The 199,444-nt window shown below is 43.6% G+C and carries 192 protein-coding genes, 7 tRNA genes, 7 pseudogenes, 2 CRISPR repeat arrays and 1 riboswitch (1 of these 209 running past the window's edge); of the genes and pseudogenes, 40 read left to right on the plus strand and 166 right to left on the minus strand.

Annotated elements, in window-relative coordinates; translation table 11 throughout:
- From QGT46_RS00585 to QGT46_RS00615, 7 genes are all read right to left on the minus strand, one after another.
- Nucleotides 1–302, minus strand: the beginning of a protein-coding gene (locus QGT46_RS00585) for an ATP-binding protein (protein WP_148458913.1). Its footprint begins 3,082 nt before the window's first position; the window shows 302 of its 3,384 coding nt (coding positions 1–302); the start codon lies at nucleotides 300–302; its stop codon lies off the left edge, out of view.
- Nucleotides 241–897: a DUF4194 domain-containing protein gene (locus QGT46_RS00590; protein ID WP_148458914.1), complete on the minus strand. Its 657-nt coding sequence runs from the start codon at nucleotides 895–897 to the stop codon at nucleotides 241–243. Before QGT46_RS00590 ends, QGT46_RS00585 begins: the two co-directional genes overlap by 62 nt.
- Nucleotides 894–2,255: a Wadjet anti-phage system protein JetA family protein gene (locus QGT46_RS00595; protein WP_148458915.1), complete on the minus strand. Its 1,362-nt coding sequence runs from the start codon at nucleotides 2,253–2,255 to the stop codon at nucleotides 894–896. Before QGT46_RS00595 ends, QGT46_RS00590 begins: the two co-directional genes overlap by 4 nt.
- A gap of 541 nt (nucleotides 2,256–2,796) precedes the next feature.
- The gene (locus QGT46_RS00600) at nucleotides 2,797–2,937 is read right to left on the minus strand and encodes a FeoB-associated Cys-rich membrane protein (protein ID WP_034549895.1); all 141 of its coding nucleotides are present in this window, start codon (nucleotides 2,935–2,937) and stop codon (nucleotides 2,797–2,799) included.
- Between the two features lie 59 nt (nucleotides 2,938–2,996).
- Nucleotides 2,997–5,180, minus strand: a complete 2,184-nt coding sequence (gene feoB / locus QGT46_RS00605) for a ferrous iron transport protein B (RefSeq protein WP_148458916.1) — start codon at nucleotides 5,178–5,180, stop codon at nucleotides 2,997–2,999.
- Between the two features lie 92 nt (nucleotides 5,181–5,272).
- The gene (locus tag QGT46_RS00610; protein ID WP_024728273.1) at nucleotides 5,273–5,494 is read right to left on the minus strand and encodes a FeoA family protein; all 222 of its coding nucleotides are present in this window, start codon (nucleotides 5,492–5,494) and stop codon (nucleotides 5,273–5,275) included.
- A 12-nt stretch (nucleotides 5,495–5,506) separates the two neighbouring features.
- Nucleotides 5,507–5,722 (minus strand): FeoA family protein, encoded by a 216-nt coding sequence (locus QGT46_RS00615; RefSeq protein WP_024728274.1) that lies wholly within the window; start codon nucleotides 5,720–5,722, stop codon nucleotides 5,507–5,509.
- 195 nt (nucleotides 5,723–5,917) lie between these two features.
- Here QGT46_RS00615 and QGT46_RS00620 point away from each other — a divergent pair, with 195 nt between their 5' ends.
- Nucleotides 5,918–6,277 (plus strand): metal-dependent transcriptional regulator, encoded by a 360-nt coding sequence (locus QGT46_RS00620; protein ID WP_024728275.1) that lies wholly within the window; start codon nucleotides 5,918–5,920, stop codon nucleotides 6,275–6,277.
- A 66-nt stretch (nucleotides 6,278–6,343) separates the two neighbouring features.
- Here QGT46_RS00620 and QGT46_RS00625 read toward each other — a convergent pair whose 3' ends face one another.
- The 21 genes and pseudogenes from QGT46_RS00625 to QGT46_RS00725 form a co-directional block, all read right to left on the minus strand.
- Nucleotides 6,344–8,002: an FAD-dependent oxidoreductase gene (locus QGT46_RS00625; RefSeq protein ID WP_301589084.1), complete on the minus strand. Its 1,659-nt coding sequence runs from the start codon at nucleotides 8,000–8,002 to the stop codon at nucleotides 6,344–6,346.
- Between the two features lie 12 nt (nucleotides 8,003–8,014).
- Complete coding sequence (gene ahpC, locus QGT46_RS00630) at nucleotides 8,015–8,578, minus strand: alkyl hydroperoxide reductase subunit C (RefSeq protein WP_024728277.1); 564 nt, start codon at nucleotides 8,576–8,578, stop codon at nucleotides 8,015–8,017.
- Nucleotides 8,579–8,727: 149 nt separating this feature from the next.
- Nucleotides 8,728–9,153, minus strand: a pseudogene (eno, locus tag QGT46_RS00635) (phosphopyruvate hydratase); the annotation flags it as partial.
- 62 nt (nucleotides 9,154–9,215) lie between these two features.
- A complete protein-coding gene (ppdK, locus tag QGT46_RS00640; RefSeq protein ID WP_024728279.1) occupies nucleotides 9,216–11,840 on the minus strand; it encodes a pyruvate, phosphate dikinase in 2,625 nt (874 codons plus the stop codon).
- A 190-nt stretch (nucleotides 11,841–12,030) separates the two neighbouring features.
- Nucleotides 12,031–12,792, minus strand: coding sequence for a DUF975 family protein (locus QGT46_RS00645; RefSeq protein WP_148458917.1), 762 nt, complete (start codon nucleotides 12,790–12,792; stop codon nucleotides 12,031–12,033).
- Between the two features lie 104 nt (nucleotides 12,793–12,896).
- Nucleotides 12,897–13,604, minus strand: coding sequence for a C39 family peptidase (locus tag QGT46_RS00650; protein WP_301589088.1), 708 nt, complete (start codon nucleotides 13,602–13,604; stop codon nucleotides 12,897–12,899).
- A gap of 181 nt (nucleotides 13,605–13,785) precedes the next feature.
- The gene (locus tag QGT46_RS00655; protein ID WP_148458919.1) at nucleotides 13,786–14,988 is read right to left on the minus strand and encodes a DNA polymerase Y family protein; all 1,203 of its coding nucleotides are present in this window, start codon (nucleotides 14,986–14,988) and stop codon (nucleotides 13,786–13,788) included.
- A 133-nt stretch (nucleotides 14,989–15,121) separates the two neighbouring features.
- On the minus strand, nucleotides 15,122–15,427 hold the full coding sequence (locus tag QGT46_RS00660) for a serine aminopeptidase domain-containing protein (RefSeq protein WP_301589090.1): 306 nt from the start codon (nucleotides 15,425–15,427) through the stop codon (nucleotides 15,122–15,124).
- 126 nt (nucleotides 15,428–15,553) lie between these two features.
- On the minus strand, nucleotides 15,554–17,533 hold the full coding sequence (feoB, locus tag QGT46_RS00665) for a ferrous iron transport protein B (RefSeq protein WP_148458920.1): 1,980 nt from the start codon (nucleotides 17,531–17,533) through the stop codon (nucleotides 15,554–15,556).
- A complete protein-coding gene (locus tag QGT46_RS00670; protein WP_148458921.1) occupies nucleotides 17,530–17,772 on the minus strand; it encodes a FeoA family protein in 243 nt (80 codons plus the stop codon). The genes feoB (QGT46_RS00665) and QGT46_RS00670 overlap by 4 nt, the downstream gene beginning before the upstream one ends.
- A 59-nt stretch (nucleotides 17,773–17,831) precedes the next feature.
- Nucleotides 17,832–18,632: an ABC transporter permease gene (locus QGT46_RS00675; protein ID WP_148458922.1), complete on the minus strand. Its 801-nt coding sequence runs from the start codon at nucleotides 18,630–18,632 to the stop codon at nucleotides 17,832–17,834.
- 12 nt (nucleotides 18,633–18,644) lie between these two features.
- Nucleotides 18,645–19,496, minus strand: coding sequence for an ABC transporter permease (locus QGT46_RS00680; RefSeq protein WP_024728285.1), 852 nt, complete (start codon nucleotides 19,494–19,496; stop codon nucleotides 18,645–18,647).
- Nucleotides 19,477–20,598 carry an ABC transporter ATP-binding protein gene (locus QGT46_RS00685; RefSeq protein WP_148458923.1) on the minus strand — a complete coding sequence of 374 codons (1,122 nt, stop codon included), beginning with the start codon at nucleotides 20,596–20,598 and terminating at the stop codon, nucleotides 19,477–19,479. Before QGT46_RS00685 ends, QGT46_RS00680 begins: the two co-directional genes overlap by 20 nt.
- A gap of 19 nt (nucleotides 20,599–20,617) precedes the next feature.
- Nucleotides 20,618–20,965, minus strand: a complete 348-nt coding sequence (locus tag QGT46_RS00690; protein ID WP_009288959.1) for a P-II family nitrogen regulator — start codon at nucleotides 20,963–20,965, stop codon at nucleotides 20,618–20,620.
- Between the two features lie 18 nt (nucleotides 20,966–20,983).
- Nucleotides 20,984–22,063 (minus strand): polyamine ABC transporter substrate-binding protein, encoded by a 1,080-nt coding sequence (locus QGT46_RS00695; protein ID WP_148458924.1) that lies wholly within the window; start codon nucleotides 22,061–22,063, stop codon nucleotides 20,984–20,986.
- A gap of 104 nt (nucleotides 22,064–22,167) precedes the next feature.
- Entirely contained in the window at nucleotides 22,168–23,889 is a 1,722-nt protein-coding gene (locus tag QGT46_RS00700; RefSeq protein WP_148458925.1) for a ComEC/Rec2 family competence protein, read from the minus strand.
- Nucleotides 23,890–24,082: 193 nt separating this feature from the next.
- Nucleotides 24,083–24,481: an HAD family hydrolase gene (locus tag QGT46_RS00705; RefSeq protein ID WP_148458926.1), complete on the minus strand. Its 399-nt coding sequence runs from the start codon at nucleotides 24,479–24,481 to the stop codon at nucleotides 24,083–24,085.
- A 25-nt stretch (nucleotides 24,482–24,506) separates the two neighbouring features.
- Nucleotides 24,507–25,163, minus strand: coding sequence for an HAD family hydrolase (locus tag QGT46_RS00710; protein WP_024728291.1), 657 nt, complete (start codon nucleotides 25,161–25,163; stop codon nucleotides 24,507–24,509).
- Nucleotides 25,157–25,951 (minus strand): Cof-type HAD-IIB family hydrolase, encoded by a 795-nt coding sequence (locus tag QGT46_RS00715; RefSeq protein WP_024728292.1) that lies wholly within the window; start codon nucleotides 25,949–25,951, stop codon nucleotides 25,157–25,159. The genes QGT46_RS00710 and QGT46_RS00715 overlap by 7 nt, the downstream gene beginning before the upstream one ends.
- A gap of 304 nt (nucleotides 25,952–26,255) precedes the next feature.
- Nucleotides 26,256–26,432: a hypothetical protein gene (locus QGT46_RS00720; RefSeq protein WP_301589106.1), complete on the minus strand. Its 177-nt coding sequence runs from the start codon at nucleotides 26,430–26,432 to the stop codon at nucleotides 26,256–26,258.
- A gap of 29 nt (nucleotides 26,433–26,461) precedes the next feature.
- A complete protein-coding gene (locus QGT46_RS00725; RefSeq protein ID WP_301589108.1) occupies nucleotides 26,462–26,659 on the minus strand; it encodes a hypothetical protein in 198 nt (65 codons plus the stop codon).
- A gap of 126 nt (nucleotides 26,660–26,785) precedes the next feature.
- Here QGT46_RS00725 and QGT46_RS00730 point away from each other — a divergent pair, with 126 nt between their 5' ends.
- Complete coding sequence (locus tag QGT46_RS00730) at nucleotides 26,786–28,513, plus strand: FUSC family protein (protein WP_148458927.1); 1,728 nt, start codon at nucleotides 26,786–26,788, stop codon at nucleotides 28,511–28,513.
- A 145-nt stretch (nucleotides 28,514–28,658) separates the two neighbouring features.
- Nucleotides 28,659–28,970: a prepilin-type N-terminal cleavage/methylation domain-containing protein gene (locus tag QGT46_RS00735; RefSeq protein ID WP_270431114.1), complete on the plus strand. Its 312-nt coding sequence runs from the start codon at nucleotides 28,659–28,661 to the stop codon at nucleotides 28,968–28,970.
- Nucleotides 28,971–29,633: 663 nt separating this feature from the next.
- On the opposite strand, the gene QGT46_RS00740 is transcribed toward QGT46_RS00735, so the two are convergent.
- From QGT46_RS00740 to QGT46_RS00830, 19 genes are all read right to left on the minus strand, one after another.
- Complete coding sequence (locus QGT46_RS00740; RefSeq protein WP_024728298.1) at nucleotides 29,634–30,539, minus strand: homoserine O-succinyltransferase; 906 nt, start codon at nucleotides 30,537–30,539, stop codon at nucleotides 29,634–29,636.
- A 21-nt stretch (nucleotides 30,540–30,560) separates the two neighbouring features.
- Complete coding sequence (locus QGT46_RS00745) at nucleotides 30,561–31,931, minus strand: ComEC/Rec2 family competence protein (protein WP_301589111.1); 1,371 nt, start codon at nucleotides 31,929–31,931, stop codon at nucleotides 30,561–30,563.
- A 12-nt stretch (nucleotides 31,932–31,943) separates the two neighbouring features.
- Nucleotides 31,944–33,899 (minus strand): NAD-dependent DNA ligase LigA, encoded by a 1,956-nt coding sequence (gene ligA / locus QGT46_RS00750; RefSeq protein WP_330655686.1) that lies wholly within the window; start codon nucleotides 33,897–33,899, stop codon nucleotides 31,944–31,946.
- Nucleotides 33,889–34,638 carry a pseudouridine synthase gene (locus QGT46_RS00755; protein WP_148458929.1) on the minus strand — a complete coding sequence of 250 codons (750 nt, stop codon included), beginning with the start codon at nucleotides 34,636–34,638 and terminating at the stop codon, nucleotides 33,889–33,891. Before QGT46_RS00755 ends, ligA begins: the two co-directional genes overlap by 11 nt.
- A gap of 89 nt (nucleotides 34,639–34,727) precedes the next feature.
- Entirely contained in the window at nucleotides 34,728–34,925 is a 198-nt protein-coding gene (locus tag QGT46_RS00760) for a heavy-metal-associated domain-containing protein (protein WP_148458930.1), read from the minus strand.
- Nucleotides 34,926–34,969: 44 nt separating this feature from the next.
- The gene (locus QGT46_RS00765) at nucleotides 34,970–36,571 is read right to left on the minus strand and encodes an MBL fold metallo-hydrolase RNA specificity domain-containing protein (RefSeq protein WP_301589113.1); all 1,602 of its coding nucleotides are present in this window, start codon (nucleotides 36,569–36,571) and stop codon (nucleotides 34,970–34,972) included.
- A 2-nt stretch (nucleotides 36,572–36,573) separates the two neighbouring features.
- Nucleotides 36,574–37,641 carry a GNAT family N-acetyltransferase gene (locus tag QGT46_RS00770; protein ID WP_024728303.1) on the minus strand — a complete coding sequence of 356 codons (1,068 nt, stop codon included), beginning with the start codon at nucleotides 37,639–37,641 and terminating at the stop codon, nucleotides 36,574–36,576.
- The gene (ispF, locus tag QGT46_RS00775; protein WP_024728304.1) at nucleotides 37,642–38,196 is read right to left on the minus strand and encodes a 2-C-methyl-D-erythritol 2,4-cyclodiphosphate synthase; all 555 of its coding nucleotides are present in this window, start codon (nucleotides 38,194–38,196) and stop codon (nucleotides 37,642–37,644) included. It abuts the gene before it with no gap.
- Nucleotides 38,197–38,318: 122 nt separating this feature from the next.
- A tRNA-Met gene (locus QGT46_RS00780) sits at nucleotides 38,319–38,392 on the minus strand.
- Nucleotides 38,393–38,419: 27 nt separating this feature from the next.
- Nucleotides 38,420–38,492: transfer RNA gene (locus QGT46_RS00785), tRNA-Val, on the minus strand.
- 216 nt (nucleotides 38,493–38,708) lie between these two features.
- On the minus strand, nucleotides 38,709–40,001 hold the full coding sequence (locus QGT46_RS00790) for a C39 family peptidase (protein WP_287517575.1): 1,293 nt from the start codon (nucleotides 39,999–40,001) through the stop codon (nucleotides 38,709–38,711).
- A gap of 65 nt (nucleotides 40,002–40,066) precedes the next feature.
- Complete coding sequence (locus QGT46_RS00795) at nucleotides 40,067–42,598, minus strand: AAA family ATPase (RefSeq protein ID WP_148458932.1); 2,532 nt, start codon at nucleotides 42,596–42,598, stop codon at nucleotides 40,067–40,069.
- Entirely contained in the window at nucleotides 42,595–43,731 is a 1,137-nt protein-coding gene (locus tag QGT46_RS00800; protein WP_148458933.1) for an exonuclease SbcCD subunit D, read from the minus strand. Before QGT46_RS00800 ends, QGT46_RS00795 begins: the two co-directional genes overlap by 4 nt.
- 16 nt (nucleotides 43,732–43,747) lie before the next feature.
- Nucleotides 43,748–44,575: a Cof-type HAD-IIB family hydrolase gene (locus QGT46_RS00805; protein WP_024728308.1), complete on the minus strand. Its 828-nt coding sequence runs from the start codon at nucleotides 44,573–44,575 to the stop codon at nucleotides 43,748–43,750.
- Between the two features lie 11 nt (nucleotides 44,576–44,586).
- The gene (gene recJ / locus QGT46_RS00810) at nucleotides 44,587–46,311 is read right to left on the minus strand and encodes a single-stranded-DNA-specific exonuclease RecJ (RefSeq protein ID WP_148458934.1); all 1,725 of its coding nucleotides are present in this window, start codon (nucleotides 46,309–46,311) and stop codon (nucleotides 44,587–44,589) included.
- 78 nt (nucleotides 46,312–46,389) lie between these two features.
- Complete coding sequence (gene secD, locus QGT46_RS00815; RefSeq protein ID WP_148458935.1) at nucleotides 46,390–48,654, minus strand: protein translocase subunit SecD; 2,265 nt, start codon at nucleotides 48,652–48,654, stop codon at nucleotides 46,390–46,392.
- Between the two features lie 15 nt (nucleotides 48,655–48,669).
- Nucleotides 48,670–50,031 (minus strand): thioether cross-link-forming SCIFF peptide maturase, encoded by a 1,362-nt coding sequence (gene scfB / locus QGT46_RS00820; protein WP_148458936.1) that lies wholly within the window; start codon nucleotides 50,029–50,031, stop codon nucleotides 48,670–48,672.
- 89 nt (nucleotides 50,032–50,120) lie between these two features.
- Nucleotides 50,121–50,264 carry a six-cysteine ranthipeptide SCIFF gene (gene scfA, locus QGT46_RS00825; RefSeq protein ID WP_006566408.1) on the minus strand — a complete coding sequence of 48 codons (144 nt, stop codon included), beginning with the start codon at nucleotides 50,262–50,264 and terminating at the stop codon, nucleotides 50,121–50,123.
- A gap of 75 nt (nucleotides 50,265–50,339) precedes the next feature.
- Nucleotides 50,340–51,200, minus strand: a complete 861-nt coding sequence (locus QGT46_RS00830; RefSeq protein WP_301589126.1) for a PHP domain-containing protein — start codon at nucleotides 51,198–51,200, stop codon at nucleotides 50,340–50,342.
- A 46-nt stretch (nucleotides 51,201–51,246) separates the two neighbouring features.
- Between QGT46_RS00830 and QGT46_RS00835 the strand changes: the two genes are divergently transcribed.
- Nucleotides 51,247–51,609: a TIGR04086 family membrane protein gene (locus QGT46_RS00835; protein ID WP_006566410.1), complete on the plus strand. Its 363-nt coding sequence runs from the start codon at nucleotides 51,247–51,249 to the stop codon at nucleotides 51,607–51,609.
- A gap of 23 nt (nucleotides 51,610–51,632) precedes the next feature.
- Here the strand turns inward: QGT46_RS00835 and QGT46_RS00840 are convergent, their stop codons facing one another.
- The 8 genes from QGT46_RS00840 to QGT46_RS00875 all read right to left on the minus strand — a co-directional run bounded on the left by QGT46_RS00840 (nucleotide 51,633) and on the right by QGT46_RS00875 (nucleotide 61,108).
- Complete coding sequence (locus QGT46_RS00840) at nucleotides 51,633–52,763, minus strand: 5-methyltetrahydropteroyltriglutamate--homocysteine S-methyltransferase (protein WP_148458937.1); 1,131 nt, start codon at nucleotides 52,761–52,763, stop codon at nucleotides 51,633–51,635.
- A 110-nt stretch (nucleotides 52,764–52,873) separates the two neighbouring features.
- A complete protein-coding gene (gene yajC / locus QGT46_RS00845) occupies nucleotides 52,874–53,167 on the minus strand; it encodes a preprotein translocase subunit YajC (RefSeq protein WP_024728314.1) in 294 nt (97 codons plus the stop codon).
- Between the two features lie 59 nt (nucleotides 53,168–53,226).
- Nucleotides 53,227–54,354 (minus strand): tRNA guanosine(34) transglycosylase Tgt, encoded by a 1,128-nt coding sequence (gene tgt / locus QGT46_RS00850; RefSeq protein WP_024728315.1) that lies wholly within the window; start codon nucleotides 54,352–54,354, stop codon nucleotides 53,227–53,229.
- A 4-nt stretch (nucleotides 54,355–54,358) separates the two neighbouring features.
- Nucleotides 54,359–55,462, minus strand: coding sequence for a chorismate synthase (gene aroC, locus QGT46_RS00855; RefSeq protein ID WP_148458938.1), 1,104 nt, complete (start codon nucleotides 55,460–55,462; stop codon nucleotides 54,359–54,361).
- A gap of 19 nt (nucleotides 55,463–55,481) precedes the next feature.
- Nucleotides 55,482–56,393 carry a S1 RNA-binding domain-containing protein gene (locus tag QGT46_RS00860; RefSeq protein WP_243167368.1) on the minus strand — a complete coding sequence of 304 codons (912 nt, stop codon included), beginning with the start codon at nucleotides 56,391–56,393 and terminating at the stop codon, nucleotides 55,482–55,484.
- 76 nt (nucleotides 56,394–56,469) lie between these two features.
- Complete coding sequence (locus QGT46_RS00865; RefSeq protein ID WP_148458939.1) at nucleotides 56,470–58,566, minus strand: hypothetical protein; 2,097 nt, start codon at nucleotides 58,564–58,566, stop codon at nucleotides 56,470–56,472.
- Nucleotides 58,567–60,357 carry a protein kinase domain-containing protein gene (locus tag QGT46_RS00870; protein WP_148458940.1) on the minus strand — a complete coding sequence of 597 codons (1,791 nt, stop codon included), beginning with the start codon at nucleotides 60,355–60,357 and terminating at the stop codon, nucleotides 58,567–58,569.
- Between the two features lies 1 nt (nucleotide 60,358).
- Nucleotides 60,359–61,108 carry a PP2C family protein-serine/threonine phosphatase gene (locus tag QGT46_RS00875; RefSeq protein WP_024728320.1) on the minus strand — a complete coding sequence of 250 codons (750 nt, stop codon included), beginning with the start codon at nucleotides 61,106–61,108 and terminating at the stop codon, nucleotides 60,359–60,361.
- A 150-nt stretch (nucleotides 61,109–61,258) separates the two neighbouring features.
- Here QGT46_RS00875 and QGT46_RS00880 point away from each other — a divergent pair, with 150 nt between their 5' ends.
- Genes QGT46_RS00880 through QGT46_RS00890 form a run of 3 tightly spaced genes read left to right on the plus strand, consistent with a single transcriptional unit; the run spans nucleotide 61,259 to nucleotide 63,098 of the window.
- Nucleotides 61,259–61,606 carry a GntR family transcriptional regulator gene (locus QGT46_RS00880; RefSeq protein ID WP_024728321.1) on the plus strand — a complete coding sequence of 116 codons (348 nt, stop codon included), beginning with the start codon at nucleotides 61,259–61,261 and terminating at the stop codon, nucleotides 61,604–61,606.
- Nucleotides 61,607–61,623: 17 nt separating this feature from the next.
- Nucleotides 61,624–62,322, plus strand: a complete 699-nt coding sequence (locus QGT46_RS00885; RefSeq protein WP_024728322.1) for an ABC transporter ATP-binding protein — start codon at nucleotides 61,624–61,626, stop codon at nucleotides 62,320–62,322.
- Entirely contained in the window at nucleotides 62,316–63,098 is a 783-nt protein-coding gene (locus tag QGT46_RS00890; RefSeq protein WP_024728323.1) for a hypothetical protein, read from the plus strand. The genes QGT46_RS00885 and QGT46_RS00890 overlap by 7 nt, the downstream gene beginning before the upstream one ends.
- Nucleotides 63,099–63,166: 68 nt before the next feature.
- Here the strand turns inward: QGT46_RS00890 and QGT46_RS00895 are convergent, their stop codons facing one another.
- The 7 genes and pseudogenes from QGT46_RS00895 to QGT46_RS00925 all read right to left on the minus strand — a co-directional run bounded on the left by QGT46_RS00895 (nucleotide 63,167) and on the right by QGT46_RS00925 (nucleotide 69,015).
- Complete coding sequence (locus QGT46_RS00895; RefSeq protein WP_006566422.1) at nucleotides 63,167–63,457, minus strand: hypothetical protein; 291 nt, start codon at nucleotides 63,455–63,457, stop codon at nucleotides 63,167–63,169.
- A 140-nt stretch (nucleotides 63,458–63,597) separates the two neighbouring features.
- Nucleotides 63,598–64,189: pseudogene (locus QGT46_RS00900) on the minus strand (DUF2461 domain-containing protein).
- Nucleotides 64,190–64,202: 13 nt separating this feature from the next.
- Nucleotides 64,203–65,054, minus strand: coding sequence for an RNA polymerase sigma factor (locus QGT46_RS00905; RefSeq protein WP_148458941.1), 852 nt, complete (start codon nucleotides 65,052–65,054; stop codon nucleotides 64,203–64,205).
- Nucleotides 65,055–65,150: 96 nt separating this feature from the next.
- Complete coding sequence (thrC, locus tag QGT46_RS00910) at nucleotides 65,151–66,638, minus strand: threonine synthase (protein WP_148458942.1); 1,488 nt, start codon at nucleotides 66,636–66,638, stop codon at nucleotides 65,151–65,153.
- Between the two features lie 154 nt (nucleotides 66,639–66,792).
- Entirely contained in the window at nucleotides 66,793–67,932 is a 1,140-nt protein-coding gene (locus QGT46_RS00915) for a M20 metallopeptidase family protein (RefSeq protein ID WP_148458943.1), read from the minus strand.
- Nucleotides 67,933–67,941: 9 nt separating this feature from the next.
- Nucleotides 67,942–68,373, minus strand: coding sequence for a DUF1700 domain-containing protein (locus tag QGT46_RS00920; protein WP_129700491.1), 432 nt, complete (start codon nucleotides 68,371–68,373; stop codon nucleotides 67,942–67,944).
- A 36-nt stretch (nucleotides 68,374–68,409) separates the two neighbouring features.
- Nucleotides 68,410–69,015: a histidine phosphatase family protein gene (locus QGT46_RS00925; protein ID WP_270432830.1), complete on the minus strand. Its 606-nt coding sequence runs from the start codon at nucleotides 69,013–69,015 to the stop codon at nucleotides 68,410–68,412.
- 248 nt (nucleotides 69,016–69,263) lie between these two features.
- Between QGT46_RS00925 and QGT46_RS00930 the strand changes: the two genes are divergently transcribed.
- The gene (locus QGT46_RS00930; RefSeq protein ID WP_024728329.1) at nucleotides 69,264–69,653 is read left to right on the plus strand and encodes a thioesterase family protein; all 390 of its coding nucleotides are present in this window, start codon (nucleotides 69,264–69,266) and stop codon (nucleotides 69,651–69,653) included.
- Nucleotides 69,654–69,898: 245 nt separating this feature from the next.
- Here QGT46_RS00930 and ltrA read toward each other — a convergent pair whose 3' ends face one another.
- Nucleotides 69,899–71,182 carry a group II intron reverse transcriptase/maturase gene (gene ltrA / locus QGT46_RS00935; protein ID WP_148458873.1) on the minus strand — a complete coding sequence of 428 codons (1,284 nt, stop codon included), beginning with the start codon at nucleotides 71,180–71,182 and terminating at the stop codon, nucleotides 69,899–69,901.
- 554 nt (nucleotides 71,183–71,736) lie between these two features.
- A complete protein-coding gene (locus tag QGT46_RS00940) occupies nucleotides 71,737–72,345 on the minus strand; it encodes an ECF transporter S component (protein ID WP_024728330.1) in 609 nt (202 codons plus the stop codon).
- 125 nt (nucleotides 72,346–72,470) lie between these two features.
- A riboswitch (FMN riboswitch) is annotated at nucleotides 72,471–72,621 on the minus strand.
- Between the two features lie 210 nt (nucleotides 72,622–72,831).
- On the opposite strand from QGT46_RS00940, the gene QGT46_RS00945 reads away from it, so the two are divergent.
- Nucleotides 72,832–73,860, plus strand: a complete 1,029-nt coding sequence (locus QGT46_RS00945; protein WP_024728331.1) for a 3-deoxy-7-phosphoheptulonate synthase — start codon at nucleotides 72,832–72,834, stop codon at nucleotides 73,858–73,860.
- Here the strand turns inward: QGT46_RS00945 and QGT46_RS00950 are convergent.
- The 10 genes from QGT46_RS00950 to QGT46_RS00995 form a co-directional block, all read right to left on the minus strand.
- A complete protein-coding gene (locus tag QGT46_RS00950; protein WP_024728332.1) occupies nucleotides 73,831–74,394 on the minus strand; it encodes a hypothetical protein in 564 nt (187 codons plus the stop codon). The genes QGT46_RS00945 and QGT46_RS00950 overlap by 30 nt on opposite strands.
- A 103-nt stretch (nucleotides 74,395–74,497) precedes the next feature.
- The gene (locus QGT46_RS00955) at nucleotides 74,498–75,025 is read right to left on the minus strand and encodes an NUDIX hydrolase (protein ID WP_024728333.1); all 528 of its coding nucleotides are present in this window, start codon (nucleotides 75,023–75,025) and stop codon (nucleotides 74,498–74,500) included.
- A gap of 15 nt (nucleotides 75,026–75,040) precedes the next feature.
- Nucleotides 75,041–76,180 carry a mannitol dehydrogenase gene (locus QGT46_RS00960; RefSeq protein WP_148460258.1) on the minus strand — a complete coding sequence of 380 codons (1,140 nt, stop codon included), beginning with the start codon at nucleotides 76,178–76,180 and terminating at the stop codon, nucleotides 75,041–75,043.
- A 46-nt stretch (nucleotides 76,181–76,226) separates the two neighbouring features.
- Complete coding sequence (locus tag QGT46_RS00965) at nucleotides 76,227–76,934, minus strand: DeoR/GlpR family DNA-binding transcription regulator (protein ID WP_034549974.1); 708 nt, start codon at nucleotides 76,932–76,934, stop codon at nucleotides 76,227–76,229.
- A gap of 89 nt (nucleotides 76,935–77,023) precedes the next feature.
- Nucleotides 77,024–78,880: a PTS mannitol transporter subunit IICBA gene (locus QGT46_RS00970; RefSeq protein ID WP_148460259.1), complete on the minus strand. Its 1,857-nt coding sequence runs from the start codon at nucleotides 78,878–78,880 to the stop codon at nucleotides 77,024–77,026.
- A gap of 51 nt (nucleotides 78,881–78,931) precedes the next feature.
- Nucleotides 78,932–79,732, minus strand: a complete 801-nt coding sequence (locus QGT46_RS00975; RefSeq protein ID WP_024728337.1) for an SDR family oxidoreductase — start codon at nucleotides 79,730–79,732, stop codon at nucleotides 78,932–78,934.
- A 282-nt stretch (nucleotides 79,733–80,014) separates the two neighbouring features.
- Nucleotides 80,015–81,562: a ribonuclease Y gene (gene rny / locus QGT46_RS00980; protein WP_024728338.1), complete on the minus strand. Its 1,548-nt coding sequence runs from the start codon at nucleotides 81,560–81,562 to the stop codon at nucleotides 80,015–80,017.
- Nucleotides 81,563–81,642: 80 nt separating this feature from the next.
- Entirely contained in the window at nucleotides 81,643–82,956 is a 1,314-nt protein-coding gene (locus QGT46_RS00985; protein WP_148460260.1) for an alpha-amylase family glycosyl hydrolase, read from the minus strand.
- A 29-nt stretch (nucleotides 82,957–82,985) separates the two neighbouring features.
- Nucleotides 82,986–86,123 carry an FtsX-like permease family protein gene (locus QGT46_RS00990; RefSeq protein WP_301589153.1) on the minus strand — a complete coding sequence of 1,046 codons (3,138 nt, stop codon included), beginning with the start codon at nucleotides 86,121–86,123 and terminating at the stop codon, nucleotides 82,986–82,988.
- Between the two features lie 9 nt (nucleotides 86,124–86,132).
- Complete coding sequence (locus tag QGT46_RS00995) at nucleotides 86,133–86,837, minus strand: ABC transporter ATP-binding protein (protein ID WP_024728341.1); 705 nt, start codon at nucleotides 86,835–86,837, stop codon at nucleotides 86,133–86,135.
- Nucleotides 86,838–87,090: 253 nt separating this feature from the next.
- Here QGT46_RS00995 and QGT46_RS01000 point away from each other — a divergent pair, with 253 nt between their 5' ends.
- Nucleotides 87,091–87,306: a hypothetical protein gene (locus QGT46_RS01000; protein ID WP_301589155.1), complete on the plus strand. Its 216-nt coding sequence runs from the start codon at nucleotides 87,091–87,093 to the stop codon at nucleotides 87,304–87,306.
- Between the two features lie 308 nt (nucleotides 87,307–87,614).
- Nucleotides 87,615–87,794 carry a hypothetical protein gene (locus tag QGT46_RS01005; protein WP_270431975.1) on the plus strand — a complete coding sequence of 60 codons (180 nt, stop codon included), beginning with the start codon at nucleotides 87,615–87,617 and terminating at the stop codon, nucleotides 87,792–87,794.
- Between the two features lie 511 nt (nucleotides 87,795–88,305).
- On the opposite strand, the gene QGT46_RS01010 is transcribed toward QGT46_RS01005, so the two are convergent.
- The 6 genes from QGT46_RS01010 to QGT46_RS01040 form a co-directional block, all read right to left on the minus strand.
- Nucleotides 88,306–89,133 (minus strand): PRD domain-containing protein, encoded by an 828-nt coding sequence (locus tag QGT46_RS01010; protein ID WP_148460262.1) that lies wholly within the window; start codon nucleotides 89,131–89,133, stop codon nucleotides 88,306–88,308.
- 35 nt (nucleotides 89,134–89,168) lie between these two features.
- Nucleotides 89,169–90,578, minus strand: coding sequence for a glycoside hydrolase family 1 protein (locus tag QGT46_RS01015; protein ID WP_148460263.1), 1,410 nt, complete (start codon nucleotides 90,576–90,578; stop codon nucleotides 89,169–89,171).
- Nucleotides 90,579–90,592: 14 nt separating this feature from the next.
- Entirely contained in the window at nucleotides 90,593–92,479 is a 1,887-nt protein-coding gene (locus tag QGT46_RS01020; RefSeq protein ID WP_148460264.1) for a beta-glucoside-specific PTS transporter subunit IIABC, read from the minus strand.
- Between the two features lie 503 nt (nucleotides 92,480–92,982).
- Entirely contained in the window at nucleotides 92,983–93,099 is a 117-nt protein-coding gene (locus QGT46_RS01030; RefSeq protein ID WP_095142954.1) for an integrase DNA-binding domain-containing protein, read from the minus strand.
- A gap of 423 nt (nucleotides 93,100–93,522) precedes the next feature.
- On the minus strand, nucleotides 93,523–93,765 hold the full coding sequence (locus tag QGT46_RS01035; protein ID WP_148460267.1) for a helix-turn-helix domain-containing protein: 243 nt from the start codon (nucleotides 93,763–93,765) through the stop codon (nucleotides 93,523–93,525).
- Nucleotides 93,762–94,112: a sigma-70 family RNA polymerase sigma factor gene (locus tag QGT46_RS01040; protein ID WP_148460265.1), complete on the minus strand. Its 351-nt coding sequence runs from the start codon at nucleotides 94,110–94,112 to the stop codon at nucleotides 93,762–93,764. The genes QGT46_RS01035 and QGT46_RS01040 overlap by 4 nt, the downstream gene beginning before the upstream one ends.
- Before the next feature lie 165 nt (nucleotides 94,113–94,277).
- Here QGT46_RS01040 and QGT46_RS01045 point away from each other — a divergent pair.
- A pseudogene (locus QGT46_RS01045) lies at nucleotides 94,278–95,385 on the plus strand (IS256 family transposase).
- A 244-nt stretch (nucleotides 95,386–95,629) separates the two neighbouring features.
- Nucleotides 95,630–96,765: direct repeats of the CRISPR family, unit length 30 nt; unit sequence ATTTCAATACAACACTTGTTTTTATTTATC.
- A 213-nt stretch (nucleotides 96,766–96,978) separates the two neighbouring features.
- On the opposite strand, the gene QGT46_RS01050 reads toward QGT46_RS01045, so the two are convergent.
- From QGT46_RS01050 to rd, 7 genes are all read right to left on the minus strand, one after another.
- Nucleotides 96,979–97,152, minus strand: coding sequence for a DUF4250 domain-containing protein (locus QGT46_RS01050; RefSeq protein ID WP_081723878.1), 174 nt, complete (start codon nucleotides 97,150–97,152; stop codon nucleotides 96,979–96,981).
- 16 nt (nucleotides 97,153–97,168) lie between these two features.
- On the minus strand, nucleotides 97,169–97,372 hold the full coding sequence (locus QGT46_RS01055) for a hypothetical protein (protein WP_024728347.1): 204 nt from the start codon (nucleotides 97,370–97,372) through the stop codon (nucleotides 97,169–97,171).
- 15 nt (nucleotides 97,373–97,387) lie between these two features.
- A complete protein-coding gene (locus QGT46_RS01060; protein ID WP_301589166.1) occupies nucleotides 97,388–97,771 on the minus strand; it encodes a DUF6512 family protein in 384 nt (127 codons plus the stop codon).
- Nucleotides 97,772–97,813: 42 nt separating this feature from the next.
- Complete coding sequence (gene crcB / locus QGT46_RS01065) at nucleotides 97,814–98,179, minus strand: fluoride efflux transporter CrcB (protein ID WP_024728349.1); 366 nt, start codon at nucleotides 98,177–98,179, stop codon at nucleotides 97,814–97,816.
- A gap of 3 nt (nucleotides 98,180–98,182) precedes the next feature.
- Nucleotides 98,183–98,740, minus strand: a complete 558-nt coding sequence (locus QGT46_RS01070) for a beta-class carbonic anhydrase (protein WP_024728350.1) — start codon at nucleotides 98,738–98,740, stop codon at nucleotides 98,183–98,185.
- Nucleotides 98,733–99,236, minus strand: a complete 504-nt coding sequence (gene ybaK / locus QGT46_RS01075) for a Cys-tRNA(Pro) deacylase (RefSeq protein ID WP_024728351.1) — start codon at nucleotides 99,234–99,236, stop codon at nucleotides 98,733–98,735. The genes QGT46_RS01070 and ybaK overlap by 8 nt, the downstream gene beginning before the upstream one ends.
- Before the next feature lie 175 nt (nucleotides 99,237–99,411).
- On the minus strand, nucleotides 99,412–99,570 hold the full coding sequence (rd, locus tag QGT46_RS01080; protein ID WP_009289014.1) for a rubredoxin: 159 nt from the start codon (nucleotides 99,568–99,570) through the stop codon (nucleotides 99,412–99,414).
- Nucleotides 99,571–99,894: 324 nt separating this feature from the next.
- On the opposite strand from rd, the gene QGT46_RS01085 reads away from it, so the two are divergent.
- Nucleotides 99,895–100,560, plus strand: coding sequence for a Crp/Fnr family transcriptional regulator (locus QGT46_RS01085; RefSeq protein WP_148460126.1), 666 nt, complete (start codon nucleotides 99,895–99,897; stop codon nucleotides 100,558–100,560).
- On the opposite strand, the gene QGT46_RS01090 is transcribed toward QGT46_RS01085, so the two are convergent.
- From QGT46_RS01090 to dpsA, 27 genes and pseudogenes are all read right to left on the minus strand, one after another.
- Nucleotides 100,557–101,060 (minus strand): O-acetyl-ADP-ribose deacetylase, encoded by a 504-nt coding sequence (locus QGT46_RS01090; RefSeq protein WP_148460125.1) that lies wholly within the window; start codon nucleotides 101,058–101,060, stop codon nucleotides 100,557–100,559. The two genes, QGT46_RS01085 and QGT46_RS01090, sit on opposite strands and share 4 nt — an antisense overlap.
- A 14-nt stretch (nucleotides 101,061–101,074) precedes the next feature.
- Nucleotides 101,075–101,461 (minus strand): hypothetical protein, encoded by a 387-nt coding sequence (locus QGT46_RS01095; RefSeq protein ID WP_024728354.1) that lies wholly within the window; start codon nucleotides 101,459–101,461, stop codon nucleotides 101,075–101,077.
- A gap of 116 nt (nucleotides 101,462–101,577) precedes the next feature.
- The gene (locus QGT46_RS01100; RefSeq protein WP_024728355.1) at nucleotides 101,578–103,053 is read right to left on the minus strand and encodes an ATP-binding protein; all 1,476 of its coding nucleotides are present in this window, start codon (nucleotides 103,051–103,053) and stop codon (nucleotides 101,578–101,580) included.
- Nucleotides 103,043–104,362: a VWA-like domain-containing protein gene (locus QGT46_RS01105; RefSeq protein ID WP_148460124.1), complete on the minus strand. Its 1,320-nt coding sequence runs from the start codon at nucleotides 104,360–104,362 to the stop codon at nucleotides 103,043–103,045. The genes QGT46_RS01100 and QGT46_RS01105 overlap by 11 nt, the downstream gene beginning before the upstream one ends.
- Nucleotides 104,363–104,373: 11 nt before the next feature.
- Nucleotides 104,374–105,345, minus strand: coding sequence for a leucine-rich repeat domain-containing protein (locus QGT46_RS01110; RefSeq protein WP_024728357.1), 972 nt, complete (start codon nucleotides 105,343–105,345; stop codon nucleotides 104,374–104,376).
- Between the two features lie 227 nt (nucleotides 105,346–105,572).
- Entirely contained in the window at nucleotides 105,573–105,896 is a 324-nt protein-coding gene (locus QGT46_RS01115) for a hypothetical protein (RefSeq protein WP_148460123.1), read from the minus strand.
- A gap of 110 nt (nucleotides 105,897–106,006) precedes the next feature.
- Nucleotides 106,007–107,017: a CRISPR direct-repeat array (repeat unit 30 nt; unit sequence ATTTCAATACAACTCTTGTTATTGTTTATC).
- 209 nt (nucleotides 107,018–107,226) lie between these two features.
- On the minus strand, nucleotides 107,227–107,802 hold the full coding sequence (locus QGT46_RS01120) for a helix-turn-helix domain-containing protein (protein WP_024728359.1): 576 nt from the start codon (nucleotides 107,800–107,802) through the stop codon (nucleotides 107,227–107,229).
- 215 nt (nucleotides 107,803–108,017) lie between these two features.
- On the minus strand, nucleotides 108,018–108,764 hold the full coding sequence (locus tag QGT46_RS01125; protein ID WP_235824622.1) for a Nif3-like dinuclear metal center hexameric protein: 747 nt from the start codon (nucleotides 108,762–108,764) through the stop codon (nucleotides 108,018–108,020).
- Nucleotides 108,765–108,909: 145 nt separating this feature from the next.
- A complete protein-coding gene (locus QGT46_RS01130) occupies nucleotides 108,910–109,398 on the minus strand; it encodes a hypothetical protein (RefSeq protein WP_024728361.1) in 489 nt (162 codons plus the stop codon).
- A 152-nt stretch (nucleotides 109,399–109,550) separates the two neighbouring features.
- Nucleotides 109,551–110,924, minus strand: a complete 1,374-nt coding sequence (locus QGT46_RS01135) for an FAD-binding oxidoreductase (RefSeq protein WP_148460128.1) — start codon at nucleotides 110,922–110,924, stop codon at nucleotides 109,551–109,553.
- Between the two features lie 3 nt (nucleotides 110,925–110,927).
- Complete coding sequence (locus QGT46_RS01140; protein WP_024728363.1) at nucleotides 110,928–111,590, minus strand: methionine ABC transporter permease; 663 nt, start codon at nucleotides 111,588–111,590, stop codon at nucleotides 110,928–110,930.
- A 1-nt stretch (nucleotide 111,591) separates the two neighbouring features.
- The gene (locus tag QGT46_RS01145) at nucleotides 111,592–112,605 is read right to left on the minus strand and encodes a methionine ABC transporter ATP-binding protein (RefSeq protein WP_148460122.1); all 1,014 of its coding nucleotides are present in this window, start codon (nucleotides 112,603–112,605) and stop codon (nucleotides 111,592–111,594) included.
- Between the two features lie 25 nt (nucleotides 112,606–112,630).
- Nucleotides 112,631–113,482 carry a MetQ/NlpA family ABC transporter substrate-binding protein gene (locus QGT46_RS01150; protein ID WP_301589176.1) on the minus strand — a complete coding sequence of 284 codons (852 nt, stop codon included), beginning with the start codon at nucleotides 113,480–113,482 and terminating at the stop codon, nucleotides 112,631–112,633.
- A 201-nt stretch (nucleotides 113,483–113,683) separates the two neighbouring features.
- Complete coding sequence (locus tag QGT46_RS01155) at nucleotides 113,684–113,815, minus strand: hypothetical protein (RefSeq protein WP_301589178.1); 132 nt, start codon at nucleotides 113,813–113,815, stop codon at nucleotides 113,684–113,686.
- A 99-nt stretch (nucleotides 113,816–113,914) separates the two neighbouring features.
- A complete protein-coding gene (locus QGT46_RS01160; protein ID WP_301589180.1) occupies nucleotides 113,915–114,094 on the minus strand; it encodes a VOC family protein in 180 nt (59 codons plus the stop codon).
- A gap of 32 nt (nucleotides 114,095–114,126) precedes the next feature.
- A complete protein-coding gene (locus QGT46_RS01165) occupies nucleotides 114,127–114,429 on the minus strand; it encodes a WYL domain-containing protein (protein ID WP_301589181.1) in 303 nt (100 codons plus the stop codon).
- Nucleotides 114,413–114,883 (minus strand): hypothetical protein, encoded by a 471-nt coding sequence (locus tag QGT46_RS01170; RefSeq protein WP_301589182.1) that lies wholly within the window; start codon nucleotides 114,881–114,883, stop codon nucleotides 114,413–114,415. Before QGT46_RS01170 ends, QGT46_RS01165 begins: the two co-directional genes overlap by 17 nt.
- 202 nt (nucleotides 114,884–115,085) lie before the next feature.
- Nucleotides 115,086–115,158 (minus strand) — tRNA-Lys (locus tag QGT46_RS01175).
- A 27-nt stretch (nucleotides 115,159–115,185) separates the two neighbouring features.
- Nucleotides 115,186–115,257: transfer RNA gene (locus tag QGT46_RS01180), tRNA-Gln, on the minus strand.
- A gap of 107 nt (nucleotides 115,258–115,364) precedes the next feature.
- Nucleotides 115,365–115,437: transfer RNA gene (locus QGT46_RS01185), tRNA-Lys, on the minus strand.
- Between the two features lie 29 nt (nucleotides 115,438–115,466).
- Nucleotides 115,467–115,538 (minus strand) — tRNA-Gln (locus tag QGT46_RS01190).
- A gap of 144 nt (nucleotides 115,539–115,682) precedes the next feature.
- Nucleotides 115,683–115,835 (minus strand): annotated as a pseudogene (locus QGT46_RS01195) (Ig-like domain-containing protein); the annotation flags it as partial.
- Between the two features lie 258 nt (nucleotides 115,836–116,093).
- Complete coding sequence (locus tag QGT46_RS01200; protein ID WP_024728370.1) at nucleotides 116,094–116,960, minus strand: nitroreductase family protein; 867 nt, start codon at nucleotides 116,958–116,960, stop codon at nucleotides 116,094–116,096.
- 243 nt (nucleotides 116,961–117,203) lie between these two features.
- Nucleotides 117,204–117,758, minus strand: a complete 555-nt coding sequence (locus QGT46_RS01205; RefSeq protein WP_301589183.1) for an AAA family ATPase — start codon at nucleotides 117,756–117,758, stop codon at nucleotides 117,204–117,206.
- Between the two features lie 101 nt (nucleotides 117,759–117,859).
- Entirely contained in the window at nucleotides 117,860–119,710 is a 1,851-nt protein-coding gene (gene asnB / locus QGT46_RS01210; RefSeq protein ID WP_148460119.1) for an asparagine synthase (glutamine-hydrolyzing), read from the minus strand.
- 67 nt (nucleotides 119,711–119,777) lie between these two features.
- Nucleotides 119,778–120,359, minus strand: a complete 582-nt coding sequence (locus QGT46_RS01215; protein WP_024728374.1) for a dipicolinate synthase subunit B — start codon at nucleotides 120,357–120,359, stop codon at nucleotides 119,778–119,780.
- Entirely contained in the window at nucleotides 120,359–121,201 is an 843-nt protein-coding gene (gene dpsA, locus QGT46_RS01220) for a dipicolinate synthase subunit DpsA (RefSeq protein WP_024728375.1), read from the minus strand. Before dpsA ends, QGT46_RS01215 begins: the two co-directional genes overlap by 1 nt.
- Before the next feature lie 153 nt (nucleotides 121,202–121,354).
- Between dpsA and QGT46_RS01225 the strand changes: the two genes are divergently transcribed.
- A complete protein-coding gene (locus QGT46_RS01225; protein ID WP_148460118.1) occupies nucleotides 121,355–121,723 on the plus strand; it encodes a desulfoferrodoxin family protein in 369 nt (122 codons plus the stop codon).
- A 289-nt stretch (nucleotides 121,724–122,012) separates the two neighbouring features.
- Here the strand turns inward: QGT46_RS01225 and QGT46_RS01230 are convergent, their stop codons facing one another.
- From QGT46_RS01230 to QGT46_RS01255, 6 genes are all read right to left on the minus strand, one after another.
- Nucleotides 122,013–123,290, minus strand: a complete 1,278-nt coding sequence (locus QGT46_RS01230; protein WP_301589184.1) for a sensor histidine kinase — start codon at nucleotides 123,288–123,290, stop codon at nucleotides 122,013–122,015.
- Between the two features lie 36 nt (nucleotides 123,291–123,326).
- Complete coding sequence (locus QGT46_RS01235; RefSeq protein ID WP_024728378.1) at nucleotides 123,327–124,043, minus strand: LytR/AlgR family response regulator transcription factor; 717 nt, start codon at nucleotides 124,041–124,043, stop codon at nucleotides 123,327–123,329.
- A 325-nt stretch (nucleotides 124,044–124,368) separates the two neighbouring features.
- Nucleotides 124,369–125,364, minus strand: coding sequence for a UDP-glucose 4-epimerase GalE (gene galE / locus QGT46_RS01240; protein WP_024728379.1), 996 nt, complete (start codon nucleotides 125,362–125,364; stop codon nucleotides 124,369–124,371).
- 17 nt (nucleotides 125,365–125,381) lie between these two features.
- Nucleotides 125,382–126,884, minus strand: coding sequence for a UDP-glucose--hexose-1-phosphate uridylyltransferase (gene galT / locus QGT46_RS01245; protein ID WP_301589186.1), 1,503 nt, complete (start codon nucleotides 126,882–126,884; stop codon nucleotides 125,382–125,384).
- Nucleotides 126,877–127,902 carry an aldose epimerase family protein gene (locus QGT46_RS01250; protein WP_148460115.1) on the minus strand — a complete coding sequence of 342 codons (1,026 nt, stop codon included), beginning with the start codon at nucleotides 127,900–127,902 and terminating at the stop codon, nucleotides 126,877–126,879. Before QGT46_RS01250 ends, galT begins: the two co-directional genes overlap by 8 nt.
- A gap of 12 nt (nucleotides 127,903–127,914) precedes the next feature.
- Nucleotides 127,915–129,195: a galactokinase gene (locus QGT46_RS01255; protein WP_024728382.1), complete on the minus strand. Its 1,281-nt coding sequence runs from the start codon at nucleotides 129,193–129,195 to the stop codon at nucleotides 127,915–127,917.
- Between the two features lie 165 nt (nucleotides 129,196–129,360).
- On the opposite strand from QGT46_RS01255, the gene QGT46_RS01260 reads away from it, so the two are divergent.
- Nucleotides 129,361–130,818: a DDE-type integrase/transposase/recombinase gene (locus QGT46_RS01260; protein WP_148459887.1), complete on the plus strand. Its 1,458-nt coding sequence runs from the start codon at nucleotides 129,361–129,363 to the stop codon at nucleotides 130,816–130,818.
- 559 nt (nucleotides 130,819–131,377) lie between these two features.
- Here the strand turns inward: QGT46_RS01260 and rlmD are convergent.
- Both rlmD and QGT46_RS01270 read right to left on the minus strand, forming a co-directional pair.
- Nucleotides 131,378–132,757: a 23S rRNA (uracil(1939)-C(5))-methyltransferase RlmD gene (gene rlmD, locus QGT46_RS01265; protein WP_148460304.1), complete on the minus strand. Its 1,380-nt coding sequence runs from the start codon at nucleotides 132,755–132,757 to the stop codon at nucleotides 131,378–131,380.
- A 34-nt stretch (nucleotides 132,758–132,791) separates the two neighbouring features.
- Nucleotides 132,792–133,733 (minus strand): 3'-5' exoribonuclease YhaM family protein, encoded by a 942-nt coding sequence (locus tag QGT46_RS01270; RefSeq protein WP_006567930.1) that lies wholly within the window; start codon nucleotides 133,731–133,733, stop codon nucleotides 132,792–132,794.
- Nucleotides 133,734–133,932: 199 nt separating this feature from the next.
- Here QGT46_RS01270 and QGT46_RS01275 point away from each other — a divergent pair, with 199 nt between their 5' ends.
- From QGT46_RS01275 to QGT46_RS01290, 4 genes are all read left to right on the plus strand, one after another.
- Nucleotides 133,933–136,332: an endonuclease MutS2 gene (locus QGT46_RS01275; protein WP_006567931.1), complete on the plus strand. Its 2,400-nt coding sequence runs from the start codon at nucleotides 133,933–133,935 to the stop codon at nucleotides 136,330–136,332.
- A gap of 210 nt (nucleotides 136,333–136,542) precedes the next feature.
- Entirely contained in the window at nucleotides 136,543–137,403 is an 861-nt protein-coding gene (gene licT, locus QGT46_RS01280; protein WP_006567932.1) for a BglG family transcription antiterminator LicT, read from the plus strand.
- Nucleotides 137,404–137,483: 80 nt separating this feature from the next.
- Nucleotides 137,484–139,358 (plus strand): beta-glucoside-specific PTS transporter subunit IIABC, encoded by a 1,875-nt coding sequence (locus tag QGT46_RS01285; protein ID WP_148460303.1) that lies wholly within the window; start codon nucleotides 137,484–137,486, stop codon nucleotides 139,356–139,358.
- Between the two features lie 10 nt (nucleotides 139,359–139,368).
- Nucleotides 139,369–140,418 (plus strand): alpha/beta hydrolase, encoded by a 1,050-nt coding sequence (locus QGT46_RS01290; protein ID WP_301589198.1) that lies wholly within the window; start codon nucleotides 139,369–139,371, stop codon nucleotides 140,416–140,418.
- Between the two features lie 34 nt (nucleotides 140,419–140,452).
- Here the strand turns inward: QGT46_RS01290 and QGT46_RS01295 are convergent, their stop codons facing one another.
- Nucleotides 140,453–140,878, minus strand: a complete 426-nt coding sequence (locus QGT46_RS01295) for a hypothetical protein (RefSeq protein ID WP_301589278.1) — start codon at nucleotides 140,876–140,878, stop codon at nucleotides 140,453–140,455.
- Between QGT46_RS01295 and QGT46_RS01300 the strand changes: the two are divergent.
- From QGT46_RS01300 to QGT46_RS01325, 6 genes and pseudogenes are all read left to right on the plus strand, one after another.
- Nucleotides 140,787–141,398: pseudogene (locus tag QGT46_RS01300) on the plus strand (UbiD family decarboxylase); the annotation flags it as partial. The gene QGT46_RS01295 and the pseudogene QGT46_RS01300 overlap by 92 nt on opposite strands.
- Nucleotides 141,344–141,811 carry a UbiX family flavin prenyltransferase gene (locus QGT46_RS01305; protein ID WP_330655697.1) on the plus strand — a complete coding sequence of 156 codons (468 nt, stop codon included), beginning with the start codon at nucleotides 141,344–141,346 and terminating at the stop codon, nucleotides 141,809–141,811. The pseudogene QGT46_RS01300 and the gene QGT46_RS01305, both read left to right, overlap by 55 nt.
- A gap of 1 nt (nucleotide 141,812) precedes the next feature.
- The gene (locus tag QGT46_RS01310; RefSeq protein ID WP_148460300.1) at nucleotides 141,813–142,136 is read left to right on the plus strand and encodes a hypothetical protein; all 324 of its coding nucleotides are present in this window, start codon (nucleotides 141,813–141,815) and stop codon (nucleotides 142,134–142,136) included.
- Between the two features lie 114 nt (nucleotides 142,137–142,250).
- On the plus strand, nucleotides 142,251–142,562 hold the full coding sequence (locus tag QGT46_RS01315) for a hypothetical protein (RefSeq protein WP_148460299.1): 312 nt from the start codon (nucleotides 142,251–142,253) through the stop codon (nucleotides 142,560–142,562).
- The gene (locus QGT46_RS01320; protein ID WP_006567941.1) at nucleotides 142,552–143,721 is read left to right on the plus strand and encodes a hypothetical protein; all 1,170 of its coding nucleotides are present in this window, start codon (nucleotides 142,552–142,554) and stop codon (nucleotides 143,719–143,721) included. Before QGT46_RS01315 ends, QGT46_RS01320 begins: the two co-directional genes overlap by 11 nt.
- A 2-nt stretch (nucleotides 143,722–143,723) precedes the next feature.
- On the plus strand, nucleotides 143,724–144,572 hold the full coding sequence (locus tag QGT46_RS01325) for a VanZ family protein (protein WP_301589204.1): 849 nt from the start codon (nucleotides 143,724–143,726) through the stop codon (nucleotides 144,570–144,572).
- Between the two features lie 68 nt (nucleotides 144,573–144,640).
- Here QGT46_RS01325 and QGT46_RS01330 read toward each other — a convergent pair whose 3' ends face one another.
- The 3 genes from QGT46_RS01330 to QGT46_RS01340 are packed head-to-tail and all read right to left on the minus strand — an operon-like array spanning nucleotide 144,641 to nucleotide 147,790.
- A complete protein-coding gene (locus tag QGT46_RS01330; protein ID WP_301589275.1) occupies nucleotides 144,641–145,684 on the minus strand; it encodes a sugar-binding transcriptional regulator in 1,044 nt (347 codons plus the stop codon).
- Nucleotides 145,677–146,513, minus strand: a complete 837-nt coding sequence (locus tag QGT46_RS01335) for a class II fructose-bisphosphate aldolase (protein ID WP_148460296.1) — start codon at nucleotides 146,511–146,513, stop codon at nucleotides 145,677–145,679. Before QGT46_RS01335 ends, QGT46_RS01330 begins: the two co-directional genes overlap by 8 nt.
- Before the next feature lie 11 nt (nucleotides 146,514–146,524).
- A complete protein-coding gene (locus QGT46_RS01340) occupies nucleotides 146,525–147,790 on the minus strand; it encodes a zinc-binding dehydrogenase (protein WP_024728918.1) in 1,266 nt (421 codons plus the stop codon).
- A gap of 276 nt (nucleotides 147,791–148,066) precedes the next feature.
- Between QGT46_RS01340 and QGT46_RS01345 the strand changes: the two genes are divergently transcribed.
- The 4 genes and pseudogenes from QGT46_RS01345 to QGT46_RS01360 form a co-directional block, all read left to right on the plus strand.
- Nucleotides 148,067–148,465 (plus strand): transcriptional regulator GutM, encoded by a 399-nt coding sequence (locus QGT46_RS01345; RefSeq protein WP_024728919.1) that lies wholly within the window; start codon nucleotides 148,067–148,069, stop codon nucleotides 148,463–148,465.
- Nucleotides 148,466–148,478: 13 nt separating this feature from the next.
- Nucleotides 148,479–149,012 carry a PTS glucitol/sorbitol transporter subunit IIC gene (gene srlA / locus QGT46_RS01350; protein WP_024728920.1) on the plus strand — a complete coding sequence of 178 codons (534 nt, stop codon included), beginning with the start codon at nucleotides 148,479–148,481 and terminating at the stop codon, nucleotides 149,010–149,012.
- Entirely contained in the window at nucleotides 149,009–150,004 is a 996-nt protein-coding gene (gene srlE / locus QGT46_RS01355; protein ID WP_301589211.1) for a PTS glucitol/sorbitol transporter subunit IIB, read from the plus strand. Before srlA ends, srlE begins: the two co-directional genes overlap by 4 nt.
- A 129-nt stretch (nucleotides 150,005–150,133) precedes the next feature.
- Nucleotides 150,134–150,805: pseudogene (locus tag QGT46_RS01360) on the plus strand (IS6 family transposase); the annotation flags it as partial.
- A gap of 294 nt (nucleotides 150,806–151,099) precedes the next feature.
- On the opposite strand, the gene QGT46_RS01365 reads toward QGT46_RS01360, so the two are convergent.
- From QGT46_RS01365 to QGT46_RS01415, 11 genes are all read right to left on the minus strand, one after another.
- Nucleotides 151,100–151,987: an ROK family protein gene (locus tag QGT46_RS01365; RefSeq protein WP_148460386.1), complete on the minus strand. Its 888-nt coding sequence runs from the start codon at nucleotides 151,985–151,987 to the stop codon at nucleotides 151,100–151,102.
- Nucleotides 151,988–152,098: 111 nt separating this feature from the next.
- Nucleotides 152,099–153,136 carry an aldose epimerase family protein gene (locus QGT46_RS01370; RefSeq protein WP_301589213.1) on the minus strand — a complete coding sequence of 346 codons (1,038 nt, stop codon included), beginning with the start codon at nucleotides 153,134–153,136 and terminating at the stop codon, nucleotides 152,099–152,101.
- 31 nt (nucleotides 153,137–153,167) lie between these two features.
- Nucleotides 153,168–153,833 (minus strand): HAD family hydrolase, encoded by a 666-nt coding sequence (locus tag QGT46_RS01375; protein ID WP_024728925.1) that lies wholly within the window; start codon nucleotides 153,831–153,833, stop codon nucleotides 153,168–153,170.
- 4 nt (nucleotides 153,834–153,837) lie between these two features.
- Nucleotides 153,838–155,244 carry a 6-phospho-beta-galactosidase gene (gene lacG, locus QGT46_RS01380; protein ID WP_330655701.1) on the minus strand — a complete coding sequence of 469 codons (1,407 nt, stop codon included), beginning with the start codon at nucleotides 155,242–155,244 and terminating at the stop codon, nucleotides 153,838–153,840.
- Entirely contained in the window at nucleotides 155,240–156,889 is a 1,650-nt protein-coding gene (locus QGT46_RS01385) for a PTS lactose transporter subunit IIBC (RefSeq protein ID WP_129702241.1), read from the minus strand. Before QGT46_RS01385 ends, lacG begins: the two co-directional genes overlap by 5 nt.
- Nucleotides 156,890–156,909: 20 nt before the next feature.
- Complete coding sequence (locus tag QGT46_RS01390) at nucleotides 156,910–157,218, minus strand: PTS lactose/cellobiose transporter subunit IIA (protein WP_129702243.1); 309 nt, start codon at nucleotides 157,216–157,218, stop codon at nucleotides 156,910–156,912.
- Between the two features lie 9 nt (nucleotides 157,219–157,227).
- A complete protein-coding gene (locus QGT46_RS01395; protein ID WP_148460384.1) occupies nucleotides 157,228–159,828 on the minus strand; it encodes a PRD domain-containing protein in 2,601 nt (866 codons plus the stop codon).
- 508 nt (nucleotides 159,829–160,336) lie between these two features.
- A complete protein-coding gene (locus QGT46_RS01400) occupies nucleotides 160,337–160,789 on the minus strand; it encodes a hypothetical protein (RefSeq protein ID WP_301589222.1) in 453 nt (150 codons plus the stop codon).
- A gap of 118 nt (nucleotides 160,790–160,907) precedes the next feature.
- Nucleotides 160,908–161,666, minus strand: coding sequence for a hypothetical protein (locus QGT46_RS01405; RefSeq protein WP_301589224.1), 759 nt, complete (start codon nucleotides 161,664–161,666; stop codon nucleotides 160,908–160,910).
- A gap of 258 nt (nucleotides 161,667–161,924) precedes the next feature.
- Complete coding sequence (locus QGT46_RS01410; protein WP_301589226.1) at nucleotides 161,925–162,668, minus strand: transposase; 744 nt, start codon at nucleotides 162,666–162,668, stop codon at nucleotides 161,925–161,927.
- Nucleotides 162,605–163,039 carry an IS110 family transposase gene (locus QGT46_RS01415; protein WP_301589228.1) on the minus strand — a complete coding sequence of 145 codons (435 nt, stop codon included), beginning with the start codon at nucleotides 163,037–163,039 and terminating at the stop codon, nucleotides 162,605–162,607. Before QGT46_RS01415 ends, QGT46_RS01410 begins: the two co-directional genes overlap by 64 nt.
- Nucleotides 163,040–163,186: 147 nt before the next feature.
- On the opposite strand from QGT46_RS01415, the gene QGT46_RS01420 reads away from it, so the two are divergent.
- Nucleotides 163,187–163,597: a PTS glucitol/sorbitol transporter subunit IIC gene (locus QGT46_RS01420; RefSeq protein WP_148460082.1), complete on the plus strand. Its 411-nt coding sequence runs from the start codon at nucleotides 163,187–163,189 to the stop codon at nucleotides 163,595–163,597.
- 34 nt (nucleotides 163,598–163,631) lie between these two features.
- The gene (locus QGT46_RS01425; protein WP_301589231.1) at nucleotides 163,632–164,249 is read left to right on the plus strand and encodes a hypothetical protein; all 618 of its coding nucleotides are present in this window, start codon (nucleotides 163,632–163,634) and stop codon (nucleotides 164,247–164,249) included.
- 20 nt (nucleotides 164,250–164,269) lie between these two features.
- On the opposite strand, the gene QGT46_RS01430 is transcribed toward QGT46_RS01425, so the two are convergent.
- The 6 genes from QGT46_RS01430 to QGT46_RS01455 form a co-directional block, all read right to left on the minus strand.
- Nucleotides 164,270–166,192 (minus strand): DUF3732 domain-containing protein, encoded by a 1,923-nt coding sequence (locus QGT46_RS01430; RefSeq protein ID WP_148460081.1) that lies wholly within the window; start codon nucleotides 166,190–166,192, stop codon nucleotides 164,270–164,272.
- Entirely contained in the window at nucleotides 166,189–166,677 is a 489-nt protein-coding gene (locus tag QGT46_RS01435) for a three component ABC system middle component (protein WP_148460080.1), read from the minus strand. Before QGT46_RS01435 ends, QGT46_RS01430 begins: the two co-directional genes overlap by 4 nt.
- 16 nt (nucleotides 166,678–166,693) lie before the next feature.
- Nucleotides 166,694–167,875: an ABC-three component system protein gene (locus QGT46_RS01440; RefSeq protein ID WP_148460079.1), complete on the minus strand. Its 1,182-nt coding sequence runs from the start codon at nucleotides 167,873–167,875 to the stop codon at nucleotides 166,694–166,696.
- Between the two features lie 73 nt (nucleotides 167,876–167,948).
- Nucleotides 167,949–169,073 (minus strand): Fic family protein, encoded by a 1,125-nt coding sequence (locus tag QGT46_RS01445; protein WP_301589235.1) that lies wholly within the window; start codon nucleotides 169,071–169,073, stop codon nucleotides 167,949–167,951.
- Between the two features lie 403 nt (nucleotides 169,074–169,476).
- A complete protein-coding gene (locus tag QGT46_RS01450) occupies nucleotides 169,477–170,475 on the minus strand; it encodes a nucleotidyl transferase AbiEii/AbiGii toxin family protein (protein WP_148460077.1) in 999 nt (332 codons plus the stop codon).
- Entirely contained in the window at nucleotides 170,472–171,089 is a 618-nt protein-coding gene (locus QGT46_RS01455) for a DUF6088 family protein (protein WP_024728932.1), read from the minus strand. Before QGT46_RS01455 ends, QGT46_RS01450 begins: the two co-directional genes overlap by 4 nt.
- A gap of 388 nt (nucleotides 171,090–171,477) precedes the next feature.
- Between QGT46_RS01455 and QGT46_RS01460 the strand changes: the two genes are divergently transcribed.
- A complete protein-coding gene (locus tag QGT46_RS01460) occupies nucleotides 171,478–171,909 on the plus strand; it encodes a hypothetical protein (RefSeq protein WP_330607142.1) in 432 nt (143 codons plus the stop codon).
- Nucleotides 171,910–171,981: 72 nt separating this feature from the next.
- On the opposite strand, the gene QGT46_RS01465 is transcribed toward QGT46_RS01460, so the two are convergent.
- The 7 genes from QGT46_RS01465 to QGT46_RS01495 all read right to left on the minus strand — a co-directional run bounded on the left by QGT46_RS01465 (nucleotide 171,982) and on the right by QGT46_RS01495 (nucleotide 178,479).
- Nucleotides 171,982–173,040, minus strand: coding sequence for a helix-turn-helix domain-containing protein (locus tag QGT46_RS01465; RefSeq protein WP_148460076.1), 1,059 nt, complete (start codon nucleotides 173,038–173,040; stop codon nucleotides 171,982–171,984).
- 336 nt (nucleotides 173,041–173,376) lie between these two features.
- Nucleotides 173,377–173,447, minus strand: a tRNA-Gly gene (locus QGT46_RS01470).
- Between the two features lie 65 nt (nucleotides 173,448–173,512).
- Entirely contained in the window at nucleotides 173,513–174,742 is a 1,230-nt protein-coding gene (locus tag QGT46_RS01475; RefSeq protein ID WP_148460075.1) for an MFS transporter, read from the minus strand.
- A complete protein-coding gene (locus QGT46_RS01480) occupies nucleotides 174,739–175,527 on the minus strand; it encodes an ABC transporter ATP-binding protein (protein WP_148460074.1) in 789 nt (262 codons plus the stop codon). Before QGT46_RS01480 ends, QGT46_RS01475 begins: the two co-directional genes overlap by 4 nt.
- A gap of 9 nt (nucleotides 175,528–175,536) precedes the next feature.
- Nucleotides 175,537–176,544: a FecCD family ABC transporter permease gene (locus QGT46_RS01485; protein ID WP_148460073.1), complete on the minus strand. Its 1,008-nt coding sequence runs from the start codon at nucleotides 176,542–176,544 to the stop codon at nucleotides 175,537–175,539.
- The gene (locus tag QGT46_RS01490; protein WP_148460072.1) at nucleotides 176,541–177,524 is read right to left on the minus strand and encodes a FecCD family ABC transporter permease; all 984 of its coding nucleotides are present in this window, start codon (nucleotides 177,522–177,524) and stop codon (nucleotides 176,541–176,543) included. The genes QGT46_RS01485 and QGT46_RS01490 overlap by 4 nt, the downstream gene beginning before the upstream one ends.
- On the minus strand, nucleotides 177,517–178,479 hold the full coding sequence (locus tag QGT46_RS01495; protein ID WP_301589242.1) for an ABC transporter substrate-binding protein: 963 nt from the start codon (nucleotides 178,477–178,479) through the stop codon (nucleotides 177,517–177,519). Before QGT46_RS01495 ends, QGT46_RS01490 begins: the two co-directional genes overlap by 8 nt.
- Before the next feature lie 167 nt (nucleotides 178,480–178,646).
- Between QGT46_RS01495 and QGT46_RS01500 the strand changes: the two genes are divergently transcribed.
- Both QGT46_RS01500 and QGT46_RS01505 read left to right on the plus strand, forming a co-directional pair.
- On the plus strand, nucleotides 178,647–179,648 hold the full coding sequence (locus QGT46_RS01500; protein ID WP_148460071.1) for a helix-turn-helix transcriptional regulator: 1,002 nt from the start codon (nucleotides 178,647–178,649) through the stop codon (nucleotides 179,646–179,648).
- A 93-nt stretch (nucleotides 179,649–179,741) separates the two neighbouring features.
- Entirely contained in the window at nucleotides 179,742–180,197 is a 456-nt protein-coding gene (locus QGT46_RS01505; RefSeq protein WP_301589244.1) for a DUF805 domain-containing protein, read from the plus strand.
- Between the two features lie 222 nt (nucleotides 180,198–180,419).
- On the opposite strand, the gene QGT46_RS01510 is transcribed toward QGT46_RS01505, so the two are convergent.
- Both QGT46_RS01510 and QGT46_RS01515 read right to left on the minus strand, forming a co-directional pair.
- Nucleotides 180,420–180,974, minus strand: a complete 555-nt coding sequence (locus tag QGT46_RS01510) for a hypothetical protein (protein WP_148460069.1) — start codon at nucleotides 180,972–180,974, stop codon at nucleotides 180,420–180,422.
- 380 nt (nucleotides 180,975–181,354) lie between these two features.
- On the minus strand, nucleotides 181,355–181,981 hold the full coding sequence (locus QGT46_RS01515) for a hypothetical protein (protein ID WP_148460068.1): 627 nt from the start codon (nucleotides 181,979–181,981) through the stop codon (nucleotides 181,355–181,357).
- A 220-nt stretch (nucleotides 181,982–182,201) separates the two neighbouring features.
- On the opposite strand from QGT46_RS01515, the gene QGT46_RS01520 reads away from it, so the two are divergent.
- From QGT46_RS01520 to QGT46_RS01530, 3 genes are read left to right on the plus strand one after another with little or no spacing between them, the layout of a single operon-like run.
- Nucleotides 182,202–182,531: a PadR family transcriptional regulator gene (locus QGT46_RS01520; protein WP_148460067.1), complete on the plus strand. Its 330-nt coding sequence runs from the start codon at nucleotides 182,202–182,204 to the stop codon at nucleotides 182,529–182,531.
- 22 nt (nucleotides 182,532–182,553) lie between these two features.
- On the plus strand, nucleotides 182,554–182,931 hold the full coding sequence (locus QGT46_RS01525; RefSeq protein WP_301589248.1) for a DUF6120 family protein: 378 nt from the start codon (nucleotides 182,554–182,556) through the stop codon (nucleotides 182,929–182,931).
- Nucleotides 182,932–182,947: 16 nt separating this feature from the next.
- Nucleotides 182,948–183,418, plus strand: coding sequence for a hypothetical protein (locus QGT46_RS01530; RefSeq protein WP_148460066.1), 471 nt, complete (start codon nucleotides 182,948–182,950; stop codon nucleotides 183,416–183,418).
- A 105-nt stretch (nucleotides 183,419–183,523) separates the two neighbouring features.
- On the opposite strand, the gene QGT46_RS01535 is transcribed toward QGT46_RS01530, so the two are convergent.
- The 7 genes from QGT46_RS01535 to metG form a co-directional block, all read right to left on the minus strand.
- Entirely contained in the window at nucleotides 183,524–184,570 is a 1,047-nt protein-coding gene (locus QGT46_RS01535; RefSeq protein WP_301589250.1) for a zinc-dependent alcohol dehydrogenase, read from the minus strand.
- 16 nt (nucleotides 184,571–184,586) lie between these two features.
- Entirely contained in the window at nucleotides 184,587–185,417 is an 831-nt protein-coding gene (locus QGT46_RS01540) for a PTS system mannose/fructose/sorbose family transporter subunit IID (protein WP_148460065.1), read from the minus strand.
- Between the two features lie 14 nt (nucleotides 185,418–185,431).
- Complete coding sequence (locus QGT46_RS01545; RefSeq protein WP_148460064.1) at nucleotides 185,432–186,250, minus strand: PTS mannose/fructose/sorbose/N-acetylgalactosamine transporter subunit IIC; 819 nt, start codon at nucleotides 186,248–186,250, stop codon at nucleotides 185,432–185,434.
- Nucleotides 186,251–186,477: 227 nt separating this feature from the next.
- On the minus strand, nucleotides 186,478–186,954 hold the full coding sequence (locus tag QGT46_RS01550; RefSeq protein WP_148460063.1) for a PTS sugar transporter subunit IIB: 477 nt from the start codon (nucleotides 186,952–186,954) through the stop codon (nucleotides 186,478–186,480).
- A gap of 11 nt (nucleotides 186,955–186,965) precedes the next feature.
- Nucleotides 186,966–187,397 carry a PTS sugar transporter subunit IIA gene (locus QGT46_RS01555; protein ID WP_148460062.1) on the minus strand — a complete coding sequence of 144 codons (432 nt, stop codon included), beginning with the start codon at nucleotides 187,395–187,397 and terminating at the stop codon, nucleotides 186,966–186,968.
- 498 nt (nucleotides 187,398–187,895) lie between these two features.
- The gene (locus tag QGT46_RS01560; RefSeq protein WP_006567967.1) at nucleotides 187,896–188,633 is read right to left on the minus strand and encodes a MurR/RpiR family transcriptional regulator; all 738 of its coding nucleotides are present in this window, start codon (nucleotides 188,631–188,633) and stop codon (nucleotides 187,896–187,898) included.
- A gap of 399 nt (nucleotides 188,634–189,032) precedes the next feature.
- On the minus strand, nucleotides 189,033–190,979 hold the full coding sequence (gene metG, locus QGT46_RS01565; protein ID WP_148460061.1) for a methionine--tRNA ligase: 1,947 nt from the start codon (nucleotides 190,977–190,979) through the stop codon (nucleotides 189,033–189,035).
- A 124-nt stretch (nucleotides 190,980–191,103) separates the two neighbouring features.
- Here metG and QGT46_RS01570 point away from each other — a divergent pair, with 124 nt between their 5' ends.
- Genes QGT46_RS01570 through QGT46_RS01580 form a run of 3 tightly spaced genes read left to right on the plus strand, consistent with a single transcriptional unit; the run spans nucleotide 191,104 to nucleotide 195,079 of the window.
- Entirely contained in the window at nucleotides 191,104–192,900 is a 1,797-nt protein-coding gene (locus QGT46_RS01570; RefSeq protein ID WP_233441604.1) for a DUF885 domain-containing protein, read from the plus strand.
- Between the two features lie 53 nt (nucleotides 192,901–192,953).
- Nucleotides 192,954–194,621, plus strand: a complete 1,668-nt coding sequence (locus tag QGT46_RS01575) for a phosphoenolpyruvate carboxykinase (ATP) (protein ID WP_024728951.1) — start codon at nucleotides 192,954–192,956, stop codon at nucleotides 194,619–194,621.
- Between the two features lie 20 nt (nucleotides 194,622–194,641).
- Nucleotides 194,642–195,079, plus strand: a complete 438-nt coding sequence (locus QGT46_RS01580; RefSeq protein ID WP_024728952.1) for a MarR family winged helix-turn-helix transcriptional regulator — start codon at nucleotides 194,642–194,644, stop codon at nucleotides 195,077–195,079.
- A 36-nt stretch (nucleotides 195,080–195,115) separates the two neighbouring features.
- Here QGT46_RS01580 and QGT46_RS01585 read toward each other — a convergent pair whose 3' ends face one another.
- The 7 genes and pseudogenes from QGT46_RS01585 to QGT46_RS01610 all read right to left on the minus strand — a co-directional run bounded on the left by QGT46_RS01585 (nucleotide 195,116) and on the right by QGT46_RS01610 (nucleotide 199,110).
- A complete protein-coding gene (locus tag QGT46_RS01585; RefSeq protein ID WP_412216375.1) occupies nucleotides 195,116–195,640 on the minus strand; it encodes a nucleoside recognition domain-containing protein in 525 nt (174 codons plus the stop codon).
- A gap of 147 nt (nucleotides 195,641–195,787) precedes the next feature.
- Entirely contained in the window at nucleotides 195,788–195,907 is a 120-nt protein-coding gene (locus tag QGT46_RS17465) for an LPXTG cell wall anchor domain-containing protein (RefSeq protein ID WP_148460059.1), read from the minus strand.
- On the minus strand, nucleotides 195,904–196,143 hold the full coding sequence (locus QGT46_RS01590) for a prealbumin-like fold domain-containing protein (RefSeq protein ID WP_267898142.1): 240 nt from the start codon (nucleotides 196,141–196,143) through the stop codon (nucleotides 195,904–195,906). The genes QGT46_RS17465 and QGT46_RS01590 overlap by 4 nt, the downstream gene beginning before the upstream one ends.
- Nucleotides 196,129–196,308, minus strand: a pseudogene (locus QGT46_RS01595) (prealbumin-like fold domain-containing protein); the annotation flags it as partial. The gene QGT46_RS01590 and the pseudogene QGT46_RS01595, both read right to left, overlap by 15 nt.
- Nucleotides 196,309–196,383: 75 nt before the next feature.
- Nucleotides 196,384–198,102: an isopeptide-forming domain-containing fimbrial protein gene (locus QGT46_RS01600; protein WP_148460057.1), complete on the minus strand. Its 1,719-nt coding sequence runs from the start codon at nucleotides 198,100–198,102 to the stop codon at nucleotides 196,384–196,386.
- A gap of 29 nt (nucleotides 198,103–198,131) precedes the next feature.
- Nucleotides 198,132–198,689: a hypothetical protein gene (locus QGT46_RS01605; protein ID WP_024728956.1), complete on the minus strand. Its 558-nt coding sequence runs from the start codon at nucleotides 198,687–198,689 to the stop codon at nucleotides 198,132–198,134.
- Nucleotides 198,690–198,873: 184 nt separating this feature from the next.
- On the minus strand, nucleotides 198,874–199,110 hold the full coding sequence (locus tag QGT46_RS01610) for a hypothetical protein (protein WP_148460056.1): 237 nt from the start codon (nucleotides 199,108–199,110) through the stop codon (nucleotides 198,874–198,876).
- Between the last annotated feature and the right edge of the window lie 334 nt (nucleotides 199,111–199,444).

The raw sequence follows: 199,444 nt of genomic DNA on the forward strand, positions 1-199,444 counted from the left end.
TTTCTAATATATTTGCCCTCATTATTGTCTCCCACTGAGATCATGCCTCTCAAATATTCGATCAGGCTCCGGTCCGAGTCATCAGCCGCCGCCTTGTTGAAAAATCCCCTTCCGTCCGTGTTGGCGTACAGAACGATCTGAAGGGCGTCGATGACCGTAGATTTTCCGCTGCCGGAATGTCCGGTAAAGAAATTGATCCCCTCACTGAAAGAAAGCACTTTCCGCTCAATATAATGCCAGTTATTCAGACAGATCTTCGATAGTGCTTTGAATGCCTGTTTGTTCTCCGTCTTCTTCTCCACGTTCGTCCTCCTCCGTAAATGTTTCAATCAATTTCTGTACATCCGCTCCGAGAAGAACAGCATTGATGCACGGATACACCACCATACGACTCTCCTCGTTAAGATCTTGGAGCACATCCATCGGCTCAATAATCTGGTATTTTTTTAATAGAGAAATGGTCTTCCTCATCTCTGTCGCGGAGGACAGATTTTTAAGCAAGCCAAAATCCCCGATTTTTTCATTGATTTCTCCCAGGGACGTATACACATAGCTGCTTGCAGACGCAGTTTCCATCTGCTCATCGTAGATCAGCTTTAAAATCAAAAGGTAAATGGTAGCCAGTCTGGGCAGCTTTTTTCCAAGTACAGTCTCTCCCTGGATATAAAATACTCCCATATGACTGTTATCCCGAAGTTCCAGTCCGGCAATCGAAAAATACTCCCTTAAAAATTCCAGGTGCTGGTTTAAGATCCTGTAATCCTTCTGGAAAGCAAATCTTCCGGTCCTTTTTTCGTATTTCCGTTCCAGCACAAAGGTCTGCCGGAACAAAAGCTGAATGACACGCTTTACATCATCCCTCTCCTCATCACTTAGCTGTTCATAGTATTCAATCATAACTTTCTCCTCACAAACAACAGATCCGGATAACGGTATTTTCCATTTTCCAGCATCTTATTTTCCCGCTCGATCACCTGATACCGGCTGTTCTTCCTGGTACAGTAGTCATAGGCCAGGATCAGCTTTTCAAAAGCCTCATCGTCGCCGATGTCGACGTCTCTCATTTCCATGGAGCCGTCTTTCATATGGCTTTCCAGAAACTCCTCGATCTCTTTTTTACTGTAACGTGTATGAATCTTATTGAGTCTCAATACTTCTTCTCTGGTAAGCTCCTGCACATCTTCGTCAGGTTCTAACCGGCTGATGAAATCTCTCCTTTTCTTTCTTCTGAAAAGAGATTTTTCCGACAGGACTTCCAGACGTAACAGATTCATTTTTTCCGCCACCTGAGAAAGCCGTTCTTCCCTCTTTTCATCGATTTCCAGGTGCTTTAAAAGACTGACCACCATTCCCTTCATATCTGCCTCGCCGCTGAGCATATAATTAAGTCTTGTGACTGTGGCACGCACATATTTGGAATGTTCTTTGTCCATGTTGGCGATTCGGTGCTCGATGTCGTCAAAACCTCTCTCGATGGCGTCCAGAATATCAAGCACATCTTCCTTTTCATCCCTGCCCTCTGCTCTTGCCTTTGCCCGGACTTTCTCGATCCACTCTGCGTCTTCCCGCATTTCCTGAAGACATTTTTTAATATCCATTTTGTAGAGATAAAAGTTATCGTTGGTCTTTAGCATATGGTACTTTTTCTTGACGATTTCTTCCACATATCCCTCCAAATGCTCCGCCAGGACATCGCCGTAAGACTGCTGTTTCAACAGGCGGCCGAAAAACTTGTCCATGTTGTGGAGCAGATCCTGAAGCGCCTTGTTCAATTTCTTCGTATTGATCAGGGCTGTTTTCAGCATCCCAAGATTGATCCGTTTATCATTTTGAAATGAGAACAATGTTGCATAGACATTTTGGATATAAATCTCCGTATCTTTCATCTGCGGATTCACGAGCTGTTCAAAAGCCTCGAGAAAAATTGCAGCGTAATCGGGGATCACAATATTGGACGTAAGTGTTGAAAAGTCATCCAGTTTTTTCAGCCATCCGGTCCTGATCAGCCAGTTTAGTATCCGGTTTGGGGGAGTCTCCAGTACATCCAGTTCAGATTCAAACTCTTCCCTCTGAAGCCAGATGCGCTTGTCCGCATTCCAGTCGCTTAAGACCTGAATGCAGACCTCCCGGCTTAGAAAGTAGTTGTTATATTCATATTCTTCGCTGATTTTCAACAGCGCTTCTATGTAAAGCTCCCGGTTTACAGAACGGAACAGGCTCCAAAAAGAATCCGGGATGTCGTAACCAAATCTCATAGTTCCTCCTTTGTGTTTTGCTCTCTTATCATAACATAAAAAAGGCAGCTTGTGGACTGGTGCAGCTGAACAGACAAAAGGTAAAAAAATAGAAGATAGGAAATTACTCCTGTCTTCTGAGCATATGTTTACTGGCTAAAATGAATGTGTTACAACGATACAACGTTTGTTTTTATTTATCTCGGTACAGTACCTGAAGAAATCAAAGAACACACCTACTTCCAATATAACCCTTGTTGATGTTTATCCAGATGGAAGCGCAATAGATGTTTTTGTAAAATAATATTTCAATACAACTCTTGTTGATGTTTATCTCCCGCTTTTAATCCATTCCTATTTTTCATTATAGCCAATTTTCTGATAAAATCAACGTTCCCTTTGTTTTTTCCCAACCAACTTCATATTTCCTGTTTTTTCTTTCAAATCGCCTGCAAACCACCAATTTCTGAGGTTCTGCGATACTGTTTAAATATTTGTGATTGGGAAACTTAATATTTATCAACCAGCCTCAATGTAGTCAGCTGAAACAACTCTCCATTTCTCAACGACTGCAGTGCCCACCGCAATGTTTGCAGTCATTCCCGCACTGGATCGACTTCCCCTGTTTCTTATCCTTTACCATGCTTCTGACTATCAAACTGACAATGCCAAGGACGGCCAAACCTACTGCTATTGTTCCCATATAAACCTCCTTCATAATGCAGGTCTGCACATTGAGTGCAGACCCGTATGTTTCCGGCATTATCTCACACCGGTTACTCCTTTTATATCAACATTTAACGTCTTGCCTTCCCTGTATGGCCTCACCAGCAGATAGATAAATCCAATAACCAGCAGGAAAGCAACGGCTGTACCGATCCCAAAGGTTCCTATGGTGATCAATGTTCCAATCTGGTAAACACAAAGGGAGACCACATATGCAAGCGCTGTCTGGTATCCAACGGCGAACCAGAACCATTTCTTGTTATTCATCTCTCTTTTAATTGCTCCCATTGCTGCAAAGCATGGTGCACACAGCAGGTTAAATACGAGGAAGGAATATGCTGCCGCCGCAGTCATGCTTCCGGCAAGAGTTCCCCAGATCTCAGCTCCGTCTTCTGCCACTTCTGCAAAACCAAACAGAATCCCAAAGGTACCTACAACATTTTCTTTTGCTACCAATCCGGTGATAGCAGCTACAGCTGATTTCCAGTTGCCCCAGCCAAGCGGAGCAAAGATCCATGCAACGCCGTTTCCGATCGCGGCAAGAATACTGTGATCAAGTTCCATTTTAGTGAGCATTCTGAACTGTCCGTCAACCCATCCAAAGTAAGTAGTAAACCATACGAAAATGGTGGAGAGCAGGATAATGGTTCCGGCTTTCTTAATAAAGGACCATCCGCGCTCCCACATGCTTCTCAGCACATTGGACACTGTCGGCATATGATATGCAGGAAGTTCCATGACAAACGGCGCCGGATCTCCTGCGAACATGTTTGTTTTCTTTAAAATAATTCCAGAGCAGATAATGGCTGCGATACCCACAAAATAAGCACTCGGGGCCACCCACCATGCACCGTGGAACAGTGCCCCGGCGATCAGTGCGATAATCGGCAGCTTTGCGCCGCACGGAATGAATGTGGTTGTCATGATCGTCATTTTACGGTCCCGGTCATTTTCAATAGTACGGGATGCCATGATACCCGGCACTCCGCATCCGCTTCCGATCAGCATCGGTATGAAGGATTTTCCGGAAAGTCCAAACTTGCGGAAAATACGGTCCATGATAAACGCTACTCTTGCCATATATCCACAGGACTCCAGAAACGCAAGGAAAATAAACAGCACCAGCATCTGCGGCACGAACCCTAATACCGCACCTACACCGGCAACCATACCGTCAAGGATCAGTCCCTGCAGCCATCCGGCACATCGGGCTGCGTTCAGTCCGGCTTCGATCACGGAAGGAATACCCGGCACACTGAGTCCAAAAAGGCTCCATCCGTCGCCGAACACTCCGTCGTTTACCCAATTTGTCGCCCATGTTCCTATGGTGCTGACGGAAACATAATAGACAACAAACATAACCGCTGCAAAGATCGGAAGTGCAAGAAATCTGTTTGTGACAATACGGTCGATCTTGTCAGACGTCGTCATCGTTTCTTTTCGGTTTCTCGTAAAACACTGTTCAATGATGGAAGAAATATAAGTATAACGTTCATTGGTGATAATGCTTTCTGTATCATCATCCATTACCTCTTCAATCTTCTTGATGTCATCAGAAACATCCGGAACCAGTTTCATCTGTTCCTGAATCTTATCATCTTTCTCCAGCATCTTGATGGCAAAGAAGCGCTTCTGTTCTGCCGGGATCTCACTGCCCAGCTTTGATTCTACGGAATTCAGAACTTCTTCTACCTGAGGATCAAACGTATGTATCGGAGGAGCTGCTTTTCTGTTATTTGCAAGTGCTGCTGCTTTCTCAGCCGCTTTTTTGATTCCTGTCCCTTTCAGTGCAGAAATCTCTACTACTTCACATCCCAGCTTCTCACCCAGCTGCTTGATATGTATCTGGTCTCCGCTCTTCTCCAGGACGTCCATCATGTTGACTGCCATAATGACCGGAATACCAAGCTCCATCAGCTGTGTGGACAAATAAAGGTTCCTCTCGATATTGGTACCGTCTACGATATTCAAGATAGCATCCGGCCGTTCCCCGATCAGATAGTTTCTGGCAACAACCTCTTCCAATGTATACGGGGAAAGGGAATAGATACCCGGAAGGTCCATAATCGTTACATCTTTGTAGCCTTTTAGCTTCCCTTCCTTCTTTTCCACCGTAACACCGGGCCAGTTGCCCACAAATTGATTGGAACCCGTCAAAGCGTTAAACAGCGTCGTTTTACCACTGTTAGGGTTTCCAGCTAACGCAATTTTAATTGACATTCTGCATTTACCTCTTTTCTTTCCATACACTCTTGTTTGTTCATGCTTATTTATATTAGTTTCAACTAACTCCTATACAAAAAAAGAAAAAGCTATTCCACCAAAATCATTTCCGAATCCGCTTTTCTCACAGACAGTTCATATCCCCGCACCGTGATTTCCACCGGATCGCCCAAAGGGGCTACCTTTCTTACAAAAACATCCACTCCTTTTGTGATTCCCATATCCATAATACGGCGTTTTACAGGGCCTTCTCCATTCAATTTCTTAACTTTTACAGTCTCGCCGCAGGCAACTTCTTTTAATGTCTTCATTTTCTCTCCTTTTTAGTTCACCATAATCTTATTTGCCATATCTTTGCCAATCGCCACTCTGGAATCTTTGACATTCACAATGACATTTCCACCGATGACAGATACGACAGTAACCATCCCGCCAACAGTAAATCCAAGGTTTTCAAGAAATCTTTTCGTTTCTCCCCTGCCGCCGACTTTACAGATGATATTTTCTTTCCCTTCTCTTACCATTGTTAAAGGCATCATGACTCCTTCTTTCTTAATTGGTTTTGATTATCATTTTCTTTCAGTAATTAGTATATTCTAACATATGTTATCAGTCAATATCTCTTGTTGATTCTTTTTATCAATAAGCCAAATATTTGAAGTATATTATGAGATATGATATACTTTGTAATGCTTTACATAAAAATTATATATCATTAGAAATGAGGTAAATTCATGAGTTTAAATGAATCTGCTGAAAATTATTTAGAAACAATCTTAGTCTTGAGCGAGTCCCGCCCTGTTGTCCGGTCTGTGGATGTAGCAACAGAGTTAGGGTTTAAAAAATCCAGTGTCAGCGTAGCCATGAAAAAGCTCCGCCTGAACGGACATATTACCGTTTCGCCGGAAGGATACATTTATCTCACAGACTCCGGAAAGGAGATTGCGGAGATGATTTATGAGCGGCACAAGCTTCTCTCATCCTGGCTTACCGCGCTGGGAGTTAACAAAGATACCGCGGCAGAAGATGCATGCCGGATCGAGCATGTCATCAGCAAAGAGAGCTTTGAAGCCATAAAAAAACACGTAAAATAACAGAGATGCCAATACAACTTGGCATCTCTATTTTTTTGTACATTTTGCCTTCTCTTTGTATTTTCCTTAATTCTCCAGGAGTCCAAGTATCTCTTCCACACTTTTCTTTCCGAAATACACATCTTTTTCATTCACGATCATGCACGGCACGCTCATGATCTGATACTTGTCTTTCAAATAAGGGAAATATGCCATGTCATAAATATCTGCCTCGACATTAGGATTTTCCAGTGCAATCCTCTGTACGGCCATGACCAGTTCCGGGCACATCGTACAGGAGAGAGATATGACAGTCTGAATCCTGATCTCTCTGCGGATGTTCCGAATACGGTCCAGCAGTCCCTCATCGATGGCCTGTCCGGGACCGGCGGCATTATAAATCGCTATAATGAAAGAATTGAATTCATGTCCTCCGGGAACTCCGTGGAATGCAGTGCCCAGATACGTTCCGTCGCCACTGCAGATACAGATTGCAGGAAGTTCGATCTTCTCTGCTCCTTCCGGATTCACTTCACATCGGATATGAGGCGACAGGTCTTTCATCTCTCCGGCAAACTCTTCCACTTCCCGTGAAATTGGACTGTCATCCGTGTAAAATTTCAGCACTACGTCTTTCTCAAGCCTCTCAAATACCGGCACCAGCTGCTGTTTCATTTCTTCTGTCAGAAATCCGCCGGTTTCCGCAGATTCCTGCTTCGGCACATCCGTCGGCTTCCTTCTTTCCGGTGTGGATATCTCACGCTCGGGAAGCTGCAGTTTTTCGTACATTCCGGATAAATATTTTTCCAGTGAGGTGGCGGCCACTGCCCCGTCAGAGACGGCAGTCACTACCTGCCTCAAGTTTTTCACACAGATATCCCCGGCGCCATAAATACCGTCTTTGCTTGTTTTCTGGTTCATATCCGTCACCAGATAACCGTCCGCATTCAGTTCCAGAAATTCTTTAAAAAGCCCCGTAGCCGGTGCATATCCGGCAAAGACAAAAATACCGAAACTTTTTCCTGCCGGCGGCTCGTATCTCCATGTTTCCCCGGTCTCATTGTTTCGGAACATGGCATACTGAAGGGTGCTTTCGCCTCCTGCCTCTACGATCTCGGTCTGATAGTGTACTTCGATCCCAGGATGGTTTTTGACCTGTTCTGCTACGGCTGCCGCACAGGTAAAGTCCTCTTCCCTGACGATGACCGTGACTTTTTTTGCGTACTTTGTAAGGAATACAGACTCTTCCGCCGCGGCAAAGCCTCCGCCTAAGACAAACACATCCAGCCCCGTAAAAAATTCTCCGTCGCATGTGGCGCAGTAAGCAACACCCCGTCCCTGGTATTTGATTTCTCCCTCAAACCCGATCTTTCTGGGACTGGCACCGGTGGCCAGCACAATCCCCAGGGTCTCAAAGATCCCCTTGTCTGTGACAACCTTTTTGACGTCTCCATCCGGATTCAGCTCCTTTACATCTGCCATCATAAATTCCGCACCAAAAAACTCGGCCTGCTGTCTCATATTTTCTGTGAGCCTTCTACCGTCAGTTTCAGGAACCCCCGGATAATTGACGACCTCCGACGTGATTGTGATCTGACCGCCCATCTTTTCTTTTTCTATGACCAGCACACGATATTTTGCCCTTGCGAGATAAATGGCGGCGGAAAGCCCTGCCGGGCCTCCGCCTATAATGATGCCGTCATAGAGTTTACTCATATCAATTCCGTTCAAGGTATCACCTTCCATTTACATCTGTGCTTAGATCAAACCTACCAGATCAAGACTTGGTTTTAAAGTTTCTGCTCCCGGCTGCCATTTTGCAGGACAAACCTCATCTCCGTGTTCAGCTACGAACTGGGATGCCTGTACTCTTCTAAAAAGCTCTTCCGCATTCCTTCCGACATTTCCGGCAATGACTTCATAAGCCACGATCTTGCCTTCCGGATTCACAATGAAGCTTCCCCTCTCTGCCAGTCCGCTTTCTTCGATCATCACATCAAAATCTCTTGCGAGCACTCCGGTCGGGTCTGCCAGCATCGGATACTGGATCTTCTGAATTGTCTTAGACACATCATGCCATGCCTTGTGCACAAAATGTGTATCACATGACACAGAATAGATCTCACATCCCGCTTTTTTAAAGTCTTCATATTTATTCGCCAAGTCTTCCAATTCAGTTGGGCATACAAATGTAAAATCTGCCGGATAGAAAAAGAACACGGACCATTTTCCAAGGATATCTTCCTTTGATACCTCTTTAAATTCGTTTCCCTGATAAGACTGTACTTTAAAATCTGTTACTTCCTGACCTATTAATGACATTTTATTGTCCTCCTTAATTTTGTTTGCTTTATTCCAGGTTCTGTTCTTACTGCTTAAACTTTCCGAAAAAACAAGGTTTTATGCACAAAAAAGCAGAAAGAAATCACCTTAAAAGACATGTTCTTTCTGCTTTCCATGATACTCTTCATTTAAAATGTATTGAAACCGGGATAGACTGCGCTGTCTCCCAGCTCTTCTTCAATCCTCAGCAGCTGGTTATATTTTGCCACCCTTTCACTTCTGCTCGGCGCACCGGTTTTAATCTGTCCGGTATTTAATGCTACGGCAAGGTCAGCTATGGTCGTGTCTTCCGTCTCACCCGAGCGGTGGGATACTACAGCGGTATATCCTGCCTTGTGTGCCATTTTAACAGCCTCGAGCGTCTCGGATATTGTCCCGATCTGGTTTAGCTTAATCAGGATAGAATTTCCGCATTTTTCTTTCGTACCTTTTTTATGACGCTCCGTATTTGTTACAAACAGATCGTCTCCTGCCAGCTGAATCTTGTCTCCAAGCTCTCTGGTCATATGTTTCCAGCCTTCCCAGTCCTCTTCATCCAGACCGTCCTCAATGGACACGAAAAAAATTCCTTGAGCGTTTGCTCAAGGAATTTTTATTTTTATCTGATGATTCAGTTCTATTTATCGTTCAGCGCCGCCTGTGCTGCTGCAAGTCTTGCGATCGGCACACGGTATGGGCTGCATGATACATAGTTTAATCCAACTTTATGACAGAACTCAACGGATGCAGGATCTCCTCCGTGCTCTCCGCAGATACCAAGTTTGATATCCGGACGGGTTGATCTGCCCTTTTCAGCTGCCATGGCGATCAGCTGTCCGACTCCGTCCTGATCCAGTTTCGCAAACGGATCTGACTCATAGATCTTGTTGTCGTAGTAAGCTTCCAGGAACTTACCTGCGTCATCACGTGAGAATCCGAAGGTCATCTGTGTCAGGTCATTGGTACCGAAAGAGAAGAACTCTGCTTCTTCTGCGATTTCATTGGCCAGAAGAGCAGCACGAGGTATTTCAATCATTGTACCAATGTGATAATTGATATCTGACTCATAATAAGCTTTTACCTTCTCTGCTGTTTCTACAACAACATTCTTGACAAACTGGAGCTCTTTCTTCTCTCCTACCAGAGGAATCATGATCTCAGGAACAATGTCGAATCCTTTTTCCTGTTTTACTTCGATAGCAGCTTCCATAACGGCTCTTGTCTGCATCTTGGCGATTTCCGGATAGGTGACAGCCAGACGGCATCCGCGGTGTCCCATCATAGGATTAAACTCATGCAAAGATGCACGTGTCATATTGATCTCTTCTACTGTCACATTCATGTCTTTAGCCAGTGCTGAAATCTCTTCCAGTGTGGTTGGCAGGAACTCATGCAGAGGCGGATCTAAGAAACGGATAGTAACCGGTTTTCCTTCCATAACCTCGTACAGTTCTTTGAAGTCTTTCTTCTGATATGGAATCAGCTGATTCAGAGCGATCTCTCTCGCCTCTTTGGTCCTTGATAAGATCATACGGCGGATCTTCGGAATTCTCTCTGCGTCAAAGAACATATGCTCTGTACGACAAAGTCCGATTCCCTCTGCCCCGAACTTAACTGCGTTCAGTGCATCTGCCGGTGTGTCGGCGTTGGTGCGTACCTTTAATGTACGGATCTCATCTGCCCATGTCATAATGCGGTCAAAGTTTCCGCTGATGGTTGCAGGTATCGTGCGGATCTCTCCATAGTAAACTTTACCGGTAGATCCGTCGATGGAAATATAATCTCCCTCACGGACAGTCTTTCCGCCCAGGGTGAACAGTCCTTTTTCTTCGTCTAACTGAATATCACCGCATCCTGCTACACAGGCTGTACCCATACCGCGGGCAACAACGGCCGCATGGGATGTCATGCCTCCGCGGGCTGTCAGGATGCCTTCAGCCGCATGCATACCTTCGATATCTTCCGGTGATGTCTCTAAGCGGACAAGGATAACTTTCTCTCCCGCTTCATGATGAAGTTTTGCAGTCTCAGCAGTAAAGTAAACCTTACCGGTTGCAGCTCCTGGTGATGCCGGGAGTGCTTCCCCGATTGGGACAGCAGCTTTGATGGCTTCCGGGTCAAAGCGCGGATGTAAGAGCTGATCCAATGCTTTTGCCTCAATCCTTGAAACGGCTTCCTCTTTTGTGATCATGCCTTCATCTACGAGCTCACAGGCAATACGGAGTGCTGCCGGTGCAGTTCTCTTTCCATTTCTGGTCTGTAAGAAGTAAAGTTTGCCTTCCTGAATGGTAAACTCCATATCCTGCATATCGCGGTAATGGTCTTCCAGAGTTTTGGCAATCTGCATGAATTGTTCATAGCAGTCCGGAAGGTCTTCTTTCAGTCTGGTGATCGGCTGCGGAGTACGCACACCTGCTACCACGTCCTCTCCCTGTGCATTGATGAGGTATTCTCCATAAATCTGTTTTTCACCGGTGGATGGATTTCTTGTAAATGCTACACCGGTTCCTGATGTATCTCCCATATTTCCGAATACCATGGTCTGCACGTTTACTGCAGTACCCCAGTCTCCAGGGATGTCGTTCATTCTTCTGTAATAGATAGCACGAGGATTATCCCACGAACGGAACACAGCCTTGATCGCTTCCAACAACTGTTCTTTCGGCTCCTGCGGGAAATCTTCCCCTAACTCGCTCTTATAAATCTCTTTGTATCGCACGATGACTTCTTTCAGGTCATCTGCGGTTAAATCTGTATCAAACTTCGCTCCCTTAGCTTCCTTCATCTCGTCAAGGACCGCTTCAAATTTAGCTTTGTCCACTTCTTTTACAACATCTGCGAACATCTGGATAAATCTGCGGTAAGAATCATAAGCAAACCGTGGGTTGCCGGTCTTCTTTGCAAATCCTTCCACAGCTACGTCATTCAGACCTAGGTTCAAAATCGTGTCCATCATACCAGGCATAGATACTCTGGCCCCGGAACGTACAGAAACCAACAGCGGGTCTTCTAAATCTCCGAACTCCTTCCCCTGAATATTTTCTAATGCTTTCATCGCATCGAAAATCTGTCCCTGTACCTCATCACTGATGTTCTCGCCGCAGTCATAGTAATTGGTACATGCTTCTGTCGTTACCGTGAACCCCTGAGGAATTGGAAGACCAAGTCCTGTCATCTCTGCCAGGTTGGCTCCTTTGCCGCCCAAGAGGTTTCTCATTTCTGCATTGCCCTCGTTAAATTGATAAACCCATTTTGTTGACATGTCTATACCTCCTAAAATAGTATGTTGTAACAGTGTATGTCGTTGGATTAATTGTACCACAAAACAAATTATTTGTTAATTATTTTTATACGTTTTTAACAATAAATTTTCTATTCCATCATAAAAACTATTTATAATCTCTAAATCGACATGTTTCTCTTATAGCTTTATCTAAATCTTTCGTATATTTTTAATAAAAAGGGAATCCCTGCAGCTCTTCCGGTGCCGCAATGCCGTTCTGAAGCGCCATCTGACGATTAACTTTATAAAACTCTGCCCATGTTGTCTTCCGATAAGGCATAACATAAAAAACGTCCAAAATTCCACAGGTGAAAGCAGAAAGAATCATCCATCCAAAGAAGGACAGGTCCAGCACAAATGCATCAAACTTTTGCCCCTGCATCATCTGCTTGCTGATCTGAAAAGCCCGTTCCCTCGAAATGTAAGAATTCTCTGCCAATATGTATGGAATCATGGAATATTCATATGATTTTACAATCCCCGGGATGATCAGCAAAAGTGTCCACAGCCTTGTAAACAGCCCTCTCAAAAACATTGTCAGCACAATATTTGTGTAACTTCCTCCCTGAAATGCCGCGCCTACCAATCCAAACCTTGCTTTTCTGTCACTGTTCTCTACAAAGAAGCGGCTGCATCCAACCATAAGCGGATTTCCCACAAATATTTGGATCAGTGTAAACCCTATAAAGAAAACCACTGCGATGCCCAACAATGCTGTCAGGACCACGAGAAACTCCGGACTTCTCAAAAATTCAAGAGCATTTCCGCTATATGCTGCATCCCTTATTTCGTCCTTAATACCGTTGTAAGAAACGTTTCCCGTAAACTCCCCGCTTAAAATACCTGCGATCAAAGCCACCAGCACAACCAGCCAGTAGTTTCTTCTGATCGACTCTTTACCTCTGCTTTTTAATTCTGCTCTCGTCCACATATTTTGTCCTCCTTTTCTTGTCATCCTGTGTAAGAATGTTAGATATTATTATAACATAAAAAAAAGCAGCTGCCACTTTATCCGACATCTGCTTTCTCTCAATCTTATCTATTCTCTATTTGCTTTTCCAGATCTACTTTATGATATATCTTTAGAAGGCCATGGTCAATTCCCTTTTCCTGCCTTTTCGGCTGAGGTTTCGTATAGCTGATCTCCCAGAAAGGGCCTCCGGCATCCGCGCCTTCTTTCCCCTGGCTTACGACCTTCTTTAACGACCATGTCTCGGCTGTATTGGCACGGCTGCCCACATCGGCAACCCTCACCTTATCTTTTCCGACCATCCTGGTCAAAACGATAAAATGTCCGTTTTTTGTGAAATCTCCGGGGCCTACCAGAGCAACCACCGGATGTCCGTTTTTCAAAGCCCTTTTTATAGCATGATAGTCGGTACCCAGACCTTTGCAGTCCAGTCCGTATTCTTGCGCCAGCCCTGGAATCACCTGATGGACACATCCCTGTCCGTTGATATACCAGCCCTTTTTATAGGCAATTTTGCACATCTTCGGCACACTCACTTTCTTCCCCGTCAGTGAACTGTAACAGACTGCAATGCAGGTCGGCCCGCAGCCTGCAGCCTTGATCGTGCTCTTCCCGATTTTTTCTCCGGGATAATCTGCCTGATTATAATAAACTACATTAAGTTCTTTTTTGTCTCCCTCTGCTGCCGGTACATTTGTCACCTGAAATAGCATGCCTAACATAACACAGCACATCAGTGTGCATACGATGCGTTTCAATTTCAGAATCTTCATTCCCTGTTTCCCTCCGATTCTTTGCGCATTTTTCTCCACAATTCGAAGTATAACAAGGTTTATTCCAAGAAGCAAGTATTATTTTTAATAATTTTGTAATAATTTCGTGAAATTTCTTCGAAATCCTTTGTCTTTTATTGTCAGACAGCTGTCTTTCTCCGAAAAACCATCCTAATGTAAATCAATCTGTTTTTGCGCCCAGAAACGTGGCCCGCTGCACCGCGTCTCTTCCATACTTACTCCTGATGGCATCAATGGACTGATCCAGTTTGCGGAGTTTCTCTTTTTTCTGATCACCGAAGAGATCCATCTGTGAGAATTCTTCACTTGATATGTCTGAAGCCCGGAGCCCGATCAGACGGACAGAAACACCCCGGAAACATTCTCTGTACAGTTTCTTTGCCGTCTGGACAATCTCATCGGTGATATCCGTGGGCACAGAAAGTTTTCTCTGATGGGAACTCCGTCGGAAATGACAGTCTTTGATCTCCACCGTGATGCATGAAGTCTTAACGCGGTCCGCCCTGAGCCTGGAGGCAACAGACTCTGCCAAAGATAATAAAACCACATCCGACTCCTCTAAAGAATCAACATCTGAGGGTAAAGTAACACTGTTGCCGTACCCCTTGCTGTCCGCCTGTCCGGCTTCAACGGGAGCCCTGTCAATGCCGTTGGCATATTCATAGATCAACATGCCGTGCTTATTTCCTATATGGGACTTCAACAGTTCCGGATTCATATGTGCCAGTTCACCAATGGTCCGAATGCCCAGGTTGTGAAGCTTCTTTTTTGTGGCAGGACCGACAGAAAACAAATTCTCCACAGGCAGGGGCCACATTTTTGCCGATATTTCTTCCTGAAACAAGGTATGCACTTTATTTGGCTTCTCAAAATCGGATGCCATCTTGGCCAGCAGTTTATTCGGCGCCACGCCGATATTGACCGTAAAACCAAGCTTTTCATAAATACGGTCTTTCAGCAGACAGGCCGCCTCATAAGGACTCTCGTACTGCCCCGCCGTCTCGGTCATATCCAAAAACACCTCATCAATACTGAATTTCTCAAGAACCGGTGAAAACTCCAGCGCCTCTTTTAAAAAAGCTTCGGAGAACTTTTCATATAGCCCGTGACAGGGAGGACGAATAATAAGATCCGGACATTTGCTCAATGCTTCTCTGACGGTCTCTGCCGTCTGAATACCCTTTTTCCTGGCCGGTATGGAAGCCGCCAGCACGATCCCGCGGCGCCTGGATTCGTCCCCGCCAATGATCGAAGGTACTTCCCTCAGGTCCACCTCATCTTTTCTTACGGAAATCCCATAGACCGCTTCCCAGCTCAGATAAGCAGAATTGACATCAATATGAAAAATCACCCTGGAATTCATTCTCATCTCTCCTTTTACTCACTGTTGAGATTATAGCACATCCAAACATATGTTTTCAACGAAAAAAACTGCTCAGATCATTAATAAAAAAAGACCCTTTGCATTAAACAAAAGATCTTTTTCATCTTATTAATTATAAATGTTTTTCAATCCACAGCAGCGTGTCGTCGATGACTTCTTCTTTCTCCACTTCATTGTAGATTTCATGAAAAAGTTTTGCATATATCTTTAATGTCTTGTCCTCAGAAGCGATATCTCCAAAAAACTCTCTGGAGTCTTTTTCGCTGACCAGTCCGTCGTTGGCCCCGTGAAGGATCAGTACAGGATCGGTGAACTCCCTGCTGTTTTCTTTCAGCCATTCCACTCCCCCGTAAATGCATTTTAAAAGTGCCGCGGAGATCTCCTTCTCCACCAGGGGATCATTGTTGTATGCCTCCAATCATAGCTGGCTTCCTTGTTTGTATTTATTTTAATACAATTCCAAGCCATTGGAAAGGATATTCTTACGCATCTGTGCACAACCCGCGAAGCGTTTTTATTTCACAGGGAAGGTCTCAGAACTTTCCTATGGAATAAGAAAACTTCCCACCTGATAGATAATTACAGCCACGGCCCACGCAAAGACCATCTGGAAAGCGACCAGCCCCAGCGTCCACCGGGTGGACCCTGTCTCTTTTCTAATGGTCATGACGGTTGCAAGACAAGGCGTATACAAAAGACAGAACACCAGCAGACAGTAAGCATTAAGCGAGGTGAATCCCATTCCGGACAGCATCTGAAGAATATTTGCGTCTGAAGAAGAGGATACCTGAAACAGGACCATAAAGCTTGAGGCCACCACTTCCTTGGCGGCCAGCCCTGAAATCAGCATGACTGCGATCTGCCAGAGACCAAGACCTGCGGGGGCCAGCAGCGGAACTAAAAATTTTCCGAAAGAAGCGCCAAAGCTCTGACTCATATCGCCGACAAGTCCGGTCTGATTCATGTTGAGCAGCACCCACATGACAATGGATGCGGCACAGATTGTCGTTCCCGCCTTTGAGAGGAAATCTTTCAGCTTGCTCCATACATAGATGGCAATGGTCCGCTTATTTGGTGTCTTATATTCCGGCAGTTCAATCAGGAGCGGCTGTTTTACACTGCCCTTCAGCATCCTGCTGTGGACAAACGCCACAAAAATCCCCAGAACCAGTCCCAAAATATACATGGAATAAGCCACTAACATGGCTGCTTTTCCAAAAAACAGCTGGGAAAACACGAGATAAATAGGAAGCTTTGCGCTGCATGACATAAACGGGATCAGCATAATCGTCCTCTTCCGGTCCCTTTCATCTTCCAGAGCCCTTGATGCCATAACTGCCGGCACACTGCAGCCAAATCCCAGAAGCATCGGGATAAACGCTCTTCCGGAGAGTCCAAGCCTGTCCATGACACTGTCCATGACAAATGCGACTCTGGACATATATCCGCTGTCTTCCAGTAATCCCAGGCTCAAAAACAGAATAAAGATATTCGGTACAAAAGACAGTACGCCTCCCACTCCGGCAAATACTCCGTCCTTCATGAGGGAGATCACCCACGGTCCCGCTCCCAGACTTTCAAGTCCGCCTATTATGTACCCGCTGACATAGTCGATCATCATCTCGACATATCCTTTTAAGAAATCTCCCACGGTAAATGTCAGGAAAAACACCACGGCCATAATGCCAAGAAATATAGGAATTCCCAGGACCGGATGTGTCAGGACATTGTCGATCTTATCGGTAAACGCTTCCTTCTTTTCTTTGTTGACCAGAACTTCAGCCATAACCCGTTCGATAAAGTGATATTTTTCATTGATAATATCATTCTCGTAGGACCTGTCCACGATCCCTTTCACGAGAGTTCCGTACTTTTGTGTAACTTCCTCGTCCTGTTCGAGAAGTTTTATGGCATACCACCGGCTGTTCTGCATATCCGGATATTTCTCCTTCAGCCGCAGCCTGATCTGTGTAATCTTTTCCTCGATCCTGTCCGGATAGTCAAAGACCTGGCGGTCATTTCCCTCCACCTTGTGATGAGCTACCGCATGCATGAGCACTTCCAGTCCGGTCTTTTTCCGGGCTGAAACCGGCACCACCGGAATCCCCAGCACCTCAGGAAGACGGTGAAGGTCCAGCTCCATTCCCCGCTCCTTGACAATATCCATCATATTTAAAGCCAGAATCACAGGCTTTCCAAGCTCGATCAGGCATAAAGTCAAATAAAGATTGCGTTCCAGCGCAGATGCATCTGCCACATCAACGATGACATCCACATCATCCTGAAGAATATATTCCCTGGACAGCTTTTCTTCCATCGTATAGGATGTCAGGCTGTAAATGCCGGGGAGATCCACCAGCCTGTACATGTGATTGTGGTATTTTAAAGCCCCTTCTTTCTTTTCCACCGTGACACCCGGCCAGTTTGCCACTTTGAGCTTGGCCCCGGTGTAGGCATTAAATAACGTAGTCTTTCCGCAGTTCGGATTCCCCACAAATCCGACCTGCAATTCCTCTGCACTCATGATAAATCCCTCTTTCCTGCACGGTCCCCGACCTTGATCCCCATAACAATCTCTCTTCCGAGAGCAAAACGGGTCCCTCTGATCTTAATAATCACAGCCCCGTTGCGCTTTTTCCGCATCACATTGATTTTAGAACCTTCTGTCATGCCGAGAGATTCCAGACGGCGTTTCGTTGCAAGTTCCAGCTGGATTTCTTCTACCAGATACTGTGTACCTGGATTTGTCTCTGTTAATCTCATCTTTCGCTCCATTTTGATAATTGTTCTCAACAAAATAGTACGTCATATAAAGCTCCGTGTCAAGCTTCTTCTTTCTTTTCCATTCTCATCTCAAAAAATGTTGCGGCCACCATAATGAGGACCGTTCCAAGGATCATCAGCGTCGAGAGTGCATTTACGTCCGGCGACACTCCTTTTCTCACCATTCCGAGGATCTTGATCGGAAGTGTCATGCTGTCCGGTCCGGTTGTGAAAAAGCTGACTACTACGTCATCCAGGGACATCGTAAGCGCCAGCATGGCTCCGGATAAAACCCCCGGCAGGATCATCGGCAGCGTAACCCTGCGAAAGATTCTCCAGTCATTTGCCCCGAGGTCTCTTGCCGCCTCCTCCACGGAAGGGTCGAAGCCCGCAAGCCTCGACCGCACTGTGATGACTACAAAAGGCATGGAAAATGTCACATGAGAAATGATCAGGGTAGCCATACTCATCTGTATTTTCACCATCGTAAAAAATGCCAGCACCGCAATACCGAGCACGATCTCCGGGATCACAATAGGAATATACAGCAGATTGCTGACAGTTTCCCGTCCTCTGAATTTAAACCGGTACATGCCTACGGCACACAGTGTCCCAAGAATCACGGAGAGCAGGGTGCTGACGGCCGCTACGATCAGAGTGTTGAAAAACGACTGCATCAGCTGGACATTTTCAAACATCCTTCCATACCACTCAAATGTAAAGCCCTGAAAGGTCACATTGAGCTGGGATGTGTTAAAGGAAAATGCAACGACCACCGCGATCGGCAAATATAAAAACAGATAGAAAAGACATGCATAGCACAGTGCCAAAGGACGGAATCCTATCTTTTTCTTTTTCATTGTTCATTCCTCCTATACCATATCTTCTATACTTCCGACCCGTGTATACAGCTTCATGATAACGATCGTCACTGCGATGAGTGCAATCGCAAGCGCCGCTCCGAGAGGCCAGTTTCTCGCAGTCAGGAATTGGTTCTTGATCACATTTCCAATGTTCATCGTGGTGGCCCCTCCCATCATATCCGTGATAAAGAAGTATCCCAGAGACGGAATGAAGGTCTGAACCGATGCCGCAAAAATCCCGGGCATCGTGAGAGGAAGTATGACTTTTCGGAACACATGTACCTTGGATGCCCCCAGATCGCTGGCCGCCTCCAAAAGGGAATGGTCCAGCTTTTCAATGGAAGAATACAGCGGCAGCACCGTAAACGGGATCAGCGCATACACCATTCCCAGCAGGACTGCCCCGTCTGTGTAGAGCATCTGAAGCGGCTGGTTTATGATCCCCAGCTGCATCAGGAGTGTATTTAATATCCCCTGCTCGCGCAGGATACTGTTCCATCCGTAAGTACGGATCAGAGAATTGATCCAGAAGGGCAGCATGATCAGCAGGACACAAAACGGTTTCCATTTTTTCTTTGTATTTGAAATAATATAGGCAAACGGATAGCCGAACAGCAGGCAGAGCCCGGTAGTCTTCAGTGACAGCCACAGAGAATCTAAAAGAATCTTCATATACTTCGACTGGAACATCGTCTTATAGGCTGTCAGATCAAAGGTCTGGATCACGCCCCCATAAAGCCCTTTTTTCATGAAACTGATACCAACGATATACAGAAGAGGCAGCACCAGGAACAAAATAAGCCAGATGATGGCCGGCGATACAGTTGACAGAAACGGAATTTTATTGCTCTTCTTTTTCATTTCCGGCCCCCTCTATAATCTCATAGACCCGGTCTTCCCGCGTGTGCATGACCACAGTTTTTTGGGGAAGCCAGTGAAGGTATACGTTGGTACCCACCGGGATCACTTCATTTTCCGGAGGATTTGTCATCTTGACCAGCTGGCTGCTGGGCAGTTCTATGATGGTCTTTATGGTAGAACCTACAAAAATGTGTTCCATCACAGTCCCTCTCAGAGTAAATCCCTCACGGGGTTCCATGGACGCTTTCATATTTTCCGGCCGTACACACACATAGACCATCTCATCGTATTCAAAATCCGGGGCGTTAAGTTCCACTTTTCCGGATTCCATTACAAGGGAAATCCTGCTTCCCTTCTTTTCCTCAATGTAGGCTTCAAAAATATTGGACTCCCCGATAAAATCAGCTACAAATTTTGTCTTAGGGTGATTGTAGATCTCGACCGGAGTCCCCAGCTGTTCGATCCTTCCCTCATTCATAACCGCGATCCGGTCGCTCATGGTCAGTGCTTCTTCCTGATCGTGGGTCACGTAAATGAACGTAATCTTCAGCTTTTTCTGCAGTTCTTTCAGTTCAAACTGCATCTGCTTTCTCAATTTTAAATCCAGAGCTCCCAGCGGCTCATCCAGAAGAAGCACCTTTGGCCGGTTCACCAGCGCTCTGGCGATGGCGACTCTCTGTTTCTGTCCCCCTGACATCTGAGATGGCATTCTTTTTTCCATACCCTGAAGCTGCACCAATTCAATCATCTCATCAACCCGTTTTTTGATCTCCGCTTTCGGCACCTTTTTTTCCACAAGGCCAAAAGCCACATTGTCAAAAACGTTCATGTGAGGAAACAGCGCATAGCTCTGAAACACCGTGTTCACATCCCGGTGATTTGGCGCTTTGCCCGCCACATCTTTATCTTCCAGAAAAATTTGTCCGCCGTCCGTATCTTCAAAACCTCCGATCATTCGAAGCGTAGTCGTTTTTCCGCAGCCTGACGGACCGAGGAGCGTCAAAAATTCACCCCGGGCCACATTAAGATTCAGATGATCAATGACAGATTTTCCTCCGTAAATTTTTTCTATGTTTCTTAAGCGTACGATGATATTTTTCAACGAAGTTTCCACCACCCTTCTACAAAGTTTCAGCGCCCCGTTCTCCGGTGCGGATGCGCATCACATCGTCCACCGGGGATATAAAGACCCTTCCGTCTCCCACCTGTCCGGTGGCCAGTTCCTCATGGATCGCCCCCAGCAGATCCTCCACGTCTTCTTCCCACACGACAACCATCACGACAACCTTCGGCAGCAGATTGATCTCAAAATTCATTTCCTCAAATTCAGGGATGAAGCCTTCCTGGTATCCGCATCCCATTGCCGTAAATACAGTCATGCCCGAATAGTCTTTCTTTTCCAGTATCTCTTTTAACTTCTCCAGTTTTTCCGGACGGATGATAATATCCAGACGTTTCATCGCTTTCATACTCATTCCTCCCATATATTACTCTGTCTTTAATTTCGTATACAGATCGTCATAGATGCTCGCCGAATCCTTTACATCATCAATATATTCTGCCCTTTTTAACTCTTTCTGATCGACATTTGCACCGGGATTTTTCAGATAGTGGTCATCCAGCAGCTTCTTTGTGCCGTTATTGATACATACACCATAGTACTCATCCAGAACTTTTTTGTAGTTTTCAGGCCGTAAAACATAATCGATAAACAGCCTTGCCTCTTTGGCATGCTTTGCCCCCTTGATGATCACAAAATTGTCCAGACATTTCTGCGCGGGTTCTTTTGTATAGATCACGTCCAGGTCTTTATTCTCCTCAATGGCCATAGCCGCATCCATACTGTACATGAGGCCGACTGCCACGTCATTGGAGATCATTACGCTTTTCGGTGCATCAGCATCATAGACCTTCACATTTTTCGCCAGCTTCTTAAGCCACGGCAGTATGCTCATAATCTCATCTTCCTTTGTGGTACTGGAGCTGTATCCTTTAACTTTCAGCGCCATAGCGGCAATTTCCCTTATATCATCTACAAGCACAATATTATTCTTTAGTTTCGGGTTGGTAAGATCATTAAAACTTTTGATATCCACACCCAGCTCTTTTAATTTTTTTTTGTTTCCACACAGTACTGTAAATGAAGTCATATATGGAATCGTGTATTCATTGTTCTTATCAAATGGCTGGTTCAGCGTGCTTTTGTCCAGATACTTCACATTTTTTATCTGATCCATCTGGATCGGCTCGATCAGGTCCTGTTCTTTCATGGCATCGATCACATAATTGCTGGCGATGGTCATGTCATACTGTCCGGTCCCTCCGGCCGTCAGCTTGGCAAGCATCTCTTCGTTGGACGTAAATGTGGATTCCACAACTTTGATGCCATATTCCTTCTCAAATCCATCCATCACACTCTGCGGGATATATTCTGTCCAATTATACAGGTACAATTTCTTTGCATATCCGTCTTTTGTTTTTTCTTCTTCCTTCCCGCCGCATCCGGCCAGCAAAGATACGGTAAGTGCCATCAGAAGCAGCAGAACTGTTACTTTTGTTTTTCTCATATCACTTCTCCTTTATAATCTTCCATATTTAAAATGCCGTCAGCTTACACTGACGACATTCATTCTTTCTATCCTATTATCTACCATCTTTTTTCATTTGTCTATTATTTTTTAATATAAAATCCGTTTGTTTTTCTCGTAGTCGTATTTCCTGATTTGTCGGTAAACTTCACATAAACGCGGACCCATTTCTTTTTTTTCTTATACGTCACACTGTTTCCTGTTTTCCATTTATACTTTGTATTTTTCTTGCCCTTGGGGACGATCTTATACTGGACTTTGGATTTCCCGCTTGTCCCGTAGGAGGCAGAAAATGTCAGTTTAATGGACTTCTTATACTTCTTGTTATAGCGGTTTTTCGCAGATGTCTTATAAGTCTTGATGCCTGACTTGCTGCCCTTGATCTTTGCACTGGACGGCGCAGAAGTATCGACCGTAAATCCCGGAAGCTTGATGACAGTGGAGCCGAGCCATGTATTGTATTTTACATAAATTCTTCCCACCGATCCGTTCTTTACTGCCACAGAACTTCCGCTGCGGTAAGGAACTGTCCGGTTGTCCACGCCTTTTTTCACAAACTTATACTGGACGCTCTTTACTTTCGTAAACGGCTGAGGCGTCCCTGAAAATTTGACCGTCACATTTTTCTTTTCGTAAAGCTTATAGCTGTTGGCCGCACTGTAAGTCGTCGGCACCAGCTTGTTTTTTCCGTTGGTAGATACGATGACGCTCTTCATCGTCGGTGACGATTTCTTTTTCGGGTTATAATCGCCTGCGTAACTCGGTGCATTTTTCCCTTTTTCTGTCTGGACAGACAGGTTTGTTCCGTCAGAGGATACAATGACCGTACCTCGGTTGCTGGTCAGATAGACATCTGAACCCGCCAATTCATTTAACACCCTTGGAAGAGGTGATTCATTGTCATTGTCATAGCCATTGCTGACTACGGAAATTGATGCATTTGCTTTGTCAAATAAATATTTGTGGTCAGACGGATAATCTTTTCCAATTTTATTGTCTTCTGTCACATCCTGCATGCCGTGATGAGGAACTTTCAGCACCTGAGCCGACAGATTGTACCCTTTTCTCACAATTCCATCTATCGTCTGTCTCTGTGCATCTCCTGTCATAAGAAACGTATTGCTGCCATTGGTAATCTTGCATACAATAGATCTCTTATTAATCTCACGGACATCCAGATTCACTTTTCTTCCATACTGAAATGAAGTTTCATCCACCGGGCCATAGAACTGAAGCCGTACTGTTCCGATATTCGCCACACTTCCCATCTGGGGAACTTCATAAAAATCATCGCCCTTTCCGTTTCTCTCTGCATAGGAATCAATGGCTTCCAATGTTTCTGTATAAAATTCTTTATTGAACTCTTTATTGCTGCCGTCTGCTCCTGAATAAGTAAGATTCCGGTTATTTCCGTATATTTTTTCGACCTCAATATCATCATCCCGAAGGATTCTTCCGAGACCTCCGATGTGATCCCTGTGCGGGTGGGTCAGAAGGATAAATTTAAGCTTTTTGACGCCTTTTTTCCTGAGATAATTATATGCCCAGTCTTCTGTGGTAATCTGCTCGCCTTTTGTTGTTGTATAATAGTCAGCCCCGGTGTCTATCATGGCATACTCCGCACTGCTTCCTTCCCCATATTGAAGCAGCGCTCCATCCCCTGCGCCCACATCTATAAAATGGATCTGAAATTTTTCCGCTGCCCGGACCTGCTTTTTCTGCAGTCCTCCCGCTGTCACTGCAGCCGAGATAACAAATACTGCTGTCAGCAAGTAACTGATACATTTTTTCATGCCCGCTTTCATAATAAACCTCATTTCTTCTTGTCTTCTCTGGTAAACTCCCCCAGAACCTTGAAGCATATCTTGTAAGTAATTTACTCTATTTCAATTTTAACATAACATATTTTTAATATATAATCAATATATCGTCACAATTTCGTAACAAATAAATCTCCCCAAACATCTTCGGAGAGATTTATTTCGTCTATATAAATTCTTAAAAACTTCTGCACAATTCCAGAGTGATATCTTTCATAGAAGTCACCACATGGTCGGCCGATTTGGGAGAAGATGACGCCACCGCCAGGGGAATTCCCTGACCGTGGATTTCCCGGATCAAGTCCAGTGTGCCTTCGACAGGCTCATAGCCTTCTTCCTGGATCCGCTGTTCCCGGATTTCGTGCATGCCCTTCAGACATTCCTCTACAGGAACATCCAGTCCCAGCATTTCTGTTGTTGTCTTCCACATGTGCTCCGATGCGCCGCCGAAAAATTGTTCAAAATATTCTTTGGTAATACTCTTTCCATAGCGCTCCAGAAACTTATTAGCCACAATAAAAAAGCCGGGTTCTGTATCTACGATGACTCCGTCCATGTCGAAAATAACTGCTTCCACTCTATTTCCTCTCCATTTATGTATTTTAATTAAATAATCCTTTCAAAGTAGTTACATTCACGTCTTCCAGGGAATGAACAACTTTGTGTGCCTTTTCATGAGCCGGACTTCCATATTCAGGATTGCTGAAACCGAGAACCTTCATACCTGCCCTGCTGCCTGCCAGAACACCATTGACAGAATCCTCCACCACAGCACAATGTTCCGGATTGATTCCAAGCTGTCCAGCGGCCTTTAAAAAGACTTCAGGATCAGGTTTGGAATGTTCGCAGTCTTCTCCTGTCACTAGCGCACGAAAACAGTCAATGACTCCTAAATTCTCTGTGATCCTTACGATGTGATCCATCGGTGAAGAAGATGCAACCGCTGTCGGAATTCCTTCTTTATGGAGAGAATGGATCAGCTCCAATGCTCCTTTGATCGGGGTAAATCCTTCCTCCTCAACCACTTCTTCATAGATCTCGAAAAAACGCCGAACACAATAATCAACGGTCGTATCCAGGTTTAAATATTCAATGGTATCCGTAAATAACTTTTCCATCGTAGTGCCGAAATACCGGGCATTGTATTCTTCATCCACATATGCATCGAATTCATCCAACAGTCTGAGCAAAGCTTTATAATATCCCGGCTCAGAATCTACAATAACTCCGTCCATATCAAAAATAACTGCTTCTAACATAATTCCCCCCTAAGTACTGCCTTTAACACTTTTAATACACCGTCTTCTTTGTTGGAATCTGTCACAAAATTTGCGGCTTCTTTCACCTCTTCCCTGGCATTGGCTACGGCAAAACTGTGGGCAGCCCGTTTCAGCATCTCAATATCGTTGATATTATCGCCGAAAGCCAGTGTCTCATCCGCAGAAATATTATAATGCTCCTGAAAACGTTTCAAAGAGTTCCCTTTATTTACTCCAAGGTTCATACAGTCTACCCATTTCTCTCCTGCACTCGCAACGTAGATCCTGCCTCCCCATTTATCATAAAAATCTTTTCCTACCGCATCTTCCGCATTCCGGTTGTGGAACACAGACACTTTGCAGACCCCTGCTTCCACTTTGAATAAATCGTCCACCATCACTGCATTGTATCCATAGTCGTCCTTCATATGGCGGTAAAGCATTTCGGAGTCAAAATAGCTGGTCTCCCCATCGTTCAGAGCGCAGGTACATCCGGGAATCTCCTTTGCATCCTCCATTATGCTTTTGACGATGAATGGGTCCATCACATCTACATGTTTATATTCTCTGGATGTGATACAGGCACCATTTTCGGACAGGAAAATAATATCATCTTTGATCGGTTCAAAAAAACGCTCAATGCTTTTTCTCTGACGTCCGCTGGCTGCTACGAACAAAACTCCCCGTTTTCTGAACTCCCGGATCACATCGAAATATTCAGGATTCAGATTCATAGCTGCTTCTTCTACCAGAGTTCCGTCAATATCTGTTGCAATTAGTCTAATCATGGGCATCCTTTCTATGAACAATAGTTGTCGCTGTAAGATGGTATCTGCCATAAACTCCGCAAAACAAAGTGGGCAATCCCACTTCAATGCCCCAGCCCCTCAAGCTTTGAAGGGCTTGACAACTTTGAGCGCCAAATGCGATTTGACGTAGTCAAATAGGTTCCTTTCGCATTTGTGCGCATCATGCCCGGAGGGCTATATTATTCCATAGGAAGGTTCTTAGGACTTTCCTATGGAATAATATAAAAGCCTTGATACCATAGCTAATGCTATCATATCAAGACTCTAAATTCAACGCCGCCGATTATAAATCGTGGGTTATTTTTCTATATCCCTCCAAACATCCGATAAACCCTTTCTCTGTCCCAGGGATCTGGTCTCTGACCGCTTTCTCTCCATGGGCAATGGCAAGCATATTTTCAAGATAGACGGAAAAATTCTCATCCCGTAAAAGCATTTCGTTGATGAATCCGCTTCTCAACAAAAGTTCTCCGGCATGGATGATGGCTTCTAGCCTCCCGGAATGATCGTGTAGGCTGCATTCCCTGTACTTCCCTTTCTATTTCTCTCCCACTTTTTCGATGATACCGGGGTCTCGTACACGTTTTCGGGGTCTCTTAAATGCTCTTCTCCTTTTCCAAAAAACCAGCATGCAATGAGTACTCCGAGTCCCGGTCCCAAGTTGCCTAAGCAATTTAACCTTGGCAAGAATGAATCCTGTCAAAATTTATAGGGACATATTGTTCGTGTACGAAAAAAAAGCCAAAAGTGACGTTCTTGAACAAGGTCCTTTGGCATGATACCATTATGAATTGCTGAAAGGAGGCATTCTAATTGAACAATAAGACTAAAAAGATACTGGCTTCCTGCCAGGAAAGTCTGAAGAAGAATTTCAGATTTGCCACTCTGGATTTTATTTTTATTATTACTTTTGTTACAGTATTCCAGAAAGTATTTGGCATGGAGAATTCCATCGTCGGTGTTATTTTTACCATTATGATGGCATCTTCCATGTTAAAGGATATGACCGCTTCACCGGTAAAACATCTGGCAGGCCAGGCTGCTGTCCTTGCAGCCATGGCTGTCTCTGCCTGTGTTGTAAACACACTGCCCCCTGTGTTTTCATTTCCGCTGAACTTCGGAATGATCTTTCTGATCCTTTATGTTTTTACTTATGAGCATTCCAGCCACCTTTACTTCCCGTACATACTGTCCTATTTGTTCCTGATCTTTATATCACCGATTACACCGGATCTGCTGCCAAAGCGTCTGGCCGCCATGATCACAGGTGCTGTCTGCATCATTCTGTATCAGTTCATTATGGGCCGTAAACGGGTTGTTGAGACCACAAGAGATGCGCTGTCTGATATGATTGATGAGACGTGCAATCTGATCGATTATATGATCACCGGAAAAGGCTCCCCTGACACACCGGAAGACGTGAGAAAAAATCTGTTCCGCTTAAGCCGTATGGTTTATGACCGCCGGAAAAGGATTTTGTGCATTTCAGATGCTGATTTTGCAGTAATTGATTCCGGCCGGGGTATGGAACATCTGTTTCTGATCCTTTCCGGTATGGAACAGCCGCTCTCTGTCTTCCAGACTAAAATGCTTTGCTCCGTCTCCGAAAAGCTCTCTGTCTTCCGGCAGTTTGTCCAGGGACAGATCAAAGAGCTCCCTCCGCTCCTTTGGTCTGAATTTCTGTCTCAGAAAGAGGATTCCAAGGCAAATGAACTATTTGACGGGCTTACCTATCTGCGGGAACATCTCCTCCATATGACGGATCCGGAAAAAAAGACCCGGTACCGGAAGACGATGCTCTCTCTTTCCATCCGCCTTAAGGCCGCCCTGGATATCAGTCCCGTCAGAATCGTATATGCCCTGCGCGTCGGTCTGCTCCTGGCATGTTCATGCTTGTTTGTCCAGTCCATGCATCTTGTTCACGGGAAATGGCTGCTGTTTACCATCGCTTCTGTTTCTCTGCCGTATGCCGACGACATCGGACAGAAGGCAAAGAAAAGGTTTGCCGCCACAGCAGCCGGCGGTCTCCTCAGCCTGCTTTTGTATGCGGCTGTCCCGTCTATGACAGGCCGCACTGCGATTATGATGTTATCCGGGTACCTTTCCTTTTACTTTACAGACTATACCGGTACTTTCGCCTGTTCCACCATTGGTGCTCTGGGCGCCGCCGTCTTTACCGATGTCTTTGGGTGGAGCAGTGTGGGAGAAATGCTGGCAATCCGTCTGGCGTATATAATAGCCGGAATCCTGGTCTCCCTGATCTTCAACCTCGTAATCTTTCCATTCAGCCGGAGACTTGCAACAGAACAGCTTTGGAATAAATATGCCGCAGCTACAAAACTGCTGACACAAATATGCAGGCAGGAGGATACGGATACACAGCTCTATTACAGCCTGATCATCCAGTCCCATCTGCTGGAAGAAAAGCTGGCAAAAAATGCGGATGATGAAGAATGGGAGAAACTGAAGAATATGCTTCCAAAATGCCGTCAAAGAGTGAGAAATGCCCACAGAAAGAAAACCCGCATTCAGACAGTGTAGGCATCAGAAAAGGGACAGCTGCAGATCCGAAGGCGAAGCCTCTGTTTCACAGTGATTTAGCATAGATTTCTCTTTTCCTGTACCTGATCCCAGGCAGATATACTATACCAAAAGAAAAATGTGGGAAGGAGCTGACCATACTGTGATGTCATACAGATACAAGAACAAAAAGGGATTTACCTTAGTGGAACTCATTGTAGTTCTCTTGCTCCTGGCAATACTTCTGGCTCTTTTGATTCCTTCCCTGATCGGCTATATTACAAATGCTCAGAAGAAAGCATGCCTGGTCAACAAAGCAGGGCTTCTGAGGGCTCTCACTGCCAATGAGATCTATGAGCTGGAAGGATCAGGCAAGTACGACACCGCATACCTGAAATCTCTTGCCGAGAAATCCGAATACAAATGCCGGATATGTGGCTGTACGGCGAGAGACATTGTCGGCTTCCGATTCTTTTGACGGAAAACCCCCGTACTTATAACGTGCCCGGAAGAAGCGACAGTGATTGGACGGAGTACACTGGAGTGAAGCAGAGTGAGGATGACAAAAAGAATTATTCAAAGATATATCAGATATTTAAGAACATGTAAAATTAATGCTCCATTACCGCAGGGACGACTCTGAAAAGTCCTCCCTGCGGTAATGGAGCAAAATTATGAAATAACCACAATCTTTTTTCAACAAGCATTATGCCTCTTATTTTTCTTCCGGCTGTTCGTTTTCATCTTTTTTATTATTTTTACTCATAAACTTATGTTTCTCCCTAAAAAATTTTCTGCAGCTGGGAAAATGCTTTTGTTTAGCATCATATGGAATACTGCTTTATTATGTTCTTTTTGTCCCGCTGCTATAATCTGCATATCTTGAAAGTTCTCAGGGATCCCGTCTATAATCTTTTCAACTGATTTTACATCCAAATGCTTTACAAATCTCAACAGTGCAGCTGTACAGTCTGGATTTTCAGCGTTTTCAATGAACCGAAACGGATGAATATTTTTATCGTTTTTTAAGATAAAAAAAGAACCATTGATTTTTTCAATGATTCTTTAAATATCCATTATATTAAAGCCTTTTCATAACAGCATGTTACTTTTTTGTTGACACCAATTCTACACAATTTTCCTACAGATCGTAAGGGGTTGCCTGATAAACGTAATAATTCAGCCAATTATAATACATGGCATTGGCATGGCATCTCCACGACTTTACAGGCCCCTTTTTCGGGTCGTCATCCAGGTAATAGTTTTTCGGTATCTCAGGGTTTAATCCGCGGTTTATATCCCTTATATATTCCTGATGCAGAGACATGACATCGTACTCCGGATGCCCTGTGACGAAGATCTGGCTCCCGGTCTCGTTTAAAATCAGATATGGCCCCGTCTCCTCGGATTCCGCCACAACCGTCAGCTCCCTGCACTGTTTGATAGCCTCGCCGTCCACACCGGTATTTCTGGAATGAGGGACAAAAAAGTAGTCGTCAAACCCTCTTACCAGCAGAGTCTTTTTGTGAAGCGGATAGTGCCGGTACACACCGGAAATCTTTTGGTCCAGAACGTTTTTCTTAACCCCATAGTGATAGTAAAGCCCTGCCTGGGCAGCCCAGCAGATATGTAAGGTGGAAGTGACATTCTCTTTCGTCCATTCCATGATCTCCTCCACTTCCTTCCAGTAATCCACTTCTTCAAATTCTTTCAGCTCCACGGGAGCACCGGTTATGATCATTCCGTCAAATTTTTTGTCCCGTACCTCATCAAAGTACACATAAAATTTCTCCATGTGGGATTCCGGCACATGAGTGGGCTCATAAGAGGCTGTCTTTAAAAATGTAATATCGATCTGCAGCGGAGTGTTGGAGAGACTCCGGAGCAAATGCAGCTCTGTATCCAGCTTATTCGGCATCAGATTCAGGATCGCAATCCTAAGCGGCCGGATATCCTGCGTCACCGCCCGGTCTATATCCATCACAAAGACATTTTCCTCCTCCAGGATGGCCCTGGCCGGCAGGTCTGTATCAATTCTAATCGGCATATTTACACGCTCCTTTGTTCTCTACTTTTTCTTCTTTTTAATTACGAAACCTTTTGTCTTTACAATCGTGCTTCCGGAAGTAGTATTGTATTTTATGTAAAGACATCCTTTAAATCCTTTTTTTACCCTGACCTTCTTTCCGGTCTTCCATCGGTATTTGGCACTGCTTTTCCCCTTTTTGACCAGCTTGTACTGGACATTCTTAGTCCTTGTAAATGACTGGGGTGTGGCCTTAATTGAGATTTTCAAAGGTTTCTTTTCTTTGACCTTATACTTGTTTTTCGCATTGACTGACACGATAGACAGTTTTTTCTTCCCGCTGGACTTCACCGACATCTTTTTCAGGAGCAGTGATGACTTCTTGGAAGAAACATAAGTGCTGGCCCTGGCCGGCTCATTTTTATTTCTGGATGTGCTGACGCTCAGCCTGCTTCCATTGGAAGTAACGATAATATTGCCATTGTCGCCCGTAGTATAAATATTAGACTTGGCAAGTTCCCTCGTGATCAGACCGGACGGCACTCTGTCCTTATTTCGGTATCCATTGCTGATAATCGATATGGCCGGCTGTACTTTGTCAAAAAATTTCTTGTGATTCGATGAAAACTTCCCTTTCGCATCTTTATTGCGCACATCCTCATATCCGTGGTGCGGCACCTTCAGAACCTGGGATTTGAGTTTAAGTCTCTGGTTTATCATATCGTACTCGGACTCCTGCTGAGTATCCCCGGTCATCAGAAATGAATTTTTTCCATAAGTAATTCTGCATACAAGGGAAAATTTATTGACCTGCCTGGAATTAAAATCAACTTCCCGCCCATATTTAAAATTGGTCCGTCCCGGTGAATAAAATGTAAGCTTTGCGTTTCCAAGATATATGGATAATTTCATCCGCGGTACAACAACCGGTATTCCCCGCTTCTCTATCAGTTTATTGACGGCGCGGTAGATTTTTGAGCTGTAAATATCATCCTCGCCCGAATAATGATAATAAACCGGCTGCCGGGTCGCATAGACCCTTCCCACAGAGATCGATCTGTCCTCCAGTATGGAAATAAATCCTCCGATGTGGTCCTTGTGCGGATGAGTCATGATGACAAATTCCAGCCTGCGGATTTTATATTTCTTTAAGTAATTATGTACTCTACGGCTGACATCTATGGTTTTTCCTCCCAGAAGCTGTGTCGTCTGAGGACCTGCATCGATCAGTGCATACTTTGCGTTCTTTCCTGATCCATACTGAAGCAGGGCACCGTCTCCGGTGCCTACCTCGATAAAATGCACTTTAAATGCAGCTGCCGCTTCTGCCTGTTTCTCATTTCCCATCCATACGGCCGCAGATGTCATGACCATCACCGCCGCCAGCATCCATGAAATTAACCTTCGTTTCATTTTCATCATTCCTTACTTTATCATGTCCATAAATTCCTCTTCTGTTATGATCGGTATGGAAAGCTCCATGGCCTTTTTGTTTTTGGATGAAGTGGAATTTTTATTGTTGTTGATTAAATAGTCTGTTTTTTTCGTCACGGAGCCGGTCGCTTTTCCTCCCAGCAGTTCGATCTGCTCCTGGAGCTGCTTTCGGTTTTCGTAGTGCTCTAAAGAACCGGTGATGACAAAAGTCTTGCCGTCCAATATTTTCTCTATCTTTTCGGGCTGCTTCTTCTCAATCTCCACGTACTGAAGCAGTCCATCCACAGTCTGCCTGTTGTTTTCCAGACGGAAGTATCCGCTGACAGCATCACCGATGACCGGTCCGATACCGTCAATGACTGTGAAATCATCGGCATCCGCATTTCTGATGGCATCCAGGTCATCCTCAAAGTACCGGCAGATCAGCTTTGCATTGGACAGACCTACATTGGCGATGCCAAGGCTGTACAAGAACTTAGGAAGTGTCACTTTTCTGGCTCTTTCAACGGCATCCACCAGGTTATGAAAGGACTTCTCCCCAAAGCCTTCCATCTCTATAATCTCTTCCATGTGATCTTTCAGGGTAAATAAATCGTACAGTTCGTTTAAAAGACCCTTGTTCATCATCTTATGCAGAGATGCCTCTGAAAGTCCGTCCACGTTCATTGCATCCCTGGATACAAAGTGCGAAAACAGCTTAATCTTTTTAGCACTGCAGAATTGATTCGGACAGACCAGGGTGCGGATCCCGTTTTCTTCCTCGATTTCCGTCTTTCCTCCGCAGGCCGGACAGGTATCCGGGATCGGTGCATCGCCGCTTCTGGTCTGATTTTCTGCCAGCTGTGGAATGATCATATTGGCCTTATATACGGAAATCTGATCTCCTACGCCAAGTTCCAGTTCTTCCATCACGCTGATATTATGGAGACTTGCCCTGCTGACCGTAGACCCCTCTAATTCCACAGGATCAAAGATCGCTACAGGATTGATCAGTCCTGTCCTGGACGGGCTCCATTCGATCTCTTTCAGTGTAGTCTCCGCAATCTCATCCGCCCATTTAAAAGCGATGGAATCCCTCGGAAATTTGGCTGTCGTCCCAAGGCTCCTGCCGTATGCAATATCATCATAGATCAGCACCAGTCCGTCGGAAGGCTGATCATTGGTCTCAATGGCCTGCGAGAAGCGTTCCACTTCCTCTGCCACCGTATCTTTCGTCACTGCCACATAATCCACGATATCAAAGCCAAGAGATCTTGCCCAGATGAATTTCTCTTCTACAGAATTATGAAAATCCACATCCGGAACATCCCCCACGGAAAAACCATAAAAGCGGACATTCCGTTTGGCTGTCACTTCATTGTTCAGCTGCCTGACAGAACCGCTGCAAAGATTCCTCGGATTTTTATATCTGCTGTCCAGGTCTTCCATCTCTTCGTTCATCCGCTCAAAATCAGAATAATGGATCACGGCTTCTCCCCGGATTACAAGGGTTCCTTTGTATGCGAGCTTTTTGGGCAGATTTACAAATACCTTTGCATTATTTGTGACGACCTCTCCCACTTCCCCGTTTCCCCGGGTCACGGCTTTTAAAAGTACGCCGTCCTGGTACGTAAGGACAATGGTAAGCCCGTCCAATTTCCATGACAAAAGGCCCTTTTGGTCTCCCAGCCATTCTTCCAGCTGTCCCACCTCTTTTGTCTTGTCCAGGGAAAGCATCGGGGAGGAATGGGGTTCTTTTTCCAGTGAAGTTAAAAGCTCATATCCCACATGGACAGACGGGCTGTTGGCCAGCACCGTATCTGTCTCTTTCTCCAGCTCCAAAAGTTCATCATAAAGCTTGTCATATTCAAAATTACTCATGAGCTCTCTGTTTTCCTGATAATAGGCTTTGGATGCCTCACTCAGGATATGGATCAGCTCTTTCATTCGGTCAAACTTATCTTTCACGGATCAGTTCCTCTTTTAACTTTTTTATTTCCTCCGGCGTAAGCTTCCGGTAGGATCCTTCTTTCAAATTGCCGAGCCTGATATTCATGACCCGGACTCTTCTTAGTTTGGTAACCCTGTATCCAAAATATTCACACATTCTGCGGATCTGCCGGTTTAAGCCCTGGGTCAGGATGATCCTGAAGTTCTCGGGACCTTCTTTTTTGACCGCACATTTCCTTGTGACTGTGTCAAGCTCTGAAAGGGGCACACCGTTTCTCATTCCCTGGATAAAGTCATTGGTGATCCTTTTGCTGACTTTCACTTCATATTCCTTTTCGTGATAATTCCTGGCCTTCATAATCTCATTGGCGGCTTCCCCGTCATTGGTCAGCAGTATCAGCCCCTGGGAATCCTTGTCCAGCCGTCCCACCGGATAGATCCTGGAGGGATATCCGATGGCATCGATGATGTTATCCGGTTCCTCTTTGCTGGATGTACATACGATCCCTTTCGGTTTATTGTAGGCCAGATATACGGTCTGACTGCTGATCCGAACCGGTTTCCCCTCAAAACAGACCTCCTGGTCTTCAAAAACCTTCGTCCCCGGCAAAGCCGTCTTACCGTCCACCGTCACCTTGCCCTGCTCTACATAAAAATCAGCCTGCCTTCTGGAACACAGGCCTGCCTGACTTAAAAACTTATTAATCCTCACGGCGGAGTTTTCATTCCGTCTCTCTTCCTTCATCGTTTCTCCCATATCCTTAAAAATGTCATACTTAATAATTGTATCACGATTGCCTGAAAATTGCACGTCTCTATAGACAGTTCCCGGAGCATCCGGGTATTTTACATTTCCTGTGCAAAATACCCCAGCTCCCCCAAAACTTCTTTTGCTCTTTCGATCAGTGTATCATCATCTTCCGGAAGGATGATACTTTTGTCACTCAGTTCAACTTCCGCTTCAATGCCCGCGTCCATAAGACCTATCTTGATCCGGTCCACACAGTGGTCGCACAGCATCTCATCGGACTTTAAAACCTTCATCTGTTTCCTCCTTCATGATCACATCCTATAATGCTCTTATGCTGTCATCGCTCCCATTTGTCACAGAGAGCATTGATCTGATCCGCAAATCTGGCCAGATCCTTGTTGGCCCCGCCTTCACTTTTCCGTATGACAGACATCATGCGCTCACCTGCAGCCAGCAGCCTTGCAAATACAGCATTGGCTCTTCTCGTGCTCTTCCTGCTTTCCGGCACTTTTTTCGGCGCAACTCTGAGCTCCCACTCTCCTGCGGCCAAATCAAAAATATCTCCGCTGTACGGTGCTTCCGCCTTCCTGCCGCATTCACTTTCCAGGTATTGGGCAAAGCTGTCGCAGGTTTCATCCTCTCCGTGAACGATAAAAAATTTTTCAGGCTGGTCTTTAAAAGCCTCCGCCCAAACAGAGAGTCCTTTTTTGTCCGCATGGCCGCTCATTCCTTCCAGGCGCACCACATCGGCTTCTACTTTGATAGTCTCACCGAACAGCCGGACTTCTTTCGCACCTTCCACAAGAGCACGGCCCAATGTGCCGTAAGCCTGGTATCCGACAAACACAATGGTATTTTCAGGCTTCCACAGATTATGCTTTAAATGATGCCGTATCCTTCCCGCCTCACACATACCGGAAGCGGAGATGATCACCTTCCGGTCTTCATCAAAATTGATCGCCTTGGAATCATTGCTTGTGATGGATAATTTCAGATTGGAGAAAGTGATCGGATTGATGCCCTGATTGATCAGTGCCATGGCATCCTCATCAAATGTATCATGTATGTTTTCCTGAAAAACGTTGGTGGCCTCCACTGCAAGAGGACTGTCTACATACACGGCAAAATCTCCGTGGTCCTTCACCCTGCGCTCCTCTTTGATCTGGCGGATATAGTACAGAAGCTCCTGGGTCCTTCCAACCGCAAATGACGGGATAACTACATTTCCGCCCCTGTCAAACGTCTTCTGAATCAAACCTGCAAGTTCACCGACGTAATCGGGATGACTTTCATGAAAACGGTCTCCGTATGTGGATTCCATTACCACATAATCTGCACTCTCCGTATAATGGGGGTCTTTGATCAGAGGCTGGTTGTTATTCCCGATATCACCGGAGAAGACAAGCTTTTTCTGCGTGTCCGCCTCGGTGAGCCATACCTCAATGCTGGCGGAGCCGAGCAGATGTCCTATATCTGTAAAACGGACGCTGATGCCCCGGCTCAGTTCTAATTTCTCGTTATACTGACAGCCTATGAACTGCTCCATAACACTTACCGCGTCATCCATCGTATACAGAGGAGGCTCTTCCGCCTTCCCCGACCGTCTGGCCTTCCGGTTTTTCCACTCCGCCTCAAACTCCTGAATATGGGCGCTGTCACGGAGCATGATGTCACAGAGTTCTTTGGTAGCCTTTGTGGTAATGATACTGCCCCTGAAGCCATTGGCATATAAAAGCGGAAGCAGTCCCGAATGATCAATATGGGCGTGGGTCAGCAGCACAAAGTCAATTTCTGACGGATTCACCGGAAGTTCTGCATTCTCATAAACATTCTTTCCCTGCTCCATTCCATAGTCAACCAAAAAACGCTTCCCACACGCCTCCACGTAATAGCAGCTGCCCGTTACTTCATGGTCTGCTCCGATAAACATTAATTTCATAGTTATACCTCCTCGGTAATATATACGGCGTCCAATGGTATCAGTTCTCTCAGACACGGATGCCTCTCCAATACTTCCTCCCCGCCGTATCCAAATACTGCTTTTGAGAAATCACCGATCGACAGCTCTCCCACAGCTTTTTTGGATGAAGGGCGGATTTCTGTCCCGTCTTTTGAGGCGGAAAACAGGAAAGTTCCGTTATTCTTCCCGATCACAGGGTCCGTTACAGTAAGAATAAATTCTGTTTTTTTTCTGCTCTTCAGGCAGCGGCACAGCGCCTCAAGGGATGTAATTCTGAACATGATCTTCGGGACCTTTTTCCCCTGTTTCAGACAGCCCGCGGATATCTCGATTTTATTGTCCGGAAATGTTCTGCTGATCATCTCTAAAAATCTTTTCTCATCTGTACCGAATCCCAACCGTATATATACTGTATCTTTTTCTTTTCCGTATGCAAAAACTCCGGTTATCTCACCGTGCTCTCTGAACACCATCAAGTCTCCGTCCTGGCTTTTTGCTTCCCTTGCCGCCTGCTGTATATAATCCTGATCTATCACCGTATAAATATCATATGACCGGATCTGCCGGTTTAAGAACCGAAGTACTTCCTGCATATCATCTCCCCGGAACTGTTCCGGAGAACCTGTAACTGCGCCCGCTTCCCCTGTGATCTCTGTCTCTGCCCAGTCCATCACAAACACAAAGTCGAAAGGTTCATAGTAAGCCTTGTCGGCAGGTATCAGATATGTGAACGGCTCACCTCGCTCTGCCATATCATTGAGGACCCTGCAAAGCATTTTTCGCATGACGCCTTTTCTCCTCATTTCTTTCCTTGTGGCCACAGCCACGATATAATGTGCATCAAATTCTTTGTCTGAGATCTTCATGCGGTACGGATTCAGGTGGATCATTCCCTGCAGCCAGACGCCGTCCCATGCCATGAGCACCTGATTTTTAGGATAGATCACATCAAAATAATACTCCGCAAACTTTTCAGGGTCCTTAAAAATATCCTGATACATCTGAAAAATCAGATCCCTGTGGCTTTTGTCGTCATAAACAAGTTCCATCTATTCCCCTTTCCGGCATCCCTGGCATCCCTGACATCCGGTCTGTGCGCCCGGCCTCAATACGTCTTCATAGATATAATTATCTACTGCAGTCAGCATGCAGACCGCCTGGGCGCTGATCCCAAGTCCTTCACCGGTAAATCCCAGATGTTCTTCCGTGGTCGCCTTTACGTTGACCTGTTTTCTTCCGACTCCGAGTGTCTCTGCGATCTTCTCTGTCATATCTTCAATATAGGGCGCCAGCCTGGGTCTCTGTGCGATCACAGTGGCATCTACATTTTCAATCAGATAACACTCTTTCTCCACCAGTTCCCTGACCTTCTTTAACAGTTTCATGCTGTCCACACCTTTATATTTGGGGTCTGTATCCGGAAAATGCCGGCCGATGTCCCCCAGAGCCGCGGCTCCGAGCAATGCGTCACAGATGGCATGCAGAAGCACATCTGCATCTGAATGTCCTAACAGTCCTTTTTCGTATGGAACATGCACGCCTCCTAAAATCAAAGGACGGCCCTCTACTAACTTATGCACATCATATCCCATTCCAACTCTCATATCCCATACCTCGCTTTCATATTTTTCTGTCATCTATATAGAATATCTCATTTTCTTTATTATAATATAATTCCATGCAAGATACAAAAAAAAGACATGTTCTAAAAAAACATGCCTTTTCATAGCGATGAGCAGATTCGAACTGCTGACACTACGGGTATGAACCGTATGCTCTAGCCAACTGAGCTACATCGCCATATCCTTATGCGTTCCGCATAAAGAATGGGACCAATAGGGCTCGAACCTATGACCCTCTGCTTGTAAGGCAGATGCTCTCCCAGCTGAGCTATGATCCCTTGTCTCGCGACAAAAATTAGTATATAAAATAATGCGAAAAATGTCAACAATTTTTTAAATTTTTTTTAAAAAAGTTTCCAGATTCACGATTTCCTTGAAAAACAAAGCAGACAAATCCACCTCATCGCCTGAACCCTTTCACTCTTATTATTAAAGAAAAAATACAGCCTGACCGCGTCTGTCCGCGGTTCAGACCGTATTGCTTATTGCTCAGTTTAATCTTTTAAGAAATCAGACAGGGTAGGTCCCTGGCTCTTTTCCATCGGATGGGTCATCTCCCAGAAGGTCTGGCTGATCGCCTTCGTCTGCAGTTCATCCACAACCGTCTTCAAAGAATAATCTTTGATCACCTGTTCTTTTAATTCTACGGATACATGATCCCTGGAATCAATATCCAACAGAGTCACAAAGCTTTCTTCCGTCACAATGGTTCCCCTTTTTAATGGAACAACAACACTCTGGTGCTGCACCAGGACTGCTTTTAAGTCATTATAGCGGTGCTGTTTCTGCCGCTGTTCCTTTGTCTTTTCCGCATCTTCTCTTGACTTCTTGGCCTTCAGTGCAGCTTTCTCTTTCTTTCCGGGATTATAGATCTCCCAGAATGGCCCTCCTGCGGATGCAGATTTAGACTGCTCGATCACATCTTTTAAACGGTACTTGTATGTACTGCGCTGTCTGCTTCCCACGTCTGCAACCGTGACCTGGTCTTTGTCATCGATCGCCACCAGAGCTATAAAATGTCCTCCTTTGGTAAAATAGCCGGGTCCCATGAGACCGACTACCGGATGCTTCTTTTTAAGCGCATCCCTGATCTTCTTATAGTCCGTTCCGAGTCCATTGCAGCCCAGCTGATAATTTTTAGCCAGGGCCGGCACAACTTCATGAGCAGAACCTGCATTACTGTAATAACCATGCTCATATGCCCAGACAGTCGTGTCAAGCGGGGTTACCCACTTGCCGGTCAGCGAGGTAATACACACTGCCATGGCAGTAGGTCCGCAGCCGCTGCTCTTAATGCAGTAGCCATTCTGGTTCCAGGCGGAATCTCCCTGATTAAAATAGGTAAAACCTGCGATGGTTTCCTTCTTATCCTTCATGCTGAGACGCGTGTCATTGTAGATCTTGGGGATAATATTGGAAACTGTCTTTTCTTCCTTCAGATTCTTGTTCTTTTTCAGCTTTTTGACTTTGTTTTTCTGTTTGATCTTTTTTGTCTTTTTGTTAGAAGCCTTAGATGTCTGTTTCTTCTTTTTTGTCGTTTTCTGGTCCTTATGCGCCGTTGTCGTCTGCTGTTCCGTCGTCTCCTGCGGCTGTGCCGTGGTTGTGGCTTCTGTCTGTGCAGCCGTTGTCGATGTGCTTTCGGACGCTGTTGTCTGATCTGTTGCCGAGCTCTGTTCTGTTGTCTTTGCCGTTGCTGCCGCTTCCTGACCATATGCAAACGTGTTGCTGCCCACTACAAGGCAGCCGCATAGTACAGCAGAGCAGATGGATTTCATGTGCTTGTTCATTCTGTATTCACTCCTTAGCTCACTCATTTATTCTCCATCCCCCAAAATTTATTATAATCCTTCTCTCACAATTTCTCAATGATACTCCCCATATTTTTCTTACGGACCGTAATTTTTTCTTCAATCCGCTCAGACAGCTCCGGAACATGGGAAATAATGCCGATCATCCTGTTTTTTCCGGAGAGCTCCTGGAGACAGGAAACTGCCTGTTCTAAGGATTCACTGTCCAGGGAACCGAACCCCTCGTCTACAAACAAAACTTCGATCTCAATGCCTCCGGCGCTGTTCCTGACAATATCCGATAGTCCCAATGCCAGGCACAGTGCCGCCTTAAAGGACTCACCGCCCGAGAGGGTTTTTACAGACCTGCGCTTTCCGGTATAATAATCCATTACTTCTATTTCTAAATTATCTTTTTTTCTGGCATCTGTGACTGTCTCACTCCGAAACATCTCATACCGCCCTCCGGTCATTTTCAGAAACCTGATATTTGCGGCCTTTAAAATATCCCGGAAATAAGTAATGAGAATAAACTGTTCAAAGGTCAGACGAAGTGCATTATTTCCGCTCAAAAGCCGGTCCACATCTCCCACAATGCCGTAATTCTCTTCAAGCTTTTCTCTCTTTTTCTGCTTCTCTTTTAAAGAACAAAGTGCCCTCTGTCTCTGATGCACAAGCACAGCAAGCTGTTCTCTTTCCTCCTCTGTTTTTTTGATCTCTTCTTCCAGTTTCTCCAGATCACCTCTTGAAACCTTCCCGCGTTCAAGCTCAGCCTGCTGTTTCTGCTTTTCCTCAAAATCCGCACGGCGTTCCTCCAGGAGAGTCCGCGTCTTGGAAAGCGCCGTTTCCGACTCGATGCTCTCTGCCGTCAGCCGGTCTTTCCCGGATTCATATTCTTCCAGCTCTTTTGAAAGCATGAGATGCTCCTCCTGGAGTTCCTCCGCTTTGCCCCACGATTTCAGCTGTTCTCTGAACGCCCTCATCTGGCCTTCTGCCTTCATCAGCTGTTCTCTGATGTCCGCCAGACATTTTTCTTCCTCCTGTCTGGAAAGCTTTTCCGCTGAACAGGCTTCTTCTCGCGTGATCTCCTCATATTCAGGTTCTTCTCCGAGCTCTTCCTGTTTTCTTTTCCATTGTGTCTCTGCCGTATTCTTCTGTTCTTTCAATTCCAGCATTTTTTCATACCATTTACGGAAAAGTTCTTCTGCCTTTTCTGCCCGGTCTTTTTGTGCCTCCATCTGCTCCCTGTCCGGAGCTTTTGAAGGAACCCTGGCCGGCTTTGGATGCTCCATGGAACCGCAGACAGGACATGGTTTGCCTGCCCTTAAATCTTTTGCCAAAATGCCAATGCTGCCCGCATAAAAAGCGGACTGCATCTCCATATAGGTGCCCTGTTCTTCTTTCCTTAATGTATCTGCCCTCCGGTACTCGCATTCAGCCTGATCAAATTCATCTGAGAGACGCTTAAAAATCTCAGAAGAAGCCTTTGCCTCTCCCTCTGCTTCAAGCCATTCCTGGTAAACTGCCATCCTGGTCCTCTTGATCTGCCCGAACTCTTTCTGACTGGCTTTTTCATATTCTGTTTCCAGCTGTCCCAATCGTTCCAGCTGGTCTTTGATCTCCTTTAATGCGCCGAGACGCTCCTTTTTAAGATCCATCACATCCCTGAGGCTGTAAAGTTCTTGCTTCTTTTTCCGGATATTTTCACGCTTTTCTTTAAGCTTTACTAATTCCTCTTCCAGACTGCGGATCTGGGAAGCCAGAATTTCTGCCTCCTCAGATATTGTCTTCGACTGCTCAAAAATCTGTTTCTTTGAGTCAAACTCTTCTCTCTTATGCCTGCTGTTTATTAAAGCCTCGGCTGCCTGCTGTTTCTTTTCCTTGTAATCGGCCTTAAGATAAGCGATCACAGACGGGAAATCTTTGTTTTCCCTCATTTCTTCGTATGCCGGATCTTCTCCTGACAGTTTGGCCGCCTCTTCCATCTGATTTGTGATCTCACGTATTTCACCAAGCAGAGCTCTGGCTTTTTCACCTGCCAAAGCCTGGATTCTTTTATAGATCTGCGTATGAAAAATAGAGCGGAACACTTCTGCCCGGTCACTGGATTTTGCTATGAGCAGCCTTTGGAATTCCCCCTGTGCCAGCATGGAAATCTGGCGGAACTGGTCATAATCAATAGAGAGGAGGCGGGCTAACTCCTCGTTAACTTTGGACGTTCCCGCTTTTACAGTTCCATCAGGCAAAGTCAGCACAGCATCCTCTTTTTTTACCGTCATTCCCGAACCTTTTCTTTTGGCTCTCCTATATTTCGGATGGCGCTCTACCCGGTACTTCTCATTCCTGTGTGTAAATTCGAGGATCACATAGGTATCTTCCTTTTGTGAAGCGAAATCGCTCCTAAGATTTTCCTTCGTGCGGATGCTTCCGCTGACTTCTCCGTAGAGAGCATAGGTCAGCCCGTCAAATATTGTAGTTTTCCCGGAGCCGGTAGGCCCGGTGATCAAAAACAGTCCTCCCTGAAATTTTGAAAAATCAATCTGGTTTTTGCCCGCATATGGGCCCCATCCGCTGATCTCGAGAAATAATGGCTTCATGAGTCCAATCCTCCTTCTTCCAGAAGTTTTTTAAGAAATTCCATCCTCTTTTCTTCTGCCTCACCGCAGGTCAGCTTAAGAAACGATTCCCCGAGTTCCAGCGGTGTCTTTTCACGGACATCGGCATAAACCTCACCGCCACCGGATCTCTGTCTTTTTTCCAGGTTCAGTTCCATAATATTCGGATAAGAGGCACGGAGCTTTTCCATAGGATCTGCAAGTTCCTCATCATCTGTCAGCACAGCGCTGATATAGTCTTCACAGTCGGCGGCCTCAACCACCTGCGGATCGAGTAGGTCTCCAAGTTTTCCTTTGATCCGGCGCATATCATGTCTGGGCCTGAGCGGGTAGACTGTGAGTGTTATATTGCCTTTTTCTTTCAATTCAACCAGCGTCACAGATTTCTTGTGAAATTCTTCAGAAAAAGAGTATTTAAGTAGGGAACCGCTGTATCTCACGGTCTCCCTTCCCGCTTTTTGAGGGCCGTGGATATGCCCAAGTGCAGCATAGTCATAGTCTTCAAAAATGGTGTAAGAAATCTGTTCTGTCCCTCCCACACTCAGCAACAGTTCTGAATCAGACTGCCTGACAGGTTCCGTCCCTGTGACAAACTGATGGGTGACCAGCACATTCCGCTCTGTCCTGTCCACCGGATGACGGGCGAGGACGGAGCGCATGGCATCTTCATGTGTGCGGATCTCATCCTCAGGAAACAATGCTCTTGCCTCAGCCGGCTTAAAATACGGAAGCAGGTGCAGGCAGACCGGCCCGTATTCATCTTCCAGCCTGACAGCGGGGAATTCTTCTCTAAGCGTCCCTTCCATATAAATGTTCTGCTGTCCGAAAAGCTTCTGCCCAAACTCCAGCCTCTCGCCCGAATCGTGGTTTCCCGCCACTAAAAAAACAGGCACCATAAGCTTTGCCGTACCTGTCAGAAACCAGTCAAACAAGGTCACAGCCTCAGCCGGAGGAATACTCCGGTCATAAATATCTCCTGCCAAAAGGAGCCCGTCAACGGGCTCCTTCTCCATCAGTTCCAGTACCTGTGTAAGCACATGTCTCTGATCTTCTATGAAATTCATTCCATTTACTGTCTTGCCCAAATGCAGGTCAGCCATATGCAAAAGCTTCATGATCTTTCGTTCCCCTTTAGTTCAGCGCGAATCGCTCGATGGCATAGGCGACTCCGTCTTCCTCATTGGATTTTGTAACAAAGTCTGCTATATTTTTCAGTTCATCCATTCCATTCTCCATCACTACACCGAAGCCCGCTGCCTGAATCATAAATGTATCATTGGCTGCATCCCCGCACGCCATCGTTTCCTCGATCGGTATGGAAAGATGTTTTGCAAGCTGTGTGATCCCGTCTCCTTTGTCACATCCCATCTGAGTAATCTCTATATTATTAAACAGTGCGCTGGAAACGCTGGCAATCCCCAGATCACTCAGTTCCTTCATGACACGTTTTCTCTCTTCCAGATCACCAAAGAAGGCACTGATCTTTTCAATGCCGTCACTGTTTTCTTCCACATAGGCTTCCAGATCATTGATCTCCTGTCTGGTTCTTAAAATAAGGTCTTTCTGCTGGCTCTTAATATCAAAATCTTCTAAATGATGATAGAATTTCCCTTCCATATAGCCCTGGCCGTTCCTGTAAATATCTCTGGTACAATTATATTCAGTAAGTTTCCTGAGCAGAGTCAGAGCTGTCTCTTTCGGAATGTGGTTCTTGTATATAATTTTATCTTCCAAAGCGTCATAGATCGTCGCCCCATTGCAGCAGACGGCATATCGGACTCCCTCTAAATTCCTGATAAAATCTGGGATTGCTTTGTAAATCCGCCCTGTGGCCGGCACAATATGTACGCCTCTCCTCGCTGCTTCCTCAAGTACTTCCCTCGTATGTTCCGAAATCTGCTTCTGGTCATTCAGCAAAGTTCCGTCTAAATCCATGGTTACCAATTTAATCTGGCTCATAACTGTCCTCCCTAGGTAAAAAAGTAATGCTGTATCCGTATCTGCAGGCTCTCATTTCCCCTGTATACGTTAATATCCGGATAGTAGGTGCAAGTGATGTACTGCTTTCCCTCTCCCATCTTTTCACGGAATATATCTTCCTCTTCAAAGATCATGCCCGTCATTCTTGTTCCCCTGTTACTTAAAAGCGACAGCCGGATTACATTTCTATTATCGCCGAATACCTGGATTCTTTCAATGAAAAGTTTTCTGTGGGCAAACAAAGGCCTCTTATTTTCCTTTCCAAACGGCTCCAGCACCGCCATCTGGCGCACCAGTTCTGCAGAAATATAGTCAATCGGCATATCCACATCGATCGAAACCTTTTTTATGAAATCATCCTCTTTAAGATCACAGCAGCCATTGATCCGTCTGCGGAATTCCTCCACTTTCGACTCATCTGACAGAGAACACCCTGCAGCCATGGCGTGTCCCCCGAATCTGGTAAAGACATCCTTCACTTCATTCATGGCTTCAAACATGTGATAGTTCTCGATGGAACGCCCGGAACCTTTGATCCCCTCTCTTCCTTTGGTCAGTACAAAAACCGGCCTGTGCACCTTGTCTTTGACCCGCCCGGCAATGATTCCCGCGATGCTCTCATGGCAGTCCGGAAGATAGATCACGAGGACCTTGTCTTCCCCGTATCCATTTTGTTCTATCTGATCCAGCGCTTTTTTGACTCCCTCGTTGGTCATTCCCTTTCTCTGGTCATTGAGCTCTTTCAATTCCTGAGCTGTCTCTTCTGCGGCGGCCATATCCTTTTCCATGAACAGTCTTAAAACCTTTTCCGCCGATTCCAGTCTTCCGCTGGCGTTGATGCACGGGCCGATGACAAACCCTAAATGATAAGAATTGACAGATGCCTCTTCAAGATTGTGTACCCTTAAAAGCGCCCTCAGACCAGTATTTTCAGTAATACCGATTCGGTTCAGCCCTTCTCTCACAAAAATGCGGTTTTCCTCCGTGAGATCCACCACATCACATACTGTGGCGATGGCCAAAAAACAGAGCAGCGGTTCCAGGTTCTTATCCTCCCTGCCCTCCATTCGGTAAAGTGCTCTCATGAGCTGAAACGCCACCCCGGCCCCGCAGAGCTGTTTATAGGGGTATACGCACGATTCCTGTTTTGGATTCACGACCGCATCCGCCGGCGGCAGGATCTCCCTCTTTCTGCCTTCTTCCATTTGATACGGAACCTCATGATGGTCTGTGACAATGACTTCTATGCCCAGATCTTTTGCTTTTTTTACCGGATCAAAAGCGGCGATCCCATTGTCACAGGTAATGATCAGTCCGACACCGTCTTCTTTGGCATTCACAGCCATCTCCGAATTCATTCCGTAACCGTCCTGGATGCGGTCGGGAATGGTAAAGTCCACACTCCCTCCGAGATCACTGAGACTTTTCCACAATATATAATTAGATATCACCCCGTCCACATCATAGTCAGAGATGATCCTGATTTTTGTGCCCCCACGGATCGCATGATGGATCAGTCTGCATGCTTCCGTTGCATCCTTCATCATGAACGGATCTGAAATATCCGAAAGAGTCCCGGATAAGTACCTGCGTATCTCCTCCTCTCCCGTGATATCCCGGTTCCGGATCAGCCTGGCTATGACCGGATCGATGCCGAATTTCTCTCCGATCCGGATAAAATCTGCTTTCTTCTTGCTGATAAACCATTTTTCCATAAGTAACTTTTTGTCCCCTTCTCGTGATGTAAGAAAACTGCAATCAAACTTCTTGTCTGATCACAGCTTTCAAATGTTCTATCGGATTCCTTTTTTCTTTTTCTTCTTCTTTTTCTTAGGCTTTGGCGCAGCAATGGTCTCCTGCCCGTTTTCGGTCTCTGTTTTATGGTCAGTGACAGCAGCCTTCTGCTCTTTCTTAAACCCTGTCTTCATAAAGTACCAGAGCGGTCCCGTGATGCACACAGAGGAGAATGCCCCGCACACAACGCCGACCATCAGGGTCAAAGCGAACTGGCGGATGGATGACACTCCCATCAGGAACAGTACAAACACCATGATAAACGTAGTGAGCGACGTATTGATGGATCTGGTGAGTGTCTGGATGATACTCCTGTTTACAATGCCTTTCAGCTGTGTATTGTCCGCCTCCTGTATATTCTCCCGGATACGGTCAAATATGACGATGGTAGAGTTGATAGAGTATCCGATGATCGTAAGCATACATGCGATAAAGGTTCCCCCGACGGAGAGCCTTCCGATAGAGTATGCCGCAAAGACGATGAGCACGTCATTCAGCAGTGCGATGATGGCACTGGCTCCGAATTTCACATCTTTAAACCGGATGGCGATATAGATCAGCATACAGATACTTGCGATCACCACGGAAACGATTGCATCCCTCTGCATCTCATTGCTGATAGTAGAGCTTATATTTTCAGTGGCAACGGATTTTGCCTTAAAATCTTTCTTCATGGTATTCTCGATCTGCTTCCTCTGACTAAGGTTCAATTCCACAGACTTGATTACCATCTGATTATTTGCTTTTACTTTCTGTCCCTGGACCGAAGTGGATTTGCTGACTTTTTCGTAGGCAGATACTACCTTCTTCTCAAGGCTGTCGTCTACTTTTACACTCTTATCAAATGTAATCGTAGAAGATGTCCCTCCGGAAAATTCCAAATCAAAATTAAGCGGCGTCCCAATCTTTGATTTATTGACCGGCAGGAATGCCAGACCTACAACGATCACAAGCAGCGCTGCCGCCATGCACCGTCTGCTGACTCCGATGAAATCCCGTTCTTTTAAAGCTCTCGCTTTTCCATAGAGTTTAGGGCTCCTCAGACCGAATTTGTATGCGGCGGTAACCAAAAACCTGCTGATGACCAGGGCTGTAAACATGGAAATCAGGACACTCATACCGAGTGTCTGCGCAAATCCCTTGACCGTTCCGGTCCCCTTAAACCAGAGGACTGCCACGGCGATCAGCGTGGTCACATTTCCGTCGATAATGGCTGAGGCAGCCTTGTGAAATCCCGACTTAATGGCAGTTCCCACATTTTTGCCAAGCGACACTTCTTCCTTGATTCTGGAATAAATGATGACATTGGCATCCACCGCCATACCGATACCGAGTATGATACCGGCCAGACCCGGAAGGGTCAGCGTCACATTGAATCCATTCAGCGCCAGCAGCGTCATGAGCACATAGATGGCCAGCGCAAAACATGCGATCACTCCCGGAAGGTAATACAGGGCGATCATCAGTATACAGACTAATGCAAATCCAATGGCACCGGCTTTGACACTTGTCTGGACGGCATCCACTCCTAATTTGGCGGAAACCACATTGGAGCGCAGTTCCTTTAATTTTACAGGGAGCGATCCGATCCGGATGGAAGATGCCAGATTCTCGGCGGCTTCAAAGCTTTCCATTCCTGTTATGCTGCATTCTCCCTTAGTTATGACAGTCTGCACGTTCGGCGCACTGATGATCTGATTGTCATATATGATATAGATCGGTTTTCCGACATTCTTCTTTGTGGCATCTGCAAATGCCTTGGTTCCTTTCTTGTCGAACTCCAGGGCTACGACATAGTCTTTTGCCCCATTGTCTCCCTCGGTTGTCTGTGCTTTTGCGGATTTGACGTTATTTCCGGTCAGAACTGTCTTCATGGACTTGCCGTCCTGGACCATAAATGCCAGAGTTCCCGGCTGTCCCAGTTCATCAAGGATCTTATTGGCATCTGTCACACCCGGGATCTCGATGTTGATCCTGTTTTTACCCTGACGGTAGACTTCGGATTCTGTACTGTATCCTTCCACACGCTTCTGCAGCTTATATACCGTATCGTCAATGTTTTTATCAGATACATTTTTGCCGTCCACTTCATAGGTAATGCTGACTCCTCCGGCCAGATCCAGACCCAGTTCGATGTTTTTTGCACGGCCTATCTTGTTTTTCCCAAGCCCCTTTGCGGTGATAAAAACTCCAAACACACACAACGCGGCCAGCAGGATAATCCCGACAGCGTATCTTCCCTTCTTATTTTTGTTTGTCTTCATAAGTTTTCTGCTCCTTTATTCTTCACTCTGATCAGCCAATGCAGCCTTTATCATCAGTGCACACTCCACTCGCTTTCTCTCCAGCTTACAGCCCACTTCATAGGTACCGTTGATCGTACCGTTCAGTTTATGAGAGTTAGCACTGCATCCCCCGCTGCAGTAAAATCTGGCGAAACACTCCCTGCAGTCTTCTTTCGAGTAAACACTGGTCTTCTTAAACTCAGAGACAATATCACGGCGTGTGACTCCGTCAAACACATTTCCCACACAGAACTCATCTTCCCCCACAAACTGATGACACGGATACAGATCTCCCCACGGTGTCACCGCGAGATATTCGGTTCCCGATCCGCATCCTGAAAGGCGTTTTGCCACACAGGGTCCTCCGGTAAGGTCGATCATGAAGTGGAAGAATGTAAAGCCCTTTCCCTCTTTTTCCCGCCGGATGATTTCTTTTGCCAGAAGGTCATATTCTTCCATGATTTTTGGAAGATCGGCTTCTTTAATCGTGTACCGCTCCTCTTCGGGTCCTACCACAGGTTCCACGGAAATCTGGTCAAAACCTTCGTCTGCAAGGTGCAGCACGTCTTTTGAAAAGTCCAGGTTGTCATGGGTGAAAGTACCTCTCACATAATAACTTTTTCCGTTTCGCATCTCTGCAAACTTTTTAAATTTATCAATGATCAGATCGTAGCTGCCTTTACCGTTTCTGGTAGGCCTCATCTTGTCATGAACCTCTTTCCGCCCGTCAATGCTCAGGACCACGTTGGCCATCTCACGGTTTGCAAACTCCATCACATCGTCATCCAGAAGGACGCCGTTGGTCGTCAGAGTAAAACGGAACTTTTTATTGTGTTTCTCCTCCAGAGACCTGCCGTAAGCCACCAGCTGTTTTACAACTTCAAAGTTCATCAGCGGCTCCCCGCCGAAGAAATCCACTTCCAGGTTTCTCCTGCTGCCTGAGTTTTCAACGAGGAAATTCAACGCCTGTTTTCCTACCTCCAAACTCATCATCGAACGGTCCCCGTGATATTCCCCTTCTTCAGCAAAACAGTATCTGCACGCCAAGTTACAGTCATGGGCAATGTGCAGGCAGAGTGCTTTGACCACGGTGGGGCGCCTTTTGAACTCCGTTATGTAATCCTCATACTCGTCCCTTGTAAAGAGTACCCCTTCGCTCTCCAGACGCCTGATTTCCTCATAGACTTCCTCGATCTCCCCGGCATCGTATCCGGAAAGTTCTTTTTGTATTTCTTTCAAAGTGTGGGTGCCGTAAAGCCCAACAACGTCATAGCTCAGATCATCCACGACGTGGACTGATCCGCTCTCCACATCCAGCACCATATTATATCCGTTATTTTTGTATTGATAAACCACGCTGCTTCTTCTCCTTTATCTGTCCTTAACGAAAAGAGACGGTTCAAAAAGGAACCGCCTCTCATTCTTCTGCTCTTTCCCACCGTAGGTTATTTGCTGTGTTCGCAGCTCTGGTTTCCTACGGTGCAGGATGTCTTGCATGCTGACTGACAGGATGTCTGGCACTCACCGCATCCGCCTTTCTTTACTGTGTTCTGCAATGTTTTATTCGTTAGAGTCTTAATGTGCTTCATGCCAAGTTCCTCCTTCAATATGAATCTCTCTTATTCCCTTTTTAACTTGCCCATTATATCATATTCATTTCGGAATTACAATAAGTTCTTCAGTTCATCGTAGAGGTGATCCGGGACCTTTAAATTGCCCCGTCCCGTCCCGATCTCAATGTCCGGTTTATTGCTCCCATGAAAGTCCGAGCCTCCTGTGGCCAGCATCCCATATTTCCTGCACCATTGCCTGAGCTTCACGATCTGTCCGTGATGATGGGAAGAATGGTAGACCTCTATTCCCCCCAGGCCGTAAGAGATCAGCTCCCTGATCAGTTCCTCAAGATCCGCGTTGGAAAGATGATACTGAAACGGATGCGCCAGGACCGCAGTGCCTCCTGCATCTTTGATCAGCCTGACCGCATCCCCGGGCGCAAAATAAGGCTTTGGAATATAGTATTTGCATCCATCACCCACATATTTCTTAAATGCCTGATCTTTACTGGCACAATATCCTTCCTCGATCAGCACTCTTGCAAAATGTGCCCTGGTGATCACCGTCTCTTCGTTGCCGTGCAGAAGTTTTTCGAGCGTCATCGGTATCCCGTCCTCACGGAACTTTTCAATCATGGAGAGATTTCTCTGCCTTCTACCTCTCCGCAGCCCCTCCAGTGTTTCGAGGAGTTTCTGATCACAGATATCAATATTATAACCCAGTATGTGGATCTCGTGTTTTTCCGCCTCACATGAAAGCTCGATCCCCGGTATAAAATGAATATCTGTAAGTTCTCCCGAATAAAGGATTGGCGGAATTCCTCCGACTGTATCGTGATCGGTGAGTGCGAACGCATAAAGTCCCTTTTGTTTGGCTGCACGCAGCACCTCTGTCGGCTTCAGTGTTCCGTCCGAAGCATCCGAATGCAAATGTAAGTCAATCATCGTCTGTCCTTTCTCTCTATGTGTCATAGAATGACCCCCTCCTGCATAAAATCTTACTAAAAGGAGGCATCCCATGGAAAATAAAAATATCGGTATTTCAATCTTAAAAAGCTTAATCTTTTCCTACATATTGACAGGAATTATTCTATGTATTCTGGCTTTTATTATGTATCAGACCGAAGTCAGCACAAAAGTGGCAAACCTTGGTGTAACCTTTACCTATGTGGCTGCGTCTGTATTTGCAGGGTTTATCATCGGCAAAAGAATGGGAAAGAGAAAATTCCTCTGGGGCCTGGCCGTAGGCCTTCTGTACTTTGCCGTACTCTTTCTGATCTCCCTTCTCCTGGATCAGAACCAGGCACTGATGAGCGGAGAGCGCATCACCGCAATGCTTCTGTGCGCAGCCGGAGGAACCCTGGGCGGGGCCCTGGCATAATCTTTTGCCGCCGGCAGCGGGCTCTAAGCCCCTGCCGGTATCTTCCATACTTCCTCCGCAATTCTCTTCATATTCCTGATCTTCTCCCACTGCTGTTCCTCTGTCAAAAATCTCTGTTGTTTTTCTGAGGCAAATCCGCACTGCGGGCTTAAGCAAAGCTGTGTCAGCGGAACATAGGACGATGCTTCCATAATTTTCTTTTGAATTACTTCATCCTTTTCCATCACAGGAGACCTGGTAGAAATCAATCCAAGCGCAACTTTCTGATTCTTTATGTATCTGAGCGACCTGAAATCTCCGGCCTGCGCACTGTCATTATATTCCAGAAAAAAGCCGTCCACAAGACAATTACCGAATAACTGCTCTGCCACTGCCTCATAGCTTCCTGATATCATACAGGCAGAATGGAACTTTCCCCGGCAGATATGAAGGGTCACCGCCATATCCTCCGGTTTCACTTTCAGCACCTGGTTGATCAGCCAGACATAATGCTCTGACAGGTTCTCTGTGTCAATCCCCCTGTTCCGATAAACCTCCCTCCGTTCCCCGGAACAAAATTCTCCCCAGGAGACATCATCAAACTGAAGGTATCTGCATCCTGCATTGTAAAAAGCCCTCAGCGCTATTTGATAACTCTTGACGATATCTTCAAACAAAACTTTTTCATTCCTGTAAAGCGGAATCGACTGGTATGACTCAGAGTGTACACAGCAGATTAAATGGAACATAGCCGGTGACGGAATCGTCATCTTAGTCGCCGTATTCCCGGCAATCGACTTTAGAAACCGAAAATGGTTTAAAAACGGATGATTGCCGAAGCTGATCCTGCTGCAGACTGCAAGCGTCTCCGGCTCTGTCTCTTCTTCCCTGAAAATGTCCGGTCTCCGTTTATATTTCTTTCTCTCGATTCCGTTCAAATACCAAAGAAAATCCAGATGCCACCATCTTCTGTGCAGTTCTCCGTCGGTAACTGCCTTAAGTCCTGCTTCTTTCTGCTTCCTGACCAGTTCCCTGACCGCCTGATTTTCAACTCTCTTTAATTTTACTGCACTCATATCACCCTGTTTATACTGTCTTTTGGCAACTTTCAATGTCTCTGTTCGCAAAAAACTGCCAACGATATCATAATAGTAGGGAAACGATGTCCTGTCCATGATCACTCCTCCTGGATGCTTCTGATAACCAACTTCTTTTGACTCACTCCTTCTTAAAGCGCCCTCTTGGGTACAGAAAAGACGGCGCAAAAAAGCGCCGTCCCTGCATATTAATCTTCTTTTGTTCCCTGATTCGGTTTCTCAACCTGAGAAATGGCAGCACGTTCCATAGGAATACGGCAATGTTTGTCATTTCCGAATTCTACAACGATCGTTTTGTCATCTACGACATCCACGATCACACCATAGAAACCGCTGATGGTAAGTACACTGTCCCCAACTTCCAGAGAAGCCGCTAATTCCTTCATCTGCTGGTCTTTTTTCTTCTGCGGACGGATCAGTAAGAAATACATACCTCCGAACACAATAATAAGCCACAGAATCATACTAAATTGTGATTGCATTTGTTCTTTTTCCTCCATTTAAAATAATAATATATCAAATTCAATTTCTTGAATCCTGATCACTTATTTTCCATACCAGAAAGCTTTCTCTCCTTGTACTCTCTGTATCGCCCCTGTTCAATGGCCTCCCGAATCTCTTCCATCATTGTATTATAAAAATATAAGTTATGCAAGACACACAGTCTCATACCCAGCATTTCTTTTGCCTTGAGCAGATGTCTGATATAAGCCCTGCTGAAGCTTCTGCACGCCGGACACTGGCATCCTTCTTCTATAGGCCTGTGATCCAGCTCATATTTTTTATTGAACAGGTTCATCTTGCCGTGGTTGGTATAGACATGTCCATGCCTGCCGTTTCTTGTCGGGTAAACGCAGTCAAAAAAGTCTACTCCCCGGTCTACCGCTTCCAAAATATTGGCGGGAGTGCCCACTCCCATCAGATAAGTAGGTTTTGCTTCTGGAAGATACGGGACGGTTTCATCCAGAATACGGTACATCTCCGCGTGGGATTCCCCTACCGCCAGGCCTCCCAGGGCATAGCCGTCAAGGTCAAGCCTGGAAATCTCTTTTGCATGAGAGATACGGATGTCTTCATAGGTTCCGCCCTGATTGATTCCAAACAGCATCTGATGCGGATTCACCGTATCCGGCAGACGGTTCAGACGATCCAGCTCTTTTTTACAGCGGTGCAGCCATCTGGTCGTGCGGTCCACAGAATCCTGCATGTATTTTCTCTCCGCTGGATGGGGCGGACACTCGTCGAAGGCCATAGCGATAGTAGATCCCAGATTAGACTGGATCTGCATACTCTCCTCGGGTCCCATAAAAATCTTCCGTCCATCGATATGGGAAGAAAAAGAAACACCTTCCTCCTTTATCTTACGCAGCTTGGCCAGGGAAAAGACCTGAAATCCCCCTGAATCTGTAAGGATCGGGCGGTCCCAGTTCATAAACTTATGAAGGCCCCCGAATTCCTTGATCAGCCGATCCCCCGGTCTTACATGGAGATGATAGGTATTGGAAAGTTCCACCTGTGTTCTGATCTCTTTTAAATCATCTGTGCTCACTGCCCCCTTGATCGCAGCCACTGTCCCCACATTCATAAAAACCGGGGTCTCTATCGTCCCATGAACGGTCGTAAACCGTCCTCTTTTTGCTCTTCCGTCTTTTTTTATTAACTGATACATATATTCACCATTGTCCGTATATTTTTTTTACAGAGTCCATGCTGGCACTCAGATTCATAAGCAGCCCGTCTGCAATCGTGACCGCTGCCATGGATTCGACCACTACCACAGCTCTTGGAACAATCATCGGATCATGTCTTCCCCCGATGGAAAGGTCGATATCTGCTCCGTTTTTTCCTGCCGTAGGCTGGACCTTTGCGATAGACGGAGTCGGCTTGACTGCCGCCCGGAACACGACCGGGCTGCCGTCACTGATTCCTCCCAGCACTCCTCCTGAGTGATTTGACTTTTTTACAATTCTGCCTTCCCGATACTCATAAGCGTCATTATTCTGGGATCCGCTGGATGAGGCCGCCGCAAAGCCGTCACCGATCTCAAATCCCTTTACGGCACCGATCGAAAGCACTGCTTTGGCCAGATTGGCATCCAGCTTTTCAAACACCGGATCACCGATCCCGGGCTTTAACCCTTGAACGGTACACTCGATAATACCGCCCATAGAATCCTGTTCTCTCATCATGTGGTCCGCATATTCCTGCACTTTCAATGCTGCTTCTCTGTCGGGCATATAAAACGGGTTCCGGAAGATCTCTTCTATATCAAATCGTTTCTCGTCTGCCGTGATGCCGCCGATCTCTTTTGCGTATGCCGTTACCGTAATGCCAAGTTCCTTTAAAAGCTTGACAGCCACTGCCCCGGCAGCCACACGCCCGATGGTCTCTCTTCCGGAAGACCTTCCTCCGCCTCTGTAATCCCTGATTCCATATTTGGCATCATAAGTATAATCCGCATGCCCGGGCCGGTAAACATCTTTGATCTGACTGTAGTCTCTGGATTTCTGGTTCTTGTTATAGACAGCCATGGAAATGGGAGTTCCGGTAGTTTTTCCTTCGAAAACTCCGGACAGGATCTCTGCCTGATCGTCCTCTTTCCGGGGCGTCGTATATTTTGACTGTCCCGGTTTTCTGCGGTTTAAGTACTGCTGAATATCTTCCTTTGAAATAGAAAGTCCGGCCGGGCATCCATCTACGACGACTCCAAGCCCCTCTCCATGGGTCTCTCCCCACGTTGTAATTTTGAATAATGTGCCAATGCTTGAACCTGCCATCTTTTGATTCCTCTCTGAATTATAACTTAAGATTTGCCAGTAAGTCTCCGAGGCTGGTCTGTGCCTTTTCCTCTTCCTTATATTCAATTCCGGTCTCAACTTTTTCCGCCTCTCTGGATTCCTCCAGTACCTTCATGCTGAGACTGATCTTGTTGTCGGCGATTTTTAAAACCTTTACTTTGACCTTTTGTCCTTCTTCTACCATTTCTTTCGGGCTTTTAATTCTTTTTTCGCTGAACTGTGATATATGGATCAAGCCGCTAAGTCCATCGCCAAGATCCACAAACGCTCCGTACGGCATGATATTTTCTACAGTACCTTCCAGCACCATGCCCGGACGCATCATGGCCATCTTGTGGTTAAGCTCCTCCTGAGCCTTTGCCTTTTCCACTTCTTTGGCTGAGAGTACAAGTTTATTCCTGCTCTCATCTACGTTAATGATCTTGGCTTCCACTTCTTTTTTGAGCCATGTGTTCAGGTCTTCCACATAATTTAAGGAAAGCTGGGAAGCCGGGATAAACCCGCGGATTCCTTCTACGTAAACGATCACACCTCCGTTGACGACTCCGCCCACAGTGAGACTGAGAACTGCTTCTTCATCCATCAGTTTCTGAAGGCGGTCCCAGGCGAGAACCTGATTGGCCTCTCTCTTGGACAACAGGATATTTCCCTCTCCGTCATCCACGGAAATTACTTTTGCTTTTAGCCTGTCGCCTTCACGGAGTGCTTCTGTCAATGTGATATTCGGATCATCGCTGTATTCAGAAGCTTTCAGAATACCCTGAGCATAATATTTTAAATCGATAACTGCCTCTTCGTCGCTGACGCTCAATACATCCCCCTCAACTATATCTCCCTCATCCATCTTACGGAAGGATGCTTCCAATTCATTCTCATACTGTTCCATTGTTTCTTTCATTTCTTCTGCCATTTTTAAATCTCCTTTCACGAAACCTCTGCATTAAGCCTCATTATAACACAGAATAAAGAAGATTTTAACTTGTTTCTTATGATTTTCGGCTTCGGAAAAAGAAAAACATGAGATAAAGTGCCGTAAGGAAATAGATCCCGGAAATCAGAAACCCGAATGGACGTTTTGAATGTTTTCTCTGTTTCGTACTGATTTTAAACTCCACCGTTCTGCCGGACTTAAGCCCCGACCTTCCCACGGCCTCAGCCTTTAGCCTGTGATTTCCGTCTGTGCCGCACCGGATCACCGTCTGTCCGTCTGAAAACTTTATCTTCCTGCCGTCCATCCATAAACCCGTTATCCGGTCCTGATCATCCTGAACTTTTACCTGGATTTGCTTTTTCTCCCGATAAGTGATTCCGTGTCTGACCCCGGATATGAGGATCACAGGAGGTTCCGCATCATAGTGAAGATTCAATGGCTTTTTCAGTGTACTGACATGGCCGGTTATATCTTTCATCTTCACTTTTATCTGGTTTGACCCATTCTTTAAATACTTATTGCTTATATAGACATAATCTCCCTTTCTCTCATAGGGTACGGTCCGGCCATTCACAACAAATTCTGTCACATAAGAAGGCACTACATTTTTCATCCGAAATCCGAATGATCCCTGATCCTTCATTGAACTGCTTTGGTGTACGGTATTCCCGTCCGGTATGATCTGTGTTCCCTTACAGCTGACAGTAAAAAAAACTTTTTCTGATGCCGTATTTCCGGCACTGTCTCTGGCCCGGGCTTCGGCACAATAGTATCCGTCTTCTGACAGCATCGGGTACGCCGCTTTCCTGTTTTCTCCTGGCTTTACGTTCTCTCTCTTTAACAATTTACCGTTTAAGTATAAAGAAACCTCCGTAGGAGTATCGTCCATACAGCTCACCTTGGCCTCTGGCGCAAAATTATAGATTCCAAGAGAACTGATCCCCGTGATTTTAAGCTGTGGTTTTGTTTTATCTATGAAAAAATGCCCGGCAGAAGCTTCGACAAAGTTTCCGGCCTGATCTTGACACGACACTGAAAGCTTCTGCTCCCCTTCCTTTAAAAAATATACATCCGCTTTCAGTACTCCTCCTTTAGCTGTCTGATTCTTAACTTTCCCCGTAGTCTGCCACCGTATGCTCTCTGCATCCAGATAGGAATCTTTTATGGTCACTTTGAGTTTGCAGCCGTCCTTCTCATATTGATTCACTGATTTCCCTTCCATGCTGATCCGGGGCTTGCTGCCGTCTATATAAATGTTCTTTTTCCATGCTTTCTTTGAGATATTTCCTGCCTCATCCTTCTGAACCACTCGGATCTGGTATTTCCCTTCTCCAGAAAGTAAAAAGCTGTTCTCTTCAAAAGTTTTTTCCCTCGCCGTATCCAGATTCTTTGCTGTGATAAAGGTTCTCAGTTTGGGACCTTTGTTCTTCTTTTCCTCTGCACAGATCCTCACTTCTTTTTTGTGCCACTCTCCGTCTGCGGAGCCGGCGCAGTTTACTTTTGGTTTTCCGGGCTGTTTATTCCAGAACTTCACAAAGATATCGGCAGTCGCACTCCGGTTCCCTGCTTTGGAAACCGCGCGCACTTTGTATCTGTGTATCCCGTTTGTCTTAACTGTAATACTGTCTCCCTCAGCTTCTTTCCACTCTCCCTGTTCTGATTCCAGGTATTCAAAGCCGGATCGTCCTGAAAAAGAGCTTCCCTGAGACAAATTTATATGCACAGGGCGGTTTGTCCATGTGCCCTGCATATAGGAACCCGTATCCGCCTCCGGCTCCTCCGGTTTTGTTGTTTCCAGACAAAATTCCTGAAGCATACTGGATTCACCATCATATTCCACACTGACTCTGTACCAGCCCTCCCTCCGAAAGATAACCCTGCCTTCTTTGTCTGACAGCCAAGTTATATTTCCTGCATCCCACTTTTCTTTTCCATCGCTCCCTTCTGCGCGGCAGATTACTTTATTCCTGTCTGCTCCTTCCTTCAGCAGAGTAATTTTAAGTTCCCGCTCCTTTGCTGCATAAGTTTCCTGCTCTCCATCCGCATACTCCGCCCTCAAAGAAGGCTCCTCTTTCTCACCGCCAAAAACCGTGCATCCCGCCGCAGCAAACACGATCATAAAAACTCCTGCTATCTTTTTTCGATTCAGCATCTAATTATTTTCCTCCCCCAAAACAGCTCCGAGTTTATGAAGTTCCGTATCCCCTCCTGCACCGAGGCCCTTTGCCCTGCGGTACATATTCTGTGCCATATCCCTCTTTCCTGCTTCCGCCAAATAAAAACCATATGCTATATATCCCTCAGGCCATCCCGAATACTGTCTGATGACTGCCCGGTACACTTCCTCTGCACTCTTTTTTCTCCCATACCCGGCGAACAGTCTGGCCTTTTTCAGCTGCATCTCTGCCTTTTCCTTTTCCTGCTCCAGCATCTCTGTGTACCGGTCTGCGGCCTCTATCCATGCCTCAAGGCCGCAGCTGTCTATCATGCGCTCATAATATGCCGCTTTTTCGCGCAGTGCAGTCCTCCTTTCATCACTGTTCTCAGACAATTTTTCCATGAGATCTGCCAGTTCCTCCTGCTTTTTTTCAACATCCCCGAACTTCTTCAGCTCCTGCTCTTTTTGTCGGCAGATCTGAAATAAAAGATATGTCTGCCGGAAATCTTCTGTCTTTTTCCCGCACCGGTCCAGAATTTCCCACAGCCTGTCTCCCTGATAGCTCTTTCCTGATAAAATCCCCGCAAGTTCTGTATAATCTTTTTTGGTGTCTGAGGGATGCTCCTGCATCGCCAGATACCGGTATGCCAAAACCGGGTCCGGCGGGAATCCTCCCTTTCCCTCTTTTCCCTGGAGATATAAAAGACCCATTCTGAATAAAAGTTTGTCCTTCCCCACAGCGTCAAAATCTTTAGACTCCACATACTCTGCCAGAACTGTAAGGCCTTCTCTTTCTCTCCCGGCAGACTGATAATATCTCAGCAGTCGCTCATATGCCGCTGCCTGACCCGGACCCCGATCGATCGCCAGCTCATAATACCGAACTGCTTTCATCGAAAATCTGCTCCCCGCCTTTGACCGTTCTTCCTCGGCTTTAGCTAACAGCACAGCATATGCAGACTGCTCTTTTTTGTATGCAGACTTCCAGCAAACGCCTGCCGCAAAAATCAAAGAAACTGCTGCCCCAGCCCGGACAGCGGCGCGCTTTCTTAAAGCTCTCTTAAGCCCGCGTCTCACTTCTGATACTGTCAGATAACGGTCTTCCTTATCCGTTTGTATACACTTTTTCAATACTCTCGCAAATCCCCTGGAAAACCCATAGTTTTTATTATCTTCCCATGGTTTTTTACCAGGGTGATGCCCTGTGGCCATGTGATATAAGGTCATGCCAAAACTGTAAATATCACTCTGTTCATCTGCACATCCGAGTCCGTCCATCTGCTCCGGTGCAGCATATCCGCAGGTCCCCAGCTTTTGATTCCCATCCTTCCCCAGAATTGCCGTGCCATAGTCGATCAGAAAGAGCCTTCCTCTCTTCGTGATTATCAGATTGGACGGTTTAATATCGCAGTGGATCACCGGCGGAGATCTCCTATGAAGATAGTCTAAAATATCCAGCAGCTGTATGCCCCATACAGCTGTCCGGCGTTCGGGGATCTTCTCATGAATCCTGATATACTCTTTCACTGAGATGCCCGGAATATATTCCATAAAAAGATCTAAGTGTCCGTCTTCCGATCTCCGTCCAAGATACTCCGGTATCCCCGGATGACATAATGACTCCAGTATCCGTGCCTCCCTGATACCTTCCAAGAGCTGCCTTTCAAACCTTTTGACCGCTGTATGCCTTGATTTTTCTTCGTCCCAGGCTAAATAGATCTCTCCCTGTCCTCCCCTGCCTAACCGCTTTAAAAGTATACAGTTTCCTGTACAGTCTCTGTCCATGTCAGGAAACTTTTACGACAATGCATGATAAGTTGTCCAATTCCCCTCTTTCTTTTACTTTATCAAAACATTTTCTCACCCATCGTCTCATCTCGTCTTTGGAAGCTTCCACTTCGTAAATCTCCTCCTCCCTGAGCATACCGTAGAACCCGTCTGTGCAGAGCAGAAATTCCATCCCCGGTTTTAGTTTCCCATTGTAACAGTCAATGGTGATCTCCTTTGTAACACCAATGCACTGCATCAGAATATGTTTTCTGGCATCGGTCTTCGCTTCCTCTATGGTCAGCAGTCCGCGGCTGACTTCTTCCTGGACCAGGGTATGATCCCTGGTGACATACTTCTGGTCCCGGTCAAACCAATAGGCTCTGGAGTCACCGATGTTCAGTACAAAAAACCGGCGGTCTGCCGCAAAAAGAAGCGTCAGGGTGCTCCCCATCGTGTCCCCGTATTCTTGGCTCAAAAGGATCAGCCGGTGGTTGATCTTCTTGATGGCAGCCACCAGTTCCTTTTGAATCCTCATGATCTTCATCTTTTGTTTGAGGAGGACCGGGAGTGTGTGGGCAAACCACCGGTCCAGCGAACCTACAATGTATCCGCTTGCGATCTCTCCCCTGCTGAGTCCTCCCATGCCGTCGCACATAACCGCCATCAATATCTGCTGTCCGCAGATCTCTTCTTCTTTCAGGAGATAAGAGTCCTGATTGGAATCCCGGCCATTGCCCATATCTGTCATATCTACAATTTGAAACATAATGTAAATCCTCCTTTTATTTCCATTTATTGATCTCATTATACAATTATTTCCAGTCACAGTCAATTTATTTTTAAAAATTAATTGACTTTTTTTCCAGTCTATTATACCATTGTACTAGATACTTAATACAAGAAAGTGAGGTTTATTATGGCATGGGAATTATCCGATGACCGGCCGATTTATCTTCAACTGATGGAACATATTCAAGGCGATATCCTTTCCGGTGTCTATCCTCTCGGAGGAAAGCTGCCTTCCGTCCGGGATCTGGCCGCCTGTGCTTCTGTGAATCCGAATACAATGCAGAAAGCACTGTCCGAACTGGAGCGCAGCGGCCTGCTCTATTCCCAAAGGACCAGCGGACGCTTTGTCACCGAAGATGAGCAGTTGATTCAGTCACTGCAGGCTTCAATTGCCGAAAAGGAAATTGCAGAGTTCCTGAAGAAGATGGAACGATTTGGTCTGAAAAAAGAAGACATTATCAAACTAATAAGATAGCAATGAGAGGTATCTATATGAACTATATTCTTGAATGTAATAATCTTTCTAAGGTTTACTCAGGTTTTTTAGCCTTAGACAGACTAAACTTAAAAATTCCCTCCGGACGTATCATCGGTCTTTTAGGCCCTAACGGAAGCGGCAAGAGCACACTGATCAAACTGATCAACGGCCTGCTGACGGCAACAGAGGGAGATATCCTGTTTGACAGCCAGCCCCTCGGCATCCATTCCCGGGAGCACATTTCCTATCTTCCGGACCGGATGTATCTGCCGGAGTGGATGAAAATCCATGAAGTATTTACTTACTTTGATGATTTTTATAAAGACTTTAACAAAGAAAAGGCGCTCTATATGCTGAAGGATCTTGGAATTGACGAGAATAAGCGCCTGAAAACACTGTCTAAGGGAACAAAAGAAAAAGTACAGCTCATCTTAGTCATGAGCCGGAATGCAAAATTATATCTTCTGGATGAGCCGATCGCCGGTGTAGATCCCGCTGCCCGTGATTATATTTTAAAAACGATTATTTCGAACTACAATCCGGATGCCAGCCTGATCATTTCCACCCATCTGATCAGTGACATCGAAACCGTCCTGGACGACGTCCTGTTTTTACAGAACGGAAAGATCACTCTGTCTGCAACCGTCGACCAGATCCGGGAGGAGAAACAAAAATCTGTGGACCAGTTATTCAGGGAGGTATTCAAATGCTAGGAAAACTACTGAAATATGAATTGAAAGCCACCGCCCGGTATTTTGTGCCTCTGCTCGCAACATTCGGCGGGATCACACTGTTATTCAAACTGTTTATGATGATGATCGGATTCGGCAATGATCCGCTGCGCATGACTCTCAGCATTTTTATTGTGACCATCTATGTAGTGGCCGTGATTGCTCTGTACCTCATGTGCTTTATTATCTCTTTTTACCGGTTTTATAAGAACTTTTATACCGATGAAGGATACTTAAGCTTTACGCTTCCTGTTTCCATCAACCTTCAGATCCTGAACAAACTTCTGATCAGTATCTTCTGGTTTGTTATCTCCTCCGTCGCATTCATGTTCTCTATTTTTATTTTCCTGGCAGGTACGCCATACTGGACCGATTTCTGTCATGTGCTGTCCCTTTCATTCCAGGAATTTAACAAGATTGACCCAGGAATCAGATTTTTATTTATCACTGAGACTTTGTCTTCATTGATATTGAGTGCCATATCATCACCGCTGTTCGTATACCTCTGTATTACCATCGGAGGTCTTTTACCGAACCACCGCCTGGCGGCATCCATAGGAACTTATTTCCTTGCAACTGCGGCACTTTCACTTGTGACCAACATCTTCTCGTCCATCTTCCCGAACTTTATGAATTTTACCGGACTTGAGAAATTCTGCTACTATCTGCTGCCTATGATGATCATCGGCAGCATCATAGAGATTATCGTCTCCTTCTTCCTGACAAGATATCTCATGGAAAGAAAAACAAATCTCTGATCACACAACACTAAAAAGCCGGCAGGATAAAATTTCCTGCCGGCTTTTATATTTTACTAATCTCAATCTTACGATTCTTCTTCTCTGACCATCTCAAGATCCGCTTCCATGACTTTGATATCTCCCCGGATCTTTTCGATCAGATTAAACAGATCAATATATTCCGCTTCCGGATAATCCATATGAGACTCAAAATACTGCCGTCCAACCTGCTCATACAAATCATTTAATTCACGCTTCGCAACGCGGATATCATTTTTAATCTTTGCCGTATCTGCTACTTCCCTTGCCTTTTTCGCCGCTGCCTTCCCAGTAGTCGTTATAGTCTGCTCGATCTTATCAAATAAATCCTTTGGCATAATCACCGTCTCCTCACATACTTTTTCTTAAATTATACCTTAACACGCGAAGCGTGTCCACCCGTAGGGTATAAAATACGGGATGCCCTGTGGGTATACCTTAACACGCGATGCGTGTCCACCCGCAGGGTATGGCATTTTTATCTCTGAGGCATCTTAAAGCCTTCCAATGCTCTGTTCAGATAATCATTAAACGGTTTCATTTTATGAAAAATGTCTGCAGCTCTGTCCAGAAATTGTTCCCCATCCAGGAGTTCCTCGTCTTTTATGAAATATTCCAGATACCAGCTTTTATTCTTCAGATATTTAGCCTGTAGATGATCCTCATCGTAGCCTGCAGGCACATTTTTCAGTGCCGTGCCCTTTACAGCAAAATAGCTCTTAAACTCTTCAGACCCGATGATTTGTTCCCACTCCGCAGGATGTTTTGAAAGATAGTCCCGCACCATCCTTGTAGCGTCTTTAAACATATCCGCAAATAAACCTCCGCCTAAAAAAGACTGATCACCCGGCCGGATCATGATATAATATCCAACGGGAACCGGCAGTTTGCCTTTTGATGAAATGTGAGCGCGGAAACAGGGATTATACGGAGACTTATCACGGCTGAACCTGGTGTCCCTCACCAGTTGCATTGGCCTGCTGATACTCTTCCTTGTGCGCATGATACCACTCCCGGTTATTATTTCGACTGAGTTCCGATAAATAATTTAAAATCAGTTCCATATTCATGTATAATCCCTCCTCACGATTCTTTCACGACAGAAAACGGAGCAGAATCCAGAAACTCCCTGATAAACTGTTTCATTTTCTCCGGTGACCCATAGGATTTACAAAAAGAAAATTTCATTGATAAATCATCAATATCTTCCATTGCATCCTTCACATGAAACAATGTCTGTTCTGAAATTTTATCTGCCGCCGTATAATCCAGCTTGCCCGGGTCCAGGCGGTGATTCTTGATGGCATAGTTGAGCCTGTCTCTGCATCTGCATGTCCCCCGGCCAAATTCACCGCAGTAGCGGTCAAGGAAATCTGCAACTTTGCTGCGTATTCTGGAAAGCCTCTTTCGGTATGCCTCCGGTGTCATTCCCAGGATATCACCTGCGATACGGCTGTCCAGTTTAAACATTGTTCCCAGAATAAAAATACATCTGCTCTCGCTGTCCAGACACTGCAGCAGCACATTGGTACATGACATTTTCAGTTCTTCTTCTAAAATAGAAACCTCTACATTCTGTGTAAGATCAGGGATGTCCCGGATTTGGGCATTCTCAATATCATCCCTGTAAAAATCCAGACTCAGAGGACTATTGGCAAACATGTGCTTTTTATAATCCTTCAAATGGTTTACCGCAATCCTGTAGACCCACGTAGAAAAAGCACTCTCTTTTCTAAACGATGACAAGTGGGTGATGACTTTCACTATGATGTCCTGTGACGCATCCTCTGCATCCGCAAAAGTCCCGAGCATCCTGAGGGAAAGATTGAAGATCAGGTCCTGTACGCTCATGATCACTGTTTCCAGGGATTTTTGGTCTCCGTCTACGGCTCTGCCGATGAGCAGTTCAAGTTGTTGGTTTGTTATCTTATCCATAAATTTTACCTCCTGCAGTATTAGACATCAAAAATACTTTTTTGTGACAAAAAAACGGCAGAGAATTCAACTCTGCCGTTTTTAATAATTGCTATCTTAAATATTCAAGATTTTTTTCATTTCTTCTTCCATAGCTGCCGTCTCACAGACTGTATCGTGGAGGATCGGAGCCGTCCTGATCTCTTCGATGGCGCCGGGGACAGTCACGCCGGAAATTCTATGTAACTCATCCACTAATTCAAAATCAGACTTTTCATCATATTTTGGATCGATGGCATTCATTACGCTTCTGGTAAACTTATACGGGCTGGCGGTGGACGCTATGACTGTCGGTGTCTTGTCACCACTGTCTTTGATATATTTGTCATATGCCACGGATGCTACTGCCGTATGGGTATCCAGTACATAATGTTCTGCCTCATAGATCTGTCTGATCTTCTCCATAGTCTCTTCTTCTGTGGCATAAGCCCCGAAGAACTCTGAGAGCTGGTCTCTCATCTCCTGTGTGATCTCATATGCGCCGTCTTCTGTCAGAGCATTCATAAATTTCGCACACTGTTCGGCATCATTTCCAGCAATTCTGTAAATCAAACGCTCCAGATTGCTGGAAATCAAAATGTCCATGGAAGGAGATGATGTCACAACAAACTCACGCTTTCTGTCATATTCTCCAGTCCGGAAGAAATCAAACAAAACTTTATTTTCATTGGACGCACAGACAAACTTTCCGACCGGAATTCCCATCTGTTTTGCATAAAACGCTGCCAGGATATTTCCAAAGTTACCCGTAGGGACTACGACGTTCATCGGATCTCCTGCTTTTACTGCACCTTTTTTCACCAGATCCGCATAGGCTTTTACGTAATATACGATCTGAGGAACCAGACGTCCGATGTTAATTGAGTTTGCAGATGAAAACTGATACCCGTTCCCGTCCATCACTGCTGCCAGTTCCCTGTTGGAGAACATCTTTTTCACGCCGGTCTGGGCATCGTCAAAGTTACCTTTGATGCCGATAACGTAAGTATTTTCACCCTTCTGGGTCAGCATCTGCTTTTCCTGGATCGGGCTGACCCCGGATTTCGGATAAAAGACAATGATCTTCGTTCCCGGCACGTCTGCAAAACCGGCCAGAGCAGCTTTGCCGGTGTCTCCGGAAGTGGCTGTCAGGATCACGATCTCATTTTTCACATGATTCTTTTTTGCGGAAGTAACTAAAAGATGAGGGAGGATGGAGAGAGCCATATCCTTGAATGCGATGGTGGAGCCGTGGAACAGCTCAAGATAATATACATCCCCTGCTTTCACTATCGGAGCGATCTCCTCTGTGTCAAACTTGTCATCATAAGCATTGGCAATACAGGTCTTTAACTCTTCCTCTGTAAAATCTGTGAGAAACTCCTTCATAACCGCATACGCAATTTCCTGATAGGTCATCTCTGTCAGGTCTTCTACGGAAACCTGGAGCTTCGGAATAGAATCCGGCACAAAAAGTCCTCCGTCATCCGTCAGTCCTTTCAGGATCGCTTCAGAAGCAGATGCCGTCTCTTCCCTGTTTCTTGTACTACGATAAACTAAATTCATAATTACCCGCCTTTTCCCTGGTTTATAATCTGTAAGGCCATAAATGAGGCCTATTTTTTCTTTGGCTATGATTATAGCATACTTGTGAATTGCGGTCTAGCACGAAATACTGTACATTCTGCCGTTTTTTGTACTGCTCATCCCTGCGAACTGCCTACTCTTCCATGACATAAGCAAGCATCAGTTTCACTCCGCTTACCAGTGCCTTTTCATCCATGTCAAATCTGCCGTGGTGATTGGGAAACTGATCTTTACCTCCTCCCACAAATGCAAAGGCTCCCAGAATCGTCTTTAAATAGTTGGAATAATCTTCTCCTAGCATCATCGGAGGCACATGCACAAAGTCCTTCTCGGAAAAAATCTTTCCTGCTCCCCGCATGGCTCTCTCCACCGTCGATTCCCCGTTGATCAGAGGCGGATGACTGGACGGCGGATAATCTACGGCCGCTTCTCCTCCCAGCTGACCGGCTGTTCCCACGGCGATTTCGATGACCCGTTCCTTCACCATTTTTTCAGTCTCCTCCGAAAATGTCCGGACCGTTCCCTCGATTCCGGCAGAGCCGGATATGACATTTCTGGCTGTACCTGAGGTCATCTTTCCCACAGTAACTACAGCTGAGTCCAGAGGATCGGTATTTCTGCTCACGATCGTCTGAAGGTTCATGACCGTGGCGGCAGCGATCACCGATGCGTCCGTACAAAGATGAGGTTTTCCGGCATGACCGGATTTCCCTCTGATGTCTATAGAAAACCAGTCCGTAGCAGCCATTCTCGGCCCTGCCTCCAGAGAAATCTTCCCGGCTTCGATCCCGGAAAAAATATGGAGGCCGAAAATTTCTTTTACACCTTCTAATAGCCCTGACTCCAGGACCAGTTTTGCCCCCTGGGCAGTCTCCTCCGCCGGCTGAAAAACAAGAAATACTTTTTTTGATAATTCCTTTTCATGCTTTTTCAGAATACCGGCTGCGCCCAAAAGAATGGCTGCATGCCCGTCATGTCCGCAGGCATGCATATATCCCTGATGTTCTGACGCAAAAGAACACCCTGTCTCCTCTTTTACTTTTAATGCATCAATATCGGCCCTTAGGGCAGCCGCCCCCCTGCCCTTCCCGATCTCCGCCACAATACCTGTGGGATACAACGGTGTATAGGATATCCCCATGGCATCCAGCTGCCGCTTGATATAGGCTGTAGTCTTATATTCTTCAAAGGCCGTCTCCGGACATCGGTGAAGATCCTGCCTGTACTTTACGATCCTCTCCCTGGCCTGGTTTACTTCCTGAATGATATCCATTTTCTGCCCTTACCTCTTTCCAAAAACATTTTTGATCAGGTAGATAAGAAGAAGGATCATAATGATCGGTCCGATAAAGCGGAGCGCTACGGCGAACACGCTTCCAATCAGTATAATGACAATGATCACCGCTGCCAGACACCCAATCTTCGTCAGAAAAGAATCAAACACAAAAACTTTCGGAGAACCTTCCTCTTCATTCACCTGTTCTTCATAGGTATCTTCATAATAGATCTGCTCCCCGCCCTTTGTCTCGATGATGGATTTTGCGATAAGTCTTGGGCTGCCTAGTTCTTCCAAGATCTCCTGCTCACTCCTTCCATCTGCCTCCTGGCGGCTGAAATAATCTCTGTAATAGGAAATGGAATCCTCAATTTCACTCATCGGCACCTGTCCCTCCAGCGCTTCCCGGAGTTCCTTTAAAAACTCATATTTCGTCATCGTATGTCTCCTTTAGCTTCTTTCTCTTTCTGAATTTCAATAAAGGACCTCTGCCTCACTGAGAACACAGAAACGGCCGTCTTTTACTTCTGCCGTACTTATGGAACAATTCTTCAGCTTCGGCCCCTTCCAAAAGTCTCTCACATCTCTTTTATACATGTTTGTCAGCATTCCGTGAATAAACGCTCCGTGCGTAAATAAGATCACACTTTCTGCTTCCTTTTCCATCGGAAGAATAAATTCCTCCAGAAATATTTTCGACCGCTCTACGACCTGAGCCGGGGTTTCCGCGCCCTCGATCAGTGTCATCTTGTGCGGACGGTCAAAAAAGTCCAGAATAGGTTCTTTTTTTTCGTATAATTCATTCAGGTCAGCCCCTTCATACGGTCCGAAATTGGCCTCTTTCAGGCGTTCGTCTTCGATCAGCGGAATATCTCTTCCTGCAAGTACGATCTCCCCCGTTTCCCTGGCCCTGCTGAGCGGACTCGTATAGGCTGCGTCGAATCTGAAATCTTTCAGAGCCTTACTCGTGAGCCTGGCCGCCTCTCTGCCGGCCTCATTCAGATCAATGTCCGACTGTCCCTGAATCCTGCGTATTTTATTCCATGAAGTTTCTCCATGCCTCATCATGTATAATTTCAATAAGATTCCTCCTCACCTTAATTTTAATATTATATCCGTCAAAAACTATTTTAACGTATTTACCGGCTTTGCACCATAGCCTTTTCAGGACTTTTACAGCCTTACGCTGTGAGAATCATCTTCAGACATATATAGATTACAATAAATTCTTAAAAAACTATGGCATTTTTATCTTATTTTGCTATACTAAGTGTATGAAATGTTACCTATCCTAAAATGATATGGAATAAATCAAGAGAGGACAACTTATGAAGATTGAAATTGGAGACAAGATCACCCTGTCAGAAGAAGTTACTGACGAACTGACTGCCGCCCGCTGGGGGAGCGGAAGCCTTCCTGTGTATGCCACACCTGCCATGACACTCCTGGTAGAAAGGGCTGCCGTAAAATTATTAGAGGGAAAGCTGGATGAGGGCATGACCACAGTCGGCACCAATTTAAACATTTCCCATGTATCTGCCACTCCCGTAGGCTGCAAAGTGACCTGCCAGTGTCATCTGACAGAGATCAACCGCAAGAAATTAGAGTTTCAGGTGGAAATTATGGACAATAAAGGCCGAATCGGTATCGGCACACACGAGCGCTATATCGTAGCCGCCGATTCATTTTTAGATAATGCAAAACAAAAATTAAATTAAACATTCAGAACAAAGTGGGCAAGCCCACTTCAACGCCCCAACCCCTCACTCTTTGAGGGGCTTGACAACTTTGCGTGCCTGATGCAATTTGCCGCAGGCAAATAATTTCCTTACGCATCTGTGCACAACCCGCGGAGCGTTTTTATTTCATAGGGAAGGTCGTAGAACTTTCCTATGAAAATCGAGTAGGGGAGATTAAATCTCCCCTCTCACACCACCGTACATGCCGTTCGGCATACGGCGGTTCAACATAACTTCAAAGCATGACGTTCCATGTAATAATCGTAGCAACTCACAAGCCCTGCCTGTTTCAGCTTTTCTTTTGAGATTGCCCTGACTACACAGGTTTTCGTTACTATCCATTGATAGTGGTCTCCCATGTATGATGTCTGTCTTGCAAGGTCTTTTCCTATACCCAGCTTCTGCAATCCCCACTGCCGTTTCTTCGGTACTTTCCATTGTTTCCAGATTATTACTCGCAGTCTTGTNCGCAAATGTGCGTCTATGTCGGTCATTGCTGTTTTCATCCTACCTATTGCAAAGTAATTTATCCAACCTCGGATTACCCTGTTGAGCTGTTTTACCCTTTCCGCAAACGCCATTGATTTTCTTCTTTCTGTCAGCTTCTTTAACGTCCTCTTAAATTTCTGCACAGAATCCTTGTGTGGTCTGCACTTCCATTCTTTCGTCTTGGAATCTTTCCAGAATCCAAAGCCGAGATATTTGAGGTTCATTGGTCTTGTTATGTGTGTTTTATCTGCATTTACTTTCAGACCAAGCTTCCTCTCTATCCAGTCCGTTATCGAATACATAACACGTTTGGCACTTGCTTCGCTTCTGACTGCTATTACACAGTCGTCAGCGTACCTCACGAAGCGCAATCCACGTCTTTCCAACTCTTTATCCAGTTCATTCAGCATGATATTAGACAATAGCGGCGACAGATTGCCACCCTGCGGCGTTCCCTGTTCTGTTTTCTCATACCTGCCCTGCACCATGACTCCTGCTTTCAGATATTTCCGTATCAGCGATTCCGTATCTCCGTCATTTATGATGTTGTGGACAAGGCTCATCAACTTATCCTGCGGTACGTTATCGAAGAATTTCTCTAGGTCTATGTCCACTATCCACTCATATCCCTCATTGAGGAACATGAGCATATCTTTGATAGCCATTTCACAGCTCCTGTTTGGACGGAATCCGTAACTGTGGTCTGAAAACAGCGGCTCGCACATAGGGCTGATTATCTGTGCTATACCCTGCTGGATTACCCTGTCCATGACTGTCGGTATTCCAAGTTTTCTTTTGCTTCCGTTAGGCTTCGGGATTTCTACACGCCTCACGGGTTGAGGTTTGTAACTCCTTCCTCTGATTTGCTCCCTGATACTGTTCCAGTTCTTACGGATAAATCCATCAAGTTCTTCCAGTTCCATGCCGTCAACGCCGCCTGCACCCTTATTGGCACAGACTTTCTTATATGCTTCGTTCATGTTCTTTTTCTCCAGTATCTTTTCCAACAATTCCGACATACTTTGTGTGCTTCGCTCCTTTCCGCTCCCTGTGATTTGTCCTATGTTTATGCGTTTACAGCTCATATACGTTTCGCCTACATCCGCTTGTCGAATACTCACAGGTACATACATTCGTCTGCACGGTTACATTGTTCAGCCCTTCAGATTTCTCCTACTATGGCTTCTGCTGACTTCTCACAGTTCGTTGTTACTACGGCTAATGAAACCGCCTGTGAGACCTCACGGGATAAGTCCGTGTTCTTTCCTCGTCTACCCTCCCGATTTACGCACATGGGTTACGGCTACCTTTAGGACTTCGTTGCTTTAAGTCAACTTACCCACCATGTACGCCTTAATATCGGGTTTCTGTCCGTAGGGCTACGATTTCGCTATCCCTTCTTCTCGCCCACACCTCACGATGCAAACCTTGGGAGTCGCTTACAAGTTCGTCGGTAGCTACGCCTATGTGGACTTGCACCACAGAACACGGACATGCCCGTCATACTTAAAAAACGTCAATCCTTAATTTCGGATTGACGTTTTATTATATTCTGTGATAGTTGTCTTAAATCTTAATGTTTTCCTTTCAAGATCGGGGATATCCTCTTATATACCAAAAATGTGATTACAACGCTGAACATTCCTTTTACGAAGGTAAATGGCATGTTAAACCAAATTAATGCATCCCATAAGTTCCTGACATTGTGGTTGATCGCCTGGTAAGCTCCGATGATCGCTTCCATCGGCATGAAGTTTTCATAGACCGGATAGACGATAAAGTAGTTGGAAAACACACTCACGACTGCCATTATAACGGCTCCTGTCAGGGCACCGATCAATGCTCCCTTCTGTGATTTATTTCTCTTATAGATCAAACCTGCCGGAAGTACAAAGCAGACTCCCAGGATGAAGTTGGAAATCTCGCCTACTCCGCCGGACGTGGTGTGCAGAAGATTTACGATATTTTTAATAAAGCACACTGCGATGCCGGATACCGGCCCCATGGAAAACGCGGCGATCAGAGCGGGAAGTTCGGAAAAGTCCATCTTAATGAATCCCGGCATGATAAACGGCACGCTGAATTCAAAAAACATCAGGATTGTGGCCAGCGCTCCAAGCATGGCGGTCACTGTGATCTTTCTTACATTTACTTTACTCACTGCTGCTGTTTCATTCATCATTTTCTTTCTCCTCCATTTAACAATTCTTTTATTCTGAGGGGGCTGTCTGATCCAATCCCGCAAAATAAAAAATGCCCATGTCACCAAAGACAGGGCTGTGCTGAACGATACAAAAATACCGTCCATGGTTACTTCTTTCATCCAGACTATACTGTTGGTTTGAGATTCACACTCAATCGGCCTTTCGGTTCGCGGACTTGCCTTCTAAATAAAGAAGAATCACCGCCAGTCGAGAATTGACGCTTTTAAACGCCTCACTCTGCCCTGAAGTTGGAGAATTATTATTCTCTACTTCGATATGCAATTTTATACTACGTTTATTATAGACAAATTTTTCCCGTTTGTAAAGTCATCTTCAGAATTTTTTCGGGTACACATCGTTTTGTCTTTCCTTCTTTACAGCACTGTGGACATTTGGTAAACTTATAACAATCGGCTTTATGGGCCGTCTACATACAGATTGAGATATAAAGGAGAGGTAAGATTATGGGTATGCATAGAATCAATAAAATGCCGTCTTCTGAGGAACTTCAGCAGGAATTTCCTTTGAGCGAAGAGGCAAAACAGATAAAAATGGCGAGAGATGAAGAGATCAAAAAGGTCTTTACAGGGGAGTCCGAAAAGTTTATCGTGATCATCGGTCCCTGCTCTGCCGACAATGAGACAGCGGTGATGGACTATCTGGGACGACTGGCCGGCGTTCAGAAAAAAGTTTCCGACAAACTTCTGATGATCCCCAGGATCTATACAAATAAACCGAGAACAAACGGCGCCGGATACAAGGGAATGGTTCACCAGCCGGATCCAGAGAAAGCTCCGGATATGGCAGCAGGTCTCCGTTCCGTGAGAAAACTCCACATCGACGCTCTGGAAGCATTCCACATGCCTGCGGCTGATGAGATGCTTTATCCCGGAAACTGGCCTTATATGGAAGATATTTTATCCTACGTAGCCGTAGGTGCCCGTTCTGTAGAAAATCAGCAGCATCGTCTAACTGTCAGCGGATTCGACATTCCCGCAGGGATGAAAAACCCAACCGGAGGCGATCTCACCGTAATGATGAATTCTATCGTGGCCGGACAGAGTTCCCACAATTTCATTGCCAACGGCTATGAAGTAAATACAGACGGAAATCCTCTGACCCATGCGATCCTCCGCGGCTCTGTCAACAAGCACGGCAACAATGTGCCGAATTACCACTATGAAGATCTGGCAAGAGTTGCTTATATGTATGAAAAATTCGGCCTTGCGAACCCGGCTGTCATCGTGGATGCCAACCACTCTAACTCCGGAAAGCAGTGGGATCAGCAGCCAAGGATTGTCCAGGAAGTTCTCCACAGCCGAAGCTTCCTCCCCGAGATCAATTCTCTCGTTAAAGGCATCATGATCGAAAGCTACATTGAAGACGGCAGCCAGCCGATCGGAAACGGCGTGTACGGCCAATCCATCACAGACCCCTGCCTTGGATGGGAAAAGACCGAGGAATTACTTTATAAGATGGCTGAACATGTTTAAAATTCCCGGATTAACATAGCTCTCTAAAAAGCAGCCCAGCACCAGCAGTATCAGTTCCAGATGAATGGAAAACTTTTTTAAGAAGGAATGACCTGTATCAAAGGTTATTTCTTCTTTTTTTTCATCTCTTACATTCCGCTGGTACAGAAGATACATAGACCCGCCGTAACAGATATAGTGCGGAAACAGGCTCAGTATCACAATCAGCAGGCCTGCAATTCCTAAATTCATCACCTGGAGAGACAGGATAGAGCCCAGAAAAAAAGAAAGGCTGAAAAGTCCGCCGTATAAAAGCACAACCGGCTTCAAAATAAAACCGATCAGAAATAGAATTCCGTACTGCTTTCCCCTCTTAAATAAAATATAGGGCAGAAGGCTGCTGCCTGATATGTATAATCCTTTCCCGCTGAGCACAAGGGAATCCATCTGTCCCCCATACTCCAGATAATCTTTATACACTGCATTTGTAAAAAGGCTTCCCAGCACAAGACCGGTCAGCACGAACACGCCGATGAAAAATTTCTTCCGCTCCATCTAAATTCCCTCCCAGATATCATTTGCTCCGCAGATATAAAAAAAGAGCCACATAAAATTATATGTGCTCTCTTTTTTCTTTATGACACCGGGTATCTCATCCTTACAGCGTATTTAAATATGTCATGATTCCAGAAATCGTCTTGGCATCCACGATCTCTCCTTTTAGGATCATATCCTTCACTTTCTCCGGCGTAAATTCATATACATCGATAAACTCGTCTTCGTCCAGATTCTGCTCTGTCTTATGAAGTCCGGTCCCGACAAAGATCGGGATTTTTTCGTCGCAGAAGCCAATGGCAGTTACAATCGTGATCAGAGGTTCAATCTTTTCTGCCCTGCATCCTGTTTCTTCCTCGATCTCCCTTTTTACACAGTCGTACCCGCTCTCCCCCTGTTCAATTCCTCCGGCCGGTATCTCATAAGTCATTGCATCCAGAGCATTTCTATATTGACGGACCAGCAGGATATTTCCTTCCTCTGTGACCGGAATAATTGCTGCTGCTCCCGGATGCTTTACCAGGTCCCAGGTGACAGTATTGCCATTGGGCAGTGTAATGATATCTTCATAAAAGCCCACTACTTTTCCCTGGTGTACAAGATTCTGTCTGATTTTTTTATATCCATCCATATGATTCCCCGCCTTTTAGCTTACAGACTGATGATAATATTCGATTACACGTTTTGCAATCGGGCTGTCTGCGTCCAGACCAGTATATTCAGATACCGCCTGTTCAATTCCGTTATTTTTAATTCCCTGCTGAAGTTTCTGTGCGTTTGCGTCCCTGGGCTCCGCATATTGGAATCCGGCCGCCATAGCTTTGGCGATCGAATCGAAACTGACGCCGTGTTTCAGACACAGCTCGGCGGCTCCTGTCAGACGGTCTCCTTTTGACAATTTACGAATCGGATCGTATCCTACCCTGTAGATAGAATCCGGAAGCACACCCTTGGCCGGTGCAAAATAAACGAGATTGTGCAGCTCTTCCGGTGTAATCGGATATTCCTTCATAACGGCTGCCGTGATCTCCTCTACCACTCCTTCCACAACTTCCGCGATCTCAGGATCAGCCTCAGATTCCGGAATCGTACTGTACCCCTTTAAATATCCCATATAGGCCAGCGTTGCATGGGGACCGTTGACTGCGGTGACTTTAATGTCTTTGAGCATCTCAATCTTGTCCGTAAGTTCCATCCATTCGACATCACTGAAATCGTTATTGACCGGCTGCTGGATCAAAAGCGAATTAACTGCAACGGTATCAATGTGAACATCGTAATTGCTCTTCGCATCTGTACTTCTGCGGATAATAGAGTCGCGGATCACTACATTCTGATCGAACCACTCCTTTGCTTCTTCGGACAAGTCTTTTCTGAATGCCTCCGTAATTCCCGGGATCAGATAGTTTTTATTTGTAATACAGATCATAGTCAGTCTGCGGTCCGGATGAACCCTGTAAAATTCTTCAAAGCACTTCGCCAGATAACCTGCCGCCTCTTCAAAATCTTCCGGGTAAAGGGGAAGTACGATCACATCCGTCTCCAAGAAAGCTTCCATGCATGAGTATTCTTCATCACAGGTATATGCTTTAAAATTTTTGACAGTACGGTTTTGTATTTCATCCACCCGGTGTACCTTCACATAATAGCATCCGTGTTTTTGTAATTCTTCTGAAACTCTCGGGTCCTTATCCAGGAATGTAATATTCCATCCCGCATTGTCAAAAGTTTCGCCTACAAACCCTTTTCCTAACCGTCCTGCTCCTACAATCAATACATTCTTCATTATTTTTCCTCCTAATCAGTGTTATGTCTGAAAGACAGCTCTATATTTACTGATCAGAATCTGTAATCAAATATGTAATGTCACCTGTCTTGCATATGACATAATTTGACACAGATCCGATCTTTTCCTTCGTCACAAGCGCTGCAGTCTGATAAGAGACAGAAAGCATCTTCTGTTTCAGCTGGCATTCTTCTATGGATGAATGGCTGATGCCCACTTCACTGCTCATACAGTAAATTCCCATAAAATACAAATCCGGATGAAGCAGTTCCAGCTGTTTGATGACTTCATATCCATAAGTGGCCATGGAAGACTTATACAGATTCCCGCCCAGTGTGATCACATCGATGTTTGGATAATCCCTTAAAAGAAGGATGATCGGGATACTGTTTGTAATAACCGTACAGCGCATGTGTTTATCCAGGTGCCTGATCACCTGATAATTGGTTGTTCCGTCATCGATCAAAATCACTGATCCGGGTTTAATCAATTCTGCGCCCTTTTTGGCCAGACGAATCTTTTCTTCCAGATTCAGATCAATCCTTGCATCAAAATCTTCCTTCAAAGGTCCGTTTTTTACCGCTCCGCTGTGCACCTTCTTCAGAAGGCCTCTCTGGTCTAATTCTTTAATATCTCTGCGGATCGTATCCTCAGAAACTTCAAGCCTCACACTTAATTCACTGGCAATAATTTTATTTTCGAGGGACAGTATCTCCAGGATCTTATCCTGCCTCTCTGCTTTTAACATCTTCATCGCTTTACCTTCTCCTACACATACATTCTGTTGATTAAATTAATATTATTATAACGAATCCGCCGAAAAAGGGAAAGCAAAAGCGGCCATTAAATATTCTTCAATATTTCCATTATCTCTTGTTTGTTTTCAGCGCGCTTCATCTTTTCAATATTTTCTTCCTCAGCACAGATCAATGCTATGTTGCTGAGCATATTCAGATGAGTGCCGTCTTTTCCGGCGATGCCTATGACTACATATGCAATATTTCCATCACCAAAATCAACGCCTTCCGGAACCTGTACTACAGACAGGCCCGATGTATATATTTCCGAATCTGACGATTCTATCCCATGAGGGATCGCCAAATGGTTTCCGATATAGACAGAGAATCTCCTCTGCCTCTCCAGCATATGTTCAATATACTTCGGAGTCGTATACGCGTTTTCCATTAAAATTTTTCCGGCATACCGGATTGCCTCTTCTTTATCTTTTACCTTTACATTTAACGCAATATTTTCTTCTGATAAAATAGGTTTTACTTTTTCTTTGCCGTTTCTGTCTTCGATCACTTCCAGAGCCCGGTCGTAATCAGCTTCTTTCAGGAAGTTGTTGATCGCCAGAAATTCCTTGCCTGTATTATCTACACTGAGTTTGGCCCTCTCAATCAGCCCTTCCAGCGTGATAATCATGTCTGCATCAGGATCGATCCGGCTGGCTGATGAATTCTTTACTTTAATATCTTTGTATCCTTCTTTCTGGAGACGGTTCTTTAAAACCGATGCTCCCATGGCACTGGACCCCATTCCCGAATCACAGGCCACAATGATGTAACGAATGGCGCCTCCTAAAGAAGGCTTATGTTTCTTAAAGGCCGCTTCCGGCTTTTCTGCCTTTGTTCCCATATCGACACCGGCCACGGCAAGATCTGCCTCTTCCTCCGGAGAGCCTATGGTCTTCAGAATAAATGAACCGATCAGCAGCGCCACCGCGAATCCCGCTCCGATTGCCAGAACATTTGCCACCGCAGCATCCTTTGGTGTCATAAGGGCTATATTTATCAAACTGCCCGGAGACGGCATGCCGACCAGACCGCCGCCCAACACGACCAGGAGCAGAAGAGAGGTTGCAAGCCCTCCCATCGTGGCAAAAATCATGATCGGATTTGCCAGGACAAAAGGAAAATACACTTCCCCGATACCGGCGATTCCCGCAATAAACATCGCCATGGGAGCTGTCTCTTTTGCTTTTCCCTTTCCAAAAACAGCAATGGAGCATAAGGTGCCCAGCAGCGGACCACAGTTAGAATCGAGCAGGAACATCAGGGATTTACCGGCCTCCTGAGCCTGAGCGAATGCAATCGGTGAGATGATTCCATGATTTACTGCATTGTTCAAAAACAACACCTGGGCAGGACACATGAATACAGCCAAAAGCGGAATCAGTTTCTTCGCGATCAGGAAGTTTATTCCTGCCGTCAAAAATGCGATAATCGCATTTACCACCGGCCCGATGATCAAATAACCGAGGATAGCCAAAGCAAATCCAAGGATTCCAAGGCTGAAATTATTGATGAGCATTTCAAATCCGGGCTTGATTTTTCCCTCCACTGCACGGTCAAACTTCTTTAGAATCCATGAGGAAAACGGACCCATGATCATGGCTCCGCTGAACATAGTGATATCAGAACCCACAATCACTCCCATGGTAGTAAATGCACCGATAACACCTCCCCGCTGTCCATGGATATTATAGCCTGCCGTATAGCCGATCAGAAGCGGCAGCAGATAATTTAATATCGGACCTACCATCTCATTTAATTTTTCGTTGGGAATCCACCCTGTTGGTATGAACAATGCTGCCAGCAGTCCCCAGCCCACAAATGCACCCAGATTCGGCATGACCATCCCGCTCATATGCCCGCCAAATTTACGAATTCTGTCCAGTGCCCCTGCTTTTGTTTCCATATCTTACACCTCCGGTTCTCATTCTTATACTTTTTACTATTTAAATGCTTTTTAACGTGTAGACTTAGCTCCGCTGATATTTACAGTAGTTCCTGATATGTAACTTGCGCGGTCGGACATCAGGTAGCAGATCAAATCGGCAACTTCATCTAATTTCCCCGGCCTTCCCATAGGAATAACTTTTTCATAATCAGATGAAATATTGTTCTTATCCTGTCCTCTTGTATAAGCAAGTGCTTCAAATGCCGCGTCGTTATTCATAGGAGTTCTCTCGTTGATCGACGGCGCCACACCGACAACACGGATATTATAAGGACCCAGTTCCTTCGCCCATGACATTGTGTAAGAAAGGACTGCTCCTTTGGTGCCTGAATAGCAGCTCTGGCCTTTAGATCCCTGCATCCCTGCCTCAGATGACATATTTACGATCACTCCGGATTTCTGTTTTATCATGTAACGTGCAACAGCCTGTGAGCACAGGAACACTCCTTTTTGATTTACATTGACCATAAAATCGAAGTCTTCTTCTGAAAGTTCATATTCCGGCCGTTTTCCGTAAAAATCAACCAGCAGTCTCGGACGACTGACTCCTGCATTGTTAAGAAGGCCATCAATTTTTCCATATTTTTTTATAACCTGCTCAACCATCGCATCCACACTTTTCTTGTCGGCAACGTTGCACTCAACAAAGAAGATATTCTCATCCTTTTCAAATCTCTCATTGTTTCTCAAATCCGCTACTACTACTGCCGCACCGTTTTGTCTCAATGTCTCAACTACATGTTCACCGATCCCCTGGCTTCCGCCTGTTACGATCATAACTTTCCCGCTTAAATCCATCCATTTTTCCATATTTGCTTTCCTTTCTTTCTGCATTTTTTTGCGTCTTCATTTGCATTTTATGCATCTATTTGCTTGTTTTATTTGCTATATCTTTATAATACCAGCATATTTTTGCATTGTCAATGCTATTTCTTGCAGTTATATGCGTTTTTATATAAAATAAACCGCATTTTTCGTACAAAAATGCGGTTATCTGCATGTTTTTTGCGGTTCAAATATGTGTAAAAGATTTCTCACAGCAGAAAAAGACAGCAGATGAATAAATTCATCTGCTGTCTCACTTTACATTGATTATTTCGCATAGTCCACAACCCGTGACTCACGGATAATATTGACCTTGATCTGTCCCGGGTAATCCAGGTTATCTTCCACCTGTTTTGAAATATCCCTGGCCAGTAAAATCATGTCGTCGTCACTGATCTGTTCCGGAACTACCATTACCCGAATCTCCCGACCTGCCTGAATCGCAAAAGTTTTATCAACACCCTGGAAGGAATCTGCGATCTCTTCCAGCTGTTTCAGCCTTGTCGTATAGCTTTCCAGTGTCTCGCTTCTCGCTCCCGGTCTCGCTGCAGAAATTGCATCTGCAGCCTGAACAAGACAAGCGATTAATGTATCTGGCTCTGCATCCCCATGATGGGACTCCACTGCATTGATTACAATTGGATGTTCCTTGTACTTCTTGCACAAGTTCACTCCAAGTTCTACGTGGGAACCTTCCACTTCGTGGTCGATAGCTTTTCCAATATCATGGAGCAGCCCAGCGCGCTTTGCCATCCTGACATCGACTCCGATCTCAGATGCCAGAAGCCCTGAAAGCTGTGCCACCTCCATAGAGTGCTTCAGTGCGTTCTGTCCATAGCTGGTACGGTATTTCATCTTGCCCAGCAGGCGGACCAGTTCAGGATGGATGCCGTGAACTCCAAGTTCCAGAGTTGCAGCCTCCCCGTCTTCCCGCATCTTCGTCTCCACTTCTTTTGTGGCTTTTTCGACCATCTCTTCGATCCTGGCCGGATGAATCCTTCCGTCCACGATCAGCTTTTCAAGAGCAATCCTTGCAATCTCTCTCCTGACCGGATTAAAACTTGACAATACGACTGCTTCCGGTGTATCGTCGATGATCAATTCTACTCCTGTCATATTCTCAAGGGCACGGATATTTCTGCCCTCCCGGCCGATGATGCGTCCTTTCATCTCGTCGTTTGGAAGCTGTACAAGAGAGATCGTCGTCTCAGCCACATGGTCTACCGCGCACTTCTGAATGGCTGTGACCACATATTCCTTAGCTCTCTTTCTCGCATCTTCCTTTGCTCTGGATTCCATCTCTTTTACGAGCATCGCTGTCTCGTGCTTTACGTCTTCCTTAACTGCTGATAATAGTTGTTCTTTTGCCTGATCAGAGGTCAGCCCAGAAATTCTTTCTAATTCCTGTAAGTGTTTGGACTTGAGCTCCTGCACTTTTGCCTTGTCTGCCTCAAAATTCTTTTCTTTGGCAGTCAGAGACTGTTCTCTGCGCTCCAGCATCTCAGCCTTTTTGTCAACAGTTTCTTCCTTGTTGAGAACGCGCTTTTCGTACTTCTGCAGTTCGCCCCTGCGTTCCTTTGTTTCCTTTTCAAAGTCATGTCTCGCTTTTATAGTTTCTTCCTTGATCTCAAGTGAAGCTTCGCGTTTCTTCGCATCCGCTGCTTTTATGGCTTCATCTATAATATCTCTGGCTTTGCTCTCTGCATTTCCAATGGTTACTTCCATGGCCTTCCTGCTTCTTTGATTGGCAACAAGGACGGAAATTGGCGCTACAATGACCAGAGTTGCGATAATGGCAATAATTATACTTACCACAGGCCTCCTCCTTATTCAATTTTTTGTGCATAAAACACTCTTCTAATTTTAAATGTTTTTGCACAAAAAGTCAAGAAAGCCTAATGCTCAGGTTGAATAATTACAGCCTGGTACGGAGGAATCAAAAGCCCTCCCCCAAAATCCTTCTCTTCTCCAGTCAAGAGATCCGTACCTTTTCCCGCTCTGGCGTCAAAATGCAGCGTGTATTCCTCCGGTCCTGCATTCAGGGCAAAGATAATTCTCTCTTCTCCGGCTTCCCTCTCAAAAGCGATGATATCCTGTTCCGTGCGTATTTCTCTGTAACCGCCGTCTTTCAGTGCCTGACTGTCTTTCCTCACCTCTGAAAGCTTTGCGATGTATTTATAGAGTTCTCCCTGCTTAAGATCATCAGGTCTTACTCTTGGACGAAGTGAATCGTCACTGCCAGGTTCCTTAAATCCTTCGATTCCCCACTCACTTCCGTAGTAGACGGACGGTACCCCCGGCATGGCAAACATGAGTGCATAGATCAGAGGCAGATGCTTTTCATCCGTAAGCTGGGTGGCAATCCGCATCACATCGTGGTTATCCACAAAACTGTACAGAGGGAGCCCCTGGTAAAGCGTCCATGGTTCCGGCCCAAACTGCCGGTTCAGAGAATAACCGATCTCATGCATGTTGTGGGTATTAAAACTGGAGTACAGTCCCTTATAACATTCATAATTCGTGACAGAATCAAGCATATGGTGATTGACCAGCGTGCTGTAATCCCCGTGCAGCATTTCTCCTATAAAGACCATCTCGGGATTTCTGTCTCTGGCAAAATCCACCAGAGTCTTCATAAACGTCCGGTTCAGCATATAGGCTACATCCAGGCGGATACCATCGATCTCGAATTCATCCATCCACATACCCACTGCATCCAGAAGGTGGTCTCTGACTGCCGGATTATCCAGATTTAATTTTACCAGTTCAAAATGGCCTTCCCAGCCCTCGTACCAGAATCCGTCGCCGTAGTTGCTGTTCCCGTCAAAATTGATATAGAACCAGTCCCTGTATTCAGAATCCTGTCTCTTTTCCAAAACGTCCTGAAATGCCCAGAACTCTCTGCCCACATGGTTGAATACACCGTCTAAAACAACTTTTATCCCTTCCTCATGCAGGGTGCCGCATACTTCCTTAAAATCCTCGTTGGTTCCAAGCCTTTGATCGATCACTTTATAATCTTTCGTATCGTATCCATGGCTGCTGGACTCAAAAACCGGTGAAAAATAAATGGCATTGGCTCCGAGTCCTTTGATATGGGGTATCCATTTCTTCACTTCCAGTATTCCATGTTCTGCCTCATCATCCACAAAAGCTCCCAGTGGAAAAATGTGATAAAATATCAGGTCCTTCATTGTTAATTCTTTCATAGTCAATCTCCCTTCCTACCTTTGGGGTGTCACTCTGTGCTCTTTAAAGATTCTACCATGTTGATCTTCCGAAGCTGGAAAAACATCATGAAATTGATCAGCGCCGCAAACCCTATGGTGAGCAGAACACTGTATAGATAACTGGCCGGCAGGATCTGTCTTCCAAACATGATCAGATCTACCTCCGCAGTCAAAATCACATATCGGTGGAGGAGGATGCCCAAGCCCGCTCCCACAGCTGTGCCTATGATGGTGAGCAGGATATTTTCCCTGTAGACATAGGCCGCGGTCTCCATGTCAAAAAAGCCCAGGACTTTAAGGGTTGCAAGTTCCGCCTTCCTCTCCGCGATATTAATGTTGTTCAGATTATATAATACTACAAAAGCCAGTAGTCCGGCAGATACAATTAAAACAAACACAACAATATTCAGATTGTTCAGCATGTCGTTCATCTCTTTCTCAAAATCCGAAGTGAAGGAAACAGATGCAGCTCCGTCCTGTTTCAGCAGGCCTTTTCCGAGATTAGTTTCTGTTTTATCAGATCTGTCCTTGTTTTTTAAAAGAATCTGATTGTACTCTGGCTTTTCTCCATATAGCTTCTGGTATAACTTTTTGGACATATAAACATTGTGGCGCATATAATTCTCTGTGATATGCTCTACTTTTGCTCCAACCGACTTTGTTTCTCCTTCCTTGATCGTGACGGTATCTCCTTCTTTTATGCCCAGGAGGGTGCATACTTTTTCCGTAAGGATCACACCGCTGTCAGAAAGCCGATATTTCTCCCCGGACGTCCGGTCCTTAAACCGGATATAAGCCGAAAGTTCTTTCGCATCTTCCGGAACAAACAGAGAAGCCGACTTGCGGTCCCCGTCAAACTCCACATCCACAGAGACATTGTGGATTTTGGTGCTGTTCCGTATTGTATGCTGTTTTTGTATCCAAGATGCAATTTCCTGCTCCTTTTTTACAGACAGATTATCTTCCAGGGTAACCGATGCATCATAGGTCATAATATTTTGATACTGATTTTTTGATATGGCAAAAATAGAATCTTTCAATCCAAAACCGACGAGCAGCAGCGCCATACATCCGCCGATCCCGAATATGGTCATAAAAAACCGCTTTTTATACCGGAACAGGTTTCTTAACGTGGATTTCCACGTAAAGTTTAAATGCCTCCACAGAATTCCGATCTGCTCCAGCAAGATCCGTTTGCCCTCCTTCGGCGCCTCCGGGCGCATCAGCTGCGCCGGTTTTTCCCTCAGCTCCTTATAGCAGGCAAATATGGTGGCTCCAAGCGTGATGCACACAGAAGCCGTGGATGCCGTCAGTGCAAACCTGGTCTCAAACGGATGTTGTACCGGACCGATCCCCGTATACATCATAGAATATGCCTCTATAATGATCTTGGGGAGAATTGTCTCTCCCACAAGCACACCCGCGATGCTTCCGCCTGCCGTGGCAAGCAGGGCATACAATCCATACTTCTTTGCCACATCGAAACCTGTGTATCCCAGAGCCTTTAAAATGCCGATCTGGGTCCTCTGTTCCTCCACCATCCTGGTCATAGTCGTCAGACTCACCAGTGCGGCTACCAGGAAGAAAATCACCGGAAATACTTCTCCGATCGCCCCGATTCTTTCGGTATCCCCTCCGTATTCCACGTAAGACTGAATCCTGTTCCGGTCCAGCACATACCATTTGGGCATCTTTATATCATTAATCTCTTTCCGGGCATCGCCGATCTTTTTCTTTGCCTTGGCAAACTTGCGGTCCGCCTTCTTTTTGGAAGATTTATATTCTTTCTCTCCCTTTTCAAGTTTTTTTCTGGCGTTTGAGAGCTCTTCCCTGGCATCCCGAATTTTCTGTTCACCGCTTCTCAGCTCTTTTTCGTTCTGTCTCAGCAGAGCGGCAGAACGATTCAGCTTTTGTTTATTCGCCTTCAGTTCTTTTTTCCCTTTAGCCAGTTCTTTTTTGGAAGCCTTTAGGACAGCCTCCTCTCTGGACAGTTCTTTCTTTGCCTGCTCAAATTTCATCTGCATTTCCGGAGGAATCTGCCCCATGGCACCTGCCTGCTGCATCTGTTCTCTCAGCTGTTCTTTCGCTTCAAAGAACTGTTTTTCTGCCCTGGCAAGCTTTTTTTCATTGGCCTTGATCTCTTTCCCGGCCTTTGCAAGCTGCTTCTTCCCGCTGTTATAGCTCTGCCATCCTTTTTTTATTTCTTTTTTACCCCGCGAAATCTCAGTCTCCTGGGTTGTGATCTCCCTCTCCCCGGTGTTTATATCATTTTTGGCGTCTACCAGTTTCTTTTTCGCTTTGACAAGCTCTTTATCCGCCTTTTTCTTTTCTTTTATATATATGTCTTCTGCTTTCTTTACTTCCTTTTTGGCCTCATCCTTTATTTCTTTTTGTCTGGCCTCACAGCGGCTGTCGGAAATACCCCTGATCTTTTTTTCTGTTTTCTCTACGATATTGTCGTAATCGTCCGTATATGCGGTCTTCTCTGCCGCTCCTTTCACAGTGATATACAAATCCGTGTAGACATCCAATTTGAAATTTTCTTTCGGCACCACGGCAAAACCGCTGATCTGCCCATTTCCTATGGTTGCCGTTCCCCTGTCCCTGGAAAGGTAATATGAGGAACTTCCCACTCCGACTACTCTGAGTTCTGATTTTTTTAATGTCTCCCCGATATCATCATCAGTTCCCGAAGACACTGTGATCGTATCGCCGACTTTAATATCCGAATGTTCCATCAGATAAGAATCGATCAGGCACTCGCCATTCGTTTCGGGCATCCTGCCCTCTGTGACTTTGATTTGGTTGAGCCGGCCGGTCGCCGCCATGACTTTTAAGACCATCTCTGTGTCATTCAATTTACAGATCGTATCCACAGAGCAGCTTGGCTCCGCCACGGAAACCCCGGAAATTTCTCTGACCGCCTTTACATCTTTATCTGTGATACCCATGGTGCCAAGGACCCTTAGATCCATGAGCCTGCTCTCGTCAAATTGGGCATCTGCGGTTAACTTCATATCAGGCTCTGTAACCCGGACCCCTGAAAAAAATGCGACTCCCAGGGCTACAATAAAAAAAATGGACAGAAACCTGGGCAGTGTTTTTCGGACCATCATAAAATTGTCTTTATGAAGCGCTTTCTTCATGTGACCCACCTACCATTCTATCGTGTCTACCGATTTAGGTTCCTTATTGATCCACATGTCATGTACTTTTCCGCTCTTGATCTCGATTACACGGTCTGCGATCGGGGCGATCGCAAGATTGTGAGTGATGACGATCACGGTCTTATTTCTCTCCCGGCATGTATCCTGCAAGAGTTTCAAAATAGACTTTCCTGTCTTATAGTCCAGCGCCCCGGTTGGCTCATCGCAGAGCAGGAGCTTTGGATTTTTGGCGAGGGCCCTGGCAATGGAAACCCGCTGCTGTTCTCCTCCGGAAAGCTGGGCAGGGAAATTAGACAGGCGCTCAGAGAGTCCCACATCCGAGAGAATCTGCTCCGCATCCAGCGGATTTTTGCTGATCTGAAGGGCCAGCTCCACATTTTCCAGCGCCGTCAGGTTGGGCACCAGATTGTAAAACTGAAATACAAATCCGATGTCATTTCTCCGGTACTGGGTCAGCTGTCTCCTTGAATACTTTGCGATATCATTTCCATCTACAAAAACAGAACCGGAGGTGACTGTGTCCATCCCTCCCAAAATATTCAGAATCGTCGTCTTTCCGGCGCCGCTGGCTCCTATGATAACGACAAATTCTCCCTCACTGATGGTAAAATTAATCCCATCCACGGCCTTGGTAACGACCTGTCCCGTCTGATATATTTTCCTCACTTCTTCCAACCGAATAAAACCATCCATATGCAGTTCCCTCCGCTATCCGAGATACATAAATTTTAACATATTTTTGCCCAAATTAATACCTAAATGCGCTGCTGCAGCCCGATGAGGGCGGATTTCTCATGTTTTTAGGATTGTGGGAGCACAAAGTGCGGAACAATCCGCAGGTATCCAGGGGTCAAAATATATTTTGACCCCAACATCATTTGATATGTTATGACGAAGTCTATAAAACGTATGTCTGGTATATAAATTTTGAAAGGACTGGCAGCTTATGATCACTAAAGATGGCCTGAAATTTTATCGTGAACCTCATCGTGTTCTGGAAAAAGGAGAAGATTATATGTATCTCCTTCCTCATCCGGCACTGCGGGATTGGATTTCAAGTTGCACTGTTACCTTCCCCGGCAATGACATGATCTCAAATCATTACACCGTCATCCCCATGGGTACGCAACTCTGGTATGTTCATGTGATGAGACCAGAATGATCGGCCGGTTTATATGCATTTTTTCCAGCCTGGTCCGCATCAATACAGCATCACCAATGCCTGTAATTTATCCGGGTTTTATGATCTGCCTAACTTTATCCACGATTTTAAATCTGTATGCAAAATTTCTCCACAGGAATGCCGTCGTGAGATGTCCCATTTTTACAGCGAGATTGCCAAATTCTGATCTATAATGTAGGTACAAAGCAGAAAGGAGAAAATATGATATACGGCAGTACGTTGATTTAGGTGTCTGACATGGAAAGATCAAATAATTTTTATGAGAAGGTAATGGACAAACGGTAGAAATGGATCTGGAGGTTCATGTTTCTTTTGAAAATGGCCCGTCTCTGCAGTCCAACTACGAGGAATTGGTCGGAGTGAAACTGGAGTTTCTCCATGGAATCAAAGAATATCCTTGGGGCCAGTGTGTTATGCAATTTTACGATTATGACAAATATATCGTAGAGGTAGCATTGAGTATGTAGAGCGTTGCAAAACGTTTTGAGTTTCTTATGAAATTAAAGAAGCTCAATGCCTTATAATGATTTCTATTTATTGTAAAAATAATTCTAGTACAACTCTTGTTTTTATTTTGGTCCTATGTCAAGATTTAGTACAAGTTAAAATGAGAAATTTATCCTCATCTTAACTCGCCAAAAGCAATCCGTCTTTCTAGTAAAAAACACTACATGCGGTTTAAAAAATGGATTTTACCTGCCAATGGTATTATTTGTGATAATATTTATGTTATTACAGGCATTCATACATGCTTTTGATGTCAACAAGATACACGCGTTATTGGCTTTGGAACTGATTCATTTTGGGATTTCACAGATGATGAGGAAAATGGTGAATATTATTGGTCTGATGCATTACACGTAACCTGACTATATATAGGTTTAAATTAACAAATGACTTAATTATTTTATCTCTATAAAGAATGATTTATTTCTGTAAAAAATAAGGAGTATCCAATTTGAATACTCCTGCTTTCTTTTATGATATCACCCTTGAGATGTGAACTGCCAGATACCCTATTTCTTCTTCCGTTATGGTTTTTTGAATGGTGCTTTCGATATATCGTTGTATCTGTCTTGCACAACTTAATTCTTTTGGCAGTTTTTCTTTGATATGTTCGTAAAACATCACGCCCTGGTCATCCAGCATTTTATCTTCAAATAGTCTTTGAAGGAAAAACTGGATATGAATGACCAGACGTGTATAATTCATAGAATTAACATCTAATTTCTTCTGAAAAGTCATCTGGATAATATTAAAAATGTTTTTCTGCATTTTGATTCCCAGAATTGTATTGCCCATATCTTTCTGTCCCGACTGAGCATTTACAAGATGAAAAGCAATATTCCCTGCTTCCTCCTCCGGAAGTTCAATGGACAGCTCCTTATTTAAAAAGGCTAATACTCTTTCACTGACCTGATATTCCTTTGGATAAAACTGTTTAATTTCCCAAAGCATCCTGTTTTGAAGCACAATATGATTGTTATATCTTTCCAGAGCATAAATCAAATGATCAAACAAGGTAACAAAAAGCTGTTCATTTAATTCTTTTTCCGACCACAGATTTGCAAGACGAACTGCTTCCTGAACTGTTTCTACGTACTCCTTGGGTGCTTCTTCCAAAAGACTCATGTAATTTTTTGTATTTTCTTCTTTTAATACATATACTTTCTCTATGTCCGACTCTACCAATTCCTTGCCCACAGTATTGGTAAAGCGAAGCCCTCTGCCCATGACGATATGCTCTCTTCCCTTTTCATCGGATACCAATATCAAATTGTTATTTAATATCTTTTTCACAATCATGTTCTTCGTTCCTTTTATACGTCTTTTTTCCTATTCTACAGGCTTTTCCCGTTTTCGGCAATCACTTTCTGATACCAGAAAAAACTATCTTTCGGATACCGTTTCATCTCCTTTAAGTCAAATTCCTCTCTGTCCACATAGATAAAACCATATCTTTTCTTATATCCCTGATGAGTACTGACGACATCAATCGCTGCCCACGGACAATATCCAATCATTTCTACTCCGTCTGCAATGGCCAGTTTCATCTGAATTAAATGCTTTTTCAGAAAATCAATTCGATAATCATCATGTATTTTCCCATCTTCCAGAATATCCGGTGCTCCGATTCCATTTTCTGTTACCAGAATAGGAAGATGATAACGCTCATATACCTTTCTTAAGGTGTAACGGAAGCCTACAGGATCGATTACCCATCCATATTTTGTTTTATCCACATAGGGATTTTCTTCCGGTCTGTATACCCCCTGTTCTCCCAGCATAATCTGCTGGTCTCCTGCCCGCGCGGCCACATCAGAACTATCATTTCTGCTTGCTCCAATGGTAGCGGTAGAATAATAATTCATAGCAATAAAATCCGGATCTGCGTCTTTTAGAATTTCCATATCTCCTGGCAAAATCTCAGGAGCGATTCCCCGATCTTTCATATAAGAAAACGCCAGTGGATGATAGGTTCCAAACACAGGGACATCAGCGAAGTTCCAGCACCGAATCGACACCCAGTTATGGGCAGCGATTGCATCTTCCGGTCTGCATGAAGCAGGATACATAGCAGTAAGATTTAAAGCCGGTCCAATTTTTCCATTCCGCACCATTTTATGAAACAGCTTCATAACTCTGGCCTGCGCCAGCATCATATGATGATTTTGCTGGTAAAGCTCCTTTTTGGTAGGAAGAGTGCCTCCTTTTGGCAAGCCGATTGCTCCCGGATGCAAAATCATTGTATTTTGTTCATTAATTGTAAGCCAGTAAGTAACTTCTCTGCCGTAGATTTCAAACAAAACCCTGGCATACTCTACAAAAGCATCTACAGTTTCCCGTTTATTCCATCCACCCTGTTCTTCCAGACAATAGGGCAGATCAAAATGATACATGGTTACAACAGGCTCTATTTTATATTTTCGACATTCGGCAATGATATTTTTATAATAATCCACTCCCGGCTGATTGATTTTCCCTGTACCTTCCGGTAAAATCCGGGTCCAGGCAATGGAGAAACGATATGCCTTAAGCCCCATTTTGGCAAACCACTGAATATCCTCTTTATAGCGGTGATAATGATCACTGGCTATTCGAAAACCCGCTGTATCTTTTGGATGTTCATACATATCAATAATAGAAGGACTTTTTCCATCCTCCAGGACAGCTCCCTCTACCTGATAGGCAGAGGTTGAAGCTCCCCATAAAAAATTTTCAGGAAAATTCGTTTTAGTATTATAAATCATTTTTCTTACACCCTTTATGCTATTACATGAATGAATTCTTCTGTCGGATTAATTTCTCCTTCTCTGATTGGAACAATCTCTTTATAGTTGTCTGTGTTTCCAACCAATACAGGAGTCACTGTCTCATATCCTGCTTTTTTAATCTCTTCTATATTAAATTCCAGCAGTTTTTCTCCCTTTTTGATCCTGTCTCCAGCATCCTTAACTGCAGTAAATGGTTTTCCTTCCAGATTTACAGTATCAATTCCAACATGGATCAAGAGTTCCATTCCATCATCACTTACTAAACAAATAGCATGTTTTGTATCAAAAACAGAAGCAATTTTTCCATCAAAAGGTGCATAAACACATCCTTCCTCCGGTACGATCGCAGCTCCTTTTCCTAAAATGCCATTGGAAAATACTTCATCAGGAACTTCTTCTAATGGAATCACTCTTCCTTTGATTGGCGCGTAGACAATCTCACCTTTTATTTCACTCTTTACAGTAACATCCTGCAATTTTTCTGATTCAGAAGAAATGTTATCCTTCACCGGACTCTCCTCTTCAGGATCATCAAATCCAAGAATCCAGGATGCCGCAAAACCTGCTGCAAAAGAGATAACAATTGTAATCAATGCATGTACCACATTCATTGGATTTTCCCCAATAAATGCCGGAATTGCTGCCAGTCCCGGAGAGACAAAAGAGTATCGAACCAGTCCGGAAAGACCTGCATAGATTCCACCGATTCCACCGCCGATCATAGAAGCAATAAATGGACGTTTTAATTTCAGATTCACTCCATAAAGACAAGGTTCTGTAATACCCATTACACCTGTAAAACCGGAAGAAGATGCCAACTGTTTTAACTGTTTATTTTTTGTTTTTACTGCAACAGCCAGTGCAGCAGCACCCTGTGCAATGTTTGATGCCAGCATACCAGGACCGTTGACTGTCTCAAATCCTACATTTGTAATCTGCACTGTTGCAATTGGTGTCATAGCCCAGGCTGTTCCTGTCAGAACAAGGAATGGTTGGAAAGCACCCATCAGCATTGGAATCAGCCAGCTTGCTTTTCCATTAATAAAATCTGCTCCTGCCTGTACCATATCATTTAACAGATTACCAAATGGCCCAACAATCAATAAACCAATTGGAATTGAGACAAACATAATAATCAACGGTTTTATAAAAAATTTGATTATAGATGGAGAATATTTCTCTGCAAATTTTTCTACATAAGACAGAATCCATACACCTAAAATAATAGGAATCACAGAATAGGAATAATCTACCAGAGTGACCGGAATTCCAAAGAAACTGATTGCTTCCCCTGCTGCCACGAAACCGCTCCAGGTTGGATGAAGCAAGGCACAAGCCATAGTCATAGCGAGAATAGGGCTGCAGTTAAATTTAATTGCAGCTCCATATGCTAAAAGGACCGGCATGAAATAAAATGGAGCATCTGAGATAAAATTAATGATTCCATAAGTAGTGCCAGTTGTATCAACCAGATTCAGCAGTACTAAAATAGAAAGGACTGCTTTCATCATACCTCCTCCGATTAATGCCGGAATGACAGGAGTAAAGGTTGTAGAGATCACACTGATAATTCTGTTAACTATGCTTCCCTTGTCTTCTTTCTTTTCCTCTTTTCCATTAGAAGCTGCCTGATCTCCCATTTCATCTACAATCACGCGAAACGTAGTCTGGACCTCATTTCCGATGACAACCTGAAATTGTCCTCCTTTATCTACGACGTTGATTACTCCAGGTGTATTTTCAATCCTTTTTAAATCTACTTTATTTTTGTCGTAAAATTCAAATCGCAGTCGGGTTGCACAGTGTGTCAGTCTGCTGATATTATCTTTTCCTCCCACTAGCTTAATTAACTCATGGCCTAATGCCTTGTAATCCATAAAAACTCTCCTTTTCTTTTTTCCTCTCTGTATAAACAACCGCGGACTCGTTTATACAAAAAAAGACCAAGCAGCAATAAAGCCTTATCTAAGACTCTATTCCAAACTTGGTCTTGCCTGCATTACCAGTAACAGCCATAGCTATTCTTTTTTCAACAGCGATATAGTAACAAATTTTTTATCCATATGCAAGTATGAATTTATACAAAAATCCCTTAGGTATTTTGGTCACTTTTCACATATTCCTGTCTAACTGATTTTCTTCCCATTATATCAAGCACTAAATCCTTATTTTTAGGCTTTTTCCTACATTGTTGCTTCTTAAAAACTATATAAATTTTTGATTATCTTTTCATAAGTTGGCAAATGTCGGTTTAGCCTGTATTTATGGGCTTTACCGACGTTTTTTGTTTTTGGAGTTTCAACGTAGTAGCCAACCTGCGAATCTTTCAATAGCTGATGGTCTACATTGATTATCCTGATTTCAAAATCCAGATTGTCAGTCAGTCCTCAGCAGTTAATTTCCAAACGTACACGAATTGCGGTTTACCGTTTGCGTCCATGTATTTGTATGCGTATCTTCCGTCTTTTCTCTGACATGATATAAAGCTCCTTTCCATACTGGAATGAGCCGTAATACGATATATGTATATTATACCATATTTTCGGCTTTTTTCATCATATTACGACCAGAGAATCAATGATTTTTTACTCTGGCAAGCTCCACAGGACTTTCACCTTTCCCATTCTGATGGGTGAACCGTGTCATACGGGTGTATCATTATCCAGATATACAGGTCATAGCTGCAACCTTTCCAACAGTTGCCTGCGGAACATTACAGGAATCGCTCACTTTATCTCAAAAGGTCATGGCGTGCAATTTCCGCTGGCTCGCTGCATATCGAACGTATCTATCTGCTTTATTCAGTTGTCAAAGAACTCTTGACTGTGATTGCCAGTCTATGAAAAACCACTATCTGAATAATGGACTTTCATAGATTGACAAGTGGAGCAAAAAAAGGGGGCTCCGCCCATCAGAATGGTTAAATTACAATAATCTCAAAGTTTGCAATCATATCCATGACCGCCGCCTGTATTCTGCCTTTCAATTCAGAACCCACCACCATGAAGACGTTTTCATATTCGTCATACAACTGGTGTAAGCTCAACTTTGATATGTACCCATCATAGAATTTTAAGATTTTCTGTATGGCAGCTTCATCACCATCGGTAGCCGCCACAATCACAGCAAAGGGTATGTGTCTCTGGTTGTTATCCGCGGTTATTCCTCCATCATTTTTCTTAATTCTTCCAGAATACTTGTCCTGTGACGGCAAACAGTGGTGCGTAACACGTTTATAAGCTCTCCGATTTCTGCGTCAGACATATCCATAAAGTATGACAACAAAATGATATTGCGTTTTTTCTCTGGTAAACATTTGAGTGCTTTGCTTAACTGGTCGTCAGATACTTGGACTTCCATGCCAAGAAGATTGAACGCTGTATAATCGCTGGAATATCTGTCATAAATGCCAGCCTTATTCAATTCCAAATCCGAAATTTCAGAGAATGGAACTTCATGTTGCAAGCGTCTTGAAATATCACGTTTATACTTCAACGCTGCTCCTTTCATGACTTTTTTCGTAAGGCAATCAAACTGGTCCTATGTCAAGATTTAGTACAAGTTAAGATGAGGATAAATTTCTCATTTTAACTGAGAGTGTGAAACTTTTTCTGTAAAATAGAACTCATAAGGTTCTTCTATGATAAAATAAAAATCATAGGAGGGCCTTTTATTATGGCAAGAGAAAAGAAACCCGTACACAGAGTACAAATGACGGAAGGGAAACGCAGCATAATCCATCAGCTCCTGGAGGAATACGATATCCAAACTGCTGAAGACATTCAAGATGCCCTAAAAGCTCTCCTTGGCGGAACCATCAAGGGCAAGATCGGAAATCTACTTTTGAACCACAAGTGGTGAAAAACGGCAGAAAGACATTTCTGATATTGACCAAAAGATCATTTCCATGTATGCAAAAGGAATGACGACCCGGCAGATATCAGAAACCATGGAGGAGATCTACGGCTTTGAAACCTCGAAAGGATTTATCTCTGATGTCACAGACAAGATCCTGCCCCAGATCGAAGACTGGCAAAACCGGCCGCTGGATGAGGTCTATCCAATCCTATATATTGATGCCATCCACTATTCTGTCCGTGACAATGGAATGATCCGTAAACTTGCCGCCTATGTCATTCTTGGGATTAATGCGGAAGGGAAGAAAGAGGTACTTACAATCCATGTTGGAGAGAATGAAAGTTCAAAATATTGGCTGTCTGTATTGAATGAGCTGAAAAACCGTGGTGTAAAAGACATCCTGATCATCTGTGCGGATGGTCTTACCGGAATAAAGGAGGCCATTGCTGCAGCATTCCCGAAAACGGAATATCAAAGATGCATCGTCCATCAGGTGAGAAATACCTTAAAATATGTTCCAGATAAGGACAGGAAGGCGTTTGCTGCAGATTTAAAGACGATCTATCAGGCATCGGATGAAAAGAAGGCCCTTGCAGCCCTTGAACGTGTGACAGAGAAATGGACACCCAAATATCCGAATTCGATGAAACGCTGGAAGGACAACTGGGATGCTGTTTCTCCCATCTTCAAGTTTTCAGCAACCGTCAGGAAGGTGATATACACAACCAATGCCATAGAATCACTGAATTCCACCTATCGGAAGCTGAACCGCCAGAGAAGCGTATTCCCAAGTGATACGGCGCTGTTGAAAGCACTGTATTTAGCGACATTTGAGGCTACAAAGAAATGGACTGTAACGATGCGGAACTGGGCACAGGTGTATGGGGAGTTACGGATCATGTACGAGGGACGACTTCCAGATTAATTCAAAGACGGCCTAAAAACGGGCGGATTTACCGCCTGCTGTTGACATGTTTTTTGTAACTGTTATATATAAAGCAGGGGCGAAAAGCCTGTTGTTCAAGACTTTCGCCCTTCATTATCATCGAAGAATCTTATTTACAGACTTTTTTATAGTCTCTTTTAACTTGTACTAAATCTTGACATAGGACCAACACTTGTTTTTATTTATCATGTAAGACGGATGGCACTAGAAGGGCAAATTACAGATTTCAATACAACACTTGTTTTTATTTATCCAATGACAAGCTCTTACACGAACCTTGGAAAAGCAAATTTCAATACAACACTTGTTTTTATTTATCAAGCGCTGGCGCAGCCTGCATAATTCCTTGTCCGATATTTCAATACAACACTTGTTTTTATTTATCTGGTTGGCTGCAATATTCCACCGTTATATTCCGCATTTCAATACAACACTTGTTTTTATTTATCTATGAAGTCGATTATGATGATTATGATTATTGTCATTTCAATACAACACTTGTTTTTATTTATCTTGGATGTTGCAGATACTTTTCAGAAAAATCACCGATTTCAATACAACACTTGTTTTTATTTATCGCTTTTTATTTTTTTTCACTGCCTTACACTTTAGGATTTCAATACAACACTTGTTTTTATTTATCGGGCAAGAACCTATATTCCAGAGTCCTATATACCAATTTCAATACAACACTTGTTTTTATTTATCTGATTTCTCCTTTATAAATTACCAATCTATTTCTAATTTCAATACAACACTTGTTTTTATTTATCAAAATTACAAACGGAGAGGAAACACCGTATTGTGGATTTCAATACAACACTTGTTTTTATTTATCGTCCAGCCTGTCCTGTCTATTTGTAGCAGCTATAAATTTCAATACAACACTTGTTTTTATTTATCCCGGGTGTCCAGATTAAGCGCGGGGATGGCGCTAATTTCAATACAACACTTGTTTTTATTTATCGAGGAGTGCAAAAATAAACTTTCTCTTTTAAAAACATTTCAATACAACACTTGTTTTTATTTATCATGTAGATACGGGATGGGACTGGCTTCCTTGGAACTGGATTTCAATACAACACTTGTTTTTATTTATCTGTAGTAGTCCACAAGCCACTGGACGTTGTCCCTGATTTCAATACAACACTTGTTTTTATTTATCCCTGCCCACTGCGGATGTTTCACAGTTCTCAACATAATTTCAATACAACACTTGTTTTTATTTATCGAGACAAGATTCATAAAACATGCGTCTACCTTCCATTTCAATACAACACTTGTTTTTATTTATCCCGTTACACCGGCTTGTCAGACGGTCATATGCCGATTTCAATACAACACTTGTTTTTATTTATCCAACGTATTTCCGCCATTCCTTATTTCCATTATAGTCATTTTTCCTGATAAATTCAACGTTTCTCTGAATTTTTCCCAACCGTTTCTGTTTTTCCGGCATTTTCTTTCAAACCGGCTACCAACCGCCATTTTAAGCGGTCTCCCGGCATTTCGTATCTTTTTCAGGTTGGGAAAACCAATAAAAGCCGCCCATCCGGCAGCCTTTATTCTCCACTATCTAAATTGATTTGTCTCAGGATGATATTCATAACCGATACCCGAAAGTTTTGCACTGATCTCCCCTGAGTCCACACACAGACTCTTGCACAGTTCCTCGAAACTGTCATAATAGTCCCTGAGCTGTGTGTTGATGTAGCTTAACAGTATCACCGGATCATTCGGCAGCATTTCTTTTCCTCCTTACTTATGTCACAACCAAAAAAAAGCAGTGTTCTTTTCCAAATTCGTAATAAATCTTTTGTTTTTCAATATGATGAATCACATAAATCAGCCCAAAGCCATGTTCCGTCAACCAGCGTTCCATGGCTCTCCATATTTCTTTATCTTCCTGCGCTTCGGCAATCAACGTCTCTGTCCCCTGCTCCCGGTCACAATAATACAGCTTCATAAGCAGGCACCTCCTTTAACTCCTTTTTAAGAAGAATGCATAGGATACCAATATACTGACGGCAAATACGAATAAATCCATGATCAGCATATCTTTCTTTAACACGGCGGTATATGCGTCAAACAATCCTCTGATAGCCACACAGCCCAAACCGGTCCCCACGGCCAGGCGGAGCCAGTAATATCTGATATGCCTGTACATAAACCGAAACATCAGAAGGCCATAGATCAGATTCGGATAAATTAAAAGCTTATAGTGCTCCTCCACTTTTTCGCTGACCGGAAACAACCACCAGAGAAATTCCGGTCTTCCAATCCAGTCATAGATAAAATGCCAGAGGCTGCCCACCACAGCCGTAAACAGAATGCCTCCAAGGATAAACTTTTTGGTTCTAGTCATAACCATCCCTCCTTTGGGATAGTATATGCAAACTTTTGGTTCTCATCCTGCAACGGCCCGTCCAGCAAAAACCACAAGGACAGAAAACAGCACACTCAGTACGACATATAAAATACCTTCACTCACTCTTCCCTCTGAGACAAGGGTCCCTGTCTCAAGAGCAAACGTAGAAAATGTAGTGAATCCTCCGCAGAGTCCAGTCTTTAAAAACAGGATCAGATTGGGATTTTGGGCCGGTATCTTTCCCGTCCACCCGGCGATCATGCCAATCACAAATGCTCCCAGTACATTAATCCCCAAAGTGACCACAGGAATCCTTATCTGCGCCGATACCGGGATCAACCCAAGAAGATAGCGGAAGACTGCGCCGAGAAATCCTCCCAGACCTACAAATACACACTGAATCATGTATTATTCTCCTTTGAATTCTTCTGTTGTCATAATCTCTCCGGTATCCGTATTCATCACATACCCGAATATCTTAATGTCGTCCGGAATCAGCGGATGCGTGCGCAGAAGTTCCACAGTCTCATTGACAGAGTCGGAAACACAGTCAAATCCTGCAAGCCAGGAATCAAAATCAATGCCGCAGTGTCTGATGAAATTAATCTTGTCTTCTTCTATCCCCCGGTCGATCATGTGCTGGATCATGCCATCGCTGTTCATATGCCCAACACCGCAGTCTGTATGGCCGATGACCATGACCTCCTCGATCCCCAATTCATAGACTGCAATTAAAAGACTTCTCACCACACTTCCAAACAAATGATTGGTGACTCCTCCGGCATTTTTAATGATCTTTACATCCCCGTTTTTTAAACCAAGGGCTGCCGGAAGCAGTTCCGTAAGCCTGGTATCCATACAGGTTAAGATCGCAATCTTTTTGTCCGGATATTTGCTTGTCTTGTACTGTTCATACATCTTATTTTTCACAAATACCTTGTTATATTCCAAAATATCTTCAATCATTTTTTCGTCCTCTCTTGTCTTTTATCAAATCCGCCGTGCTTCCCTTACAGGCTCTCAAATAATCTGCAGGATTAAGCTCCACCTGTGTTCCCCGCTTTCCGCCGCTGACGATAAGTGTCTCCAGATTCTTCACGCTCTCATCCACCACAGTGCGGTAGGCCTTTTTCATCCCTATGGCGGTGCAGCCGCCTCTTATGTAGCCTGTGACTTTGTTTATATCCTTTACGTGAATCATTTCCACTGATTTTTCGCCCACGGCTTTAGCTGCCTTTTTTAAGTCCAGCTCCTCGGCAATGGGAATGACAAACACAAAATATTGCCTGCTCTTTCCCTCCGTGACCAGCGTCTTAAACACCTTATCATAGGGCTGTCCAAGCATATCCGCAATGGCCACCCCGTCAGTAAATTCTTCACATTCGTAGCGATGGATCTCAAACCTGATTTTTTCTTTCTCCAAAATCCTCATCGCATTGGTCTTCGGCTCTTTTTTTGCCATGTTCCTTCCTCCCAACATTCATAGAATGTATGTTGCTGTCTATTATATCACATTTTTTCAGCAGGACAATAGGGGCCGAAAGGCGGCATACAGCTCCTGAGCAAAAAAACGTCCCGCAAAAATCTGCGGGACGTTTTCAACTCCGGTTATAATGAGTACTATACTAAAGAAAAATTTAAGCTTCTACAAATACATCTTTTCCAAGGCCGCAGATCGGGCAGACCCAATCTTCCGGAAGATCCTCAAAAGCAGTTCCCGGTTCGATTCCCTGACTCGGATCACCTTCTGCCGGATCGTATTCATAGCCGCATGGTTCGCAAAGATATTTTTTCATTGTTGTTACCTCCATCTATTAACTTATTTATATTGTGATGTAGGGGTCAAAAGGTATTTTGACCCCCAGATACCTACGGATTGTTCCGCATTTTGTGCTCCCACAATCCTAAAAACATTCGAAATCCGCCCTAATTGGGCTACTTTCTGATGTTTTATGGATCCCAAAGTCATGCTTTTTCATGCAAACATGAAACGCATGCCCTTTTGACCCTGGTATCATATTATCTTTCATCTGTGACGTAAGTATACCATGCTGCCCATGATTTTTACTGTTGCATTTGCAACATTTATATGCCATATTTAAAAAAAAGGAGGTTTTTTTATGCAGTACAATGAAAATCCGCTGTTCACAGATATCACATCGAGGGACTGCCTGGAAATGCTGAACTGTTTTCACTCAGAGGAAAAACTGTTTTCTTCCGGTGAAATGATCCATCATTTTTCTTCTCAAAAACCTGTCATGGGCATTCTTCTCTCCGGCACTGCTTCCGTCCTGCGCTATGAATTCAACGGAAGCCGGACCATTTTAGAGAAGCTGGAGACAAACAGTGTATTTGGTGAAATTCTGGCTTTTCATTCTGAAGAGTATGAAGATATTCACCTGAAGTGTGATACCGAATGCAGGGTACTCATGATCGATTATGAGTCTCTCATGAAGCCCTGCACTAATGCCTGTGCCTGCCATATCCGGCTGATCCAGAATGTCACCTGGCTGATATCTCAAAAAACTATGAGTCTCAGCCAGAGAGTCGAGGTTTTGAGCAAGCGCACCATCCGTGAAAAGCTATATTGTTATTTCATGCAGGAATCCCTGCGGCAGAAATCCAGTTCTTTTCATATCCCGTTTACCATGTCAGATTTGGCGGATTATCTGTCCGTAGACCGGAGTGCAATGATGCGGGAGCTGAAAAAAATGAAAGAAGACGGCATCCTTTCCTCTGAAAAAAGAATGGTCCGCCTTCTCCCGGAGCATACTGCGGGTGTTTAATCTTCCAGCGCAGTTTCATATACTTTTTTTGTCTTTTCGTCGAAACAGATGAATTCAATGCAGTCAAAATCATCTTTGTTTCCGCAGAATTCTTTTATGGTCCTCACCGCAATCGGCGCAGCCTTTGAGAGCGGAAACCGGAACAGGCCCGTGCTGATGGACGGAAAGGTCACATGCCTGCATCCATGCTCTGAGGCCAGCTTAAGACAGCTCTCATAACAGCCTGCCAAAAGCTCTTCCTCGCAGTCGTCTCCGCCTCTCCACACCGGTCCCGGCGTATGGATTACGTACCTGGCCGGGAGGCTGTAAGCCTTTGTGATCTTGGCGTCTCCGGTATCACATCCGCCCAAAGTGCGGCACTCCGCCAAAAGTCCGGGTCCGGCCGCCGCATGGATGGCACCGTCCACACCTCCTCCGCCCAAAAGCGTCGGATTGGCGGCATTGACTATGGCATCTGCCGGAACCTTCGTGATATCACCTAGGGTTATCTTTATCTCCATTTTTCATATCCTTTCTAGCGCGCAGATAAACCGTAAAGCATAGCTACATAGCAGGCAAAATCTCCAATCCGTTTTCTCTGGTCACCGAGCTGCTTTCTCCATGAAACATCCAGCCCTCTCTGCTCCATCATGCCGCTCAGAAGATTCAATGTGTGTATGACATTATCATGCTTTCTCGTCCTTCCGTCATTGTCCCGCTGACCTTTCCTGATCTGCTTCCAATTTGCCCGGAGGTCCGCATAGACAGTCATTGCACTCAGAGCCAATTCCCAAAATTCTTCAAACTCTTCGTCATCCTCCGGCGAATTCTGAAGGATTGCCTCATAAATCTCCATAGCTTCCTCAAAAGGGAGCGAATTCGGCTGTGTCAGATAATTCTCATATTTTAAATCTTTGTTCATAAAAAGGCTCCTTTCCTCTGCATAACTGCTGATCTGTTCTGCACTTTCCCGGCTGTCTTCCATTGCTTTATATCTCTAGTTTAACTTGCTTTCAGGTCTTTGTAAATCTAAAATCCTTATCTCACCGCGTCTTTGATCTGTTCAAGAATCCCTTCCTGTCTTTCGTCAAAAAGGAGGCCTTTATTATATTTATAATAAGGATCACAGCCGTTTTCTTTAATAAATCGGACACTGTAATAATTCACATTCAGCTCCGTGACAAAGACCACCATTTCCTGTCCGTCCCCGAAGGCTGCCTCCATGAAATCAAAGGCATAAAGAAGGGCATCCGATATCTTCTCCACCAGCTGCTCCCTGCTTTCTGTCTCTGCCTTAAACCAGCTTCGAACCGCTTTCGGCTCATCCTGCGGTTTCTCTTTCTTCAAATTTTCAAGGTAAGTTTCCAGTCTCCCGATGACCTTCTTCCATATATGTTCTTCCTCCTTCGCAATCTGCTCGGCTTTCTTTCTCTTCTGAAATTCTGACTCAGCTTTTTTATGTGTTTCCTGCATAGACTCATGCTCCATGTAGTCTTTCAGCCATGAAAAAAGCTCGCTTACATAGGCATCTGTTTTCGCATATTCCATGAAAAACTCATTTAATTTTCCGTTCAGCAGATGGACAATGCTGAGCCGCTCGTCAAACGGAGCAAATTTCAGTTTCTCCAGCATGTCTTCCGTGAAAGAACCCTCGAGGATCTCGTCAATTTTATAGTCCTTTCTGTATTTTCTGTAAAGTTCCAAATAATTTGCAAACTCTTTGGCAATCCCTAAATGCCGGATATACTGATAAATCACATCCCGATCAACAGTTTTTCCAAGTCCTTCGTACGCCTTCATAAAGTCGGACAAATCCTCCCATCCCCTGGCAGTCACAAAGGCTTTTCCGTCTACTGTTGTCTCCATCCTGTAAAAATGATTTTTCCGGATCTCAAGGTAAGCCATGACAGCAGGATGGATTCCTGCTCTGTATGCATATTCCTTCCAGACATCATAGTCTGCTTCCACATCGATCAGTTTGATCCTGTCCAATGTCACCACATCAAACTCCCTGACAGACTTATTGTATTCCGGTGGATTCCCAGCCGCCACGATGACCCATCCCTCCGGTACCTTCTGATTTCCAAAGGTCTTGCACTGCAAAAACTGCAGCATGGTGGGCGCCAGCGTCTCAGAGACGCAGTTGATCTCATCAATGAATAAGATGCCCTCCTCAAGACCGGTCTGTTCTATTTTTTCATATACCGAAGCTATGATCTCGCTCATAGTATACTCTGTCACGGAATATGTGACATCTCCATAGGTTTTTTCTTTAATGAACGGAAGCCCAACGGCACTCTGTCTTGTGTGATGGGTGATCGTATAAGCTACCAGCCCAATGCCGCATTCCTTTGCAATCTGTTCCATAATCTGTGTCTTTCCGATCCCGGGAGGCCCCATCAAAAGAATCGGCCTCTGTCTCAACGCCGGTATCCGGTATTCCCCGTACTCATTTTTATTTAAATACGCTTCCACAGAATCTTTAATTTCCTGTTTCGCACGTTTAATGTCCATAATCTTCTCCTTCAAACTCTTCTTCGCAAACAATCAGTTTCATCGCCCACGGCGGTACGTGGGCATCCTCGTATTCTTCTTCCATGAAAATAAAAGCAGTCTCAAACGGCGGCTTTTTCTTCGGATAAATCCCCTGCCCGTCTGTAAAATACAAAACTCCCTTGAGACTGTAAAATTCTCCTTCTTCCATGAGCTTTACTATATACTCAAATGCCGGGCGGAAGTCTGTACCGCCTTCCCCTTTGAGCTCCAAATGTTCCATATATTCTTTCAGCTCTTTTTTATCACGGATCTTTTTATCTTTCTGGATTTTTTCATCACATTGTATGATATGGATATTAACCTTTTTAAGAAATGTTTCTTCTTCCTTTAAAATGCCATAGGTCTCTTCCAAAAACTTCTTTACCAGTTCACCGGAACAGGACATGGAGGTATCAATGACGATCGCAAATTCTTCTACTTTTTTTACTTCTTTCCACTCCTGTGGCTCCACTAACGGCATGTTTCCGTACATACGAAGCCCGTAGGTGTAGAACACATAGTCAAAAGAATCCTCGTCCACACCGATTTCCTCTCTCAGCACCGCAAATTTTTTCAGAAATTCCCGGTAATCATACCTCTCCCTGTTTTCGATCTGCATCTGCCGGACCATATCTCCCGCGTCCGCAGACATCTCCTGGGAAAATGTCTCCATATCCAGTTCCATCTTTTCACTGATGTCCTGCCACTGGTTCCGGATCTCCTGCTGCATCTTTGGCTGGTCTTTCGCCGGCCAGAAGCTGTGGCTGTCCATGACAAACTCTTCCCCGATGCGCTTTATTTCCTGTTCTGTAAGCTCCCATTCCTTGATCCTTTTGTAGATGCCTTCCGCCGTCAGCACCTTCAGTTCTTTCCTGAGACGTTTATAAATATCTTTTCGGAACACAGTGCCATATAAAGAAACCGACGCGGTCTTCCACTGGTCGATCACGGATTCGACAGCAATATCACAGCTGATGTCCCACAATTCTTTTTCCCTGTTTTTCTGTCCGGTCAGATGATGAAAAAGGCAGTGCAGTACCAAATGGAGATACATCCGGTTCACCATTCTTCTGTCCTGTGCATACAACTTTGCCAGATACCCCTGATGAAAGTATATAACCCTGCCGTCAGAGGCGATTCTCTCTGCGTCTGCATGGCATATATAAAAAAAGCTGCTCAATGCCAGATCCATGAACCTCATGTGCAGATAAAGTTCATCTCTTGAAGCCATGAGGATCTGCTTTCCGGCTTCGGCAAGCCTCTCTGCTTTTTCTGTTTCTTTCTGCATATTTCTCCTAACTATAACTCAAAAATTTTCTTTTTCGGAGGAAACAGGCGCTGCTTTTCATTCATCAGAAAACTCATGATCTCTCCGTCTTTCTGTGAGGATGCCTGCTCTATAGCCGCTTCCATCGCCTTCTCATTCCAGAGACCCTCCTTAGATAAGAACCGCAGTGCTTCCATATCACGTTGTTTGACAAATCCTTTTGCAATATTCTTTGCACGGTCTTTTACATATGTTGTATACTCTTTTTTTGCTTTTTCACTCAGTTCATATGGATATCTGAGCCGTCGGACGGCAATTTCCGATACCAGCTCCGGCCGTTCTTCTATCACTGCAACGGAAAACAGCTGGTCATAGGCCTGATAGTCCACTTCCCTTTTCTGAAAGCACTGACGATACTTATAGCCCGACCCATTAAAATATTTCTCAATGATCCTTGCCGGAGTATTTTCTACCGCCTCTTCATAAAATTCGGGAAAGACCAGCTTTGCTGTCTTTACGGGCCCAGCTTCTGTACAGTAATGCAGGTCGGCATACAGCTCATATCGTATTTCTCCGACGATATCTTTAAGACACGTGCTTTTCCCTTTATTGCAGAAAATCTCCACATGACGGAGCCTGCATCCGTTAAACACTCCGGTTCCGGTGACTTTCAGTGCATCTGAAAAAGTCAGTTTTTTAAGATTGCTGCATCCGTAGAAAGCATATTTACCCAGTTCCTCTATTTCATTAGGTAAATATACCATTTCAATCATGTTCCCGCAGAGCAGTTCACTTTTATCGTCAAAAAATTTGTTATCTGTTACGTCATATATTTCTACATCTTCCTCTTCCTGTTTCTTCCACTGGGAAAATGCATAGTCTCCTAGTATTTTAAAAGGCTGTCCGCCCACAGTGTCCGGAAATGATACAATGCCGTCATTTCCATAACAGCGGATCAGTTTAAGACCTCTCTTTTCTTTCCGGTAATAAAGGGTAAGTCCCATTGCGTCCATCCTTTCCGCAAATTTGTCTGATAATTACAGTCCTATTATACTACATAAGAAAAAAAAGAAAACAGCCTTATTTTGGGGTGATCTGATATGTTATTTACTGAAGTACGGCCTGTCCAGCAATTTCAGTTTTTGACTGAAACAATTTCCCAATTAAAAAGCATTATAAAGATGTACAAAATAAAAATCCGGACATGCCGGATTAAGTAGCTATGGGATATTCATTTCTTACGATATTTTTTCTCTATCACTGTCACATAGACAGCCATAGTCACAATAGCCTCTGCCATGACTCCTAAAATTGAAAACAGAATAAATGGAGAATTTTGCTTTTTTAAAAGGGGCAGCCCCAAAACAATTAGAATTAAACCGAAGACACACCATAATTTACCCATCGCGCAGTTATATGATTTTACATTATTTACAGGAAAAACTTCTGCATTCGCCCAAAAGCCAAACGCAACTTCCTTCTTTGCGTTGAAAGCATAAATGCCAAGAATAATAAATGAAAGACCTACAAATAACCATATTAAAAATGATATCATTGTTGCGCACTTCCCTCCTGTAAACTGTAATTACACTTTGTTCAAGGGCAGTAAGACAAATTCCCTTAACCATAATAGCAGTTATAATGTAAAAGTAAAAAACGAGAGGCTTCAATATTCAACTCTTGTTATTGTTTATCGCTGTAAGCCTCTTTACAAAAATGAAAGTATTAATATTTCAATACAACTCTTGTTATTGTTTATCTGCCGGAAAATGCAACGGCAGCACAACTGGAAACACATTTCAATACAACTCTTGTTATTGTTTATCTCGAGTGCTAAGAGTAACAACTATTTTAAATGAAATTTCAATACAACTCTTGTTATTGTTTATCTAAGTTTACCAGCTCAGTTCTCCGTTCTCCAAAATCATTTCAATACAACTCTTGTTATTGTTTATCACTGTATGTGTTGTGCAGTTGCGTAATATAGAAGATTTCAATACAACTCTTGTTATTGTTTATCGGTATGTGGAATTATGAATTTTATGACAAAAGGAGAATTTCAATACAACTCTTGTTATTGTTTATCAAATCAGACTAGAATTTCTACTATGGATACTAACCATTTCAATACAACTCTTGTTATTGTTTATCGAAGATAACACAAGGCTTAATAGTTTGGTTTCGCAATTTCAATACAACTCTTGTTATTGTTTATCTCCGAAGTCGTCGAGGATTCCAAGATCTTTTTGTAATTTCAATACAACTCTTGTTATTGTTTATCCAGAAAATATTATTTCATATCCCGATTGTGAGAGTAATTTCAATACAACTCTTGTTATTGTTTATCACAGATCGGAGGATTTTGGAATGGAAATTTATTAATTTCAATACAACTCTTGTTATTGTTTATCTTTTCCTATGCGGATTTTAATTCTCGCTTTTCTTTTATTTCAATACAACTCTTGTTATTGTTTATCAGCGGCTTTTGCAAACTTTTTTGCGAACGTCTTTAAATTTCAATACAACTCTTGTTATTGTTTATCGGTAAGAGTTGTGCTCATGTTGTAGGCTTCTTTTTCATTTCAATACAACTCTTGTTATTGTTTATCACCAATCCTTGGCCGTTTCCAATGCGCCGGTAACCTTATTTCAATACAACTCTTGTTATTGTTTATCCAACGTATTTCCGCCATTCTTTATTTTCATTATAGTCATTTTCCCTGATAAAATCAACGTTTCCCTTATTTTTTCCCAACCGGCAGCAGTTTTTCAGTTTTGTCTTAAAAATGATCTCTAACCCGCAGTTTTATGCGGTTTCTACGTACTCATAGAATTTACCGGTTGGGAAATTGAACAATTCTTTTAGAAAAATTTATGAAACTTCCCTATTGTACTAGAAAGATCATTGCCGCTGAAACTGCCAATGTCAGCAGTCCTGCGCAGACTGCCAGCAGTAATTTCTGATACGGCCGTTTTCCGGACTCCCGGTATTTCTCTATTTCATCGAGTTTTTTTCCTTCCGTAAAAGCCATGATCTCTTTATACGTCTGAATATCATGTGTCTTCTTCTGTTTCTCAACGCGGCTTGCATAATAAATTGCACAGCCGAAAATTACTAACCAGATCACGATTCCGACCACGTCTCCATAGAAAGAAAGCGGTACTGCCAGCACTGCTGTTGCTACGAGAAGCAAACCGAAGATGAAACTGTCACGATTCCATTTTTTAATATCCTCTGCTTTAATCTGTTCTCTCATCTCTTCCAAATCTCCTTTCACTAAGGTATCAAGAGAAATATGAAAAAGAGTGCTCAGCAGAAGCAGACTTTTTACGTCGGGATAGTTCTTACCGTTTTCCCAATTTGAAATTGTCTGCCGTGTGACGTATACCTTCTCTGCCAATTCATCCTGTGAGAGATTTGAATCAAGCCTGTATTTCTTTATTTGTTTGCTGAACTCCATTTTCTTATTCCTCCTGCTTGTGTTTTATGTTGTATCGACATTATATCGATTGAGATTCAGATTTTCTATCAAAAGTGTTTGACATCCTCGTTTTTTCAGCATGTAAAATAGATTTGACATGTCCTTTTCGGGCCAAAAATGGCCCTGCAGCCTTCATCCATTCATCAGGCAGACAGACAGCATAAATCCATTGACCGATTTTGAGAAGACCCCTTTTAATAATTCGGCTCATCAATTTTTATAATCCGGATTTCTTTATCCCCGGCTATTTTTTGAACCAACGATTCCACTCCCAAGATTTCCGTATTCGTATGACTTCCCACAAACAGGTTCATTCCCACATGCTGTGCGTATTGCTGTGAATAGAGCACGTACTCCCCTGTGACATATGTATCACATCCGGCCTCTGCAGCTATTCTCATTTCTGTTGTCATGTTGCCTCCGCCTGCGGCCACTGCCACTTTTCTTACCGGGTTTGCATTATTCTGGTAACAGCGCACTTGTTCCTTAAGAATATCGGTCAGCATTTCACTGAACACATTGAAATCAACGGGCTCGACCTCACCTGTCACCCCGCCGTAATAGATATCTGCATATGGCATCACTTTTTCAAGGCCTCTCATCCCAAGTGCTTTTGCCAGTGACGCACTGGTTCCAAACTCCGCATCATCTAACGGCGCATGAAAATAAGCATGGGTAATTCCGTTTTTTTCTAAGATTTGATTGCAGCTTTCTTTCAGTCCAAAAATAAATTCCCATGAATCATGATGGGTCACGAGAAACTCTATCTGTTTCTGACAGGCTTTTTCTATGAGTGCCTCTGTCAGATTTACTGCATACCCGATAGTTTTAATTTCTCTCTCGAATTCATTAAAAAACCCCCATTCCTGCGGAAGCATCTGCAGTTTTTTTTCGTCAAACATACCCATGAGATCTGCTTTAAGTTCACTGTACTTCATCATATACTACTTTCCCTCCCATCAAAGTTTTAGATATCATTCTATCACCTCACTGTAAGAATTGCAACAATGGCTCTGGGCTCAAAAAAATCCCTGAACGCTGAGTCTGATCTAAACAGCCTCTGCACACAAGGATTTTTCATGGGAATTATTTATTTGCTTTGTATTCTTCTACTTTTTTTGTATCAGTATTTTTCTTATAGATTTTTCCGTTGTCTTTGTCGACGTAGAAATCACCGTATTTTTTACCGGAGTCTTTGGATGTGTCATAAATTTCAAAGTGGTAACCTTTTGCCCCATCTCTGTACTCTATGACATTTTTGTCTTTATTTCTTACTTCATACTGACCGTCTCCATCAGAACTAAGTTTATTGATCAGATAGTCATGGGCATCATCATAATCATCAAATCCATTGGCTACATCGTCCGCCAGGTCTTTTGCTCCGTCTGCCACATCATCAGCCGCATCTTCCACGTCGTCACCCAAATCATTGTTTGTTGCTGTAGTGGATGAACCGCCTTCTGTGGTTTTTTCTGTTGTTGTAGCATCATTTTTGTTTGAGCATCCTGTAAACATCGCAGCGACACTTAATGTGAGGACTGCAACCATTGTAAGCATCCAACATTTCTTTTTCATTATGAACTCTCCTTTTCCTTTGGAATAATTATTTGATACCACTATTGTTTCCAATGAAAAGGAAAATATACCTTAATAAATTTTGTGACAGTTTTTTATCAATATTGGAGGAACGCATTTCAAAGCGTGACGAAAATATTGGTAAAAAACTCTTAATCAAAAATTTTATTTGGATTTAAAATATTTTTCGGGTCCAGGGAAAGCTTCACCTGCTTCATCATCTGAAGGTTTAAAGGATCTGCTGCTTTTTTTAAATATTTTTTCTTGCTCAGCCCGATCCCGTGTTCTCCTGACGTCAGGCCGCCAAGCTCACTGCTTTTATCGTAGGCCGAAGCCAGTACTTCTTTCCGGTCTTTTTCCCACTGCTCCTGTGTCCTGCCGCCCCGGACAACACAAAGGTGTACATTCCCGTCTCCCGCATGTCCGAAACTTACCATTTGAACTCCGGTTTTCTGTTCTAAATCATTGATATATTCTATGAATTCAGCTGATTTATTGATGGGAACCACAATGTCCACCGGCTCCTGTTCCGATTTTGCCTCCACGGCTTTTACAAGGGCTCCCCGTATTTTCCACACCGTATCAATCGTCTCTCCGTCTTGCAGCACGAGCGCGTCCTTAGCTCTGCTTTCTTTGGCGATTATTTTCAGTTTTTCGACCCGTTTATAAATTTCCTCCAAGTCGTCTCCGTCAAAGGTCAGAAGAATATATGCCGCTGCATCTTGATAAGGAAAAGCAAGACCAACGTATTCTTCTCCCAATGCAACTACTTTCTTCTCCACAAATTCAATGGCTGTCGGGTCCAGATTGCCCCGGATCACGTTTAAGACCGCCCGGATACCCGTATGGAGATCATTAAAAGGCAGAAGAACACTCAATGACTCCTGAGGTTTTGCTGTAAGCTTCACAATGGCCTTTGTGATTACTCCGAGGGTTCCCTCTGAGCCGATCATCAGATGTTTCAGGGAAAGACCAGAACTGTCTTTTACGACTTTACCGCCAAGCTCTGCCACACTGCCGTCGGCCAACACTACTTCCAATCCACGGATATAATCTCTGGTGACACCGTATTTTACGGCGCGCATTCCTCCTGCATTGGTGCTGATATTTCCGCCGATGGTCGCTGTCTTCTCGCCCGGGTCCGGAGGGTAAAACAAGCCTTCCTGCTCCACCAGCTCCTGAAAATCTTTCAGCACTACACCGGGTTCCACCGTTGCCGTAAAAGTATCCTTATCAATCTCCAGCACCCGATTCATGCGGGACAGATCCAAAACGATCCCTCCGTCCGCCGGTACCGTAGAACCTACAAGATTGGTCCCTGCTCCTCTCGGTGTAACCGGAATCTTATGATCATATGCGTATTTCATAATATCGCTGACCTCTCTTACAGACTCAGGAAATACCAGCGCTTTTGCCCGGCCCTTGAGCCTTCCCAGAGTGTCCGATAAATATTTTTCTTCTATATCAGAGTCAAAGATCACCCGCCTGCTGTCGGGGATCAAACTTTCAAGTCCGTTCAAAGTCATCACCTACCGTTTCGTAAATTTTAATGCTACCTTATCTCCGAGCCACTGCCCGAGCTGGACAATGAAGATCAATACGATTACTGTAAAGGTCAGGACACCGGTCTCATACCGGTTGTATCCGTACCGGATCGCCAAGTCTCCGATCCCGCCTCCTCCGACGCTTCCTGCCATGGCAGAGTAACCGATGATGCTTACAAATGTCACCGTAAGTCCACGGATCAGACTCGGAAGAGCTTCCACAAACAGAACCTTGCGGATGATCAGGGAAACACTTGCCCCCGTAGCCACCGCTGCCTCCACGACTCCTTTGTCCACTTCACTGAAAGATCCTTCCACCAATCTCGCATAAAATGCTACAGATGCGATTGAAAGAGGAACCGCCGCCGCTGCCGCACCAATGCTGGTACCTACTAAGATTCTTGTCAGCGGCAGGAGTACTACGAGCAGAATAATAAACGGCATGGAACGGATAATATTTATAATTGTACCTGCCACCGCATTGACTGCCCGGTTCTTGAAAAACAGGGGATTAGCCGTCAAATGCAGCACCAGCCCGATCAGCATTCCGAATACAACGGCTGCTGCCATGGCGATCAGTACCATCTGTATGGTCTCTACTGTTGCATTTCCAAATTCTAATTTTATAATCTCCATCGTTTCCTTCATCTTACCGTCCTCCCTCTAATTTTTCTACGCGGTACACATTTTCTTTCATATAACGAAGAGCTTTTTCCCGTTCTTCTTTTCTGCCTCTCAAGATCACAATCAGCACACCCAATGGTTTCTTATGAATATAGTCGATCTTTCCGTTGATGATATCGATCACCACGTCAAATTGCTTGGAAACCTGGCTGATCACAGAGGCATAAGCCTTTTCTCCGGTATAACAGAGTTTCACGAGTTCCTCTTCCTCCGACAGCTTCACCTCATCAGGAACGCCCACATTGAGCACCCGCTCCACAAGACTTTTGGTAATCTCTTCTCTCGGCTCTGCAAATGCAGAATAAATATCCCGTACTTCCTTGATTTCTCCGTTCTCCATGAATGCAATCCTGTCAAATAATTTTTTTGCAACTTCCATCTCATGTGTGATGAAAACTATGGTGATATGATATTTTTCATTGATCTCTTTTAACAGAGCCACGATTTCTTCTGTATTCTCCAAATCCAGTGCAGATGTCGCCTCATCACAGAGCAGGATCTTCGGATCGTTTGCCAGCGCTCTCGCGATCGCCACTCTCTGTTTCTGCCCGCCGCTTAAGTTGGCCGGATAGGAATCCGCTTTTTCAGGCAGATGTACCATTTCAAGGAGTTCTTTTACTCTTCCCTGTATTTTCTCTTTCGGATAATGGTTTGCATGGAGAGCAAACGCCACGTTTTCTGCGATCGTGGAACCGCTGATCAAATTAAAGTGCTGGAAGATCATTCCGATGTCCAGACGGACCTTACACAGCTCTTTTCTTTTCAGGGAAGTGATTTCATTCCCTTCGATCAGTACCTGTCCGGAGGTAGGCGGCTGAAGCAGATTGATCACCCTGACAAGCGTGCTCTTGCCGGCTCCGCTGGGCCCTACAATACCAAAGATTTCTCCTTCCTCAATGGTCAGATTCACATTTTTAACCGCCTGAAAATCCTTTTTATTCTGCTGAAATGTCACTCCAATATTCTTTAATTCAATCACAGTTTCTCACCTTTCTCTTTTAAGTTTATTTTTCTTTGTATTTTTCTGTCCACCAGTCTGGTTTCTGGAAGGACTTAAAGCTGCTCTTTTTGTCTGACACTGCTTTATAAAAATCTTCTGACTCCACAGCCTCTTTGAGGTCTCTTCCCAGCTGCCCTTTCACATCGTCAGCTTTTACGGCAATGACATTTTTATATTCTTCCGCCAAAGTCTCGACTGCCAATGCCTTGGAAAAATCCAGTTTTGCCGCATATGCATAATTTCCGGGAACTACACCCGCCGCAAGACTGTCCAGGCTCCTTGATATCTGAGCGGCATCCAAAGTTATAAGCTTTAGTTTTTTAGGATTTTGGGCGATATCCTTTTCCGAAGCCTTTGTCTGATCGATGTTTTTCTTTAAAGTAATGATCTTTTCTTTGTCAAGAATGCCAAGAGCCCTTGCCAGGTTAGAAGGATCGTTCGGTATCCCGATCTTGTCACCCTTTTTCAGTTCTTTCAAAGATTTGATGCTGTCAGAAAAAATTCCTGCTCCTGCAGTCGGCACCGCAATGACTTTGCTGATTCTCAGATCATTATCTGCCGCAAACTTTTCTAAATATGCCGTGTGCTGCATTAAATTTGCATCGATCTCACCGTTTGCCAGGGCCTGATCCGGCAGTACATAATCACTGAACTCTCTCACCGATACTTTGTAGCCCTTTTTCTCCAAAGAAGGCGCGATCGCTTTTTTAACCATGTCCCCGTATGGTCCGGCACATACACCGATGGTGATATCTTTTGCAGCGCTGGCATTTCTTCTCCCGCAGCCGGTCAAAGCACCCAGTGCCAATACTCCAATCATAACGATTCCTGTCAGCTTTTTCAACGATTTTTTCATAATACGTTCCTCCATTTTTATACAAATCCTATTTTTTCAGTATGGAATTCATAATTTCATGCTTCTGCTCCGTCTGCGGCCGTTCAGACATGGAGCGTTTTCATGCTTTAGGGAACCAGCATCATATTTTCAGAAGCACCAAAAAAGGAGGCCATGCATGGGCCTCCTTATCAATCAACCGTTCTGTTCTTTTCTCGGCATCTAAGATATCTCCATACAAATATGATGTTCCGGTATTTGATTGTACGCAAAAGAACTGCACATGCTCTGCATCTGCATTTCCATACCCATCATATCCATCATGAAATTCTTGTATGCCTCGATAAAATTCATTGCGGTATCTCCTTCTTGCTGATTTCCTATCTTACCTATAGGTTATTTGGAATCTTACACGTTTTTTTTTCATTTGTCAATAGAATTTTTATGATCTCCTCACTTTTTTCCAAAAGACCCGATCTCGATGAGATTCTCGTCCGGGTCTGCAACATAGCTTGTCCTCTGTCCCCACGGTTCCGTTATCGGTGCGAGAACCGGCTTTGCTCCTGCTTCCAGCACTCTCTGATACTCCCGGTCCACGTCTTCATAGGAAGGCAGATCAAAGGCAAGCTCCACCGTCCCATTTATTTTTTCCGGATAGCCTTATGTCATGTTCCTGTATATCTGTTTAAATTCTTCTTCAGTTCCAATACAAGATCATCCGCCAGGCATTTGGGTTCCATGACCATTGCCTGGCTTCCAAAACTCAAAATCCACTGCTTCATGTTATCATAATTCACGAAATCCCATTCAAAGATCAGGTGGCCCTGCTCATCTTCCGTATAACATCCGGCCCCGTATTCTTCCACAAGCCTGTATTTTGCTTCTTTTTCAAAGACTGCTCTAAGTTTCACTGCATCCTGTCTGAAATAGTCCTGAAAATCTGCCTCCGCTTTACCTGCAATTCTCACCAGAAAACTGTTTTCTGTCTCTTTGAGCGATCTCTCGGTATTCTTCTCCTTTGCCGTAATAATACAAAAAATTCACCGTATGCCGGCTGGAAACCGCATGTTTTATGATCCCGATCTTCTCTTTCAGTGATTCTTCATAGTGAGAAGCCAAATCGATCAGGATCATTCCTTCTGACAGAACCGAATCTTCCGGTTCTAAAGAGAGCTTTTCCATGAGACTTAACGCAGCGGAAGTCCTCGATACGCTGTCAATTCCTTTCAGCCCTTCAAAAACTGCTCTCAGCTCTTCTTTCGTAAAAACAGTTTTGTCAAGCTTATAGCCTTCTGCGATGCGGATTCCGGCGCCGTAACTCTGTCGTTTCTGAGCAAAAGTGTGATGATTCCGATTAAACGGTCTATTTTCATTGAGATGCCTCCTGCATAAAGAACAAAAAATTTTTAAAAGAAAGAACAAAGTGGGCAAGCCCACTTCAACGCCCCAACCCCTCACTCTTTGAGGGGCTTGACAACTTTGGGTGCCAGATGCAATTTGCCGCAGGCAAATAATTTCCTTACGCATCTGTGCACAACCCGCGGAGCGTTTTTATTTCATAGGGAAGGTCGCAGAACTTTCCTATGAAATGAAAAAACTCCGTTTCATCTGAAACGGAGTCCTATGAGCGTGCGGGGATTCGAACCCCGGACAACTTGATTAAAAGTCAAGTGCTCTACCACCTGAGCTACACACCCTGATTATGTTATTTAATTCTGATGGAACTGGGCTAGCTGGATTCGAACCAGCGGATGCAGGAGTCAGAATCCTGTGCCTTACCACTTGGCGATAGCCCAACAGCTTTATCAATATATCACAGCAAAAATCTTATGTCAACTACTTTTTTACTGATTTTCCAAAAAATATGAGACAGATCTCCGTCTGCGATTTCCTGATTCGGAACTGAGCGTGCGGGGATTCGAACCCCGGACAACTTGATTAAAAGTCAAGTGCTCTACCACCTGAGCTACACACCCTGATTATGTTATTTTTAATTCTGATGGAACTGGGCTAGCTGGATTCGAACCAGCGGATGCAGGAGTCAGAATCCTGTGCCTTACCACTTGGCGATAGCCCAACAGCTTTATTAATATACCACGGAATTTCGACAAGCGCAATGGTTTTTTATATTTTTTTTAATTTCTTTTGTTCTTGTATGCCGAATAAAAAATGTTGTAAAACTGTCCTATTTAGTTTTACAACATTTTCTTTCAGCATTTTTTTATTTTACCGTTACGCTGACCTTTTTATACTTTCCATTTTCACTGATCACATAAATTGTTGCCTTACCGGCTTTCTTTGCCCTGATCTTTCCCTTATTATTTACTGCTGCCACAGAACCTTTTGATGTAATGTAACGTATTTTGCACCGTGTTTTTTCGGCTGTTTCCTGCCAGACGGGACTTTGACCTTCGCTTTAATAACGGCTGTCTTTCCCTTTTGAAGTTTCATTGATCTCTTCTTTACAGAGACAGAGGATGCATTTGCATACTGGGAACTAGCCCTCATCAATACATGTGCCGTATTAGATTTTCCAATGTTCTTTTTCTTTTTGTTCACATTTTGATATGGTCTTACATAAAACTTATAGGAACCGTTGGATTTCAGTTTCCGTTTTCCGACTTTTAGGGTATTACATACTGCAGGATGCCACAATCTTATAGTTATCTGGTATATTGTATTTATTTTCCACAGGCTCGAGATTCCAGCTGATCTCACATAAGGTCTCCCTCATCACCTTTTTGCAGTAAAGCATGACAATGCCCGCATCGATTTGTTCTTCGTAGAGATTGGTCTCCTCATCGTCCCTTACCGTAAGGATCAGCAGTCCGCCGTCAATAATGAATCTCCACGGCTGGCGGTTCAAAGTAGAAGGCGCCATTCTTGCATAATTTAACGGTTCATAAACAGCCCGGCTCACAAGCTCATCCACTGTTGCCTTATTATCCCATGTATCAATAAAAACGATCTCTTCTAAAGGCATCCTTGGGGATGTAACGCTGTCTTTCACCTGGAAATCCGCATTGGCATATCCTTTTCCCAGTGTGACATTCCCTGTAACCTTTTTAAACCGCTTCTTTCCGTATCCTAATGCCATGATCGCCACCACTTCTTTATCCGTGACAATGTTCAGCTTTTCAATGACTGTATGGCTGTCTTTAAAAGTAATCCAGCAGGAATCCACTCCCAGAGAATGAGCTTTAACAGAGATAGATTCACCCACATATCCGCCGTTTTCAATATAATGATCCTTTTTCTCTGACAAAACGATCATATAATGCGGCGCATTGATCAAAATCCCTTTATACCCTGCATACCCATCCAGCTGGCGGTAAACGGTATCATTATCCATGAACCGAATATCGATCTCAATACTGTCATCCAGACGCTCACAGGACTGGGCAAAATCCCGGATCTTCTTAATTGTACCGGCATCGACTTCCTTCTCTTTATAATCCCTGACGGAGTTCTTGCTTTCAATCAAATCTTTATATTCCATAATCATACAACCTCCCTTATCCAGTAAAAACATCTTCCTGCTACTTGTTATATTATACCTTATCGCGCAAAGCGCGTCCACCCGAGAGACATATTCCACATAATTTCCGTTCGGCTCTTAGAATGCCTCGCTCCAGTCATGTAGAAAATGGATATAGTGTCTGCCGCAGAAGCCGGCCTTACAAACTGCCCTCCAGCGGCTTAAAAAGGACAGGTGGATCATTTCCCCATCTGCCCTTTTTATCTATTCTTCTAAATAAGATTCTATGACTTTTACCGCTTTGTCTATGCCTGTCCGGCCGGTGTTGATGACCAGTTCATAATTGCTCGGATGTCCCCACTTGATTTTCGTGTAATAGTTGTGATAAGAGGCTCTCTCCCGGTCAGTCCTCTTGATCAGTTTCCCTGCTTCCTTTTCTGTGATCTGCCGCAGTTCCATAATTCTCTGAATCCTGTCTTCGAGCGGACTGTGGACAAAAACTGAGATGCACTCTGCCTGATTCTGCAGGATAACATCCGCGCATCGTCCCACAAAAATACAGGAGCCTTCGTCTTTTGCCATCTGCCGGATGGCAATGGACTGAAGGGCAAACAGCTTCTCCGAAGTGACTACAAAATCCCTTGTAATGTCCGTTGCAACATGTCCAGCCGGCATCACCCCCAGAAACCCCCGGAAGTCTCTGGCCTCTCCCTGTTCTTCCACGAAGTCTTCAGGCACATTGCCAAGTTCAGCTACCTTTGTTATGATCTCGCTGTCGAACAGCTTGATCCCCAGCTTCTCTGACAGATGTTCTCCCAATTCATGGCTAAGACCAATATCTTATCTACATTATACCATGATAGAGCAAAAAAAACAGAAGGAATTGTTCTTTTATAAAAACAATCCCTTCTATTCTCTTCCTATATAACAGCGATATGATAAGTTTCCAGCCAGTAGTTGACCTGAAGCATAAACGCCACCATCTGCGGTCCTGCCATCAGCTGTCCATACCACGGCTTTCCGTAGTCCGATGGACTCTCTAAAAATTCTTCCGTTTTCTTTTTATCGATCAAATCCCGGATCGGAGCGTTTGGATCTGCGATCACTTCCCGCAGCCGGTCTCCCAGCATTTTTTCATATTCAGGATGATAAGTTTTCGGATACGGACTCTTCCTCCTGTATAATACTTCATTTGGGAGGTCTCCTTCGCCCGCGGCCCTTAACAGGCCTTTGACCACACCACCCGGACATTTCATTTCCCACGGCACGTTCCACATATATTCCACGATTCTGTGGTCGGCAAACGGTACTCTGGCTTCCAGCCCGGAATACATGCTGGTACGGTCCATCCGGTCCAGAAGTGTGACCATAAACCATTTAAGATTAAGATAAGAGATCTCTCTCCTCCTGCTTTCTGTTGGATCTTCTCCAAGTAGCCTTGGGGTTTCCCCGATTGTCTTTTCATATGCCCGCCGTGCATGGGCTTTCAGATCCACCGCCTGAAGCACATCGTCGCTTAACAGAGCCTCCCTGGGCTCCATATCCATAGACCACGGAAATGCATGGGCCTCAAAACACTCTTTTTTATGAAACCACGGGTATCCTCCGAAAATCTCATCCGCACATTCTCCGGTCAAAGTAACCTTCTTTGTCTCGGCGACTTTCGAACAGAAATAGAGAAGGGAAGACTCCACATCAGCCATGCAGGGAAGGTCTCTTGCGTCTACGGCGCTGTATAGGTTCTCAATCTGCTGCTCGTTATTACATTCCAGGTAAGTGTGATTCGTTCCCGATGCCTCTACCATGCGGTCTACCCAAGGGCGGTCCTGGGACGGCTGAAAAGAATTGGCCTTAAAATACCGGTCATTGTTTACAAAATCAAAAGAAAAGGTATTCAGCTGTTTCCCCTGTCTGTCAAGCTCTTTGGCACAGATGGCTGTCACAAGACTGCTGTCCACCCCTCCGGATAAGAATGTACAGATTGGGATATCTGAGAGCATCTGCATCTTTACCGCATCATGGACCAGATAAGACAGTTTCTCTACTGTCTTATCATAAGATTCCTCATGAGGCCGGCTCTCAAGCTTCCAGTAGATGTGATCTTTCAGCCCCTCCGTACTGTACTCAAGAAAATGACCCGGCAATACTTCTGAAATGCCTTTGAATACTCCTTTTCCATAGGATTTTGCCGGTCCCAGTCCAAAAATCTCACCGAGTCCGTCCCCGTCTATGACCGGTTCTATCCCCGGGTACTGAAATATACCCTTGATCTCGGATGAAAATACAAGGGTCTGGCCGGAAAAAGCATAAAACAGCGGTTTGACCCCAAGCCGGTCTCTGAACAAAAACAGCTTCTTTTCCGCAGAATCCCAAATGCTGACCGCAAAAATGCCGTTCAGCTTCTCCACAAAGGCCGGTCCGTGAAGGATGTACCCCTCCAGGATCACTTCCGTATCGCTCGCTGTCCTGAAGATCGCCCCTTCCTTTTTCAGCTCCTGTTTCAATTCCTTCATGTTATAAATTTCACCGTTATACACAATGACAAACTTACGTCCGGATTCCTCTCTGACCATGGGCTGATGACCGGTGTATAAGTCAATGATCGAGAGACGGACATGGGCCAGGCCGCATCCGTTTTCCAAAAACGTTCCCTGATCATCCGGGCCCCGGTGCTTCTGTACCCGATTCATACGGTTCAGAATATCCTCCCACTGTCCTTTCTTTTCCAGATACCTGTTATGAGGATTACAAAATCCCGCAATACCACACATATGTGCCACCTCTTCAACTATTTTTCATGCAGGCTCCGCGGTGAAGCATCACCGGGAGCCTTACGTTCTATCCCCGGATAACCGGCTGATATTGTCTGCCTTCCAGCGCTTTTTCCACCGTCGGGATCAAAAGGCTGGTATCGGCGATCATGGAGTTCGGTTTTTTAACCGGATCATCCTGCCCAAATGGTACAAAATAAATATTTTTCATATTCATCAGGGCTCCGATGTTCTTCATATTTATTCCCAGAGCGTCATTGGTTGATACAGAAATCACCAAAGGTTTATCGTTCCTTAAATGGGCTTTTGCCGCCATCAGGACCGGTGAATCTGTGATCCCGCTGCACAGCTTTGCAAGCGTGTTTCCTGTACACGGGAAGATCACCAGGATATCCAGAAGACTCTTTGGACCGATCGGTTCCGCCTGGGCAATCGTTTTCATCGGGGTAATCCCAGTGATCTTCTCTGCCCTCTCTAAGAAATCCTCTGCCTTTCCAAATCGGCTGTCTATGCTCTGTGCGGCCCCGGAAAAAATGGTCTGCACCTGTGCTCCTTCTTCTGCCAGCTTCTTAAGCTGGATAAAAATTTTTTCATATGTGCAGAATGAGCCAGTTACGGCAATTCCTATTTTCTTTCCTTTTACACTCATCATACATCCCATTCCGTAATCATTGTTTCTGTCAGAATGGCAGCTGCTGAACACGCTGCATACTTGCCGGGAATTCCAAGACATTGTTTTGCATTGATCCCCAATTCGTCTGCCGCCCTGAAATCCACGCCTCCCGGTGCAGATGCAATATCCACGATTAACGCCTCTTTTTTTACCTGTTCCAGACGTTCTCTGTCTAAAATCATGGCCGGAATCGTGTTAAAAATAAAATCAGCCTGAGAAAGCTCTTCCTTCAGCTCATCGAGAGAGACTGCTTTCATTCCAAAGGACTCCGCCAGGGCACGCTGCTCCTTATTTCTTGCGGCTGCCGTTACTTTGGCTGACCAAAGCTTCAGCTTTTCTGCCAGGACGCTGCCGCATCGTCCGAAGCCTGTCACCAGACAGCGGCTTCCCTGTATCTGAACAGGAGAGTCAAAAACAGCTTCTGCCACAGCCCCCTCGGCAGTGGGCACGGCATTTTTTAACGCCACTGAGTCCAATTTCATAAAGTCATGGACAGCAACCCCCGTATTCATGCAATAGTGGCAGAAGTCATCCGGAATACAACCCGCAAAGATCTTCTGCCCTTTCCTCAGATGCCGTTTTACATCCTCTATTCCGAAGTCAGCACAGCATTCCATGGAAACCAGGTTTTCACGGTCTTTGGAAAAAGGAATCGGGCCGACCAGGATTTCTGCATTTTCCACAGCTTCTTTCATGGAAGAAGCCTGCACCTCCCCGGATGCGATCCCATAGGTAATCACAGAATAGCCTTTAAAAGCAAGCTGCTTTGCCATATAAAACTGTCTTAAATCACCGCCAAGCACTGCAAAATCATACATTTTACCGCTCCTTTCTGCTGCCATCTAATGATAGTATATGAAATTTGTCACAGAGTTGCTTCATTTTCTCCAAATTTTACAGACAAATGACGCATAGTCTGATATATTAGAACCAGTAACCAGGTTGTTGTTTTAAAGAAGGGAGTTCTTAAAATGAAATTTTTTATCTGTGAACACTGTAAAAATATCATGACTTTGCTGAACGACAGCGGAGTGCCGGTCATGTGCTGCGGCCAGAAAATGACGGAGCTTGTTCCAGGCACTACCGACGGGGCAGCAGAAAAACACGTTCCGGTCGTTTCAGCGGATGACCGCAAGATCAGCGTAAAGGTCGGAGAAGCCGAACACCCTATGATGGAGGCTCACTACATCATGTTCATCTGCATTGAAACCAGCCGTGGCCACCAGATAAAATATCTGAATCCGGGTGAAAAACCGGAGGCAGAATTCCTTCTGGCAGACAGTGAGGAATTTATTGCCGCATATGAATACTGCAATCTCCACGGACTGTGGAAAGCATAAAACCGGACATAATAAAAGAGGCATCTCTGATCTTCTCAGAAATGCCTCTTGCTTTATGTCTCTTAATTTAAGACTACCCTCATATTAATTCTTTATCCTTTGTAATTAGTCCTCAAAACGGACTAGATGACGATTAGAAAGGCCAAGGCCATCTCATGCATGTCATTGTTTTATCCCCCTTTATACTGCTTTGCTTTCGACAATTATCTCTGTAACAATACACACTATAAAAGGTCCTATTCCTTGTTTCAATATATCTGCGGGGAACGACTTGATATTCGAATAACCGTCATCTTTTTTTCCATTTAATAGTATCCAGAAGAATAATTTTTACATGAAATCTTCCGTTTTCAAACCGGAAGGAAACATCTCCATTATACTTTTCGGCGATCTCTATCATATTGCGGCTTCCGATGCCGTGCTTTTCTTTGTCATGTTTTGTAGTTTTCAGCCGGCCGTCTTCTATGATCACCGGCTTCATGGTCCGGTTGCTCTCTTCCAAAACTAAATGATGCCCGTTGAGTTTGACCGTGACATCAACGGTCTTGTCATCCATATCCCTGACGGCTTCCGCCGCATTTTTGAGAAGATTGGAAAATAAAATACAGATCTCTGCATTGGTCATGTTAAGCCTGCTTGGAATCTTTCCTTTCCAGCTGAGCTCGATCTTCTCACTCTGAATGATGTCATTTACCACAATATCAACCACATCATTTCCCGTGGAAATGAGAATATTCAAACGCTTTATATTTCCGGTCAGTTCACGCAGATAATCTCTCGCACTGCCATACTCTTCTTTTTCAAGAAATCTGCTCAGGCATGCCAGCTGGCTTTTCATATCATGTCTGATCTTTTTGGTCGTCTCCTCCTTTTGAAGGAGCAGTTCATAATACTTTTTCTGTTCATTTAACAGCCGTTCGTTCCACAGCATCTGCTGTTCAAACTGTTCCTGCTCCTGTCTGACTCTGCAGATCCGGTATATAATACTGCTGATTCCAAACAGCATCAGAAGAAATCCAAGCAGGATCTCCAGTCTCTTGCCGATGGATGTCCAGTTTTCAAACCCTTCCGACAGAAAAGGACCGGTACAGGCGATCACTCCTACCAATACCATGGCTCCCAATGCCACATCGCTGTATGTATATTGGATCTTCCTGACCTCAAATCTCTTCCGGAGCGCAATGATAACAATCAAAAGAAGAAAACTGAAGACTTCCTCTACATCGGCGAAATGATTGCTGTTATAGGCTGTCTGGAAATCCATCTGTGCAAAAAAAATAATAAACAGTCCGATCAAAAAATCCATGATTGAAATTCCAAGCCAGGTAAACACTGACAGGAAAAACTTATTAAAATAAATCCATGCCGACAACATAATGAACAGCACAATAACTATATTCACGGGAAGCTGGTACTTAAAGCTTACCAGCACTCCCAAAACCGCCGGAATCTGAAACATCAGCACCTGCCGTTTCCGCACCGGTTCGATCCCTAAAATCCCCCTCATGATCAAGATCATCTTCCAAAGTTCAATGGCGTACACATACACCCAATATAATCCTTTCACTTTTCACCCTCACTGCCCATTTTCCATATGGGTTCATTAAATCACCTTTGCATATTTGGTTATATACTCAAAATAGTGTTTCTTGACTTCCTTCTGTTTCCTCTTGGAAATCTGAAATTCCTTTCCGCAGAACAGCACAAGCCGTTCTTTATAATAATGCTCTACGAATTGGAAATTAATAATGTATCCCTTGTGGATCCGCTGAAACCTCTCATCCAAACACCCCTCAATCTTTTTCAGAGACAATCTCACGATCAGATGCCCTCCCACAAGAAACACCGCTATTTCATCGCCCAGAGCTTCGATCCATCGAATCTCCCGGAAGTATACGAATCTGCTCTCCTCCTTTCCTTCCAGCACAATCCCTTCATTGTCGTTCATATCTTTGAGCGCATCTTCCAGCGCCTCCAAAAGCTCCTGTCCGCTTCCACTTTTATACAGATACCTGAATGCCTGAACCTTAAAAGCTCTCTGGACCCATTCATCATGGCTCGTTATAAAAATGATCTTTCCGGGTCTCTGAAGGTTCTTCCACTCTTCCGCAACAGAAAATCCATCCATATCCGGCAGTTCCACGTCGAGCAGGATGATATCGAACTCATCCTCCGAAGAAAGCAGAGCTTTTCCCCTTTGAAAACAGAAGATTTGTGCCTTTTGATTTCTGCACTCCAGGAACCGGAGGCATTCATCTTCCAAGATATCCAAATAAGTCTGTTCATCGTCACAGATTGCTATTTTTAACGTTCTCTCCATCCTCAGTCCTTTCTATATTATAAAACGTAAAATATAATCATATTTTACCCCTTTCCCACGCCAAATGCAAAAAAGAACAGGCATGTGCAATAAAAAATGCATCATGCCTGCTTTTTTTAATTATGATAAATATTTGTCTGTGCTCCGGCAGATTCTGGGATTACATTCTCTAAGGATGTTGTCTCTGCTGATCAACAACAAAACCCGCCAAGCTTGTGGTCAGTATAGAACAATACCGTATGATCGTCAAGCATATTGGTGGAAATCCAGATATACGTTCTAATTTCCTGATAACCGTTCCATTTTTTACATTATATTACTTGTATTATTTGCTCTGATATCCTTCCGGATGTGTGCTGTGCCACTTCCATGCACTCTCAATGATCTCATGAAGATCCGCATGTTCCGGCTTCCACCCAAGGACTTTCTTTGCCTTCTCACTGGATGCGATCAGCACTGCAGGGTCCCCGGCCCTCCGGCCTTCTTCCACTGCCTTGATCGGTTTTTGCGTTACCTCTTTTGCAGTCTCGATCACCTCTTTGACCGTAAAGCCGATTCCATTTCCGAGATTGAAGATATCACTTTCATTTCCTTCCATCAGATATTTTACCGCGAGGATATGCGCTTGTGCAAGATCCGTCACATGAATATAGTCCCTGACGCAGGTCCCGTCTTTGGTCGGATAATCGGTTCCGAAAATACTGATCGCTTCTCTTTTTCCGTTCGGCACCTGAAGGATCAGCGGAATCAGATGGGTCTCCGGATTGTGGGCCTCGCCGATCTCTCCGCTTTTATGGGCTCCGCATGCATTAAAATAGCGCAGTGATACAAACCGGAGTCCGTGTGCTTTGCCCACCCATTTGAACATCTTTTCCATGGAGAGCTTTGTCTCGCCATAAGTATTGGTCGGCTCTGTCCGGTCTGTCTCCAGGATCGGAGTCTTCTCCGGTTCTCCATAGGTCGCCGCCGTAGAAGAAAAAACAATCTTATCGATGCCGTGTGCCACCATAGATTCCAGCATGGTCTTTGTGCCGCACAGGTTGTTGTCATAATATTTCAGGGGATTCGTCATGCTCTCACCTACGAGTGAGTTTGCCGCAAAGTGGATGACCGCATCGATGCCGGTCTCCTGATCCAGAACGCTGTCCACAAATGCCCTGTCTCTTAAATCTCCCTGATAGAATTTGGCTTTCGGGTGAACCGCCTCTTTGTATCCGGTCTCCAGGTTATCAATGATCACAACGTCTTCTCCCGCATCAGTCAGTTCATAAACCGTATGGGACCCGATGTAGCCTGCTCCGCCTAATACTAAAATCTTCATATTTCATTCCGCCTTTCTTACTGCTGATCCAGTGTAAAAATGAATCTCTCAAACTGTTTCCTGCCCTTTTCGGTGCATTTATAAACTCCTGCATCCTCAAGGACTTTTACAAATATCTGTCCGATCTCTTCTTTCAGGATATCCATGACATTCTCTTTGTTGATCTCCTTATATTTTGGCACAAACTGCTCCGCCCAGTCAACATGCTTTCTAAGACATTCATATTCTTCGATCGGAGTTTTACATACAAGGCACTCCGCAAGAAGCTCCATTTCTTTTTTTAATCTGGATGGCAGCACCGCAAGACCCATGACTTCGATCAGACCGATATTTTCTTTCTTAATATGGTGATATTGTTCATGAGGATGAAACAGCCCCAGAGGATGTTCTGCAGTCGTAATATTATTTCTCAAAGTAAGATCCAGCTCATAGGTCTCCCCGGTCTTTCTCGCAATCGGAGTGATGGTATTGTGCGGTTCCCCGCCGGTCTGTGCATAAATATGGGCATCCCCATCGCTGTATTCCCTCCATACTTTTAGGACATGATCCGCCATATCAATCAGCCGATTCTCGTCCTTTGACCGGATTCGGAGCACTGACAGCGGCCAGTTTAAGATTCCCGTCTCCACATCCTCAAATCCCTTGATCGTATAATGTTTTTCGATCTTCGCATCTGCCATTGCAAACTGGTAATGTCCTCCCTGGAAATGATCGTGGGACAAAATAGAGCCTCCGACGATCGAAAGGTCTGCATTGGAGCCTAAAAAGTAATGGGGAAACTGCCTCACAAAATCAAACAGCTTCACAAAAACCGTCCGGTCAATCTTCATAGGCACATGCTCTCCGTTAAATACGATACAGTGCTCATTGTAATAAACATACGGTGAATACTGGAATCCCCATCTGCTGCCGTTGACTGTAACCGGAATGACTCTGTGATTCTGTCTCGCCGGGTGATTCATGTGCCCTGCATACCCTTCATTTTCCATGCACAGCTGGCATTTGGGATAACGGCTCTGCGCCGCATTCTTTGCCGCGGCAATGGCCTTCGGGTCCTTTTCCGGCTTGGAGAGATTCACGGTAATATCAATGATTCCATATGGGCTGTCTACGGTCCACTTCCAGTCCTTCTTCACACGGTATCTGCGGATATAGTCTGTATCCTGACTGAACTTATAGAAAAATTCGGTGGCTGCTTCCGGACTTTTTTGATACTTCTCCCGGAAATCCCGTATCACCTGGCTTGGCCTCGGCACCAAAACACCCATGAGCTTTGTGTCAAACAGATCTCTCGTCACGACATCATTGCTCTTTATAATATAACGGTCATATGCCTCATCCGTCAGTTTTGTCAGGATTTCTTCCAGATCGATCTCCCCGGCAGGTCTTTTGGGCTCCTCGTAATCATCCAGCTTAAAGATCTCCAGATACTGATTGATCGTGTAAATCTTGTCCTCCGGTTCGATCAGTTTTTTATCGAGCCCATACTGTACTAATTTTGCAATATATTCATCAATCATCTTCCTGCACCTCGAATTTAAAAGCGGTAAACACTGCATAACTGCCGCCTTTTCTGAGGATCACCTGTGGCTTTTCCTCAAGATTGACAGCATTTGGAATGAACTGGGTTTCCAGGCAGACACCGTCCCTGTTTTCGTTGACTCTTCCCTCTTTCCCCGGCAAGCCTCCTTCCAGAAAGTTTGAAGTGTAAAGCTGTACAGTCGGAAGGTTCGTGGAAACTGTCACTTTTCTCCCTGTTTCTTCATGAAACAGCGTGATCTGGTCTTTCTGCCCGCTGAAAACAAAAGCGTGGTCATACCCTCCTGCAAAGTTAAGCTGTTCATGATCTTCATCGATCCGTTCCCCGATCCTGTGGAATTTTCTGAAATCGAATGGGGTGCCGTCCACGAAGAGTTTTTCGCCGGTAGTACATCCGTCCTGGTCTACACAGGCAATCTGAGCTGCTTTTATTTTCAGCTTATGGTCATAAACCTTTTCTTTTCCTCCGGACAGGTTAAAGTAGGTGTGGTTGGACAGATTTACAATCGTGTCCTTGTCGGTCGTTCCGTAGTAAACCATGGTAAACGTATTTCCTGTCAGTTCATAGGAAACATGTATCTTCAAGTTTCCAGGATATCCTTCTTCCATATCTTTTGACAGATAGGAAAAGATCACTTTATGGTCCCGGATCTCATAATCCCAGACTTTCTTATCGAACCCTTCTGTGCCTCCGTGAAGATGGTTCGGTCCGTTATTGACCGGCAGATAATACTCCTGTCCGTTAAGGGTAAACTTTCCGTCTTTGATCCGGTTCGCCGCCCTTCCTAGGATTCCTCCGATATATTTGTCATCCTCCTTATAGTCTTCTATATTTTGAAGTCCGAGCACAACATCGTCTATATTTCCTTTGTTGTCTTTCATCCAGACCGAAAGGATGTGGCATCCCAGATTTGTAACTCTCACTGTCAGATCCTGATTCTTCATCTCAATGATGTCAATGCCGTCTTGTCGCTGTTCGATCACTTTCATCTCCGCCATTGTCCTGTCTCCCTATAAAACTTTCATTCCGCCGTATTTGCGGACTTTCAAAATATGGCACGCTTCTTCTCCAAATACACTGTCCATGGTTTTCTGATACAGCGGAACGATCTCATCCGGTACAAAAGCCTGAATGGTTCCTGCAAAGCCTCCCCCGTGGACACGGCTCACACCTCTGTCTTTCAATATCACATCACTGACTGCAAGTCCGATGGAAACACTCTGGTTGTTCACCTGGTGATTGGAATATACGTTTTGTAAATACTTGAAAGAGGAATCTCCTGAATCCTTCACCAGTTTTTTGAAGACCTCGAATTTTCCCTGTTCCAGAGCCTCCGCCTCTTCTTCCACCCTCTTATTTTCCTCAAACAAATGCATGGCGCGGAGCACGGCCCGGTCCCCAAGGATTTCACGGATGGCCGGTATATTCAGATAAAAGTCGGTCTTGTCTACTTTCCGCAGCACATCTTCTTCAAAATAATGGGCCACCTGCTTCATTTCAGACGGAATCATGGCATAGTCCTCTGTCAGATCCGCATGGGACCCTCTCGTATCCACAATGCAGAGGCTGTGTCCAAAACCTTCAAAGTCAACTTTTACCTGCTTTACTTCCGGCTCCTCCGGATTTTCAAAATCAATATAGATCATTCCTCCCACAGAAGACGCCATCTGATCCATCAGGCCGCATGGTTTCCCAAAATATTCATTTTCTGCATACTGGCCCGCCTGGGCTAAGAACACCGGGTCCAGTTTCATCTGATTGTACAGTCCGGACAGGATCGTACCAATCAAGGTTTCGTAGGCTGCGGAGGAAGACATTCCTGCGCCGATCAGCACATCACTGGTGATATATGCCCGGAAACCTCCTATCTTATGACCTTTCTGTTTCAGCCTGGCGGCAACCCCCCTGATTAGTGCCAGAGAGGTTTCTCTTTCATCCTCTTTGGCAGGCAGGTCGTTTAAACCGATTTCCATGCGCTCATATCCGTCAGATACTATCGTGATCTTCTCATCTTCTGTCCTGGCAGTCACTGCAATGGCATCCAGGTTAATAGACGTTGCAAGAACCTTACCATATTGATGGTCCGTGTGATTGCCCCCCACTTCACTTCGTCCCGGTGCAGAATAGATCTCCACTTCCTCTTCCCCGAATATTTCTTCATACTGATTCAGTGCTTTTATGTATCTTTCTCTCTGATATTCCAGCACACTGTCATCTACATAAATATCTTTCAACAGACTCTCATAAGTTCCTTTTTTAAATTCTTTGATCAACACACTTGAATCTTTCATCTTTCCACCTCCGCAGAATGTCAGGTAGTGTCAAGTTTTACTACCTGTCTTATTGTTTTAACCTTGATTTTATGGGAGTTTGCAATAAAAAGAGCAATGACCTCCCTTTTTGAAGTATAATGTAGTCACCACAACCAAACATAATACGAAAGGAGTTCATTGCTCATGGACATTATACTTTATTTACTTCAACTTATTCAATACCAACATAAACAACTTTGCTGGCTTATTCACTTTATCTGTAGATACATCCCACTTAAGCAGTGGGCTTTCGATGATTCCCATTCTCCGAAATATCAAAAATTTAAAATTGATCAGCTCCCCAAAATCATTTCCTATAAACAGGAATGGAACTGGAAGGATCTCATCTCTTACTATCAACGGCGTTACCATAAATCCATTAAGCCTGTGTTCAGACGCGTGGAATGTGATATTCCCAAATCCTGTCACTGTCCTGTTTGCGGTGCGCCGGTTGACTATCTCACGTGGAACGATGGGAAACGAAAATCCCAAGTGCTGTGCAAGGTCTGCCAGACACATTTTTCTCCAACCAAAGATAACCGTTTTTCCAAAACTACCGTGTTAAAGTGTCCTCACTGCAACCGCAATCTTGAACACAAGAAAGACCGTAAACACTTTATTATTCATAAATGCGTAAATCCTAAGTGTCCTTACTATCTGCACAACCTGAAAAAAGTTGATAAAAAGCATCTGAATGAGGATTACGGTAAAAATAAATATAAGCTTCACTACATCTACCGTGAATTCACGATAGATTTCTTTCGGATGGATTTAAACTCTCTCCCAAAGAATGCCTCTTCTCTCAAATTCACCAAGTTTGATTCCCACACCATGTCTCTATGTCTGACTATGCATGTGAATCTTGGACTTTCTCTCAGGAAAACTAAGCAGGCGCTCCATGACCTTTACGGTATCACTATCTCTCATCAGAGCATTGCCAACTACTGTAAATCCGCAGCTCTTTGCATCAAACCCTTTGTCGATCATTACGATTATGGCACCGAATCCGTCTTCACGGCTGATGAAACCTATATCAAAATCCGTGGTGTTAAAGCTTACGTCTGGTTCATTATGGATGCTGCAAAACGTTCCATCATTGGATACCGGATCTCTGATAATCGCGGTGTTGGTCCCTGTATCCTTGCGATGAGAATGGCTTTCCGAAATCTAAAAGAGCTTCCGAAAAACTTTAAATTTATTGCGGATGGATACAGTGCCTATCCATTAGCTGCCCAGCAGTTCTTCCATGAGTTTGGTGATAAATTTAAGTTCAGCATCACTCAGGTAATTGGACTTACCAACGACGATGAAGTGTCAAAAGAATTCCGACCATACAAGCAGATGATTGAAAGGCTCAATCGTACATACAAGGTCTCTTACAGACCTACGAACGGCTTTGACAACATCGACGGCGCCAACTATGACCTTGCTCTATGGGTTGCTTACTACAATTTCCTTCGTCCTCACAAACACACAGGATATAAAGTCCTAAATGAGGTGGAACTGCTAAAAGGAGCCGAAAACATGCCCGGCAAGTGGCAGCTTCTTATATTCCTTGGTCAACAGACGATCCTGAATCTTCAAAACCGGACCACAGCCTAAAAGGAGTGGAACCGTTGTCACGCAAACCGTGGAATACCACAGTGCACCGCACAAGGATATGCCGCGAAAGTTGCTTGACATAAGGGTTCTCGGATTATCCTGTTTAGCAGAAAAGGGGCAACTGCGCCCTTTTCCTGCCTTCCGGCGAGGATGGGTTCGGGCAAAGTCTGATATTAGGTCAAGGGACAAGTCCCTTGCGGGTACTTAGGGCAGCGCCCTAAGCCCTCGGAGAGCTTAACGTTATCAATATCTACAGGTTTCAAGGTTCATCTGAGCCTATTTTTTATGCTCAGCTTTTTCATACATCACTTGACACTATCATCAATTCACTTGCTCAATGTTAAGTAGCCTATCAATATTGAGTAGGCTATTTTCTTATGTTAAATAACTGTTCTATCAAAAGTAAACATTTTTGTATACTCGACCTACTTTAATATTCTTGTCTGCTCAACCTTCAAAATTCCTAGGTTTTACGCAGGTTTTCGGACTGTTTTTATACCTGATTTGCCGAGCCTTAAAAATGCTAAAAGTCCCTTATTTTAAGGTGTTTTTCACACTTTTAATTATGTACTTTAGTCAACAATACCACACACTCAACATGCCCCGTATGCCCAAACTGATCCACAACCGCCACTTTCCGAACTTCATATCCTTCTCCCCCCAGCACCTTCAAATCCCGAGCCAATGTCCCAGGATCACAGCTGACATACACAATCCTCTCCGGCCCCATCTTCACCATAGTATCGAGCAATGCCTTATCGCACCCTTTCCGGGGCGGGTCAACAACGATCACATCCGCATAAACCCCATTCTTCTCATACTCTCGTGGCAGTACTTCCTCCGCCTTCCCCACAAAGAACTTCACATTATCCATACGGTTCATCCTGGCATTCAATCTGGCATCTTCAATGGCTTCCTTTACAATCTCAACCCCATAGACCTGCTTTGCCTTCTGTGCCAGGAACAGAGAAATCGTTCCGATCCCACAGTAAAGATCCCACACAGTTTCATCCCCGCAGAGCCCGGCATACTCCAAGGCCTTCTCATACAGAACCTTCGTCTGCCTTGGATTCACCTGAAAGAATGACAGCGGCCCGATCTGATACTTCACATTCCCAATATAGTCATAAATATAAGCAGGTCCATAAACCTCTTCTACCTTACTTCCCATAATCCGGTTTGTCCTCTCCCGGTTGCTGTTGACACAAATGCTGGTCATACCCTCAACCTCTTTTAAAGACTCCACCAGTTCAGAAAGATTCGGAAGATCCTTCTTCCTGCCGTTCACCACGAGACATACCATGATTTCCCCTGTGACAAACCCAACTCGGGTCATGATATGGCGCACCAATCCTCTATGATTTTTTTCGTCATAAGGCTCCACATGGTTCCTCTCCATGTAATCAAGAACCTTTTTAAGAATCTCCTCATTGACCGGATGTTGAATTGAACAGTGGGTACAGTCAATAATAGAATGAGTCCGTCCCGCATAAAACCCGGTGATCAGTTTTCCATCCTTGTTCCGTCCCACAGGAAACTGGGCTTTGTTCCGATAATAATACGGCTCGTCCATTCCATAAATCGGTTCCATGAAAGAGCCTGCATTTTCAATCCCGCCGATTCGTTCCAGACAGTTTTTTACCTTATTAAATTTATACTCCAGCTGCTTTTCATAAGACAGATGCTGGAGAGTACATCCGCCGCACGGACGTGCGGAAGGACATCTGGGCTCCACACGGTCAGGAGACGGGACAAGCAGTTTTTCTACTCTTGCAAATCCATAATTTTTCTTTATCTTGATGATGCGGGCAAGGACTTTGTCCCCCGCGACGGCATCTTTTAAAAAGAGGGCATAGCCGTCTGCATGGCCGATGCCCTCTCCTTCATTGCCCATATCATCAATTTCCACTTCCACTAATTGATTCTTTTTAAATTCCATAGGCACCTCTTATTTCATCATCCATAAATGAAAATTAAATGGATGATTCTCTGATCTTTGTGTCAAACAAACGCTGGAAACCGGACCATTCCTGGCCTTCCTGCTTCTTCTCGATCACCTCTGCAAATGTCTCCATCTTAGCATCCAGATTATCAGCCTGGCTCAGTGCAAGTGCTTCTGCCAATGCAGGTTTTTTCGGTGAACCGAATTCCAGTTCCCCGTGATGGGACAGAATACAGTGTTTCACTTCGTTGGCAAGCTTTACAGGGAATCCCGGGATCTCATCCATGAGTTTGGAAAGCTTGATCGTTCCCATGACAATATGTCCCACTAACTGGCCTTCGTCTGTATAATCATTTTCAGGAAATGCTGAGAGCTCCTCTGCCTTTCCGATATCATGGAACAGTGCCGTTGTGACGAGCAGGTCTCTGTTTAACTGCGGATACAGAACTGCATACTGTTCACATAACTTTGCCACGCTGACAGAGTGCTCCAGCAGGCCGCCGATGTATCCGTGATGTACACTTTTTGCAGCAGAATGAATCTTAAACTTCTTTACAAACTCTTTATCTTCTACGAAAACCTTCATGGCAAGTTCTTTTAAATACGGGTTCTGAATTCTCTGGATCATTGTTAAAAGCTCATCAAACATTTCATCGATATCTTTTTTTGTGGATGGCATATAATCGGAAATCTGGTATTCTCCTTCATCTGCCTTCCGGATCATTTCAATATTCAGCTGATTATTTCCCTGGAAGTTTGTGACCTTCCCTTTCACCATGATATAATCCATGGCCTCAAAATGTCCGATGGCATTGTTAAGTTCCCATACTTTTCCGTCGATCATTCCGGTTTTGTCCTGGAGCGAAAGAGAATAATAGGTCTTTCCAAATTTTGATGTGCCGGATGTCTTTGTCTTGCACAAAAATACCTCCGAAACCATATCTCCTTCATGCAGCTCACTTATATATCTCATAATTTAACCTTTCTAGGGCCGCCTTAGAGCCCGCACCTCTTTTACTTTCCCTATTATTACATAAACTGCCCCGAAAATCCACTGGAAAATTGCCGTTTGGCTCGTTTACATGCCACATATTTTATGCTACACTTTTTCTAAATCTAAAAAAGAAAACCTTCTATAAATAATGGTTTTTGAATAATCTGAGGGAAAAAATATGAATCAAAAAGTTTTAAATACATTAGAATATGACAAGGTCATCGAAAGGCTTAAAGCGTATGCCACCACAGAGCTTGGAAAAGCCGCCTGTGAAAAATTAGAGCCGATGACGGATGAACCGGAAATATCCCTGGCCCAGGAACAGACACAGGATGCCCTGACCAGACTTTATAAACAGGGAAGTATTTCATTTTTTGGAGTACATGATCTGGGGGCTTCTCTGAAACGCCTGAAAATGAAAGGGACTTTGAGTGCCGGAGAACTTCTGGAGATTGCCGGTCTTTTGGAGGCAGTAAAAAATGCACTGGCCTACGGTGCACAGCGGGATGATATGGCGGATGCCGATTCTCTGGATTCTGTATTTGAGTCTCTGGTACCGATGGACGGCCTGTTAAAGGATATCAGACACTGTATTATTTCACCGGAAGAGATCAGTGATGATGCCTCCTCCGCCTTAAAAGACATCCGCAGAAATATGAAACTGACCAATCAGAAGATCCACAGCCAGCTCACGGCTATGGTCAGTTCTTCCTCCAACAAAGACATGCTTCAGGATGCCCTTGTGACCATGAGAAACGGACGCTATTGTATTCCGGTAAAACAGGAGTACCGCGGACAGTTTAAAGGAATGATACATGACCAGTCTTCCAGCGGTTCTACTCTGTTTATCGAGCCGATGGCGGTGGTGACTCTGAACAATCAGTTAAAAGAGCTGGAGGGACAGGAACAGACAGAGATCGAGCGTATATTATCGCTTTTAAGCGAACAGGCTTCCTACGATATGGATGGTCTGGCACAGAACCAAAAGCTTCTGGTTCTGCTTGATTTTATTTTTGCAAAGGCTAAATATGCCAAAGACTATAACGGCAGCAAACCGATTTTCAGAGAAGACGGCGTGATCAATATCAAACAGGGGCGCCACCCTCTGCTTGACCCTAAAAAAGTGGTTCCGATTAACGTCTCTCTCGGCGATGCATTTTCTATGCTGGTCATTACCGGGCCAAATACAGGGGGTAAAACCGTTTCATTAAAGACCGTGGGCTTATTTACACTGATGGGGCAGGCAGGCCTTCATATTCCTGCATTCCAGGGTTCCAGTCTGGGAATTTATGAAGAGGTATTCGCGGATATCGGAGATGAACAGAGTATTGAACAGAACCTGAGTACTTTCTCCTCCCACATGACCAATATTGTCTCTATCATTCAGAATGCCCATCGTCACTCTCTGGTGCTGCTGGATGAGCTGTGCGGCGGAACCGATCCGGTGGAAGGCGCTGCCCTGGCTATATCCATTCTGACGGACCTGCATGACCGGGGCGTAAAAACTATGGCGACGACTCATTACAGCGAACTGAAAATGTTTGCGCTCTCAACGGACGGAGTTGAAAATGCTTCCTGTGAATTTGATGTAGAGACATTATCCCCGACCTATCGGCTGATGATCGGCATTCCCGGAAAAAGTAATGCATTTGCGATTTCACGGAAGCTGGGACTCGATAACCATATTATTGTGCATGCATCGGATCAGATTGATGAATCAGTAAAAGATTTTGAGACCATACTGGCTGATCTGGAAAAGAGCAAGCAGACGATTGAGCAGGAACAGGAAGAAATCTTTGAATACCGGAAAGAGATCGAAAACCTGAGAAAGAGTCTGAAGGAACGCCAGGAAAATATAAAAGAAAAGCGTGAGAAACTTCTCCGCGAGGCCCGTGAGGAAGCCTACCGGATTATTTCCGAGGCAAAGGAAACTGCCGATGAGACGATCAAGGAATATAACAATTTAAAGAAGCAGTCAGGCAAAGATGCAAACAGGAAAATGGAGCATATGCGAAGTGATCTTCGCGGCAAAATGTCCAGACTGGAAAAAGATATGGCATATCGTTCTAAAAACAGAGCGTCCAAAAAACATGAACCTGGAGATTTTCAGGTTGGAGATGAGGTTTATGTGACCAGCCTTTCCCTGAGCGGCACAGTCCAGACACTTCCCAACTCCAAAGGAGACTTGTATGTACAGATGGGAATGATGCGCTCCAAAGTCAATGTCAAAGACCTGGAGATCACTAAGAGTGTGAAACAGGTGAAACGGGAAAATGCAAGAAATGAAGCCAGAAACAGTGGGCGGACTGCGATCAATAAGTCTTCCAGTATCCGTCCTGAAATCAACGTCCTTGGTATGACAGTGGATGAAGCCGTCTCCCAGCTTGATAAGTTCATTGATGATGCCTGTCTGGCAAACCTTGGACAGATTACCGTCATTCACGGAAAGGGAACAGGGGCCCTGAGAAAAGGGATCCATAACTACTTAAAGACTCTGAAAAAACAAAAACGGATCTCTGGATACCGAGACGGAGAATTCGGTGAGGGAGATATGGGTGTTACGGTTATCATGTTGTAATATCTGACCAAAGTTTGATTTTGTTTTTATCACATTTATACAAATTCTCAACATCCAGTTGACAGTTCGCAGCGGCTGTGATAAATTTGTATCAACAATTCGATAGGGATCGTGACTATTATAGAATAGGCGAGACCTGAATTATAATAAGGCATGAGTTATGTCTTATTATAATTTAGGTCTCTTTTTATATTTGGGGGAGGGATAAAAATGGAGCAGGAGTGCTTTCATGTTAAAAAGGTCTTAAACAATAATGTCATATTTTCAAAAAACCAAGAGGGACAGGACATTATTCTCACAGGCCTTGGACTGGGTTTTCAGAAGAGAAAAGGGGATCCGGTGGAGGCAGAAAAAATTGAACGAATTTTTATACTGAAAGAAGAAGCTACAGGAAACAGACTTTCGGAGCTGTTAAAACAGATTCCTATTGACTACTTTTATCTGGCGGATCAGATTAAACAGCATGCAGAACAAAAGCTTTCTAAGGAATTAAATCAGAATATCTATGTGACTCTATGTGACCATATGTATTATGCAGTAGAACGTTTTAAACAAGGACTTTTGTTCCAAAATCAGTTGATGTGGGAAATCAAACGGTTCTACCCTAAGGAATATCAGATTGCGTTGGAAGCGATCAAACTAATGAATTCCACTCTCAATGTAAAGCTTCCGGAAGATGAAGCCAGTTTTGTTGCCCTGCATATTATTAATGCAGAACTTAACGGTCACGAAATCCAGTCAGTCATCGATATGACAAGGCTGATCAAAGGAATCTGCAGCATTGTACAATATGAGTTTAAAATAGATTTTGATGAAAATTCCTTAAACTATACAAGGTTCATACTGCATTTAAAATTCTTTTCCCAGCGGCTTATGATGAATGAGCCTCCGGCAGAAGAAGCATCCTTTTTATACCCTCAGGTTCAGGAAAACATGCCGGAAGCATTTCAATGTTCCCGGAAGATCGCTTTATATATACAAAAAAGCTATAACTACACCATTACGAAAAGTGAACAGGTCTATCTGACCATTCACATTGAACGGCTGCTGTCAGAGAGCAGAAAGCTGTAAATCATAAGTTGCTAAGATTGTGACTGCTTCGGGCAGGCAAGACTTAAGATAAATTATTTCAATCTTAAGGAGGAAACAACATGACAAACAGACAAATGGCAGAAGAAATTCTGCAAAAAGTAGGTGGGAAGCGGAATGTGATTTCTTATTCCCATTGCTCCACAAGGCTTCGCCTTGACCTGAAAGATTCCGGCAAAATCGACCGGGATAGTCTTGATAAGCTGGATGGTATTCTATCTGTGATGGATGTGGCAGGACAGACCCAGATTGTACTCGGTCCCCAGGTCCAGTACATTTATGAAGAACTCCAGGGGATCTTTCCGCAGAGTTCTTCTGCTTCTTCGGAGGCCGGCAGTCAGAAAAAGAAAGGGTTTTTAGGGTCAGCTCTGGAGATCATCTCCAGCCTGTTTACTCCCCTCATTGACGTTCTGATCGGCGCTGGTATTTTAAAGGGACTTTTGAGCATCCTCACTGCATCCGGTATTTTGACGGACGCCAGCGGAACCTATCAGATTTTAAATGCAGCTGCGGACAGTCTATATTATTTTCTTCCAGTGGTGCTGGCGATCACTTGCGCCAAACGCTTTAAGACAAATATGTTTGTGTCCGTAACAATTGCCGGAGCATTATTATATCCGAATCTGACGGCTCTTTATGATGCCGGAAAGGCTATCAGCTTTTTAGGTATTCCTGTACAGCTGACCACATTTAAGAGCAGCGTATTTCCAATTATATTTGCGATCTTACTGCTCTCATATGTAGAAAAAGGCCTCGCAAAACTGCTTCCTGAGAAGATCAGAAGCCGAATTGCTCCATTTTTCTCTCTCCTAATTGTAGTTCCTGTGACGATAACCGTCTTTGGACCTCTTGGCTCTATGCTCAGTAATACGATAGCAGGATTTTACATGAACCTGTATGGATTTAACCCTATGATTGCGGGAGGTTTCATCGGCGCCATTGCTCAGGTGCTTGTTATTTTCGGAATTCATTGGGGATTATTCCCGATCATTTTCTCCAACATTGAAAAGTTTGGTTTTGATACCATCCTGGCTGTATTTGGTCCCAGCATTATCGCCCAGTCAGGCGCTGCTTTCGGTGTATGGCTGAAAACAAAAGATCAACGGCTGAAACAGATCGCGGCCCCTGCGGCTCTCATGGGATTTTTCGGAATCTCTGAACCCGCGATTTATGGAATTACATTAAAATATCGCAGAGCATTTGCGGCTGCTATCATCGGAGGAGGTATCGGTGGTGCCGTTGCAGGAGCCTGCGGTGCCAGGGCTATGGCTGTAGCCGTCGCTGCCGTTCCAACCTTCCCTGCTTACTTCGGTGCCGGATTTACCGGGTTTGTAATCGCCTATTTTGGTGCTTTCCTGATTTCCGCTGTTCTTACTTATCTTTTCGGTTTTAATGATTCTATGATACCGGAATCAGAACGGGCTGATGTAAATGTCACGGCAGATCATACAGAGCTCAGTACATCCACATCCAAAGCTGTAGCAATCAAAGTACATGCGCCTGCTGACGGTACAGTTCTCCCTTTGAACAAAGTAAAGGATCCTGCATTTTCCTCTGAGGCACTTGGAAAAGGTATTGCCGTCATTCCCGAAAATGGAAAAATTACAGCGCCTGTTGCTGGAACTGTGGCCGCCGTTTATCCGACCCTGCACGCATATGGCATTGTAAGTGAAAACCAGGAAGAATTTTTAATACATATCGGAATCGACACGGTAAAATTAGATGGGAAATACTTTAAGTCTCATGTAAAGACTGGTGATATTGTCATGCCTGGAGATTTAATTGCTGCCGCTGAAATAGATGAGATTAAAAAAGCAGGGTTTGACCCTACGGTCATCATTGTTGATACATCAGGCGGCTCCGAGAGAAAAATGACCTTACTCCGGGAGGGATCCGTCTCTTCCCAGGAAGATCTGCTGCTCATTGAATCATTATAAGGAGATCTATATGTTTAAAGAAAAAATGATCCCTCTTTATGCTAGAAGTAATGATTGCTGCAGACTGAAACAAATTCCCGGCTGTAACAGGAACCACCTCCTCGATCCTTCTGTGATCGGGAAGGTGGAAAAGTCCGGAGTTTTTCTGACAGACTATGAGAAAGCTCCCTTCACACCTTTTATGGATCTTTCTTCCCTGAGGCTTGAAATGGGCTCCAACAATGTGGACATTACAGATGAAACTGTAGAACAGATACCCTTTTTGATCAGACTTTCTGACCGCTTTATCCCTGTTACCTTTTTTCGTCTTCCAAACGGGCAAATGCAGAAACCGGTGATTTTCTTCCACGGCGGAGGCTTCCTCGGAGGAAGTACGAAGGTCCTTGAACATCAATGCAGATTTCTTGCAGAACAATCTAAAGCCACTGTCATTTCTGTGGATTACCGGCTGATTCCCGAAAATCCTTTTCCCGCAGCCCTCAATGACTGCAAAGAGGTTATCTCTTGGATCTGGGACCATGCGGGAGAATGGAATTTGGACAGAAACAAAATCACTGCTGCCGGCGAAAGTGCCGGCGGCAACCTTGCTGTTTCATGCTCCCTTTCTGAAACAGGAAAAAAAGTGGCGCTGACCATGCCTGTGTACGGTGCACTGGATTTATCTTATGCCGAAGATACGGACTACTGGGACTATCATAAATATGAAGTCATCCCGGAACACTACAATCATGCAATGACAAGACTCAACCGCTTTCGGATTTTAAACAATACCATTCATGATTTGTACGCAGCCAACGGAGAAGACGTGAAGGATCCTTCGATTTCTCCGCTTTATGCAAATGATTTGTCCAAACTAAAAAAAGCGGTGATCATCGAAGCCGAATTTGACTATTTCCGCTTATCCAACGATTTATTTGCTGAAAAATTGTGGGATTCTGGTATACCGTGTGAGGTGATCCGTTACCAGGGTATGGATCACGGTTTTTATGACCGCCTGGGATTTTGCCAGCAGACAAAAGATTGTATTATGGAAATGGCACTACAGATCAGAAAACTATAAAAGAATAAAGGCAGCGGATGGTGTGATGATAGTATTATACCTCACACCCTTTGCACATATAGTCCGCAAAGATCCTCATGGCATCTGTCTGCGCCGTTCCCGCAAGCTTTGCAAAGACAACAAATAATTTCCTGGGCGGATCCAGAGGAACAACTTTCACCTGGCCGGCCTGAAAGATCCGGAAGTTGCTTTTTGCCAGCAGGCTGATACCTTCACCCACTGCAACGCCGCTGATAATGGATTCTACTCTTCCGGTCCGGACAACCTCAGGTGTGATGCCTGCGGATTGTTCTCCTGAGAAGCTTGGCTGGAAGCTGTTTGAATGTGCCGGACATCCCATAGAGCCAGTGGTGATCCATGGAAAAGCACAGTGCCGGATGATCAAGGTGACGGCTGTGACACGCCGGAAAGATCCTATTTTACAAACCTGCATCGGTCCCAGCGAAGAACATGTATCCATGGCAGGTATCCCCACAGAAGCCAGCATTATCGGAATGATCGAAAAGGCCATGCCCGGACGTCTTCAGAATGTATACTGCTGTTCTGCCGGGGGGGGCAAATATATGGCGGTCCTGCAATTCTGCAAAAAAACAGCCATCGATGAGGGACGCCAGAGACAGGCCGCCCTTCTGGCATTTTCCGCCTTCAGCGAACTGAAGCACATATTCCTCGTTGATGAAGATGTGGACTGTTTTGATATGAATGATGTGTTATGGGCTATAAACACCAGGTTCCAGGGAGATGCGGATATCATCACCATCCCCGGTGTCCGCTGCCATCCGCTGGATCCGTCCAATGATCCTGACTTCTCACCGAGTATCCGGTATCATGGGATCGCCTGCAAGACCATTTTTGACTGTACTGTTCCTTTTTCCTTAAAAGAGCGGTTCCAGAGAGCACAGTTTTTAGACGTTGATCCCAGCCCGTGGATGTCTGGACAGACAGTGCCGCAAGAACCCTCTCACTGGAAACCAATTTAACCTTAGAGGATCTCCAGGGCCTTTCCCATACAGTCTATGATAACCGCAATATCGGTGCCGCTCCAGCCAGCGGCAGTTGTCCCATGGACGGTATGATCGTTGTTCCATGCAGTATGAAAACCTTAGCGGGGATTCACAGCGGGTACAGTGACAGCCTGCTTCTCCGGGCCGCCGATGTGACCTTGAAGGAACGCCGGAAGCTTGTGCTTGTGGCCAGGGAGTGTCCTCTTAGCAACATCCACCTGAGAAATATGTATGAAGTTACCCAGGCTGGCGCCGTCATCCTGCCCCCTGTGCTGAGTTATTACAATCATCCTCAGTCTGTGGAGGATATGACAAGGCACGTGGCCGGCAAGATTTTAGATCAGTTCGGAGTAGAATTTGAAGGATTTCAGCGATGGGAAGGAAAATGAAATGATAAAGCAGACTTTGCTGAAGACAGAATTGTTTGGGTATGAAATCTGTGCCCATGTAACCCGTCTCGATGAGGGCATCCAGGTTCTTATCGCAGGTGGAAACCGCACTCATATTGGCGCGGTGAGCTTTATGGGGTGTAATGGAAATATTCAAACCCTACAGTTTCCGGGACATAAGGACGGATATGTGAGTACACGCCGGGACAATGCCCTCTGGGAAAGCCTGCATGAACCCGTCTGTATCCAATACGGAATCCATTATGATCGTCTGGAAAACGACCAGATAAAAGAAGTCCTTAATAATAGTATTCATAAAATGTAAACAACTTAACGTTTCTTTTAGTCTTGACTAAAAGATTCATCTATAGTATAGTGCACAAAGATTATATACATATAATGGAAGCTATTAATATTTAAAGAAAAAAAAGGTATTGACATGAAAAGTCTTTTAATTGGTTTATTAATCACAACAACTATATTTTCCTCATCTACTTCTGCTTTCGCCATGGATAAAAGAGTCAAGGCATCAAAACATTGGGTTTCGACTAAGGAAATCACGGCTAAAGAAGCAAAAGCAAACAAGAAGCATTATGTTACAGTCAAATTGTGGGCAGACTATTCAACAGGATGTTGGAAAACTTCAAAAAGAATATGGGGAAAAGGCAAAGTGGAGAATAGTACCGGATGGGCCACAAAAAATTGCTGTCTGATTGATTTGTATTCTTCAAGTGTGTATTATGGATTTTAATAACAGACTGAAACATTATCTGGTTTTCGTGACCATTATAATCATATTTGTCTTTGGATCATCTGTCTATTCTTATGCCTTATTTGTCGAAAGAAATAATTCTTCAATTTCTCAAAATAGCAGCCAAGGAGATTGGCTACTAGCTGACAATTACGACAGAAAAGGCTACCGTTATGAAAACTTTCTAAGAAAAAAAGATTCTTTAAAGATTTTAAAACAAGTATATCAACATCTTATGAATATAAAAAATATTGATTATTATGAAATATCAAACCAAGATTTTATTTATACAAAAAAATTTCAAGGCAGCAAAAGTTTCATTAATGGGAAAGGAAACCAAAAAATAGATGATGTGCTGATCACACCCTTGAAATCTATGCAGGTTTCAGAACTCTATGCAAAAAGACAAAATCTCGATCAAAGCATACAAACTGGAGAATTTTTTAAACGATCTGCATATAAAAAAACTTCTAATCAGATCGTTCCTGTTGTGGCGGGTGCAAATTATAAACATATTTTTAAGCTAAATTCTATTGTTGAAAACTCATATCTGGCAACTAAAAATATCCGCTGTAAAATAATAGGTTTTCTAGACAAAAAAACAAATGTCAAGGTTGATGAAGAAATTATCAATTTAGACAATTATTTAATCATGCCTAGCATTAAGCTATCCCCTCAGGATACTCTGGATTTTAAACAGATTCTTTTATCTGACAAGTGCGAAGGGTATCTACATTATGATAATAAAAATGAGTATCATCAGGTTGTCCAGCAAGTAAAAAGAATTGTGAAAGAAACCGGCTATGAATATATCATTCCGCCAGAAGAAAAACATAATCTATATAACCTGTCCATTGGACAAACTTTTCTGGTTTTTCTTTCATCTGCTTTAGCTTTTCTGTTGGTTATCAGGAAATTATACCGAGATCATATCATTAAAACAGAAAAGGGGCTGTTTTTCGTCACATTTAAGAATCTTACAGTTTATCTCGGTTGGCTGTTCTCAGCTTTTGTCATCAGTCAGGGGATTCTTTTAGCACTATACAAGAACCACCAGAATATATTTATTCGTACAAGGCTCACTACGGTGCTGTTTTTCCTGGCGGTTGGCTGTTACCTGACATTATTGTCTGTGCTCCGATGGAAGAAAGAGGATTGATCATGAGAGAAAATTTTTCTAAAGGCGCTATACTGCTTGCCCAGGCTCTGATCGCTGGATTGATTATTTATGCATTAATTGCAATTGTATTAAAAGTAATGGGAAAGACAAAAGCTTTTAAAAACGGCAATTGGTTTTTGCAGTACCTCTTTACTGTATATCTTGTTTTTGTTGGTATTGTCACGGGCATGTTTGCTTTTGATGCCTGGAGTCTCAATGGAGCCCATAACTATAATCTGATTCCTTTTATCGGTGAAGACCTTTCTTACATCATATTAAATATCTTGTTGTTCCTGCCCATGGGAGTATTTGTCCCCTTAATGCAGCACACTGAAAAACGAAGTCTGAAAAAAACAGTGCTATTTATATTGCTTTTGTCCCTTTTCATTGAATGCATTCAATTTTTCTTCGTGGGAAGGCTGGCAGATATTGATGATCTGATTGCAAATACCCTTGGAGGACTTTTGGGTTATACTTTTTTTAAGGTTTCAGCTTGTCTGGTCAACCGATATAATAGTGGCAGAAAATCTGGCCTTGGAACTTATTCCATTGTCCTCAGTGTCATTACTCTGTTTTTTGGTTTTACTTTTCCACCTATGACCTGTTATGGAGATATGATTCTTGCGCGATTTGGAATTCCGATCTGGTCAGGCAATCAAAATGGAATCATTTCGCTGGACGGACTGCATTATAGTTTATTTCTCTATTTGATATTAAGCCTTCTGGGACTTCTTTTAGCTATGAGACATCCCAGTGATCTTGGAGCTAAGACCGGCAAATTCATATCATACACTGCTATTCTATACTTTATAATTAAAATAATCCTAAATCTTATGCAAACCTATCTGTAATGGAATTTAAATGTAAAATAGACTGTTTGGAAAATCATTTTCGATTTTCCAAACAGTCTATTTTAAAATTAATTTTCCTTTCCCATAAGCCTTCTCCGATCCATCTCGATCAGCTCTCTGGCGGAATGAACATCGGTCACCAGCCCGTCCACGATCTTATGCTTCAAAGCCGCATACAGACTTGCCGCTTTCTCTGTCCCCTCTGTCACAGCAATCACTTCCGGAATCCGTTTGATCTCTTCAATATTTAAAGAGATGAGCTGCCTGTTCCATTTACAGTCTATCAGTTCTCCCTCTTTGTCAAAATAATTATAAGAAATGTCACCGACCAGGCGTCTGCTGATGTCATCCTTCTCCCGGTTGATCCCGTGCAGATAAGATTCGGTCAGCTCAAAATACTGAGGTGAGCTGCCGAGTCCCACCACAGCCAGTTCCGCATTTCTGGCTTTTTCCATGACACTTTTAATAAAGTGCTGCTTTAAAAGCATTTCCTTTGCCTCATAGGAATCTAAAACAATGGGGGCATGCAGCTGAAGGCTGTTCCCCCCGCTGTTCTTTGCCATCCGCTCACACACCACATTGGCCTGGATCTCCCACCGTTCTTCCCCCAATCCTCCCGACATAGGTACAAATGTCACATGGTCAAAGGGCACACCCGATGAAAAGCTCTCAGCGATCTGGCGGGTGGTAGTTCCCGCCGTCATTGCCACATACTTCACAGTGGACAGCTTTCTCGCCACATATTTTGCTGCTGCCGCACCCACTGTTTTTACCGGATTTTCACTGTTTTCCACACTGACGCACACTGCCTCTCTGATCTGAAACCGTTTCTTAAGCTCCTCCTCCAGCTTCCTGTACGGGTGAAACTCCTCGTCATGGATAATGATCTCTACAATCCCGATCTTTCTCGCTTTAGAAAGCAGCTTCGAAACCAGGGACCGGCTCATATTAAACTTTTTAGCGATCCTCTGCTGTGTCCATTCCTCCTCATAATAAAGCCTGGTGATCTCAGCAAGCATCCTGACTTCCTCTGCATCTGCCATCATTCTCCCTCCCACACTGACTGTATTCCCTCTGCTGACACGATTATAGCAGATCTGCAGGTCACTCATCCATTCCAAATATTCTCATGGCAGCCATCACATCCTGCTTCATAGCTTCCGTCGCCGCCAGTGTGAGACAGTCATAGGCCAGATGTTCTCCGGACTGTTTTACAAAGCTTCTAGCCGCGTTCCCTCCCGCTGTATTCATATATGTATAATAGTTAATCTTACAGATTCCCTCTTTTATGGCTCTGCGGTAATTGTCTCCGGATACCCCAGAGCCCCCGTGCATGACCAGGGGAATGCCGGTTTTTTCACTGATCTGAGTTACAATGGAAAGATCCAGCCTTGGCTGCTTTACATAAAGACCATGCACTGTGCCAAAGGCAACGGCCAGGCAGTCCACTCCAGTACGCTTCACAAACTCCTCAGCCAGAGCAGGATCCGTATAAATGTTGTCCTCCCCGGGATCCTCATTGATATTTGCCACATGCCCAAGTTCTGCTTCCACAGATACTCCCACACTGTGAGCAGCTTTAACAATCTCTGCCGTCTCCATGAGATTCTGCTCAAACGGCTTGGCAGACGCGTCATACATAACAGAAGTAAACCCTGCCCGTATTGCCTCCATGCACCGTTTGAAGGTGCTTCCGTGGTCCAGATGCACTGCCACCGGCACAGAGGCACTCCTTGCATAGTGCAGCATCAGCGGGGCAATCTCATTTAAATCTATGATCGTATCATGACTCTGGGCATGCTGGAGGATCACCGGCCTCCTAAGCTCCTCCGCTGCACCGATTATGGCACGGATTCCTTCCAATGTGGTTCCGTTGAATGCCCCAACCGCCTGTTTTTTGTTCTTAGCATCTTCTAATAATCCCTTTAAAGTAACTAACATTCCCTTCCTCCCTATCGTGTCAGATCCACATTATATTCATCCAGCAAAATCTTTTCAGCCTCCGCATTCCAGCATCCGTTGTGGGCCTCACATGATACTGCCAGCTTTTCAAACAGTGGATTCTCCCTGCCAAGCTCCGCAAAATCTTCAATAGCTGTCAGCGGCAGATCGATCTGTGTATAGATCATTTTTTTCCCGCCCGGGATCTCCGGAACATGCAGAGTAGTCTCAATGGCACTGCTTAAGCCTCCGATATGTGTTACCATCACCGTAGGGCGGATCCTTTTTTGTTCCATCAACTTCAGGGCGTCATGGAGATCTTCATTGGTGCTTCCGGTAAATCCCACCAGATGGGTGTATGAATAATGCACATTGTACATATTGATCCTGGCTGAAAGCGATTGATCCACAGGGCCAGCAAAGAAATTCATGCACCCGTCTTTTCCCAGCACCCGGTCCGCCTGCTCGATCAAGGCTTCCACCGGAGCATAGACAAACACATCATCATATCCTCTGCCACCGTTCAGATCTTTCAGTTCCTCTGCCATATCCCGGCATTCATTTGCGTTCACAAAATACAGCTCTTTTCCGCTTTCCGGATCAGGAACCAGCATTTTTTCTGCTCTGTTAAGCCGTTCTTTGGACATATCGACGGCGACAATCTTAGAAGGCCCGTTTTCCAGCTGTAAGGCATAGTCAATACACTCCAGTCCCATGGGTCCGCACGCTCCGAAGATCACAAGACTTCCCTGGGGTTTCACTCCCATACGGTGTTCATGGTCTTCCTCCGATGTGTGGTACATTCTCCGATACCCGGCAATGATACAGGCCGTGGGCTCCGATAAGGAAGCTTCAAAAAAGGAGTCTCCATTAAATGGGATCAGACAGCCGTGCTCCATAACTTCCCGGGGAAGAATACAGTAGGTGCAGTCTCCCCCATAAGTCTCGTAGTAGTAACCTGCTGTTTTCATCCGGCCGTTTTCAGTGACCGTGGGCAGCACCGTAAACTTCTGGCCCTCCTGGTATAGGTCTTTCCATTTCGCGCCTGTTTCTATGATGACTCCTGACATCTCATGCCCGATGACCGAAGGCCTCTCTTTAAGATCCGGCCTGGCTCTCTTGTGGGCTGCCCCCTGCTTAGACAGCTTATAAGTGGACATACAGACGCTATCAGAAATGATCTTTACCAAAATCTCATCTTCCTTTATAGGCGGCAGTTCAAATGTATCCAGCCTCAGGTCCTCTTTTCCATAAAGTCTGATCGCTCGTGTTTGCATAGTTAGCACCTCTTTCTTATAATTCAGGTTTGTATTGAAATTCAACCCCATCATAATTACCTTCCTTTACCTTCGTCAATCAAAAGTGAATACATGGAACAAATGTTACGGAACACTCTGGTTTTTTGTATTTATTTTTGTGCAATCGTAAAATATGTTCCAAAACAATCAGATGAATTGACTTCATTTTGAGGGCAGGATAGTATCAACACATGTTAAGAGTTCACGTGAAACTTCTTGTCAATCTATTCATATCAAGGAGGTGCTAACCGCTTTATGCTTACTTATGTTCTTGGGATTCTGATGGTCACAATGGCAGCTCAGGCCGCCTTCGGCTGGTTTCAGATCAAACGAATGTACCAGTCCATTGAAGACCTGAAGAAGGCCTACCGCCATACACCGAATCTTCTGGCCATCGGAACTGCCAAATCCGGCCTGACCTTCCGCCCGGGCGTTATCGTGCTGGTCGTGGTCAATGAATCAGATGAGATTGTAGATTACTATGAAATGAAGGGACGGACTGTATTTTCCAGATTCAATCAAAAAAATGACTATATCGGATGTCCTGCCTGCTCTGTCACTGCCCTGATGAAACGGAAAAATGATAAGGCCGCTTTTGCCTCAGCCTTAGAACAAATTGCCGGTAAACGGAAAACTGCTGTCTGTCCATGTTAAGGAGGATATATTTATGAATGTATTTGTAAAACTAGCCGAAGGATTTACTGGGATCATATCCGCAGGAGGAGAAAACCTGATGGGCCTGATCACCGGAATTCTTCCCAATCTTCTGATCCTGCTCACCTGTATCAATGCCATCATCACTCTGGTAGGAGAGGACAGGGTCATGAATTTCTCTAAAAAACTGACCCGGTTCCGCCTGCTCCGTTACACCCTGCTGCCTGTAATCTCCCTTTTCTTTTTGACCAATCCCATGTGCTATACTATGGGACGGTTCGTGGAGGAAGACCAGAAACCTGCCTTTATCGATGCGTGTTTCTCCTTTGCGCACCCTATCACCGGCCTGTTTCCACACGGAAATGCCGGAGAACTGTTTGTCTGGACCGGTATCGCAGCCGGCATTACAAAGCTCGGCTACTCCACTATGCCTTTGGCCGTGCGTTACCTGCTGGCCGGCGTCATCGTTATTTTTATTCGTGGAAATGCCACTGAATTCCTCACGAAAAAGATCATGGCAAAAAATAAAGGAGGTGCAGCAAAATGAAACCATCTGTAACGATCACAAAAGGCTCCAGCGGATGGGGCGGGCCATTGACTGTCTATGAAACGGAAACCAGGAAAGTCGTCGCTTCTGTCACCGGAGGCTCCATTCATCCTCTGGCTGAAAAAATCGCATCGCTGCTTGGCGTCCCGGTAGTGGATGCCTTTAACAATAAAGTGGAACCCGACACCATCATCATCGCAGTGGTAGACTGCGGTGGGACACTCCGGTGCGGTGTTTATCCGAAAATGGGAGTCAAGACCATCGATATCCACCCCATCTCCCCGTCCGGGCCACTCAGCAAATATATTAAAGAAGATAATTTTGTATCCGGCACTACGCTGGACTGTATTACCCAAAGCGGCGAGGCTGCCCCTTCTGAACCTGAAGTATCCGGGCAGGCTGTCCCGGATCTGGCTGAGGCTGAGGGAAAAGAATCCTCCCCCGCCCCTGGAAGAAATCAATTTTTTAACTTTATTACCAGCATGGGCCGCGGCATCGGAAGTATTGTAAACGTATTTTATCAGGCAGGCCGGGACACTCTGGATATTGTCCTGAAAAACATTTTGCCGTTCATGATCTTCGTCAGCATCATGGTTGGTATCATCAACTATACCGGCATCGGCGATCTCCTGGCAAATGCCATTAAACCATTGGCCGGAAGTCTTCCAGGCCTTCTGGGGTTGTCCGTTTTCTGTGCCATTCCGTTCCTGTCCCCGGTCCTTGGACCCGGTGCGGTGATCGCACAGGTGGTAGGTGTACTCCTCGGTGTAGAGATCGGGAAAGGAACCATTCCCATCGCTTATTCTCTTCCTGCACTGTTTGCCATCAACTCTCAGGTAGGATGTGATTTTGTACCTGTAGCGCTGACCCTGGCGGAAGCTGAGGACGATACCGTGAGCGCCGGCGTGCCCGCCATGCTCTTTACAAGACTTGTCACAGGACCTGCGGCTGTACTTGTAGCCTATCTGTTGAGTTTTGGGCTTTACAGTTAATATCAGGTGTTAAACGAAAAAACAATCAAACTGCGAAACCTCCTTCAGCAGTTTGATTGTTTTTAGATTCTGTCATATTTTTTCTTTCCATGCGCTGATAAGCTGCCTGAATTCTGGCTCATCCTGTTTGGACTTTCTCTCAGGAAAACTAAGCAGGCGCTCCATGACCTTTACGGTATCACTATCTCTCATCAGAGCATTGCCAACTACTGTAAATCCGCAGCTCTTTGCATCAAACCCTTTGTCGATCATTACGATTATGGCACCGAATCCGTCTTCACGGCTGATGAAACCTATATCAAAATCCGTGGTCTTAAAGCTTACGTCTGGTTCATTATGGATGCTGCAAAACGTTCCATCATTGGATACCGGATCTCTGATAATCGCGGTGTTGGTCCCTGTATCCTTGCGATGAGAATGGCTTTCCGAAATCTAAAAGAGCTTCCGAAAAACTTTAAATTTATTGCGGATGGATACAGTGCCTATCCATTAGCTGCCCAGCAGTTCTTCCATGAGTTTGGTGATAAATTTAAGTTCAGCATCACTCAGGTAATTGGACTTACCAACGACGATGAAGTGTCAAAAGAATTCCGACCATACAAGCAGATGATTGAAAGGCTCAATCATACATACAAGGTCTCTTACAGACCTACAAACGGCTTTGACAACATCGACGGCGCCAACTATGACCTTGCTCTATGGGTTGCTTACTACAATTTCCTTCGTCCTCACAAACACACAGGATATAAAGTCCTAAATGAGGTGGAACTGCTAAAAGGAGCGGAACCGTTGTCACGCAAACCGTGGAATACCACAGTGCACCGCACAAGGATATGCCGCGAAAGTTGCTTGACATAAGGGTTCTCGGATTATCCTGTTTAGCAGAAAAGGGGCAACTGCGCCCTTTTCCTGCCTTCCGGCGAGGATGGGTTCGGGCAAAGTCTGATATTAGGTCAAGGGACAAGTCCCTTGCGGGTACTTAGGGCAGCGCCCTAAGCCCTCGGAGAGCTTAACGTTATCAATATCTACAGGTTTCAAGGTTCATCTGAGCCTATTTTTTATGCTCAGCTTTTTCATACATCACTTGACACTATCTTAACCTTCAAAAGCTAAACATGCTGCTCCAATCAGTCCACAATCTTCTCCTAATGCAGCTGGTACAATTTTTACATTATCTTTCAGTGCATCAAATACCTTTTCTTTTGCTCTTTTTTCAATTTCTTCAATAAATCCTGGAATTTTTAATGCAACACTTCCACTTAATACAAACAAATCTGGATCTAAGACTCCATACAAAATCGCAATAAAATTAGACAAATATTCGTATGCATCTTCCATAATCTGTTTTGCAAGTTCATTTCCTTCTTTTGCTAATTCGTAAACTTCTCCAGCATGTGCAACTTCCAATCCAACATTTTGGGCTCTGGTTGTAATTGCTGTTCCACTAGTGATTGACTCAATAGATCCATTTTTCAATGCCCCATGAGATGGTCCGTCTTCCCATAAGATACAATTTGCAACTTCCTGTGCAAATCCTTTGGCCCCTTGATAGATTTTTCCATCAATACACAATCCTGCTCCAACTCCTGTTGAAATTGTTAGAAATTGTACATGACTCTTTCCTGCTCCTGCTCCGATTACCGCTTCAGCAAGTCCCGCAAGATTTGCATCATTTTGTAATTGTACTTTTATTCCTGTAATTTGTTGCAATGCTTCTGTCAGATGAAAATAATTCCATCCTGGTAAATTTGGTGTTTCTAATATAATTCCATTAATTAAATCAAGTGGTCCTGGGCACGAAATTCCAATTCCTTCAATTTTCTGCCCAAATCCAACAATCACATCATTAATTTTTTCTAATGTGTTCTGTGGATTTTCTGTATCGGTTGAAAACTGTATTCTTTCAACAATCTCATAATCTTGATTGATCAAAGCAACCCTTGTGTTTGTGCCTCCAACATCAATTCCTACTGCATATTTCATATGTATCTCCTTTTTTCTTTCATCTTAAATATGGGTATCAAAAAATGACCAGAAAACACTCTGAATCTCATCATATTTTCTGGTCGCACATAGGAAATAAATAACAATGATCTATTGTTCATCTACTTGAAAAATATATTTTGTTGTAGCTTTATAAATTTCTCCCTTTCGCAGAATCACTTTGGGCTCCTTTTCAATATGTATGGAGTCTGGGAGAAACTGAGGTTCAATTGCTACACCGTCACGATTTTCATATGGTTTTCCTTGTTTTCCATTACATCCTTCATCTAAGAAATTTCCCGTATAAATTTGCATGGCAGGCAATGTTGTAGATACGGTCAATTTGCGTCCAGATTTTTCATCATATAAAGAAAGCTGATTTTCATCTCCTTTAACCATAAAAGAATGATCATAGCCTGATGCTAATTTTAATTGCTCACAATCATCATTGATTCTTTCACCAATTTTATGATAATCGTGAAAATCAAAAGGAGTATCTTTTACGTCCATAAATTCTCCTGTTGTACAACAATTTTCATCATCACATGCTATTTTGTCTGCGTTAATCTTCAAGTAATGATCATAAATTTTTTCTTTCCCTGCAGATAAATTAAAATAAGAATGGTTTGTAATATTGCACAGAGTATCTTCATCACTCCAAGCTTCATACTCCATCGTTAAGTTATTACCTGTCAGTAAATATTTAACTTTTAATTCTAAGGTTCCAGGATACCCTTCTTCCATATCTGGGGAGATACAGGAAAATAATATTCCGTTTTCAATGATTTCATAGCAGAAGATTTTTTGATCAAATCCAATCTCTCCACCATGTAAATGATTTGGTCCATTGTTCACCGCCAGCTTATATGTTTTTCCATTTAATTCAAAGCTTGCTCCTTTGATTCGATTTGCAACTCGGCCAACAATAGCCCCCATATAAGTTCCGTCTTCTTTACAATCTTCGATTTCCTCAAATCCTAAAACAACATCTTCTTGTTTGCCATCCCTGTCCTTGGCAAAGATGGACAGGATATGGCATCCAAGATTTGTTACCCTGATTTGAAGTTCATCGTTTTTCATTTCAAAGAATGTAATACCATTTTCTCTTTCTTCTATTACATTCACTGCAGTTATCATATTTTTTCCCATAACGACTCACCCTTCAGGTTTGATTGATAGATTAAAAGAAATCATAAATATGTTCAAAGTCCTGCATTGTTCCAAGAACTCCTGGAAGATTTTTATATTCTTCTTCTTTTTCTTTTTCGCATACGACAAGAATCTTACCGCATCCTGCTTTATATGCATTTTTGATTCCTGAGAAAGAATCTTCAATTACTAAGATGTCTTTCATCTCAACTCCTATTTTCTTTGAAGCATCTAAAAACATCTGAATTTTATTTTCATATGTTCCATCATCGTATACCAGCTTTTTAGGATCAATATATTTATCTAAATGGAAAGACTCCCGGAAAAAGTCAATATTTTCCTTAATTGAGGCACTTGCGATAGTGTAAGGAAACTTATGGTTTGTTAACCATTCAAAATACTCTACTGAGCCTTTTACTAAATGGAAATGTTCTTTATCTTTTTTGCAAAATTCACGATAAAATGCTTCTTTTTTTGAAGAATATTCTTTCACTTCTTCCAACGATGCCTTTCCATCCGTCATATATTTGATAATCTGATCGTTTGGTGTTCCATTAAATTTTCCATGCAATTCTTCATCTGTGATATCACATCCACGAAGCAGTCTAGAAATTTCATTCCAGGCTAATACATGTTTATCATTATCAAAGAACAATGTTCCATTGAAATCAAAAATGACTCCTTTATAATCTACCATACGTTTATACCTCTTTTGTTTCACTGACTTCTTTGTACCAGTATGCTGATTTCTTAGGATAACGTTCCTGTGTTTCAAAATCTATATAGAACAATCCATAACGTTTATTATATCCATTGGACCATGAGAACATATCCATTAAGGACCATACAAAGTATCCTTTAACATTGGCACCTCCTTCAATTGCTTTTGCAATCCACTGTAAATGACGTTTGATGTAATCAATACGTGGTTCGTCATCAACTGTACTATCTTTGAAATCATCTTTATATCCCATTCCATTTTCTGTGATATAGATTGCTTTATAATTTGGATACTGTTTTTTAATTCTCATGATCTGGTCATATAAACCTTCTGGATAAATTAACCAATCCCAGTCTGTTCGATCAATCCCTTCTTTAAACATATGCTCGCTGATTCCTTTTAATCGGTATACAGAAGTTCCTTTTGCCCCTGTACCATTATGATGAATCTGGCTTTCTCCATTGTATTCCTGAACAAAGTGGCTCTGATAATAGTTAATTCCAAGATAATCATTACATGCTGCAGCTTTTTTCAGTAATTCCATATCTTCTTCTTTTGGAGCAAATGTTTTATTTTCTAACTCATATAAGAAATTAATATGTTTTAATGTATTTTCTGAATAATATCCTAAGAATGTTGCATCTAGTAAGAACTGATTTGTCAGTGCATCTTCTCTTTCTGCCGCTAAAACATCTCCCGGTTTTTTCTCATCATAAGGATATTTTGTTTCTAGGGAATGGATAATACCAATCTGACCTTCATATCCACCTTCTTCAAATGCAATGACTGCTCTCGCATGTGCAACCATCATGTTATGCATGGATTCAACAGTTTTAACTACATCATATTTTTCTCCTGGTGGGAATGTACCTGTAATGTACTGGCCAGATGATACTGGCCAGATTTCATTAAATGTAAACCAATAACGGATATCATCTTTGAATTCTTCAAAACAGAATTTTGCATATCTTTCATAGCAATCGATGGTATGTGGATTTAAGAAATCTCCATTTTTATGTAATTCATTTGGTGTATCAAAATGATGTAATGTGATAAATGGCTCTACTCCATTTTCTCTACATTTCTTAAACATTGCATGGTAGAAATCCACACCTTCCTGGTTAACTTCTCCCTCTCCTGTTGGGAAAATTCTTGACCATGCAATAGAAATACGGATTCCATTGACGCCAAACTGTTTACATAAGTCTAAATCCACTGGATATTTATGATAAAAATCACTTGCTGGATCAGGGCTGAACCAGCCCTGTTTTTCCAGATAATCGTCCCAAGCTACTCGTCCTTTTCCATGAGCCTTTGATTCACCTTCACACTGATATGCTGCAGTTGCTCCACCCATGATAAACTCTTTTGGTAATCTCATATTAATTATCTCCTTCTAAAATCTTAAATACGAATTTGATTGCCGCGTCTGGATCTCTTGTCAGTGCAATGTACTGTTTTCCTTCACAAGCTACACATTTAATTCCTAGACGATCTGTATCTTTCTTCAGATTTTCATAGAAAGCTGCTACCTGAGGTGCTAAAACGACAAGATCATAATCCTGCATGATATCTGTATGTGCTCCATAAGCTCCTGCAGCTGCGATTAATGGAATGTTTTTCTCTTCTGCAGCTTTCTTCAGAGCATTTGCTAATAATCCTGATGTTCCACCACCAGCACATAATACTAAGATTCTCTTAGATTTTAATGTATCTGCATCAACTTCAATCTGCTGTTCTTCAGAACCTACTTCTTCTAATCCTTTTTCTTTTTCTTCTTCACATTTCTCATGATCATAAACTTTAAAGAATGGATAGTATACTACAAAGTCTAATACTAGTAATGCAATAGCTAAAATTGCTGCTTTTAACGCCATACCACAACCAAGGAATAGTCCTAATGGACCTGGTGTTGTCCATGGTAAGATATATAAGAATGAGTTCATTCCAATATAATCAACGAAAATCTTAAATAACCATACATTTAAGATTGGTGCACAAATAAATGGTACAAAGAATACTGGGTTTAAGATTAATGGTGCTCCGAATAAGATTGGCTCATTTACTCCGAATAAAACTGGAACGGAAGAAGCTCGTCCAATAGCTCTTAACTCTTTTGATTTTGCTAAAAATGCAAACATCAAAGTGATCATTAATGTTGCTCCAGTACCACCAAAAGTTGCTACGAACTGCTGTACACCTGGTGTTAAAATATTTGCTGCATGATCTCCTGCCTGATATAACTGTAAGTTGTTTGCGATATTTACATAGTAGATAGCAGCTACTGCTGGTTCTACGATGGCTGGTCCCTGAATACCTACGAACCAGAACATTGCCATAGCTCCATAAATGATTGCTAATCCAACATATCCATCAGCTGCTGTAAACAGTGGCTGGAATACCTGAATGACTGCCTGTGCAAAACACATATCAAACTGTTTTCTAAAGAAGAAATCAAAGATTGTTAATAATAATACGCATGCTCCAAAGGGAATAACATCTTTGAATGTCTGAGAGATATTTGGTGGAACTGCATCTGGCATTTTAATTGTAATATTTCTTTTAATAAAGAATTTGTAAAGGTTGGCTGTAAAGAATGCTACTAGGAATGCTGTTAATAATCCTTTAGATCCCATATATCCTGATGCGAATCCATCTTTAATAGAATCTACAGCGACTACCATGAATCCGATCATAGAACACATCATTGTAGAAATGGCGTTGATCTGATTGTCTACTGGCATATCTCGGTTAAACGATTTTGTTAAGTGGTAACACGTTGTTCCTGCTACTACCAGACCTAAAATTCCCATAGAATAGTTATATGGTTTTAACAGGAATGCTTCTACTGTTTTACTCCAATAGAATCCAAAAATATTTGGTACATATGCCAACAGCATAAAGATACTTGAGAATAAAACGATTGGCATTGCGGAAACAAATCCCTCCTTAATCGCTTTTAAGTATCTGTTTCTTGCGATGGCATCAAAATACGGTTTCATTTTTTCAATTGATTTTATCAGTTTATTCATAACTTATATCCTCTCTTCATTTATTTTCTATAAACGTCAATCAATGTTCCAATGATGTCCTTCAATAATAATGATGTCATTAAATGATCCTGTGCGTGTGTCATGATAAATCCCATTGTAACTGTTTCTCCGTTTGCTTCTTCTTTCATGACATCCATTTGTGAGTTATGTGCTTCATTCAAGCAATCATTTGCCTGTTCAATTAAGCTGTCACATTCTTCAAAGTTTCCATTTTTTGCTTTTTCTAGTGCAAGTAATAATTTAGAGCGAGCATCTCCTGAGTAAGAAACAATTTCAAAGCTGATCATGTTTAATTCGTCTTTTGTCATAATAACCTCCTATTCTCGTATAATCGTAATGATCGTTGCAATCTCCGTCTCATTAATATATACGTTAAACTCTTTTTCCATTGGTTCCAGAATTTTTTTCACTTCTGGAACCATTTCCTTGTTCTTGTCAATCACACCTGATGCAATAAAACTAATGGATGGTGTGTATCCCTGTCTGATTCTGTCTAGTAAACAAACGATGTGAATAATCAATCCGATTTTTTTGTTCTCATCCAGTTTTACATTTAACAGATATTCTACTTGTTGCATGAAATCGTCCAGATATATTTCCACTTTGGCCATATCCAGTTCTGGAAAATTTCCCTCTAAATATTCATACGTTTCGGTGATTCCCGTCTTATCCAATTCATTCTGTGTTTGGATATAGTCATTTAGGTTTGTTTTCTCAGATTTCATTAGCTGATTAACGTCAATGAACTGATATTGATAGAGCAGTGGATCATAATCTCCTACAATCCCAACAATTTCTCCTTCATCTGCTATACCATCGATCATGCTATATAGCTGACCTTCATTTGTTAATACAACTCGTCTGATTTTTACATCATTCCAGCTCATATTTTCGTTTATAAATCGTTGAATTTTTTCTGCTTCAGTTTCAGATTTTGATATGATGACTACAATCTTATTGCTTCCATCATAATTTCTACTGTATGCTGCTGTCTTGAAATTTTCCTGAAGATATCCGTAAATATCATCTATTGCCTTTTCTTCACTTGCTTTGTTGCTACATGCTACACCAATTAATGTAATTGGTGATTCTACAAATCTGATGTCGATATTCGTTTCCGCTGCTATGGATTCTGCCATAGTCCTCAAAGATCCCATGTCATAGATTAGGATGATTCCTTTTCCTTGATCAATTCGAATAATCTCTTTCTTGAAGTCTTCATATGCTTCTTTCATGTTCTTATCTAATGGTAAGTTAAAAGCATATGTATTATTTTCATTAGAAAGTTCATTTACTGTTTTAACAACCGCTTGTGCTGAATAATCCCCATGCATTGCAATTAATGTAACAACCTGCTGTTTCTTTGTGACTCTTTCTTCTAAGAGGAACATCATCACAAACATAATCTCATCCACATTCAATTTTGTGTGAAAGATTTTTTCTGTTTCTAGAACAAATTCCTTTGCCAATTGATATTCCTGTGGATAGGAAACTGTCATTTGTGTGATTTCTTCATTTGATACCCTTTGTTTTGATTCATTTCTAATCAATGCTGAATTCATATGGAGACACAAGGCACACATTATCTTCTCGTCATATTTTATTTGAAACGTCTCTTCTGCTTTTTTCAAAAACATGTCGACATGTTCAATCATCTTGTTGGCAATGATATTTTTCAGCATCGTCCGATTGGAAATTTTCTCACTTAATTCGTTATAATACTTTTGGAAATCCTCTTTTAATGCAACAGATACATATGCGTCAATCTCTTCCTCTTGAATCTCCTGTTTCTTATACTTTTTCTTTCGATCATCGATAGACTGATAAATATCTTTCTTCTCTTCTGCCTTTTGTGCTTGCTTTTTCAGCATAGTAGAATGTGTAAATGCGTAAACATACTGTTCCGAAACTAACTTATCCAGTTCTTCCTTATGTACTTTCAAATATATAAGCCCTTTCCTTACATACGGTGGAAAATCAGAAAGCAATATTTCGATAAATTTATTTTTTGAACTTCCTTTCCGTGCATAACAGTTTACACATCCTGTATGGATATCTTTTTTTAATCCTGTCACATTGTCTACTGATTCATATAGGAGTAATGCAGATAATATCTTTGCATCCATTTCTAGATTCTTACCAATATTTGTAATTTCATCGCATAAAAACCTTTGTACCAGTTGAAATCTCTCTTCCAAGGATCTCTCATTTAAGATAGGAAGTTTGATCTCGAAATCTGTTTTTTCTTGTAATGAATGATAAATTTCCTGATCCGCATTTGAATCGGTGCGACAGATTAAAATTCCTCTTTCTTTAGTAGAAAGTAAACGCCTCCTTTCATAGGCTGGAAGCAAATCAATATGATTGATCAACAGCATTCCATTTTCTGATTGATTTAGAATTCCAACTTCATCTTCAGTTCCAAAAAGTAGCTTCTGTTGATAGTCTGGAATTTCTTGGTAAGCTTTACAATCAAATGTTAATAAAACTTCTTTGTTTTTAACTACGCCGGATTTCACAGCAAACTGAAAAACCGTTTCTGCAAAATAATGTGCTCCACATCCTCGTTCTGCAGTTATAAGAATACTTGACCTTCCTTTTGGATAAAGGATCGTTGCTTTCGCAACAGCTACTGCATCTTTTAATGATTGATCATAGCCGATCAGTCTCTTAAAAACCTCTTCTGCTTCTTCAGATAAGTTAATGTATTGATACATGACCGGGCGCCCTTTTTGCTTGATCAATTTTCCTTCATTAACTAATTGGTTTAAGATGCTGCTTAAATTGGTCCTTTGCATACCTAACTTCCCTGACAAAAAGTTCGTAGTAAATCTTGGATATTCATCATGTTCAAATTCTAATGAATATGTTGTAATGAATTCATATACTCGTTCTTTGTTGTTCTTATTCAGTTTCATATGCAACTCCTATTCTGCGCTGTACTTACCAGCTGCCTATACTATACTCAAATCAATACTTTACTTCAATTTTGCAAAACCACCCATTTTTTATACACATAAGCTGTTTTTTCGAATGTGTATAGTTTTTTTTGCTACATTTATCCAAGATTATACACATTTTTTTTATTTTTTTTTATTAAAACCTAAAAATACAGATATTTTTATACAGATTCCTCTATCTGTTCTCTCCTTTTCTAATATTTTATTAGGCATTTGTTAAATGCCAAAGCCCTTTGATTTTACTGGATTTTCTTGCTTGATTTATATAAATTTTCTCTCCGCTCATGGTAAAATAGAATCATGACAAACCACCTTGTAATAATCTCTCGGAATCCTGAGTGATTATTATCGGCAACAGCCGAGAAACGTACTTTGAAAAGTAAATATTATTTAAAACAGAAAAAGAACATAGAAAATAGACATAGCTGTCGCTATGCCTGAAAAATGGTGTATAATAGTTAAAGGATTATGCCACATCTAAAATCAACTTTCTCAGGGTGGATTCATAGGGCAAATCCCAAGCATCCAAGTGCTGCAGCATAAGGATGTGATATAGGCGGCAGTACCACATCTTAGTTGAGCGGTGCCTGCCGCTTTCTAATTGAAAGTCTATTTTCTCACGTTTATTCGAACGTTCAGCTGAAGTTCTAGCATTGTATTCCAGTTTCCATTCTTTACTGTCACGAGGCGGGAAATTGATGAATCTTGGATTATCTTTCATTGCAAGATGGACGGTTCTCCCATATTTGGAGTCTGAGCAGGGGGTACTGCAGGAGCATCCGTATTTACGGCTGGCAAGTGGACAGCGAAATTTTAACCTTGCTTTCGATGGCTCAGAACCATCATGGTTCATTTTTCGCCCAGCTTTGCAAATAGGAATTCCATCTTTTGCAATGGTAAAATCATCCTTATATTTCATGCTGATTCCGCGTTTTTCATTTAAGTCGATAAAAGGCTGTATGCCGTTTTCACGACAATACCGATAATACGGCATGGTATCATGAGCAGAAGCCAAAAGCCATTTGCTGATATGAAAATCAGGAAGAAAGGCAGATCACTTTCCGAGTTGGATGCAACCAGCATATATAAATCGTAGCCATGATAAAAACAGTCTCGAGAAGAATCATATACGACATCACAATCGGGCTGGGAAAAGTAGCGGTCGCAACACCGGCAATGGAAAGATTGGAGGTATCAATCAATCCTTTGGATATGGAAACGGTTAAAAATTCATGGTTGTAAATCTTGAAAAGAGAAGCATATGGTTGGTCATCAATAGAAAAAGAAGAAGATTCCATGGATTTAAAAAGTTGTTCCACTGTGATTTTTTCAATAGATTCTGCTTTTTCTCCCTTCTGTTTTGGCTTTTGCACTTTTTTCTTTTTTAAAGGATGTATATGGGGAGAAAGATTATCAGAATCGGAATCCCAAAGCCTGTTAAGAAAGTCATAGAAAGTGTCGACTCCAGGAGTGTCACCAAAGTGAAACCCACTGAGGATTGCATAGAGTGGATTGATTTTCAATTGAGCAGCCCAGTGGGTAAGTGAATGAACTTTAAAATCAATGGAGAGAAGATAAGAACGCTGCATACAGGAAGGAGTCCTTGGTTTTGGACCAAAGACAGAATATTTGTTGCGGAGCAGTTCGTTGGTATAAGAAAGATCAAGATTCCAGAAACGTTCGATGATATCCCATGTTGATTTAGAAAAAACAGTGGGATCAGGATAATATTTGCGAAGGTTTTCAAGTAAAAAAGTCTGATAGGCGGTATGACCGCCGGAATGAACAGGTAACATAAAAATCGCCCTCCAGTCGATAAAAATAAAATATATTTAATCGGCTTCGCCGCAAATTTTGAGCGATTTGTCAAGTCTTTTTTGACAAAAAAGTGGGGGATTTTAATAAAATGGAATCTACAAGCCTTGATTTTACTGGGCTGAAGATTCCGAGAGATTATTGTCCATGTTAAGGAGGAAGAGTGAAAAATAAAGTAGATTTTTGGGCGCACTTATCCAAGGGTTCATAAAACCCAGTTTTTCAGGTATAGAAAAATGTTAGTTATCGTTGCGCTTTACTAACTTAGAACTATCGTAACCAAGGCTCTCAAGATAAGTAAAAACATTGGTTTCATTCAAGACAACACACTCTACATGATTCTGTGATTCCATCAATTCTTCATAGTCAGTAGGTGTGAAAGGTTTCTTTTCAGACACCATATGGTAAATGCAGACCATCATCATCCTGGCAATGGCAATGATCGCTTTTTTGTGGCCTCTGCGTTTTTTGATCCGTCCATATTTGATTGAAAAATAAGGCTGTTTTTTGCTCTTGATTGCGGCAAGGGCGCATTGTACCATCATCGGTTTCAGATAATCGCCTGCTTTTGCGATACGGACAGATTTTTTCTTGCCTGCAGATTCATTGTTGGCAGGAGAAAGACCACACCAGGAACAAAGTTGTTTGGCATCGTCAAAGATGCCCATGTTGACACCCGTTTCAGCAAGGACGATGGTGGAACTTAGTTCTGTCATGCCCGGCATCGTGCTTACGAACTCGACAAACTCATAATAAGGTTTTATGCGGACATAGAGCTCCACTTCGGTTTGGGTAATCATATCATCCAGATATTCGAGATGTCCGCGGGTAAGTTCCAGCTTTTTAGCCTGGTCTGTTTCAATGTTATAACCTTTAATGGCTTCAATGATTTCATCCGACTTGGCTTTGGCTCCCTTTTTTATAAGTTTGCAAACGGCTTTTTCATCAATGGTATCAGCGTTATGTTCCAACAGATAAGACATGATTTGGGTTGCCGTCCTGCCAAAACCAGGTCAAATTTGTAAAGGTCGGCAATCCATTTGGAATCTTTTTTGTCCGTCTTCTTCCCCTTGATGGCTTTGACATATTTGGGGTGGGTAAGACAGACTTCCATGTCGTTTTCGAGATAATTAAAAATAGGAATCCAGTATTTTCCTGTGGATTCCATACAAACATGATAACAATGATTCTCGATAAGCCAGTTGTGGAACTTTTGAATACCCGAGTTGATGGTTGAAAAAGATTTCTGCTTATATTCAGATATTCCGTCCTTGTTGGTAGTTACGATGGTAGCAACGATAACATTTTTGTGGACGTCAAGCCCACAGCAGATGGAGTGTTTCAGCTTCATCATAAGTATCACCACCTTAATAAAAAAGAATAGCAACATTGACTGTCATCCTGCGACTGAATAAACATGGTTTATTGCCAATGATAAGAGTCCGGTCTCAAAGTCCCACTTGTTTGTGCCTTGAGCGAAGCGAAAGGAATGACAAAATTTATGAATGTATTTGTAAAACTAGCCGAAGGATTTACCAGGATCGTATCCGCAGGAGGAGAAAACCTGATGGGCCTGATCACCGGAATTCTTCCCAATCTTCTGATCCTGCTCACCTGTATCAATGCCATCATCACTCTGGTAGGAGAGGACAGGGTCATGAATTTCTCTAAAAAACTGACCCGGTTCCGCCTGCTCCGTTACACCCTGCTGCCTGTAATCTCCCTTTTCTTTTTGACCAATCCCATGTGCTATACTATGGGACGGTTCGTGGAGGAAGACCAGAAACCTGCCTTTATCGATGCCTGTTTCTCCTTTGCGCACCCTATCACCGGCCTGTTTCCACACGGAAATGCCACTGAATTCCTCACGAAAAAGATCATGGCAAAAAATAAAGGAGGTGCAGCAAAATGAAACCATCTGTAACGATCACAAAAGGCTCCAGCGGATGGGGCGGGCCATTACTGTCTATGAAACGGAAACCAGGAAAGTCGTCGCTTCTGTCACCGGAGGCTCCATTCATCCTCTGGCTGAAAAAATCGCATCGCTGCTTGGTGTCCCGGTAGTGGATGCCTTTAACAATAAAGTAGAACCCGACACCATCATCATCGCAGTGGTAGACTGCGGCGGGACGCTCCGGTGCGGTGTTTATCCGAAAATGGGAGTCAAGACCATCGATATCCACCCCATCTCCCCGTCCGGGCCACTCAGCAAATATATTAAAGAAGATAATTTTGTATCCGGCACTACGCTGGACTGTATTACCCAAAGCGGCGAGGCTGCCCCTTCTGAACCTGAAGTATCCGGGCAGGCTGTCCCGGATCTGGCTGAGGCTGAGGGAAAAGAATCCTCCCCCGCGTCTGGAGGAAATCAATTTTTTAATTTTATCACCAGCATGGGCCGCGGCATTGGAAGTATTGTGAATGTATTTTATCAGGCCGGCCGGGATACCCTGGACATTGTCCTGAAAAACATTTTGCCGTTCATGATCTTCGTCACCCGTATGTCAAGCCAAAGACAAAAAAATATCTTTGAGAATAAAAATTCCAAATTATCGTTGGGCTGATAATTTGGAATTTCTGTTCTTTATGCTTCAAACCAATCATTTGGTATGAGATTTTTATCGATAGGCCACCAATTTTCACAAATAAATTGTCTAAAAGATTCTTCTTTTAAATCGGCATGATCAACAATAATAACTTGTAGTTTTCCGTTAAGTTCATTCGTACGATCAATGATAAACTGGTACATTTTGTTGACTTCATTCCAGTCTATTTGTTTTTCATCTAGCTCAGACGGAAAATAAACTTGGGATGGCTGATCGAGGAATAAGAATCTTGGGACTGGGCGATTGGCGTTAATAAAAAATTTCTGTAATGCAAAATACGAAATAAGATGGACCCCTACCCAGTTCGAACCGCTTCCCAACTGTTTAAGTGGCACAGGCCTTTCTGGCTTATCTACAACAACAGTAATCTTATTCAAGTCGATCCTATACGGATTGTCACAATGTTCTAGTTGTAATGCCTTAGCCCATTTTGTCATGTCCACTTGTATTCGCGAAAGTGCTGACTGCCTGCGTTCCTCCACAGAGTCTCTATCAAGAATGTCATCTATTTCTTTTATTCGTTCTTCAATTCCTTTTATAATTTGTTCTCGCTTTCCTGACTCTGTATCATTTTCCACGCTCTCAATCCAAAGGCTGATTCGCCCAACAACTTTTCCTCTTCGTGCATTTATATCTCTTAGTCGTGCCTTTTCATCTTCTTGTTGATATACCCCGTCAATTTCTGCTTCTAACACCTTAATCTCTTCCTGTTTCTTTTCCCGTTCTTGTTCCAAATCAGAAATAAAGGCTCTAAGTTTTGGTTGTTCACGCGTCACATTTGCGATTGATTTGTCTAAATTGATAATAGAAGCTTTTATCATCTCCACACTAGGGAGTGGTTGTTCAAGTGTTCCAGAACACAACGGACATTTCCCGGGATTGAAATTTAGTTGTTCAAAAAGTCCTATAGATTCAAGGCGCATTTTCTGGTGCTGAGCTTCTCCAGAATATCCCGTGGTCTCCCCAACAAACATATGTGCATTATCAAGACTAATTCCGATCTCGTCAAACTCATCCCGAGTCTCCTGAAGCTTACTTTGTAAAAAAGTTAGCCGATCCATCCCGCTGTTAGAGCCAATTATACTAGGTGACCACTTCATAACAGTTTGAAGAACAGAATACATCTCCTGATAATTCTGATAATCTATCTGTATCGATGCATCAATAAGACCAGCTTGTCGAGCCTCTCCAATTAGCGCAATTGCCCTTTCAGAACCGCCTCCCATTAAATGCCGATTTTCTTCAAGCTTACGCTTTTCAAGTGTCAATTTGCGTTTAAGTATACTTCTTTCATTTTCTAGTGCCAAAGCATCTTCACTAATGGCACCCAAAAAATACGGAATGGTGTCTTTAATGGCTTGTGTAATGAAATCATCCGATTGACGATGAAACAAAAAGTTCTTTGCTGCAATCTCATCTTGCCCCTGAAAACAATAATATAATGCATGTCTTATATTCGCTGCGAGGGGGAGTCTGCTCTGGCCTTCAGGTGGTGTGTTTAAATTTTCTGAGATTCCAATTCGACGAGTCAATGATTCTTCAATCCCAGATACATTTGTATTAGATGAGAAATCACACTTTTTAGGAACTTCAATGTTCTCTCCAACTTCAATATAACAAAACCCTGTTGTTTGCTGCCCTTTATCTGGATTTTTACGTGCTATAAATGCACGTTCATGTTCAAATTGCAGGAGTAAGCCATACCATGCTACATTATCACGAACTACTCCGTCTGCAATATTACATGAATCACCGCCCAAGCAATAATCAATAATATCACCTACCACCGATTTTCCTGTTTTTGATCTGCCGGTAATAATATTCACTCGACCCAATGCAAAAGGTAGGTGACGCACTTTCCCATTATATCCATAAAGTACAAGTTCACGTATCTGCATCATGGTCTCACCCCCAACTCAATATATATTGTCTCGACTTTTCCTGTTGTTGCAAACCACTTGGCAATATGCTCACCTTTTTTGAGACATTCCGAAATTTCATTATCAACAAATTTTGTTTTGCTCAATGTTTTCGAGGCTGGCGTTATTTCTAATTCACTATTTGGCGTTAGCAGAACTTTCCCTGTTTGGAGCAGAAACTCAACAGATTCATTTGTGATCGGAACTAATTCTCTTGCCCTTTTGGGAAAATCGATTAGAAGATGCGGGTATCGCCGAACCCATAAGTGCAATTGCGTCCTACTGTTTATACTGATCCTTGTTTCTTTATGTAAAACAAGAGGCAATACTAAATAAATCAGCGGAAATGGAAACGCCCTGCACGTTTTATCATTATAAGTTTTAATTGTTGAATATAATACTCTCCCACAAAAAGCGGGGTTGAGGAGAAATGCAACTTCATGTGTTCGCATATTCCAGCTTTTCATCTCTATCGCCTCCCTCTTACGTATCCAATAATTTTTTGAGCCGATCATAGAAATCTATATGCCAACCCACTTTAAGTTGATTAGCCAGCATATGGTAACTTCCTCGCATCACAAAAGCCTCTTGGCATTTGGAACGAATACGGATATCTTTCTTTTCTATTTCAGAAAAAAGTCTGCGTCCTTCTGTGATTTTTTCTTCTTCTGTAACTCCTCTATATCCGGCCAAATCGTCTTCCATAGCCGCGAAAGCATGTTCCCATTCATCAATCAATCGTTGCTCATAGTTTTCCAATTCATTGACATACAATAAATCATTCCTTACCCAATTGGCTCTCTGTTTAAATGCACGATAATAGTCTCTTAAAGCAGTTTGCATACGACGACTCCCAAGACAAATTAGTTTAAGTTGCTCATAAAATATTTTTTCACTAGCACTTAAATTAGTTTCCTGTATATTTCCAATATCAAAAATATCTATTGGCAAATTGTCATCAGAATACTCTTGACTTACAGATACAATGAACGATCTCACCTGATTTTGGGTAACAAATATTGGAGTGTCTGAACAAAGAGCTTCGATTGCCTTTTTGTACCACCAGCCCTCTAAGCGCTCACAAATCTGATTTTCATATTTAGGGATACAGCTATATCGAATCTGTTTTCTGAAATCCTTTTCAACATTTATTATATCACTCGCACCATCAATAACGCATATTTGGTTGACTAAACATTTCGCAATAGTTTCATCAGTTTTCAAAAAGGCCTCGTAATATTTTTTGTGATTTTTATTTTCAGATTTAAGGCAAACATCCTTTAATTTCTCATATGCATCTTCCGTATTTCGATTTTTACCTTTTTTTAGGCAAGAAGCTGCTGTGCCATCTGGCGCAATTGCTGTTGTAACAATAAGAAATTCTGTTCCACTTAATATATTCGGAGATTCAGAAACTACATCCATCCATACTTTTAATGTTCTCCATAAATCTGTACTTCCGTCTGTGAGACTGCCTTGCCGCTGTACATGATGCTTCAACTGGATAAGCTGCTTTGGCATACCGTCTTTACTAAACGCAACATCATCAAATTTTTCAATACTTATTTGAAAATCAGAGTTATCATTCTCTAGTAGTAGTGTTAAAGCATATCGTACTTGATATAAATAGCCTAGCATCTGTTCGGAAGCTTGGTGATTAGACATCTTACAACCCCCTCTCGCTTTTCATGAAAATCAAAAAATTTAATACTGTTCATTCTTATTAAGATATTATCATTTAAACTTTAGATTCGTCTAAAGCTAGTGCCAATTTAAGACTCTTCCAAATGCGATTTCTTGTATTATTTTCTTGCTGTTCAATGATGTCCATAGATTTTAATATTCCAAATGCTTTTGATACAGTATTAAATGATAATCCAGTCTGTTCTTTTGCATAGACTGTGCTTGATAGAGGAAATCTTTTGAAATTATTATACACCCGCCGAACGCTTTTGGCTTGCGATTTTATGTTATCAAGCATTTTTTCATCTTCTGCTATAGCGTTTTCATACCGCATGAATAGCCTAGCGGATCGTTTTGCTGTTTCTCCTATAGCATTTACAAAAAACTTAATCAACCGAATATATCCACCACTGTACTGTGTAGTTCTAAGCAGGTCGAAGTATTCATTTTTGTTGTGATACAAATACTCAGACAGACATATTAGTGGCTTTGCTTCTCTAACGATATCGCACAATATCATTGGAACAATGATTCGTCCTATAACTCCGTTATATCTCTCAAACGGATGTATCATCTCAAACTGATAATGTACCAATGCGACTTTAATCAACGGATCAGTATCTTTGTCATTATATAAATAAGCAGAGATATCAGCCAATGCCGGTAAAACTGCATCAGGAGCTGTGGGTGTGTAAGTTTTGAGATTCGTTCTAACGCCTAACAGAAAAGTCTGCTTGTCCCTAACATCAACCGTTTTATCAGTTACATCACCATGCAATGCAACTCCGCAAAGCTCACTTAGAACTGGAGCTGAGATTATCCTATCCCTCGCTTTCTTATATGCCAACTCAATATTAGTGATTGATGTAATATCCCCTTTACCACTCCCGCGACTAACAAGTACATCTTGAAAAGAAGGGCCATCGTAATCAATCATTCGAGAATATGTACACTCTTTTAAGAGCATCAATTCGCTGAACGCACTCTTATTGGGAGCATATTTAAGAAGTCCGTCTAAAAATCCAATATTTCGGTGAGCTTCAATTAACAAGGTAGATAATTCATCATCTATTTTATACATATCCCCATGCATTAGAGGACGAGGAGTAAATGTATAATACTTAAAATTGTTTTGGTTGCTGTCAATATGTTCAATATAATCTCCTGTATAGGGAATCATTTCACACACCTCAATAGAAAAATCTATTTTCAGCATATCACAAATATTGAAATAAATGAAGTATTATTTCTTCGCTTTATTTCAAAAATCAGAGAAATAATACAATATAGGTTTAAAACAGAGTTTCATGACTTAAACATTCTCATGCAACTATTTTTTGATGTTTTATCTGATTTTTTATATCGATTTTGTTGATGTTTTCACGATATTGGGACTATTTTTCTTGCATTTATGCTCCATATCATACCAAAATGGTGGATAAATACGGCTTTGTCATCAGCTTCATGTAAGCGGATGGCTTTGGACTAAAATCATGTACTCGTTTCTGCTAAGTATTTCTATTTGGATATAAATGCCCGACTATTCAAAATCAAATAGTCGGGCATCGTGTTTATGTATGAAATTACAGTGCGTTAATTTCTTTTTCCAGTTCCCTTACTGCGGACATTACCGTCTCAAAGTCTGGAATATTGCCATAAAGCATATCTTTCATGGCTTCATAGTCTGCCAGTAGTGCAGGAAAACGATAATTCGGCGGAAGCAGTTTCAGACTTCCCGGCACAGCCTCCGTATATTTCACCCAAGCTCGCGGATAGAATTTCATTTTGAAATCCACAACCTTTTGAAGCAGGTCACGGTGAGCGAAAGCGGATTCCTTCACCGGAGTCATAGACATTCGGTACAGATCATAATAGTGTCTGGAATACCGCTGCGGCATTTCCAGATGTTCCGGTCTGTTTACTTCATGGTGGAGAATGGTCGCCTTTTCCCAAAAGGTACGCTCCGGTGCAACGGTGAGAATATACGTAGCTTTCTGTTCAAAAACCCCAGGATAATACCGGGCCGCATAAGGTTCAATCCCTGCCACCTTTGCCGGGGTCCATGCTGCCAGAGCACCGATTTCAAGGCGAATCACCTGCAGGGTTGCCGCATTGGTGAACAGATGGGGATATGCAAAGATAACCGTCTGTTTATCCTTTTCATCTATGTAGACATTCGCCTCACGCTCAAGATCCTGTGACAAACCTTCTTTGATTGCCGGGCAGAAGGTTTCGGCAAGAAAGACTTCCGCACGTGCATTGGCCTCTTTATTGAATACATCCTGTTTGGTGTTGGAACGTTTCTCCCAGGTTTCCTCTTTTTGGTACCCCAGTACCCTCCAGTCTAAGATCAGGTCAATATCTTCGGAAAAACGGCTGATTAGATGAAATGCCTTTGACAAGCTGGTACCACCCTTAAAAGTAATCGACTTTTTCCAGGGAGAATGGTGAAACAGATAATCCAGTGTATAACAAACCCAGAAATCTTTTTCCACAATCGCATCATGTAGTCCCATTTTATCTGCTGTATTTCGGAACAGCATCCGTTTATCGTTGTCTGAAAACCTTGCGATATTTTTCATTTCTGCTGTACCTCCCCGGCAATCTTACGTATTGCATTGTAAACCCAGTCCGTAGATTCTGACGCTTCTCTTAACATGGCGGCCTTGTCTTCCTCACTCAATCGGGAGCTAAGCGCCTGAATGGTTTCGGAAGTGACATTTGTTTTTCCCAGAGTTTTTAATGCCTGAATAACGAGCGCAGTCATATAGGAAAGACCTGTAATCTCTTTGTTGGTCCGATGCTTAAATTCAATCTTCGTAGAGTTCCACTCATAGGTTTTATACGGACCGTCACTGATGTAGGACCAGACCGCTGTTACCTGTGTAGAAAGCCCTAACAGATTCAGTGCCGTATTCCCACAGGGAGCAATCGTCCAGTGGTAATTACGAGCCAACGCATTTGCCACTGCCTCTGGATCTGCCGCCACGTATTCTTTTAGCATTTCGCTGTATTCCGGTTTTTCATAAATACCTTTCAAAATTCTCCGAAGGGTACCCGTCTGTGTAAGCCTGTTCAGATTCCGTCTTATGGTTTCTGTATCAGCAATGTCTGCAAAATCTGAGTTGACAAAAACTGTTCCTTCTAAAGCATTTTCTATCCGCCCCTGTATTTGTTTGGAATATCCGTTTGCCATTACACCGACCTCCTTTGTCCCGAATATTATATATTATTCGGGACATATTTTCAATAGATTTCGCGATACTTATTTTTAGCATTCCCAACAGAAGCTAGTTAAAACATCCCCGATTTGAAAATTTTTTGTCCCATTTTTTATATATTATTCGGGACGATTGGGGCACTCGGCAGATAAATCAGTCGTGCATCAGATACACGCTGTTTTCCGCATCCCTCATCAAATATAAGCCCCAAAATCCACCGGACTACTAACCATATTTATTTTTTGTCTTTAATTCAACAGCCTCCTTTATTCGACGATTTTTTGTTGTCTTTCAAAGCTGGAAAAGGAATTGAATAAACAACGGTAAACGCTCAAACCCCTTGAAAAATAAGGTTTTTTCTGTTTGTCATTATTATACCGTAAGGGCAGCATCATGGTTGGTATCATCAACTATACCGGCATCGGCGATCTTCTGGCAAATGCCATCAAACCATTGGCCGGAAGTCTTCCAGGCCTTCTGGGGTTGTCCGTTTTCTGTGCCATTCCGTTCCTGTCCCCGGTCCTTGGACCCGGTGCGGTGATCGCACAGGTGGTAGGTGTACTCCTCGGTGTAGAGATCGGGAAAGGAACCATTCCCATCGCTTATTCTCTTCCTGCACTGTTTGCCATCAACTCTCAGGTAGGATGTGATTTTGTACCTGTAGCGCTGACCCTGGCGGAAGCTGAGGACGATACCGTGAGCGCCGGAGTACCCGCCATGCTCTTTACGAGACTTGTCACAGGACCTGCGGCTGTACTTGTAGCCTATCTGTTGAGTTTCGGGCTTTACAGTTAATATCAGATGTTAAACGAAAAAACAATCAAACTGCGAAACCTCCTTCAGCAGTTTGATTGTTTTTAGATTCTGTTATATTTTTTCTTTCCATGCGCTGATAAGCTGCCTGAATTCCGGCTCATCCTGTAGAAAATGAAACTCCTCATTTTCAGGGTCTTCAAATTCGCTTAAGATCTTTGGAAGTATAGACTTTCCAAAATGGTCCGTGCTGGACTTACTGCCTGTGTATCTGTACAGCGGTGATTGGCCCGGCTCCCATTTTTTAAGAATCGCCGGAAACATATCTTTAAGTATGGTGATACACTGACCAATGTCTTTCCTTGCGAATGCAAGCTGAAACTGTGCTGAGTAAGACCCGTAGTCCCACAACCCAAACAAACGCACTACCTGCCTTGATATATCAGCGATCTCATCTGCGTCTTTGGGCCTGTTCTCTTCAAAGGCTATGGTCATCAAATCCATCAGCGCAGTCTGGATGTCATTTAATCTCTTCAAAAGTCTGCTTTCCAGGACACGGCCCGCATCCTCCCACTGTTTCTGTTTCATATACAGCCTTGTCCGGATCTGGTTCTTATCCATCATTGACTCCTCCGGCAGCTCCTTAAGGAATATTTCTGCTCTGTCATATTCCTCGCGGTCTATATACTTAAAGATCAGCAGAGAACGCGCCCGGTCCCTGACCTCTGCATCAGTGCTCTGGGCTGCCCGTTCATACAGTTTTTCAATATCATTCTTGAAATCAGTACAGTCCTCCTTGGAGTAAATACCCAAAATTCCTTCCAGTGTGACCGCAACATTCAAGATCAACGGATCACAGGATGGATACTCCCGTACTTTTTCCATTCCCATATGAAATGCATGTTCCGCTCCGTTACTGGAAACATCCGCTGCCAGTTCATTGAGAAAATCTGTGATTTCCTCTTTGGTTGGTTCTTCTTTAAAGGACAGAAGGGTATTCAGGTCTGTCTCCAGTAACCGCGCCAATGCAGGAAGCAGTGTGATATCCGGATAGGACACTGCTTTTTCCCACTTGTTGACCGCAGGGGCGGAAACCCCCAGCAGAGAAGCCATCTGTTCCTGGGTTAAACCTTTTTTTATCCGCAGTTCCCGAATCATTTCATTGATCTTCATAAGCCCATCTCCTTTTCTCTTTTCATTGTATCAGCCCGATGAAACACCTACAATTGAATCCTTTTTTATTTTTCCTCAGAAGAATTTAACCAATGGTTAAAATGATGATCAATAGAACAAAGTGGGCAAGCCCGCTTCAACGCCCCTACCCCTCACTCTTTGAGGGGCTTGACAACTTTGCGTGCCAGATGCAATTTGCCGCAGGCAAATAATTTCCTTACGCATCTGTGCACAACCCGCGGAGCGTTTTTATTTCATAGGGAAGGTCATGGAACTTTCCTATGGAAGAAACAAAAAACTGCCTGTAAAAACAGACAGTTTTTCAAAATTCTTATAAGCGGGTGATGGGAATCGAACCCACGTGATCAGCTTGGAAGGCTGGAGTTCTACCATTGAACTACACCCGCATCTTTCAGACAAGTAATAGTATAGCAAAACTAAATACAATATGCAAGAACTTTTTTAAAATTTCTTAATTCTTTTTTATTGCCTGTTTCACAAAATATGCAGTCCCAAGGCTTGCCGCTGATACAAAAAGAAACAGCACAGGAACCGAAATCCCTGATTCTAATATCTGTCCGAACAAAAACTGTCCGGGAGGTATCGTGGCTGTCGCCGCTGCCGTTGAAAATGCACTGGTCTTTCCGATCATAGATCCGGGGACTGCCTGCTGCATGTAAGTCAATGAAATCACATTGGACAGGCCAAGGGAAAGCATGACAGCAAAGCCGCCTGCCCCAAAAGCACATATATTAATGAGCGGGCTTTGGGACGCAAATCCGGTCAGACACATGAAAAGAAACGAAACCGGCATCAGGTAAAGCACTCTGTGGATCACAGCCATGGAAAAACGCTTGGGAAACACACTGATCAGTACTCCCCCCGTGATCATCCCAAACACTGTGATCCCTTCCACAGATCCATAGACTTCTGAAGAAAGACCCAGCACATTTTTTATAAAATGCGGTGCAGCTACGGAGAAAACCGGAACAATGAACAGGTTGGACAGACCGTAAGAGAAAATAATCTTTAATATGATAGATTGAAATTTTTTTAAGTACAAAAACCCTTGATACATTTCGTTCACACTGCCCAAAAAAGAGAGCTTGTTTCTGGAGCCGTTCTTTTTTTCCGGCAGATGCAGAAATCCTTCCATCAGTGCTGAGACAAAGAAGCTGATTGCATTTAAAACCACGATCCAACGGATCCCCAGAAAACCATACAGCATCCCCGCAATGACAGGTCCTGCAAAATTGGCAGCGGATCCGATCTGCTGTACAATGCCATTGGCCCGGTAAAGCTGTTTTGCTGAAACAGACAGAGGGATGGAGGCTGTCACCGCCGGTGAATATATAGTACTTGCAGCTGACAAAAGGATCATTGTGACAGCTATGACAGCTGGCCGGTCATGTCCTGAAAATAAAAAAGCCGCATAGCAGCTTATAACAATGCCGCTGAAGATGTCTGTACAGACCATGATCTTCTTTTTGCTGAAGTAATCTGTGATATTTCCGGCTACCGGCGCGAGCAGAACATATGGAAGCATAGAAATTGAAAGGATCGTAGCAAAAATGCCCGGACTCCCGGTCAGGTCCAGTACATAGAGAGACATACAAAACCGCTGGATGGCACTGCCGAACAGCGAGATCATCTGTCCCGCCGCTATGATAACAAAATTTGCTTTATTCCCCTGTCTGCTCATTCCAGCTCATACTCCGTGCAGACCGGATATGTGCCGTCCTCACTGAGCGTAAGCTTAGCCCGTATGCCATAAAGTGTCCTTAAATTCTGTTCTGTTATCACATCCGCAGGTGTTCCCTCAAACACCATCTGACCCTCCTTCATTCCAATGATATGGTCTGCAAACCTGGAGGCATGATTGATTTCATGGATCACCATGACAATGGTCGTTTGGTTCTTTTGGTTTAATTCTTTTAAGAGAGAGAGTATTTCCAGCTGGTGAGACATATCCAGATAAGTGGTTGGCTCATCCAGTACAAGAATTCCTGTCTGCTGCGCGAGCGCCATGGCAATCCAGGCCCTCTGCCTCTGTCCGCCTGAAAGAGAATCTGCCCTTCGGTCTTTCAGTGCCAGAATGCCTGTTGCCTCCATCGACCAGCGGATCACCTGATGGTCATGTTCTGTCAGTCCGCCTACAGGTTTCTGATAAGGGAACCGCCCGTATGCCACCAGTTCCTTTACTAGAAGTCCCTCCGGTACCTGCGGGCTCTGGGGCAGAACTGCCATCTGTTTAGCGGTCTCCCTGGGAGCCTGTTTTTTGATCTCTGTACCGTTGATAAAGATCTCACCCTTTTGGGGCTTAAGTATCCCGGCCACAGATTTGATCAGTGTAGACTTTCCGCATCCATTGCCGCCGACTACGATGGTGATCTTCCCGCCGGGGATATTCAGATTCAGCTTTGGTATGACGATGGTCTGCTCATAGGCGACAGTGATATCCCTCACTTGAATCTTTTGTTGTTCCATTTTACACCCTTACCTTTCTTTCATCAGGAGATAAACAAAATACGGCACTCCGATCAGGGAGATCATGATGCCCGCTGGTATTTCCAGAGGTGAAAACAGATTCCTCGCAAGTGTATCCGCTCCCAAAACTAAAATACTGCTTAAACATGCTGCCGCAGGAATCTGTCTTTTGTGCACAGGTCCCACGAGACGTTTTGCCAGATGCGGTCCGATCAGTCCGGCAAACGCGATATTCCCGGCCACAGAAGTGGCACAGGCAGCCAGACAGACTGCGAGAACAAGGAAAACCTTTCTTTCCCTCTCCACTTGAACCCCTAATCCCATAGCCAGCTCATCTCCCAGATCCATCACATCCAGCGTTCTGTTTTTGTAAAAGACAATAAGGATCAGCACAATAATAATGGGCGCAGTCATGGCAACATACATCCAGCTGCTGCCCCACAGGCTACCGCCAATCCATGCCAGAGCCTGATTATAGTCTCCTTTTGACATGTTAAGCTGATAAAGAGTGATCAGGGCATTGACCCCTGTGTTGACACCAATACCTGCCAATATCATTTTTACAGGCCTCACACTCCCGTTATCCCTGGCCAGAAGATAAATACACAGAAAGCTTATAAATGCTCCCGCCGCTGCCGCTATGGGCATGAGCAGAACAGTGCCAAAGCCCAGCGCCGTATAATAACTGGTGCTCTGCACAGAGATCAAAAGTACCACCGCAAGCGCCGCGCCAGCATTGATACCGATGATCCCGGGCTCTGCAAGATCATTTTTGGTGACACTCTGCAAAATACAGCCTGAGACAGATAATGCAGCTCCGGTTAGAACCGCCGTCAATGCTCTTGGGAGCCGCAGATCAAGTACAGCGATATTCTGCATGCCGTCCCCCTTGCCGAGAAGGGTCATTACAACGTCTTTTGCCGTCATGGAATAGCTTCCATACATTAAGGCTCCCACAAACACAGCCAGAAACAAGAACACCACCAGGGCCACTGCTGTACGCTGCCTTTTTTTCATCTGCTTTGCTCCTTTCTGATCAGCCACAAAAATACTGGCACACCTAATATGGAAGTAAACAGCCCTACCGGAGTCTCATATGGCTGGTTTGCCAGACGCGCGGCAAGGTCTGCCCATACCATCAACACACTTCCGCCTAAGAAAGACAGCGGTATCATTCTTCTGTAGTCATTGTCGAATATCTTTCTTATCATATGGGGAATGACCAATCCAACAAAGGCAATATTTCCTGCGCTGGCCACACAGACGGCACAAACCGGGATCAACAGAAGAATCGACCAAAGCCTGATCCTTTCGGGACGGACACCCAGTCCTGTGGCTACCTCATCTCCAAGGCTCAGTATGTTGATGCTGCCTGCCAGAAAGAAAAACAGAATCAGAGAAATCCCTCCTGCAATAATTAACAATCCCACATGCCCCCAAGTGATGGATTTAAATCCTCCCGCCACCCAAAACGCCAGCTCCTGGGAACGGTTTCCCAGAATCCCGATCAGGGAGGATAACGATAGAAAAAAGGTTCCCAGGGCTGTCCCCGCCAGCAGAAGCCTTGAGACACTTAAATTTGTCGTTCGCAGGCAAAATCCAAGCACAAGAATCCCGCCGAGAAAAGCACCTATGAGGGCCGATGCTGTCAAACCGAAAAGGCCGGATACTGCCGGTATTACACTTGCAGCTGCCACAGCCAGGGAGGCTCCCTGCGTCATTCCCATGATGGACGGCTCGGCCAGGGGATTCCTGGTCACCCCCTGCATCACAGCGCCCGCACTGGCAAGCATCCCTCCTGTCAAAACAGCGGCAATGGCCCTCGGCAGCCTGACTTCCCTGATCAATTTTATATCCAGTGAATCCCCGCCTTTAAAGAGCGCCGAGGCCACCGTTTCGAACGGCAGCCTCTTTGCTCCAAGGGAAACACCCAGCAGCACTCCAGTTATCAATAGGATAACGGAAACTGCGGCAAACACAGAAACCCTTTTACTCATTCATCTTCTCCATCAAACTGTTCAATTCATCCAAAAGTGAGAGACGCCCGATGGAACTGTATCCCTGGTTAAAGTAAGGGCTTGCGGGAAGCTCTGCCACATGTCCCTGCTTCACTGCGGGAAGCTCTTTCCATACAGAGTTTTTCTTTAAAGCTGCCATATCATCTTTGGTTCCTATGGCAAGAATATAATCTGCCTCAATGGACGCCAGCCCTTCATATGATACTACCGGAAGGCTGATATCCTTCTGCTCCGGCAGTCCTTTCGGTCTTTTTAATCCCATATCTTCATATAAAATACTTCCTATCCCGGCCTTGTCATACACAAAGATCTGGCCTCCACTGGCAAGGATGGAAAGGTAGCTTTTATTCTTTCCGTAGGATTTTTTGATTTCTTTTCCCTTTTCCCGGGCCTTTTTCTTATAGTCTGCAAGCCATGCTTCGGCTTTCTCTTTTTTCTGCATGATATCGGCTACCTTGAGCACATCTTCTTTCCAGTCTGTCTGAGCCAGCTTCAGCATTACTGTAGGAGCCGCTTTGGAAAGCTGCTGATACATTTTTTCCTGTACTGAGGAAATAATAATCAGGTCAGGCTTTAACGCAAGAATCTTCTCAACGTCCATTTTGTCCTGCATACTGTAGCCCAGGATCTCAGCCCCGGATAGCTTCTTTTCTAAATAAGACGGAAACTTTGTATAGTCATACGCATCTGAGTTGGCGGTTCCGACTACAGAATAACCGAGGATAGAGAGGATATCACTGTTTCCGCTGATATCAACGATTCTCTTTGGATCTGCAGGTATTTCAACCTTTCCTTTGGCATCTGTCACAGTGATGGTTTTCGAATCCTCTTTTTTATCTGTCTGATCTTCTTTTCCTGAGCATCCCGCCAGCAATGCTGCCAGGGCTGCCAGAACTAAAATGACTGTAATGAACTTTAATTTTTGCGTTCTCATTGTACTTTTACCCTTTCTTCCTGTATACTATCCTTAGTTAGTTTTACCTAACGACTTCGCAACGTATTGTACCTAACCCCGACCCGCTTTTCAATTGATTTTTATTTTATTCATCCATTTGAATAAATCTGACACTCAATAAAATAACTCAGAAAGGAATCCATGAAATGACCATAACCTCCAGTAAAGCTTTCCGGGAGGAAGTGCTGTACCAGCTTTCATTTCAGCCGTCCTTCCAGGAACACTGTACTTTATATCAAAATGTATCTGCACCGGAAAGCGGGTATTTTTTATTTTATTCCCGTCCTGGTTATTATGAGCTTGGAATCGCAGATTATACGATACCTAAGGATTTTCAGATCCAGTTTGACAATCCGGAATCTCTTTTGAGATTTGGAACCGTATATAAGGGAAGTACAAAGTTCCAGCTGAAAAATCAACAGGTATCATCCTTTACTCCCTCTTCTTTTTTTGTGGCAGAAAAAAATCTGAAAGGAAAACAGGCCTGGCATCAGGGGCAGCATTTTCACGGGACAGAGATAACCGTCCACAAAGCCTTTTTGGACGAGATTGTTTCCGTGACTTTCCCTGATTCCCTTTCCCTGAGTGACTTTAAACAAAATCATACTTACCGCTATCTGCCCCATACTGTCATTTCCGTTATCCACCAGCTCAACAGCCTGTCTGTCTCCGGCCGTCTGTCTCCTCTTTTTCTGGAGAGCAAGATCCTGGAATGTCTTGCACTTCTGACAGAGGAAGTCAAAAAGCCTAAGGATAATATGTTTCAGCACCAGCTTGAATTCGGTTTGATACAAATTGGAAAAAAACGCAGCTTCAGGCTTACGGCCTCAGATATACAGGCCATTCAGAAGGCCCACGATATTTTGACGGAGCAGGCAGTTCATCCTCCTACCATTGAAGAACTGAGCAAGAAGGTGTTTTTAAACCAGCAAAAGCTGAAGGCTGGTTTTGCGAAGCATTATCATATGACCATCGGGGAATATACCAGCAGCCTGAGAATGGCAATGGCGGCCGGCCTTCTCTCTGCCACAGATCTTTCTGTCAGTGAGATTGCAAAAAGAACAGGCTACCGGTACAGCGGAAACTTTTCTAAGAAGTTTAAAAGTTATTATGGTGTAAGCCCTCTGGAATACCGCCGGTCCCAATAGAACTTGAAATTAATGAGATTTATGTCTATAATATTTCAGGAATGGAAAATTTCATCATTTATTACACAAAAGAAAAAAGAGGAGGATTTAACTATGATAAACGCTTATAAAGCGTATTGGAAACGCTATTTCGATTTTAAAGGAAGGACATCCCGTTCTAATTTCTGGTGGGCTATCCTGGGACAGCTTATTGTATCAATCATTGTCGGTTTTCTTGCAAGGATGTTAGATACAAACGCTGTTAACTCGCTGTGGTCACTGATCACTTTTATCCCCGGACTGTCATTGAATGTACGCCGTCTGCATGACGTAGACCGTTCAGGTTGGTTGGTTTTGCTTGCATATATACCGATCATTTTATTTATGGTCAGCTTAACCTTGACAACCGCATCCTTGCTGATGAATGCGGAAGCTGCTTCCGGCGGGTTTGGACTTGCAACCATTGTATTCGGACTTCTGGCCCTGATTGTTGCAATTTATTTTATTATCCTATTTGTAAAACAAGGGGTGCAGGGAGCTAACCGTTACGGTATGCCGGATGAGGACTAAAGCTAACATACAATAGCAAAAATATTTTTCCTTTCAGATATATTCAAATGGAGCTGACACATTCGATGGTCAGCTCCATTTTCCGAAGAAATATAATTGTATTTAAACATTATTTTTTCTTATGCCTATTTCGTCAAAATACTACCAGTATTACTTTTCTCTTCACTTCTAAACTGCTGGATATCTTCCTCATAGACATCGTTATTACTTTTGTCAAAAATTCTATTTTAATAATTTTACGTATTCCTGAAATGCCTGATCAGAAATATCATTTAAGTTTACATCCTTTTTTTGAATTTCTCCTACATACATTGTTTTAAAACTTACAAGAGTATTATGATATGAAAAGAAATACTCTTGAAAATACGGTAATCTGATGCCAGATTTAGCTTTGTATTCTTCTGCTGGAACATCTACTGTAATTAAATTTTTTCCCATTGATTTTTTCAGGTAAAGATGTGTAACATAAACCATTATTTGTTTTTCCTTATTAATATAAAACAAATTTTTCTTTACAGGCTTCATAATATCTTCGTCAACCATGTCTTTTTTTTCACTAAAATAGCTGTTCTCCGGAAAGGCAACACAAGAATTATTTATTTCCCCATCTCCTGTTTTCTTAAACCCCTGAAGCTGAAAATTATCCGCTATGTTTTGATAATCTTTCTGAAACGTTTCATAAGAATTTTTGTCTGATGTCTCTTTTTCCTTTTGAGTGCAACTGCTGGCGGTAATACATAATACTGCAAGACATATAAAACAGATAAACTTTTTCATAATATCCCCTTTTCTAACTTTAAAGATTTTTTACAATAACAATTAGCGTTATTACAGTTTCTTCTCACTCATTGTCGTGTAGATGTCCAGCGAGTTTGATTTGTACACAGTTGCATTAACATCTGTAGTTTTATATACTCTTCTTTTAGGCTTTGCCGTAAATATAGTATAAGTCTTTAGCTTACCTTCACTTTTCCATCCACTTTAATAACCTTTAACAATTCCTTTCTTTTTTGCAGATACATTCATGGAACAAGAACACCCAACAGCCTCAACTGATACTTCCATTCCATTCAGATCCTTGAGAAAAGAATCTTTCTTTTCTTAGAAAAAGCAAGAAGAACATTTCAACTCTTCTTGCCTAATCAAACAAATTTCTGTTACTTTATTTTTCCTTCTTCTGTACAATGGAATTCTATAGCTCTACTAAAATTCTTGGTATAGTTACTTCCCACCACGGCTTTACCTTTTAACTCAATATAAGCAGTCCTACTGCCATCAATCAAACTTTTTGTATATCCCCGGTTTTTCCAACTCCCCCCTGAGACTGTAAATGTGGGATTATTAATTTTACCAAAATAACACCTTTTCATCGATTTATCATAATAGTATGTTCCTGTTAATTTACAGTTAATTGTAATAGATTTAGTACTGTTTACCTTCACTGAACAAGATTTCGTTTTAGTAAACTTTCCATTTAATACTGAAGATGCCTTTAAAATATTTCCTGAAGCAACAATGTCTTGATACTCAGCCTTAGTTATATCTGATACTGTTTCCTTAAATACGGATGGCTCCACCAAGTCTTCATTATTAATGTCTTTTCTAGGTAATAAAGAAATATTTTGATTTGTTGTCTTATTTATTTCTTTACAAATTTGATCGTATTCTTGATAATACTCTTCTTTTTTCTCATCTTCTGAATTAGCTGCAACTATACTGCTTCCTGTGACAAATACCAAACAAGCTATCATAACAGCGCTAAAAATTCTTTCTATTTTTTTCATTGTTCTACCCTCCTAAGATTGCCCATTGTCTATTGTTACCCAGTACTTTTTTGACTTTTTCATCCCCCTTCAATTTTCTTGCCAGACTCATTTTTATACTTATATTTTATACTTTAAAATGTATTGTGTCAACAATTACTTATATCATATAGGTATTGTTATAACTATATCATCCTGTTAAAATAAATATATCAATCACTAATGGAGGGAGGGTTACGATATGGCCAATCGCAACCTATATAAGATTGAGATGCTACTATTGAAAATTCTAGAAGAAGGGGACTGTTATGGATATCAATTAACGCAGTCTATCAAGGAGCGTTCTCAAGAACATATCAAAATTGCAGACGGAACTATGTATCCAATTTTGTATAAACTTTTGGATCAGGGCTTCATTTCGGATTACAAAGAGTTAGTCGGAAAACGCCAGACAAGAGTTTACTATCATTTGGAGTCAAGTGGAAAGGAGCATTTACGACAATTAATCAAAGACTATTACCAGATGACGGATGCAATTCAACGCATACTCGGTCCCAGATACCGAGAGTAACAATATGGAGGAGGGGTCAATAATGTTGCGAAAATACATGAAAAACTGCAGACGTTTATTTCCGGTTTACGGAAAATACGAACGGCAATTTCTAAAACGCCTGGGAGACCGAATAAATGAGTATATGATTGATTACCCTGATCTAACTTATGATGAATTGATGGAGCAGTTTGGTTCTCCAAAAGAAATTGTATTAGGATATTATGACAGTGTAGATGATGATTATTTATTGACTAAAACAAATTTAGTAAAAAATCTACGCATTTTTCTTATTGTTTTAGTCATTATGATTGTTTCTTTCTTTTCATATCGTTCATATATAATTTATCAGGCATATCTTGATGCAAAAGATACAATTATAATTCATGAAGAAACAACGATAGAAGAAGATGAGAATTAAATGAGAGGAGAACTTAATGATGAAAAAATTTAGGATATTTTTGTTAACTTTAATTTTTTTGTTTTCATACAATATAACAGTTCCTGCAAATGAAAGGTCAGAAACTACTGTTATAGAAACATTTGAAGATGGAAGCTATATTGAATCAACTGTTTATGAAAATTCTGGTATTTCTTTTCGTTCAGCCACTCAAAAAAAATCAGGACACAAAACAAATACTTATAAAAGTAGTACTGGCAAAACAATCTGGTCTGTTACTGTAAAAGGTTATTTTAGTTATAATGGTAAAGGCTCCAGCTGTTTAAGTTCCTCTGTCTCTACATCTTGCCCGAACAGCCATTGGAAAATAGCAAACTCGTCATCAAACAAATCTGGTGCAACAGCAACCGCCTCCGCAACTGCTAAAAAGTATCTTGATGGAAAATATATACAGTCAGTCACTAGAACCGTTAAACTCACCTGCAATAAAAGCGGTAAACTATCATAACTCTTTTATAAACGCAAAAATTTAGGAGACAGCGAGGGCAATCGCTGTCTCCTTTTAACATCTGTTTTTCTGTGGAGAAAAACAATCAGGTGTTACCGTATGTAATTAGAATGTGATAATATTGCGGAATTTATCCCCTTTTATCGCAGATTCCAATGCATCTTTTATATTTTCTGCCGGATACACTCCGCTGATAAAAGGTTTTAAGTCGATCACTCCCCCGGATACCATCTGGGCCGCTCTCATAAAGTCTCTGTCATTGGAGTTAGCCGTTCCAAGAATCTGGACAGACTTTCCGTGAACCCAGTTGGGATCAAACGGAACCGGCTCTGCCGGATGTATGGAACTGTAAAGGACAATCTTTCCCGCATTGCTGACACACTGGAAGGTATCTTCTACCACTGACGGTATCGGTGTCGTATCAAAGACCACCTGGGCCTTGATTCCCCCTGTGAGCTCCTCTACTTTCTGTTTCAGGTCTTCCTTTGCCGGATTTATGACAGCTTTAGCCCCAAGTGACTTGGCCATCTCAAGCCTTTCTTCATTTACATCAGATACAATGACCTTGGCTCCCCTTTTCGTACAAATGGCTGTGTGCAGCAGTCCCATAATGCCGCAGCCAATGACCAGCACCGTATCTCCAAGACTGACCTGGGCTGTCTCTACACTGTGTACCACACAGGACACCGGCTCTATGATGCACGCTTCCTCGGGTGCTGCATTGCTGTACTTAAACATACAGTCCGGGGAAACCAGAAGATACTCACTGAATCCTCCCATACCTCTGTAAGGAAGCCCCGGCAGATGAGCACTGTGGTCAAAATGCTCACAGCTCTGCTCATTTCCGGTTTTGCAATAATAACAGTTTCTGCACGGAAGTGTCACTCCTACCACGACCTGATCACCGACACTCCACTCATCCTGATTCACTTCATCTCCCGTCGCTTCGATATGGCCTGCGATCTCATGTCCTCCGATAAATGGAAATTCCACTTTATTCACCCCTGTGTAAACCCGTTGCTCCCATGTACAGATGGCTGCAGCATCTACCTTGATCAGGACTTTATTTCCTGACGGGTATGGCTTATCACATTCCTCAATTACAACTTGTTTGATATCTGTAAATACTGCTGTTTTCATTTTGCCGTTCAAAATAGCCCCTCCTGTTCTATCCTAAAATTCCTGTCAATCCGAATACTGCGCCGATAATGACCAGAATCAGCATGACATAAGTGGATTTCATTTTCTTATTCTTTAATAAATATAGGGTAAGCAAGGTGATTCCCAGCGGAATCATACCTTTCAGCAATTTATCCAGAACATCCGCCTGGAGAGCCAGTTTGGTCGCTCCTACCTTGATCTTCATATGAGACTCTGCCGACACATAGTTCGCCGTCAGGGATCCAAGCACAGTAGCGCCCATAATGGAAGCAGCCGCGATCAGCTGTTTCATTTTGCCCCCGCCGAGAATCGCCTCAACTCCGCTCTTCCCTGTTTTATAGCCTCTCATGTACATAAAGTATGCGATGGGCAGCATGATACCTGCCATTAAAGCTGCAAATGCTCCCGCACCCATGACATTTCCCCCTGAGGCAATGCTGATACCCACGGCCAGAAGAATGGGCTGCAGAGTTCCCTGCCACAGGGTATCCCCTATTCCTGCCATAGGCCCCATGAGACCTGTTTTTACACTGTTGATGGCATCGTCTGTGATATCGGCACCGTTGGCCCGCTCTTCTTCCATTGCCACGACCATACCGTTGATGATCCCTCCAAAATGGGGCTCTGTATTATAAAATGCCATATGGCGCTCCATAAATTTTTGCTGCTCCTCCTGGTTCCCCGGATATAATTTTTCCGGAAGATGGGACATAGACTGGAGAACACCGCTGGCCTGCAGACGTTCATAGTTATAATTTGAATGTGAAAAGAATGTCCATTTCCAAAATGCTTTCAACACATCTTTTTTACTTAAGTGAATTTTCTTATCCTCTGCCATTTAAGTTTCCTCCTCTACTCAAAGTCATCATCGAAATCATCATCAAAGCCGCTTGCTCCAGCTGCTATGGCCGTCTGTTTCTCCTCTGCGAGTGCTACCACACCAGTGTAAATATAAGCTACAATACCCGCAATGATCGCGATCGGCATAGTATCCAGATTCAAGTAAACGGCAATGATGAAGCCAAGCACATACCACAGGAGAATCCCCGGCTTACTGATAGCTCTCAAGTTCATGGCAATACCGATGGCCGGCAGCAGTCCGCCGATAACCTCCAGTGCCTGGAGAGGCCTTCCGCTCAGTGCATTTATAATGTTTGTCACCACGTCGGATCCAAAGTAACAGCCCAGGGCTACCGGAATACATCCGATCACAAAGGCAAAAACCTGCGGCGGTACAATATGAAGGAATTTGGCCTTTTTCATATTGCCCTCTTCTGCTGCCTTATCAATCATATGTACAAAAAATACATCCACTGTCATATGAATCACCCAGATGATGGTTCCCAAAAGCCCGATCGGAACTGCCAGAGCAATGGACGCTGTAGGTTTAACGCCGGCTGCCATAGCTAATGCAGTTCCCATAGTGCCTGCAAGCCCTGGATCTGTAGGAGGCGCTCCCCCGGCTGAGATATAGGCGATAAACGGAAGCTGTATCGCCGCTCCGATGATAGCTCCCTGGACTGGATCTCCAAGGATAAAACCTACCAGGACACCGGAAACCAGAGGCTTCTGAATAATCGTACTTCCCAGAAGGGTAAGCCAAGGGGTTCCGTTGATTCCCAGATAATATACAATTCCAATGAGAATTGCCTGAACAACTGAAATACTCATAATAAATCCACCTTTCTTTTCTAAAAAATATATAGAAGTTATTTATCACTGTCTCCATCTATGAAAAACTATCGTAGAACGGCGCCTGTTGTTCTTTTGAATTGCACTAATTAAAAGGCATATAAAATGTAGGTTGATGTGAGTCAAAAGGGGCTTCTCCACGAAAGTTATTTACCACTATTGGAGGAGCGCATTTCAAAAGCGCGACGGAAATAGTGGTAAATAACTCATAGTAATCTTGCCACATCTACTTTTGCATCTTCCGCTATGATCTGGATTTCTGTCTGGCAGCCGCTGTCTATGATTTTTTTTAGGATAACTTTTTCTTCTTCGGAAGCGGATATGTTTTTATAAAATTTTTCTCTTCCCTTGCCTGCTCCCATACCTCCGATATTCAAATGGTCAAAAGCGATACCCTGCTCCATAAGGCTTAATATGGTCCTCGGATATTTTACTAAGATAATGACCTTATCCTCAGGTTTGAAGCCCTTCTTTAACCTTTCGGCAGCTTTCTGGGCTGTAAACACTCCCAGTCCCACATTCCCCGGCACTGCATTTTTTAAAACAGTTTTCATAAATGGATCAGCCGCTGACTGGTCATCAATGACCATGATCTTGTTGGCACTTGTAAAGTTCAGCCATGAAGTCATCACCTGTCCATGTATCAGTCTGTCATCAATCCTTGTCAAAACTATTCCCTGCATCTTTTTCCCTCCTAGATCTCATCCATCTCTGTATCTTCAAGCATCTCTTCATACTTCTTATGCAGCAGCACTACAGGCTGGTTTCCTGCTTCCTCACATAGGTCAGCCAGCTCATCTAAGCCGCATTGATCTCTCATCATCACAGCCTGTACCACCATTCCCATGCTGACGCCTGCGATTGCTTTAAAATTCTTTGTGTCCGCCATACATTTCATCACCATATTGGATGGACTACCACCTAAGATATCCACAAATCCCAGTACTCCGTCACCATCGTCCAGTTCTTTTACTGCCGTCCTGATTTTTTGTTCAAGCTCATCGATTCCGTCACCATGATACAGTCCGATGGTCTTCACCTGGTTTTGTTCTCCAGCGATCAGTTCCACCGCATTTAACAGTCCTTCCGCGAATCCTCCATGGGTTGCAATCAAAATTCCAACCATTGCCGTTCCTCCTTTTCTTTTATAAATCCATCATAACAGGGCAGGACTGAAAATGTTTTCTTGTTAAGGCTGGCTCTGCTGATGTATATCAGTTGAAATATAGGAGAAATGAATGTTTTTGCATAAAAAAAGAGTGTAGAAACCCAGGATTTCCCTTTTCACACTCTTTTTTGTTATCTATTTATTTACTTTTTTTACAATTTATATATACATATCAAAAAATAAAATATATAATGAAATTGCTGTCGATTCTTTCCAGCTGAAAGGAGGTGGCACAGTGGAATACATACTTCGTTTTCTTATGTCAGTCATATCATCTATAGTGAATTACTACATCCATAAATGGCTGGATCATAGAAGAAAAGACAGTTAATAAAAACCCCCGGAGACCAGTCCTCTCCGGGGGTTTTTCTGTCACAGTGGACATACTTCTATTTTCTTACTGCTTTTATGATACCCTTTTTAGTAATTATTGTCAACAGTCATTTTAGTCCATCCTCAAAGATTCAAGTAATCAATCAGCGTTCTTGCAATGATCTGCAATGGAAGCCTGGATACGATATCAAAGTCCTCGATGGTCTTGTTTCTCTGGTTATATCCCAGGACAGACAAGTCTGAATAATCTTCTAAATCTGTCTTTGGCAGGCAGCAGCAGGTCACCACATTTGCACCTACCTTCTTCGCATTCTGGGCAGTCAACAGCAGCTCCGGCGTACTGTTCTTTATAGAAAAAATAATGATCAGGTCACCCTGCCTGAACAGTTTATCCGACTTTTTCATAACCTCTGAATCTGACAGCATATATGCATTATACCCAAGCAGCTGAAGCTGCAGTTCCACATCTTTGGCAATCCATGCGGTAGAACCTCTTGCAATGATATAAATCTTCCGCGCCGTCTTAATAAAACGTACTACCTTGAGGATCGTCTCCGCTTTCAGTATTTCGATGGTTTTCATGCACTCTGTGACAGACTTCTGAAAAATTTCGTTGACAATCTCTCCCTCCACCATATCTTCTATCTTTGCAGAAAGTTTATAGCGCAGCTCCGAGAGACCGTTATAACCACACTTCCTGACAGCCCTTGAGACAGTCGGAGGAGAGGTGAAACTCTTTTCGGCGAGTTCAGTGATCGTCAGCTTTAAAAACTGATCTTCATGTTGATTGATATACTCTATCACCTGCCGTTCGGCTTCTGTAAGCCCGCTTTCCAGTTCTTCTGTAATCTCAACTATCATAACCTATATTTCCCTTCTCACGTTGAAAAAACTGATTGTCTGTGATATAGTAAATATATAGTAAAGAGCAGCTGTCCCAATCTGGGATGGCCATTATAAAAGTACACGAAAAACCACCTTATAACGACCAGGTAATAAGGGTGGTTTTTCGCTTTTCTAAATTAATGACATATCATATATATGAATGTCAGTAATGCCAGAAGAAACATTCCAAAAGACATTAAATCTTTAAAGTCAAAATGTTTCATAGCCATCACCTCCATTCTATGTAGAATGAAGGCCATCCACCCTATAGCAGCTGCTCATCTTAAATGATACAATATTTTTTGGAAATAATCAACAAATACAAAAAGAACCTTGTGAAAAATTCTACACAAGGTTCTCTATGTTTTTTAATCTCTAACAGATCTCCGCCCCTGCCGGCATATCTTTTTCAGGCACAACCAAAGCCAGTTCTCCTTTTTCATTTTCTGCACAGAGCAGCATTCCCTCAGAAAGCACTCCTGCAAGCTTAGCTGGCTTTAAGTTTACTAAGACCATGACTTTTTTGCCGACCATCTCTTCCGGCTTATAATAGGCCTTGATCCCAGAAACGATCTGCTTCACTTCGCTTCCCACACGCACCTGGGAGCAAAGCAGCTTCTTGGATTTTTTGACTTCCTCGCAGGCAATGATCTCACCTACCTGGAACTGCATCTTACCAAATTCGTCAAAGGTGATCTCCTCTTTTGGCTCTATGTCGATCACAGGACCTGCTGCCGCCTGTGCCTGCTTATTCATCAGCTCTTCCGCCTGTTTGAGCACCTCTTCTTCATCAAGCCGCGCAAAAAGGATCTCGGGCTTTTCTGTCACTTTCGTACCGCTTTTATAATGACCAAATGTAGTCAGATCCTCAAACCTTCTGGGTTCTGCATTCAGCTGTTTTAAGATCTTCTCCACAGTCTCAGGCATATACGGCTCCAGCAGGGCCGCTCCGGTTAAGATACCTTCCACCAGGTTATATAATACCGTGGCGAGACGATCTTTCTTTGCCTCGTCCTTTGCCAGCACCCACGGCATGGTTTCATCAATATACTTATTACAGCGCTTGAATACATTAAAAATCTCTGTCATGGCATCTGCCACCTTGAGCACGTCCATCCTTTTCTGGACCTTATCTCTGGCACCGGTAACCACAGCTTTCAGCTGGTCGTCAAACTCATCCACAACACCCTTATCTTCCACGACTCCGTCAAAGTATTTGTTAGACATGGAAATGGTGCGGTTCACAAGATTGCCTAAGGTGTTAGCAAGATCAGAGTTCATACGCTCAACCATCAGCTCCCATGAGATCACACCGTCGTGTTCAAACGGCATCTCGTGGAGGACAAAGTAACGCACTGCGTCCACACTGAACATCTCGGCCAGATCATCTGCATACAAAACATTTCCTTTGGACTTACTCATCTTTCCATCACCCTGCAAAAGCCATGGGTGTCCAAAAACCTGCTTCGGAAGCGGAAGGTCAAGGGCCATCAGGATGATCGGCCAGTAAATCGTATGGAACCGGATGATATCTTTTCCGATCAGATGAAGATCAGCAGGCCAGAGCTTTTTAAACTGATCTGTGCTGTTTCCGTCACAATCGTATCCAATCCCTGTTATATAGTTGGTCAGGGCGTCCAGCCATACATATACTACATGTCCTTCATCAAAATCTACCGGGATTCCCCACTTAAAAGAAGTCCTGGACACGCACAGGTCCTGAAGTCCCGGAAGCAGGAAGTTGTTCATCATCTCATTTTTTCTGGACTCCGGCTGGATAAATTCCGGATGAGCGTTGATATAGTCAATGAGCCTGTCCGCATATTTGCTCAGTTTCAGGAAATACGCCTCTTCCTTGGCCGGCTGTACTTCCCGTCCGCAGTCGGGACATTTGCCGTCCACCAGCTGGCTTTCTGTAAAGAAGGATTCGCACGGGGTACAGTAAAGTCCCTCATAGTGTCCCTTGTAAATATCTCCCTGTTCATAGAGCTTTTTAAAAATCTTCTGTACCTGAGCTTCGTGGTCCGCGTCCGTTGTGCGGATAAACTTATCGTAAGAAGTATTCATCAGATCCCAGATCCGTTTGATCTCCCCTGCCACGTCGTCCACAAACTCTTTCGGCGTCACACCCTTCTCAGCGGCTTTTAATTCTACCTTCTGTCCGTGCTCGTCGGTTCCGGTCTGAAAAAATACGTCATAGCCTTCCATTCTTTTATATCTGGCAATACTGTCTGCCAAGATAATCTCATAAGTATTCCCGATGTGAGGCTTGCCAGATGTATAAGTAATCGCAGTTGTTATATAATATGGTTCCTTGCTCATGTTTCTCCTCCATTTTCGCATTATACTGTGTTTTATTATAGTACATCTTGCAAAGATAGTCTATTTTTTTCCTTTAAAAAATAGTATAATAGTATCTAAGAGATTCTATTCAGAAAGGATTCTTATGCATAAATATACATATCGTAAGTTTCTTGCATTTACCATGGCTGTCATGGTGGCATTCACTGGCTGTTCCAAAGGATCGGACACCGGGAATCCCTCCACAGCGAAAGAATCAGAATCCACCAAAGACAAAGCATCGGACCGGCAGAAGTTTGACTCCTATTTGAACCAGCTTTTCAAGGAACACGTCAATTCCAATACGGTCAATCTGCATTATACCCTTGCACATCCGGAACACTACGGCATCAAAGCCAAAAAGGCCGATCTGGGCAACATCGACTTAAAAGACCTTGACCAGGCAGAAGCCCAATGTAAGAAGGAGTTAAAAAGGCTTGAGAGTTTCAACTACAAAAAACTCTCCAAGAGTCAGAAGCAGTCTTATGATTATCTCATGGATTACTTTAAGCGCCAGCAGAAACTGGCACCTTACCCCTATCTTCAGACGGTTTTAAGCCCTACTCTCGGCTCCCAGGCCCAGCTTCCCGTGACTTTGTGCGAATACCCTTTAAGAACCAGGGAAGATGTAGAAACCTACCTTTCTCTGCTCTCCAAAGTCGGTTCCTATTTCGACACGGTCATCCGCTACGAAAAGGAACAGGTCAAACGGGGATATTTCATGTCAGATGCGGATGCCGATGCCGTCTTAAAACAAATCAATGATTTTACAAGGGCCACCGACCACAATTATATGATCGAAGTGTTCAACACAAATATTGATTCGGTTTCAGACCTCAGCACCAACCAGAAGAGAAATTACCGGAAGGAAAACCGCCGCCTGATCTTAGAAGAAGTGATTCCGGCCTATGAGAATCTGTACAGTGATTTGAAGAACCTGAAAGGAAACGGAAAGAACAAGCAGGGCTATGCCCATTTCAAAAATGGGAAGTCCTATTATTCTGCTCTCGCCTCCTATAAAACCGGCTCTGACAAGACCGTGCCTCAGATGATCAAGGCCACCGAAGCACACCTTCTTTACCTTCAGACAGAGATGACAGAGATCATAAAAGAAGATCCCTCCATCTACCATGCTTTTTTAGATTTAGATCTGAATAAATATTCAAGCAAAAAACCATCGAAGATCCTGTCACAGCTGAAGCAGAAAATAAAAGATAAGTATCCTGCTGCCGCCGAAGTAGAGTGTGACATCAAATATGTCCATTCTTCTCTGGAAGAAAACTCAAGCCCGGCTTTTTACATGATTCCTGCCATCGATGACTATAAGAAAAACGTCATTTATGTCAACAAGGCACAGACCGGCCAGGAATCCCTGTACCCGACGCTGGCTCATGAGGGCTATCCCGGGCATCTGTACCAGACCACTTATTTCCACAGCAAAAAGGAACATCCGATACGTTATATTCTGGATTATCCGGGATACAACGAAGGCTGGGCCACCTACGTGGAGATGGACTCTTACAGTTACCTCGATATGAAACAGGAACTTGAGCCTTTAAAGAAGCTTTTGCCGGACAATTATCTGTACAATATGGCTCTGAGTGCCAGAGTGGATATGGGCGTCAACTATGAAGGCTGGAGTGTTGACGAGGCAGTCAAATATATGCAGCAGTACGGAACCATCAGTACCTCCAGCATGAAAGCCCTTTACCGCTATGTCATCCAGAATCCGGCCAATTATTTATGCTACTATATCGGTTATCTGGAGTTCATGGAATTAAAAGATTATTATAAAGAGAAATCTGAAAATGCTTATGATGAAAAAGTTTTTCATAAAATCATATTAGATGCCGGACCTAACAGCTTTCGTATACTCAGACAGCGCATCGACGAAAACCTGTAAATCCGGGTACGATCTTTGTACCTGCAAAACACATAAGTTTAGGAGGAAAGATTATGTCAACAAAAGCACGCTACGCCCATGACGAGATTGGAAAAGGAAAACCGGGTTTTTCAAAGACCCGTTCCATCATTGAGGCCGCATTTTACGGCAACAACGTCATTGAGGTGGTAAACCTGAAGCAGGCATATGAGCTTGCTAAAAATTCTCCGGGAACCATTGTCACCGACATGCCGGTCTACCGCGGAGAAGAGTTCGGCCTGAAAAAAGACACAAAAGTTTTGCTGTTCAATGACGGCTCCGTCACCGGACGCTGTGCGGCAGCCAGAAGGATCGCGGGAAGTCCGAACGTGGATACCAACGATCTGGACTTAAAAGTGATGGACGCGATCTACGATACACGCAAAAAGACCATGTACCACGCAGAAGTCTACATCGGCTTAGACCCGGAATTTATGGTTAAGGCACACCTTCTGATTCCGGAGGGAGAGGAAAATATCCTGTACTCCTGGATGCTTAATTTCCAGTATGAGTCTGATGAATATAACAAGATGTATAAAAGGTCCCGTGCCATCGGCAGCGAGTCTGATATTTATATTTTCTCCGATCCTCAGTGGAGCCACCCGGAACATCCGCTCGGACTTACTTACTTCAACACCCAGACCAACTGCGCAGCTTTGCTTGGAATGCGTTATTTTGGAGAACATAAAAAAGGTACTCTTACCATCGCCTGGGCGATTGCCAACAGAAATGGCTATGCTTCCTGCCACGGCGGACAGAAGGAATACCGTTTAAGTCCGAACCACAGCTATGTTGCATCTTTCTTTGGTCTGTCCGGATCAGGAAAATCAACACTGACCCACGCCGTACACAATAATAAATACGATATCACCGTCCTCCACGACGATGCCTTTATCATCAACACCGAAACCGGTTCTTCCATCGCCATGGAGCCTACTTATTTTGACAAGACCTCCGACTACCCCACCGGGTGCGAAGACAACAGGTATCTCCTCACGGCACAGAACTGTTCTGCAACGAGAGATGACAAGGGCAATGTTGTCCTTGTCACTGAAGACATCCGAAACGGCAACGGCCGGGCAATCAAGTCTAAACTCTGGTCACCAAACCGTGTAGACAAGATTGAATCTCCGGTTAACGGTATTTTCTGGATTATGAAAGATCCTACCATTCCGCCAATCATCAAAGTCAACGGTTCACATTTGGCTGCAGTCATGGGTGCCACCCTTGCCACAAAGCGTACCAACGCAGAACGCCTGGCACCTGGAGTAGACCCGAACCGTCTGGTCGTAGAACCATATGCAAACCCGTTCCGTACTTATCCTCTTGTGGATGATTACAACAAGTTCCGTTCTCTTGTAAAGGACCGCCATGTAGAATGTTATATCTTAAATACCGGCGACTTTATGGGCAAGGATATCACTCCTGGTGTTACATTGTCTGTATTGGAACAGGTTGTGGAGGGCAACGCCCAGTTAAAGCCCTGGGGACCGTTCAGCAACATGGAAACGATCGAAGTTGAAGGATATGTCCCTGATTTCGACGATGAGACCTATGTCAATACACTGAAAGCAAGAATGACGGAACGCCTGAATTTCATCTTTGAGAAAGATACAGAAGACGGAGGATACAATGCCCTTCCTACTGAGGCAAAAGAAGCTCTGGCTAAAGTGATCAGCGAAGCGCACAACCATGTAAAATAAAAGTGAGGTGAATTCTTACCGTGACCAAAGAGCAGCTGAACGACATTGTGGTAAACCTTTTCCATGAAATATCTTACCAGGAGGAAAAAGCGGTCATCACAGAGGAGTTCAAGGACATTTCCAACAAAGAACTGCATATAATCGACGCGATCGGAACCGGCAGTCCGAAGAATATGTCTTCCATCGCAAAAGCCCTGAACATCACGGTAGGAACACTGACCATCGCCATAAACAGCCTTTTGAAAAAAGGCTATGTGATACGCAGGCGCGGGGAGCAGGACCGCAGAATCGTCTATATATCGCTTTCTGACAAAGGGAAGGAAGCCTATGACCATCACAGGCAGTTTCACCGCGCGATGCTGGAAGATGTACTTTCCCGTTTAGACGAAGATGAAGAATGCCTTCTGATACGGATCATGGAATACTTCCGGGATTACTATGAGACGAAAAACAATTAAAAAACGGGAGCTGGAATGATTTCCGGCTCCCGTTTTTTAATGCATCCCGGTGAGAAATACACTCGCCATTACCCCTGCGAAGGTTGCCAGAAGGGCACCTGCCAGGGTGTATCTGGTCTTTTTGATATGTACGGCCGAGAAATAGATAGACATTGTATAAAAACATGTCTCGGTGGAACTTAAAATAATTGATGACATGACACCCTGAGCTGAGTCAGGGCCAAAGTTCTTAAAAATATCCAAAAGGAACCCCGTAGCTGCCGATGAGGAAAACAGCTTTGCAAAGATCACCGGAAGCACGTCCTTAGGAATCTTTAAAAGCTGTCCCACCGGACTCAATACAGATACAAGAAGCTCCAGCGCTCCGGACGTCCTGAAAATCTGCACAGCTAAAAACAGTGCGATCAGGGTAGGGGCAATTTCCATGACTACCTTAAATCCATCCTGGACTCCTTCCAGAAACGGCTGATACATTTCCTTTTTTGAGATCATTCCATACAAGAGTATAATGAATAAAATTAAAGGGATAATAATGCCGGACAGCGAAACAATCACAGTCACACCCGCCTTATTACTTTATATTATAATATATATATGCATCCTCGTCCTATATACCAAAAACAAGTAATATTGAAAGAACTCATTATGATACAGAAAAGGATACCAGACACAAATCGTGCTTCACTGGTATCCTTAGATTATTCTTATTTACTTCCTATGTTTTTTCCTGAGAAGCAGCAGAACGGCACCTGCCGCGCACACAGCCACTATAGCGTAAACAGCTGTATGTGAACTGTCTCCGGTTCTGGAAACCCTTGAATCTGTCACTGATTTACTGGAAGCTTCACATCTTCTGCAAGTTCATAGCCAAACGGGGCTTCTGTCTCCCTTAGAACATATTCTTCTCCAGGTACAAGCTTTCCTGTGACCACGTGTGCCTCTTCTTTTGATGTCCACTCCTCAACGATTAATTCTGATCCGTCTTCCTGAATCTTAATGATCTGAAGCTCAGCTCCCGCCAGCGCTTTCTTTGTGGCTGCATCCAGATTGTAGCCTTCCGGCACTTTAGTTTCCTGGAAATAATAGGTTCCAAGCCCCAGATAATCAAATCTGATCTGCCCCTGTGCATCGGTCTTAAGCCCCTGAGCCACTAATTCTCCGTCTGCTTTGTAAAGGCTGAATTCTGCTCCTTCAAGAGCCTGAGCATCTTCACTGCTCGCCTTTTTAAGGAGAACGGAACCTGAACTACGTCAGACTCTTTCTCTCCGATCACTAATTTGTGTTCCGCCGCGTCCAGTACATAATCATCGATAATAGGTGTTGCCGTATTTCAGCCCGGCATCAAACGCAATTCGTCCCTTTTTATCCGTTTTTAAAACACTTCCAACTTCATTTCTGTTATGGTCATAAAGCTGGAATTCTACATTTTCCAGCGGAGCATTATCTTCTGCATCTGTTTTATTTAAGATAAAACGAATGTTGTCACCTGTCAGGCCGCTGTTCATTCCGCTTAAGATCAATGGAACACTGCCGCTGGTTGCCTTGGTCTCTTTGGCACTCGCATCAAAGGTAACTGTGTTTTTAATATTTCCTGTGGCAGATGTAACGTCTGTGATAAAGACTACTTCAAACTGATGAGTTAAATCCAATCCGTCCGGGAATGTAAACACGATCTTGCCTGAAACATCATCATAATCTGTCTCCATTCCGGAAATCAGTTTATTGTTTGCCGTCACATCAATCAGCTTTACAGATCCCTCTCTGTAAGTCAGTCCCGACTGAAGCTGGTCTGTGATCTCAGCCTTCTGTTTTGTAATTACCGCATGGTTTTTGTTGACGTTTACGGTCCACTCTACATAATTTCCTTTTTTATAAGAAGTGGTCTTTTCTACGTCCGGCGTATAGTTTACATTTACTGCAGCTTTCGCTGTCAGCTCCGTTTTAAACTCGTCTGCCCGTACGCTGACTTCATTAACTGCACTTACCTTTTCGGGTTTTGTCTCAACCTTTGTCTCATCAGTAACGGTACTCAGGGTCAGATCATTCTGATCGGTCGGAAGCATCTGTTCCGGAAAATAAATAATAATATTGTTACCGCTTACCTCATAGTAAGGCTGTTCTGCGCTCTTCTCTGTTCCAAGAACTGTCTTTCCGTATTTGAGGCTTCCCTCTACGAGTCTGTGGCCTTCCGGCAGCTTCTCCGTGACAACCATGTTATGGATATAAACGTCTTTTGACCTGAGCCAGATCGTCCAATTGAATTCATCTTTGCTGCTGTTATAGCTTCCCTTCTTGGAAACAAAAGTCTGGATATTTACGGAACCTGTTCCTGTAATGTCCTGTTTGTTTCCGTCCCATTCGAGATACACATGATTTTTAAAAGAAATTGCCGGTGAGCTCCCATTTGCATTCTGAGTGAACTGAAGGGCTCCGCCCTTAATCCTGGTTGTATATGTGATCGTACATTTGTTTTTTCCAAGATCCTTTATGGTAAAAATTAATTCGTTTCCGTTTACCTGCACATTTTTTTCATTCTTGCCCTTATAGTTAGCATTAAAAGATCCGGCAATGTATTCAAGCCCTTCCGGAAGCACATCTTTAAATTGAATGTCTCCATTCACTGTTTTGGTTGGATTGTTATTGACAGTGACTGTCCATTTTATGGTATTATCATCCCCAACTCTTGCAAAAGCTCCTGACTTTGAAAGTCCCAGCTTTCCTTCCTGATATCCAATTCCCCAGCTTGAATCCTCATAATCGGAAATGCTTACGTGATTTCCAACCGTCATGACTGCCGTATTTCTTACACTTCCTTGTTTTACAGCCGCCTGAGTATCCAGCCAGATCTTATAATTTACATATACAAAATCACTATTGAACTTTGGATCAAGCGTTACTTTAAATTCTCTTGTTGTTTCATCATATGTGTATTCATTTACATCAGGTGTGCTGCTAGCCGCCTTCTTAAGGTTCACCGCCGTTTTTCCGCCGTATTTTACGGTCAGCTGTCCTTCTGCTTCCATCAGAGAGGTTCCTTGCGGAAGCTTATCTGTCACTGTGACAGGAAGTTCCCTGCCTGTACAGAAGCATTTGCCGAAGCTTCGCCTTTGCCGTCCCCTGTCTTAATTGTCACAGCATTGGCTGCACTGGCAGACATATCTTTAGCATAGCTGGATTTATAATCGGTTTCAAAAAATTCATCTGTAAGCTTTGTTTTATAAGTAATCGTGTGGGAACCATTGCTGATCTTTCCGAACTTATAGTTCCATCCATTGTCAATGAGCTCAGGGTCAGCAGTCTTTGTTCCGTCTAACTCCATAGAGCCTTTTACAAAGACTTGTTTCTTGTCAAATGTATCTGTCAGAATGTATCCTTCCAGATTGTTGTCTCCCTTATCCGGTGTGGCGTTGACCGTCCATGTGATGGTCTGGTCTTCTCTGTTCAGGGCTCCTTTTTTTGTAACTCCGGGATTTTTCTTTGTCACTTCCGGCTCATAGTCGGTCCGATACTCCTGTCCAAATCCTTCAATATTAGACTGTGTCAAAGTTTTCGGAAATTTTATTGTGATGGTTGCGTTGTTATTTACTGTCCAGTTCGGAACTTCCTCCACAGCGCCTGCCTGTTAATTATTCAACTTCTGCGCAACGCCGCTAAGACCATCTAAATGGAACACGTTCGGAATCTTAAACTCATATCTGATGATCACATTGCTGTCTTTGGTGACAGGATGAGATTCTGTGAACGCATTTCCTAAATGGTCTGTAAATGCAAATTCAGTTAAGTATTTGGAGAAATCACCGTTTATCACTGCAGGCTCTGATGCCTGTTTTACGGACTTCACGGCTGTTTTTTTCTGTATTGCTCTCTGTAACGGTCTTTTGCTCTGTTGTAGAAGTAATCTGTTCTGATGCAGTCTCTGTTCCTGCTTCCTGTGCATAGACATTGGTGAACGCATCGTTTCCTGCGATAAATGATAACATCAGCACAAAAGCCGCAAGGACTGCAAGACTTTTTCTTACCTTTTTGCTCATTTTTAATACCCCCATTTATTATTTGAAAGAACAAAGTGGGCAAGCCCATTTCAACACCCCAACCCCTCCCTCACTCTTTGAGGGGCTTGACAACTTTGGGTGCCAGATGCAATTTGCCGCAGGCAAATAATTTCCTTACGCATCTGTGCACAAACCGCGGAGCGTTTTTATTTCATAGGGAAGGTCGTAGAACTTTCCTATGAAGATTAGGGTGTCAAAAGACACATTAATAAATATCTGATTTTGTTTGTACCTTGAAAATTTAACACGAATTGGTTTGAGAATATTAAATTTAGAACAATCAACAGAAGGTGAGCTTGATGTTTTGAGTATT

Origin of the sequence: Anaerostipes faecis, from assembly GCF_910574135.1 — a bacterium.
In the GTDB taxonomy this organism is placed as follows: domain Bacteria; phylum Bacillota; class Clostridia; order Lachnospirales; family Lachnospiraceae; genus Anaerostipes; species Anaerostipes hominis.

Excerpts from the sequence above, each read along its gene's own strand:
- QGT46_RS00590 (WP_148458914.1), bottom strand. The coding sequence starts at position 897 with ATGATTGAATACTATGAACAGCTAAGTGATGAGGAGAGGGATGATGTA.
- QGT46_RS00595 (WP_148458915.1), bottom strand. The coding sequence starts at position 2,255 with ATGAGATTTGGTTACGACATCCCGGATTCTTTTTGGAGCCTGTTCCGT.
- QGT46_RS00600 (WP_034549895.1), bottom strand. The coding sequence starts at position 2,937 with ATGGGAACAATAGCAGTAGGTTTGGCCGTCCTTGGCATTGTCAGTTTG.
- feoB (WP_148458916.1), bottom strand. The coding sequence starts at position 5,180 with ATGTCAATTAAAATTGCGTTAGCTGGAAACCCTAACAGTGGTAAAACG.
- QGT46_RS00610 (WP_024728273.1), bottom strand. The coding sequence starts at position 5,494 with ATGAAGACATTAAAAGAAGTTGCCTGCGGCGAGACTGTAAAAGTTAAG.
- QGT46_RS00615 (WP_024728274.1), bottom strand. The coding sequence starts at position 5,722 with ATGATGCCTTTAACAATGGTAAGAGAAGGGAAAGAAAATATCATCTGT.
- QGT46_RS00620 (WP_024728275.1), top strand. The coding sequence starts at position 5,918 with ATGAGTTTAAATGAATCTGCTGAAAATTATTTAGAAACAATCTTAGTC.
- QGT46_RS00625 (WP_301589084.1), bottom strand. The coding sequence starts at position 8,002 with ATGGAAGGTGATACCTTGAACGGAATTGATATGAGTAAACTCTATGAC.
- ahpC (WP_024728277.1), bottom strand. The coding sequence starts at position 8,578 with ATGTCATTAATAGGTCAGGAAGTAACAGATTTTAAAGTACAGTCTTAT.
- ppdK (WP_024728279.1), bottom strand. The coding sequence starts at position 11,840 with ATGTCAACAAAATGGGTTTATCAATTTAACGAGGGCAATGCAGAAATG.
- QGT46_RS00645 (WP_148458917.1), bottom strand. The coding sequence starts at position 12,792 with ATGTGGACGAGAGCAGAATTAAAAAGCAGAGGTAAAGAGTCGATCAGA.
- QGT46_RS00650 (WP_301589088.1), bottom strand. The coding sequence starts at position 13,604 with ATGAAGATTCTGAAATTGAAACGCATCGTATGCACACTGATGTGCTGT.
- QGT46_RS00655 (WP_148458919.1), bottom strand. The coding sequence starts at position 14,988 with ATGAATTCCAGGGTGATTTTTCATATTGATGTCAATTCTGCTTATCTG.
- feoB (WP_148458920.1), bottom strand. The coding sequence starts at position 17,533 with ATGAGTGCAGAGGAATTGCAGGTCGGATTTGTGGGGAATCCGAACTGC.
- QGT46_RS00670 (WP_148458921.1), bottom strand. The coding sequence starts at position 17,772 with ATGAGATTAACAGAGACAAATCCAGGTACACAGTATCTGGTAGAAGAA.
- QGT46_RS00675 (WP_148458922.1), bottom strand. The coding sequence starts at position 18,632 with ATGAAAAAGAAAAAGATAGGATTCCGTCCTTTGGCACTGTGCTATGCA.
- QGT46_RS00680 (WP_024728285.1), bottom strand. The coding sequence starts at position 19,496 with ATGAAAAAGAAGAGCAATAAAATTCCGTTTCTGTCAACTGTATCGCCG.
- QGT46_RS00690 (WP_009288959.1), bottom strand. The coding sequence starts at position 20,965 with ATGAAAGCGATGAAACGTCTGGATATTATCATCCGTCCGGAAAAACTG.
- QGT46_RS00695 (WP_148458924.1), bottom strand. The coding sequence starts at position 22,063 with ATGAGAAAAACAAAAGTAACAGTTCTGCTGCTTCTGATGGCACTTACC.
- QGT46_RS00700 (WP_148458925.1), bottom strand. The coding sequence starts at position 23,889 with ATGAAAGCGGGCATGAAAAAATGTATCAGTTACTTGCTGACAGCAGTA.
- QGT46_RS00710 (WP_024728291.1), bottom strand. The coding sequence starts at position 25,163 with ATGTTAGAAGCAGTTATTTTTGATATGGACGGAGTTATTGTAGATTCT.
- QGT46_RS00715 (WP_024728292.1), bottom strand. The coding sequence starts at position 25,951 with ATGATTAGACTAATTGCAACAGATATTGACGGAACTCTGGTAGAAGAA.
- QGT46_RS00735 (WP_270431114.1), top strand. The coding sequence starts at position 28,659 with ATGTCATACAGATACAAGAACAAAAAGGGATTTACCTTAGTGGAACTC.
- QGT46_RS00740 (WP_024728298.1), bottom strand. The coding sequence starts at position 30,539 with ATGCCGATTAGAATTGATACAGACCTGCCGGCCAGGGCCATCCTGGAG.
- QGT46_RS00745 (WP_301589111.1), bottom strand. The coding sequence starts at position 31,931 with ATGAAACGAAGGTTAATTTCATGGATGCTGGCGGCGGTGATGGTCATG.
- QGT46_RS00755 (WP_148458929.1), bottom strand. The coding sequence starts at position 34,638 with ATGGGAGAAACGATGAAGGAAGAGAGACGGAATGAAAACTCCGCCGTG.
- QGT46_RS00760 (WP_148458930.1), bottom strand. The coding sequence starts at position 34,925 with ATGAAGGTTTTAAAGTCCGATGAGATGCTGTGCGACCACTGTGTGGAC.
- QGT46_RS00765 (WP_301589113.1), bottom strand. The coding sequence starts at position 36,571 with ATGAAATTAATGTTTATCGGAGCAGACCATGAAGTAACGGGCAGCTGC.
- QGT46_RS00770 (WP_024728303.1), bottom strand. The coding sequence starts at position 37,641 with ATGGAACTTGTTTATGACGACAAAAGCCACAGGGATCTGATTTTTCAG.
- ispF (WP_024728304.1), bottom strand. The coding sequence starts at position 38,196 with ATGAGAGTTGGAATGGGATATGATGTGCATAAGTTAGTAGAGGGCCGT.
- QGT46_RS00790 (WP_287517575.1), bottom strand. The coding sequence starts at position 40,001 with ATGAACAAGCACATGAAATCCATCTGCTCTGCTGTACTATGCGGCTGC.
- QGT46_RS00795 (WP_148458932.1), bottom strand. The coding sequence starts at position 42,598 with ATGAAGCCATTATTTCTCGAGATCAGCGGATGGGGCCCATATGCGGGC.
- QGT46_RS00800 (WP_148458933.1), bottom strand. The coding sequence starts at position 43,731 with ATGAAGCTTTTGCATATGGCTGACCTGCATTTGGGCAAGACAGTAAAT.
- QGT46_RS00805 (WP_024728308.1), bottom strand. The coding sequence starts at position 44,575 with ATGAGCCAGATTAAATTGGTAACCATGGATTTAGACGGAACTTTGCTG.
- recJ (WP_148458934.1), bottom strand. The coding sequence starts at position 46,311 with ATGGAAAAATGGTTTATCAGCAAGAAGAAAGCAGATTTTATCCGGATC.
- secD (WP_148458935.1), bottom strand. The coding sequence starts at position 48,654 with ATGAAGACAAACAAAAATAAGAAGGGAAGATACGCTGTCGGGATTATC.
- scfA (WP_006566408.1), bottom strand. The coding sequence starts at position 50,264 with ATGAAGCACATTAAGACTCTAACGAATAAAACATTGCAGAACACAGTA.
- QGT46_RS00830 (WP_301589126.1), bottom strand. The coding sequence starts at position 51,200 with ATGACACATAGAGAGAAAGGACAGACGATGATTGACTTACATTTGCAT.
- QGT46_RS00835 (WP_006566410.1), top strand. The coding sequence starts at position 51,247 with ATGGAAAATAAAAATATCGGTATTTCAATCTTAAAAAGCTTAATCTTT.
- QGT46_RS00840 (WP_148458937.1), bottom strand. The coding sequence starts at position 52,763 with ATGGACAGGACATCGTTTCCCTACTATTATGATATCGTTGGCAGTTTT.
- yajC (WP_024728314.1), bottom strand. The coding sequence starts at position 53,167 with ATGCAATCACAATTTAGTATGATTCTGTGGCTTATTATTGTGTTCGGA.
- tgt (WP_024728315.1), bottom strand. The coding sequence starts at position 54,354 with ATGTATCAGTTAATAAAAAAAGACGGAAGAGCAAAAAGAGGACGGTTT.
- aroC (WP_148458938.1), bottom strand. The coding sequence starts at position 55,462 with ATGGCAGGTTCAAGCATTGGCACATTATTCAAAATTACAACGTGGGGA.
- QGT46_RS00860 (WP_243167368.1), bottom strand. The coding sequence starts at position 56,393 with ATGGCAGAAGAAATGAAAGAAACAATGGAACAGTATGAGAATGAATTG.
- QGT46_RS00865 (WP_148458939.1), bottom strand. The coding sequence starts at position 58,566 with ATGCTGAATCGAAAAAAGATAGCAGGAGTTTTTATGATCGTGTTTGCT.
- QGT46_RS00870 (WP_148458940.1), bottom strand. The coding sequence starts at position 60,357 with ATGGACAGAGACTGTACAGGAAACTGTATACTTTTAAAGCGGTTAGGC.
- QGT46_RS00875 (WP_024728320.1), bottom strand. The coding sequence starts at position 61,108 with ATGTTTCAAATTGTAGATATGACAGATATGGGCAATGGCCGGGATTCC.
- QGT46_RS00880 (WP_024728321.1), top strand. The coding sequence starts at position 61,259 with ATGGCATGGGAATTATCCGATGACCGGCCGATTTATCTTCAACTGATG.
- QGT46_RS00885 (WP_024728322.1), top strand. The coding sequence starts at position 61,624 with ATGAACTATATTCTTGAATGTAATAATCTTTCTAAGGTTTACTCAGGT.
- QGT46_RS00890 (WP_024728323.1), top strand. The coding sequence starts at position 62,316 with ATGCTAGGAAAACTACTGAAATATGAATTGAAAGCCACCGCCCGGTAT.
- QGT46_RS00895 (WP_006566422.1), bottom strand. The coding sequence starts at position 63,457 with ATGCCAAAGGATTTATTTGATAAGATCGAGCAGACTATAACGACTACT.
- QGT46_RS00905 (WP_148458941.1), bottom strand. The coding sequence starts at position 65,054 with ATGGATAAGATAACAAACCAACAACTTGAACTGCTCATCGGCAGAGCC.
- thrC (WP_148458942.1), bottom strand. The coding sequence starts at position 66,638 with ATGAATTTAGTTTATCGTAGTACAAGAAACAGGGAAGAGACGGCATCT.
- QGT46_RS00915 (WP_148458943.1), bottom strand. The coding sequence starts at position 67,932 with ATGGATATCATTCAGGAAGTAAACCAGGCCAGGGAGAGGATCGTAAAG.
- QGT46_RS00920 (WP_129700491.1), bottom strand. The coding sequence starts at position 68,373 with ATGACGAAATATGAGTTTTTAAAGGAACTCCGGGAAGCGCTGGAGGGA.
- QGT46_RS00930 (WP_024728329.1), top strand. The coding sequence starts at position 69,264 with ATGAAGATTGAAATTGGAGACAAGATCACCCTGTCAGAAGAAGTTACT.
- QGT46_RS00940 (WP_024728330.1), bottom strand. The coding sequence starts at position 72,345 with ATGATGAATGAAACAGCAGCAGTGAGTAAAGTAAATGTAAGAAAGATC.
- QGT46_RS00945 (WP_024728331.1), top strand. The coding sequence starts at position 72,832 with ATGGGTATGCATAGAATCAATAAAATGCCGTCTTCTGAGGAACTTCAG.
- QGT46_RS00950 (WP_024728332.1), bottom strand. The coding sequence starts at position 74,394 with ATGGAGCGGAAGAAATTTTTCATCGGCGTGTTCGTGCTGACCGGTCTT.
- QGT46_RS00955 (WP_024728333.1), bottom strand. The coding sequence starts at position 75,025 with ATGGATGGATATAAAAAAATCAGACAGAATCTTGTACACCAGGGAAAA.
- QGT46_RS00960 (WP_148460258.1), bottom strand. The coding sequence starts at position 76,180 with ATGAAGAATGTATTGATTGTAGGAGCAGGACGGTTAGGAAAAGGGTTT.
- QGT46_RS00965 (WP_034549974.1), bottom strand. The coding sequence starts at position 76,934 with ATGAAGATGTTAAAAGCAGAGAGGCAGGATAAGATCCTGGAGATACTG.
- QGT46_RS00970 (WP_148460259.1), bottom strand. The coding sequence starts at position 78,880 with ATGGAAACAAAAGCAGGGGCACTGGACAGAATTCGTAAATTTGGCGGG.
- QGT46_RS00975 (WP_024728337.1), bottom strand. The coding sequence starts at position 79,732 with ATGGAAAAATGGATGGATTTAAGCGGGAAAGTTATGATCGTAACAGGC.
- QGT46_RS00985 (WP_148460260.1), bottom strand. The coding sequence starts at position 82,956 with ATGAAAGAATTAACAATGAAGGACCTGATATTTTATCACATTTTTCCA.
- QGT46_RS00990 (WP_301589153.1), bottom strand. The coding sequence starts at position 86,123 with ATGAAGAAAGCGCTTCATAAAGACAATTTTATGATGGTCCGAAAAACA.
- QGT46_RS00995 (WP_024728341.1), bottom strand. The coding sequence starts at position 86,837 with ATGGATGGTTTTATTCGGTTGGAAGAAGTGAGGAAAATATATCAGACG.
- QGT46_RS01000 (WP_301589155.1), top strand. The coding sequence starts at position 87,091 with ATGATCACTAAAGATGGCCTGAAATTTTATCGTGAACCTCATCGTGTT.
- QGT46_RS01005 (WP_270431975.1), top strand. The coding sequence starts at position 87,615 with ATGGATCTGGAGGTTCATGTTTCTTTTGAAAATGGCCCGTCTCTGCAG.
- QGT46_RS01010 (WP_148460262.1), bottom strand. The coding sequence starts at position 89,133 with ATGATTGTGAAAAAGATATTAAATAACAATTTGATATTGGTATCCGAT.
- QGT46_RS01015 (WP_148460263.1), bottom strand. The coding sequence starts at position 90,578 with ATGATTTATAATACTAAAACGAATTTTCCTGAAAATTTTTTATGGGGA.
- QGT46_RS01020 (WP_148460264.1), bottom strand. The coding sequence starts at position 92,479 with ATGGATTACAAGGCATTAGGCCATGAGTTAATTAAGCTAGTGGGAGGA.
- QGT46_RS01030 (WP_095142954.1), bottom strand. The coding sequence starts at position 93,099 with ATGGAAAGGAGCTTTATATCATGTCAGAGAAAAGACGGAAGATACGCA.
- QGT46_RS01040 (WP_148460265.1), bottom strand. The coding sequence starts at position 94,112 with ATGAAAGGAGCAGCGTTGAAGTATAAACGTGATATTTCAAGACGCTTG.
- QGT46_RS01050 (WP_081723878.1), bottom strand. The coding sequence starts at position 97,152 with ATGCTGCCGAATGATCCGGTGATACTGTTAAGCTACATCAACACACAG.
- QGT46_RS01055 (WP_024728347.1), bottom strand. The coding sequence starts at position 97,372 with ATGAAGCTGTATTATTGTGACCGGGAGCAGGGGACAGAGACGTTGATT.
- QGT46_RS01060 (WP_301589166.1), bottom strand. The coding sequence starts at position 97,771 with ATGACTAGAACCAAAAAGTTTATCCTTGGAGGCATTCTGTTTACGGCT.
- crcB (WP_024728349.1), bottom strand. The coding sequence starts at position 98,179 with ATGATTCAGTGTGTATTTGTAGGTCTGGGAGGATTTCTCGGCGCAGTC.
- QGT46_RS01070 (WP_024728350.1), bottom strand. The coding sequence starts at position 98,740 with ATGATTGAAGATATTTTGGAATATAACAAGGTATTTGTGAAAAATAAG.
- ybaK (WP_024728351.1), bottom strand. The coding sequence starts at position 99,236 with ATGGCAAAAAAAGAGCCGAAGACCAATGCGATGAGGATTTTGGAGAAA.
- rd (WP_009289014.1), bottom strand. The coding sequence starts at position 99,570 with ATGAAAAAATATCTTTGCGAACCATGCGGCTATGAATACGATCCGGCA.
- QGT46_RS01085 (WP_148460126.1), top strand. The coding sequence starts at position 99,895 with ATGCAGTACAATGAAAATCCGCTGTTCACAGATATCACATCGAGGGAC.
- QGT46_RS01090 (WP_148460125.1), bottom strand. The coding sequence starts at position 101,060 with ATGGAGATAAAGATAACCCTAGGTGATATCACGAAGGTTCCGGCAGAT.
- QGT46_RS01095 (WP_024728354.1), bottom strand. The coding sequence starts at position 101,461 with ATGAACAAAGATTTAAAATATGAGAATTATCTGACACAGCCGAATTCG.
- QGT46_RS01100 (WP_024728355.1), bottom strand. The coding sequence starts at position 103,053 with ATGGACATTAAACGTGCGAAACAGGAAATTAAAGATTCTGTGGAAGCG.
- QGT46_RS01105 (WP_148460124.1), bottom strand. The coding sequence starts at position 104,362 with ATGCAGAAAGAAACAGAAAAAGCAGAGAGGCTTGCCGAAGCCGGAAAG.
- QGT46_RS01110 (WP_024728357.1), bottom strand. The coding sequence starts at position 105,345 with ATGGGACTTACCCTTTATTACCGGAAAGAAAAGAGAGGTCTTAAACTG.
- QGT46_RS01115 (WP_148460123.1), bottom strand. The coding sequence starts at position 105,896 with ATGATATCATTTTTAATATGGTTATTTGTAGGTCTTTCATTTATTATT.
- QGT46_RS01120 (WP_024728359.1), bottom strand. The coding sequence starts at position 107,802 with ATGGAGTTCAGCAAACAAATAAAGAAATACAGGCTTGATTCAAATCTC.
- QGT46_RS01125 (WP_235824622.1), bottom strand. The coding sequence starts at position 108,764 with ATGATGAAGTACAGTGAACTTAAAGCAGATCTCATGGGTATGTTTGAC.
- QGT46_RS01130 (WP_024728361.1), bottom strand. The coding sequence starts at position 109,398 with ATGAAAAAGAAATGTTGGATGCTTACAATGGTTGCAGTCCTCACATTA.
- QGT46_RS01135 (WP_148460128.1), bottom strand. The coding sequence starts at position 110,924 with ATGACTTTGAACGGACTTGAAAGTTTGATCCCCGACAGCAGGCGGGTG.
- QGT46_RS01140 (WP_024728363.1), bottom strand. The coding sequence starts at position 111,590 with ATGAAGGAAACGATGGAGATTATAAAATTAGAATTTGGAAATGCAACA.
- QGT46_RS01150 (WP_301589176.1), bottom strand. The coding sequence starts at position 113,482 with ATGAAAAAATCGTTGAAAAAGCTGACAGGAATCGTTATGATTGGAGTA.
- QGT46_RS01155 (WP_301589178.1), bottom strand. The coding sequence starts at position 113,815 with ATGAATTTTATCGAGGCATACAAGAATTTCATGATGGATATGATGGGT.
- QGT46_RS01200 (WP_024728370.1), bottom strand. The coding sequence starts at position 116,960 with ATGGAATATAAAGATTTGATTGAAAGCAAGAACTCCGTCAGGGATTAT.
- asnB (WP_148460119.1), bottom strand. The coding sequence starts at position 119,710 with ATGTGTGGTATTGCGGGATTTTGTAATCCTCATAACAGGTATCTGGAA.
- QGT46_RS01215 (WP_024728374.1), bottom strand. The coding sequence starts at position 120,359 with ATGAGTGTAAAAGGAAAGAAAATAGGAATTGCCGTAACTGGCTCATTC.
- dpsA (WP_024728375.1), bottom strand. The coding sequence starts at position 121,201 with ATGTATGATTTTGCAGTGCTTGGCGGTGATTTAAGACAGTTTTATATG.
- QGT46_RS01225 (WP_148460118.1), top strand. The coding sequence starts at position 121,355 with ATGAAATTTTTTATCTGTGAACACTGTAAAAATATCATGACTTTGCTG.
- QGT46_RS01235 (WP_024728378.1), bottom strand. The coding sequence starts at position 124,043 with ATGGAGAGAACGTTAAAAATAGCAATCTGTGACGATGAACAGACTTAT.
- galE (WP_024728379.1), bottom strand. The coding sequence starts at position 125,364 with ATGAAGATTTTAGTATTAGGCGGAGCAGGCTACATCGGGTCCCATACG.
- galT (WP_301589186.1), bottom strand. The coding sequence starts at position 126,884 with ATGATTGATGAATATATTGCAAAATTAGTACAGTATGGGCTCGATAAA.
- QGT46_RS01250 (WP_148460115.1), bottom strand. The coding sequence starts at position 127,902 with ATGGCGGAGATGAAAGTGATCGAACAGCGACAAGACGGCATTGACATC.
- QGT46_RS01255 (WP_024728382.1), bottom strand. The coding sequence starts at position 129,195 with ATGAAAGATTCAAGTGTGTTGATCAAAGAATTTAAAAAAGGAACTTAT.
- QGT46_RS01260 (WP_148459887.1), top strand. The coding sequence starts at position 129,361 with ATGGACATTATACTTTATTTACTTCAACTTATTCAATACCAACATAAA.
- rlmD (WP_148460304.1), bottom strand. The coding sequence starts at position 132,757 with ATGGAATTTAAAAAGAATCAATTAGTGGAAGTGGAAATTGATGATATG.
- QGT46_RS01270 (WP_006567930.1), bottom strand. The coding sequence starts at position 133,733 with ATGAGATATATAAGTGAGCTGCATGAAGGAGATATGGTTTCGGAGGTA.
- QGT46_RS01275 (WP_006567931.1), top strand. The coding sequence starts at position 133,933 with ATGAATCAAAAAGTTTTAAATACATTAGAATATGACAAGGTCATCGAA.
- licT (WP_006567932.1), top strand. The coding sequence starts at position 136,543 with ATGGAGCAGGAGTGCTTTCATGTTAAAAAGGTCTTAAACAATAATGTC.
- QGT46_RS01285 (WP_148460303.1), top strand. The coding sequence starts at position 137,484 with ATGACAAACAGACAAATGGCAGAAGAAATTCTGCAAAAAGTAGGTGGG.
- QGT46_RS01290 (WP_301589198.1), top strand. The coding sequence starts at position 139,369 with ATGTTTAAAGAAAAAATGATCCCTCTTTATGCTAGAAGTAATGATTGC.
- QGT46_RS01295 (WP_301589278.1), bottom strand. The coding sequence starts at position 140,878 with ATGGATACATGTTCTTCGCTGGGACCGATGCAGGTTTGTAAAATAGGA.
- QGT46_RS01310 (WP_148460300.1), top strand. The coding sequence starts at position 141,813 with ATGATAAAGCAGACTTTGCTGAAGACAGAATTGTTTGGGTATGAAATC.
- QGT46_RS01315 (WP_148460299.1), top strand. The coding sequence starts at position 142,251 with ATGAAAAGTCTTTTAATTGGTTTATTAATCACAACAACTATATTTTCC.
- QGT46_RS01320 (WP_006567941.1), top strand. The coding sequence starts at position 142,552 with ATGGATTTTAATAACAGACTGAAACATTATCTGGTTTTCGTGACCATT.
- QGT46_RS01325 (WP_301589204.1), top strand. The coding sequence starts at position 143,724 with ATGAGAGAAAATTTTTCTAAAGGCGCTATACTGCTTGCCCAGGCTCTG.
- QGT46_RS01330 (WP_301589275.1), bottom strand. The coding sequence starts at position 145,684 with ATGAGTGACCTGCAGATCTGCTATAATCGTGTCAGCAGAGGGAATACA.
- QGT46_RS01335 (WP_148460296.1), bottom strand. The coding sequence starts at position 146,513 with ATGTTAGTTACTTTAAAGGGATTATTAGAAGATGCTAAGAACAAAAAA.
- QGT46_RS01340 (WP_024728918.1), bottom strand. The coding sequence starts at position 147,790 with ATGCAAACACGAGCGATCAGACTTTATGGAAAAGAGGACCTGAGGCTG.
- QGT46_RS01345 (WP_024728919.1), top strand. The coding sequence starts at position 148,067 with ATGCTTACTTATGTTCTTGGGATTCTGATGGTCACAATGGCAGCTCAG.
- srlA (WP_024728920.1), top strand. The coding sequence starts at position 148,479 with ATGAATGTATTTGTAAAACTAGCCGAAGGATTTACTGGGATCATATCC.
- srlE (WP_301589211.1), top strand. The coding sequence starts at position 149,009 with ATGAAACCATCTGTAACGATCACAAAAGGCTCCAGCGGATGGGGCGGG.
- QGT46_RS01365 (WP_148460386.1), bottom strand. The coding sequence starts at position 151,987 with ATGAAATATGCAGTAGGAATTGATGTTGGAGGCACAAACACAAGGGTT.
- QGT46_RS01370 (WP_301589213.1), bottom strand. The coding sequence starts at position 153,136 with ATGGGAAAAAATATGATAACTGCAGTGAATGTAATAGAAGAAAGAGAA.
- QGT46_RS01375 (WP_024728925.1), bottom strand. The coding sequence starts at position 153,833 with ATGGTAGATTATAAAGGAGTCATTTTTGATTTCAATGGAACATTGTTC.
- QGT46_RS01385 (WP_129702241.1), bottom strand. The coding sequence starts at position 156,889 with ATGAATAAACTGATAAAATCAATTGAAAAAATGAAACCGTATTTTGAT.
- QGT46_RS01390 (WP_129702243.1), bottom strand. The coding sequence starts at position 157,218 with ATGACAAAAGACGAATTAAACATGATCAGCTTTGAAATTGTTTCTTAC.
- QGT46_RS01395 (WP_148460384.1), bottom strand. The coding sequence starts at position 159,828 with ATGAAACTGAATAAGAACAACAAAGAACGAGTATATGAATTCATTACA.
- QGT46_RS01400 (WP_301589222.1), bottom strand. The coding sequence starts at position 160,789 with ATGAAATATAAGGATGATTTTACCATTGCAAAAGATGGAATTCCTATT.
- QGT46_RS01405 (WP_301589224.1), bottom strand. The coding sequence starts at position 161,666 with ATGTTACCTGTTCATTCCGGCGGTCATACCGCCTATCAGACTTTTTTA.
- QGT46_RS01410 (WP_301589226.1), bottom strand. The coding sequence starts at position 162,668 with ATGTCTTATCTGTTGGAACATAACGCTGATACCATTGATGAAAAAGCC.
- QGT46_RS01415 (WP_301589228.1), bottom strand. The coding sequence starts at position 163,039 with ATGATGAAGCTGAAACACTCCATCTGCTGTGGGCTTGACGTCCACAAA.
- QGT46_RS01420 (WP_148460082.1), top strand. The coding sequence starts at position 163,187 with ATGAATGTATTTGTAAAACTAGCCGAAGGATTTACCAGGATCGTATCC.
- QGT46_RS01425 (WP_301589231.1), top strand. The coding sequence starts at position 163,632 with ATGGGGCGGGCCATTACTGTCTATGAAACGGAAACCAGGAAAGTCGTC.
- QGT46_RS01430 (WP_148460081.1), bottom strand. The coding sequence starts at position 166,192 with ATGATGCAGATACGTGAACTTGTACTTTATGGATATAATGGGAAAGTG.
- QGT46_RS01435 (WP_148460080.1), bottom strand. The coding sequence starts at position 166,677 with ATGAAAAGCTGGAATATGCGAACACATGAAGTTGCATTTCTCCTCAAC.
- QGT46_RS01440 (WP_148460079.1), bottom strand. The coding sequence starts at position 167,875 with ATGTCTAATCACCAAGCTTCCGAACAGATGCTAGGCTATTTATATCAA.
- QGT46_RS01445 (WP_301589235.1), bottom strand. The coding sequence starts at position 169,073 with ATGATTCCCTATACAGGAGATTATATTGAACATATTGACAGCAACCAA.
- QGT46_RS01450 (WP_148460077.1), bottom strand. The coding sequence starts at position 170,475 with ATGAAAAATATCGCAAGGTTTTCAGACAACGATAAACGGATGCTGTTC.
- QGT46_RS01455 (WP_024728932.1), bottom strand. The coding sequence starts at position 171,089 with ATGGCAAACGGATATTCCAAACAAATACAGGGGCGGATAGAAAATGCT.
- QGT46_RS01465 (WP_148460076.1), bottom strand. The coding sequence starts at position 173,040 with ATGAAGATCAATGAAATGATTCGGGAACTGCGGATAAAAAAAGGTTTA.
- QGT46_RS01475 (WP_148460075.1), bottom strand. The coding sequence starts at position 174,742 with ATGAGCAGACAGGGGAATAAAGCAAATTTTGTTATCATAGCGGCGGGA.
- QGT46_RS01480 (WP_148460074.1), bottom strand. The coding sequence starts at position 175,527 with ATGGAACAACAAAAGATTCAAGTGAGGGATATCACTGTCGCCTATGAG.
- QGT46_RS01485 (WP_148460073.1), bottom strand. The coding sequence starts at position 176,544 with ATGAAAAAAAGGCAGCGTACAGCAGTGGCCCTGGTGGTGTTCTTGTTT.
- QGT46_RS01490 (WP_148460072.1), bottom strand. The coding sequence starts at position 177,524 with ATGAGTAAAAGGGTTTCTGTGTTTGCCGCAGTTTCCGTTATCCTATTG.
- QGT46_RS01495 (WP_301589242.1), bottom strand. The coding sequence starts at position 178,479 with ATGAGAACGCAAAAATTAAAGTTCATTACAGTCATTTTAGTTCTGGCA.
- QGT46_RS01500 (WP_148460071.1), top strand. The coding sequence starts at position 178,647 with ATGACCATAACCTCCAGTAAAGCTTTCCGGGAGGAAGTGCTGTACCAG.
- QGT46_RS01505 (WP_301589244.1), top strand. The coding sequence starts at position 179,742 with ATGATAAACGCTTATAAAGCGTATTGGAAACGCTATTTCGATTTTAAA.
- QGT46_RS01510 (WP_148460069.1), bottom strand. The coding sequence starts at position 180,974 with ATGAAAAAGTTTATCTGTTTTATATGTCTTGCAGTATTATGTATTACC.
- QGT46_RS01515 (WP_148460068.1), bottom strand. The coding sequence starts at position 181,981 with ATGAAAAAAATAGAAAGAATTTTTAGCGCTGTTATGATAGCTTGTTTG.
- QGT46_RS01520 (WP_148460067.1), top strand. The coding sequence starts at position 182,202 with ATGGCCAATCGCAACCTATATAAGATTGAGATGCTACTATTGAAAATT.
- QGT46_RS01525 (WP_301589248.1), top strand. The coding sequence starts at position 182,554 with ATGTTGCGAAAATACATGAAAAACTGCAGACGTTTATTTCCGGTTTAC.
- QGT46_RS01530 (WP_148460066.1), top strand. The coding sequence starts at position 182,948 with ATGATGAAAAAATTTAGGATATTTTTGTTAACTTTAATTTTTTTGTTT.
- QGT46_RS01540 (WP_148460065.1), bottom strand. The coding sequence starts at position 185,417 with ATGGCAGAGGATAAGAAAATTCACTTAAGTAAAAAAGATGTGTTGAAA.
- QGT46_RS01545 (WP_148460064.1), bottom strand. The coding sequence starts at position 186,250 with ATGAGTATTTCAGTTGTTCAGGCAATTCTCATTGGAATTGTATATTAT.
- QGT46_RS01550 (WP_148460063.1), bottom strand. The coding sequence starts at position 186,954 with ATGCAGGGAATAGTTTTGACAAGGATTGATGACAGACTGATACATGGA.
- QGT46_RS01555 (WP_148460062.1), bottom strand. The coding sequence starts at position 187,397 with ATGGTTGGAATTTTGATTGCAACCCATGGAGGATTCGCGGAAGGACTG.
- QGT46_RS01560 (WP_006567967.1), bottom strand. The coding sequence starts at position 188,633 with ATGATAGTTGAGATTACAGAAGAACTGGAAAGCGGGCTTACAGAAGCC.
- metG (WP_148460061.1), bottom strand. The coding sequence starts at position 190,979 with ATGAGCAAGGAACCATATTATATAACAACTGCGATTACTTATACATCT.
- QGT46_RS01570 (WP_233441604.1), top strand. The coding sequence starts at position 191,104 with ATGCATAAATATACATATCGTAAGTTTCTTGCATTTACCATGGCTGTC.
- QGT46_RS01575 (WP_024728951.1), top strand. The coding sequence starts at position 192,954 with ATGTCAACAAAAGCACGCTACGCCCATGACGAGATTGGAAAAGGAAAA.
- QGT46_RS01600 (WP_148460057.1), bottom strand. The coding sequence starts at position 198,102 with ATGGAAGCAGAAGGACAGCTGACCGTAAAATACGGCGGAAAAACGGCG.
- QGT46_RS01610 (WP_148460056.1), bottom strand. The coding sequence starts at position 199,110 with ATGAGCAAAAAGGTAAGAAAAAGTCTTGCAGTCCTTGCGGCTTTTGTG.